This is a genomic window from Amycolatopsis eburnea (genome assembly GCF_003937945.1).
Taxonomy (GTDB): domain Bacteria; phylum Actinomycetota; class Actinomycetes; order Mycobacteriales; family Pseudonocardiaceae; genus Amycolatopsis; species Amycolatopsis eburnea.
In genome coordinates this window covers 502250-732935 of the sequence record NZ_RSEC01000059.1, presented here as the reverse complement: position 1 = coordinate 732935, position 230686 = coordinate 502250, and the positions used below count along the sequence as shown (strand labels likewise).

At 72.7% G+C, this 230686-nt stretch carries 190 protein-coding genes (2 of these 190 cut by a window edge); 92 read left to right on the top strand and 98 right to left on the bottom strand.

Going from position 1 to position 230686, the window contains the following annotated elements:
• The 5 genes from EIY87_RS35425 to EIY87_RS35405 form a co-directional block, all read right to left on the bottom strand.
• Window positions 1-2860 carry the beginning of a non-ribosomal peptide synthetase gene (locus EIY87_RS35425; protein ID WP_125314247.1) on the bottom strand. 11876 nt of this gene lie to the left of the window's left edge, so 2860 of the gene's 14736 nt are visible here — the first part of the coding sequence; its start codon is at window positions 2858-2860; the stop codon falls past the left edge of the window.
• 10 nt (window positions 2861-2870) lie between these two features.
• Window positions 2871-3068, bottom strand: coding sequence for a hypothetical protein (locus EIY87_RS35420; protein ID WP_125314246.1), 198 nt, complete (start codon window positions 3066-3068; stop codon window positions 2871-2873).
• A 1-nt stretch (window position 3069) separates the two neighbouring features.
• Window positions 3070-20658 carry a non-ribosomal peptide synthase/polyketide synthase gene (locus EIY87_RS35415; protein ID WP_449657970.1) on the bottom strand — a complete coding sequence of 5863 codons (17589 nt, stop codon included), beginning with the start codon at window positions 20656-20658 and terminating at the stop codon, window positions 3070-3072.
• Between the two features lie 77 nt (window positions 20659-20735).
• Window positions 20736-22013, bottom strand: a complete 1278-nt coding sequence (locus EIY87_RS35410; protein WP_125314244.1) for a serine hydrolase domain-containing protein — start codon at window positions 22011-22013, stop codon at window positions 20736-20738.
• A 540-nt stretch (window positions 22014-22553) separates the two neighbouring features.
• Window positions 22554-22808, bottom strand: coding sequence for a hypothetical protein (locus tag EIY87_RS35405; RefSeq protein WP_125314243.1), 255 nt, complete (start codon window positions 22806-22808; stop codon window positions 22554-22556).
• A 186-nt stretch (window positions 22809-22994) separates the two neighbouring features.
• Between EIY87_RS35405 and EIY87_RS35400 the strand changes: the two genes are divergently transcribed.
• Entirely contained in the window at window positions 22995-23549 is a 555-nt protein-coding gene (locus tag EIY87_RS35400) for a DUF4230 domain-containing protein (RefSeq protein ID WP_125314242.1), read from the top strand.
• Between the two features lie 9 nt (window positions 23550-23558).
• Here the strand turns inward: EIY87_RS35400 and EIY87_RS35395 are convergent, their stop codons facing one another.
• Window positions 23559-23909 carry a UBP-type zinc finger domain-containing protein gene (locus EIY87_RS35395; RefSeq protein ID WP_125314241.1) on the bottom strand — a complete coding sequence of 117 codons (351 nt, stop codon included), beginning with the start codon at window positions 23907-23909 and terminating at the stop codon, window positions 23559-23561.
• Window positions 23910-24398: 489 nt separating this feature from the next.
• Between EIY87_RS35395 and eno the strand changes: the two genes are divergently transcribed.
• Entirely contained in the window at window positions 24399-25682 is a 1284-nt protein-coding gene (eno, locus tag EIY87_RS35390; protein WP_125314240.1) for a phosphopyruvate hydratase, read from the top strand.
• On the opposite strand, the gene EIY87_RS35385 is transcribed toward eno, so the two are convergent.
• On the bottom strand, window positions 25666-25965 hold the full coding sequence (locus tag EIY87_RS35385) for an EthD family reductase (RefSeq protein ID WP_225440232.1): 300 nt from the start codon (window positions 25963-25965) through the stop codon (window positions 25666-25668). The two genes, eno and EIY87_RS35385, sit on opposite strands and share 17 nt — an antisense overlap.
• A gap of 71 nt (window positions 25966-26036) precedes the next feature.
• Complete coding sequence (locus EIY87_RS35380) at window positions 26037-27179, bottom strand: acyl-CoA dehydrogenase family protein (RefSeq protein WP_125314238.1); 1143 nt, start codon at window positions 27177-27179, stop codon at window positions 26037-26039.
• 161 nt (window positions 27180-27340) lie between these two features.
• On the opposite strand from EIY87_RS35380, the gene EIY87_RS35375 reads away from it, so the two are divergent.
• The 19 genes from EIY87_RS35375 to EIY87_RS35280 all read left to right on the top strand — a co-directional run bounded on the left by EIY87_RS35375 (window position 27341) and on the right by EIY87_RS35280 (window position 44545).
• Window positions 27341-28450 (top strand): LLM class flavin-dependent oxidoreductase, encoded by a 1110-nt coding sequence (locus EIY87_RS35375; RefSeq protein ID WP_125314237.1) that lies wholly within the window; start codon window positions 27341-27343, stop codon window positions 28448-28450.
• Complete coding sequence (locus EIY87_RS35370; RefSeq protein WP_125314236.1) at window positions 28447-29115, top strand: alpha/beta hydrolase; 669 nt, start codon at window positions 28447-28449, stop codon at window positions 29113-29115. The genes EIY87_RS35375 and EIY87_RS35370 overlap by 4 nt, the downstream gene beginning before the upstream one ends.
• Window positions 29116-29123: 8 nt before the next feature.
• Window positions 29124-29546, top strand: a complete 423-nt coding sequence (locus tag EIY87_RS35365; RefSeq protein WP_191984382.1) for an RrF2 family transcriptional regulator — start codon at window positions 29124-29126, stop codon at window positions 29544-29546.
• Between the two features lie 11 nt (window positions 29547-29557).
• Complete coding sequence (locus EIY87_RS35360; RefSeq protein ID WP_125314235.1) at window positions 29558-29986, top strand: cupin domain-containing protein; 429 nt, start codon at window positions 29558-29560, stop codon at window positions 29984-29986.
• A 3-nt stretch (window positions 29987-29989) separates the two neighbouring features.
• Complete coding sequence (locus EIY87_RS35355; protein WP_125314234.1) at window positions 29990-30715, top strand: DsbA family protein; 726 nt, start codon at window positions 29990-29992, stop codon at window positions 30713-30715.
• Window positions 30716-30817: 102 nt separating this feature from the next.
• On the top strand, window positions 30818-31786 hold the full coding sequence (locus EIY87_RS35350; protein ID WP_125314233.1) for an ABC transporter substrate-binding protein: 969 nt from the start codon (window positions 30818-30820) through the stop codon (window positions 31784-31786).
• Window positions 31783-32556: an ABC transporter permease subunit gene (locus tag EIY87_RS35345; protein WP_125314232.1), complete on the top strand. Its 774-nt coding sequence runs from the start codon at window positions 31783-31785 to the stop codon at window positions 32554-32556. Before EIY87_RS35350 ends, EIY87_RS35345 begins: the two co-directional genes overlap by 4 nt.
• Window positions 32557-32565: 9 nt before the next feature.
• Window positions 32566-33534, top strand: coding sequence for an aliphatic sulfonate ABC transporter substrate-binding protein (locus tag EIY87_RS35340; protein WP_125314231.1), 969 nt, complete (start codon window positions 32566-32568; stop codon window positions 33532-33534).
• Complete coding sequence (locus EIY87_RS35335; RefSeq protein WP_125314230.1) at window positions 33531-34229, top strand: ABC transporter ATP-binding protein; 699 nt, start codon at window positions 33531-33533, stop codon at window positions 34227-34229. The genes EIY87_RS35340 and EIY87_RS35335 overlap by 4 nt, the downstream gene beginning before the upstream one ends.
• Window positions 34226-35686, top strand: coding sequence for an FAD-dependent oxidoreductase (locus EIY87_RS35330; protein ID WP_125314229.1), 1461 nt, complete (start codon window positions 34226-34228; stop codon window positions 35684-35686). The genes EIY87_RS35335 and EIY87_RS35330 overlap by 4 nt, the downstream gene beginning before the upstream one ends.
• Window positions 35683-36036 carry a 4Fe-4S dicluster domain-containing protein gene (locus EIY87_RS35325; RefSeq protein WP_125314228.1) on the top strand — a complete coding sequence of 118 codons (354 nt, stop codon included), beginning with the start codon at window positions 35683-35685 and terminating at the stop codon, window positions 36034-36036. Before EIY87_RS35330 ends, EIY87_RS35325 begins: the two co-directional genes overlap by 4 nt.
• The gene (locus EIY87_RS35320) at window positions 36033-37088 is read left to right on the top strand and encodes an LLM class flavin-dependent oxidoreductase (RefSeq protein ID WP_125314227.1); all 1056 of its coding nucleotides are present in this window, start codon (window positions 36033-36035) and stop codon (window positions 37086-37088) included. The genes EIY87_RS35325 and EIY87_RS35320 overlap by 4 nt, the downstream gene beginning before the upstream one ends.
• The gene (locus EIY87_RS35315; protein WP_125314226.1) at window positions 37085-39310 is read left to right on the top strand and encodes a molybdopterin-dependent oxidoreductase; all 2226 of its coding nucleotides are present in this window, start codon (window positions 37085-37087) and stop codon (window positions 39308-39310) included. Before EIY87_RS35320 ends, EIY87_RS35315 begins: the two co-directional genes overlap by 4 nt.
• A complete protein-coding gene (locus tag EIY87_RS35310) occupies window positions 39307-39792 on the top strand; it encodes a flavin reductase family protein (RefSeq protein WP_125314225.1) in 486 nt (161 codons plus the stop codon). Before EIY87_RS35315 ends, EIY87_RS35310 begins: the two co-directional genes overlap by 4 nt.
• A 205-nt stretch (window positions 39793-39997) precedes the next feature.
• A complete protein-coding gene (locus tag EIY87_RS35305) occupies window positions 39998-40984 on the top strand; it encodes an LLM class flavin-dependent oxidoreductase (RefSeq protein WP_125314224.1) in 987 nt (328 codons plus the stop codon).
• A 100-nt stretch (window positions 40985-41084) separates the two neighbouring features.
• Window positions 41085-41765, top strand: coding sequence for a response regulator transcription factor (locus EIY87_RS35295; protein WP_125314223.1), 681 nt, complete (start codon window positions 41085-41087; stop codon window positions 41763-41765).
• Complete coding sequence (locus EIY87_RS35290) at window positions 41762-43348, top strand: GAF domain-containing sensor histidine kinase (RefSeq protein ID WP_125314222.1); 1587 nt, start codon at window positions 41762-41764, stop codon at window positions 43346-43348. Before EIY87_RS35295 ends, EIY87_RS35290 begins: the two co-directional genes overlap by 4 nt.
• A 62-nt stretch (window positions 43349-43410) precedes the next feature.
• Window positions 43411-44010 (top strand): flavodoxin family protein, encoded by a 600-nt coding sequence (locus EIY87_RS35285; protein WP_125314221.1) that lies wholly within the window; start codon window positions 43411-43413, stop codon window positions 44008-44010.
• A 115-nt stretch (window positions 44011-44125) separates the two neighbouring features.
• Entirely contained in the window at window positions 44126-44545 is a 420-nt protein-coding gene (locus EIY87_RS35280; RefSeq protein ID WP_125314220.1) for an STAS domain-containing protein, read from the top strand.
• A gap of 1 nt (window position 44546) precedes the next feature.
• Here the strand turns inward: EIY87_RS35280 and EIY87_RS35275 are convergent, their stop codons facing one another.
• On the bottom strand, window positions 44547-45404 hold the full coding sequence (locus EIY87_RS35275; protein WP_225440231.1) for a 3-hydroxyacyl-CoA dehydrogenase family protein: 858 nt from the start codon (window positions 45402-45404) through the stop codon (window positions 44547-44549).
• Window positions 45405-45415: 11 nt separating this feature from the next.
• A complete protein-coding gene (locus EIY87_RS35270) occupies window positions 45416-46636 on the bottom strand; it encodes a thiolase family protein (RefSeq protein WP_125314219.1) in 1221 nt (406 codons plus the stop codon).
• 134 nt (window positions 46637-46770) lie between these two features.
• On the opposite strand from EIY87_RS35270, the gene EIY87_RS35265 reads away from it, so the two are divergent.
• Both EIY87_RS35265 and EIY87_RS35255 read left to right on the top strand, forming a co-directional pair.
• Entirely contained in the window at window positions 46771-47382 is a 612-nt protein-coding gene (locus EIY87_RS35265; RefSeq protein WP_125314218.1) for a TetR/AcrR family transcriptional regulator, read from the top strand.
• Window positions 47383-47561: 179 nt separating this feature from the next.
• The gene (locus EIY87_RS35255; RefSeq protein WP_125314217.1) at window positions 47562-48293 is read left to right on the top strand and encodes a dienelactone hydrolase family protein; all 732 of its coding nucleotides are present in this window, start codon (window positions 47562-47564) and stop codon (window positions 48291-48293) included.
• Window positions 48294-48341: 48 nt separating this feature from the next.
• Here the strand turns inward: EIY87_RS35255 and EIY87_RS35250 are convergent, their stop codons facing one another.
• Entirely contained in the window at window positions 48342-49115 is a 774-nt protein-coding gene (locus tag EIY87_RS35250; RefSeq protein WP_125314216.1) for a maleylpyruvate isomerase family mycothiol-dependent enzyme, read from the bottom strand.
• A gap of 105 nt (window positions 49116-49220) precedes the next feature.
• Between EIY87_RS35250 and EIY87_RS35245 the strand changes: the two genes are divergently transcribed.
• Genes EIY87_RS35245 through EIY87_RS35235 form a run of 3 tightly spaced genes read left to right on the top strand, consistent with a single transcriptional unit; the run spans window position 49221 to window position 53130 of the window.
• Window positions 49221-50054 carry an ABC transporter ATP-binding protein gene (locus tag EIY87_RS35245; protein ID WP_125314215.1) on the top strand — a complete coding sequence of 278 codons (834 nt, stop codon included), beginning with the start codon at window positions 49221-49223 and terminating at the stop codon, window positions 50052-50054.
• Window positions 50055-50074: 20 nt separating this feature from the next.
• The gene (locus tag EIY87_RS35240; RefSeq protein WP_125314214.1) at window positions 50075-51055 is read left to right on the top strand and encodes an ABC transporter substrate-binding protein; all 981 of its coding nucleotides are present in this window, start codon (window positions 50075-50077) and stop codon (window positions 51053-51055) included.
• A complete protein-coding gene (locus tag EIY87_RS35235) occupies window positions 51052-53130 on the top strand; it encodes an iron ABC transporter permease (RefSeq protein ID WP_125314213.1) in 2079 nt (692 codons plus the stop codon). The genes EIY87_RS35240 and EIY87_RS35235 overlap by 4 nt, the downstream gene beginning before the upstream one ends.
• Before the next feature lie 241 nt (window positions 53131-53371).
• Here EIY87_RS35235 and EIY87_RS35230 read toward each other — a convergent pair whose 3' ends face one another.
• The 3 genes from EIY87_RS35230 to EIY87_RS35220 form a co-directional block, all read right to left on the bottom strand.
• Window positions 53372-55312, bottom strand: coding sequence for an NPCBM/NEW2 domain-containing protein (locus EIY87_RS35230; RefSeq protein ID WP_125314212.1), 1941 nt, complete (start codon window positions 55310-55312; stop codon window positions 53372-53374).
• Window positions 55313-55424: 112 nt separating this feature from the next.
• Window positions 55425-55808, bottom strand: coding sequence for a hypothetical protein (locus EIY87_RS35225; RefSeq protein WP_125314211.1), 384 nt, complete (start codon window positions 55806-55808; stop codon window positions 55425-55427).
• A 106-nt stretch (window positions 55809-55914) separates the two neighbouring features.
• The gene (locus tag EIY87_RS35220; RefSeq protein WP_125314210.1) at window positions 55915-59739 is read right to left on the bottom strand and encodes a trypsin-like peptidase domain-containing protein; all 3825 of its coding nucleotides are present in this window, start codon (window positions 59737-59739) and stop codon (window positions 55915-55917) included.
• 151 nt (window positions 59740-59890) lie between these two features.
• On the opposite strand from EIY87_RS35220, the gene EIY87_RS35215 reads away from it, so the two are divergent.
• Together EIY87_RS35215 and EIY87_RS35210 are read left to right on the top strand one after the other, a co-directional pair.
• Window positions 59891-60481, top strand: a complete 591-nt coding sequence (locus EIY87_RS35215; RefSeq protein ID WP_158641421.1) for an ATP/GTP-binding protein — start codon at window positions 59891-59893, stop codon at window positions 60479-60481.
• An 80-nt stretch (window positions 60482-60561) separates the two neighbouring features.
• Window positions 60562-62118, top strand: coding sequence for a long-chain-fatty-acid--CoA ligase (locus EIY87_RS35210; RefSeq protein WP_125314208.1), 1557 nt, complete (start codon window positions 60562-60564; stop codon window positions 62116-62118).
• Here EIY87_RS35210 and EIY87_RS35205 read toward each other — a convergent pair.
• Both EIY87_RS35205 and EIY87_RS35200 read right to left on the bottom strand, forming a co-directional pair.
• Window positions 62103-62381, bottom strand: coding sequence for a hypothetical protein (locus EIY87_RS35205; RefSeq protein ID WP_125314207.1), 279 nt, complete (start codon window positions 62379-62381; stop codon window positions 62103-62105). The two genes, EIY87_RS35210 and EIY87_RS35205, sit on opposite strands and share 16 nt — an antisense overlap.
• Window positions 62382-62401: 20 nt before the next feature.
• Entirely contained in the window at window positions 62402-63148 is a 747-nt protein-coding gene (locus EIY87_RS35200) for a GntR family transcriptional regulator (RefSeq protein WP_125314206.1), read from the bottom strand.
• A 97-nt stretch (window positions 63149-63245) separates the two neighbouring features.
• Between EIY87_RS35200 and EIY87_RS35195 the strand changes: the two genes are divergently transcribed.
• Both EIY87_RS35195 and EIY87_RS35190 read left to right on the top strand, forming a co-directional pair.
• Entirely contained in the window at window positions 63246-64304 is a 1059-nt protein-coding gene (locus EIY87_RS35195; protein WP_225440230.1) for a YeiH family protein, read from the top strand.
• A gap of 22 nt (window positions 64305-64326) precedes the next feature.
• Window positions 64327-65124: an adenylate/guanylate cyclase domain-containing protein gene (locus EIY87_RS35190; protein ID WP_191984381.1), complete on the top strand. Its 798-nt coding sequence runs from the start codon at window positions 64327-64329 to the stop codon at window positions 65122-65124.
• 156 nt (window positions 65125-65280) lie between these two features.
• Here EIY87_RS35190 and EIY87_RS35185 read toward each other — a convergent pair whose 3' ends face one another.
• Together EIY87_RS35185 and EIY87_RS35180 are read right to left on the bottom strand one after the other, a co-directional pair.
• The gene (locus EIY87_RS35185) at window positions 65281-65625 is read right to left on the bottom strand and encodes a hypothetical protein (RefSeq protein ID WP_125314203.1); all 345 of its coding nucleotides are present in this window, start codon (window positions 65623-65625) and stop codon (window positions 65281-65283) included.
• 7 nt (window positions 65626-65632) lie between these two features.
• Window positions 65633-66295, bottom strand: a complete 663-nt coding sequence (locus EIY87_RS35180; RefSeq protein ID WP_125314202.1) for a TetR/AcrR family transcriptional regulator — start codon at window positions 66293-66295, stop codon at window positions 65633-65635.
• Between the two features lie 120 nt (window positions 66296-66415).
• On the opposite strand from EIY87_RS35180, the gene EIY87_RS35175 reads away from it, so the two are divergent.
• The 3 genes from EIY87_RS35175 (at window position 66416) to EIY87_RS35165 (ending at window position 68907) form a co-directional block, all read left to right on the top strand.
• Complete coding sequence (locus EIY87_RS35175; protein WP_318531911.1) at window positions 66416-67276, top strand: 3-hydroxybutyryl-CoA dehydrogenase; 861 nt, start codon at window positions 66416-66418, stop codon at window positions 67274-67276.
• Window positions 67273-67548, top strand: coding sequence for a hypothetical protein (locus tag EIY87_RS35170; protein ID WP_125314200.1), 276 nt, complete (start codon window positions 67273-67275; stop codon window positions 67546-67548). The genes EIY87_RS35175 and EIY87_RS35170 overlap by 4 nt, the downstream gene beginning before the upstream one ends.
• A 186-nt stretch (window positions 67549-67734) precedes the next feature.
• Complete coding sequence (locus tag EIY87_RS35165; protein WP_125314199.1) at window positions 67735-68907, top strand: MFS transporter; 1173 nt, start codon at window positions 67735-67737, stop codon at window positions 68905-68907.
• Window positions 68908-68911: 4 nt separating this feature from the next.
• Here the strand turns inward: EIY87_RS35165 and EIY87_RS35160 are convergent, their stop codons facing one another.
• Window positions 68912-71743, bottom strand: coding sequence for a LuxR family transcriptional regulator (locus EIY87_RS35160; protein ID WP_125314198.1), 2832 nt, complete (start codon window positions 71741-71743; stop codon window positions 68912-68914).
• Window positions 71744-72556: 813 nt separating this feature from the next.
• Here EIY87_RS35160 and EIY87_RS35155 point away from each other — a divergent pair.
• From EIY87_RS35155 to EIY87_RS35145, 3 genes are all read left to right on the top strand, one after another.
• Window positions 72557-73570 (top strand): ABC transporter substrate-binding protein, encoded by a 1014-nt coding sequence (locus EIY87_RS35155; protein WP_191984380.1) that lies wholly within the window; start codon window positions 72557-72559, stop codon window positions 73568-73570.
• Between the two features lie 496 nt (window positions 73571-74066).
• Window positions 74067-74363 carry a hypothetical protein gene (locus tag EIY87_RS35150; RefSeq protein WP_125314197.1) on the top strand — a complete coding sequence of 99 codons (297 nt, stop codon included), beginning with the start codon at window positions 74067-74069 and terminating at the stop codon, window positions 74361-74363.
• Window positions 74350-75387, top strand: coding sequence for a ketoacyl-ACP synthase III family protein (locus tag EIY87_RS35145; protein ID WP_125314196.1), 1038 nt, complete (start codon window positions 74350-74352; stop codon window positions 75385-75387). The genes EIY87_RS35150 and EIY87_RS35145 overlap by 14 nt, the downstream gene beginning before the upstream one ends.
• Window positions 75388-75432: 45 nt before the next feature.
• Here EIY87_RS35145 and EIY87_RS35140 read toward each other — a convergent pair whose 3' ends face one another.
• The 3 genes from EIY87_RS35140 to EIY87_RS35130 all read right to left on the bottom strand — a co-directional run bounded on the left by EIY87_RS35140 (window position 75433) and on the right by EIY87_RS35130 (window position 77842).
• Window positions 75433-75960, bottom strand: coding sequence for a hypothetical protein (locus EIY87_RS35140; RefSeq protein ID WP_125314195.1), 528 nt, complete (start codon window positions 75958-75960; stop codon window positions 75433-75435).
• A 93-nt stretch (window positions 75961-76053) separates the two neighbouring features.
• Entirely contained in the window at window positions 76054-77253 is a 1200-nt protein-coding gene (locus EIY87_RS35135) for an FAD-dependent monooxygenase (protein WP_191984379.1), read from the bottom strand.
• 49 nt (window positions 77254-77302) lie between these two features.
• Complete coding sequence (locus EIY87_RS35130) at window positions 77303-77842, bottom strand: helix-turn-helix domain-containing protein (RefSeq protein ID WP_125314194.1); 540 nt, start codon at window positions 77840-77842, stop codon at window positions 77303-77305.
• Window positions 77843-77899: 57 nt separating this feature from the next.
• Between EIY87_RS35130 and EIY87_RS35125 the strand changes: the two genes are divergently transcribed.
• Complete coding sequence (locus EIY87_RS35125; RefSeq protein ID WP_125314193.1) at window positions 77900-79195, top strand: alpha/beta hydrolase; 1296 nt, start codon at window positions 77900-77902, stop codon at window positions 79193-79195.
• Here the strand turns inward: EIY87_RS35125 and EIY87_RS35120 are convergent.
• Together EIY87_RS35120 and EIY87_RS35115 are read right to left on the bottom strand one after the other, a co-directional pair.
• On the bottom strand, window positions 79192-80196 hold the full coding sequence (locus EIY87_RS35120) for an NAD-dependent epimerase/dehydratase family protein (RefSeq protein WP_125314192.1): 1005 nt from the start codon (window positions 80194-80196) through the stop codon (window positions 79192-79194). The two genes, EIY87_RS35125 and EIY87_RS35120, sit on opposite strands and share 4 nt — an antisense overlap.
• A 15-nt stretch (window positions 80197-80211) precedes the next feature.
• Entirely contained in the window at window positions 80212-80661 is a 450-nt protein-coding gene (locus EIY87_RS35115; protein ID WP_125314191.1) for a MerR family transcriptional regulator, read from the bottom strand.
• 188 nt (window positions 80662-80849) lie between these two features.
• Here EIY87_RS35115 and EIY87_RS35110 point away from each other — a divergent pair, with 188 nt between their 5' ends.
• On the top strand, window positions 80850-82091 hold the full coding sequence (locus tag EIY87_RS35110; protein WP_125314190.1) for a prolyl oligopeptidase family serine peptidase: 1242 nt from the start codon (window positions 80850-80852) through the stop codon (window positions 82089-82091).
• Here the strand turns inward: EIY87_RS35110 and EIY87_RS35105 are convergent.
• On the bottom strand, window positions 82078-82707 hold the full coding sequence (locus tag EIY87_RS35105) for a response regulator (RefSeq protein ID WP_125314189.1): 630 nt from the start codon (window positions 82705-82707) through the stop codon (window positions 82078-82080). The two genes, EIY87_RS35110 and EIY87_RS35105, sit on opposite strands and share 14 nt — an antisense overlap.
• 232 nt (window positions 82708-82939) lie before the next feature.
• Window positions 82940-84112: a sensor histidine kinase gene (locus EIY87_RS35100; RefSeq protein ID WP_225440229.1), complete on the bottom strand. Its 1173-nt coding sequence runs from the start codon at window positions 84110-84112 to the stop codon at window positions 82940-82942.
• A gap of 191 nt (window positions 84113-84303) precedes the next feature.
• Between EIY87_RS35100 and EIY87_RS35095 the strand changes: the two genes are divergently transcribed.
• Window positions 84304-85371 carry an ABC transporter permease gene (locus tag EIY87_RS35095; RefSeq protein ID WP_125314187.1) on the top strand — a complete coding sequence of 356 codons (1068 nt, stop codon included), beginning with the start codon at window positions 84304-84306 and terminating at the stop codon, window positions 85369-85371.
• Window positions 85368-86051 carry an ABC transporter ATP-binding protein gene (locus tag EIY87_RS35090; protein ID WP_125314186.1) on the top strand — a complete coding sequence of 228 codons (684 nt, stop codon included), beginning with the start codon at window positions 85368-85370 and terminating at the stop codon, window positions 86049-86051. Before EIY87_RS35095 ends, EIY87_RS35090 begins: the two co-directional genes overlap by 4 nt.
• Window positions 86052-86110: 59 nt before the next feature.
• Here the strand turns inward: EIY87_RS35090 and EIY87_RS35085 are convergent, their stop codons facing one another.
• The 6 genes from EIY87_RS35085 to EIY87_RS35060 all read right to left on the bottom strand — a co-directional run bounded on the left by EIY87_RS35085 (window position 86111) and on the right by EIY87_RS35060 (window position 92519).
• Complete coding sequence (locus EIY87_RS35085; RefSeq protein WP_125314185.1) at window positions 86111-87568, bottom strand: BTAD domain-containing putative transcriptional regulator; 1458 nt, start codon at window positions 87566-87568, stop codon at window positions 86111-86113.
• Window positions 87565-88713, bottom strand: a complete 1149-nt coding sequence (locus EIY87_RS35080) for a sensor histidine kinase (RefSeq protein WP_125314342.1) — start codon at window positions 88711-88713, stop codon at window positions 87565-87567. Before EIY87_RS35080 ends, EIY87_RS35085 begins: the two co-directional genes overlap by 4 nt.
• Window positions 88714-88745: 32 nt before the next feature.
• Entirely contained in the window at window positions 88746-89393 is a 648-nt protein-coding gene (locus EIY87_RS35075; protein WP_125314184.1) for a cutinase family protein, read from the bottom strand.
• Between the two features lie 91 nt (window positions 89394-89484).
• A complete protein-coding gene (locus EIY87_RS35070; protein WP_125314183.1) occupies window positions 89485-90141 on the bottom strand; it encodes a winged helix-turn-helix domain-containing protein in 657 nt (218 codons plus the stop codon).
• A 9-nt stretch (window positions 90142-90150) separates the two neighbouring features.
• Window positions 90151-91797 carry a right-handed parallel beta-helix repeat-containing protein gene (locus EIY87_RS35065; protein WP_125314182.1) on the bottom strand — a complete coding sequence of 549 codons (1647 nt, stop codon included), beginning with the start codon at window positions 91795-91797 and terminating at the stop codon, window positions 90151-90153.
• Window positions 91797-92519, bottom strand: a complete 723-nt coding sequence (locus EIY87_RS35060; protein ID WP_225440228.1) for a helix-turn-helix transcriptional regulator — start codon at window positions 92517-92519, stop codon at window positions 91797-91799. Before EIY87_RS35060 ends, EIY87_RS35065 begins: the two co-directional genes overlap by 1 nt.
• A 33-nt stretch (window positions 92520-92552) precedes the next feature.
• Between EIY87_RS35060 and EIY87_RS35055 the strand changes: the two genes are divergently transcribed.
• Both EIY87_RS35055 and EIY87_RS35050 read left to right on the top strand, forming a co-directional pair.
• Complete coding sequence (locus EIY87_RS35055; RefSeq protein ID WP_191984378.1) at window positions 92553-93218, top strand: response regulator transcription factor; 666 nt, start codon at window positions 92553-92555, stop codon at window positions 93216-93218.
• Window positions 93215-94465, top strand: coding sequence for a sensor histidine kinase (locus EIY87_RS35050; RefSeq protein WP_125314181.1), 1251 nt, complete (start codon window positions 93215-93217; stop codon window positions 94463-94465). The genes EIY87_RS35055 and EIY87_RS35050 overlap by 4 nt, the downstream gene beginning before the upstream one ends.
• 13 nt (window positions 94466-94478) lie before the next feature.
• Here EIY87_RS35050 and EIY87_RS35045 read toward each other — a convergent pair whose 3' ends face one another.
• The 4 genes from EIY87_RS35045 to EIY87_RS35030 are packed head-to-tail and all read right to left on the bottom strand — an operon-like array spanning window position 94479 to window position 99509.
• Complete coding sequence (locus EIY87_RS35045; protein WP_125314180.1) at window positions 94479-95033, bottom strand: hypothetical protein; 555 nt, start codon at window positions 95031-95033, stop codon at window positions 94479-94481.
• Entirely contained in the window at window positions 95030-98821 is a 3792-nt protein-coding gene (locus EIY87_RS47855) for a WXG100-like domain-containing protein (protein WP_158641420.1), read from the bottom strand. The genes EIY87_RS35045 and EIY87_RS47855 overlap by 4 nt, the downstream gene beginning before the upstream one ends.
• Entirely contained in the window at window positions 98818-99144 is a 327-nt protein-coding gene (locus tag EIY87_RS35035) for a hypothetical protein (protein ID WP_125314179.1), read from the bottom strand. Before EIY87_RS35035 ends, EIY87_RS47855 begins: the two co-directional genes overlap by 4 nt.
• Window positions 99141-99509 (bottom strand): YbaB/EbfC family nucleoid-associated protein, encoded by a 369-nt coding sequence (locus EIY87_RS35030; RefSeq protein WP_125314178.1) that lies wholly within the window; start codon window positions 99507-99509, stop codon window positions 99141-99143. The genes EIY87_RS35035 and EIY87_RS35030 overlap by 4 nt, the downstream gene beginning before the upstream one ends.
• A gap of 119 nt (window positions 99510-99628) precedes the next feature.
• Between EIY87_RS35030 and EIY87_RS35025 the strand changes: the two genes are divergently transcribed.
• From EIY87_RS35025 to mycP, 3 genes are read left to right on the top strand one after another with little or no spacing between them, the layout of a single operon-like run.
• On the top strand, window positions 99629-99973 hold the full coding sequence (locus EIY87_RS35025) for a hypothetical protein (protein ID WP_125314177.1): 345 nt from the start codon (window positions 99629-99631) through the stop codon (window positions 99971-99973).
• Window positions 99958-100881, top strand: coding sequence for a DUF6177 family protein (locus tag EIY87_RS35020; protein ID WP_125314176.1), 924 nt, complete (start codon window positions 99958-99960; stop codon window positions 100879-100881). The genes EIY87_RS35025 and EIY87_RS35020 overlap by 16 nt, the downstream gene beginning before the upstream one ends.
• A gap of 53 nt (window positions 100882-100934) precedes the next feature.
• On the top strand, window positions 100935-102212 hold the full coding sequence (gene mycP / locus EIY87_RS35015; RefSeq protein ID WP_125314175.1) for a type VII secretion-associated serine protease mycosin: 1278 nt from the start codon (window positions 100935-100937) through the stop codon (window positions 102210-102212).
• A gap of 430 nt (window positions 102213-102642) precedes the next feature.
• Here the strand turns inward: mycP and EIY87_RS35010 are convergent, their stop codons facing one another.
• Together EIY87_RS35010 and EIY87_RS35005 are read right to left on the bottom strand one after the other, a co-directional pair.
• Window positions 102643-102942 carry a hypothetical protein gene (locus EIY87_RS35010; RefSeq protein WP_125314174.1) on the bottom strand — a complete coding sequence of 100 codons (300 nt, stop codon included), beginning with the start codon at window positions 102940-102942 and terminating at the stop codon, window positions 102643-102645.
• A gap of 14 nt (window positions 102943-102956) precedes the next feature.
• On the bottom strand, window positions 102957-103304 hold the full coding sequence (locus EIY87_RS35005; RefSeq protein WP_125314173.1) for a hypothetical protein: 348 nt from the start codon (window positions 103302-103304) through the stop codon (window positions 102957-102959).
• A gap of 129 nt (window positions 103305-103433) precedes the next feature.
• Between EIY87_RS35005 and eccCa the strand changes: the two genes are divergently transcribed.
• The 6 genes from eccCa (at window position 103434) to EIY87_RS34975 (ending at window position 111426) form a co-directional block, all read left to right on the top strand.
• Window positions 103434-107393 carry a type VII secretion protein EccCa gene (eccCa, locus tag EIY87_RS35000; protein WP_125314172.1) on the top strand — a complete coding sequence of 1320 codons (3960 nt, stop codon included), beginning with the start codon at window positions 103434-103436 and terminating at the stop codon, window positions 107391-107393.
• A 15-nt stretch (window positions 107394-107408) separates the two neighbouring features.
• Window positions 107409-107768, top strand: a complete 360-nt coding sequence (locus EIY87_RS34995) for a hypothetical protein (RefSeq protein ID WP_125314171.1) — start codon at window positions 107409-107411, stop codon at window positions 107766-107768.
• An 11-nt stretch (window positions 107769-107779) separates the two neighbouring features.
• Window positions 107780-109117, top strand: a complete 1338-nt coding sequence (locus tag EIY87_RS34990; RefSeq protein ID WP_125314170.1) for a hypothetical protein — start codon at window positions 107780-107782, stop codon at window positions 109115-109117.
• Between the two features lie 9 nt (window positions 109118-109126).
• Window positions 109127-109501 carry a hypothetical protein gene (locus tag EIY87_RS34985; protein WP_125314169.1) on the top strand — a complete coding sequence of 125 codons (375 nt, stop codon included), beginning with the start codon at window positions 109127-109129 and terminating at the stop codon, window positions 109499-109501.
• A gap of 11 nt (window positions 109502-109512) precedes the next feature.
• Entirely contained in the window at window positions 109513-110697 is a 1185-nt protein-coding gene (locus EIY87_RS34980; RefSeq protein ID WP_125314168.1) for a hypothetical protein, read from the top strand.
• Between the two features lie 141 nt (window positions 110698-110838).
• A complete protein-coding gene (locus EIY87_RS34975) occupies window positions 110839-111426 on the top strand; it encodes a suppressor of fused domain protein (RefSeq protein WP_125314167.1) in 588 nt (195 codons plus the stop codon).
• Between the two features lie 6 nt (window positions 111427-111432).
• On the opposite strand, the gene eccB is transcribed toward EIY87_RS34975, so the two are convergent.
• Together eccB and eccD are read right to left on the bottom strand one after the other, a co-directional pair.
• A complete protein-coding gene (gene eccB / locus EIY87_RS34970) occupies window positions 111433-112866 on the bottom strand; it encodes a type VII secretion protein EccB (protein ID WP_125314166.1) in 1434 nt (477 codons plus the stop codon).
• Window positions 112867-112870: 4 nt separating this feature from the next.
• Complete coding sequence (gene eccD / locus EIY87_RS34965) at window positions 112871-114247, bottom strand: type VII secretion integral membrane protein EccD (RefSeq protein ID WP_125314165.1); 1377 nt, start codon at window positions 114245-114247, stop codon at window positions 112871-112873.
• A gap of 102 nt (window positions 114248-114349) precedes the next feature.
• On the opposite strand from eccD, the gene EIY87_RS34960 reads away from it, so the two are divergent.
• On the top strand, window positions 114350-115717 hold the full coding sequence (locus tag EIY87_RS34960; RefSeq protein ID WP_225440227.1) for a serine/threonine protein kinase: 1368 nt from the start codon (window positions 114350-114352) through the stop codon (window positions 115715-115717).
• Window positions 115718-115844: 127 nt separating this feature from the next.
• On the opposite strand, the gene EIY87_RS34955 is transcribed toward EIY87_RS34960, so the two are convergent.
• From EIY87_RS34955 to EIY87_RS34940, 4 genes are all read right to left on the bottom strand, one after another.
• Entirely contained in the window at window positions 115845-118076 is a 2232-nt protein-coding gene (locus EIY87_RS34955) for a transglutaminase family protein (protein ID WP_225440226.1), read from the bottom strand.
• Window positions 118077-118446: 370 nt separating this feature from the next.
• The gene (locus tag EIY87_RS34950; protein ID WP_125314163.1) at window positions 118447-119577 is read right to left on the bottom strand and encodes a DUF58 domain-containing protein; all 1131 of its coding nucleotides are present in this window, start codon (window positions 119575-119577) and stop codon (window positions 118447-118449) included.
• A gap of 2 nt (window positions 119578-119579) precedes the next feature.
• On the bottom strand, window positions 119580-120533 hold the full coding sequence (locus EIY87_RS34945; protein WP_125314162.1) for an AAA family ATPase: 954 nt from the start codon (window positions 120531-120533) through the stop codon (window positions 119580-119582).
• Window positions 120530-122665, bottom strand: coding sequence for a fibronectin type III domain-containing protein (locus EIY87_RS34940; protein ID WP_125314161.1), 2136 nt, complete (start codon window positions 122663-122665; stop codon window positions 120530-120532). The genes EIY87_RS34945 and EIY87_RS34940 overlap by 4 nt, the downstream gene beginning before the upstream one ends.
• A 123-nt stretch (window positions 122666-122788) precedes the next feature.
• On the opposite strand from EIY87_RS34940, the gene EIY87_RS34935 reads away from it, so the two are divergent.
• The gene (locus tag EIY87_RS34935) at window positions 122789-124078 is read left to right on the top strand and encodes a type VII secretion protein EccE (RefSeq protein WP_125314160.1); all 1290 of its coding nucleotides are present in this window, start codon (window positions 122789-122791) and stop codon (window positions 124076-124078) included.
• A gap of 28 nt (window positions 124079-124106) precedes the next feature.
• Here EIY87_RS34935 and EIY87_RS34930 read toward each other — a convergent pair whose 3' ends face one another.
• Together EIY87_RS34930 and EIY87_RS47850 are read right to left on the bottom strand one after the other, a co-directional pair.
• Entirely contained in the window at window positions 124107-127010 is a 2904-nt protein-coding gene (locus tag EIY87_RS34930) for a helix-turn-helix transcriptional regulator (RefSeq protein ID WP_125314159.1), read from the bottom strand.
• 13 nt (window positions 127011-127023) lie between these two features.
• Entirely contained in the window at window positions 127024-127188 is a 165-nt protein-coding gene (locus EIY87_RS47850) for a hypothetical protein (protein WP_158641419.1), read from the bottom strand.
• A 227-nt stretch (window positions 127189-127415) separates the two neighbouring features.
• On the opposite strand from EIY87_RS47850, the gene EIY87_RS34925 reads away from it, so the two are divergent.
• Window positions 127416-127682, top strand: coding sequence for a hypothetical protein (locus tag EIY87_RS34925; protein ID WP_125314158.1), 267 nt, complete (start codon window positions 127416-127418; stop codon window positions 127680-127682).
• Window positions 127683-127688: 6 nt separating this feature from the next.
• Here EIY87_RS34925 and EIY87_RS34920 read toward each other — a convergent pair whose 3' ends face one another.
• Window positions 127689-128321, bottom strand: coding sequence for a GntR family transcriptional regulator (locus EIY87_RS34920; protein WP_125314338.1), 633 nt, complete (start codon window positions 128319-128321; stop codon window positions 127689-127691).
• Window positions 128322-128408: 87 nt separating this feature from the next.
• On the opposite strand from EIY87_RS34920, the gene EIY87_RS34915 reads away from it, so the two are divergent.
• Window positions 128409-128942, top strand: coding sequence for a YbhB/YbcL family Raf kinase inhibitor-like protein (locus tag EIY87_RS34915; protein WP_125314157.1), 534 nt, complete (start codon window positions 128409-128411; stop codon window positions 128940-128942).
• A gap of 57 nt (window positions 128943-128999) precedes the next feature.
• On the top strand, window positions 129000-129413 hold the full coding sequence (locus EIY87_RS34910) for a nitroreductase/quinone reductase family protein (RefSeq protein ID WP_125314156.1): 414 nt from the start codon (window positions 129000-129002) through the stop codon (window positions 129411-129413).
• A 65-nt stretch (window positions 129414-129478) separates the two neighbouring features.
• On the opposite strand, the gene EIY87_RS34905 is transcribed toward EIY87_RS34910, so the two are convergent.
• Window positions 129479-130225 carry a D-Ala-D-Ala carboxypeptidase family metallohydrolase gene (locus EIY87_RS34905; protein ID WP_125314155.1) on the bottom strand — a complete coding sequence of 249 codons (747 nt, stop codon included), beginning with the start codon at window positions 130223-130225 and terminating at the stop codon, window positions 129479-129481.
• 123 nt (window positions 130226-130348) lie between these two features.
• Entirely contained in the window at window positions 130349-131239 is an 891-nt protein-coding gene (locus tag EIY87_RS34900; RefSeq protein WP_125314154.1) for a LysR family transcriptional regulator, read from the bottom strand.
• Window positions 131240-131322: 83 nt separating this feature from the next.
• On the opposite strand from EIY87_RS34900, the gene EIY87_RS34895 reads away from it, so the two are divergent.
• Window positions 131323-132186: an EamA family transporter gene (locus EIY87_RS34895; RefSeq protein WP_225440225.1), complete on the top strand. Its 864-nt coding sequence runs from the start codon at window positions 131323-131325 to the stop codon at window positions 132184-132186.
• A 12-nt stretch (window positions 132187-132198) separates the two neighbouring features.
• Here EIY87_RS34895 and EIY87_RS34890 read toward each other — a convergent pair whose 3' ends face one another.
• Complete coding sequence (locus EIY87_RS34890; RefSeq protein WP_125314153.1) at window positions 132199-134019, bottom strand: bifunctional sugar phosphate isomerase/epimerase/4-hydroxyphenylpyruvate dioxygenase family protein; 1821 nt, start codon at window positions 134017-134019, stop codon at window positions 132199-132201.
• Complete coding sequence (locus EIY87_RS34885) at window positions 134006-134932, bottom strand: shikimate dehydrogenase (protein ID WP_225440242.1); 927 nt, start codon at window positions 134930-134932, stop codon at window positions 134006-134008. The genes EIY87_RS34890 and EIY87_RS34885 overlap by 14 nt, the downstream gene beginning before the upstream one ends.
• 92 nt (window positions 134933-135024) lie before the next feature.
• Here EIY87_RS34885 and EIY87_RS34880 point away from each other — a divergent pair, with 92 nt between their 5' ends.
• Window positions 135025-135687: a TetR/AcrR family transcriptional regulator gene (locus EIY87_RS34880; protein ID WP_125314152.1), complete on the top strand. Its 663-nt coding sequence runs from the start codon at window positions 135025-135027 to the stop codon at window positions 135685-135687.
• Here EIY87_RS34880 and EIY87_RS34875 read toward each other — a convergent pair.
• The 4 genes from EIY87_RS34875 to EIY87_RS34860 all read right to left on the bottom strand — a co-directional run bounded on the left by EIY87_RS34875 (window position 135665) and on the right by EIY87_RS34860 (window position 139112).
• Window positions 135665-136426, bottom strand: a complete 762-nt coding sequence (locus EIY87_RS34875; RefSeq protein WP_125314151.1) for an N-acyl homoserine lactonase family protein — start codon at window positions 136424-136426, stop codon at window positions 135665-135667. The genes EIY87_RS34880 and EIY87_RS34875 overlap by 23 nt on opposite strands.
• On the bottom strand, window positions 136423-137772 hold the full coding sequence (locus EIY87_RS34870; protein ID WP_225440224.1) for an MFS transporter: 1350 nt from the start codon (window positions 137770-137772) through the stop codon (window positions 136423-136425). The genes EIY87_RS34875 and EIY87_RS34870 overlap by 4 nt, the downstream gene beginning before the upstream one ends.
• A gap of 117 nt (window positions 137773-137889) precedes the next feature.
• Window positions 137890-138603 (bottom strand): hypothetical protein, encoded by a 714-nt coding sequence (locus EIY87_RS34865; protein ID WP_225440223.1) that lies wholly within the window; start codon window positions 138601-138603, stop codon window positions 137890-137892.
• A 29-nt stretch (window positions 138604-138632) separates the two neighbouring features.
• Complete coding sequence (locus EIY87_RS34860; RefSeq protein ID WP_158641417.1) at window positions 138633-139112, bottom strand: RDD family protein; 480 nt, start codon at window positions 139110-139112, stop codon at window positions 138633-138635.
• Window positions 139113-139257: 145 nt separating this feature from the next.
• On the opposite strand from EIY87_RS34860, the gene EIY87_RS34855 reads away from it, so the two are divergent.
• The gene (locus EIY87_RS34855; protein ID WP_125314148.1) at window positions 139258-139752 is read left to right on the top strand and encodes a hypothetical protein; all 495 of its coding nucleotides are present in this window, start codon (window positions 139258-139260) and stop codon (window positions 139750-139752) included.
• Window positions 139753-139872: 120 nt separating this feature from the next.
• Here EIY87_RS34855 and EIY87_RS34850 read toward each other — a convergent pair whose 3' ends face one another.
• From EIY87_RS34850 to EIY87_RS34830, 5 genes are all read right to left on the bottom strand, one after another.
• Window positions 139873-140622, bottom strand: coding sequence for a hypothetical protein (locus tag EIY87_RS34850; protein ID WP_125314147.1), 750 nt, complete (start codon window positions 140620-140622; stop codon window positions 139873-139875).
• A 34-nt stretch (window positions 140623-140656) separates the two neighbouring features.
• Entirely contained in the window at window positions 140657-141238 is a 582-nt protein-coding gene (locus tag EIY87_RS34845) for an RNA polymerase sigma factor (RefSeq protein ID WP_225440222.1), read from the bottom strand.
• Window positions 141239-141334: 96 nt separating this feature from the next.
• Window positions 141335-141817, bottom strand: coding sequence for a hypothetical protein (locus EIY87_RS34840; protein ID WP_125314145.1), 483 nt, complete (start codon window positions 141815-141817; stop codon window positions 141335-141337).
• Window positions 141814-144156 carry a molybdopterin oxidoreductase family protein gene (locus EIY87_RS34835; protein WP_125314144.1) on the bottom strand — a complete coding sequence of 781 codons (2343 nt, stop codon included), beginning with the start codon at window positions 144154-144156 and terminating at the stop codon, window positions 141814-141816. The genes EIY87_RS34840 and EIY87_RS34835 overlap by 4 nt, the downstream gene beginning before the upstream one ends.
• Window positions 144157-144343: 187 nt before the next feature.
• Complete coding sequence (locus EIY87_RS34830) at window positions 144344-144790, bottom strand: MarR family winged helix-turn-helix transcriptional regulator (protein WP_225440221.1); 447 nt, start codon at window positions 144788-144790, stop codon at window positions 144344-144346.
• Window positions 144791-144892: 102 nt separating this feature from the next.
• On the opposite strand from EIY87_RS34830, the gene EIY87_RS34825 reads away from it, so the two are divergent.
• From EIY87_RS34825 to EIY87_RS34800, 6 genes are read left to right on the top strand one after another with little or no spacing between them, the layout of a single operon-like run.
• Complete coding sequence (locus EIY87_RS34825) at window positions 144893-146686, top strand: thiamine pyrophosphate-requiring protein (RefSeq protein ID WP_125314143.1); 1794 nt, start codon at window positions 144893-144895, stop codon at window positions 146684-146686.
• A complete protein-coding gene (locus EIY87_RS34820; RefSeq protein WP_125314142.1) occupies window positions 146686-147774 on the top strand; it encodes an enolase C-terminal domain-like protein in 1089 nt (362 codons plus the stop codon). Before EIY87_RS34825 ends, EIY87_RS34820 begins: the two co-directional genes overlap by 1 nt.
• A 13-nt stretch (window positions 147775-147787) precedes the next feature.
• Complete coding sequence (locus EIY87_RS34815; RefSeq protein WP_125314141.1) at window positions 147788-150721, top strand: FAD-binding and (Fe-S)-binding domain-containing protein; 2934 nt, start codon at window positions 147788-147790, stop codon at window positions 150719-150721.
• Window positions 150718-151029, top strand: coding sequence for a hypothetical protein (locus tag EIY87_RS34810; RefSeq protein WP_125314140.1), 312 nt, complete (start codon window positions 150718-150720; stop codon window positions 151027-151029). Before EIY87_RS34815 ends, EIY87_RS34810 begins: the two co-directional genes overlap by 4 nt.
• Entirely contained in the window at window positions 151022-152026 is a 1005-nt protein-coding gene (locus tag EIY87_RS34805) for an SDR family oxidoreductase (RefSeq protein WP_125314139.1), read from the top strand. The genes EIY87_RS34810 and EIY87_RS34805 overlap by 8 nt, the downstream gene beginning before the upstream one ends.
• On the top strand, window positions 152023-153732 hold the full coding sequence (locus EIY87_RS34800) for a glycoside hydrolase family 15 protein (protein WP_225440220.1): 1710 nt from the start codon (window positions 152023-152025) through the stop codon (window positions 153730-153732). The genes EIY87_RS34805 and EIY87_RS34800 overlap by 4 nt, the downstream gene beginning before the upstream one ends.
• Window positions 153733-153749: 17 nt before the next feature.
• Here EIY87_RS34800 and EIY87_RS34795 read toward each other — a convergent pair whose 3' ends face one another.
• The 5 genes from EIY87_RS34795 to EIY87_RS34780 form a co-directional block, all read right to left on the bottom strand.
• The gene (locus EIY87_RS34795) at window positions 153750-154442 is read right to left on the bottom strand and encodes an SWIM zinc finger family protein (RefSeq protein WP_125314138.1); all 693 of its coding nucleotides are present in this window, start codon (window positions 154440-154442) and stop codon (window positions 153750-153752) included.
• On the bottom strand, window positions 154435-157449 hold the full coding sequence (locus EIY87_RS34790) for a DEAD/DEAH box helicase (protein ID WP_125314137.1): 3015 nt from the start codon (window positions 157447-157449) through the stop codon (window positions 154435-154437). The genes EIY87_RS34795 and EIY87_RS34790 overlap by 8 nt, the downstream gene beginning before the upstream one ends.
• 58 nt (window positions 157450-157507) lie before the next feature.
• A complete protein-coding gene (locus tag EIY87_RS34785) occupies window positions 157508-158338 on the bottom strand; it encodes an SDR family NAD(P)-dependent oxidoreductase (protein ID WP_125314136.1) in 831 nt (276 codons plus the stop codon).
• Window positions 158339-158429: 91 nt separating this feature from the next.
• Window positions 158430-158552: a hypothetical protein gene (locus EIY87_RS49045; RefSeq protein WP_263855648.1), complete on the bottom strand. Its 123-nt coding sequence runs from the start codon at window positions 158550-158552 to the stop codon at window positions 158430-158432.
• A gap of 366 nt (window positions 158553-158918) precedes the next feature.
• Window positions 158919-159941 carry a ferritin-like domain-containing protein gene (locus EIY87_RS34780; RefSeq protein WP_125314135.1) on the bottom strand — a complete coding sequence of 341 codons (1023 nt, stop codon included), beginning with the start codon at window positions 159939-159941 and terminating at the stop codon, window positions 158919-158921.
• A 153-nt stretch (window positions 159942-160094) separates the two neighbouring features.
• On the opposite strand from EIY87_RS34780, the gene EIY87_RS34775 reads away from it, so the two are divergent.
• The 3 genes from EIY87_RS34775 to EIY87_RS34765 are packed head-to-tail and all read left to right on the top strand — an operon-like array spanning window position 160095 to window position 162202.
• Window positions 160095-160853: an SDR family oxidoreductase gene (locus tag EIY87_RS34775; protein ID WP_125314134.1), complete on the top strand. Its 759-nt coding sequence runs from the start codon at window positions 160095-160097 to the stop codon at window positions 160851-160853.
• Between the two features lie 58 nt (window positions 160854-160911).
• Entirely contained in the window at window positions 160912-161820 is a 909-nt protein-coding gene (locus tag EIY87_RS34770) for a sigma-70 family RNA polymerase sigma factor (protein WP_125314133.1), read from the top strand.
• A gap of 19 nt (window positions 161821-161839) precedes the next feature.
• Window positions 161840-162202, top strand: a complete 363-nt coding sequence (locus EIY87_RS34765; protein WP_125314132.1) for a sigma-70 family RNA polymerase sigma factor family protein — start codon at window positions 161840-161842, stop codon at window positions 162200-162202.
• A 32-nt stretch (window positions 162203-162234) separates the two neighbouring features.
• On the opposite strand, the gene EIY87_RS34760 is transcribed toward EIY87_RS34765, so the two are convergent.
• The 12 genes from EIY87_RS34760 to EIY87_RS34705 all read right to left on the bottom strand — a co-directional run bounded on the left by EIY87_RS34760 (window position 162235) and on the right by EIY87_RS34705 (window position 173826).
• Complete coding sequence (locus tag EIY87_RS34760) at window positions 162235-162969, bottom strand: SDR family oxidoreductase (protein ID WP_125314131.1); 735 nt, start codon at window positions 162967-162969, stop codon at window positions 162235-162237.
• The gene (locus EIY87_RS34755) at window positions 162966-163334 is read right to left on the bottom strand and encodes a cupin domain-containing protein (RefSeq protein ID WP_125314130.1); all 369 of its coding nucleotides are present in this window, start codon (window positions 163332-163334) and stop codon (window positions 162966-162968) included. The genes EIY87_RS34760 and EIY87_RS34755 overlap by 4 nt, the downstream gene beginning before the upstream one ends.
• Window positions 163335-163406: 72 nt before the next feature.
• Complete coding sequence (locus EIY87_RS34750) at window positions 163407-164774, bottom strand: alpha/beta hydrolase family protein (protein WP_125314129.1); 1368 nt, start codon at window positions 164772-164774, stop codon at window positions 163407-163409.
• Between the two features lie 13 nt (window positions 164775-164787).
• Complete coding sequence (locus tag EIY87_RS34745) at window positions 164788-165720, bottom strand: poly(ethylene terephthalate) hydrolase family protein (RefSeq protein ID WP_125314128.1); 933 nt, start codon at window positions 165718-165720, stop codon at window positions 164788-164790.
• Window positions 165721-165731: 11 nt separating this feature from the next.
• A complete protein-coding gene (locus EIY87_RS34740; protein ID WP_225440219.1) occupies window positions 165732-166640 on the bottom strand; it encodes a transporter substrate-binding domain-containing protein in 909 nt (302 codons plus the stop codon).
• Between the two features lie 19 nt (window positions 166641-166659).
• Window positions 166660-167883 carry a 2-hydroxyacyl-CoA dehydratase family protein gene (locus EIY87_RS34735; RefSeq protein WP_125314127.1) on the bottom strand — a complete coding sequence of 408 codons (1224 nt, stop codon included), beginning with the start codon at window positions 167881-167883 and terminating at the stop codon, window positions 166660-166662.
• The gene (locus EIY87_RS34730) at window positions 167880-168887 is read right to left on the bottom strand and encodes a 2-hydroxyacyl-CoA dehydratase family protein (protein ID WP_125314126.1); all 1008 of its coding nucleotides are present in this window, start codon (window positions 168885-168887) and stop codon (window positions 167880-167882) included. Before EIY87_RS34730 ends, EIY87_RS34735 begins: the two co-directional genes overlap by 4 nt.
• Window positions 168884-170122: a CaiB/BaiF CoA transferase family protein gene (locus EIY87_RS34725; protein ID WP_125314125.1), complete on the bottom strand. Its 1239-nt coding sequence runs from the start codon at window positions 170120-170122 to the stop codon at window positions 168884-168886. The genes EIY87_RS34730 and EIY87_RS34725 overlap by 4 nt, the downstream gene beginning before the upstream one ends.
• Window positions 170119-171258, bottom strand: a complete 1140-nt coding sequence (locus EIY87_RS34720; RefSeq protein WP_125314124.1) for a CapA family protein — start codon at window positions 171256-171258, stop codon at window positions 170119-170121. The genes EIY87_RS34725 and EIY87_RS34720 overlap by 4 nt, the downstream gene beginning before the upstream one ends.
• The gene (locus tag EIY87_RS34715; RefSeq protein ID WP_125314123.1) at window positions 171255-172040 is read right to left on the bottom strand and encodes an amino acid ABC transporter ATP-binding protein; all 786 of its coding nucleotides are present in this window, start codon (window positions 172038-172040) and stop codon (window positions 171255-171257) included. Before EIY87_RS34715 ends, EIY87_RS34720 begins: the two co-directional genes overlap by 4 nt.
• Complete coding sequence (locus EIY87_RS34710) at window positions 172037-172912, bottom strand: amino acid ABC transporter permease (protein ID WP_191984377.1); 876 nt, start codon at window positions 172910-172912, stop codon at window positions 172037-172039. The genes EIY87_RS34715 and EIY87_RS34710 overlap by 4 nt, the downstream gene beginning before the upstream one ends.
• Complete coding sequence (locus EIY87_RS34705) at window positions 172909-173826, bottom strand: transporter substrate-binding domain-containing protein (protein ID WP_125314122.1); 918 nt, start codon at window positions 173824-173826, stop codon at window positions 172909-172911. Before EIY87_RS34705 ends, EIY87_RS34710 begins: the two co-directional genes overlap by 4 nt.
• Window positions 173827-173946: 120 nt before the next feature.
• On the opposite strand from EIY87_RS34705, the gene EIY87_RS34700 reads away from it, so the two are divergent.
• On the top strand, window positions 173947-174960 hold the full coding sequence (locus EIY87_RS34700; protein ID WP_125314121.1) for a PaaX family transcriptional regulator: 1014 nt from the start codon (window positions 173947-173949) through the stop codon (window positions 174958-174960).
• A gap of 109 nt (window positions 174961-175069) precedes the next feature.
• Complete coding sequence (locus EIY87_RS34695) at window positions 175070-176452, top strand: endo-1,4-beta-xylanase (protein ID WP_125314120.1); 1383 nt, start codon at window positions 175070-175072, stop codon at window positions 176450-176452.
• A 69-nt stretch (window positions 176453-176521) separates the two neighbouring features.
• On the opposite strand, the gene EIY87_RS34690 is transcribed toward EIY87_RS34695, so the two are convergent.
• The 5 genes from EIY87_RS34690 to EIY87_RS34670 are packed head-to-tail and all read right to left on the bottom strand — an operon-like array spanning window position 176522 to window position 181680.
• Window positions 176522-177658 (bottom strand): alpha/beta hydrolase family protein, encoded by a 1137-nt coding sequence (locus tag EIY87_RS34690; RefSeq protein WP_125314119.1) that lies wholly within the window; start codon window positions 177656-177658, stop codon window positions 176522-176524.
• 19 nt (window positions 177659-177677) lie between these two features.
• Complete coding sequence (locus tag EIY87_RS34685; RefSeq protein ID WP_125314118.1) at window positions 177678-178634, bottom strand: fumarylacetoacetate hydrolase family protein; 957 nt, start codon at window positions 178632-178634, stop codon at window positions 177678-177680.
• A 2-nt stretch (window positions 178635-178636) separates the two neighbouring features.
• The gene (locus EIY87_RS34680) at window positions 178637-179575 is read right to left on the bottom strand and encodes a VOC family protein (RefSeq protein ID WP_125314117.1); all 939 of its coding nucleotides are present in this window, start codon (window positions 179573-179575) and stop codon (window positions 178637-178639) included.
• Between the two features lie 14 nt (window positions 179576-179589).
• Window positions 179590-180705: an FAD-dependent oxidoreductase gene (locus EIY87_RS34675; RefSeq protein ID WP_125314116.1), complete on the bottom strand. Its 1116-nt coding sequence runs from the start codon at window positions 180703-180705 to the stop codon at window positions 179590-179592.
• Window positions 180706-180720: 15 nt separating this feature from the next.
• Window positions 180721-181680: a cyclase family protein gene (locus tag EIY87_RS34670; RefSeq protein ID WP_125314115.1), complete on the bottom strand. Its 960-nt coding sequence runs from the start codon at window positions 181678-181680 to the stop codon at window positions 180721-180723.
• An 84-nt stretch (window positions 181681-181764) separates the two neighbouring features.
• Here EIY87_RS34670 and EIY87_RS34665 point away from each other — a divergent pair, with 84 nt between their 5' ends.
• Window positions 181765-182700: a LysR family transcriptional regulator gene (locus EIY87_RS34665; RefSeq protein ID WP_125314114.1), complete on the top strand. Its 936-nt coding sequence runs from the start codon at window positions 181765-181767 to the stop codon at window positions 182698-182700.
• A gap of 69 nt (window positions 182701-182769) precedes the next feature.
• The gene (locus EIY87_RS34660; protein ID WP_125314113.1) at window positions 182770-183978 is read left to right on the top strand and encodes an MFS transporter; all 1209 of its coding nucleotides are present in this window, start codon (window positions 182770-182772) and stop codon (window positions 183976-183978) included.
• A 153-nt stretch (window positions 183979-184131) separates the two neighbouring features.
• On the opposite strand, the gene EIY87_RS34655 is transcribed toward EIY87_RS34660, so the two are convergent.
• Window positions 184132-184725, bottom strand: coding sequence for an HSP18 transcriptional regulator (locus tag EIY87_RS34655; RefSeq protein WP_125314112.1), 594 nt, complete (start codon window positions 184723-184725; stop codon window positions 184132-184134).
• Window positions 184726-184823: 98 nt separating this feature from the next.
• Here EIY87_RS34655 and EIY87_RS34650 point away from each other — a divergent pair, with 98 nt between their 5' ends.
• From EIY87_RS34650 to EIY87_RS34640, 3 genes are all read left to right on the top strand, one after another.
• A complete protein-coding gene (locus EIY87_RS34650; protein ID WP_125314111.1) occupies window positions 184824-185267 on the top strand; it encodes an Hsp20/alpha crystallin family protein in 444 nt (147 codons plus the stop codon).
• A 64-nt stretch (window positions 185268-185331) separates the two neighbouring features.
• Entirely contained in the window at window positions 185332-185763 is a 432-nt protein-coding gene (locus tag EIY87_RS34645; protein ID WP_125314110.1) for a DUF6292 family protein, read from the top strand.
• Entirely contained in the window at window positions 185760-186224 is a 465-nt protein-coding gene (locus tag EIY87_RS34640) for a DivIVA domain-containing protein (protein ID WP_125314109.1), read from the top strand. Before EIY87_RS34645 ends, EIY87_RS34640 begins: the two co-directional genes overlap by 4 nt.
• A gap of 193 nt (window positions 186225-186417) precedes the next feature.
• Here the strand turns inward: EIY87_RS34640 and EIY87_RS34635 are convergent, their stop codons facing one another.
• The 3 genes from EIY87_RS34635 to EIY87_RS34625 all read right to left on the bottom strand — a co-directional run bounded on the left by EIY87_RS34635 (window position 186418) and on the right by EIY87_RS34625 (window position 188707).
• The gene (locus EIY87_RS34635; RefSeq protein ID WP_125314108.1) at window positions 186418-187341 is read right to left on the bottom strand and encodes an NADP-dependent oxidoreductase; all 924 of its coding nucleotides are present in this window, start codon (window positions 187339-187341) and stop codon (window positions 186418-186420) included.
• A 106-nt stretch (window positions 187342-187447) separates the two neighbouring features.
• Complete coding sequence (locus tag EIY87_RS34630) at window positions 187448-187825, bottom strand: MerR family transcriptional regulator (protein WP_125314107.1); 378 nt, start codon at window positions 187823-187825, stop codon at window positions 187448-187450.
• Window positions 187826-187834: 9 nt separating this feature from the next.
• Window positions 187835-188707: an NmrA family NAD(P)-binding protein gene (locus EIY87_RS34625; protein ID WP_125314106.1), complete on the bottom strand. Its 873-nt coding sequence runs from the start codon at window positions 188705-188707 to the stop codon at window positions 187835-187837.
• 71 nt (window positions 188708-188778) lie between these two features.
• Here EIY87_RS34625 and EIY87_RS34620 point away from each other — a divergent pair, with 71 nt between their 5' ends.
• Both EIY87_RS34620 and EIY87_RS34615 read left to right on the top strand, forming a co-directional pair.
• Entirely contained in the window at window positions 188779-189390 is a 612-nt protein-coding gene (locus EIY87_RS34620) for a TetR/AcrR family transcriptional regulator (RefSeq protein WP_125314105.1), read from the top strand.
• Between the two features lie 133 nt (window positions 189391-189523).
• Window positions 189524-190981 (top strand): non-reducing end alpha-L-arabinofuranosidase family hydrolase, encoded by a 1458-nt coding sequence (locus EIY87_RS34615; protein ID WP_125314104.1) that lies wholly within the window; start codon window positions 189524-189526, stop codon window positions 190979-190981.
• A 404-nt stretch (window positions 190982-191385) separates the two neighbouring features.
• On the opposite strand, the gene EIY87_RS34610 is transcribed toward EIY87_RS34615, so the two are convergent.
• The 4 genes from EIY87_RS34610 to EIY87_RS34595 form a co-directional block, all read right to left on the bottom strand.
• Window positions 191386-192789: an endo-1,4-beta-xylanase gene (locus EIY87_RS34610; protein WP_125314103.1), complete on the bottom strand. Its 1404-nt coding sequence runs from the start codon at window positions 192787-192789 to the stop codon at window positions 191386-191388.
• A 28-nt stretch (window positions 192790-192817) separates the two neighbouring features.
• Window positions 192818-194275, bottom strand: coding sequence for an arabinofuranosidase catalytic domain-containing protein (locus EIY87_RS34605; RefSeq protein ID WP_125314102.1), 1458 nt, complete (start codon window positions 194273-194275; stop codon window positions 192818-192820).
• A 152-nt stretch (window positions 194276-194427) separates the two neighbouring features.
• Window positions 194428-196800, bottom strand: a complete 2373-nt coding sequence (locus EIY87_RS34600; RefSeq protein WP_125314101.1) for a ricin-type beta-trefoil lectin domain protein — start codon at window positions 196798-196800, stop codon at window positions 194428-194430.
• 25 nt (window positions 196801-196825) lie between these two features.
• A complete protein-coding gene (locus EIY87_RS34595) occupies window positions 196826-198793 on the bottom strand; it encodes an alpha-L-fucosidase (protein WP_125314100.1) in 1968 nt (655 codons plus the stop codon).
• A 255-nt stretch (window positions 198794-199048) separates the two neighbouring features.
• Here EIY87_RS34595 and EIY87_RS34590 point away from each other — a divergent pair, with 255 nt between their 5' ends.
• The 3 genes from EIY87_RS34590 to EIY87_RS34580 all read left to right on the top strand — a co-directional run bounded on the left by EIY87_RS34590 (window position 199049) and on the right by EIY87_RS34580 (window position 203458).
• Window positions 199049-200398 (top strand): glycoside hydrolase family 43 protein, encoded by a 1350-nt coding sequence (locus tag EIY87_RS34590; RefSeq protein WP_125314099.1) that lies wholly within the window; start codon window positions 199049-199051, stop codon window positions 200396-200398.
• A 22-nt stretch (window positions 200399-200420) separates the two neighbouring features.
• Entirely contained in the window at window positions 200421-202046 is a 1626-nt protein-coding gene (locus EIY87_RS34585; RefSeq protein WP_125314098.1) for a glycoside hydrolase family 27 protein, read from the top strand.
• A 170-nt stretch (window positions 202047-202216) separates the two neighbouring features.
• Window positions 202217-203458, top strand: a complete 1242-nt coding sequence (locus EIY87_RS34580; RefSeq protein WP_125314097.1) for an extracellular catalytic domain type 1 short-chain-length polyhydroxyalkanoate depolymerase — start codon at window positions 202217-202219, stop codon at window positions 203456-203458.
• Window positions 203459-203526: 68 nt separating this feature from the next.
• Here EIY87_RS34580 and EIY87_RS34575 read toward each other — a convergent pair whose 3' ends face one another.
• From EIY87_RS34575 to EIY87_RS34545, 7 genes are all read right to left on the bottom strand, one after another.
• Complete coding sequence (locus EIY87_RS34575) at window positions 203527-204984, bottom strand: arabinofuranosidase catalytic domain-containing protein (RefSeq protein ID WP_263855647.1); 1458 nt, start codon at window positions 204982-204984, stop codon at window positions 203527-203529.
• Window positions 204985-205020: 36 nt separating this feature from the next.
• Complete coding sequence (locus EIY87_RS34570) at window positions 205021-206040, bottom strand: LacI family DNA-binding transcriptional regulator (protein WP_125314096.1); 1020 nt, start codon at window positions 206038-206040, stop codon at window positions 205021-205023.
• A 69-nt stretch (window positions 206041-206109) separates the two neighbouring features.
• On the bottom strand, window positions 206110-207462 hold the full coding sequence (locus EIY87_RS34565) for an RICIN domain-containing protein (RefSeq protein WP_125314095.1): 1353 nt from the start codon (window positions 207460-207462) through the stop codon (window positions 206110-206112).
• 21 nt (window positions 207463-207483) lie between these two features.
• Entirely contained in the window at window positions 207484-208773 is a 1290-nt protein-coding gene (locus tag EIY87_RS34560; RefSeq protein ID WP_225440218.1) for an extracellular catalytic domain type 1 short-chain-length polyhydroxyalkanoate depolymerase, read from the bottom strand.
• 152 nt (window positions 208774-208925) lie between these two features.
• Window positions 208926-211787 (bottom strand): PQQ-dependent sugar dehydrogenase, encoded by a 2862-nt coding sequence (locus EIY87_RS34555; RefSeq protein WP_125314094.1) that lies wholly within the window; start codon window positions 211785-211787, stop codon window positions 208926-208928.
• A gap of 29 nt (window positions 211788-211816) precedes the next feature.
• A complete protein-coding gene (locus EIY87_RS49175; RefSeq protein ID WP_125314093.1) occupies window positions 211817-212989 on the bottom strand; it encodes a ThuA domain-containing protein in 1173 nt (390 codons plus the stop codon).
• A 176-nt stretch (window positions 212990-213165) separates the two neighbouring features.
• Window positions 213166-213909 carry a FadR/GntR family transcriptional regulator gene (locus EIY87_RS34545; protein ID WP_225440217.1) on the bottom strand — a complete coding sequence of 248 codons (744 nt, stop codon included), beginning with the start codon at window positions 213907-213909 and terminating at the stop codon, window positions 213166-213168.
• A gap of 248 nt (window positions 213910-214157) precedes the next feature.
• On the opposite strand from EIY87_RS34545, the gene EIY87_RS34540 reads away from it, so the two are divergent.
• From EIY87_RS34540 to EIY87_RS34510, 7 genes are all read left to right on the top strand, one after another.
• Window positions 214158-216527 carry a ricin-type beta-trefoil lectin domain protein gene (locus tag EIY87_RS34540; protein WP_125314092.1) on the top strand — a complete coding sequence of 790 codons (2370 nt, stop codon included), beginning with the start codon at window positions 214158-214160 and terminating at the stop codon, window positions 216525-216527.
• Window positions 216528-216543: 16 nt separating this feature from the next.
• Window positions 216544-217620: a ricin-type beta-trefoil lectin domain protein gene (locus tag EIY87_RS34535; protein WP_125314091.1), complete on the top strand. Its 1077-nt coding sequence runs from the start codon at window positions 216544-216546 to the stop codon at window positions 217618-217620.
• Between the two features lie 149 nt (window positions 217621-217769).
• The gene (locus EIY87_RS34530; protein WP_125314090.1) at window positions 217770-218333 is read left to right on the top strand and encodes a DJ-1/PfpI family protein; all 564 of its coding nucleotides are present in this window, start codon (window positions 217770-217772) and stop codon (window positions 218331-218333) included.
• A complete protein-coding gene (locus EIY87_RS34525) occupies window positions 218330-219664 on the top strand; it encodes an ABC transporter substrate-binding protein (protein WP_125314089.1) in 1335 nt (444 codons plus the stop codon). The genes EIY87_RS34530 and EIY87_RS34525 overlap by 4 nt, the downstream gene beginning before the upstream one ends.
• On the top strand, window positions 219661-220521 hold the full coding sequence (locus EIY87_RS34520; RefSeq protein ID WP_225440216.1) for a carbohydrate ABC transporter permease: 861 nt from the start codon (window positions 219661-219663) through the stop codon (window positions 220519-220521). The genes EIY87_RS34525 and EIY87_RS34520 overlap by 4 nt, the downstream gene beginning before the upstream one ends.
• The gene (locus EIY87_RS34515) at window positions 220511-221386 is read left to right on the top strand and encodes a carbohydrate ABC transporter permease (RefSeq protein WP_125314088.1); all 876 of its coding nucleotides are present in this window, start codon (window positions 220511-220513) and stop codon (window positions 221384-221386) included. Before EIY87_RS34520 ends, EIY87_RS34515 begins: the two co-directional genes overlap by 11 nt.
• A gap of 5 nt (window positions 221387-221391) precedes the next feature.
• Entirely contained in the window at window positions 221392-223275 is a 1884-nt protein-coding gene (locus EIY87_RS34510; protein ID WP_125314087.1) for a hypothetical protein, read from the top strand.
• Window positions 223276-223451: 176 nt separating this feature from the next.
• Here EIY87_RS34510 and EIY87_RS34505 read toward each other — a convergent pair whose 3' ends face one another.
• Window positions 223452-224609 (bottom strand): mandelate racemase/muconate lactonizing enzyme family protein, encoded by a 1158-nt coding sequence (locus EIY87_RS34505; protein ID WP_125314086.1) that lies wholly within the window; start codon window positions 224607-224609, stop codon window positions 223452-223454.
• A gap of 73 nt (window positions 224610-224682) precedes the next feature.
• On the opposite strand from EIY87_RS34505, the gene EIY87_RS34500 reads away from it, so the two are divergent.
• The 5 genes in view from EIY87_RS34500 to EIY87_RS34480 are tightly spaced (at most 48 nt apart) and all read left to right on the top strand, a layout consistent with a single transcriptional unit that may run on beyond the window.
• Window positions 224683-225429, top strand: coding sequence for a FadR/GntR family transcriptional regulator (locus EIY87_RS34500; protein ID WP_225440215.1), 747 nt, complete (start codon window positions 224683-224685; stop codon window positions 225427-225429).
• Window positions 225430-225477: 48 nt separating this feature from the next.
• Entirely contained in the window at window positions 225478-226626 is a 1149-nt protein-coding gene (locus EIY87_RS34495; RefSeq protein ID WP_125314085.1) for a Gfo/Idh/MocA family protein, read from the top strand.
• A gap of 44 nt (window positions 226627-226670) precedes the next feature.
• Window positions 226671-228095, top strand: a complete 1425-nt coding sequence (locus EIY87_RS34490) for an ABC transporter substrate-binding protein (RefSeq protein WP_125314084.1) — start codon at window positions 226671-226673, stop codon at window positions 228093-228095.
• Complete coding sequence (locus EIY87_RS34485) at window positions 228092-230101, top strand: ABC transporter permease (protein WP_125314083.1); 2010 nt, start codon at window positions 228092-228094, stop codon at window positions 230099-230101. The genes EIY87_RS34490 and EIY87_RS34485 overlap by 4 nt, the downstream gene beginning before the upstream one ends.
• Window positions 230098-230686: the 5' end (the start) of a mandelate racemase/muconate lactonizing enzyme family protein gene (locus tag EIY87_RS34480; protein ID WP_125314082.1), read on the top strand. The gene runs 665 nt beyond the window's last position; 589 of the gene's 1254 nt are visible here — the first part of the coding sequence; its start codon is at window positions 230098-230100; the stop codon falls past the right edge of the window. The genes EIY87_RS34485 and EIY87_RS34480 overlap by 4 nt, the downstream gene beginning before the upstream one ends.

The window sequence follows — 230686 nt, the reverse complement described above, 5'->3', positions numbered from 1 at the left end:
CCACGAGCCGTTCGCGGTCGTTCCGCGGAGCCACGTACTCGGTGGCGGTCGCGAGTTCGGGGTCCGGCAAGGCACGGCGGTCCAGCTTGCCGTGCCGGGTCAGCGGGAGCCGGTCGAGCGCGACGAACGCGGACGGCACGAGGTGGGCGGGCAGCGTCCGGCTCAGCGCGGCGCGCAGTCCGTCGGTGCTGCCGACGACGTAGGCCACGAGCCGCCCGCCGCGGGCGTCGACGGCGGCGTCGGATACGCCGGGTTGGGCGCGCAGCGCCGCTTCGACTTCGCCGGGTTCGATGCGGAAGCCGCGGACCTTGACCTGGTCGTCGAGGCGGCCGAGGTGTTCCAGCTGCCCCCCGGCGGTCCAGCGGGCGCGGTCGCCAGTGCGGTAGAGCCGGGTGCCGGGCGGGCCGAACGGATCGGCGGTGAACCGGTCCGCGGTCAGCCCCGGGCGGCCGAGGTAGCCGCGGGCGAGCTGGGCGCCGGCGAGGCAGAGCTCGCCCGGGACGCCGGGCGGCACGAGCCGGAGGCGGTCGTCGAGGACGTACGCGCGGACGTTCCCGAGCGGCCGCCCGATCACCGGCCGCCCGCCGGCCACTTCGGCGCGGGTGGCGTCCACAGTGGACTCGGTGGGACCGTAGTAGTTGTGCGCCTCGGTGTCCGCGTCGGCGAGTGCGCGCCAGAGGTCGTCGGGCAGGGCTTCGCCGCCGACCATCAGGAAGCGCGGCCGGTGCTCGCCGGTGAGCAGGCCGGCGGGAAGCAGCTGGCGCAGGTAGGAGGGGGTGACGTCGAGGAAGTCGACGCGTTCGTCGCGCACGTACCGGGTCAGCGCGGCCGGGTCGAGGCGGGTTTCGTCGTCGATGAGGTGCAGCTCGTGCCCGTCGGCGAGCAGGAGCGGGCCTTCCCAGGAGGTGTCGAACGACAGCGTCGCGGTCAGGGCGACGCGGAGGGGGTCGCGGCCGAAGACGGTGCGGTGGTCGGCGAGGAGGTTCACGAGCGCCGCGTGTTCGACGACTACGCCCTTGGGGGTGCCGCTCGAGCCGGAGGTGTGGATGACGTAGGCGGCGTCGGACGGCCGCGGGTTCGGGGGACGCACGCCTCCGGTGGCGATGGTGTCTTCCAGGACGACGACCACCGGGTCGGTGTCGGCCAGCAGCACCTGGATCCGTTCGGGCGGCAGGCCGGGGTCGATCGAGAGGTGCACCGCGCCGGCCTTGAGCACGGCGAACAGGGCGATGATGGCGTCGGCCGAGCGCGGCAGCACGACGGCGACGACCCGGTCCGGGCCCGCGCCCCGGGTGGCGAGGTCCGCGGCGAGAGCGTCCGTGCGGTCGGCGAGTTCGGCGAAGGTGAGCCGCGTGTCGCCGCAGACGAGCGCGGTCGCGCCGGGCCGGGTGCGGGCTTGGTGGTCGAGGAGATCGACGATGGTGCCGCCGGGGACGTCGTGGGCGGCGCTCCCCCACTCCAGCAGCCGCCGCTCCTCCGCCCCGGTGGTCAGCGGCAGGTCCGCGATGGGCTGCGCCGGGTCCGCCGCGACCGCCGTCAGCAGCCGCACGAGGTGGGTGGTGAGCCGGTCGATCGTGGCGGCGTCGAACAGTTCGGTGCGGTACTCCACCAGCCCGGCAAGCTTGCCGCCGGACTCCTCGAACTCCACCGTGAGGTCGAAGTTGGACGAGTCGCGCCCGACGCCCACCGCCTCCACGGCCAGTCCCGGCAGCCGCATCCCGTCGCCGGTGGCGGTGTGCAGCAGCACCATGACGTCGAACAGCGGGTTGCGGCCGGGATCGCGGCCGGCCTCGACCAGCTCGTCGAACGGCACGTCGTCGTGGGCGAAGGCGTCCAGCACGGTCTGCCGCGCCACAGCTAGGTGCTCGGTGAAGGGCCGTGCGGAGTCCACAGTGGACCGCAGCACGACGGTGTTGACGAAGAACCCGACGATCCGCTGCAGCTCCGGCCGGTCCCGGCCCTGCACGACCGTCCCCAGCGCGATGTCGTCCTGCCCGGAGTACCGGGCGAACAGCGCCTGGCACGCGGCCAGCAGCACCGTGAACAGCGTGGTCTCGGTTGTCCGGGCCAGCTCGGCGAGGCGCGCGGCTACGTCGTCCGGCACCGTGAACTCGGTGACCGCGCCCGCGGTCCCCTTGGTCGGCGGCCGCGGGCGGTCGGTGGGCAGGTCCAGCGGGACGACGCCGTCGAGCTGCCGCTTCCAGTGGGCCAGCCCGGCCGCCCGGGTCGGGCGAGCGTGCTGCCAGGCGGCGTAGTCCGCGTACTGCAGGGGCTGCGCGGGCAGCTTCCCGCCGCTGTAGAGCACGCCCAGGTCGGAGTTGAGCACGCCCATCGAGGCGCCGTCGGTGGCGATGTGGTGGACGCTCACCAGCAGCACGTGCTCGGCCGGCCCGAGGCGGGCCAGCAGCGCGCGCAGCAGCGGCCCACGTCCGAGGTCGAACGGCTTGGCGTACTCGGCACGCAGGACCGCGTCCAGGTCGGCGGCCCCGACGTCGACGACGGGCAGCGCGACCTCGTACGGCGGCTCGATGCGTTGCACGGGCTCGCCATCAGCTTCCGCGAACGTCGTGCGCAGCGGTTCGTGCCGGGCGACGAGCGCGGTGAGCGCGGCCGCCAGCGCGGCGACGTCCAGCTCCCCGGTCAGGCGCAGCGCGAAGGCGCTGTTGTACTCCGGGTCGTCCGGCCGCAACCGGTTGAGAAACCACAGCCGGCGCTGCGCGGACGACAGCGGCAGCGGGCGGGAACGGTCGGCGGCCGGGATCTCCGGCCCCGCCCCGGCCGTTCCCGCCATCCGCGCACGCAGCTTCTCCCGCAGGTGGGCGGGCAGTGCCGCGATGCGGTCCTGTCTGGACGAGGTCATGGGGACGTCCTCACGCTTCCTGGTCGGAGGCGAGGCTTTCCAGCTCGCCCAAGTTGAGTTCGCGGAGCGGCACCACGCCCGACGACCGGCCAATGCGCCCCAATGTGGCGTTGGGTGCGTCCAGCGCACCCAATGTGGCGTTCGGTGCGTCCAACGCACCGAACGCCACATTGGGGGCATCGGCGCCGGGCAGGTCTTCGCAGGTCATGTCACGCTTCCTGGTCGGAGGCGAGGCTTTCCAGCTCGCCCAAGATGAGTTCCTCGACGGTCCCGGCGAGCCCCGCGATCGTCCGCGCGGTGAGCACGTCGGCCGGGGTCACGCGGACCGCGAACAGCGCGCTCGCCTTGGCCGCGATGTGCAGGCTCTTCAGCGAATCACCGCCGAGGGCGAAGAAGCTGTCTTCGGCGCCGACGCGGTCCGTGCCGAGGACCTCGGTCCAGATCGCCGCCAGTGCCCGCTCGGTGTCGGTCTCGGGCTCGACGTGCTCGGTGATCCCCGCGGCGGGTGCGGGCAGGGCTCGCCGGTCGACCTTTCCGTTGGCGCTCACCGGGAACCGGTCCAGCGCGACGAACGCCGACGGCACCAGGTAGTCCGGCAGCACCCCGGCCAGGAACTCGCGCAATGCCACCACGTCGGCCTCGGAAACCACGTACGCCACCAGCCGCTTCACCCCCGGCTGGTCCTCGCGGACGACGACCGCCGCCTGCGCGACCTCGGGGTGGCGGGCCAGCACGGCCTCGACCTCGCCGGGCTCGACGCGGAAGCCGCGCAGCTTGACCTGGTCGTCGGCGCGGCCGAGGAATTCCAGCGTTCCCGCCGCCGTCCAGCGGACGACGTCGCCCGTGCGGTACATGCGTTCGCCGGGCGGGCCGGCCGGGTCGGCGACGAACCGGTCGGCGGTCAGGCCGGGCCGGCCGCGGTAGCCGCGCGCCAGGCCCGCGCCCGCGAGGTACAGCTCCCCCGGCACGCCCGGCGGTACCGGCCGCAGCGAGCGGTCCAGCACCCGGGCTCGCGTCCCGGCCAGCGGGCGGCCGATCGGGATCCGGTCCGGGACCACCTCGGCCATCGGGTGCGAGGTGGCGAACGTCGTCGTCTCGGTCGGGCCGTACCCGTCGACGACCCGCAGGCCCGGGCACGCGGCCAGCACCCGCCGCACGGCCGCCGCGGGCACGACGTCCCCGCCCGTCCAGACCTCGCGCAGGCCCGCGAAGCAGTCCGGGGTTTCCTGCGCCAGCACGCGGAACAGGCCCGCGGTCAGCCACATCGCGGTCAGCCCGTGCTCGCGGACCAGCTCCCGCAGCGTCACCTCGTCGACGCCGTCACCGGGGGCGGCGACGACCGTGCCGCCGTTCAGCAGCGGCACCCACAGCTCGTACGTCGTCGCGTCGAACGCCAGCGGCGAGTGCAGCAGGACCCGCTCGTGCGCGCCGCCGCGGAACCGCTCGTCGGCGGCCAGCGCGGCCACGTCGCGGTGGCGCACCGCGACGCCCTTCGGCGTGCCGGTCGAACCCGAGGTGTACATGACGTAGGCGACCTGCTCCGGATCGACGGCGACCACCGGATCGGTGTCCGGCTCGTCGTCCACAGAGGACAGCAGGATGGTGGTCGCGTGCGGCTGGTCCGCCTCGGCGACGACGAACCGGACGCCGTCCAGCAGCAGCCGTTGCCGCTCGAGGGGCGCACGCGTGTCGAGCGGCAGGTAAGCCCCACCCGCCTTGACGACGGCGAGTTCGGCGACCACCGCACCGGCCCGGCCGAGCGCGAGCCCGACCGGCTCCTCCGGCCGCAGACCGAGCCCGACCAGCCGGTTGGCCAGCCGGTTCGCCCGGCGGTTCAGCTCGGCGTAGCTGACCTCGCGGCCGTCCAGGACCGCCGCCACCGCCTCCGGGCGGGTCCGGACCTGCTCGGCGAACAGATCCGGCAGCGAGCGGGACGGCGGTTCGGCGCCGGTCACCGACCACTCGCCCAGCAGTCGCTCCTCAGCAGGCGAGAGCAGCGGGACCGCGCCCACCGGCCGGTCGCCGTCGGCGGTCAGCTCCCGCAGCAGCGTGAGCAGGTGCCCGGCGAGCCGGGTGGCCGTCGACGCGTCGAACAGCGCCGGGTCGTACCCGAAGTCGACCGCCAGCTCCCGGCCGGGCGACGCGACGACGGTGAGCGGGAAGTTGGTCGTCTCCCGCGCCGAGAGGTCGCGCACGGTCAGGCCGTGCCCGGCTTCGGCGGCGGTGATCGGGTAGTTCTCGAACACCACCAGGCTTTCGCACAGGTTCACCCCGCCCGGCAGCCCGGCCCAGCCCTGGACCTTCGCCAGTGGCAGGTGGCCGTGCCGGCGGGCCTCGGCCTGCGCGGCCTGCAGCCCCGCCAGCCAAGCCGCCACCCCGGCACCGCGGTCGACGGCGACCCGGACCGGCAGCGTGTTGATGAAGATGCCGGTGATCTCGTCGACGCCCGTGATCTCGGCCGGGCGGCCGGACGCGGTCGCGCCGAACACGACGTCGTCGTGCCCGCTGTAGGCCGCCAGCAGCAGCGCCCACGCGCCCTGCAGCACGACGTTGTGGGTGAGGCCGTGCCGCTTGACGAACGCGTCCAGCCGCGCGGTCTCGGCCTCGCTCAGGTGCACCGGCAGCCACTCGGACGAACACGGAACGGACGCGGACGCCCGGTCGCCCGGGATCGGCGTGGGGCCTTCGACGCCCGCGAGCGCGGCGCGCCAGAAGCGTTCGGCGCCGGCCTGGTCGTGCTCGGCCAGCCAGGCCAGGTAGTCCCGGAACGGCGGCCGGGTGGGCAGCGGCTGCCCGGCGTAGGCGGTGCAGACGTCCGAGAGCACCTGGAAGACGCTCCAGCCATCGAGCAGCACGTGGTGGAACGTCCACAGCACCTGGACTTCCGTCGCCGACACCCGGGCGAGCGTGACCCGCATCAGCGGCGCGACGGCGAGGTCGAGCCCCCGCGCGCGGTCCTCGGCGACCAGCTTCCGCAGCTCGTCGGCCGCCTCGAGCCCGGTCCAGTCGACGAGGCGGACCGGCAGCCGCACGTCGTTCCGCACGACCTGCAGCGGTTCCTCGACTCCGGCCCAGACGAAGGCCGTGCGCAGGACCGGGGTCCGGTCGACGACCCGCTGCCACGCCTCGGCGAGCCGCGCCGAATCCGTGACGCCGTCGAGCACGAACGTCGCTTGCTCGACGTACATGCCTTGCCCGGTCTGGGAAAGGCCGTGGAAGACCATCCCGCCCTGCATCGGCGTGAGCGGGTAGACGTCCTCGACCGCCCGCCCGTCGCCGACGAGTGCGTCCACTCCTGCTTGGTCGAGCGCGGCCAGCGGGAAGTCCGACGGCGTGCGGCCGCCGGCGTCCGGGGCGGCGCAGTGGGCGATGATCTCCCGCAGCGCGGCCAGCATCCGGCCGGCCAGCGCTTCGACGGTGGAGCGGTCGTGCAGGCCCGTGGCGTGCGACCAGGTCACCTCCAGCGTCCCGCCGGTGACCCGGCCGACGACGTCGAGCGCGTGGGTCCGGGGCGCGTCCGGGTCGACGTCGGCGTCGAGCGGCCCGGCCCGGAACGCGCCGCCGCCGGCGTCGTCGAAGCGGCCGAGGTAGTTGAAGCTCACCAAGGGGTCGATGTCCGGCGCGGTGCCGGTCAGGTACCGCAGGGCGCCGTAGCCGATGCCCCGTCGCGGGACCGCGCGCAGCTGCTCCTTCACCGTCTTCAGCGCCGCGCCCCAGTCTTCGGGGACGTCGAGGGCGACCGGGAACACGCTGGTGAACCACCCGACCGTCCGCGACAGGTCGACGTCGTCGAAGAGTTCTTCGCGGCCGTGGCCTTCGAGGTCGATCACCGGCGCCTGACCGGTCCAGTCGTGCAGCACCCGGCCCAGTGCGGCCAGGAGGACGTCGTTGACCTGCGTCCGGTAGACGTCGGGCACGTCTCGCAGCAGGGCCCGGGTTTCGTCCTCGGTGAGCCGGACGGTCACCTCGGCGGTCCCGTCGATCGTGGCGGGCCCGTCCCCGTCGGCGGGCAGCGGCGGCACCGGCGGCAGGGCCCGCCAGTGCGCCAGCTCGTCGTCGAAGCCGCCGGCCGCCGCGTGCCCGGCCAGGCGCCGGGCCCATTCGACGTACGACGTCGTCTTCGGCGCGAGTTCCCCGCCGCGGTAGGCGGTTTCGAGGTCCTCCAGGAGGATCCGCCACGACACGCCGTCGACCGCGAGGTGGTGGACGGCCAGCAGGACCCGCCGTCCGTCGAGGACCGCCGCCAGCAGCGGCCCGTGTTCGACGTCGAAGCTGACGTCGCCGGCGAGCAGTTCGGCGGGCCAGACCGGTTCACCGTGCTGGACGCGTCCGCGCGGCGTCTGCTCGAACCGCAGGCGGAGTGCGTCGTGGTGGGCCCAGACCGCGGCCAGGGCCCGGCGCAGCGCGGGTTCGTCGATGTCTTCGGCGAACTCCAGCACCACGCGCTGGTCGAACCGCTCCGGCTGGGTGGCGAAGTACCAGCGCTGGATCGGGGTGAGCGGGGCCGTGCCGGTGACCGGGCCCTGCTCGGCGCGCGGCTCCGCACCGCCACCGGCGTGCGCGGCCAGCGTGGCGAGCGTCGGGTGCCGGAACACGTCGTGCGGCAGCAGGGTCAGCCCGGCGCGGCGGGCCCGCGAGACCACCTGGATGCTGAGGATCGAGTCGCCGCCGAGTGCGAAGAAGTTCGCGTCGGCGCCGACGTCACCGGTGCCGAGCACGTCGGCCCAGATCGCCGCCAGCGTCCGCTCGGCTTCGGTCGTGAGGGCGGTGCGCGCGCCGGCACCGAACTCGGGTGCGGGCAGGGCACGCTTGTCGAGCTTCCCGGTGACGGTCAACGGGAACCGGTCGAGCCGGACGAACGCGGCGGGCACCATGTAGTCGGGTAATGTCCGGGCGAGGAACGCGGCGAGGTCGTCGGCCTCGCCGGTGTGGTACGCGACGAGCCGCTTGATCCCGTGGTCCTCCCGCGCCAGCACGGCGGCCTGACCGACGCCCGGGTGCGCGGCCAGCGCGGCCTCGATCTCGCCGGGTTCGATCCGGAACCCGCGGACCTTGACCTGCTCGTCGGCGCGGCCGGTGTACTCCAGCTCGCCGCGGGTGTTCCAGCGGACGAGGTCGCCGGTCCGGTACATCCGCTCCCCCGCCGGCCCGAACGGGTCGGGCCGGAACCGGTCGGCGGTCAGGGCGGGGTCGCCGAAGTACCCGCGCGCCAGGCCCGCTCCGGCCAGGTGCAGCTCGCCGGGCGCGCCCGGCGGCACCGGCCGCAGGTCCGCGTCGAGGACGTAGGCCCGCATGTTGTCCAGCGGCTTCCCGATCGGAACGGTCTCCGGTACCGCGCCCGGCATCGGGTGCGAGGTCGCGAACGTGGTCGTCTCGGTCGGGCCGTAGCCGTCGACGACGGTGGTCTCCGGGCAGGCTTCGCGCACCCGGCGGACCGCGGCGGCCGGGACGGCGTCGCCGCCGGCCCAGACCTCGCGCATGCCGCGGAAGGTGTCCGGGGCCTCCTGGGCCAGCAGCCGGAACAGGCCCACGGTGAAGAACGCGCCCTGGACGCGGTGCTCGGCGATGATCCGCCGGTAGGTCTCGACGTCGAGGTCGCCGGGCGGGGCGACGACGACCGTGCCGCCGTTCAGCAGCGGCACCCACAGCTCGTACGTCGAGGCGTCGAACGCCGGGGACGCGTGCAGCAGCACCCGCTCGTGCGCGGCGAACCGCCGGTCGGCGGTCAAGGCGACGACGTCGCGCTGGCGCACCGCCACGCCCTTCGGCTTGCCCGTCGAACCCGACGTGTACATGACGTACGCGAGGTTGTCCGGAACCGCTTGCCGCACCGGGGCTTCGGCGCGCGGCCCGCCGGGCAGCACCACGTGTCCACTGTGGACTACGGTCGCGGCACGGGCCTCGTCGGTGACGAGGATCGGCACGCCGGTCAGCAGAGTCTGCAGCCGCGGCGCCGGCGCCCGGGTGTCGAGCGGCAGGTACGCCGACCCGGCCAGGACGGCCGCGAGTTCGGCCACCACCAGGTCCACCGAGCGGTCCAGCAGCACGCCGACGACCGTCTCGGGCCCAGCGCCGAGCGCGGCCAGGTGCCGGGCCAGCCGCCCGGCGCGGTCGGCCAGCTCCGCGTAGGTCAGGCGGACGTCGTCGCCGTCGAGCGCGACGGCGTCCGGGGTCCGGGCCACCTGCGCGGCGAACAGGTCGGCAAGGGTGCCGTCGGGGACCGGGTGGGCCGTGTCGTTCCAGGCGACGAGTACCTGGTGGCGGTCGGCGGCGGTGAGCAGGTCGATGCCGTCGAGCGGGCGGTGCAGGTCTTCGGCGAACGCGTCGAGGACGCCGGTGAGCTGCCGGGCGATCCGCTCGGCGGTCGCGGGCTCGAAGAGGTCCGGGTCGTAGCCGACGTCGATGCTGATCCGCTCCCCCGGCGAGGCGACGACGCTGAGCGGGTAGTTGGTCGCCTCGGCGGCGTCGACGTCCCGCAGCCGCAGCCCCTGCGCCGCGCCGGCGGCGGAGTCGACGGGGTAGTTCTCGAAGACGACGAGGCTGTCGAAGAGGCTGCCGGTGGTCCCGCTCCACGCCTGCAGCTTCGTCAGCGGCAGGTGGCCGTACCGGCGGGCTTCGACCTGGCGGGCCTGCAGCGCGGCGAGCCAGTCCGCGACCGGCGAGCGGTCCGCGGTGACCCGCACCGGCAGGGTGTTGATGAAGATGCCGGTGATCTCGTCGGCGCCGGGCAGGTCGACCGGGCGGCCGGACACGGTGGTACCGAAGCAGACGTCGCGCTCGCCGCTCAGCCGGGACAGCAGCAGCGCCCACGCGCCCTGCAGGACGGTGTTCATCGTCAGGCCGGCGCGGCGGGCGGCGTCCTGCAAGCGGGCCGAACTCTCTACCGGCACGCGCAGCCATTCCGAGGAGCGGGTCGCGTGGGCGTGGGCCGGCGCGCGGTCGAAGGGCAGCCGCGCGGGCGCGGTGAGGTCGCCGAGTTCGCCGCGCCAGTACCGTTCGGCCTCGGCGTCGTCCTGGCGGCCGAGCCAGGCGACGTAGTCCCGGAACGGCGGCCGCTCGGGCAGCGCACCGCCGGCGTAGGCGGCGAAGACGTCCGAGAGCACGCCGAAGACGCTCCAGCCGTCGAGCAGCACGTGGTGGAACGTCCACAGCACGCGGACTTCGGTGTCCGAGAGCCGCGCTAGGGTCAGCCGCAGCAGCGGGCTCGCGGTCAGGTCGAGACCTTCGGCGCGGTCGGCGGCGACGACGTCCCGCCACGCCTGCTCCTGGTCCGCGCCCCGCCAGTCGAGGTGGGTGACCGGGACGGTGACCTGCCGCCGCACGACCTGCACCGGCTCGGGTACGCCTTCCCAGACGATCCGCGTGCGCAGCACCGGGGTCCGGTCGACGACCCGCTGCCAGGCCCGCGCGAGCGCCTCCGGGTCGTCGACGCCGTCGAGGACGAAGGCGACCTGCTGGAAGTAGACGCGCTCCTCGCGCTGGGCGAGGGCGTGGAAGACCATGCCGCTCTGCATCGGGGTGAGCGGGTAGACGTCCTCGACGGACCGGCCGTCCCCGGCCAGTTCGTCTACTGTGGACTGGTCGAGGCGCGCCAGCGGGAAGTCCGACGGCGTGCGGCCGCCCGCGCCGGGCTCGGCGCAGTGCCGGACGATCTCGTGCAGCGCCGAAGCCATTCCGGTGGCAAGGCGTTCCACAGTGGACTCCCGGTGCACGCCCTCGGCGTAGTACCAGGTGAGTTCCAGCTCGCCCGCCTCGACGCGGCCGACGACGTCGAGCAGGTGCGCCCGTGCCGAGCGCGGGCTCTCGTCGGACTCCAGCCGTCCGGAGCCGAACCGGCCGAGGTAGTTGAAGCTCACCTGCGGGTCGATCGCCGGGGCGGTGCCGGTCAGGTACCGCAGGGCGCCGTAGCCGATGCCCCGCCGCGGCACCGCGCGCAGCTGTTCCTTGACGGACTTGAGCGCCGTGCCCCAGTCGTCCGGGACGTCGAGCGCGACCGGGAAGACGCTGGTGAACCAGCCGACCGTCCGCGACAGGTCGACGTCGTCGAAGAGGTCTTCGCGGCCGTGGCCTTCGAGGTCGACGACGGGTGTGCCGCCGGTCCAGTCGCGCAGCACCCGGCCGAGCGCGGTCAGCAGCACGTCGTTGACCTGCGTGCGGTAGGCCGCGGGGACCTCGCGCAGCAGCGCCTCGGTCTCCGTTGCGGAGAGCCGCACGGTGACCGAGCGCATCGATGCGACGGTGTTCGGCCCGGAGCCGTCGACCGGGACCGCGGTTTCCCCCGCCACGGCTTGCCAGTGGCCGAGTTCGTCGTCGAAACCACCGGCGGCCGCGTGTTCGGTGAGCCGGGTCGCCCACTCGCGGAAGGACGTCGTGCGCGGCCCGAGGTCGATCGGCTCACCCTTCAGCGCTTGCGCGTAACCGCGGTCGAAGTCCTCGGCGAGCACGCGCCACGAGACGCCGTCGACGACGAGGTGGTGCACGGCGAGCCGGACGTCGTGGGTGGAAAGGTCGAGGCGTACCAACGGGGTTTCGGCACCGACCGGACCGTTCTCCTGCTGTTCGCCGGTGAACCGCATCCGCAGGGCGTCGTGGTGTTCCAGCACCGCGTCCACGGCTTTCCGGGCCGCCGCGAGGTCGACCCGCTCGGGTCCCAGGTGGACGAACTGGTGGAAGTGCGCCGGCTCGGCCGTCTGGGTCGCGAAGAACCAGCGCTGGATCGGGGTGAGCGGCACCGGGCCGCTGACCGGGCCGCGCTCGACGGCTTCGGCGGCGGTGCGGGCCGCGGCCGCCAGCGCGGCCGGGGTGCGGTGGGTGAACAGGTCGCCGGGCAGCAGCTCCAGCCCGGCGCGCCGGGCCCGGGACACCACCTGGATGCTGAGGATCGAGTCGCCGCCCAGCTCGAAGAAGTCGTCGGTGATCCCGACGCGCTCGGCGCCGAGCACTTCGGCCCAGATCGCGGTCAGCTCCCGCTCGCGGTCGGTGCGCGGCGCGACGTGGTCGTGGCTGCCGAAGTCGGGTGCGGGCAGGGCCTGGCGGTCGAGCTTCCCGTTGACGTTGACCGGGAACCGGTCGAGCTTCACGAACGCGGCCGGGACCATGTAGTCCGGCAGTGTCCGGCCCAGGAACTCGGCCAAGCCTTCGGTCTCCCCGACGACGTAGGCGACCAGGCGCTTCACGCCGCCGTCCGCGCGGGCCAGCACCGCGGCCTGCACGACGTCCGGGTGCTCGCCCAGCGCGGCTTCGATCTCACTCGGCTCGACGCGGAAGCCGCGCACCTTGACCTGCTCGTCGACCCGGCCGACGAACTCGAGCGCGCCCTCGTCGTCCCAGCGCACGAGGTCGCCGGTGCGGTACATCCGCTCCCCCGGCGGCCCGAACGGGTCGGCGACGAACCGCTCGGCGGTCAGGCCGGGCCGGCCGAGGTAGCCGCGGGCCAGCCCGGCGCCGGCGATGTGCAGCTCCCCGGGCGCGCCCGGCGGGACGAGCCGGAACTCGTCGTCGAGGACGTAGACCCGCGTGTTGTCCAGCGGCGCGCCGATCGGCACGACGTCGGGGACCTCGCCGGGCAGCGGGTGCACGGTCGCGAACGTCGTGGTCTCGGTCGGCCCGTAGACGTCGGCGACCAGCGTGTCCGGGCACGCGGCCTGGACGCGGCGCAGGGCGACGGCGGGCACGGCGTCGCCGCCGGTCCAGACCTCGCGGACCCCGGCGAAGACCTCCGGCGCTTCCTGGGCGACCAGCCGGAACAGGCCGGTGGTGAGGAACGCGCCGGTCACGCCGTGAGTCGTGAGCACGCGGCCGAGCGTGTGGACGTCGAGGTCGCCGGGCGGGGCCAGGACGACCGTGCCGCCGTTGAGCAGCGGCACCCACAGCTCGTAGGTGGCGGCGTCGAAGGCCTGCTGGGAGTGCAGCAGGACGCGGTCGTGCGCGGCGAAGCGCCGGTCGGCGGCCAGCGCGGCGACGTCGCGGTGCCGCGCGGCCACGCCCTTGGGCGTCCCGGTCGAGCCGGAGGTGTAGATGACGTAGGCGAGCTGGTCGCGGTGGGTCGTGACCGCGGGCGGGGTCGCCGGTGCGTCGCCCGCGCCGGTGACGATCACTCCACTGTGGACGTCTTCGGCGGTGGCCAGCCAGTTCCGGTCGGCCACCAGGATTTCGGCACCGGCCTCGCGCAGCAGCAGCCGCATCCGCTCAGCCGGGGCGCGCAGGTCGAGCGGGAGGTAGGCCCCGCCGGCCTTCACGATCGCCAGCTCGGCGGCGACGAGCGCGGGCGAGCGGTCCAGCAGCACCGCGACCCGGTCTTCCGGCCGGACGCCGAGGTCGAGCAGCCGGTGGGCCAGGCGGTTCGACCACGCGTCCAGCTCGGCGTAGGTGACGGACTCCTCGTCGGTGACCAGCGCGACCGCTTCGGGGTCACGCCGGACGGCGGCGGCGAACAGCTCCGGCAGGGAACCGCCCGGGAGCGGGCACGCGGTCGCGTTGCGCTCCTCCAGCAGCTGCCGGGTCTCGGCGGCCGACAGCATCGGGATCCGGCTCACCGGCTCGTGCGGGGTAGCGGCGAATCCGCGGACCAGCGCGGCGAGGTGGTGCGCCAGCCGCCCGGCGAGCGCGGGCGCGATCACGTCCGGGTCGTGGTTCAGCACCAGTGACAGCCGGCGGCCCGGGTAGGCGACGACGCCGAGCGGGTAGTTCGTGCGCTCGGCCGCCCGGACGTCCCGCAGCCCCGGCACCTCGGCGGCGGGGTAGTTCTCGAAGACGACGATGCTGTCGAAGAGGCTCTGCCCGGAGCTGCCGCCGAGCGCCTGCAGCCGGGTCAGGCCGAGGTGGCCGAACCGGCGGGCCTCCGCCTGGTTCGCCTGCAGGTCACGCAGCCAGTCCGCGACCCCGCGGTCGCGGTCGAGCCGCACCCGCACCGGCAGCGTGTTGATGAACAGGCCGGCGATGTCGTCCGCGCCGGGCAGCTCGGCCGGACGGCCGGACACCGTGGCGCCGAAGCACACCTCGGTCTCACCGCTGTAGCGGGCCAGCAGCGCCGCCCAGGCACCCTGCACGACGGTGTTGACCGTGAGGTGGTGCCGCCGCGCGAAGGCCTGGACCGCGGCCGACGTCTCGTCGTCGAGTTCGACCGGGACGCGGCCGGTCGAGCTGGCCGTGTGCGCGCGGGTGGCGGTCCGGCCGCCGGGCAGCGGCGTCGGCGTCACGCCGGCGAGTTCGGCCCGCCAGTGGGCTTCGGCGCGCTCGTCGTCCTGCGCGGCGAGCCATTCGGCGTAGTCGCGGAACGGCCGCCGGGCGGGCGGCTCCTCGCCGCGCAGCACGGCGAGGACGTCGGACAGGACACCGAAGACGCTCCAGCCGTCGAGCAGCACGTGGTGGAACGTCCACACGACCCGCACCGAGGTGGCGGAATCCTTCGCGATGACCAGCCGCATGAGCGGCGCCCGCGCCAGGTCGAGCCCTTCGGCGAGGTCGGTTTCCAGCAGCCGGGCCAGCTCCGCGTCGGCGTCCACTGTGGACCAGTCCGGGTAGGACACCAGGACCTCGGCGGCCCGCTGGACGACCTGCACCGGCTCCGGCACGCCCTCCCAGGCGATCCGGCTGCGCAGCACCGGCGTCCGGTCCACGACGCGCTGCCAGGCCTCGCCGAGCCGTCGCGGGTCCGGTACGTCGTCGAGGGCGAACGAGATCTGCTCGAAGTAGTTGCGGTCGCCGCGGCGGGCCAGGCCGTGGAAGACCATCCCGGCCTGCATCGGGGTCAGCGGGTAGGCGTCTTCGACGTCCGCGCCGAGCGCGTCCACCGCGGCCTGGCCGAGGCGGGCGAGCGGGAAGTCCGACGGCGTGCGGCCGCCCGCGCCGGGCTCGGCACAGTGCCGGATGATCCCGCGCAGCGCGTCGAGGAAGCTCTCGGCGAGCCGGGCGACGGTGGCCTCGTCGTGCACGGTTTCGGCGTAGTGCCAGGTGAACCGCAGGGTGTCGCCGTCGGCCTGGCCGACGACGTCGAGCAGGTGCGGGCGGCGGCCGGCGAGGTCGGCGTCGAGGGACACGTCGCCGGGCGGGCCCGCGTAGAGGTCGCCGGCGAGGTCGAACCGGCCGAGGTAGTTGAAGCTCACCGGCGGGTCGATCGCCGGGGCGGTGCCGGTCAGGTACCGCAGGGCGCCGTAGCCGATCCCCCGGCGGGGCACCGCGCGCAGCTGCTCCTTGACCGACTTGAGCGCCTCGCCCCAGTTTTCGGGGACGTCCAGCGCGACCGGGTAGAGGCTGGTGAACCAGCCGACCGTCCGGGACAGGTCGACGCCGTCGAACAGTTCCTCGCGGCCGTGGCCCTCCAGGTCGATCACCGGGACCCCGCCGGTCCAGTCGCGCAGGACCCGGCCGAGCGCGGTCAGCAGGACGTCGTTGACCTGGGTGCGATAGACGTCCGGGACCTGCCGCAGCAGCGCCCGGGTCTCCTCGGCGGACAGGCGGACGGTGACCGTGCGCTCCTCGGCGACCGTGTTGAGCCCGGTGCCGTCGACCGGGAGCGGGGTGACGGCCGGAAGCGCGCGCCAGTGGCCGAGTTCGTCGTCGAAGCCGCCCGCCTCCGCGTGCGCGGACAGCCTCGTGGCCCACTCTTGGAACGACGTCGTCCGCGGGCCGAGTTCTCCCCCGCGGTAAGCGGTTTCGAGGTCCTCGAGGAGGATCCGCCAGGAGACGCCGTCGACGACGAGGTGGTGGGCGGACAGGTGCAGCACGCGGCCCGACAGCGACCAGCGCAGCAGCGAATGCCCGTCGTCCGTGGCGGCGTTTTCCAGCCGCCAGGTGCCGTCGCCGGCGCGGCTGAACCGCGTCCGCAGGGCGTCGTGGTGCTCGGTCAGCCGGGCGAACGCGCCGGTGAGGGCGGTTTCGTCGACGTCCTCGCCGAGTTCGACCGAGATCGCCTGGTCGAACCGGTCCGGCACCCGGACGGTCTCGAAGAACCAGCGCTGGATCGGCGTCGGCACCACGGCGCCGGACACCGGCCCGCGGACCGGCGCCGCTCCGGCTTCGGTCACCACCGCGGCCAGTGCCGCGATCGTCTGGTGCCGGAACAGGTCGGCGGTGGTCACTTCGAGCCCGGCCCGCCGGGCGCGGGCGCTGACCTGGATGCTGAGGATCGAGTCGCCGCCGAGTGCGAAGAAGTTGTCGTCGGCGCCGACGCGTTCCACGCCGAGCACCTCCGCCCAGATCCCGGCGAGCACGGCCTCCCGCGCGGTGCGGGGCGCGCGGCCCCCGGTCTCGACCACCGGTTCCGGCAGCGCCCGCCGGTCGACCTTCCCGTTGGCACTCAACGGCAACGCGCCCAGCACGACGATCGCCGACGGCACCAGGTAGTCCGGCAGCGTGCGTCCCAGCGCGCCGCGCAGCGCCTCGGTGTCCACAGTGGCCCCGTCGGCCGGGACGACGTACCCGACGAGCCGCTTGCGGCCGCCGGTCGCCCGCACGACGACCACGGCCTGCGCCACCGCCGCCTCGGCGGCCAGCGCGCGTTCCACCTCGGCCGGTTCGACCCGGAAGCCGCGGATCTTGACCTGGTCGTCGGCGCGGCCGGCGAACTCGAGGGTCCCGTCGGTGCGCCACCGCGCGCGGTCGCCGGTGCGGTACATCCGCTCGCCGGGGACGCCGAACGGGCAGGCGACGAACCGGCCGGCGGTCGCGCCGGGCCGCCCGGCGTACCCGCGCGCGAGGCCGGGTCCGGCGAGGCACAGCTCGCCGAGCGCGCCGCGCGGCACCGGGCGCAGGTGCTCGTCCAGCAGGTACCCGCGCATGCCGGCCAGCGGGGTGCCGATCGGGACGACCTCGGGGACCGCGCCGGTCATCCGGAAGGCCGTCGCGAACGTCGTGGTCTCGGTCGGGCCGTACCCGTCGACGACGGCCAGGCCGGGGCAGGCGGCCAGGACGTCGCGCACGGCGTCCGGCGGGACGACGTCCCCGCCGGTCCAGACCTCCCGCAGCCCGGTGAAGCACCCCGGGTCCTCCTCGGCGAACAGGCGGAACAGCCCCGCCGTCAGCCACATCGCGGTGACCCCGTGTTCCGCGACCAGTGCCCGGACCGCGTCGGCGTCCAGGTCCCCCGGCGGGGCGACGACGACGGTCCCGCCGGTCAGCAGGGGCACCCACAGCTCGTAGGTGGACGCGTCGAACGCCAGCGGCGAGTGCACCAGCACCCGCTCGTGGGCGCCACCGGCGAACCGCGGGTCGGCGGCCAGCGCGACCACGTCGGCGTGGCGGACCGCGACACCCTTGGGCAGGCCGGTCGACCCGGAGGTGTACTCGACGTAGGCCAGGTTGTCCGGGTGGAGCGCGACTTCGGGTGCACCCGCAGCCTCGTCCACATCGGACACCAGCAGCGTCTGTCCGGCGTGGACAGTCGTGGCGGTGTCGTGCCACCGGTCGTCGGTGAGCAGGAGGTCCGTGCCGTCGAGCAGCAGCCGCAGCCGGTCGGCGGGCGCGCGCAGGTCCAGCGGGAGGTAGGCACCGCCCGCCTTCAGGATCGCCAGCAGGGCCACGACGAGGTCGGCCGAGCGGTCCATCAGCACGCCGACGCGGTCCTCCGGCCGGACGCCCAGCCGGACGAGCCGCCGGGCGAGCCGGTCCGCGCGGGCCCGCAGCCCGCCGTAGCCCCAGCGGACGTCGCCGAAGACCACGGCGGGCGCGTCCGGGTGCTCGGCCGCGACGCGGTCGAACCGCGCGGTGACGGTCTCCCGCGGGGTGGCGTCGACCGCGGCCGGGAGCAGGAACCGGCGGTCGTCCGGGGTGAGCAGCGGCAGCGCGTCCACCGGGCGGGCCGGGTCGGCGGCGATGCCTTCGAGGAGTACTTCGAGGCTCTCGGTCAGCCGGGCGATGGTGGCGGCGTCGAAGAGCGCGGTCGCGTACTCCACCGTGACGCGCAGACCGTCGTCACGCGGCCAGAACTCGATCACCAGGTCGAACCGGGCGGACGGCCGCGGCAGGTCGTGCTCGCGCACCCGCAGCCCCGCGACTTCGCGCGGCCGCACCAGCGGCGTCTGCAGCACGACGACGGCCTGCACCAGCGGCGTCCGAGAGGGATCACGGTCCGGCTGGACCTCTTCGACGACGCGGTCGAAGGGGACGTCGCCGTGCGCGAACGCCTCCAGCACGGTTTCCCGGAACGCGCCGAGGAAGTCCTCGAAGGACTGCCCACCGTCCACTTCGGACCGCAGGACGAGGGTGTTGACGAAGAACCCGGTCAGCGGTTCGAGTTCGGCCCGGTCGCGCCCGGCGACGGCGGTGCCGACTGCGATGTCGCGCTGCCCGCCGTAGGCCGTCAGGAGCAGTTGCACGGCCGCGGTCAGCGTCATGAACGGCGTCGCCCCGAACGGCCGCCCGGCTTCGGTGACCCGCCGCACGAGACCGGCGGGCAGGTCGTGGTGGTGGACCGCGCCCGCGGTGTCGCGCTGCGCGGGACGCGGCCGGTCGGTCGGCACGGCGAGCGGTTCGACGCCGTCGAGCCGCTCCCGCCAGTAGGCGGCCTGCTTGTCCACATCGGACTTCTGCTGCCAGCGCGTGTAGTCGCGGTAGCCCAGCGGGAGCGGCGGCAGGCTGGCGCCCGCGTACAGATCCAGCAGTTCGCCGGTCAGGATGCCGATCGAGCGGCCGTCGGTGACGATGTGGTGCTGGCACAGCACGAGCAGGTGCTCGCCGGGCCCCTGCGGGTAGAGCACCGCCCGCGTCAGCGGCCCGGTGCGCAGGTCGAACGGGGTGGCCAGCTCGGCCGCGAGGACGTCGTCGTCCGCGGGGGTTTCGGCGATCCGCAACGGGATCTCCGCCGTAGGCGCGATCCGTTGCACCCCCTCGCCGTCGACCGAATCGAACGTCGTTCGCAGCGATTCGTGGCGGGCGCAGAGGTTCGCCAGCGCACCGCGCAGGGCCTCGACGTCGAGCGGGCCGGACAGCGCCAAGCCGACGCCGGTGTTGTACTCGGCGCTGCCGCCGGCCAGTTCGTCCAGGAACCACAGCCGCCGCTGGGCCGGGGACAGCGGGAGCACCTCGGCTGGCGGGGTCACCGGGATCGCGGCCTCGTCGGCGCGCGGCGCGGCCTCGACCAGCCGGGCCAGGGCGGTGACGCTCGGCGCGTCGAAGATCGCCCGGGCCGCCAGGCGGACGCCGAACGTCCGGCGCACCCGGGACAACGCCTGCACCGCGAGGATCGAGTCGCCACCGGCGGCGAAGAAGTCGTCGCCGGCGCCGAGGCGGGCCACGCCCAGCACGTCGGCCAGCACGCGGGCCAGCTCGCGTTCGGTGTCCGTCCGCGGCTCGGTGCCGCGCTCCCCCGGGTCCGCGGGCGGCGCGGGCAGCGCGCGGCGGTCGACTTTCCCGTTGCCGCTCAACGGAAGTGCGTCGAGGACGACGAACGCGGACGGCACCATGTAGTCCGGCAGGGCCGCGGCGGCGACGGCCCGCAGGTCGCCGGGGTCGGCGTCCGGCGCCGCGACGACGTAGGCGACCAGCCGCTTGGCGCCGGGCCGGTCCTCCCGGGCCACGACCACGACCTCGGCGACCCCGGGCGCGGCGGCGAGCACCGTCTCGATCTCGCCCAGCTCGACGCGGAAGCCGCGGACCTTGACCTGGTCGTCGGCTCGGCCGAGGAACTCGAACTCGCCGTCGGCGTTCTGGCGCACCAGGTCACCGGTGCGGTACATCCGGTCGCCGGGCGCCCCGGCCGGGTCGGCCACGAACCGGTCCGCGGTCGCGCCGGGCCGGGCCCAGTACCCGCGGGCCAGCCCGGCCCCGGCCAGGTGCAGCTCGCCGGGTTCGCCGGGCGCGACCGGGTTCAGCGCGCCGTCCAGCACGCGCACGCCGACGTCGTCGAGCGGCCGTCCGATCGGGACGGCGTCGGGCACCCGGTCCGCCGACGGCATCCGGTGGCTGGTCGCGAAGGTGGTGGTCTCGGTCGGCCCGTAGCCGTCGACCACGGTGAGGCCGGGGCAGGCACGCAGCACGCGCCGGACGGCGCCGGACGGGACGACGTCACCGCCGGTCCAGACCTCCCGCACGCCGCGGAAGCAGTCCGGCGCTTCCTGCGCCACGATGCGGAACAAGCCGGCCGTCAGCCAGAGCGCTGTGACGGCGTGCCGTTCGAGGAGCCCGCGCAGGGTTTCGACGTCGAGGTCGCCGGGTGGGGCGACCACGACCGTGCCGCCGGAGAGCAACGGTACCCACAGTTCGTACGTCGTCGCGTCGAACGCGGCGGGCGAGTGCAGCAGCACCCGGCGGTGCGCGTCCCCGGCGAACCGGGTGTCCGCGGCCAGCGCCGCCACGTCCCGGTGCCGGACCGCGACCCCCTTCGGCGCGCCGGTCGAGCCCGAGGTGTGCATGAGGTAGGCGAGCCGGTCACCGTCCACATCGGGCAGTTCGCGGTCCCGTTCCGGCAGCGGCTGCCTGGCTTCGACGACGGGTCCACTGTGGACCCTTCCGGCGCGCCCGGGGTCGTCGGTCACCAGCACCGAAACCCCGGCGGTGGCGAGCACCAGCCGGAGCCGGTCGTCCGGCGCCCGCAGGTCGAGCGGTACGTAGGCGCCGCCGGCCAGCACGACCGCCAGCTCGGCGACCACCAGCTCGGCCGAGCGCCGCAGCAGGAGCCCGACCCGGTCCTCCGGGGACAGTCCCAGCCGGAGCAGGTGCGCGGCGAGCCGCTCGGCGCGGTCGGCCAGCTCGGCGTAGGTGAGCCGGTCTTCGCCGTCGACCGCGACGGCGTCCGGGGTTTCGCGGACCCGGGCGGCGAACAGCTCGGTCAGTGCCCCGGTTCTCGCCGGGGAGTCTTGCACGGTCATCGTCGGTCGCACCTTCCGGGCGCAGGCTGAGGAGCCCGCCGGCACGGCGGGCACGGGGAGGGGTTCGAAGGTCAGCGGCGCCGCGCGAGGCGGCCACCGATTTCGACCGCGGCAGTGCGGAAGCGGCCGCACGGGGTGGCCCGGCCGGTCGCGGGGTCGCGGACGGTGAAGCTGCCGTCGTCGTGCAGGACCAGTCCGGGGTAGACCTCGCCGTCGACGACGAGCGCGGCACCCGCGCCGTCGCGGCGGACGGTGTAGTCGATGGCCCCGTTGCGGTAGGTGCCGAAGTGGCCGTCCGGGACCGGCACGGGCCGGGCACCGGGCTGGCCGAAGCGCTGTTCGGGCAGGTCGAGGCCCAGTTCGCGCAGTTCGGCGGCGACGTCGTGCCACATGTCGGTGCCGGCGGCGCCGTTCGCGGTGAACGCGACCACGCAGGCGCCGGCCTGGTCGACGCGCAGGTGGCAGGACGTGCCGTCGGCGGTGCCGTCGTGGCCGAGCCAGGTGTCCTCGCCGGAGCCGAAGTGCGCGATGCCGAGGCCCCAGCCGTCGGCGAGCCCGAACGGCTCGGCTTCCGGCACGGCCCGGTGCATGTCGGCGGCCGTCACGACGTCGAGCAGCCCCGGCTTGCCCAGGTGGATCCGGCCGAGCTCGACCAGGTCCCGCGCGCTGAACGCGAGCGCCCCGGCGGGTTCGAGCATGGGCGGCAGCACCTGTTCGACCGGCCGCGCCCCGGCCGGACCGGTGGCCCGCCCGTGCCCGGAGACGCCGTGCCCGGCGTAGACCGGCTCGATCTTCGACGGCCGCAGGACGATCGCCTCGACCGCCTCCCGCCAGGTCATCCCGGTCACCGCCTCGATCACGGCGCCGACCAGCGCGTACCCGAGGTTCGAGTAGGAGAACGCGGTGCCCGCCGGGCAGACGGGGACGGCCTCGCGCACCTCGCGCAGGCAGCCCGCGGCCGGGTCGGCGGGGTCGGACGGGAGCCCGCTGGTGTGACTGAGCAGCCGGCGCGGGGTGAGGCCGCGGTCCAGGCCGGCCACGCCCAGGACGTCGCCGACGGGTTGGTCGAGCTCCAGGTCGTCGTCGGCGACGAGGGCCATCACGACGGTCGCCGTGGCCACCTTGGTCACCGACCCCGACGGCACCGCGGACTCCCCGGTCATCGGCGTGCCGCGGTCCTGGTCCTCGACACCGGTCTGGACCACCATCCGCTCGCCGTCGCGCAGGACCGCGAGCTGCGCTCCCGGCACCCGGTGCCGGCGAGCCGCGCGGCCCAGCACCGCGTCCAGCCGTTCCACCGTGACCCGTTGCCGGTCCGAGGCGAGGTGACCGTCTCGTACGGATTGCATGACCCGACCCTCCGATATCGCACGAAAAACCCAGCACTGCGAATGCCCCACGACCGCAACCGCCCCGAACAATCCCCACCAGCACAGCTCACCGGGGCCGCTGGAATCAATACGCTGCCTGTTCGCCGCTGATCGTCAGTACCGCCAATCGTGGGATTCCAACACTGAACGAAGGCGGTTCGGGGCTACCCAACGTAGCAACGGCACCGGCACCATTCCACGAGCTGAACAGCGATTTACCCGACGGTTTCCAGCACCGGCGCACACGTCGAACAACGGCGGGTAGCGGCAAATCGCCGGACCACCTCGCCGACCGGTTCACACGGCCACTGCTCGACCGCTGGACCCTGTTACCCCGTGGCGCAACGGCTCAAACCGGCGATCTTCCACCACTTCCCGCCTTCCAGCCCGCACCCCCGCAATGGACCCGCGAACTGCGGAAACGCAATTCTTGATCTTTCCCCGGCGGATTACCGGCGAGTCAACCAGCACATCCGGACGCACGTGCACCGTCTCGTGCACCCAGGCACCGGTTTTATTTCAGATAATTCGCCGGTCATCCCAGCGTCCGGGAAACAGGACAAGAACCGCACCACCCGATTGGACCGTAACGAAATAGGCGGCGCAATTCGGAGGGTGATCGGCCGCTTCGCCCGCCGGAATCCTCCCCGAATGCGCCGCCGTCACCGGAGCGGGTGCGCCGAGCTTCGTGCCCTTGCGGTACCCGCCGAAGATCAACCCCAGAACCAGGATGACGAGCGCGATCACCAGGACCCACAACCACCACTTGCGCACGGCGTCTCCCCTCTCCGGCGGGCTCGACTCCGCGAACGTACCCACCGGGCCGGTTCGCCAAGCGCCGGCCGGGGTATTCCTCCCGGCATGGGTGCATGGGGCAAGCGGCTCATCGGAATCGGTGCGGCAGTGGTGGTCTTGGCGGTCGCGGCGCTCGTCGGATCGGCCGTTCACCTGTTACCCCAGTTGCGCAACCCGTTCGCCCAGCAGACCGAAGAGCATTCCGGGCCGGTGCTGCTGCAGTCGATCGTCGAGCTGTCGCGCTACGAGGCCGCCAGTGGTTCGTTCCAGGTGGTCGTGGACATCACGACCAGCTCGGTGCTGCCGAGCTTCCTCGTGGGCAGCGACACGATGTTCATCGGCGTCGGCACGGACAACGCGTACGTGGACTTCTCCGGGCTGAAGGGCGACGCCGTCCAGGTTTCCGACGACCGGCAGTCGGCCACGATCACCCTGGCGCACGCCCAGCTGGAGCCGGCGACGCTGGACGTGCACGAATCCCACGTCTACGCGCAGCAGCAGGGTCTGTTCACCCGCATCAACGACTTCCTCAACGGCAACCCGAACTCGCAGCAGGCCCTTTACGAGCTCGCCCAGAAGGAGATCCAGGCCGCGGCCGCGAAGAGCACGCTGGTGGCCGACGCCGAGCGGAACACGAAGGTGATGCTGACCGGCCTGCTGCAGTCGCTCGGCTTCAAGAACATCGCGGTGAACTACGCGGACAACCCGGCCGGCGGGTGAACCGGCCGGTCAGCGGTGCAGGCGCTGGGGCCAGTCCTCGGGCAGCCGCTCCGCCGGGCCGGGCGCCGCCTGGGTGAGCGGGCGGTGCTCCGGGGCGGCCAGCGCGGGACCGGACTCGTACATCGTCTCCGCTTCGTAGTCCCAGAACCACTCCTCGCCCGGCTCGAAGCTGCGGACGATCCGGTGGCCTGTCGCCGCGGCGTGGGCGCTGGCGTGCTGGCCGGGCGAGGAGTCGCAGCAGCCGATGTGGCCGCAGCCGGCGCAGCGCCGGAGGTGGAACCACCAGCCCGGCGGGTCCGCGGCGTCGCAGTCCGCGCAGCCAGGGCCGCTCGGCGGCACCGAGGGGTCGACTCCTTGCATGCGAACTCCTCCGCTCGGGACCACGGCCACCGCCGACTCTAATCCGAACCGCGGGCAGCGCCGAATCGGGGCTTTCTCGCTAGCGGCTGTGTGTGGGCGTGCCGGGTGGCCCGGCCGGCTGCGGCCGCCACAGCCGGCGCCGGTGGGCTCGGACCGAGGGCGGTCGCCCCCTAGCGAGCGTTCGTCACGCCCTGCCCGGAGTGGCCAACACGCCGTCCGGAACGGCCAACATGGCGCCTGGAGTGGCCAACATGGCACACGATGCGCGTCGGCCAATGCCCCTGTCGGCGTGCCCACCTGCGCGGCGACTTTGCCGAGGCCCTGACCCGAGACGTAGCCCGCCACGACGCCGCCCATGTGGATGACGGTCAATCGGGCGGTGCCGGCCGGGAAAAGTTCGGGATCGATTCAGAGATTTCTGCTAGCCTCGCCACTGTCTCGCGGCTCACCGTGGCGCCGCCCCGCTAGGCGAACTCACCGAGGAGCGCAATGACTGCCATCGTCCGGGTCAAGGGCCGCGAAGTTCTCGACAGCCGCGGCAACCCGACCGTCGAGGTCGACGTCGAGCTGGCGGACGGCTCACTCGGCCGGGCCGCGGTGCCCTCGGGCGCCTCCACCGGTACCCGGGAAGCGGTCGAGCTGCGGGACGGGGACAAGGCGCGGTTCCACGGCAAGGGCGTGCGCAAGGCCGTCGACGCCGTGAACACCGAGATCGCCGAGGCCGTCGTGGGCCTGGACGCCGAGGCGCAGGCGGAGGTCGACCGCGCGCTGATCGCGCTGGACGGCACCGCGAACAAGGCCCGGCTCGGCGCGAACGCGACGCTGGGCGTGTCGCTCGCCGTGGTCAAGGCGGCCGCGGCCGCCAGCTCGCTGCCGCTCTACCGGTACGCCGGCGGGGTGTTCGCCCACCTGCTGCCGATGCCGATGATGAACATCATCAACGGCGGCGCGCACGCGGACAACCCGATCGACTTCCAGGAGTTCATGATCGGCCCGGTCGGCGCGCCGACGTTCGCCGAGGCCGTGCGGATGGGCTCCGAGGTCTTCCACACGCTGCGCAAGTCGCTGCACGACGCCGGGCACAGCACCAACGTCGGCGACGAAGGCGGGTTCGCGCCCAACCTCAGCTCCGCCGACGAGGCCCTCGAGTTCGTGCTGCGCGCGATCGAGCAGTCCGGCTACACCCCCGGCGAAGACATCGCCCTGCTGCTCGACCCGGCCGCGTCGGAGTTCTACACCGGCGAGGTCTACGACTACACCGGCGAGGGCCGCAAGCGCAGCGTCGAGGAGCACGTCGCCTACCTCGCCGACCTGACCGCACGCTACCCCATCGTGTCCATCGAGGACGGTCTCGCGCAGGACGACTACGCCGGCTGGAAGCAGCTCACCGACACCATCGGCGACCGCGTCCAGCTCGTCGGCGACGACGTCTTCTGCACCAACGTGAACCTGCTGAAGGACGGCATCGAGCGCGGCATCGGGAACTCGATCCTGGTCAAGGTCAACCAGATCGGCACCCTCACCGAGACCCTGACCACGGTGGAGACCGCGCACAAGGCGGGCTACTCCGTGGTCATGTCCCACCGCTCCGGCGAGACCGAGGACACCACGATCGCCGATCTCGCCGTGGCCACCAACTGCGGCCAGATCAAGACCGGCTCGCTGTCCCGCGCCGACCGCACGGCCAAGTACAACCAGCTCATCCGCATCGAGGAGGAGCTGGGCGCCGAGGCGCGCTACGCCGGCGCGAGCACGATCAGCGGCCGCCGCTGAGCGGGTAGTGGATCAGCTCCACCCCGCCGGTGGCGTAGTTCGCGACGTCCGCGGACACGGCTTTGCCCACTTCGGACTCGCGCGCGGCGGCCATGGCCTCGGCCGACTCGAAGTCGGCGTGGAACACGGCGAAGTACTTCTGCTCCCCGGCGAGCGTGGTGACGTCGAAGGAGTACTGCCACCGGACGAGGCCGGGCATCTGCGCCACCAGCGGCAGGTGGGTGCTGGTGTAGTACTCGCGGAAGTGCGCTTCGTCGACGGGCGGCGGGTAAAGCACGGTCATGCGGTGCATCGGGTCCCTTTCGGCGGTGGTCCCCTCCACCCTGGCACATCGCGGCGCGACGCGCGTCCGGGTTACGCCAGGACCGAACGGCCCAGCCCGGTCAGCACGGCGTCGTCCTGCGGGGTGTGGACGCGGCTGCACAGCACGTCCCGGTAGTGGCGCTGCAGCGGGTTCCCGTGCGTCAGGCCCGGGTTGCCCGCCAGCGCGACGGCCTGCTCGACCGCCTCGATGAGCAGCCGGGTGGCGAGGACCTTGGCGACGCCGGCGTGCGCGGCGGCGCCGGGGTCGCCCTCGTCCACCCGGCGGGCCAGTCCGAAGAGGATCTCCTGCGCGCCGGTGATCCGCGCGGCGATCTCCCCCGCGCCGGCCTGGAACCGCGGCAACGTCGCCAGCGGCTTGCCCAGCCCGCTCGGCACGCGCTCGCGGAGGAACCCGGTGAGCCAGTCGAGCGCGTTGCGGGCGACACCGAGGTACAACGCGGGCAGTGCCAAGGGGAACGTCAGCACGGGCGGCCGTTGGCTGTCCGGTGTGGACAGTCCGGCGGTGGCCCCCTCCGCCACCGGGACGTCGGCGAACACGACGTCGTGGCTCGCGCTCGCCCGCAGGCCGAGGTGGTCCCAGGTCGGCTCGATCGTGATGCCCGGCGCGTCGGCGCGGACCAGGAACCCGCCGACGCGCGGCTCGGGCTCGTCGGTCCGGGCCCACACCACCAGCCAGCGCAGGCCGACCGAGCCGGTCGAGTAGATCTTGCGGCCGGACAGGCGCCAGCCGTCCGCGGTCCGGCGCGCGACGGTCGCGGGCAGGCCGCCGCGGGTCGGTGAGCCGAGCTCCGGTTCGACGCGCAGCGCGTTGATCAGCACCGGCCGCCCGGCCGATTCCGCGAGCACTTCCCGGTAGAGCTCCTCCGGCCACGACGGGTCGGCGCCCTGCCCGGCGTGGACGAACAGCGTCATCGCGGTGACCAGCGCGACCGACGGGTCGCCGCGGCCCAGCTCGGCCAGCAGCCGCGCGGTGTCGAGGACCCCGGCACCCGGACCGCCGTAGCGCGGGTGCACGGTCGTCGTCAGCAGGCCGGCCGCGTGCACCAGTTCGACGCCTTCGTGCGGGAACGTCGCGTCGCGGTCGTGCTCGCCGGCCCGCGCGGCCAGCCCGGCGACGATCGAGGGCAGCGCGGCCAGGTCGGGCTTCGGCACGGTGGTGACGCTCGTGGTCACGAGTTCCTCCGGGGGTCGGGAGCGACGCCGACGATAAGCCGCCCGGATCGCGCGGAGCCAGCGGCGTCCACCAAATGGACACCTGGAGCTGCCCAATTGACAGGGTGGCCGCGGATGCCGTTCCCTACCGATGCGTTTCTCTTGCGGCGAAAGGAAAGCAGATGCCCGTCGAGTTCGTCGGCATGATCGGCACCCAGGACGCGAGCGAGACCCGGCCCGCCAGAGGCCCGGTCGTCGACCCGGCCTACGTCCGCCGGTTCGCCCGGGCGCACGAGGACGGCGGGTTCGACCGCGTGCTCATCGGCTACGGCGCGGGCTGGCCGGAAGGCCAGCAGGTCGCCGCCTACGCGGCCGCGCACACCGAGCGCCTCGGCGTGCTCGTGGCGCACCGCCCCGGCTTCGTCGCCCCGACGCTGGCGGCGCGCGCGTTCGCCACCCTCGACCACTTCAGCGGCGGGCGCGTCGCGGTGCACACCATCACCGGCGGCAGCGACGTCGAGCAGGCCCGCGACGGCGACTACCTGCCCAAGGACGAGCGGTACGAGCGCACCGGCGAATACCTCGAGATCCTCAAGCGCGCCTGGACGTCCGGGTCCGCCTTTTCCCACCACGGCAAGCACTACCGGCTCGACGACTACACCCCGCAGGTGCGGCCGCTGCAGAACCCGCGCATCCCGCTGTACTTCGGCGGTTCCTCCGAGGCGGCCTACCGCGTCGGCGGCGAGCACGCCGACGTCTTCGCGCTGTGGGGCGAACCGCTGAAGGAAACGGCGGAGCAGATCGCGTCCGTCCGGGCGGCGGCGAAGGCGGTCGGCCGGCTCACTCCGCCGGGGATCAGCGTGTCGTTCCGGCCGATCCTCGCGCCCACCGAGGAACTGGCGTGGGAGCGGGCCGAGCGGATCCTCGACAAGATCACGGCGTCCGGCGCGGCGAAAGCGGCCCGCGAATGGCGCGACGGCGGTCCGCCGACCAACGTCGGCAGCGTGCGCCTGCTGGCCGCGGCCGCGAAAGCCGATCGCCACGACCGTGCACTGTGGACTCCGCTGGCCACCGCGACCGGCGCCGCCGGCAACTCCACCGCGCTGGTCGGCACGCCCGAAACCGTCGCGCGGGCGTTGCTGGACTACGTCGACATCGGCGTCACCACCCTGCTGATCCGCGGCTACGACCCGCTCGACGACGCGATCGACTACGGCAGGCACCTGCTGCCGCTGGTCCGCTCCGAACTGGCCCGCCGCGAGCGCCGCCCCGCGACGGCGGCCGCCGTATGACGCGCGCGCCCGCACGCTGGCTCCCGGCCGAAGGCGTGACCGTGCGCGGCTCGGTCGTGGTGCTGCCGGGCCGCGGCGAGCACCCCGGGCTCTACGCCCGGCTCGGCACCCGGCTCGCCGCCGACGGCTACCGGGTCGCCGCCGTGTCCTCGCCCGGCGACGTCGCGGCCGAACTGCGCGGCGGGCCGGTGCCGGTCGTCCTGCTCGGGAGCGACGCCGGCGCCGTCCAGGCCGTGACCCTCGCCGCGGAGCTGCCGGTGCACGCGGTCGTCGCGGCCGGTCTCCCGCTGTCGGCCGACGCCCCCGCGGACCACTCGTGGGCGGGTGAGCTCGACGCGCGGACGGCGTGCCCGGTGCACCGGGCCCTGCTCGAAGCCGACGAGCACCTCGAGCGCGGCGCCCTCGCCGCGGAGCCCGCCGATCTCCCGGCGGTGCTCCCCCGCGTCCCGGTGCTCGTGCTCCACGGCGAAGCGGACGTGATCGCGTCCCCGAAGGCCGCCCGCGCCTTCGCCGAGATGCTCCCGGCCGGCCGGTTCGTCCTGGTCGGCGGCGGTCGCCACGACGTGCTCAACGACGTGCACCACCGCAGCGTCGCCGCCGAGATCGTCCAGTTCGTGGAGTGGCTGCGGGCCGGGACGCGCGGACCGGTCCTGGTCCGGGGATGATGGCGGGCATGCGCATCTCGGCCAGAGCGGACTACGCGATCAGGGTGCTGCTGGAGCTCGCCGCGGACACGACGCGGCCGATCACCTGCGAAGCCGTCGCGTCCACCCAGGACATCCCGGCCCGGTTCATCAAGGCGGTCATGCGGGACCTGCGCCAGGCCGGGCTGGTCCGCAGCCAGCGCGGCTGCGAGGGCGGCTACTGGCTGGCCCGGCCGGCCGGCGAGGTGACCGTGCGGGACGCCGTGGTCGCGGTCGACGGCGAGTTCCTCTCCGTCCGCGGCGAACCGCGGCCCGCGCTGGCCTACCACGGCACCGCCGCCGGCCTGACCCCGTTCTGGTCGGGGGTCGAAGCCGGCCTCGACGCGATCCTGAGCGCGACGACCCTCGCCGACCTGCTGACCGGCGCGGCCCCGGCCCGCGTCGTCTCCTGAAAGGACGTCCCATGAGCGACCTCTGGCACCAGCCGCTGCGCCACATCCGCGGCGCGGACCTGACCGGCGACACCAACCAGACGACCGGGATGAAGCGCCTGGAGGCGATCTCCGGCAAGACCGTCGGGTCGTCGAAGGTGTGGATGGGCGAGACGCACGTCGCGCCGGTGACCAACTCCGGCGACCACCACCACGGCGAGGCGGAGACGGCGATCTACGTCAAGTCCGGCCACCCGGTGTTCGTCTTCGCCGACGGCGACGAGGAAGTCCGCATCGAAACCGGGCCCGGCGACTACATCTTCGTGCCGCCGTACGTGCCGCACCGCGAAGAGAACCCGACCGACGAAGAGGCCGTGGTCATCATCGCCCGCAGCAGCCAGGAGGGCATCGTGGTCAACCTGCCGAGCCTGTGGTCCCCGGTCGACGTGCCCGAGGACTGACCCGTGGGGCTCGACGTCGTCGAATACACCGATCCCGCCTGCCCCTGGGCATGGGGATCGGAGCCGAAGTTCCGCCGGCTGCGGGCGGAACTCACCGGCGCCCGGTGGCGGCGGGTGTTCGGCATCCTCTTCGACGACGACGAGGACCCCGCGCCGGACCCGGCCGCCGAAGCCGCGTGGTACGCGAAGTTCATCGACGGCGTCACCGAGCACACCGGTGCCCCGAAGGCACCGCACCTGTCCTGGGTCGCGCGGACGAGCTGGCCGGCGTCGCTGGCGGCGAAAGCCGCCGAAGCGCAAGGGGAAACCGTCGCCGACCTCGTCCTGACGCGGCTGCGCGAGACGACGTTCGTGCTCGGCACCCCGGCCGACGACACCGAGCGGGTGCTCGCCGCCGTCGAGGACGTGCCCGGCCTCGACCTCGCGGCGTTGCACGCCGCCATGACGAGCGACGAGATCCGCCAGGCCGTGCGCGACGACTGGCGCGAAACGCGCAACCCGTGCCCGGAAGTCCTCGACATCACCGCGCCCGGACCGCACAGCGGCCGCGCGAAGCACCTCGAGCACCACGTCCGCTACGCCTTGCCGACGTTGACCTTCACGGGTCCGGGCGGCCGGTTCGTCGTGCCCGGCTGGCGGCCGCTGGGCGAGTACTTCGACGCCGCGCGCGCCGCGACGGTCCACAGTGGATCTCTTCCCGGTTCGTGGGAACACCGCCGCGCGCATTGACTCTCCCCTGCGGCCGGGGAAAATAGACACACGCCGGTGACCGATTAGCCCGGCGCCACAACCAGAATCTCCGCGGCCGACACCGCATTGGGGAGTTCCCGCATGCCCTCGAAACCCCGGCTCGCCCTGCTCGTGGCCGCCCTGCTCGGCCTCACCGCGCTCACGGCGTGCGGATCGTCCACTTCGGACGCGTCCGGCGAGGTCGTGCTGCGCGTCGGCGACCAGACCGGCGCCACGCAGTCCCGGCTGAAGGCCGCCGGGCTGCTCGACAACCTGCCCTACAAGATCGAGTGGTCGCAGTTCGCGGCCGCGGTCAACCTGCACGAAGCCCTGCGCGCGGACGCCATCGACATCGGCGGCGCCAACGACTCCCCGACCGTCACGGCGATCGCCGGCGGCTCGAAGATCAAGGTCGCCGCGGCCTGGAGCAACGGCGGCAAGGGCACCTACCTCCTGGTGCCGAAGGACAGCCCGGCCCGCACCGTCGCCGACCTCAAGGGCAAGCGGGTCTCCCCCACCACCCGCGGCAGTGTCGCGCACTTCCTGGTGATCGGCGCGCTGAAGCAGGCCGGGCTGTCGGACAAGGACGTCACGCTGAACTTCCTCGCTCCTTCGGAGGCGAACGGCGCGTTCTCGACCGGCAACATCGACGCCTGGGCCACCTGGAGCGTCTACGCCGCCCGCGCCCGCGGCGAACTCGGCGCGCGGGTGCTCTCGGACGGCGCCGGCATCAACTCCGGCCTCAACGTGCTCTCGGCCACCGACAAGGCGCTCGAAGACCCGCGCAAGCGCACCGCGATCCAGGACTTCGCGAGCCGCGTCGACAAGAGCTACGCCTGGTCGAAGGCCAACCCCGACGCGTTCGACAAGTGGTACGCCGGGTTCGCGCACCAGCCCCTCGAAATCGCCGCCCAGGTCCGTCCGGACGAGACGACCTACCGGCGCATCCCGGTGGACGCCGCGCTCGCCGCCCAGCTGCAGAAGACCTACGACACCTGGGTGCAGCAAGGGTTGTTCCCGGGCGGCAAGAAGCTGGCCGAGTACCTCGACTCCGGGCTCGACCCGCGATGATCCGCTTCCCGTACCGGGCCGTGTCCTGGCTGACCCCGGTCGCCCTGCTCGTCCTGTGGGAGCTCCTGGCGCAGACCGGGATCCTGCCGAAGCAGGTGCTGCCCGCCCCCAGCAGCGTGCTCGTCAAGGCGGGCGACCTGCTGGCCGACGGCGAACTGGTGACGAACCTGCTGGCCAGCCTTCAGCGCTCGGCCACCGGGTTCGCCATCGGGGCGAGCCTCGGCCTGGGGACCGGGCTGCTGGTCGGACTGTCCAAAGTGGCCGACGCGCTGCTGGACCGCAGCATCCAGATGGTCCGCGCGGTCCCGTTCCTGGCCATCCTGCCGCTGGTCATCGTCTGGTTCGGGATCGGCGAGGCGGGCAAGATCTTCCTGATCGCGCTCGGCACCGCCGTCCCGCTCTACCTGACCACCGTGCTCGGCATCCGGCAGATCGACCCGAAGCTGCTGGAAATGACCGACGTCGTCGGGCTCGGCCGGGCCGCGCGGATCCGCTGGGTCGTGCTGCCCGGCGCGCTCCCGTCGATCCTCGGCGGCCTGCGGCTCTCGCTCACCGCCGCCTGGCTCGCCCTGGTCATCGCCGAAACGCTCGGCGCCGACGCGGGACTCGGGTTCATGGCCACGAACGCCCGGGAATTCCTGCAGACCGATGTGATCGTGCTCGTCGTGCTCATCTACGCCGCGATCGGGATCCTCTGCGACCTCGTCACGCGCGTGCTCGAACGCCGGCTGCTGCGCTGGCACCCCACCTACGCCCGCCTGACCGCCTGAGGAACCGCCATGACACTCTCCCGCCGCACGTTCCTGACCGCGGCCGGCCTCACCGCGCTGGCCGCCCCGCTCGCCGCCTGCGCCACCGGTTCGGCCGGCGGCGCCACCCCGGGCAAGGTGCGCCTGACCTACAGCACCATCTCCGTCCCGAAGTCCCGTGGCGTGCTGGAGAAGACGCTGAAGGACCAGGGCATCGCCGTCGAGTGGGTGGGCCCGTTCCCCAACCACGCGCCTACGCTGCAGGCGGTCGTCGGCGGCACCGCCGACTTCAGCTTCGGCGGCAGCACCACCCCGGCCGACCAGGCGATCCTGTCCGGCGCCGACCTCGTCTACGTCGCCTGGGCGGCCTCGACCCCGCGGACGACGGCGATCGTCGCCGGCGCGCACACCGGCATCGAAAAGGTCACCGATCTCGCGGGGAAGACCGTCGCGGTCAACAAGGCCGGACTCGGCGAGTTCCTGCTCGTCGCCGCCTTGGAGAAGTACAACGTGCCGCGCGAATCGGTGAAGATCACCTACCTCAACCCGCCCGAGGCGTCCGCGGCCTTCGGCGCCGGGAAGATCGACGCGTGGGCCATCTGGCAGGGCTTCCGCGAGATCGCCGAGGTGCAGTACGGCGCCAAGCCCATCTTCGTCGACGGTGACGAACTGGACTTCCAGATCGACTTCACCAGCTTCCTCGTCCGCCGTGAGTACGCCGAGCAGAACGCCGACACCATCCGCAAGGTGATCGCCGCGTTCCAGGCCGACTACGAGTGGCAGAACCAGCACTACAAGGAAGCCCTCGACATCGGCAACGCCGTCTCCCACTACCCCCAGGCCGTGCTGGACAAGATGGCCGCCAAGAACGTCCAGACGAAGCTGGCGCTGATCAACGACGACGGGATCGCGCAGCTGCAGCGTGGCGCGGACTGGCTGACCCAGCGCAAGATCCTCAGCGGCCCGATCACCATCGCCGACCACGCGGTAAAGCTGTGAGCACGGCCGTGCGCGTGCGCGCGCTGACCAAGAGCTTCGGGCCGCGGACCGTCCTGAGTGGACTGGACCTCGACATCGCGCCCGGCGAGTTCGTCGCCCTCATCGGCGAAAGCGGCTGCGGCAAGACGACGTTGCTGCGGCTGCTGGCCGGACTCGACACCCCCGACGGCGGCGACCTCGAAGCCCCGCCCGAGCGGATGGTGGTGTTCCAGGAACACCGGCTGCTGCCGTGGCGGCGGGTGTGGCAGAACGTCGCCGTCGGCCTCCCCCGCGAGGCCGCCGCCCGGGCGCTGACCGAAGTCGGGCTGGCCGGCCACCTCGACGCCTGGCCGGTCACGCTCTCCGGCGGCGAGGCCCAGCGCGTCGCGCTCGCCAGGGCGCTGGTCCGCGAGCCGCGGCTGCTCCTGCTCGACGAGCCGTTCGCCGCGCTCGACGCGCTCACCCGGATCAAGATGCACGCACTGGTCCGGCAGCTCGTCGCCGCGCACCGCCCGGCCGTGCTGCTGGTCACCCACGACGTCGACGAGGCCATCCTCCTCGCCGACCGCGTGGTCGCGCTGCGGTCCGGCCGGCTCGCGGCCGAGCACCGCGTCGACTTCGGCGGCGAACGCAGCCGCCGCAACCCCGCGTTCGACGAGCTGCGCCACCGGCTGCTGGCCGAGCTGGGGGTCGCCGAACTGGCCGAGACCCGGTGAACGCCGACGTGCTCGTCATCGGCGGCGGCCTGGCCGCGACCTGGACCGCGCTGGCCGCAGCGCAGGCCGGCGGGGACGTCGTGCTGGTCGACAAGGGCTACTGCGGCACGAGCGGCGTCACGGCCACGGCCGGGGTCACGCACTGGTTCGTCGAACCGTCCCGGCACGAACAGGCGGTCGCCGAGCGGCACGCGCACGCGGGCGGGCTCGCCGATCCCGAGCAGGCGCTGCGGGTCCTGCGCACGACGTGGGAGCGGCTGCCCACGCTGGACCGGTACTACCCCTTCCCGGTCCGCGACGGGCGGCCGGACCGGACGAACAACGTGCGCGGGCCGGAGTACCTGCGCGCGATGCGCGGGCTCGTCCACCGCGCCGGCGTCCGCATCCTCGACCACCACCCGGCGCTGGAACTGCTGGTGCGCCCGGACGGTTCGGTGGGCGGCGCGGCCGGGGTCCGGCGGCAGGCGGGCGGGAACTGGCAGGTCCGCGCGGGCGCGGTCGTCCTGGCCACCGGCGGCACGGCGTTCCGCTCGCACCTGCTCGGCTCCCGCGGCAACACCGGCGACGGCCACCTGATGGCCGTCGAAGCCGGCGCGACGCTCGCCGGCATGGAGTTCTCGAACTACTACACCCTCGCGCCGGCGTTCTCCACGATGGCGCGGTCGATGACGTACCTGTTCGGCACCTACACCGACGCCGACGGGCGAGTCATCGAGCTGCCGTCCGGCCCGGACCGCAACCGCGTCCTCGGCGCGGCGATGCTGCGCGGCCCGGTGTTCACGACGCTCGACCGGGCGCCGGAGTGGGTGCGCCGCAAGATGCCGGTGGTGCAGCCGAACTTCCTGCTGCCGTTCACCCGCCGCGGCATCGACCCCTACACCCAGCCGTTCGAGGTCACGCTGCTCGGCGAAGGCACCATTCGCGGCGTCGGCGGGCTCGTCACCGGGCCGGACTGCGACACCGGCGTACCCGGCCTGTTCGCGGCGGGCGACGTCGCGAGCCGGGTGCCGGTCGTCGGCGCGATCTCGGGTGGCGGCTCGCCCAACTCCGCGTGGGCGGTCTCGTCCGGGACGTGGGCCGGGCGGGCCGCGGTCCGGTACGCCCGCACCACCACGGCGTCGCCGCTGCGGCCGATCGGGAAAGCCGGGATCCGGCCGGGCGGCCGGCCGTCCGCTGTGGACACCGCCGTCGTGGTCGACCTCGTCCGGGAGGAGCTGAACGCCTACGACAAGAACATGTTCCGCGACGAAGCCGGGCTCCGCCGCTCCTTGTCCACATTGGATTCCCTGTGGACGGACGTCGAGGCGGGCCTGACCGGCACCGGCCGCGACGCCGTGACCGCGCGCGAGACCGCGTCGCTGGTCGCCGTGGGCCGCTGGGTCAAGACCGCGGCACTGGGCCGGCGCGAAACCCTCGGCATGCACTGGCGCACGGACGGGCAGGAGGCCGCCGCGTGATCGAACTCGTGCTCGCCGACCGGTGCATCGCCTGCGACAAGTGCGTCCGGGTGTGCCCCAGCGACGTCTTCGACGCCGTCCCGGCCGCGCCGCCGGTCATCGCGCGGCAGAGCGACTGCCAGACCTGCTTCCTGTGCGAGCTGTACTGCCCGGTCGACGCGCTGTTCGTCGACCCCGACTGCCGCACCCCCGTCGACGTCGACGAAACCGCCGTCCGGGCTTCGGACTGGCCCGCGCAGTACCGGCGCGACTCCGGCTGGGGCCGGGCGCGCCGCACCCACGCCAACGAAAGCTGGCGGATGAGCGACATCTTCGCCGCCGCCCGCGCCCTGGGACAGGAGACCCCGTGACGCTCGAATTCATCGGTTACGCCGCCGGCCGCCAGGCCAGCGAGACCATCGCGCCCGAAGGCCCGGTCATCCAGCCCGGCTACCTGCGCGAAGTCGCCCGCACGCACGAGGAAGCCGGCTTCGACCGGGTGCTGATCGCCCAGTCCGCGAGCAGCCCGGACGGGTTCGTGCTCGCGGACCAGGTGCTGGCCGCCACCGAGCGGCTCGGCGTCCTGCTGGCCCACCGCCCGGGCTTCGTCGCACCGACCCAGCTGGCCCGCAAGTTCGCCACCCTCGACGCGTTCCACCCCGGCCGGATCGCGCTGCACGTGATCACCGGCGGCGACGACGCCGACCAGGCCCGCGACGGCGACTTCACCGACAAGCCGACCCGCTACCGGCGCACCGACGACTTCCTCTCGGTGGTGCGGCGGACCTGGGAGTCGGCCGAGCCGTTCGACCACGAAGGCGAGTTCTACCGGGTCCGCGGCGCGCTCTCGGACGTCCGCCCGGCCGCCGGGATCCCGGTCTACTTCGGTGGCGCGTCGGCCGACGCCATCCGGGTGGGCGCCAAGCACGCCGACGTCTACGCGTTCTGGGGCGAACCGTTGGCCGGGATCGCCGAGCGCATCGAGCAGGTGCGGGCCGCCGCCGGCCGGGACATCGCGTTCAGCGTCAGCCTGCGGCCGATCCCCGCCGCGACCGAAGCCGAGGCCTGGGACCGGGCCCGCGAGATCCTGCGGCTCACCCAGGACCGCGTCGGCGAGTTCAAGGGCCGCCGCGACTCCAGCGAAGCCGTCGGGTCGCGGCGGCTGCTGGCGGCGGCCGCGACCGGGGACGTCGTCGACGAGCGGCTGTGGACGGCGGTGGCGAAGACGACCGGCGCCGCCGGGAACTCGACCGCGCTGGTCGGCAGCTACGAGCAGGTCGCGGACTCGCTGCTCGACTACGTCCGGCTCGGCGTCGGCACCCTGCTGATCCGCGGGTTCTCGCCGCTCGCCGACGCCCGCGACTACGGCGCGCTCGTGCGCCTGGTCCGGGAAAAGGCCGACGCGGTTACCGTCGGGGCATGAAGCCGAGCACATCGCACTGGGGCGCCTTCTCCGCCGAAGTCGACGCCGAAGGCCGGCTGCGCGTCGAGCCGCACCCGGCCGACCCCTCACCCTCTCCCCTGCTGGGCAACCTCGCCGCCGCGCTCGACCACCCCACCCGGGTGGCCCGGCCCGCGGTCCGCCGCGGCTGGCTCGAGGACGGCCCGGGCCCGGACGTCCGGCGCGGCCGCGACGAGTTCGTCGAGCTGCCGTGGGACGAGGTGCTCGACCTGCTGGCCGCCGAGCTGGACCGCGTCCGGACCGAGCACGGCAACCAGGCGATCTTCGGCGGCTCGTACGGGTGGGCCAGCGCGGGGCGGTTCCACCACGCGCAGAGCCAGCTGCACCGGTTCCTCAACACCATCGGCGGCTTCACGGCGTCGCGCAACACCTACAGCAACGGGACGTCGTCGGTGCTGCTGCCGCACGTCGTCGGCGACGCGCACGCGGTGCTGCGCCAGGCGTCGACGTGGCCGACGATCGCCGCGCACACGGAGCTGCTGGTCGCGTTCGGCGGCGTGCCGGAGAAGAACGTCTTCGTCACGCCCGGCGGCGTCACCGTCCACGGCACCCCCGGCCACCTCGCGCGGTTCGGCGGCCGCGTCGCGCTCGTCAGCCCGTTGCGCGACGACCTCCCGTCCACAGTGGACGCCCGGTGGTACCCGATCCGGCCCGCGACCGACACCGCGCTGATGCTGGCGCTGGCCCACACCCTCGTCGCCGAAGACCGGCACGACAAGGACTTCCTCGAGCGCTACACCGTCGGCTTTCCGGAGTTCGAGCGCTCCCTGCGCGACAAGGACCCGGCCTGGGCCGCCGGGATCACCGGCATCCCGGCCGCGGACATCGTCGCACTGGCCAGGGAGATGGCGGCACACCGGACGTTGATCACCGTGACCTGGTCGCTGCAGCGCGCCGAACACGGCGAGCAGCCGGTGTGGGCGGGCATCGCGCTGGCCGCGCTGCTCGGCCAGATCGGCCTGCCCGGCGGCGGCTTCGGCCACGGCTACGGCTCGATGGGCGACGTCGGCGACACCGGTCCCGAGCTGCGGATCCCGGCCCTGCCCCAGGGCGTCAACCCGGTCGGCGAGTACATCCCGGTCGCGCGGATCGCGGACCTGCTGCTGCGCCCCGGCGAGACCTACGACTACAACGGCGAGACCCGGCGGTACCCGGACATCCGGCTCGTGCACTGGGCCGGCGGCAACCCGTTCCACCACCACCAGGACCTCAACCGCCTGCGCCGCGCCTTCGCGCGCCCGGACACCGTCGTCGTGCACGAGCCCCATTGGACGGCCACCGCGCGGCACGCCGACATCGTGCTGCCCGCGACGACCGCGCTGGAGCGCGAGGACATCGGTTCCGGCCGCCGCGACACGCACGTGATCGCCATGCACCGGATCGCCGAACCCGCCGGGGAAGCGCGTGACGACTACGCGATCTTCGCCGGGCTGGCGCATCGGCTCGGGGTGGCGGCGGAGTTCACCGAAGACCGCACCGCCCGGCAGTGGCTGGAGCACCTCTACGGCGGCTGGCGCGATTCCCCGTCGTTCGAGGAGTTCTGGGCCGCGGGCGAGCTGCGGCTCCCGCCCGGCCCCGAGCACCACACGCTGTTCGCGGACTTCCGCGCGGACCCGGCCGCCCACCCCCTGCGCACGCCGAGCGGCCGCATCGAGATCACGTCGGCGACCGTCGCGGGGTTCGGCTACCCGGACTGCCCCGGCCACCCCGTCTGGCTGCCGCCGAGCGAAACCGGGCCGCTGTGGCTGATCGCGAACCAGCCGCACACCCGGCTGCACAGCCAGCTCGACGCCGGCGCGACGAGCCTGGCCGGCAAGGTGGCGGGCCGCGAAGCGATCCGGCTCAACCCGGCCGACGCGGCGGCCCGCGGCATCGCGGCGGGCGACGTCGTCCGGGTGTTCAACGACCGCGGCGCCTGCCTGGCGGGCGCGGTCCTGGACGACGCGCTGCGGCCCGGCGTCGTCCAGCTCCCGACCGGCGCCTGGTTCGACCCGGTCGAGGACCACCCCTCCGGACCGCTGTGCGCGCACGGAAATCCGAACGTCCTCACCGCGGACATCCCGTCGTCGCGGCTGTCGCAGGGGTGCGCGGGCCAGCACGCCGCCGTCGACGTGGAGCGCTTCGACGGCCCGGTACCGGAAGTACGCGCGCTGCGTCCACCGATCGTGAAAGGACACCGATGACCGCCTTGCAGCCCGTGACTTCGGAAAGCCGGTTGCGCGAAGCGTTCGGCTCCTTCCCGTCCGGCGTCACCGCCGTGTGCGCGCTGATCGACGGCGTCCCGCACGGCATGGCCGCCAGCTCGTTCACGTCGGTTTCGCTGGCCCCGCCGCTGGTCTCGCTGTGCATCCAGCGCACGTCGTCGACGTGGCCCCGGCTGCGCGACCGGCGCCTCGGCCTGAGCGTCCTGGCCGAGGGCCACGACGACGCCTGCCGCCGCCTGTCCGCCCGGCAGGGCGACCGGTTCGACGGCGTCTCCTGGCAGGCGGGCGCGGCAGGGAGCGTGTTCATCACCGGGTCGAGCGCGTGGCTGGAGTGTTCGCTGGCGGAGGAGGTCCCCGCGGGCGACCACCTGATCGCGTTGCTGCGCGTCCACGGCCTGCACACGGCGGAGACCCCACCCCTGGTGTTCCACGGCAGCCGCTTCCGCCGCCTCGCTGCGTGACGCGCTTGCCTGTAGCACGGTGCTCACGTCCTACTGAGCCGGCGCAGCACGGCGCTCACGAGGGCGCCGCTCATCGCGGTCGCCGGGCCGCCGCCGCCAGCCGGCCGCGGCCGCTGTTGTCCGGGATTTGAGAATCACGTGTGATCGGGTTGAGCCGGCCGGCGCACGATCCGCTTGACGACGACGTCTCGAGGAGGCCGGACGCATGAAGCTCGCTCTCTACCTGCCCAACTTCCGCGACGAGGTGACGCTCGAGGAGCTCGAGGACCTCACCGCGCTGGCCGAGGACCTCGACTTCGACTCCGTCTGGACGCTCGACCGGATCGTCGTCCCGGAGAGCTCCGACCGCGCCGAGATGCAGTACCCGTTCGGCATGATGACCGACCTGCCCAACGCCCTGCCGGTCGTCTCTCGCGGCAAGTGGTTCCAGGGCATGACGCTCATCCCGTGGCTGGCGGCGAAGACCACGAAGGTGCGCATCGGGATGAGCATCATCGACACGCCGTACCGCTCCCCCGGCGTGCTCGCCGCCGAGCTCGCCACCCAGGACCACCTGTCGGGCGGCCGGCTCAACGTCGGCGTCGGCTCCGGCTGGATGCCCGAGGAGTTCGCCGCCGCCAGCGTCCCGCACCTGTTCGCGCGCCGGCACGGTCACGTGCGCGAGACGATCGAGATCATGCAGGGCATCTGGTCCCACGAGCTGTTCGAGTACCACGGCGAGTTCGCGGACTTCGAGCTGTCGGGCTTCGGCCACAAGCCGATCCAGCAGCCGCCGCCGATCTTCTTCTCCGGGCTGAAGGACCCGAAGCGCTCGGCCAAGCGCATCGCGAAGTACGGCCTGCAGGGCTGGATCGGCATCCAGGACACGCCCGAGGACATCAAGCGCTGGAAGGGCGAGATGGAGCGCGAGCTGGGCGAGCTCGGCCGCGGCTTCCCGGACGGCTTCGAGATGTGCAGCATGATCTGGTTCGTCATCACCGACGAGCCGATGGACCAGACCCCGGCGGGCAAGGGCACGAACCTCCTGGCCGGCAGCGCCCAGCAGATCGAGGACATCCTCAAGCGGTACCAGGACGCCGGCCTGACGATGCCGCTGCTGTGGCCGCCGTTCCGCGACGTCCCGACGGCGAAGACCCTCGACGACCTGAGGCGGCTGACCGAGGAGATCATGCCGAAGGTCGAGGCCGCCTGACGCCGTCCCCCGCGGCGCTGCTCTGGCCGCCGCGCCGCAGGTGAGGCACCATGGGTGCGGGCCGCGGCGTGGCGGCCGGACGGCGGCGAAGGAGTCCGCGATGGATGCGACGCTGCCCGGCAGCCGGCAGGTTCTCGTCGTCGACGACGACCCCCGGGTGCGGACCGTCGTCACCTGGCAGCTGGAAGCCGAGGGGTTCCGGGTCACCGAAGCGGCCGACGGCAGGCGGGCGCTCGAGGCCATCGAGCGCGACCGGCTGGACCTCGTCATCCTCGACCTCGCGCTGCCCGGCGTCGGCGGCCTCGACGTCCTGCGGCGGCTGCGCGGCGGCGAGCACGCCGGGCTGCCCGTGATCGTGCTGTCGGGCCGCAGCGGCGAGACCGACCGGATCGTCGGGCTCGACCTGGGCGCCGACGACTACCTCGTGAAGCCCTTCTCCCCCGGCGAGCTGGCCGCGCGCGTGCGTTCGGTGCTGCGGCGGGCCGCGCCCGTCCCGCCGGTGCCCGCGGCCGGGCTGCGGATCGACCAGGGCGCGCGCGAGGTGTTCCTCGACGGCCGCGAGCTGACCATGACCGCGAAGGAGTTCGACCTGCTCACCTTCCTGTCCGCGCATCCCCGGCAGGTGTTCACCCGCGCCCAGCTGCTCGAACGCGTCTGGGCGAGCGCCGCCGAGTGGCAGGGCGAAGCGACGGTCACCGAGCACGTCCACCGCCTGCGCCAGAAGATCGGGCCGGAGCGGGTGCGGACCGTCCGCGGGGTCGGCTACCGGTTCGAGCCGTGACCCGCACCCGCGAAGCCGCCACCGACACCGAAGCGCTGCTCCAGGCGCAGTCCGGGGTGCTCGAACGCATCGCGGGCGGCGTCCCGCTGCCCGACGTGCTGACCGAGGTCGCGACCACCCTCGAACGGCTCATGCCGGGCTGCCACTGCTCGATCCTCCTGCTCGACCGCGAATCGTCGACGCTCCGCCACGGCGCCGCGCCCTCGCTGCCCGCCACCTACTCCTCCCGCATCGACGGGCTCGCCATCGGCCGCGACGAAGGGTCCTGCGGTGCGGCCGCCTACTTGGGGACGCCGGTCGTCGCCGAAGACGTCACCACCGACCCGCGCTGGATCCGCTACCGCGACCTCGCGGGCGCGCACGGCCTGCGGGCCTGCTGGTCGACGCCGATCCGCGGCCGGGCCGGGGTGGTCGGCACCTTCGCCGTCTACCACGAGCGGACGCACCAGCCGACGTCCCGCGAACGGGACCTGGTCGACCGGCTCACCCACCTGGCGTCGGTGGCCATCGACCACCACGCGCTCTTCGGCGCGCTCGCCGACAGCGAGGAGCGGTTCCGGCGGGCGTTCGACGACAACGCGATCGGCATGGCGATCACCGCCGCCGACGGGGCCGTGACCAGGACGAACGAGGCCCTGCGCGACCTGCTCGGGCGGTCCGAGCACGAGCTGACCGGGATCCGGCTGGCCGAGCTGTTCACCCCGGTGACGGCGCCGGATGCGCCCTACGAGGCCACGCTGCGCCACCCCGACGGCCGGACGCTCGACGTCGTCGTCTCGGTGTCGCCGGTGGCCGGGCCGGACGGCGTGCCGGTCCGGCTGATCGCCAACGTCCTGGACGTCACCCAGCGGCGCGCGGCCGAGCGCGAACGCCAGGCCCGGCACGAGGCCGACGTCGCCCGCCGGGCCGCCGAGCGGGCCAGCCGCGCCAAGACCGACTTCGTCGCCGCCCTCGGCCACGAGCTCCGCACGCCGCTGCAGGCCGTCACCGGGTTCACCGAGCTGCTCGGGTCGCTCGACCTGCCGCCGGAACGCCGCCAGGCGGCGCTCGAACACATCACCGGCGCGGCCGGGCACATCCTCGCCATGGTGGACGACGTCCTCGACGTGGCCCGGATCGAGGCCAGGGCGCTGCCGCTGCACCCGGTGGACATCGACGTGCCCGCCGTGGTCGCGGAGGTGCTCAGCCTGCTGGAGCCGCTCGCCGACGCGGAAGGCGTGCACCTGCGCGACGAGAGCGGCCCGGCCGCGCTGCACGGCGACGAGCGGCGGCTCAAGCAGATCCTGCTCAACCTCGCGGGCAACGCCGTCCGCTACAACCGGACGGGCGGAACCGTCGTGCTCACCACCCGCACCGAGCCGGCCGCAGTGGTCATCACCGTCGCGGACAGCGGCCGCGGCATCGCCCCGGAGCACCTCGACCGGCTGTTCACCCCGTTCGACCGCCTCGGCGCCGACTCCGGTGAGGGCGTCGGCCTCGGCCTCCCGCTGGCCAAGGGCCTCGCCGAGGCGATGGGCGGTGGGCTCGCGGTGGAAAGCACGCCCGGCCGGGGCACGACCGTCGCGGTCACCCTGCCGCGCTGATTCTCCCGGTTCGGCCGCGCCGGAGCGGGGAACCCGGACGTACGCCGACCACGGAGGTACTCATGCGCGTCCTGGCACTCGTCTGCACCCTCAAGCCCTCACCGGCGAAGTCGAGCAGCGACTTGATCACTTCGCAGCTGCTCGAGCTGTTCGCGAAGGAGGGCGTCGACGGCGAAACCGTGCGCGTCGTGGACCACGACGTCCGGCCCGGCGTCGAAGCCGACATGGGCGACGGCGACGCGTGGCCCTCGATCCGCGCCAAGCTCCAGGCGGCCGACATCCTCCTCGTGGCCACGCCGACGTGGGTCGGGCACATGTCGAGCGTCGCCCAGCGCGTCCTGGAACGCCTCGACGCCGAACTGTCCGAAACGGACGACGAAGGCCGCCCGGCGATGTTCGGCAAGGTCGCGGTCGCCGCGGCGGTCGGCAACGAGGACGGCGCCCACAAGATCATCGCCGATCTCTTCCAGGCCCTCAACGACACGGGCTTCACGATCCCGGCCCAGGGCGGCACCTACTGGAACGGCGAAGCCATGCAGGGCGGCGACTACAACGACCTCGACGAAACGCCCGAAGCCGTCGCGTCCACGAACGCCACGCTGGTGCGCAACGCCGTCCACCTGGCCCGGCTGCTCGAGAAGTCCCAGTACCCGGCCGCTTGAACCGCGCGGGTTCTGGGTAAGAGCACCATTACCCGCGGTTCAGCCAGCAGCCGTGACGCTCTTCGCGTCGGCTCGGCTCCGCGGAGCCGCCGTCCACACCGGAGGTGGCAGGACCATGCGCAGTGCAGACCCGGTAGCCCGGTTCCACCGGCGCACCACGACCGTCACGGTCACCGCGACCGGCGAGTCCACCGTGCTGGCCGCCGTCGGCGACCTCGACCAGGACGTCGCCGAGCGCCTGTTCGCGCGCCTGAACGCCGAGCTGCTCAAGCGCCCGAGAGCCCTGCTCATCGACCTGACGCGGGTCGGCTTCTGCTCCGCCGCCGCCCTGCGGATCCTGCTGCTGATCACGGCCGAAGCCCACGCCGCGGGCATCCCGTGCGTCATCGCCAGCGACCAGCACTCCGTGCGGCGGCCGATCACGGCCCTGCACCTCGAACACCAGCTGCCGGTGTACCCGACCCTGGCCGACGCCCGCGAACGGCTGGCCCTGTGCGCGGCGTCGGCGAGCCGGCGGGCGGCGGCCGCGCCGTGAGCTACGGCCAGCTGTGGAACCCCCGACCCGTCTTGCGGCCCAGCTCCCCCGCCGCCACCTTGTCCCGCAGCAGCTTCGGCGGAGCGAACCGGTCGCCCAGCGTCTTGTGCAGGTACTCCGCGATCGCCAGCCGGACGTCCAGGCCGACCAGGTCGGTGGAGCGCAGCGGGCCCATCGGGTGGCGGTAGCCCAGCTCCATCGCGTTGTCGATCGCTTCCGCGTCGGCGACGCCCTCCTCCAGCATCCGGATCGCTTCCAGGCCGAGCAGCACGCCGAGGCGGCTGGTGGCGAAGCCCGGTGAGTCGCGCACGACCACGTCGGTCTTGCCCAGGTCGCGGACCCACTCGCGAACGCGGTGCACGACCCCGTCCGCGGTGGCGGGCGCGTGGACCACTTCGACCAGCTTCGACGCCGGGACCGGGTTGAAGAAGTGCATGCCGACGAACCGGGCGGGGACGCGCAACGCCGCGCCCAGCTCGGCGATCGAGAGCGAACTCGTGTTGCTCGCCAGCACCGTGTGGTCGCCGACCACGGCTTCGGCCTTGGTCAGGACGTCGATCTTCAGGTCCGCGCGCTCCGGCACGGCTTCGACGACCAGGTCGGCGTCCGCGGGCAGGCCGCCGACGCCGTCGACGACGGTCAGCCGCGCGAGCACCTCGGCCGGGCCGTCCGTGAGCTTCCCGCGGTCGCCGGCCTTCGCCAGCCCGTCTGCCAGCCGCGCGCGAGCGGCTTCGGCGGCCTCCGCGCCGCTTTCGACCACCGAGACGCGGGCGCCCCGGGTGGCGAAGACCTGGGCGATCCCGGCGCCCATCCGGCCGCCGCCGAGCACGCCGACCGCGCCGGGGGTGTGCTGGTTCACGGCGTCCTCCTTCACACGCGCTCGATCAGCAGCGCGACGCCCTGGCCGACGCCGACGCAGAGGGTCGCCAGGCCGCGCCGGGCGTTTTCGCGTTCGAGGCGGCCCAGCAGCGTCACGACCAGCCGCGCGCCGGAGCAGCCGAGGGGGTGGCCGAGGGCGATCGCGCCGCCGTCGGCGTTGACCGTCGCCTCGTCCAGCTTCAGCCGGCGGATCACGGCGAGGCTCTGGGCGGCGAACGCCTCGTTCAGCTCGACCGCGCCGAGGTCGCCCACCGTCAGCCCGGTGCGGGCGAGCAGCTTCTCCGTCGCCGGGACCGGCCCGAGGCCCATCACGTTCGGCGCGACGCCCGCGCTCGTCCCGGCGACGACCCGCGCCCGCGGGGTCAGGCCGTGGCGGCGGACCGCGTCCTCGCTCGCGAGCACCAGCGCGGCGGCGCCGTCGGACAGCGGCGACGACGAGCCGGCCGTGACGATGCCGTCCTCGCGGAACACCGTCCGCAGCTTGCCGAGCTTCTCCAGGGTCGTGCCGCGCCGCGGTCCCTCGTCGACCGCGAACTCGCCGTCCTTCACCGGCACGGGCACGATTTCGGCCGCGAACCGGCCGGCGTCGATCGCGGCCAGTGCGCGCTGGTGGCTGCGCAGCGCGAACTCGTCGCTCTCCTGCCGGGTCAGGCCGTCCAGCCGGGCGACCTCTTCGGCGGTCTCGCCCATCGGGAGCGTCACCTTGCGCACCTCGGGGCCGGCGCCCGGTTCGACCGCGGCGTCGTGCCGGGCGAACTCGGGGTTGGTGAACCGCCAGCCGAGCGACGTGTCGGACACCTCGCCCGGACGCGCCCACGGCGTCCCCGGCTTGGCCATCACCCACGGCGCCCGGGTCATCGACTCGACTCCGCCGGCGACGACGACGTCCGCCTCCCCCGCCCGGATCGCCTGCGCCGCGGACGCGACCGCGGTCAACCCGCTGGCGCACAACCGGTTCACGGTGTAGCCGGGCACCTCGTCGGGCAGCCCGGCCAGCAGCGCGGCCATCCGCGCGACGTTGCGGTTGTCCTCGCCCGCCTGGTTCGCCGCGCCGAGGACCACCTCGTCGACGGCGTCGCCGGGGACACCGGCGCGGGCGAGGGCGGTGCGCACCACCAGACCGGCGAGGTCGTCGGGGCGGACCCCCGCGAGCGCGCCGCCGTAGCGCCCCTGCGCGGTGCGGACTCCGTCGACCACGAACACTTCGGGCATCTGCGCTCCTCTTGACGTCCAGCCGGGTGCCCACATTATTTACCGGCCATTCGGTCAGTTAGCAAGGGTCGCCGTCCCGGCCGGGAAGCCACGCCGGGTGATCGGCCGGCGGCCGGCCTTGCGAGAATGGCGGCATGGCCGACACCGCGACGAACCGGACCGCCAGGCGCGGCAGGCCCGGGTACGACCTGGAATCCCTGCTGCGGGTGGCGGTTTCGGCGTTCACCGAGCGCGGCTTCGACGGCACCAGCATGGAGGACCTCTCCCGCAAGCTCGGCATCTCGAAGTCGGCGATCTACCACCACGTGCCGAGCAAGGACGAGCTGCTGCGGCTCGCGGTGAACCGCGCGCTGGACGGCCTGTTCGCCGAAGCGGCCGCGCTGGCGGAGTTCGACGGCCGCGCGGTCGACAAGCTCGAGCACCTCGTGCGCGCGAGCGTCGGCGTCCTGATCGAGCAGCTGCCGTTCGTGACGCTGCTGCTGCGCATCCGCGGCAACACCAAGGTGGAGCGCGCGGCGCTGGCCCGCCGCAAGGAGTTCGACCGGATCGTCGCGGACCTGGTGCGCGCGGCCGCCGCCGACGGCGACCTGCGCCCCGACATCGACCCGGACGTCTCCGCGCGGCTGCTGTTCGGCATGGTCAACTCGGTCGCCGAGTGGTACCGCCCCCGCGGCGGCGCCGCGGCCCCGGCCATCGCGGACGCGGTCGTCGCGGTGGCGTTCGACGGCCTGCGCCGTCACAGCTGATCGCGAGGAAACCCCGTTGGCGGACGACGTCCGCTGCTGCTACCGTCCCGGGGGCCGTGCGAGAGACCGAGGAGGTGGTACCCGTGAACCAGACGACATGGGTGCTCCTCTCCGGGGTCACGGTCGGGCGATAGGTCGCCCGGGAGCGCCGTTCGGCAGCACTCCCGGAAGGCACGGCCATGCACTTCACTTCGGAACAACGCCTCGGCGACGGCGTCCTCGAGCACGGCTTCACCCTCGGCGACGTCCCCGGCATCCTGTGGACGCCCGAGTCCGCGCCCGGACCGGTCCCGCTGATCCTGCTCGGCCACCCCGGCGGGCTGGACCGGATGCACCCGCGGCTGGCGGCCCGCGCCCGGCACTCGGTCGCCGACGGCTACGCGGCCGCGACCATCGAGCTGCCCGGCAGCGGCGGCCGGCCCCGGCTGGCCGGCGTCGACGAGGCCCGCGCCGACCTGCGCCGAGCGCTCGCGGCCGGCGAACCGGTCGGCGACGACGTCGTTGACCGGCTCATCCTCCCGCTGGTCGAGCAGGCGGTCCCGGAATGGCGGGCCGCGCTGGACGCCCTCCTCGCGCTCCCCGGGATCGACGGCCCGGTCGGGTTCGCGGGCGGCGTGATCGCCATCGCCGTGCGGCTGGCGCTGGTCGAGCCGCGCGTCGCGGCCGCGGTTCTGTTCGCCGGCAGCTACGTGCCGCGCCGCACGTTCGACGAGGCCCGGCAGGTCACCACTCCCCTGCTGGTCCAGCTGCAGTGGGACGACGAAGGCAACGACCGGCAGGCGGCGCTGGACCTGTTCGACGCCTTCGGCACCAAGGAAAAGACGTTGCACGCCAACACCGGCGGGCACACCGGCGTCCCGGGGTTCGAGGGCGATGACGGGAGCCGGTTCTTCGCCCGGCACCTGAAGTGAGCCGGGGACGCCAGGCCGGTCACCGCCGGCCTGGCGTCCCGGACCTCGTCAGAACCCGGGGAAGACCCGGCGCAGCTCGTCGAGCGTGACGCTCCCCTCGACCCGGACACCCTTGTCGTACGGCGCCTTCAGCCGGCCGCTGAGCAACCGGATGAACGCCTCCGCGGGGCCGTCGAACGTCGCGGACGGCGCTTCGAGGTGGGACACCACCGTCACCGCGTCGTCGATCACCAGGCCACCGCCGGGGACGGCGACCGAAACGGGGTTCGCCAGTTCGGCGGGCTTGGCCAGGAAGCTCAGCATGAAGCCCACCGGCCCGGCGAGCAGCTCGAGCAGCACGGCGGCCGAGCCGTCGGCCACCCCGGCGTCCGGGTCCAGGGCGACGCGCACGTCCCACGAGTGGTTGGCCACTTCGCTGAGCCGCATGCCCAGCGCGGTCACCAGCGGCACCGGCTCGGGCAGGAAGCCGAGGTCGACGGTCAGCGACGACCGCTGCTCCGGCGTGAGCGCCTCGACGGTCTCGAGCCAGCGGCTGTTGTGCTCCAGGAAACCCTCGGCCTGCGCGCGCGGAGAGGAGGAGTCCCAGCGGGCCCAGATCGTCTGGTTGTCTTCGACGGCCACGGTTTCCCCGGCCGCGCGCAGGATCGGCGCGCGGCCGATCTCGGCACCGCTGCCGAGGTGCGACAGCGCCTGCGCGACGGTCCAGTCCGCGGCACCGCTGGTCCGGGCCAGCTGCTCGTCGGTGAGGGTGCGGGTGAGCCCGGCGAGCACGTCGTGCTCGGCGCGGAGGGCGGCGATCGTGCGATCCACGAGTTGGTCCATGTCGTGGTCAACTCCCGGACCCCCGTGAGTGTTCCGGTGATCACCGCGCGCGATGTGCCGACCACCACCTTTGCAGTTAGGTAAGCCTGACCTTATTGTTCTCGCGTGTCCCCAGTCCCCCACCACGCCGGTGTCGACGCCCGCGAGGTCGACGTCGCCTACGGCAGCGACGTCGTCGTGCGCGCCGCGTCCCTTTCCCTGCAGGCCGGCCGCGTGACCGCGCTGATCGGGCCGAACGGGAGCGGGAAGTCGACCCTGCTGCGCGCGCTGGCCCGGCTGCACCCGCCGGTCGCCGGCGCGGTGACCTTCGCCGACGGCGCGGACCTGCGCGCACTGTCCGGAAAGGACATCGCCAAGCGGATCACCTTGCTGTCGCAGCAGCGGACCGCGCCGGGCGGCGTGTGCGTCCGCGAGCTCGTCGAGTTCGGCAGGCACCCGCACCGGTCCCGCTGGGGCGGCCGCGACCCCGAAGGGCCGGCCGCCGTCGAGCGCGCGCTGGAGCTGACCGGGCTGGCCGCCCTCGCCGACCGGCCGGTGCAGGCCCTGTCCGGCGGGCAGGCGCAGCGGGTGTGGCTCGCGAGCTGCCTGGCCCAGGACACCGCGCTGCTGCTGCTCGACGAACCCACGACCTTCCTCGACCTGCGGTACCAGGTGGAGATCCTCGACGTCGTCCGCGACCTCGCCGACCACCACGGCGTCGGGGTCGGCGTGGTGCTGCACGACCTCGACCAGGCCGCGGCGGTCGCCGACCGGGTGCTCCTGCTGGAGGGCGGCCGCGTCACCGCCGAAGGCACCCCCGCCGACGTGCTGACCTCGGCGAACCTCAGCCGGGCCTACGGCATCCGCGTCGACGTCACGCGGGACCCGGCCGACGGGCGGATCCACGCCCGCGCGGTCGGCCGCTTCAACGACGCGGCAGCGCGAACCGCGTCGGTCTGACCCATCGAAACAGGAGAACCATGCGCATCACCCGGATGATCCTCGGCCTGACCGCGGCCGCGACGGTCTTCGTGGCCGGTTGCGGCACCACCGAGGAGCCCGCCGGCGGCACCGCCGCCACCCCGAGCACCGCCGGCCCGGTCACGGTCGTCGACTCGCGCGGCAAGGAGGTGAAGCTGCCCCACCCGGCCAAGCGCGTCGCGGCGACCGAGTGGAACGCCGTCGAGCACCTCGTCTCGCTCGGCGTCATGCCGGTCGGCGTGTCCGACATCAAGGGCTACGGCCAGTGGGTCAGCGCCGAGAAGCTCGACGGCACGCCGAAGGACATCGGCACCCGCGGCGAACCGAGCCTCGACACGCTGGGCTCGCTGGGGCTGGACCTGGTGATCGTCACCGACAGCGTGACCGAGGGCGCGCTCGAACAGATCGAGGCGAAGGTCCCGGTCATCGTCATCAACGGCGGCAACGCGAAGGACCCGATCGCCGGGATGTTCGCGGGCCTGGACGTGATCGCGAAGGCGACCGGCACCGAGGCCAAGGCCGCGCAGCTGAAGGCCGAGTTCGAGCAGAAGCTCACGTCGGCCAAGGCCGAGGTGGAGAAGCTGGGCGCCGCCGGCCAGCAGGTCGCGTTCTCCGACGCCTACGTCACCTCCGGCTCGGTCAGCATCCGCCCCTACACCAAGGGCGCGCTCGTGTCCGCGGTGTTCGCCAGGCTCGGCCTCCAGACCGCGTGGCCGATGGACGGCGACCCGGTCTACGGGCTCGGGCAGGCCGACGTCGAAGGCCTGACCAAGCTGCCCGACGTCCGGTTCTGGTACATGGCCAACAACGCCGACGGCGACCCCTACCGGCAGGAGCTGGCGAACAACGCGATCTGGCAGAACCTCCCGTTCGTCAAGAGCGGCAAGGTGCACCGCTTCCCGGACTCCCTCTGGATGTTCGGCGGCCCCAAGTCCATGGCGCAGTTCGCCGACGCGGCCGTCGCCGCGCTCAAGGGGTGACCACCCTGACCGAGCCCCGCCCGCCCGCGATCCGGCGACGCGGGCGGGCGGCGCTGCTCGCCATCGGCCTCGCCGTCCTGGTCGCGGCGGGTTCGGCGGTGCACCTCACGCAGGGCACGGCGAACGTGCACGCGCTGGACGTGCTGCGGCTGGTGTTCGGCGCCGCGACCGGCGACACGACCGCGGTGGTCGTCGAGTCGCGGCTGCCGCGGCTGCTCGCGGCGCTGGTCGTCGGGGGCGCCCTCGGCGTGTCCGGCGCGGTGCTGCAGTCGGTGTCCCGCAACGTCTTGGCGTCCCCCGACACGCTGGCCGTCAACGCCGGCGCGCACCTCGCCGTCGTCGCCGTCGCGGCGTTCGGCGTCTCGCTGCCGCTGCTCGGCGCGACCGGCGTCGCGTTCGGGGGCGGACTGGCCGCGGCCGTGTTCGTGCTCGCGCTGTCCGGCACCGGCGGCAGCGGGATCGTGCGGCTGGTGCTGGCCGGCACCGCGATCTCGCTGGCCCTGATCTCGGTCACCCAGGTGCTGTTGCTGCTCTACGCCCAGGAAACCCGCGGCCTGTTCGCGTGGGGCGAGGGATCGCTGGAGCAGAACGGGCTCGCCGGGGTCCGCACCCTCGGCCCGGTGATCGGCGTGGCGGTCCTCGCGCTGCTCGCCATGACGCGGCGGCTCGACCTCGTCCACGTCGGCGACGACCACGCCCGGACGCTGGGCGTCCACGTCGGCCGGGTCCGCTTCGCCGCGATCGGGCTGGCGGTGCTGCTGGCCGCCTCGGCCGTCACCCTGGCCGGCCCCATCGGGTTCGTCGGACTCGCCGCGCCGGCACTGGCCCGGCTGCTCGCGCCGGTGGTGCCGGGCCTGCACCGGCACGCCGCCCTGCTCCCGTTCGCCGCGGCCCTGGGCGCGGCCCTCCTGCTGGGCGCCGACGTGCTGCTCCGCGCGATCGCCGGCCCGCAGCGCGCGCTGGAGGTCCCGACGGGCGTCGTGACGACGATCCTCGGCGCGCTCTTCCTCGTGGTGCTGGCGCGCACCGCCCGGATCACGTCGACCGCCGAACCACCCGCGGCCGGCTCGCGAAGCGGCGTCAGCACGGTCCGGTACGGCGTCATCCTGGGCGTGCTGGCGCTGGTGACGGTCGGCGTCGCGGTCGGGGCGGTCCTGCTCGGGGACGCGAAGCTGCTGCTGGGCGACGTAGTCAACTGGGTGGCGGGCCAGGCGGGCCCGATCGTCACCGGCGTGCTGGACACCCGCGTCCCCCGCGTGGTGGCCGCGCTGCTGGCGGGCGCGGCACTGGCGCTCGGCGGCGCGCTCACCCAGGCGGTCGCCCGCAACCCGCTGGCCGAACCGGGCATGATCGGCGTCGTCGGCGGCGCGGGCCTCGGCGCGGTCGCCGTGATCACGCTGGTCTCCGGCGTCGGGTTCTGGACCCTGACCGGGTTCGCGGGCCTGGGCGCGGCACTGGCGATGGGCGTGGTCTTCGCCGTGGCGGCGAAGGGCGGCTTCAGCAGCGAACGCCTGGTGCTCATCGGTTTCGGCGTGTACGCGGCGTCGCAGGCATTGGTGACGTTGCTGATCACCCTGTCCGACCCGTGGAACGAGACCAAGGCGCTGACCTGGCTGGGCGGTTCGACGTACGGCCGGACCTTCACCCACCTGGTGCCGATGGCGCTGGCGCTGCTGCTGGTGGCGCCGGTGCTCTTCCGCATGCGCCGCGAGCTCGACCTGCTGGCGCTGGACGAAGAGACGCCCCGGGTGCTGGGCGTGCCGATCGCGCCCTCCCGGCTGCTGCTGCTTTCGTGCGCCGTGCTGCTGACCGGCGCGGCGGTCGCGGGGATCGGCGTGCTCACGTTCGTCGGCCTGGTCGCCCCGCACGCGGCCCGCGCGATCGTGGGCAGCAGGCACGCCCGCCTGCTGCCCGCGGCGGCGCTGCTGGGCGCGACCCTGGTCTGCGCGGCGGACACGATCGGCCGCACGGTCATCGCCCCCGCCCAGCTCCCGGCCGGCCTGATGACGGCGATCATCGGCGCGCCCTACTTCGTGTGGCTGCTGTACCGGCACCGCCGAGGCGCGAGCGGCTAAACCGCAGGGACGCCAAGAGCGTGTGCGGCTCCGACACCCCGGGACCGGCGCCCCGTGACCACCGGCACGGCCGCCGCCTCGCCGGTGTGCTCCGGCACCGCGCCCGCACGGTCCGCTGGTGATGCCCTGCGCCTGAACGCCCTGCGGCCGGCTTCGCCGACGTCTTGAATGACTCATTCAGGTCTTCGGAGGTCCTGAATGGGTCATTCAAGACACCGCAGGGCCGCCCGGCCCCTCGGGCTCAGCAGCTGATGTACGGCGAGAGCCAGTCTCCCCAGTCGCAGGCGGAACCGTCGCTGGCGTCGTCCACCGCCAGCGCCAGCACCTGCACACCCGTCACCGGCACCACGAGGTGCTGCGCCGCATCGCCGTGGCGCATGTTCCCCGTCGCCTCCAGCTCCACCCCGTCGCCGAGCACGCGGAAGCCGAGGGTGCCGTCCGGGCCGCGGTCGTCGACACCCACCGTCGCCGTGAACTGCCTGCACTTGCCGCCCAGGTAGTAGCGGACCACCGACGGGGCGTGCGCGCCCAGGCCGCCGTGGGTGTCGGTCTTGCCGTTGATCGTGAGCGGGTGGCCGTTGTCCGTGCTGTCGCGCTCGACCGGGCCGAGGCCGTTCTCCGTCGAGATCCACGGCTGCGTGTTCAGCAACCCGTTGGTGGACGGCTGATCCGGCGCGAGCAGCAACGGCGCCTCCGCCGACGCCGTCGTGGTGCGCGTTCCTTGCGCCGTCGCATAAGCCACGGACACCGGCATCTTGAACGGCTGGGTGGCGGTCGAAACCGGGTGCAGGGTCACCGGGAACGCCCACGTCGCACCGGGTTCGACGGCCGGGGTCGTCGCTTCCGCCGCGCCGTCGAACTGCCACTCCGCCGGTGCGGTCAGCTGGAGGTGGGCGCCGGTGACCGGGGTCGAGCCGGTGTTGGTGAACCTCACCGTCGCGGTCACCGGCTGGGACGGCGGCACCGAGTCGGGCAGCTCCACCGTCAGCGACGTCCTCGGCGCGGCGGCCGCGGAAACCGGCCACACGCGCAGCACGGTGGCGGCGTGCCGGCCGACGGTGCCGCCGAGCGCGCCGGTCGTCTCCGTCTCGTCGCCGGTCCACAGGTCGCGCACGCGGTAGCCGGGCGCGGCCGGGAGACCGGCGTCGGCCACCGACGTGCTGATCGGAGCGGCCAGCTCGCCGCGGTTGAACAGCACCAGCACGGCCGAGCCGTCGGACATCGGCTTGGTCCACACCTCGGTCCAGCCGGTGTCGCGGACCTTGTGCCCGCCGACCCCGGCCCAGTCCCGGTCGACGGCGATGATGTCGGGGTTGTTCAGCTCGGCGACCGGGAGCGTGACGTCGGCCGCCAGCGCCATGTCCGTCACCAGCGGCGCGTTGAGCACCGCCCACAGCCCGAGCTTGGCCTGGCGCTCGGCGGTGTCGAGGTAGCTGAAGGTGAACGAGCCCGGCATGTTCCACCCGCCGGGGCCGGTGTAGCCGGCCAGCCCGTACTGCCGGTCCAGGCTGCCCGCGGAGTAGCCGAAGTTGAACGTCGAGTTCGTGTACGTGCGCCAGACCTGCGCGCCCGCCGCCCGCGCCCACAGCCACGGGCTCTGGTTGCGGTCGTAGTCGTCGACCTCGAGGGTGATCGGCCGTCCGGTGCCCTTGAGTGCGTCCGCCATCTTCTTCACGCGGGCGGGCGCGTCGCCGTTGACGCTGTAGCAGGTGTCGTAGCGCAGGTAATCCGCGCCCCACGCGGCGAAGGTCTGCGCGTCGAGGTCTTCGTGGTCGAGCGAACCCGCCGCCTGGCCGCTGCAGGTCTTCGCGCCGGTGCCGCTGTAGAAGCCGATCTTGAGCCCGCGCGAATGCACGTAGTCCACCAGCGCCGGGACACCGGACGGGAACGACGCGCGGGCGGTCAGCCTGCCCTCGGCGTCGCGCTGGGCCGCCTGCCAGCAGTCGCCGAGCATGACGTACTCGTACCCGGCGTCCCGCAGCCCGGAGGCGACCAGCTGGTCGACCGCGGCTTTCACGACGTCCTCGCTGTACTGGTAGACGCAGTAGGGACTCCCGGTCGCCCAGGTGATCCCCAGCGGGGGTCTTTCCCCCGGCACGGGATCGGGCGACGGATCGGCCGCCGCGGGAACGGCGGTGGCGACCAGGAAAAGGGCGCAGAGCAGCACGGAAAGACGTCGCATGGTTCCCCCTCCAGGACCGGGCAAGACTCCCAGGATCGCGTCAGTGCGCGACGGAGGTCAAGGGCGGCAAAAATGCCCTGCCCGAACAGCCCAGGTCGCCGCGAACCCGCGCTCACAAGTCCTCGGGGCCACCTTCGACCGTGTGGCGCGCAATCGCGACGGTTTGCCCCTGCCCCCCAGAACCCCGAACCGTTATGTAGATGATGAGTTCGTCGCGCTCGAAGAGTTCGCCCTGCGGCCCCGGCGAAATGGCGAATGAGTACTTGCCAGAGCCCTCATACCCCGAACCATGCTCGACGAAGTTGTCGAGCGACGCCAAAAAACTGCTTCTCTCGTCCACCTGAACTCGCACCCGGAAGGCAGACGCCGACAGTCCGCTTACGCCAAAACCACTTTGATCGGTAACGGAGACGGCAACGAGAATCATTTGACGGAATTCAGTGGAGCCGTAGACACTGCTCCACTGGATAACCGCGGCCACGATCAACCTGCCCATATCTCCATCCGTCCACGCGTAAGCTTCGGGCAATCCCGCGCGTAGCAATGGTACTACCGATGTCCAACCGGGGCAGGCTCAAGATCACTGACCAGCCGCGCAGCCCTCACAGCTCGCCGAGATCGAGAACAGCGACTCCGATGGACAGCCCAAGGCACAGCGCTTGACTGTCGACGTCGAGCGCGAGAACCCGGTGATGCATCGGAATTGCCAGCAAACATGAACCTGTTGTCAGATCCCACAGCCGAACCATCTGATCATCACCTGCGCTTGCGAGCAGGTCGCGTCCTCGATGCACGAAGGAGTCAACAGCATTGACCGCAGCTTCGTGACCGCCGAGGACCATCCGCTGCTCGCCCGTCACGAGATCCCAGAGCCGAACCGTCTCATCAGCGCCGGCGCTCGCAAGGAAACGGCCACCAGCCCCCTCATACACACAAACACCATTCACCCCCGACTCATGCCCCCCGAGAACCATCCGCTGCTCCCCCACCGCAAGGTCCCACAGCCGAACCGTCCCATCAGCACCAGCACTCGCAAGAAAACGGCCACCAGCCCCCTCATACACACAAACACCATTCACCCCCGACTCATGCCCGCCAAGAACCATCCGCTGCTCCCCCGTCACGGCATTCCACACGGAAATCGTGCCGCTCCCGCTCGCCGAGACGACAGAATCCTCGCCCCCACGGCCCGGGACCCGGCAGACACCTCGCACCCACCCCTGGAAGCCTTCGAACTTCATCCGCTGCGAACCGTCCACCGGGTTCCACAAGCGAACCGTCTGATCATCGCTGCCACTCGCCAGCAGTGTCTCGCCGGAAGGCAACGCGACGGAGCACACCCCTCTCGCCCATCCTTGGTGCCCGGACAGCACATGAAGTTGCCGCCCGCTCGCGCAGTCCCACACCCGCACCGTTTGGTCGTCGCCGGCACTCGCGATCAGCTCTCGTCCGGCGACAGTGAGGGAGCAGACGGCCCTGACCCACCCACGATGTCCTTCCAGGACCGCGAGCTGCTCACCACCGCGCAAGTCCCAAAGGCGTACGGTTCCGTCGGAACTCGCGCTGGCAACAATGGGAAGACCGTTCCTTGACGCGAAACAAACCGCACGAACCCAGCCTTGGTGACCTTCCAAGACCATCCGCTGCTCGCCGCTCACCGCATCCCAGATGCGCACCGTCTGATCGTCGCCACCGGTTGCGAAGACCGGGGCCTGCTGATCCGCGGAAGCACAGACACCACGCACCCAACCAGCGTGACCGGCCAGAACGGCACGCTGACGCGCACCCGCCGGGTCCCAGATCCGGACCGTCTGATCGGAACTGGCACTGGCAAGCAGCACTTCTCCGTCGCTCAGCACGAGCGAGCACAAGCTGCTCACTCGCCCTTCATGGCCCTCGAGGACAGCGACCGGCTGTCCAGTCGTGGGGTTCCAGATGCGAACTGTCCGGTCATCTCCGCCGCTGGCCACCAGGTGCTCGCCATCGACGGGTACCGAGCACACCCCCCGGACCCACCCTTCATGGCCATGCAGGGCCGCCACTTGCCGCTCAGCCACCGGATCCCACACGTAGACAACCTGGTCGGCGCCAGCACTCGCGATGAGCTCCTTGCCTTCCCCCACCGGCACGGAGCAAACACCGTTCACCGCGCCTTGGTGCCCGGAGCCGCCGCCAGCGCCTCCTCCGGAACCTTCGCGAGCCTGCACCCAGCGTGCGACATACGGCGCCCCGGGCTCACGTGCCGAGAATTCCGTGCGCAGATGCTCAACCGCGTTCGTGACGCTGAAGAGAGCGGCACGTTCGTGGCTCGCCGCCGAGGCGGCCTCCTGAGTCAGCCCGAGCAGTTGAGCCCGGCGCCTCATCCTGCCCGCTCGTGCGCCGCCACTCGCCTGGATCAACCGCCAGATATCCACGTGGAGCAGGTAGTTATCGTCCGCGAGAAGGTCGTCGATCACACCTCCGGCGGCCGCGTGCTGCGGAAGCGACCGCAGCAGGTACCGCGGCGCGTTCGCCCATCCCAGCTGCCGCCCACGGGCAGCCAGTTTTTCCGCGATCGCGCGTTCGTCGACGTTTTTCGGCGTCGTCCGCTTACGCATCATCAACAGCGTCTCGTTGAGAGCCTGGTGGAACAGCCGGAACGACGGGTCGTCCTCGCCGACGCTGGATTCCACCAAGAAGTTCGCCGCGGAAGACCGTGCGAATTTCCTGAGCGAACGCTCGCTCACCGTTGTCGCGAACAGCGCCTCGACGACCGCGCTCCAGCTCATGATCGTCAATCCGGGAGCCTCCGCGAAGGCCAGGGCGGAAAGTAGATCCGAGGCGCTGACCCCGTCGACGTCGGCCACCCGCCCCAGGTAGCCACCGAGTGCCGACTCGACGGTCTGGTTGACTGATATGTCATTCGGCGCCACGGCACGCCTGTCGTACAAGCCATGGCTGCGCGCGATCAGTCCCGCGATGAGGAAGTTCGTTCCAGCGAGCTCGGCGATCCGTTCGGCAACCGGAGTGGCAACACTTTCGTCGGCATAGGGTCCATCGATTCGCTCATCACCCTCGAGCCGGAGGCAGGCCAGCGCGTACGAGACCAAGTCGCGTTGCTCGAAGTAGGCGTCACTGTCGAGGTCGATCACGGCAGCCGCATTGCCGAGAGCGTCGATCAAGGAGCCGTCTTCATCGCTTCCCCGAGTCCCGATCACCACTTGGACTCCACTGGCCGCACATGTTTGCGACAGCGGGAGAATCACATCTCTGAGCACAGCCCGCGCCTGCTCCGGGCTCGCCGCCTCGTCAAGGGCGTCGATGATCACGTTGAACCGTGGTCTGCCCCTGGAATCGAGGACATCGCTCAACGCGGGCGCGAGGTCCGTCGCAGCTCCCGGGAGTGCCGCCGCGGCAGCCCGGGCGATTTCCGTCGCAACCTCCAGCGCTGATTTTCCTTTTGCGTGAACAGCACACGCAACCGACCCCGGCGGCACCCGGAGCGCGTCGTCGGAAACCGGCAGGCTTTCGCTGGTCTGCCGATCCGAAGTCGTGATGACCCTCCCGAGAACCGCGGATTTTCCCACTCCTGGCGAACCGGTTACGACGAGTACCCGCCGGTCCGGGGCAGGCCGGCCGAGCCATCGGGAAATCGTCGACAGCGCAGCTGTCCGACCGCGGAATCGGTAGCCCTTCTCGCTGTCGATGCTGACACCGCGCGCTCGCGGTCGCCAATGTCGCACACCTTCCGGATCGGACGCCAGGCTCCACCCCCACGCCGCCATGGCCATGTCGCCGGCGACGCCCGCGGACCAAGCGGAAAGTTCCGAGATCCCCCTGCCCGGAAAGATCTTGTCCACCTGCAGGAGGGTGAGCGCACGGCCATCGCCGTTCGCGTGCGCTTGGCCGACCAGCCCGACGACCGCGTCGTAGTCCGGCGACCACAGCCCGCCGCCGCTGAAGCCCGGACGCACCAGGTACCGGGAAGCCGTATCAATCCGGATCCACCCGTACCCCAGCGCCGAGCCGACTTTCCCGAACGCGCTGTCCCCGTACGGATCGCCTTCCGGAAACCCGAAGGCCCACCAGTTCGTATCGACCAGATCCGACGATCGAGCACAGCGCAATCGGGCCGCCTCGACGCCGGCGGGAACCGCTTTTTCGAGCTCGAGCAAGGCAACGTCCTGCATGCTGTCCCGACCGGTCTCGACTTTCAAGACCCGTCGACGCGAAGCACTCTCAGAAGTATCCAGGCGCGGGAAGGCGACCCAAATTTCCGACGACTCGGGGAAACGACTGCCGAGAACGACGTGCGCGCAAGTGAGAACCCGACGTTCGTCGATGACCACACCCGAGCCGATCGGATTGAAATCCGTTTCCGACGTGTGAATTGCCGCAACCCAGGTGTCGGTTACCGGCCCCGGACGCGACGAATTACCAGCGTTCACGCCAATTCCCGTTCATCCGCATCCTCCTGCCGTCTGCGAGGATTGTACTACCAAGTATTCCGCAACGCCAGACAATTCCTTGATGCCACTCATGCTAAGCTGTCGCAAGCGCGACCGACCTGGTCGGTGCACACAGAGGGGAGGGTTCGCAGTGGCCGCCGACGACGAACCGAAGATTGTCGCATTCATCGGCGCGGGATGCGTGGGCAAAACGACCCTGTTCGAGGCGTACCGCAGAAGATTTGCCGGTGACAGCCGCGTCAGTTTTGCCAGCGAATCAGCGAAATTGTATTTTTCCACGCACAAGATTCCCGACGAAGATCGTTTCGAAGCTCCTGCGCAGGGTGAGATCCAGGCGATGGCACTGCAGGCCGAACAGGAGGCCTGCGACCGAGGCCGGCTCGTGTTCGCCGACCGATGCGCGATCGACTACCCGATCTACGTCAGCGCAATGGGCGACACCAGCGGATCATTGGACCTCCTGAGTCGCGCCCAACCATGGCTGCGCCGATACTTGCGAATCTTCTTGCTCGATCCGACGGGAATTCCCTTCGTCCAGACAGCCGAACGCAGGGAGAACGCGCAGATGCGCACCCTGCTCCACCGGGAGTACTTGTCCTTTCTGCAACGACACAACATTTCCTACCGATTGCTGATCGGATCGGTAGAGCAACGGATGAGCGACGTGGACGCCGAGCTGGAGAAGGTGTTCACCGCCGATCTCCGTCCCGACTTTCGATGACGCGGCTTCCCCCCTGAGCCGCATCGTGCTAGAACTAGAACGTGTTTCAGTTCTGCCGACCGGTGCTGGGAGGTGCGTGGATGAGCGTCCCGACGGTGACCGAGCTGCTGCTGGCCCGCGCCGGGGACGACCGGCCGGGCCTGCGGTTCGAGGACGAGACCTGGTCGTGGGCCGAGCACGTCCGAGCGTCGGCGTGCCGCGCCGGTGGCCTCCGGGCGGCGCTGGACCGGGGCAAGCCGCCGCACGTCGGCGTGCTGGCCGACAACGTTCCGGCGTTCTCGATCCTCCTGGGCGCCTGCGCGTTCGCCGGGGCGGTGCTGGTCGGCCTCAACCCGACCCGGCGCGGCGAAGCCCTCGCCCGGGACGTCCGGCTCGCCGACTGCCAGTTCGTCCTCGCCGAGCGGAAATACCACTCGCTCCTCGACGGGCTCGATCTCGGCGGGATCCCGGTGCGGGACCTGGACTCCTGGCCGTCCGCGGACTCCCCCGCCGAGCCCGTTCCCGCGTCCCCGGACGACCTGCTCATGCTGATCTTCACCTCCGGCACCAGCGGCGACCCGAAGGCCGTGCGCTGCACGCACGGCAAGATCGCGTTCCCCGGCGCGATGCTCGCCGAGCGGTTCCGGCTGTCCCCATCGGACACGGTGTACGTCACCATGCCGATGTTCCACTCCAACGCGATCATGGCGGGCTGGGCGGTCGGGCTCGCGGCGGGCGCGACCATCGCGCTGCGCCGCCGGTTCTCCGCGTCCGGCTTCCTGCCCGACGTCCGGAAGTTCGGCGCGACCTACGCGAACTACGTCGGCAAGCCACTGTCCTATGTGGTCGCGACACCGCCGCGCCCGGACGACGCGGACAATCCGCTGCGCCTGGTCTACGGGAACGAGGGCGCGAGCGCCGACCTCGCCGCGTTCGAGAAGCGCTTCGGCTGCACGGTCGTCGACGCGTTCGGCTCCACCGAAGGCGGGGTGGGGTTCGCCCGCACCGACGGCACCCCGCCCGGCTCACTCGGCAAACCGGCCGGCGACGTGGCCATCCTGCACCCGCACACCGGCCTGCCGTGCCCGCCCGCCGCGTTCGACGACGCCGGGAACCTGGTCAACGCCGGGGAAGCCGTCGGCGAACTGGTCAACACCGCCGGCGCCGGCTGGTTCGCCGGGTACTACCGCGACCCCGCCGCCGACGCGGAACGGCTGCGCGGCGGCGTGTTCCACACCGGCGACCTCGCCTACGCGGACAGCGACGGGTTCTACTACTTCGCCGGCCGGCTCGGCGACTGGCTGCGCGTCGACGGGGAGAACCTCGGCACCGCGCCGATCGAGCGGATCCTCCTGCGCCACCCCGCGATCACCGACACCGCGGTCTACGCGGTCCCCGATCCGGTGACCGGCGACCAGGTGATGGCCGCCATCGTCACCGGCGGCGGCCCGCTGGACCCCGCCGAGTTCGGCCGCTTCCTCGCCGATCAGCCCGACCTCGGGCCCAAGCAGGTGCCGAAGTACGTGCGCACGGTCCGGGAGCTGCCGCGGACGTCGACGTTCAAGGTCGTCAAGCGGCAGCTCTCCGCCGAGGGCCTGGACTGCGCCGACGTGCTCTGGGTCCGCGCGGGCCAGGACATCGCCTACGCCCGGGTCTGAAGGAGCCGCCGCGCGAACCCGGCCAGGCACACCACCGGCGACACGATCGCCGCGACGCGCAGGCAGCGCACCGGCCACCCCGGCCGGGGAACGACGGCCACCCCGGCCGGCGGATCGGGCGCCTGGAACCGGAGCGTCTTGGTCAGGTGGCGCCACCGGAAGACCTCCAGCCACACGATGCGCCAGCTGACCACCCAGACGACCAGTGCGACGCCGCCGACCCACCCGGCCCGACCGGCCCCGCCCCGGCGGGAATTCCGCATCCCGCCAGCGTAATGACCCGTCACACGAGCCGGTAGCCCGCCGCCGAGAACTCCGCCGTCAACGCGTACCGGTCCCCGCGGACCAGCGTGTGGCGCCACTCCACCGGACGCCCGCGGGCGTGGCTGAGCCGGTTGATCGCGAACGCCGCCACGTCGTGCGCGCACGCGAGCTGGGTGCGCTCGGCCGCGGTCGGGATGACCGCGCGGACCTCCTCGCGGCCGTGGTCGAGCCGCACCCCGGTGCGCCGCGCGAGTTCGGCGTACAGGCCGGTGTGCGTGAAATCGGCCGGCAGCAACGGTTTCGCCACGTCGGCCGGCAGCCAGACGCGGTCGAGGGCCAGCGGCTCGTCGCCGGCCAGGCGCAGCCGCTCCAGGTAGACCAGCGGTGTCGATGCCTCCAGCTCGAGCCGCTCGGCGACGAGCGCGTCCGCGCGGACGTCGAAGGTGCGCACGACGCTGTGCTGCGAAAGCCCGGCCGCCTCCACCGAGGCGAACAGGCTGTAGAGCGCCCCGAGCGGCTGGGCGATCTCCGCGGGCGGCGCGACCCGGGGCTGGCGGCCGCGCTCGGCGACGATCACCCCGTCCGCGCGCAGCTGGCGCAGCGCCTGCCGCACCGTGCTGCGGCTCACTTCGTACTCCTCGACCAGTGCCAGCTCACCGGGGAACTGATCGGTGAACTCGCCGGCGTCGAGCCTGGTCAGCAGCTCGCGCTGGAGCTGGCGCCAGAGCGGCTCGGAGCCGGAGCGGCTGAGCGTCCGCGGTGGCATGGCTTCCCTCCCGGCTGGTCGCGCCGACCCTACCCGTGGCCAAATGTTCGTACATCATCTAAGTTGAATGTACGTACATTTCGAGACGGAGGCACGGGTGACCACGATCCGGAACGCACCGGCCGCGCCGCAGGCGCCGGTCCGCCCTCGGCACGGCGTGGCGCCCGGCCTGCTGGTGGCGGTCGCGGTCGCCGCCGTCGCGACCGGGCTGGGCACGCTGGTCCCGATCGTCGGCGGCCCGGTCTTCGGCATCCTGCTCGGCGGGCTCGCCGCCGCCGTCGTGCCGGGACTGCGCGGGCAGCGGTGGACCCCGGGCTACGCCGTCGCGGCGAAACCGGTGCTGCAGGCGTCGATCGTGGTGCTGGGCACCGGCTTGTCGCTGCGCCAGGTCCTCGACGTCGGGGGCGGCTCGCTGCCGGTCATGCTCGGCACCCTGGCGGTCGCCCTCGGCGGCGCGTGGCTGCTCGGCCGGTGGCTCGGCGTCCGGGGCGACACGCAGACCCTCATCGGCGTCGGCACCGGGATCTGCGGCGCGTCCGCGATCGCCGCTACCACCGCCGTCCTCAAGCCGAAGCAGGCCGACGTCGCCTACGCCCTCGGCACGATCTTCGCCTTCAACATCGCCGCCGTCCTGCTGTTCCCGCCGCTCGGGCACCTGCTCGGCCTGGACCCGCACGCCTTCGGCCTCTGGGCGGGCACCGCGATCAACGACACCTCCTCGGTGGTCGCCGCCTCCTTCGCCTACGGCGGCGACGCCGGGTCGTACGGCCTCGTCGTCAAGCTCACGCGGACGCTCACGCTGATCCCGATCGTCATCGTGCTGGCCGTCCTCAAGGCCCGCCGTGAAGCCCGGCAGGCCGACCCCGGCGCCACGGTCGCCGCGATGCCCTGGCGCAAGATCGTGCCCCTGTTCCTGCTCGGTTTCGTCGCCGCGGCCGGACTGAACAGCCTCGGCGTCGTCCCCGGCTCGTGGCACCCCGCCCTCACCGTGCTGGGCACGTTCCTGATCACGACGGCGCTGGCCGGGATCGGGCTCTCCCTGCGCCAGGGCGACCTGCGCCGCGCGGGCACCCGGCCGCTGCTGCTCGGCGGACTGCTCTGGATCGCCGTCGCCACGACGAGCCTCGGCCTGCAGTCGATCACCGGCACGCTCTGACCCGGCCGGTAGCATTCGGCGGGTGACCGACAGCCACGGTGATCGGCCCCGGACGGTGTCCCGCTTCGTCGACCTGCTGCGGGCCGCGGACCAGCGCCCCGGCCTGATCCGGTCGGCACGCGCCGTGCGCCGCCTGGTCCCCGGCGACCGCGACCTCGGTGACGCGCTGTCGACCGCGGCGGGCCACCCGTCGGACCGGGTCGCCCGCCTGCTCGCCGAAGCGAAGGCCGAGCAGCCGAGCGCGGTGCGGGAACTCGGGCTCGCGGCCGTCCAGGTCTGGCAGGCCGTCGCGCAGGGACGGCACGGCGAAGCCGGCGAGGCGACGATCGTGTTCACCGACCTGGTCGGCTTCTCCAGCTGGGCGCTCGACGTCGGCGACGCGCGGGCGCTCGAGCTGCTGCGCGCGGTTTCGACCGCGAGCGAGGCGACGATCTCCCGCCACCGCGGCCGGGTCGTCAAGGGCCTCGGCGACGGCTTGATGGCCGTCTTCGCCGACCCGGCGGCCGCGGTCGAGGCGGCGTACGAGACGTGCGGCGCGGTCAGCGCCATCGACCTCGGCGGCTACCGCCCGCAGCTGCGCGCCGGCCTGCACACCGGACGCCCGCGCAAGGTCGGCCGCGACTACTTCGGCGTCGACGTCAACATCGCGGCCCGGATCGCCGACGCGGCGGCCGGCGGCGAAGTCCTCATCACCGGCGACGTCCTGGCGAACCTCGACGCCGAGCGGTTCACCGTCCGCCGGCGGCGCCGGTTCCGCGCGAAGGGCGCACCCAGCGACCTCGAGGTGTTCGCCATCGTCCCGCGGTACGACGAAACCTAGCGTCGCGCGTCCGAGGTTCGTTGGCAGCGGCGCGGCAATGCGCCCCAATGTGGCGTTCGGTGCGTCCAACGCACCCAATGTGGCGTTCGGTGCGTCAGACGCAACCAACGCCACATTGGGGCGCTCCCCGGCTGTCGTCCCGCGGTACGACGAAACCTAGCGAACGAGCCAGTAGACGACGCCGGGCACCACGACCAGCAGTGCCACCGCGAGCCAGTACGGGCCCGCTTTGAGCTGCGGTGCGCGGAAGGCGAACAGGGCGTTCACGCCCGCCACGACGAGTCCGGTGAAGACCACGGCGGCCAGGCCGAGCCCGATCGCGAAGCCCGCGCCGTCGTCGACCACGGTGGGGTCGGGCGTGCCCAGCCCGAGCTCCCACGCGAGGACCTGCGTCCCCAGCATCGCGAACGCGACCGGGTAGGCGCACGGGATCGCCAGCAGCAGGTTGAGCGGGACGCCGATCAACCAGACGTGCCGCGGGCGGAGCTGACGAGGAGCCATCCGGACATCATGCCGGGCTCAGGCCCTCGCCGAGCACCCGGTTCAGCTCGGGCAGCACGGTGGCCAGGTCCTTCGTCGTCCGGAAGACCACGATGGACGCTTCACCGTCGTCCTCGGGCCGGGTGAACAGGGCCACCGTCTCCGCCATCGCCGCGTCGAACTCCCGCTCCGGGTCGCTCGACCGGCCGCGCAGCCAGCGGCGCAGCACGTGGTTGTGCGCGGTCACGACCGCGCCGGCCATCAGTTCCGCCCGCAACGCCGTGTCGTCGCCGCCGCCCATCCAGCGGTGCAGGAAACCGCGGAACAGCCGCTGGTACTGCTGCAACCCCGAGATCTCCCGGTCCCGCAGCGCGGGCACGCTGCGCGTCAGGCGGTACCGGGTCCGGGCCAGCTCCCCTTCGGCGAGGTAGTGCCGCAGGACCAGGCGGGTGCCTTCGGTGACCGCGAGCAGCGCGGTCCGCTCGGTCGAGCCGGCCAGGCGGGCATCGATGGCCTGGAGCAGCACTTCGTGGTCGGGGAAGATCACGTCTTCCTTCGCCCGGAACGTCCGGAAGAAGGTCGTGCGGCCGACCCCGGCGCGCTCGGTGATGTCGTCGATCGTCGTCTGGTCGTAGCCGCGCTCGGCGAACAGCGCGAACGCCGCCTCGACCAGGCGTTCCTTGGCCGTCATCCGCTTCCTCCGCCCTGCCGTGGCCCAGCGTAGGGCGTGGCGGTCGTCATATCCGGGAACCACGCCTTCAGCTACCGGCCGGTACTGAGTACCGTCGAAAGGGTATCGAGTCCCAGAGAGGTGGCGGCGATGGAACGCGTGGGCGTGGTCGGGTGCGGGCAGATGGGGGCCGGGATCGCCGAGGTGTGCGCCCGGGCGGGCCTCGACGTGGTGGTCGTCGAATCGAGCCCGGAAGCCGTGGCGGCCGGACGGCGCCGGCTCGAAGCCTCGCTGGCCCGCGCGGAGAAGAAGGGCAAGGTGCCCAGCGCCGCCGCGGTCCTCGACCGGATCCGGGTCACCGAGTCGCTCGACGACCTCGCCGACCGCACCTTCGTCGTGGAAGCGATCGTCGAAGACGAAGCCGTCAAGACGGAGCTGTTCGGCCGGCTCGACAAGGTCGTCACCGCGCCGGACGCGATCCTCGCGTCCAACACGTCGTCCATCCCCATCATGAAGCTGGGCACCGCGACCGAACGCCCCGCGCAGGTCGTCGGGGTGCACTTCTTCAACCCCGTGCCGGTGCTGCCGCTGGTCGAACTGGTGCCCAGCCTGCTGACCACCGAAGCCACCGTCGACCGGGCACGGGCGTTCGCCCAGGACGTGCTGGGCAAGCAGGCGATCCTCTGCCAGGACCGCGCCGGGTTCGTGGTCAACGCGCTGCTGATCCCGTTCATCCTCGCCGCGATCCGCATGTTCGAGTCCGGCTTCGCCACCCGCGAAGCCATCGACGAAGGCCTCGTGCGCGGCGCCGCCCACCCGCAGGGACCGCTCGCCCTCGCCGACCTGATCGGCCTCGACACCACCAAGGCCGTCGCCGAATCGCTCTACGAAGAGTTCAAGGAACCGCTCTACGCACCGCCGCCGCTGCTGGCCCGCATGGTCGACGCCGGACTGCTCGGCCGCAAGACCGGCCGCGGCTTCTACACCTACGAGCGGCCATGACCGAGTGCCGCTGCTTGTGCGTCCCGGCCGGTCACGAGCACCACATCTGCACCGGCACCGCGGAACGCGGGAACTCGGTCCCGCTCCCCGGCAGCCCGACCGGGGCGTTCGTCCCGGCCTGCCCGCCGTGCCACCGCGCGACGCTCCCCCACGGGCCCCGACGGCGGGTGGTCGAGCCGCCGCGGCGCCTCGACGCCCGCGACTGGGACGCCGCCGCGCTCGCCCGGCCCGGCCGGCGCTCCGCCCGGTGGCCGAAGGCGGCGGCGGGCTGACGCCGTCTGCAAGAGCCGACGGGCGCGCCGTCCGGCCGTGCCGATGCACGGCCATTCGCACGCCGAAACCGTTGGGGGAAAGGAAAACTCGTACATCCGTCAGCTGACGGATGTCTGATCCACGCGTACCGCGAAGCATTGCTCCACGGGGCCCGGCGCTCCGACCTCGAGACCCGAGGAGGAGCGATGTCGCGTGCCACCACCACCGTCTCCACCGTTGTGATCTTCCTCTTGGCCATCAACCTGCGCCCGGCCGTGACCAGCCTGGGCGCGGCGCTGCCGGACATCTCGGTCGCCGGCAACCTCGTCGCCGCGGTGCTCGTGGCGCTGCCCCTGTGGGCGATCGGCCTCGGCGGCTGGGCGACGCCGTGGCTGGCCCACCGGGTCGGGACGTACCGGACCGTCGCCGCGGCGCTCGGCGCGCTGGTGCTTTCCCTCGGCGGCCGGGTCCTCGGCGGCTCGGCCCAGCTGCTGATCGGGACGGCGCTGACGTGCCTGGCGATCGCCGTCCTCGGCACCATCCTGCCCCTGCTGGCCCGCGGTTCCGCGGCCTTCACCTTCGGGCTCGGCCTCGGCAGCACGGCCGGCGCGCTGGTCACGCCCGCGGTGGTGCTCTCGTCGTCGTGGCAGGTCGCCCTCGGCCTGTGGGCGGCGGTGGCCCTGCTGGCCCTCTACGTCTGGCAGCTGACTCCCGGCGAGTTCGCGGCGCCGCGACCGGCGTCCGGGACGACCCCCGCGTTCGCCCTCACCATCCACTTCGGACTGATCTCGACGGTGACGTTCCTGGTCATGGGCTGGCTCCCCGGCATCCTGCGCGACGCGGGCGTCCCGGCGACGACCGCGGGCGGGTGCCTCGCGCTGTCGATGGCCATGGGGCTGCCCATGATGTTGCTGGTGCCGGGCTGGACCCGCCGGTGGCGCAACCAGACCCTGCTCGTCGTCGCACTGGCCACGCCCAACGCCATCGGGGTGACCGGGCTGCTCGTCGCACCCGCGGCCGCGCCCTGGGTGTGGGCCGCGGCGACCGGCACGGGCATGGGGTCCCTCGCGTTCGTGCTGACCACCATTTCGCTGCGCAGCAAGGACAGCTCGCTCTCGCTGTCCGCGGTGGTCCAGGGCGTCGGCTACGTCATCGCCGGCTTCGGCGTGCTGGCCTGCGGCTGGCTGCACACGTACACCGGCGCCTGGCGGACCCCGCTGCTGCTGGTGCTGGCCGTCCTGGCCGGCCAGGTGGCGAGCGGGCACCTCGCCGTCACGAGCCGGACCCTGGCGTCGCTGGTCCCGCGTCCGCTGTTCGTGCGCCGCCCGCGTCCGCTGTTGGTGCGGCGGCAGGACGACGTGCCGGAGGTCGGGGTCTGACGCCTCAGCCCGACGCGGACTGGTGCCGGGCGGCTTCCCGGGCGATGTCGATGCGGGAGTGCACGCCCAGCTTGTTCAGGATGTGCGACACGTGCGTGCCGACCGTGCGCGGGGACAGGTACAGCCGGGCCGCGATCTGGGGGTTCGAGAGGCCCTCGACCACGAGGGCGGCGATCCTCCCTTCGGTCGGGGTGAGGCTGTCCCAGCCGTGCGTGGCCTGGCGGTGCTTCACCGTCGGGCCGCGCCGGATGCCGAACGCCCGGAACAGGGCGCGCAGCCGGGCCACGTCCCACTGCGCGCCCAGCTCCGCGTAGAGGTCGACGGCGTGGGTGAACGCGGCGCGCGCCGAACCGCGGTCTTCCTCCTTGGCCTTGGCGAAGGCGATCGCGGCCGCTTCCAGCGCCTTGGCCCGCGACAGCGGCCGTCCCGCGTCGCGGTAGCCGTCGGCGGCTCGCAGCAGCGTCGTGCCGTCCCGGTCGAGCAGGCCACGGCAGTACAGGGCCAGCGCGCCGAGGTGCGGGACGGCGGAACCGTCGGCGAGCGCGTGGACCCGGGCTTCGACGTCCGTCGCGGTCCGCAGGTCGCCGATCGTCGTGGCCAGCCGGACGGCGTCGCCCAGCAGGTCCTCCCCTGCGTCTTCGCCGGCCAGCACCGCGGTGAGCACGGCGAGCGCCCGCTCCGGCGCACCGGCGTACTCGAAGGCGAGACTCCGGGCCCGCACCAGGGATTCCACGACCCGGTCGCCGATGCGTTCCCAGTACTTCGCCGCGACGTCGAGGTGCTCCCGGGCCGCGGCCGTTTCGCCGCGGTGGAAGTGGATGATCGCGGCGACGCCGTGGTCGCAGCACACCACGCCCGGGTCCTTGCGGTCGTCGGCGACGACGTCGACCTCGGCCAGCGCGTCGTCCCACCGGCCGGCGCCCAGCAGCAGCTGCCCGAGCGCGCTCTGGGCCTCGCTCAGCCGCACGACACTGCCGGTGCGGTCGGCCAGTTCGCGCGCCTGGGCGGCGGCGGCGTGCGCCTCGGGGTAGCGGTCGAGCGCGCCGAACGTGACCGACTGGTTGATGCGCAGCTGCAGGGTGAGGTCGATCAGCGCGGGATCGCCGCGCACGACGGCCATCGCGCGTTCGAACAGCGGCAGCGCGCCGGCCCAGTCGCCCCGCACCATCGCGACCAGGCTCAGCACGTGCAGCGCCCACCCGGTCGCCCAACGGTCCTCGACCGGGCCGAGTTCTTCCAGCGCCTCGGTGGCGACCCGGTCGGCGGTGTCGACCTCGCCGATGTAGCGGTGGGTGCGCGCGATGAGCACCAGGAGCCGGGCCCGGTGCCGGGGCTGCAGGCCGGGCTGGGTCAGCGCGTGGTTCAGCTCGTTGAGGAACTCCGCGGACCGGCCGGTCATCGCGCGGCACTGGACGACCGTGGTGTACAGGTCGACGCGCACGTCCGGGTCGCGCACGCGATCCAGTGCGCGGTCGGCGATCCGCTCGGCCTGGGCGACGTTGCCGACACCGAAGTACGCGTCGGCCAGCCGGCAGGCCAGCGCGCCGGTCACGGCGTCGTCGAGCGGCGCGTCCCGCACCGCCCGCCGCAGCAGGGCGACGGCGACCCCGGGCGCCTGACCGATCAGCGGCGTGGCGACGTCGAGCAGCCACCGCACGGCCCAGGCGGGCACCGGCACCCGACTGTCCGTTGTGGACACCATGGGCAGCAGCTGCCGCGCGACCCGTTCGACCGGGGCGTTCGCCTCGGCCAGCGCCCACGCGGCGCCCTGGTGCCAGGCGATCCGGACCGCCGTCGGCATGTCGTCGTACAACGCCGTGCGGATCAACGGGTGCCGGAACTCCAGGTCGTCGCCCGCGGCCACGAGCACCCCGGCGGCGCGGGCCTCGTCGAGGGCGGGCAGCAGGTCCGCGACCGGGGTGTTCGTCACGGTCACCAGGTCCGCCACCGAGAAGCCGACCCCGAGCAGCGCCGCCGCGCGCAGCACGCCCCGCGCGGGCTCGGGGAGGAAGCCCAGCCGGTCCGCGATGGCCTCGGGCAGCGAGTCCGGCGTCGCCGCGCCGGTCAGCTCCGCGATGCCCGCGGGATCGACCTGCAGGCACGAGCTCCGGGTCAGCGCGTCGAGGAGTTCGGTGAGGTACAACGGGTTCCCGGCCGCGCCGGCGGCCAGCCGCGCCAGCTCGGCGCCCGGCTTGCCCCCGGCCAGCTCCGCCACCAGTTCGAGCACCGCCGGTTCGGCGAGCCGGCCCAGCCGCAACCGTTCGCCCGGCCCGACGATCCGGAAGAGCGACCGCAGGTCGTCGCGGCGCGGGATCGGGCGCAGGACGCCGATCAGGAGCAGCGGGAGCTGCCGGACGGCACGGGCCAGCCGGCTCCACACCGCCACCGTCGTGCGATCGGCCCACTGCAGCTCGTCGACGACCAGCACCGCCGGGCCGTCCTGGCTCAGCTCGTCCACCAGTGCGATCAGCTGCTCGGCGGCCCGGGCGGCGAGGTCGGCCCCTTTGCCGGCGACGGCGCCGCCCCGCAGCAGCTTGGAAATGGCGACGCGGCGGGGATCCCGCGCGGCCGGCGTGATCCGCAGCGCGTCCAGCAGCGGCAGCAGCGGCAGTGCCTGCCCGAGCTCGTCGCCTGCTCCCCAGTACACCTGGCAGCCCGCGTCGGTCGCGGCCGCGCAGGCCGTCCGCACGAGCGCGGACTTGCCGATGCCCGGCTCGCCGTCCACCAGCACGGCGACCCCGCGGCCGGCGCCCACTTCACGGATCCAGGCGACCAGCCAGGACAGCTCACTGTCCCGACCGACCAGCAGCTCGGCACCGTCGGTGAGCGGTCGCACACGGAGATAATAGGAGTAAAACTTGTTGCCCAACAAGAGGTATGGTGGAACAAACCCGGGATCGGCAGCCGTTAACCAAGGCTTCCCTTCCGGGCAAACATCCATTTCGATATTAATCCCGTTTTGTGATCCGAGCGTGATTCCGCTGCGCGGAAGAATACGACACCCGGCACCGGCGGACGGCCGGTTCACCGATCCGGACGGAAAGCGGGGAAACGGTGTTATCACCAACGAAACAAGCCACGGCCGTGGCGCTCCCGCGCCGGTTCAGCGACTTTCCGGCCCCCGTTCCACTCCGGTCACCCGCGGCGTTCGACTGTTTCGACGGTCACGCGGCGTCCCGAAGATCGGCGCCGCGACGGCCGGCGGACGTTCGGTTTTCGACGCGGGAACGGACCGGATTCGCTCGTCGCGGCACGCGGTCGATCCGTTGTTTTCCGCCTCGACCTACCCCCTCGGGCCACGTTTTCCGCACCCGCACACCGTCACCGTCAGTGACCACCTCGGGCGCGGCCGCTCCAGGAACCGGACCGGGTGAATCGGCGATCCCGGCGCCCGCCCCTCCGGAATCGGCGGGCTCGCCGTGTTTCGACCGGACCTATTCGTAGCCCGCGACGGCGTCGGGCGAGTTAAAACAAGATCGCTGATCCGGCATTCGTGCGGCCATTGTGGTGAATTCCGGTTTTTGATGTACGCACGCGTTGTCAAGCGGTGACGGGATGCCTACAGTGGCCTGCCTGACTCCGGGGAATGATTCACACACACGCCTTGGACTCGGTCCCTCAACCGTGATCTCCCGTCGAGGAGCAGGTCTTGTTCGGAATAGCGAGGAGCAGCAACAACCGGCTTCGCACGCGCCGGGTCGCACTGGCACTGGCAGCCGCCGTCGCCGCGTCCGGCTGCGGCGCGCTCGGCGCGGAGGTCTCGAACTCGTCGTCGAGCGGCCGCGACCTGGAAAAGCACACGCTGAAGGTCTCCATCCTGCCCACCACGGACCTCGGGCCGTTCTGGCTCGCCCAGGAAGGCGGGTACTTCCAGGCCGAAGGCCTCACCGTCGAGTCGGTGATCGCCAACAGCGGCCAGGCGTCGCTGACGAAAGCGATTTCCGGCGAGGCCGACATCGCGTTCTCCACCTACCCGCCGTTCTTCATCGCGCGCAGCTCCGGCTCCGCCGACATGCAGCTGGTCGCGGACGCGACCTCGGTCAACCCGAAGTCCAACGCGATCGTCACGGTGCCGAACTCGCCGGTGAAGACGATCTTCGACCTGGCGGGCAAGAAGATCGCCATCACGGCCAAGAACACCGCGTCCGATCTGCTCACCCGCTCGGTGATGCAGGACCACAACGTGGACTTCGGCAAGGTCAAGTGGGTGCTGGTCGCGCTGCCGAACATCGCGGCCGCGCTGCAGCAGGGGCAGGCCGACGCGGCGTACCTGCCGGAGCCCTACATCACGCAGGCGGCCCAGACGGTCGGCGCGACCCCCGTGATCGACATCAACACCGGCGCGACCCAGGACTTCCCGCTGACCGGCTACGGCGCGACGAGGAAGTGGGTGCGGGAGAACCCCAAGTCGCTGGCCGCTTTCCAGCGCGCGCTGCAGAAGGCCACGCACGAGACGTTGATCGACCGGGCCAAGGTCGAGCCGCTGCTGGTGCGGTTCGCCAAGATCGACGAGGACACGGCCAAGCTGCTCACGTTGCCGGGCTACGGCTCGATCCTCGACGCGCGGCGGCTGCAGCGGGTGCCGGACCTGCTGCTGCAGCTCGGCGCCATCCCGTCCCCGATCGACGTGAACTCGATGATCGGTCCCCAGGCGGGCAGATGACCCCGGGCAAGCCCTGACGCGGCACGCGCACCTGCGCGGGTTGAAGGACCGCAGCGGCCTGCGGTGTCGGCGAAGCCGCCGCCGAGCGAGCTGCCGCAACTTCGCCGGGCGGCCGCATCCGGATGCGCCAGGGCGCCAGGCGCCGGGCGCCGGGCGCGCCACCGGAGTCGAGTCAGCCGGCAGTCGATGATGCCGGCCGCGCGCTGCCCGAGGAAGTTACCGCCGCGATGCTCGTCCTCCACGTCCGCTACCAAGAGTGACCGACACCCGAAGAATCCTCATGATCAGCGGCACGAAAACCAAGCAACTTTCGGAAAATCCGCTCCCGTAGCAGTCCCCGTGATCACTCTGTGTATCGGGGTGCACCAGACCGCCCAAGATCATCGCGCTAGATTTCCCGACGTTCACCGGGGCCCGACGACGCGTCCCCACCCATCCTCCGCCGGCGCGTGCCCACCGTGGTGCGCGCTGGTTCGCCGTGCCGAAAGGAAGTTGCTTGACCGCCACGACGTTGACACAGGTGCTTCGCGAGACCCACACCGTCGCCGGGCCCACCCGGCTGATCGTGCGGTGGGACCGTGAAACCGGCTGGGCGCACCTGGCCATCGCCGTTCCGGGCACCGGTCCGGCCTGCTTCGCGGGGTTCCACCGGTTCGCCGGGGGAAGCGCCGGAGCCGTCGCCGCCGAGCTCGCCGCCGCCGGGTGCGTGTCCGCTCCGCCGCTCCACCTCGACGACACCCTGTCGGAGATCGAAGCCGTGCTGCCGGAGGTGGGCGCCGATGCGCGTGGATGACCTGCACCTCAACGGGATCGGCACCGACGTCGGGGCGCTGAGCCCGGTCGCCGCCTCGCTGGCGGCCGGTGAGTTCACCGCCGCCGACGCCGGCCGGACCGGCCAGCTGTCCACCGCCGTCGCCGGGCTGCCCGGCCCCGAACTCGCGGTGCGCGCGGGGCGGGAAGCCCTGCGGCAGGCGGAAACCACGGGCGGCGAGCCGGTGTGGCCGACGTTGTGCCTGCACGCCGGGATCTACCACTCCGGCATCGACTTCTGGCACGCCGCGTCCTACGTGCGCGACCAGCTCGGCGTCGGCGCCGGCCCCGGCCTCACGCTCGAGCTCGGCGCGATGAGCAACAGCCTGGTGGCCGGCCTGGACGTCGCGGCGAGCGTGCTGCGCGGCCGTCCGGACCACGACGCCGCGCTCATCACCGCGGGCGACCGGTTCGGCGCGCCCGGCTTCCCGCACTGGACCACCGACACCGGCATCGTCTACGGCGACGCCGGCAGCGCGGTCGTGCTGTCCCGGCGGCCGGGCCTGGCCCGGATCCGCGCGATCGCGTCGTACACCGACCCGTCGCTGGAAGGCCTGCAGCGCGGCAACGAACCGTTCCGCACGGCCAGCATCACCGCGCACCAGTCGCTCGACATCCGCGCCCGCAAGCGCCAGTGGCTCGGCCGCCACGGCGGTCCGGCGCACGTCGACAGCCGCAACGCCGACGGGGTCACGACGGTGGTGAAGACCGCCCTGGCCGACGCGGGCCTCGACCTGCCCGACATCGCGAAGGTCTGCGCTCCGCACTACGGGCGCCGCCTGGTGCACACGCAGATCCTGCGCCCGCTGGGCATTCCCGAGGACCGCACGATGACCGAGCTGGGCCTGCGGGTCGGTCACCTGGGCGCCAGCGACCAGATCGTGGCGCTCGACCACCTGCTCCGCACGGGCGAAGCCGGTCCCGGCGACCACGTGCTGCTGCTGGGCATCGGCGTCGGCATGACGTGGACGGCCGTGGTCCTGCGGCTCGGCCCGGCCGCGCTCTGACCGCCCTGCCCGGCGAGGCCGTCTCGCCGGGCAGGCGGGGCCGGCTCAGCTGACGAGCTGCCAGAGGAAGCTCGCGTTCTTCACCGGCGCGGAAACCTTCTTCGTCCAGAGGTACTTCGTCGTGCAGGGCGGCACGATGTGGTACTTCCGCACGGTGAACGTGCGGGCCTCCTTGTACTGCTGCAACCGCAGGACCTTCCCGGCGGGCACGGTCGCCGCGTACGACCACGAGTCGGACTTCGAATAGCTCGCGCCCACGCTCACCGCGAGCGAAACGCTGGCCTTGGCGAAGATCACGCCGGCTTCCGCGCTGGTCGTCCCCGTGATCGACGCGTTCACCGTCGACGTCGCCGTCTTGTTGTAGGTGATCGTGCCCGGCCCGCGGAGGTAGTCGCTGCGGAGGTTCGTCGCGAGCCACGAGCGCGACGGGCCGGAAAACGTGTAGTCCGGCGGATCCCGCACCTCGGGGCACGGGTACAGCGCGAGGGCCTGCGCACCCCCGCCCGTCACGGCGGGCACGACGGCGGACGCGCAGGACAGCAGGACCACGGCGGCGACGGAACGCAAACGCATTGCTGGGCTCCCCTGGTTGATCTTGGGAACAACCCTAAGCGCAGCGAATCGGCGAAGCGCGGGAAGTAACCTCTTCGGGCGACCCGAGCCGGCCTACGGCGTGGCCGGCGACGGAACCGACGGGCCAGCGTCCGGTACGCCGGCGTAATCGGGCAGCTCGATGCCGTTGAGCGCACGCTGGACCAGGTCGGTGAGCCATTCACCGTCGAGGTCGACGTCCGGGCCGGAGCCGCTGCGCATCTTCGCGTTGAGCCGGCCGATCTCCTGGTTGGCCTCGACGAACGGACGCATCCGCGCCTCGTAGCGGGCGAACCCGGTGGCGGGGTCCCAGCCGGCCGCGGCCAGCTCGCCGGCCAGCAGGTAGGCCCCGATCAGCGCCAGCCCGGTGCCCTGACCCGACAGCGGTGACGAGCTGAACGCGGCGTCGCCGATCAGCCCCACCCGCCCGTCGGCCCAGCGGTCCAGCACCACCTGGGCGACCTGGTCGAGGTAGAAGTCCGGGGTGTCGCCGAGGTGCGCGAGGATGCGCGGGGTCAGCCAGCCGAAGTCACCCATCCGCGCGCGCAGCAGGTCCTTCTGGGCTTCGACGTCGCGGTGGTCGACGGCGAACTCGGCCGCGGTGAAGGAGAACATCGCCATCGCCCGGGTGGCGTCCCCGATCGGCCGCAGCATGGCGGAGCGCCCGGGCTCCTGGTAGTCGAACACCCAGCGGTCCAGCCCGAACTCGTTGGGCACGCTGTAGAACGCCAGCACGTGCCCGAGGTGCCGGACGAACCGCTCGCGCGGCCCGAACACCATCGCCCGCACCGACGAGTGCAGCCCGTCGGCCCCGACCACGAGGTCGAACCGCCGCCGGTCGCCGGCCGCGAAGGTCACGTCCACGCCGTCCGCGTCCTGGACGAGTCCGGCGATCCGGTCGCCGAAGCGGTACTCGACGCCGTCGCGCGTGTCGTCGTAGAGCACCTGGGACAGGTCGCCGCGCAGGATCTCGATCTCCGAGATGTAGCCGTCGCCGCCGTCGTCTTCCGCGCTGAAGGTCTCCAGCACGTTCCCGTCCGCGTCCACGGTGTACGCGCCGGCGGTTTCGGTGCGGGCCGCGCGCACCGCGTCGTCCAGCCCCATCAGCCGGATGACGTCCTTGGTCACCCCGCGCGCGTCGACCGCCTGCCCGCCGGGCCGCAACCCGGGCGCCCGCTCCACCACGGTGACCTCGGCGCCCCGCCGGCGCAGCCAGTGGGCCAGCGCGGGCCCCGCGATGCTCGCACCCGCGATCAAGACTTTCGTACCGCCCACGGTTTCCCCCTACCGGTTCCGATCGGTGCGGGGATCGTACAGCGGCACCTCAGTCGGCAGCGGGTTGTTCGCTGGGAAAGAGGATCGGGCTGAGCAGGTACCGGGTACGGCCGGGGGCCGGCGGATTCGCCAGCCGCGGCAGGATCGCGGCGCGCAGCTCGTCGTTCATGGCGATCAGCTCGTCCCGGGTCAGCCAGACCGCGTGCTGCCGGTAGCCGACGGGATCGGTGGCCGGATCGGCGTTTTCCCGGTCCAGGTAGGCGTTGAACTCGGCGACGAGCGCCGCGACGGCCACCGCGAACCCGCGCCGGTGGTCCTCGGGGGACAGTTCCGCGGCCGTGGCGGGATCGATCGAGGCCCGTTCCGGCCGCAGCTCGTAGTGGCGTTCGACGGCGCCGCGCACGCGCCGTTCTTCGGCCACGCGCAGGATCCCGCCCGAGGCGAGCAGGTCGACGTGCCGGTAGACCATCGCTTTCGAGACGTCCGGCAGCAGCGCGCAGAGCTGGGCGGTGGTGTGCGTCCGCCCGCCGCGCATGGCGTGCACGATCCGCAGCCGTACCGGGTGCGCCAGCAGTTCCAAGGTGTCCACTACCCAACGATCTCACACGGTGATACCGTTCGCAAAAAGCGAGAAAGGTGGGGGACGATGCCGGAACGGGGGCCCGCGGCAGTCGCCGCGGCGGTGGTCGGATGGGCGGCGGAGCGGCGCTTCGCCGACGTGGCGGAGCTGTTCGCGCCGAGACTGCGGGCGGTGGCGTCCGCCGAGACGCTGCGCGTCGGCTGGGAAGGCGAGATCGCCCGCATCGGGCCGGTCTCGGCGGTCGGCGGGCCGGTGAGCGAGCCGGCCGGCGCGGGACTGGTCCGGGTGCGCGTTCCGGTGACGTGCGAACGCGGCGGGCTGACCGTGGTCATGTCGGTCGACGACGCCGGCCTGCTGCACGGCCTGCGGCTCGCCCCACCGGAGAGCACCTCGTGGGAGCCGCCCGGCTACGCCACCCCGGACCGCTTCACCGAGCGGGAAGTCACGATCGGCGACGGCCCGCTCGCGGTGCCCGGCACGCTGACCCTCCCGGCCGGGCGCGGCCCGTGGCCCGGGCTGGTGCTGCTCGCCTCCGGGCCGCACGACCGCGACCTGACGGCCGGCCCGAACAAGCCGTTCAAGGACCTGGCGTGGGGACTGGCGAGCCGCGGGGTCGCGGTGGCCCGGTTCGACAAGGTGACCCACACCCACCCCCGCGTCGGCGCCGAGCCCGGGTTCACGATGGCCGAGGAGTACCTGCCGCACGCGCTCGCCACCGTGCGCCTGCTCCAGCGGGAGCGGACCGTCGACGCCGAGCGGGTGTTCGTCGCCGGTCACAGCGGTGGCGGCAAGGTGGCACCTCGGGTCGCGGCCGCCGACGCGTCGATCGCCGGTGTGGTGAGCCTCGCCGGCGACACCGTGCCGTTGAGCCGGTCGGCCGTCCGGGTGGCGCGGTACCTGGCGGAACGGGATCCCGGTCCCGCGACGACGTCGCTCGTCGAGGCGACCACCCGGCAGGCCGCACTGGTCGAGAGCCCCGGGCTGTCCCCGGAGGTCCCGGCGTCGGACCTGCTCTTCGGCTGGCCGGCGTCGTACTGGCTGGACCTGCGCGGCTACGACCCGGTCGCCACCGCGGCCGCGCTGGACCGGCCGATCCTCGTCCTGCAGGGCGCCCGCGACTACCAGGTGACCGCGGACGGCGACCTCGCGGGCTGGCAGGCGGGCCTGGCGGATCGGCCCGACGTGACGATCCGGGTGTACGACGCCGACGACCACATGTTCTTCCGCGGCGAGGGTCCCTCCACGCCCGCGGCGTACGAGTCGGCGCAGCACGTCGACCCCGCCGTGGTCGCGGACATCGCCGACTGGCTGGGTTCGCCGCGGCGGAAGGTCCCTCGGCGCGGGTTCCGGCGCGAGCGTTAGCCGAGCCGGGCCGCCGGCAGGCTGCGGGCGGTGTCGGCGATCGTCTCCGCCACCGGGCGGGTCCGCCAGCCGAGCACGCTCCGCGCCTTGTCCGTGCGGATGACCGGGACGCGGCCGAGCCGGCCGAGCGCTTCCCGCATCGCCGGGTCGGTTTCGGCGGCGGCCCGCACCTGCTCGGCCGTCAGCTCACGGGTGGGCAGGCCGTCGCCGCCGACGGTTTCCGCGAGGATCCGGGCCATGCCGAGGAAGCTGATCGACTTCCCCGCCGCGGCCAGGAACCGCTCCCCCGCGGCCCGCGGGTGGGTCATCGCCCGGACGTGCAGGTCGGCGACGTCCCGGACGTCGACGACGCCGAAGTACAGCGGCGGCACCACCGGCATCGCGCCGTCGAGCATCGCCCGCACCAGCGCGACCGACGACGACAGGCGGCCGCCGAGGACCGGGCCGAAGATGCCGGCCGGGTTGATCACCGCCAGTTCCGGGCCGCCCGCCGAGCGCACCTGCGCCCACGCCGCGCGCTCGGCGACGACCTTCGAGCGGATGTAGGCGCTGTTGGGGTCGGCGGGGTCGGTCCAGTCGGCCTCGGTGTACTCCTCCCGCGGCGTGGCGCCGTAGCCGACCGCGGCGAAGGACGACGTCAGCACGACCCGCCGGACCCCGGCTTCCCGGGCGGCCGCCAGCACCCGGACCGCACCGTCGCGAGCCGGGCGGATCACCTCGTCGTCGGTCTCGGGCGAGCCGGGCGGGAACGGCGAGGCGACGTGGAGCACGTAGCCGACCCCCGCGGCCGCCTCGGCCCAGCCGGCGTCCGCGCCCAGGTCCGCGGCCACCACCTCCAGGTCACCGGGCCCCACGGCGGCCCGCACCTCGCCCGCGCGCCCGAGGTCGCGCACGGTGGTGCGGACGCGGTACCCGTCGGCCAGCAGGCGCGCGACGGCGTGCCCGCCCAGGTAGCCGGTGCCCCCGGTGACCAGGACCACCGATCGCTTGTCGTCGTTCATGTTTCCGTCCTCCGGTCAGAACCGCTCGATCAGCGCCAGGAGCTCCGGGACGAGCCGCTTCGCCGCTTCGGCGTCACCCCGGTCGCGGGCGTCCCACAGCCGTGCCTTCAGCCGCAGGTAGGCCAGCCGCGACCGCAACCGCTCGATCTCGGCTTCGAGCCGGTCGGCGTGGTGGTCGAACAGCTCGCGCTGCTCGGCGGCGGCCGCGTCCCCGCGGGCCAGCAGCTCGAGGTAGCGCCGCAGGTCCTCGACCCGCAACCCGGCCGAACGCAGGCAACCGAGCGCATCGAGGACGTCCATGGTCGCGGCGTCGTACCGCCGGTGCCCGCTGCTCGGCTCCCGCGGCACCGGGCCGATCAGCCCGATCTGCTCGTAGTACCGCAGCGTCGGCTCGCTCAGCCCGCTGCGCCGCGACGCCTCGAGGATCGTCAGCCACACCTGCTCGCCCGCAACTCCTGCCGTCATGGGACCAGCATGCAGAACTTCAAGCGCTTGAAGTCAACCGGCCGGGTGGCGGCGCTCGGCGAGCACGTCCTCGATCAGGATTCCTCCACTGTGGACGGTGGCCCGTGCCGCGGGCGGCACCCGGGTACTGGCGGCCGCCGGGGATCTGCGTGACCATGGGAGCGCTCTCATCGGACAGAGGAGTTCGCATGGTCAAAGCGTTCAGCCGTCGCACCGCCCTGATCACCGGCGCCGGGATCGCCGCCGGGGTCGCGTTGCCCGGCGCCGCCCAAGCCGCACCGGCCGGGCGCGTCGGGTTCACCCTCGGCGCCGAAACACTCGACGGCGGCGAACAGGTCACCTCCCTCACCTTGAACACCGCCCGGCTCGGCCCGATCGAGCCGGCGAGCCTCACCACCGCCACGTTCAGCGTGCACGTCAAGGCCACCAGCCCGATCGACACCGGCGGCCAGGACGTCGGCTACGAGCTCGACCGCCCGGTGACGGCGGCGCGGCTCGACCGCGGGAACATCGTGCTGGAACTGAGTTACGGCGAAGGCCAGACGGGCGGCGGCACCCTCGGCTACATCACCAGCAAGGCCCGCAACGTCCGGCTCGACCTGGTCTACACCATCACCCAGAACGCGCCGGTCCGGCGGCACGGCCGCCCGCTCACCCTGGCCGGCTTCACCCAGGGCGCCCTGGTCAACCCCGAAGTCGACGTCTTCACCCACCACGTCTCGCGGTCCGGGATGAAGTACCGGCTGTATTCCCCGCCGCCGCGGCGTGGCCGGCGGCCGTTGATCGTCTGGCTGCACGGCGGCGGAGAAGGCGCTTCCCTGCCCGACGGCTACTACGACAACGAGACCACGCTGCGCGCCAACCGCGGTGCCCTCGGGTTCGCCACGCGGGAAGCGCAGGCGATCTTCGAAAGCGCTTACGTCGTTGCCCCGCAGTGCACGGCCGCCTGGATGGACGACGGCCCCCGCTTCGCCCCGCTCATCCACGAGATCGTCCGGGACGTCGTTCGCCGGCACCCGGTCGACCCCGCCCGCGTGCACGTCACCGGCTGCAGCAACGGCGGTTACATGACCCTGAAGATGACCACCACGCACCCCACCGCGTTCGCTTCGTCGGTGCCGATCTGCGGCGTCGTCGCCGGCCGGAAAGCCGGGGACCCGCCGCTGGTCCCCGACCCCGAACTGGCCGCGATCCGCACCCCCACCTGGCTGATCGCCTCCCGCGACGACGACACGGTCGACCCGCAGGCCAACTCCGTCCACGCGCACGAACTCATCCCGCGCGCCGAACTGACGCTCTACGACCACGTCGTCCGGGACGGCCACCAGTTCCCCGGCCACTGGTCGTGGATCTACGCCGCCCGCAACGACCCGAGCGCCCACGGGACGCACCTGTGGCAGTGGATGGCGCGGCAGGTCAGCGGCGGATGAGCCCGAGGTCCGTCGCGGCCGCGACCGCCGCGGTGCGCGAGTCGACGCCGAGCTTGGTGTAGCAGCGCGCGAGGTGGGACTTCACCGTGCCTTCGGTGAGGTGCAGGCGCTCCGCGATGGCCCGGTTCGACAGCCCGTCGGCCACCAGGGCGAGCACCTCGATCTCCCGCCGGGTCACCGCGACATCGGGCCGGCGCATCCGGTCCAGGAGCCGGTCGGCGACGGCGGGTGCCAGGGTGGTGCGCCCGGCCGCGGCGGTGCGCACCGCCGCGGCCAGGTCCTCGGGCAGGGCGTCCTTGAGCAGGTACCCGGTGGCGCCGGCCTGGATGGCGGGCAGGATGTCGGCGTCGGTGTCGTAGGTGGTGACGACCAGCACGCGGGGCGCCCCGGGCCGCGCGGTGATCGCCGCGGTGGCTTCGGCCCCGGTCATCCCGGTGCCGAACCGCAGGTCCATCAGGACGACGTCGACGTCGCCACCGGCGGCCCGCGCCACGGCGGCTTCGGCGGTCGCGGCCTCGGCGACCACGACGAGCCCGGGTTCGGTCTCCAGCACGGCGCGCAGTCCCGCCCGGACCACGGGGTGGTCGTCGGCCAGCAGGAGGCGGATCTCGTTCACGGGCGTTCCTCGGGCCGGGGGTGGTGGTCGGCCGACCGCAGGCGGACCTCAGTCACGAGCGCACCTCCGGCCGGGGAAGGCAAGTCGCCAGGGCAGTACCGCGCCCCGGCGCGGTCATCGGCCGACAACGAGCGGAACTCCATCACGACCGCACCTCTGACCGGGGAAGGCAAGCCGCCAAGGCGGTACCGCGACCCGGCGCGGCCATCGGCCGACAACGAGCAGAACTCCATCACGAGCGCACCTCCGGCCACGGCAGCCGAACCGCCAGCGCCGTGCCGCGCCCCGGCGCCGACTCGACGGTGAAACCGCCGCCCAACGCCCGGGCGCGAGCGCGCATGGCGGCGAGCCCGAACCCACCTTCGCCGGGGTCGGGTGCCGCGAGACCTGCGGGGTCGAAACCGGCGCCGTCGTCCACCAGCTCGAGGGTGATCTCGTCGTCGCGGTAGCTCAACGTGAGGTCGGCGGTGGTCGCGCCCGCGTGCCGGACGGTGTTGGCGAGGGCCGCCTGGGCGATGCGCAGCAGCGCTACCTCGTGGGCGGTCGGCAGCGGTGCCGGGTCGCCCGCGACGTGGAAGCGCGCGGTGATCCGGTGGCGGGTGCTGGTGGTGGCGCACAGGTGCTCCAGCGCGCCGGCGAGCGTGGTGCCGTCGAGGGACGGCGGGGTGAGGGCCGCGACGAAACGGCGTGCTTCGGCGAGGTTGTCCGCGGCCGCCTGGCGGGCCTGCTCCACGTACCGGGCCGCGTTCCCGTCGGGCAGGGACCGCCCGGCGGCGCGCAGCAGCAGCTGGATGCTGGACAGCCCCTGGGCGAGCGTGTCGTGGATCTCGTGGGCCAGGCGTTCCCGTTCGGCCAGCACCCCGGCCGTGTGCTGGGCCTCGGCCAGGTCGGCGCGGGCCGCGGTGAGCTCCTCGATCAGGTGCCGCCGTCGTTCGCTTTCCCGGTACAGCGCCTGGTAGCCCCACACGACGGCGACCGCGACGGCCGCGCCGAGTGCCGGGCCGATCGCGGCGGCCGGGGTGAACGCGCCTTGGTGCGCGGCGAACGCGGTGATCGCGGCCAGCGCCGTGGCGAGGACCGCGAGCAGGCCGGCCCGGCGGGACAGCAGGTGGAGCTGGAGGAAGTACAGCGGGAACGCGACCCACACCCCGTCCGCGGTCAGCACGACCAGCGCCAGCCACGCGGCGCCGACGACGCCCAGCCAGCCGGCGGCGGCCCGCCGCGACGCGCGGACGTGCGGGAGGAGCGGCCCGGCCGCGTACACCACCGCGCAGGCCGCCGCGACCGCGACGACCGCACCGGCCCGCGGCTGTCCCCCGGCCACCGCCCGCACCGCCGCCAGGCCGAGCAGGGCGACGAGCAGCAGGTGCAGGCACCAGGTCAGCACCCGGCTGGTCGGGGTCAAGGCAGGAGCGGCGGCGTTCACAGTGCGTCCAGGCTACGGAGCCGCGGCCCGGACCACCTCTATCGAAAGAGGGAACCGGCGCGCCGTCGTCCGGCCCGGGAAGTGCCGTCCGCCGCCGGATGCCCCGCCGGGGCGCCGGGGGCGAGGGTGGAGCCGTACCCGCTCCCCTCCGGAAAGGACAGTCCGAGGCCGTGTTCGTCGCCTGGAGAGACCTGAAGTTCGCCAAGGGGCGGTTCGCCCTGATGGGGACCGTCATCGTGCTGATCACCCTGCTCGTCGGCCTGCTGTCCGGCCTGACCGCCGGGCTCGGTGAGCAGAACGTCTCCGCTGTCACCGGCCTGGCCGCCGACGAGATCGTCTTCGCCGGCGGCCAGGACCCGTCGTACGCCGACTCGGCGGTCACCGACGCGCAGTGGCGGCAGTGGTCGGCCGCGCTGGGCGTCACCAGCGCCGAACCGCTGGGCATCACCACGACCAAGGCCACCGCCGGCGGCCGGAGCTCCGGCGTGTCGGTCTTCGGCGTCCGGCCCGGGTCCGCCCTCGCGCCGGACAGCGCGAAGCTCACCGGAGCCGGCGCGGTCCTGTCCGGACCGGCCGCCGCCGACCTGGGCGTCCGGCCCGGCGACCGCGTCACCCTCGCCGGACGGCCGCTGACCGTGGCGGCGGTGTCCGGCGACGCCTCCTTCAGCCACACCCCTGTCGTCTGGACCACGCTCGACGTCTGGCGGGCCGTGGCGCCGCCGACCGGTGGCGACGCGACGGTGCTCGCCCTGACCACGACGTCGGGCGCGGACCTCGCGGCCACCGACCGCGCCGCCGGCACGAAGACGGTGTCGCGCGAGGACTCCCTGTCCGCGATCGGCTCCTACCGGTCCGAAAACGGTTCGCTGCAGCTGATGCGCGGTTTCCTGTTCGTCATCTCCGCGCTGGTGATCGGCGCGTTCTTCACCGTCTGGACGATCCAGCGCAGCGCCGACATCGCCGTCCTCAAGGCGCTCGGCGCCACCACGGCGGGGCTGCTCAAGGACGCGCTGGGCCAAGCCGTGGTCCTGCTCGCCGGCGGCACGCTCGCCGGTACCGGCCTCGCCGTCGCCGCCGGTGCCGCGCTGGCCGGCTCCGCGATCCCCTTCGTCCTGACCCCCGCCACCGTGCTGGTCCCGGCCGCGGTGCTGGTCCTGCTCGGCGGGGCCGGCGCGGCACTCGCCATCCGCCGGCTCACCTCCGTCGACCCGCTGACCGCGCTGGGAAGTGCCCGATGAGCCTCACCCTGACCGACGTCACCCTCACCTACCCCGACGGCGACACCCGCCTGACCGCGCTCGACCGGGTCAGCCTGGACGTCCCGCGCGGCAGCCTGACCGCGGTGGTCGGCCCGTCCGGCTCCGGCAAGTCCAGCCTGCTGGCCGTCGCCGCCACGCTGATCACGCCCGACTCCGGCACCGTTACCGTCGACGGCACCACGACCACCGGCCTGACCCGCGGCGAGCGCACCGACCTGCGCCGGCACAAGGTCGGCATCGTCTTCCAGCAGCCCAACCTGCTGCCCGCGCTGACCGCCGCCGAACAGCTCCAGGTCATGGCGCGGATCGACGGCCGCTCGGCGGCCAAGGCCCGCACCCGCGCGCTGGAGCTGCTCGACGCCGTCGGCCTCGCGTCCGAGGCCGGGCGCCGCCCGCACCAGCTTTCGGGTGGTCAGCGGCAGCGGGTGAACATCGCGCGTGCCTTGATGAACGAGCCCACGGTGCTGCTGGTGGACGAACCCACCAGCGCCCTCGACCACGACCGGGGCGCGGCCGTGCTCGACCTGATCACGCGCCTGACCCACCAGCGGGCCACGGCGACCGTGCTGGTCACCCACGACCGCGCCCACCTCGCGGCGGCCGACCGGATCACCGAGGTCCGCGACGGCCGCCTGCACCTCCCGGCACCCACCCGCTGACGCCCGCGGCGATGTCATGAAAGAGTCGTTCATGTCGTCTGGCGAGGTGAACGACCCTTTCATAACATCCGGCCGAAGCCCAGAAAGCGGTCGTCCCCCGCCAGCACCGCCGTCCGGATCCGGGTCAGCTCCGAGCCCGGCTCGACCGCGAAATCGCTCCGCAGCCGCTCGTGGACCCGTTCGTACACCGCCAACGCGTCGGTTCGCAGGCCACGCGCGTACAACGCGCGCATGAGCAGCCCCGCGACCGGCTCGCGGTGCGGGTGGGCCGCGAGCACAGTGGACAGTTCGTCGGCGGCCGAGGCGTACCGGCCCAGGCGCAGCTGCGAGTCCGCTTTCCGCTGGGCCAGCGAAAGCCGGTACTCCCGCAACCTCAACCGCTCGCCTTCCGCGAAGGGCCCCGGCAGGCCCGCCAGTGGTTCGCCCTGGAACAACCCGATGGCGTCGGCGCACAGGTCGGCCGCCGTGTCCAGGTCTCCGTTGTCCGCCGCCGCTTTCGCTTCCTGGTCGAGTTCCCGCAGCCGCGTCAAGTCGGTCCGGACGCCGTCGCTCGCGAACAGGTAGCCCGCGCGGCCGCGGCGGATCACCGACTCCTTGCTGGTTTCGTGGGCCGCGCGCAGGCAGGACCGCAGGCGCAGCACGTACGTCGGCAGGACGCCGGTGCCGGTTCCCGGGGGCTCGAGGCCCCAGACGTCGTCGAGGAGCCCGTGGTCGGTGACCACGACGTCCGGGCGCAGCAGCAGCGCGGCGAGCAGTGCCTGCTGGCGCACCGGGCCGAGGTCGAGCGCCTTCGTGCCGCGCCACGCGCGAAGGGGGCCGAGCACCGAAAACCGCAGGTGCGCCGGCGGCGGGGTGTCCACAGTGGTCCGGGCGGCCGTCACGATGCCGTGGTCGAAGGCGTACACGACGGCCGCGGCCCGGTCGCGCAGGCCGAGTTGCTTCGTGAGGCGGGCGAACCGCGTCTTCACGACCGGTTCGGGAAGGCCGAGCGAGCGGGCGATTTCGGCGTCGGTGCTCCCCCGGCCGACCGCGCGCAGCAGCTCGAGCTCTTCCGGGGTCAGCGATCCCGGCGCCGGCTCCGGGTGCGGGGCCGCGTGGCGGTAGGTGGTGAGCACGCGGGCGGTGACGGCGACGTCGAGCCACGCGTCGCCCGCGGCCACCGCGCGGACGGCCCGGATCAGGTCCTCGGCGGGCGAGTCCTTCAGGACGTACCCGACCGCGCCCGCGCGCAGCACGCCGGCGAGCAGCTCGTCGTCGTCGAACGTGGTCAGGGCCAGCACCGGCGGGTGGGGGCCGGTCCGGCGCAGCCGCCGGGTCGCCTCGATCCCGTCGACGCGCTTCATCCGCAGGTCCATGACGACGACGTCGGCTTCGGCCGCGGCGAGTGCCGCGGGTACTTCGGCGCCGTCGCCGCATTCGCCGACGATGGTGAACCCGTCGCGCTGGCGCAGGATGCGGCGCAGGCCGGACCGCACCAGCTCCTGGTCGTCGACCAGCAGCACCCGGGTCGCGGTCACCGGCTCGCTCCGGACGGCGGCACGGCGAGGTCGACGAGCCAGTCGCCGCCGTCGGGCCCGGTCCGCAGGCGGGCGCCGATCTGCTCGGCCCTGGCCGCCATCCCGGTCAGTCCCGAGCCGTCGGCGGCGAACTCGGCGGGCCGGTCGGGCAGGGTGTTGCGGACGATCAGGCGGACCTCGTTCCGGCCGACGTGCAGCCGGATCCGGGCGGTGCTGCGCGGGGCGTGCTTGGCGATGTTCGCGAGGGACTCCTGGGTGATCCGGTAGAGCGTGAGCCCGGCCAGGTCGGGCACGTCGGCGGCGTCGCCCTCCTGCTCGAAGTGGATGTCGAGGCCGGCACCGCGGGTGTGGGCGACCAGGCCGGCGATGTCACCGGCGCCCGGCAGCGCGTGCCGTTCGGCCGGGGCGTGCGAGAGCAACCGGACCGTGCGGCGGATGTCGGTCATCGCCGCCCGGCCCACCCGCTCGGCTTCGGTGAGCCCTTCGATCGCTTCGTCGACGTCGCGGTCCTGCTGCAGCGCGCGCCGGGCGCCGGTGAGGTGCAGGAGCGTGATGCTGAGCGAGTGGGCCACGACGTCGTGCACTTCGCGTGCCATGCGCTGGCGTTCGGTGAGGATCGTGTGCTCCCGCTCGGCCACCCGGCCGGCGCGCTCGGCGGCCAGCGCGCGGACGTACCAGCGGAGCATGAACCCGCCCGAGTGCCCGAGCAGCACCGCGGCCAGGTACACCGCCGCGCCGGTCAGCCCGGGCCCGGCCGCCGCCCAGCCGAGCACCGCGAGGTCGAGGCCGAGGAACAGGAACGCGACCGCGGGCCGGGCGATCGAGGCCACCTCGGCGGCCAGCACCACGAGCACGATCGGCGCGAAGTCCGGCAGCCGCGGTTCGGTCAGCAGGATCGCCACCGCGCCGGCCACCGTGACGCACTTGGTCCACACCGGGAGGATGCGGCCGGTGCCCAGCCAGACCAGGCTGGTCGCCCCGATGAGCAGGACGACCAGGACGAGCACGGGCGGGGGCAGCACCCCCGCCCGCTGGGTGACGGCGGTGGCGGCCAGCAACGCGGTGAACGCGTTGGTGCAGACCGCCACCCACCACGGCAACGCGATCCGGGACTGGGCGAGACTCGCTTCCAGCTTCTCCCGCATCTTCACCGTTTCACCCTAGGACTCGTCGTGGATCAGGGGTAGTAGACGCCGTTGTACCACTGGCCGGCGGCGTCGTCGGAATAGACGTCCACGTTGAAGTTGTAGTTGCCGTGCTTGCCTTGCCACAGGTAGCCGGGCAGGCCCGAAGCCGCGTTGATGTCGCAGATGATGTCGTCGGTGCACAACGTCAGCGTCGGGATGTTCCCGAAGAAGTTGTCCACCCCGGCGAGCGGCGCACCGGCGATCGGGGCGATCAGCGGGTGGCCCGCCGCCCCGGCGTTGCCCGGGCCGGGCGCGCGCTTCGGGTCGGCGATGAGCACGGCGTTGACGTTGTCGATGGTCTGCCAGTTCTCGGTCACCCACGTGTGCACCACCGCGGCGCCGAGCGAGAACCCGACCGCCTTGACGTGCTGGCCCCCGCACGCGGTGCGCTGGTCGCGGATCAGCCGGTTCAGCTCGTTGACGCCCTGGCGGGCGTTGTAGCCGATCGGCTGGGCCGGGTACCCGACGCGCTGGCTGATGGTGCCCTGCCAGTAAGGGGCGTTGGAATCGTTGTCCCCCGTTCCACCGACCACGATCGTGTAAGTGCCGTCGCACGACGCGGCCTGCGCGGGCGGGGAAAGCAGGCCCAGCCCGGCGGACGCGAGAATGCCCGTCAGCAGAATCGAAATCTTCTTCACTTCAACCCCCTTGCGGTGCCGGGGTCCGGATGACCCCGACGCGGGGGATGCTGCCAAGCGATCATGAAATTCCGATGAAACGGCGGACCGTTCACCCGGTCATGCGATAGCCGACACCTCGCACGGTGTGGATCAGCACCGGCTCGCGCAGCTTGCGCCGCAAGCGGCCGATCACCACCTCCAGCACGTTCGACCCCGGGTCCGCCGCCTCGTCCCACGCGTACCCCAGCAGCGCGGCGCGCGACACCGGCCGCCCGCCCGCGGTCATCAAGCGTTCCAGCACGAGGTATTCCTTGCGTGTCAACGTGAGCAGCACGCCGGCGCGCGTCACCTGGTGCTTGCCGTTGTCCAGCTCGACGTCGGCGCAGCGCAGCACGTCCGGCCGGCTGGTGAGGTCGCGGCGGCACAGCCGGCGGACCCGCGCCACCAGTTCGGGCATGGCGAACGGCTTGACGAGGTAGTCGTCGCCGAAGCGCAGGCCGTCGATGCGGTCGGCGACGCTGTCGCGCGCGGTCAGGAACAGCACCGGCATCGGCCAGTCCGCGCGGCGCCGCTCGCTCACGTACCGCAGCGCGTCCCCCGACGGCAGCATGCGGTCGAACACCGCGCAGTCGTACGGGTTCACGAACAGCGCTTCGTCGGCGGCCGGCAGGTCGGCCACCGCGTCGACCGCGAACCCGGCGGCGCGGAGGGCGGCGTCGAGCGCCACCCGCAGATTTTCGTCGTCCTCGGTCACCAGCACCCGCACCCCCGCACGTTAGCGTGCGGCGGCGACCACCACGTCGTCGGCGAGCAGCTCGCGCAGTTCGCGCACGTCCGGGATCCGGCCCAGCCGCCGCAGCCGCTGGGACTGCGCCTTGCGCATGCCCTCGAACAGCCGCCGCGCGTCCCGCGCGTTGCCGAAGTTCGGTTCGGCGGCCGCGCCCGCGAAGAAGTCGGTCAGCACCGGGTGCGCGGCCGGGTCCAGCTCGTAGTCCCCCGCCGAGACCATCCGGCCGACGATGCCGAGCAGCTCGCCGGGCGTGTAGTCGGCGAACTCGATCGTCTTGCCGAAGCGGGACGCGAGACCGGGGTTGGCCGACATGAACTCGGCCATCTCGGCGGTGTAGCCGGCCACGATCACCGCCACGTCGTCGCGGCGGTCCTCCATCAGCTTGACGAGCATGTCGATGGCTTCCTGGCCGAAGTCGCCACCCGCCGACGCCGAGCGCGACAGCATGTAGGCCTCGTCGATGAACAGCACGCCGCCCAGCGACTCCTCGACCACGACCGCGGTCTTCTCCGCCGTGTGCCCGATGTACTGGCCGACGAGGTCGCGCCGCGACACCTCGCGGAACTGCCCGCGCGGCAGCACACCCAGCGCCTTCAGCAGCTTCCCGTAGATCCGCGCGACCGTCGTCTTCCCGGTGCCGGGCGCGCCGGCGAACACGAGGTGGTGCCCGGTCGGGCCGACCGGCAGCCCGGCCCGGCGGCGCCACTCGTTGACCTGCAGCTCGTCGACCAGCGCCCGCACTTCGGCCTTCACGCCGGGCAGGCCGACCATCGCGTCCAGCTCGGCCAGCAGGTCGTCCAGCTCCTGGCTGCCGAGGCCGCCGGGGCCGGCCGGGTCGGCCGCCGCGGCCACGGTCGTCGTCGCACCGGGCGCCACCACGATGCCGGGCTCCGCGGTGTTTTCCACGCGGCACCCGGACACCCGGCCGCCGCAGCCCGCGGCGAACGCGATCCCGGCGCCCCGCGCGTCGCGGACCGTGCAGCCGGACAGCTCGGGCGCGCCGTGGTGCGCCACCGCGATGCCCTCCCGGCCGGTCCGGGCGATCTCGCAGCGTTCGACCACCGGGCGGGCGTACTGGTAGACGTACACCCCGCGCAGCCCGCACCCGGTCACCGCGCAGTTGCGGATGACCGGGTCGGCGCCCATCGCGACGATGACGCCGTCGCCGGTGACGTCCTCGACCGTGGTGTCGGCGAGCGTGCCGGAACCGCCTTCGACGACGATGCCCTGTTCCCCGCCCGCGACGGCGCACCCGGTCACCTCGAACCCCGCGGTCCCCCGGATCCGCAGCGCCGGGCCGCGTCCGCCGGCGAAGACGCACTGCCGCACGGTGAGCTCGACGTCGTCGGCGGAGATCGCGCCCGCGTCCCCCGCGCGCACCTCGATCCCGCGCAGCGCGAAGGATCCGCCGCGGAGGGCGAAGACCGGCCGGTCGGCACCGCCGCCGTCGACGACCACGGCCGCGCCGTCCGCGGCCACCAGCGTCACGCGGCGGCCGGCCAGTTCGAACACTTCGCGGTAGGTACCGGCGGCAACGGTGATCAGGGCGTCGTCGCCGGCGTCGGCCAGCGCTTCGCCGATCGTCGCGTACGCGCCGGGGCGCGCCGCGACCTCCAGGGTGCGGCCGGTCATCAGCCCGCCTCGGCCAGCAGCCAGCCACGGTCGACAGCCTTGGCCCCGGCCTGGAACCGGCTGCGCGCGCCGAGCCGGTTCATGATGTCGGCGACCATCCGCCCGACCGTGCGGACCGAGATGCCCAGCTGGACCGCCGCCGACTCGTCGGTGCTGCCGGAGCAGAGCAGCACCAGCAGGTCCCGTTCGCGCGCGGTCAGCATCTCGTCCTCGCCGGACTCGGGCAGGTCCGACGGCCCGAGCGGCACCGCCGTCCGCCAGGCCCGCTCGAACAGCCCGGCCGTCGCGGTGACCATCCCGGGCAGCCGGAACGACACCAAGCTGGCACCAGGCCGCTCAGCGGGCAGCACGACCGACCGGCGGTCGAGCACCAGCGCCTCCATCGGCACCTCGGTGTCGGTGCGCACCCGCGCCCCGGCGAGTGCCAGGGCCCGCGCGGCGCCCGAAAGCCGGGCCGAATCGGGGAACAGCGCCCGGCAGGGCACCCCCGCCCGCAGGTTCGCGTGCGCGATCCGGCGGAACTCGCCGACGGCGGCCGCACTAATGTCGGCACTCATGATCAGGACCTCGCCGACCGCCGTGTCCGGTCCGGTCCCCTCGACGAGACTGAGCCCGCTTGCCTGGTCCATCGCGCCATCCCCTCGTTTCGCCGCGGCCGGTTCATGCCAGATCCCGCGGAACCGCTGGTCTTCGCCCGCCGACGCGTTAACGTGCTCGGGCATGTGGCCACTCTCCCCCGGGCACCTGAGGTTTCGATGACAAGCGTGCTGGTCGTCGAGGACGACGAAAACCTGCGGGTCGCGGTGGCCGCGCGGCTCGGCGCCGCGGGCCTCGACATCGAGGTCGCGGGCGATCTCGCGACCGCCGACCAGGCCCTGCGCGCGCGACGGCACGACTGCGTCGTGTTCGACCGGATGCTGCCCGACGGCGACGCGATCGGGTACGTCCACGCGCGGCGCCTCGAAGGCTGGCGGACGCCGGTGCTGTTCCTGACCGCGCGCGACGCGCTGGCCGACCGGGTCGCCGGTTTCGAGCACGGCGGCGACGACTACCTCGTCAAGCCGTTCGCCGTGGCCGAGCTGACCGAGCGCGTGCTCAACCTCTGCCGCAGCGCCGGGCTCGACCGGCCGTCCGTGCTGCGGCACGACGACCTGGTGATGGACTGCGCGCGCCGCGAGGTGCGCCGGGCCGGCGTCCTGCTCACGTTGTCGAACAAGGAGTACGCGGTGCTGGAGTACCTCCTGGTCCGCGGCGGCGACCCGGTGCAGCGGGCCGACCTGCTGGAGCACTGCTGGGACAGCACGACCGACCCGATGTCCAACGTGGTCGACGTGACGATCCGGCGGTTGCGCCGCAAGCTGCGGGAACCGGAGCTGATCCACGCCGTGCGCGGCCTGGGTTACCGGCTCGGTGCCGGGTGAACGGCTCGTCGGCCGAACGGCTCCGGCGGCTGCGCTGGGCGCTGACGGCGCTGTTCACCGCGGTCAACGCCCTCGGCCTGATCGCGTTCGCCTGGTTCATGATCAGCGAAGACGCCGACCAGGGCACCGAGCGGATCAACGCCGACCTGCTGCGCGTCACGTCGTCGGTGAGCAGGCTGGTCGGCTACGACGCCGCGATCGACCTCTCCCTGGTCAACACCGACGTGCTGAACGAGCAGTGCCCGCAGTTCGCGATCCTGCCCGGCGGCGCGGCCGGGTTCCAGCCGCACCTGTCGCGGCGGACGTGCGTGCCGGTCGACGCCCAGGTGCTCGACGGGCTGGCCACCGACGCGGTGCGCGGCGGCACGGTGGTGACGGGCTACCAGCGCGGCTCGGGCGGTGAGCTGGTCCAGGTCCGCGCGGAGCCGCTGCTCAGCCGGACGGGCAAGCCCTTCGCCGCGGTGATCGCGGTCGAGGACACGGCGGCGGTGTCGGCCGAGCACACGCGTTACATGCTGCTGGTGATCGGCAGCTGCGCGCTGCTGGTCACGGCGCTCGGGTTCGCGGCGCACGTGCTGTCCGGCCGCTCGATCCGCCCGGCGGCGTCGGCGTTGCAGCAGCAGGAAGTCCTCCTCGCCGAGACCGCGCACGACCTGCGCACCCCGGTGGCGGCACTGCGCGCGCTGGCCGAGACGGCGATGCTCGACCCGGCCCAGCGCACGGACCTGCTGCCCCGCACGGTCCGCCTCGCGGCGCGCATGGGCGGCATCATCGACGACCTCCTGGTCCGCGCCCGCCTCGCGGCCGGTGTCGAGCAGCTGAGCATCCAGCCGGTGTGGCTCGACCAGCTCGTGGCGGGCGTGGTCGAGGACACCGAACCGGACGGCGCCCAGGTCACGGTGACAACGGCCCCGACGAAGGTGAACGCCGACCCGGCGCTGGTCCAGCGAGCCGTCGGAAACCTGCTGAACAACGCCCTGCGGTACGGCCGCCAGCCGGGCGCCCCGGCGATCGTGCACGTGATGGTGGCGGGCGGCACGGTGACGGTCGCCGACCACGGCCCGGGCATCGACACGACGCTGACCGAGGACGCGTTCGACCGCTTCGCGAGCACGGGCGGATCATCGGGGCTGGGCCTGTCGATCGTGCGCTGGGTGGCGGAGGCCCACGGCGGAACGCTGTCGGTCTACAACGCCGACGAGGGCGGCGCGATCTTCGAACTGCGGTTCCCGCTGAGCACCTCCTGACCGCGACGGCCGCTCAACGGGGTTCGATGTACTGCGCCCAATCCGGGATCCGGCGGCGGCCGAGTTCCCGCATCACTTCCAGCCGTTCCCGGTAGCGGGCGATGTCCGGCGTGATGGTGCGGAACCAGAAAGAAACGCTGTCCCACTGTTTTGCCGCTTCTTCGCCTTCGGTGATGAGCCAGACAGGCGGGTCCGGCAGCTCGATTTCCGCACCGTCGACGACGTGGAAGGTGTAGGACTGGTGCTCGACCAGCACGAGCGCGCCTTCGGGATCTGCCAACGGGTCATCGAGGGCCGGCAGGGTGGCCAGCAGGTGGTTCTTCGCGTCACGCCCCACCGCGTGGACCCCGAGCGAACTCCCGGCCAGCCACAGGCCGTGGTCGTTGCCGAGCAGCCGGAAGACTTCGCGAACAGCCTCCGGAACGGTGCGCGAGCCCTGCCCGGTGGCCCAAGCGTCGATTTCGCCGTCGGACGCACCACGCACCGAATCCGCGCGGAGCCCGTCCGACACCGCCGTGGCGAAGATTTCGCGGATCCGTTCCGCGGCACCGGCGTTCGGCACGGTCACCAGATCAGCTCCTCACCCTTGATGTTGACGACTTCGACGCGCACGTTCGGGAAAAGTTTCTCGAACTGCATGATGACATCCTGACACGAATCGCAAATCTGGTAGTCCACCGGGATGTTGTCGCGTTTGGCCGAAGGCAGGTCCACGACCATGCGCAGATCGCCGTCCATGCCCTCGCGCGTGATCGGTTCGTAGGTTTCGCCGCGCTCACTCGCCCGCTCGGCTCCACGTCGGTTGATTTCGTCGAGCGCGCCGTCCATCCGGTCCCGCGCGCGAGCGGTCTCCCCCTTGAGGCCGTTGTCGTAGGCCCGGGACCCGGTCGCTTCTTCCCGCCGCAGCTTCTCGATCTGCTTCCTGACGATCTCGTCGACCTCACCCCGGGGCAGCCCGGACCGCTCGGCGAAGTCACGGCGGACCAGCTCTTCCATGAGCTTGGGTTCGGAGTCGTGCGTCCGGCCGAACTTGACCTCGGGATCCGGTCGGCCGAGCTCCGGCCGGTAGGCACCAGCTTCCTTCGTTTCGAAGAGGCGCTCGTGCTTCGGGTAGCTCGGGCCTTCGCTCGCCGGCGCCCAGTCGTGGGTCTTCCCGCTGAAGCTGTGGATGCTCTCCGCCTCGCCCTCGAGGCTGCGGTACCTGGAGGTGGTCAGCGCGCGGTCGTGCGGCCGGCGCAGGTCGTCCGTGGTCGGGTTGACGTTCCGGCCGTCGTGGTGCCGGACCGAGTCGAGACCTTCCTCGCGCAGATCCCGGTTCTCCCGACGCAGATCCCGCATGTCCTGCTCCCGCTCGGCCGGGTCGTACGGCCGCTGCCCGCGGTGACGCGCGCTGTCCACGTCGACGTCGTGCGGGTCGCCGTGGTGGGTGTCCGGCGCGAAGCCGTCGTCGCCGGCGCGGTGGGTGGAGCCGTCCGGGTGGTGGGTGTGCCACTCGCCGTCGGGCGGGATCCGGGGCCGCAGGCGGCCGTCCGGGCCGACCTCGAAGTCGGAGGAGAAGACCCGGCCGCGGGAGTCGGTCCAGGCGGCTTTCGTCGGGGCCAGCACTTCGGTGTCGAGTTCGCGGGCCAGGCCGTGGGCGAACGCGTTGGAGCTCGCGTCGCAGCCGATCAGGCGGATCGGGCCGCCGTCGTAGTCGGCGTTGCGGCGTAGGAGGCCGGCGAACTCCTTGGGGGTGTAGTGGTGGTCGCCGACGCGGGCGCGGCCGTCCGGGGTGACGTGGACGTCGACGGTGTGGCGGCCGTGCGGGTCGGGCGGGACGCGGTGGGGCAGGTCGCCCAGGCCGGGGTCGGCGGCGTGGTAGGAGCTGCCGGAGGGGGTGGTTTCGGCGTGGCGGGCGTTGACGGTGTCGGGGGGTGGTGGGTCGTCGGGGTGGGGGCCGTGCTCGTGCTCGCCGTGGCCGGGGTCCGGGGGCGGGTCGTCGGAGTGAGGGCCACGCTCGTGGGCGGGGTCCGGAGGCGGGTCGTCGCCGTGACGGCCACGCTCGTGAGCGGGGTTCGGGGGCGGATCGCCGGCGTGACGGCCGCGCTCGCGGACAGAGTCCGGCGGCGGATCGTCGGGGTGAGGGCCGCGCGCGTGATTCGGCGGGTCATCGGGGTGACCACCGTGCTCGCGAATGGCGGTCGGGCGCGGCGGGTCGTCAAGGTGCGGGCCGGGCTCGTGGGTGGCGGCCGGGTTGATTGCCTTGTCGATGTCGCCGCTCGGGCGCGGGGGCGCGCCGGCCGGAATCGGCTCCGGGTGGGTTGGCGGGTCGATGCGGTCGACCTTCATCGCTTCGAGATCGACCTGGGCGACGGCGTTCTCGCCGAATTTCGGCGGCAGACCCGGGTCGCCCGGTTTCAGCGGGTCCGGAGTGGACTCCGGGGCCGGCTCGGCTGGGGCCTCCTCGTGCTTCTTCGGCTTGTGGTCCTTGGGCGGGGGCACGTCGGCCGGTCCGCCGGTGGGGGTGAAGCGGTGGCCTGCCGCCATGTCGAGGCCGGTGTGGGTCAGCCCGATGCCCTGGAGGAACGCGAAGGCCACCTTCTGCGGCAACGTTTTCGGCTCGGGTGAAGCGGCCGCCGCCGCCCAGCGCTCCTGTTCCAGGAAGTGGTCGCGGTCCACGCCGGTCGTGGCGTGCGTTTCCCGTTCCGGGGCGAGCGCACCCGTCAGGTGGGCCTGGTGGGTGCTCGGGTCCAGCACGGCCTTGGCGTCGCGCCATGGCACGGTGTCGGGCGCCGGGGTTCCGGCGTGCTCGGCCTCCTGATGCCGTGAGTGCTCGCCCGTCCCGGAAGCCGGTGCCTCGCCACGGCCCGGCTCCACCCCGGTGTGCGGCCGTTCCCCGCCCAGTGCCTCGCCGACGGAACCCGGTCGCGGCGCGGGCTCCGGCGCTCGCTCCGAAGACACGTGCTCAGCAGGCCGCGTCGACCCGTGCTCCGCCGGCCGGTCCGGCGCGCGCTCCGAAGGCGCGCGCTCGGTAGGCCGGGTCGGCTCGTGCTCCGGCGCTCGTTCCGAAGGCGCGCGCTCGGCAGGCCGCGACGGCGCATGCTCCGGCGTGCCCTCGGCAGGCCGCGACGGCCCATGCTCCACCGGCCGCTCCGGACGCCGCTCGCCAGGCGACCCCTGCTCCGACGGCCGGCTCGGCACCTTCTCCGGCGGCGGGCCTCCCGGCGGATCCTCCGGCGGCCGCTCCCCCGCCCCCGCCTCCCGCCGCGGCGCCGGCTCCTCGACATGAGGCCCACCCCGCCCCAGCCCGACCCGCGAGAGCGCCCCCTCCACCCCCGGGATCTTCCGGACGACCTTCCCCGCCACTTCCGTCGCCGTGGGGATCTTCGTGATGGCCGACCCCGTCGCCTCCACCGCCCGGCCCGCCGCCGCGACCGCGCCCACCCGGCTGCCCGCCGCGGCAGCTCCGGCGCCGCGCATCGCCGCGCCCGCGCCCTTCGTGCCCAGGACCGAACTCACGATGTTGAACGTCGCCTTGCCGCCCGCGCGGGCCGGGTCGTCGCTCCACTCGTCCCACGCGACCAGGGACTTGCCCGCGTCGACGAGCGTGCGGCCCATCTCGCCGCGTTCGAAGCCCGGCAGGCCAAAGGTCTGGTCGAGCGACGACATCCCCGGCACGCTGTACGTCGCCGCCGCGAGGGCGAACTTGCCGAGGCCGCCCCACGCCTGCCCGGCGGTCGACCACGACCAGTGGCCGTCGGCGTAGCCCGCCAGCGCGCCGAAGCCGACCACCATCTCCTTGGCGCCCTCGCCGATGCCCGCGAAGAACTCGCCGACGTTCCCCCAGAAGCCGTGCGGCTTCTTCGGTTTCTCCGGTTCCGGGGGCTTGCCGAACTTGTCGGCCAGGTCCGTCTGGATCTTCGCGACCTGCCCGGCCACGTTGATCACGAACACCAGCTGCGCCGCCAGACTGGTGCAGCGCGCGAAGAGGGACTCGTTCTGCGCGATGTACGCCCGGATCAGGAACTTCGCGCTGCTGACCTTGTTCGCATAGTCCTGGCTCAGCGCCGCGAGGCCGTCCATCGCGGTGGCGAGGTCGGCGAGGCCCGATTCGCCGGTGCCGCCGTGGTTGAGCGAGTGGACGGCGTAGTACATCTCGAACCCGGCCGCGTCCGTCCACGTCGTCCGCAGGTCGGCCGCGGCCTGGTCGGCGTGCTGGACGGCGTCGCGCAGCGCCTTCGCCGCGTCGGTCCACGCCTGGGCGAGGTTGTGGGCGTCGGTCTCGCTGTCCGGCGGCCACAGCGAGTCCTTCGGCCGGCCGCCGTTCAAGACGACCCAGCGCCACAGATCGCCGTCCGGTTCGAGGAGGTCCGTCACCGCGGGAATTCGGCGGCGGCCGCGCCATCCGCGGCTTGGTAGCCGCGCACCGCCTGGTCGCCGTTGCCCGCCAACGTCTGGTAGGCGCCGGTCAGCTGGGCCATCGCGTCGCCGATCGCCTGCTTCGGTCCACTGTAGACCTTCGTGAACGCCTGCCCCAGCGGGCCGCCACCCAGCCGCCCGGGGACCTCGATCCGGTCGCGGCACCCCGGCCACGCCGCGTCGAGCGCCGTGCCGGCATCGCGCAGGCGGGCCAGCCGGGCGGCGGTCTCGTCCGGGTCCATGTCGATGCGGCCGTCGCCGTCGTGGTCGATCCCGGTCACCGGGCGCTCCGGCGGTCGAGTTCGTGCAGCAGCGGGTCGAAGCGCAGATCGGTCGACGCGGGCGTGGCGTCCGGCGGCAGCAGACTCGCGACGATGGCGAGCCCCTCCTCCTCGGCGAGTTCGACGGCCCGGTGCACGGTGGCGGTGATGTCCCGCGCGAGCGCGGCCGCATCGGTCCTGCGATAGATGCGCGGGTCCAGCCGCAGCTCGAGGAGCTCGCCCGCACCGCCGACGGTGACCCCGATCAGCCCGTCGTCGGACTCGGCGGCGGCGCGGATCTCGGCCATGCGCTGCTGCGTCGACCGGATGTCGCCGGCCAGGCGCGCGTGGTCGGCGCGCAAGTCGAACGGGAACGGGGAATCCACGGCCACCTCCGGGGGTCGTCTCCGGCCCAGTGTCGCGGCGCACGGCGTCCCGCGCGGCCGGGTGGCTTGTTCTTGCCACGCGGGTGTTCCGCGGCCCGCCGGACGCGACGATGGCGGGCATGACCTTCGACGTCGTCGCGCTGTGCCGGCGCGAACCCGGCCCCGAAGCCGTCGTCGCGGCGCTGCTGACGGCGGGCGAACGATCCTTTGTGGACTTCGACGCGGACCGGCGGCTGATCGGTGTCCGGCACGCCGACGGGCGGGCACTGCTGACGGTCGAAGGTGCCCGGCTCGTGGACGTTCCCGGCGAGGTGGGCCGGCTGCTCGGGCTCGACGTCCCGCCGCCGGTGTGGTGGGTCGAAGGCCGAGCTCCGGACGAAGACGCCGAAGCCGAAGCGGTCGCCAGGACGTTCGCCGGGGCGCTGGCCGTCGCGACCGGGGGCCGGGCGTGGTCGAGCCGGTGATCCCCGCCGCCGACCGCATCACGGCGGAGGCCGTCGTCGTCGAGCAGCACCGCGCCGTCGTGCCCGCCACGACGTGGCTGGTCGACGCGGCCAAAGCGGCCGCGCGCGGCGGGCGGGCGCTGCAGGTGCGCACCCCAGCGGACAGCCGCCTCACCTTCCCGCTGGAGCTGCTGCTGCGCGACGGCCTCGGCGACTGGGTCGCGGGCGACCGCGACGGCTTCCGGGGCTTTCCCCTGGCGTGGAACGGGCTCCGGTTCGTCCGCGACGGCGACGCTCCGGACAGCCCGGCGCCGGTCCCCGGATCCGGTGATCTGGAAGTGCGCATCGTCACCGCGGACCCGCCCCGGGCCGGGGCGAGCGTCGAGACGGCGATGCGGGCGCTCACCGGTAGCCCACCCCTCGGCTGGGGTGTCGCCGAGCCGGTCACGCAGCCCTGGTCCACCGACGACCTCGCGGACCACTTCCGGCAGCGCGCTCCCCGTCCGGTGAACGTGGTCGTGGCCGGAGACGGCGTCATCGGACGGCTCCGGGTGTCGCAAGTGGACGGTGCGGTGGTCGAAGACGTCGAGCTGAGCGGACCCGCGGCCGGCACCGTGGCGCGGGCCGGTATCGAAGCGCTGGCCGCCGAAGCCGCCCGCACGGCCCGGCTGGTCGTCGTCGGCGCGCACCCGGGGCGGCGGGCGGGGCTGCGCTCCCCCGGCGTGGCGGCCGCGTTGCCCTACGGTGTCCTCTTCGGACCCGAGCTGGTGGCGAAGAACGGCGTCGCGCACGCCCACCGCGCGCCGGCCGCGTGGGTGCAGCTCCTCGGCTCCGGACCGCACACCGCCGTTTGGTGCCGCTTCGACGGCGACCCCGCCCCGCCGTACGAGCAGTTCGCCGCGCTCCTGCACCACTTCGGGGAGGACTGAGCGGATGTCCTGTTGTCGCCACGACGGCCTGGCGCGGCGGCTCCCGGCGGACGATGGCGGACGTGACTCGACCCAGACGACTCGCCGCCGTGCTGGCCGCGGCCGCGCTGCCCCTCCTCGTCGCGCCGCCGGCCCACGCGGCGCCACCCGCCGGCGCCTGCCACGACCCGGAACCCGCGCACCCCACCGTGGCGGCCCAGCCGTGGGCCCAGCAAACGCTTTCCCCGGAACGGGCGTGGCCGCACAGCCGCGGCGCGGGCGTGCTGGTCGCCGTCGTCGATTCCGGTGTGGACGCTGACCACCCGCAGCTGAACCGGCCGGGAAAAGTGCTGCCGGGGCGGGACTTCTACCTCGCGGGCGCGCTGCCCGGGGCGTTCGACTGCGTGTCGCACGGCACCGGGGTGGCCGGCATCGTCGGCGCGGATCCGGTGCCGGGCATCGGGTTCCACGGCGTGGCGCCCGACGCGGCGCTCCTGCCGGTGCGGATCAGCGACCGGGACGTCGGCGACCAGGGCGAGTCGCTGCGGATCGACCCGCAGGTCGTCGCGAACGGCATCCGCTACGCCGCGGACCAGGGCGCGAAGGTGATCAACCTGTCACTGGCCGGCCACGACGACTTCCCGGTGATCCGCGACGCGGTGACGTACGCGGTGGCGCGCGACGCGCTCGTCGTGGCGGCGGCGGGCAACGCGCAGAAGGACACGAGCGGCGAACTGCCGTCGTACCCGGCCGCCTACCCCGGGGTGCTCGGCGTCGGCGCCGTCGACATCGACGGGGCCCGGCTGGCCGGCTCGCAGATCGGCCCGTACGTCGACATCGTGGCCCCGGGCGCGAAGGTGCTGACCACGACGCGGGCGGGCGGGCACGCCTATGTGGACGGTACGAGCTTCGCCGCGCCCTTCGTCTCCGGAACCGCGGCGCTGGTGCGCTCGGCGTGGCCGGAGCTGAGCGCGGCCCAGGTGACCCAGCGGCTCCTGGCGACCGCGACCCCGGCCCGCGGCGGCCGCGGCAGCCACGCGTTCGGGGCCGGCATCGTCGATCCGTACCGCGCGGTGACCGACGGGCTGGACCCGGCGAAACCCGCGCTGCTGCCTGCTTTCGTGCCCCAGCCGCCCGATCGGGCCCGGCTGGCGCAGGCGGAGCGGGAGCGGGACACGGCGGCCACGGCGAAGTGGCTGGCCGTCGGCGTGGGCGGTGCGGTCGTGGTGGCCGGGCTGGTCGCGGTGGTCGTGCCCCGGGGCAGGCGGCGGCGCTGGCGGCCGGGCTGGGCGGCGCCGGTACCCGTCGAGCCTGCGGCCGCCGAGCCACCGGAACAGGTGTTTCTGGTCTGACGCACGCGAAGCCGCCGCCCTCGCAACGACATGAACGAGTCGTTCACCTCGCCGGACGACATGAAAGGGTCGTTCATGGCGTCTGGCGACAGGGTCCCGGCACAGTCGCGGCGGTTTGCCCGGCGGCGGCTTCGCCGACGTCTTGAATGACTCATTCAGGTCTTCGGGGGTCCTGAATGACTCATTCAAGACACCACCGGGCCCCCGGCGCCACTCGCCACGGCCGGAGCCCTGTCGCCGGACGACATGAAAGGGTCGTTCATGTCGTCGGACGAGGTGAACGACTCTTTCATGACATCGCGGACGGGCGGATCGGCCAGACGTCATGAAAGGGTCGTTCACGACGTCCGGCCCGGGCAAATCGTCGGGAAACAGCACGCGAAAGCGGCCCCGGAAGCCGAACCTTCCGGGGCCGCTCGCGTCCCGAACCTCAGATGCCGCGGATCGCCTGCTCGGCGGCACGCACCGCGCTCATCAGGTGGTCGTCGGCCCGGACGAGGCCCTGGCTCTGCGCGTTCTGCTGCTCCCAGGCTTCGTTCGCCTTCGCCTGGACGTTGCCCACCACCTCGTAGTAGCTCGAACCGAACGCGTCGGTCAGTTCGTTCTCGTAGAGGAAGCCCGCGCCGTGGTGGTGGTCGTCGGTGTGTTCGCGGCTCTGCTGCGCGCCCTGGGCCACGGTCTGCGCCGTGCCGTGGATCGCGTCGCTGTTTCCGGTGATGCGGGAGGTCATGGCGGTTCCCTTCGTCAGATCTGCGCCGAGATGCCGAAGCCGCCGGCCTGGTAGCTCACGCGATTGGCTTCCTGGTTGGCCGCGTCGTCGGCGTCCTGGTAGCCGCCGGCGCCGCGGTGCATCGCGTCGGAGGCCGCCACGTACTTCGGGGCCAGGTGGTGGTCGACGACCGTCTGGCGGCCCTGGTCGGCGTCGGCGAACCCGTCGGCCCAGCGGCCGCTGCTCGCGGACCGCAGGTCGACGCCGGCGCTCGTCACGTGCTGGGAGCTGTTCTGCAGATTGGTGGCGGTCTCCGACGACGTCTTCGCCTGCCGCAGCATCGCGTCGACGTCGCCGTCGATTCCCCCTGTCGAACCGAACATCGCGGTTTCCCTCCGGTTGGATTGCGCCTGTCCCGGCCAGGCTAGGTCGGGAAGGGGGCTTCGACGCCGCCCGCGTCTTGTTCCGGTCATCGCGCCCACCGGACGCCGCCGGGCGGGGACGCTCGTGGGGTGGCGACAATCGTGGTCAAGCGACCGGCCCGACGGCCCTCGCCGGAGCTGCCCTCCGGTGAGCTGATCCTCCAGGCACCGCCGGAGCTCCCGGCGCCGCCCGCGCGGCAGTGGGCGCAGCTGCTGATGGTGCTGCCGATGGTGGGCACGACCGGCGCGATGATGCTGATGTTCTCCGGTTCGGCCGGCGGGGCCGTGCGCTACGCCGTCTTCGGGCTGATGGGCGTCGGCATGCTCGGCATGGTCGTGATGGGGCTCCTGCAGGGCGGCGGCCCGAGCCGGCGGGAGATGGGGTACGCGCGCCGCAAGTACCTGCGGCACCTCGCCCAGCACCGGTTGCGGCTGCGCCGTTCGGTGCGCCGCCAGCGCGAGGCGATGGAGTACCTGCACCCGGACCCGGCGTCGCTGTGGTCGCTGGCCGCGAGCTACCGGCTGTGGGAACGGCGCAAGGACGACGCGGACTTCGGTGTCGCCCGCATCGGCCACGGGCCGCAGGGCCCGGCGACGACGCTGGTCGCGCCGGACACCAAGCCGCTCGAAGAGCTGGAACCGCTGTCCGCGCTGGCGTTGCGCCGGTTCATCACCACCTACGGCACCGTCGACCGGCTGCCGCTCGCCATCGCCGTCACCGGGTTCAGCCGGATCCACCTGCGCGGCGACCGCGAGGCCGCGCTCGGCCTGCTGCGCGCGCTGCTGGCCCAGCTCGCCACCCTGCAGTCGCCGGACGACCTGCGGATCGCCGTCTGCCTCGCCGACGACCGCCGCGGCGACTGGGAGTGGGTCAAGTGGCTGCCGCACGCGCTGCACCCCGAGCGCGCCGACGCACTCGGCCCGCTTCGCCTGGTGGCGCCCACGATCCCCGCGCTGGAGTCGGTGCTCGAAGAGGAACTGGCCAAACGGCCCCGCTTCGACCCCGAGTCCGACGGTCGGGTGCCCGGCCCGCACCTGGTCGTCGTCCTCGACGGCGGTTCGGTCGCCGGCTCCGACCACCTGATGACCGGTGGCGGCGTCGAAGGCGTCACCGTCGTGGACCTGACGACCAGGCCACCGCGGGCGCTGGACCGGACCACCGTGGTGCTGGCGGTGGACGCCGGCGGCGACCTGGTCAGCGAGACGATCGACGGCGAGGCCCCGCTCGGCCGCGCGGACGCGCTGGGCCCGCGCGCGGCCGAGGGGCTCGCCCGGCAGCTCGCGCCGCTGCGCCTGACCGTGGGCCGGGGCGGCGACGCGCCGATGACGGCCGAGCTGGGCTTGGCCGAGCTGCTGGGGCTCGGCGACCCGTACGCGTTCGACCCGGCCGACACCTGGGTGCCCCGGCCGAACCGCGACCGGCTGCGCGTCCAGTTCGGCATCCAGGCCGACGGGACGCCGATCGAGCTCGACCTCAAGGAGTCCGCCCAGGACGGCATGGGCCCGCACGGCCTGCTGATCGGCGCCACCGGGTCCGGCAAGTCGGAGCTGCTGCGCACCCTCGTGCTGGCGCTGGCGGTCACGCACCCGCCGAATTCGCTGAACTTCGCGCTGGTCGACTTCAAGGGCGGCGCGACCTTCGCCCGGCTGGACGCGCTGCCGCACACCAGCGCCGTGATCACGAACCTGGCCGACGAGCTGCACCTGGTCGACCGGATGACCGACGCGATCAACGGCGAGCTCATCCGCCGTCAGGAGCTGCTGCGCGCGGCGGGGAACTTCGCTTCCCTGCGGGACTACGAAAAAGCCCGCGTCGCCGGTGCCCCGCTGCCCGAAGTGCCGACGCTGCTGGTGATCTGCGACGAGTTTTCCGAGCTGCTCTCGGCCAAGCCCGACTTCATCGACATGTTCGTCCAAATAGGACGCGTCGGGCGCTCGCTCGGCGTGCACCTGCTGCTCGCCTCGCAGCGGCTCGACGAGGGCAGGCTGCGCGGGCTGGAAAGCCACCTGTCCTACCGGGTCGGGCTGCGCACGTTCTCCGAGATGGAAAGCCGCGCGGTGCTCGGCCACCCGGAGGCGTTCCGGCTGCCGCGCGCGCCGGGGCACGGGTTCCTGAAGGTCGGCACCGACCAGCTCGACCGGTTCCGCTCCGCCTACGTTTCCGGCGTCCACCAGCGGGCCGCGACCGGCGGCGCGCGGCCCGTGACGGCCGCGGACCAGCTGACGCTGCGGGAGTATACGACCGCCTACGTCGCCGGCGAGCTCGACACCGGCGAGGCCGAGCCCGAACCCGCCGACGAGCCGGCCACCGGCGAAACCCTGCTGGACATCCTGGTCGACCGGCTGACCGGCCAGGGCACGCCCGCGCACCAGGTGTGGCTGCCCCCGCTGGCCGAGTCCCCCACCCTGGACCGGCTGCTCCCCGCACTGGCCGTCGACCGGCAGCGCGGGCTGACCGCCGGCGCGCCCGGGGCGTTGCGGCCGGTGCTGGGGATCGTGGACCGGCCGTTCGAGCAGCGGCGGGACCCGCTCGTCCTCGACCTCTCCGGCGCCGCCGGGCACGTGCTGGTGCTCGGGGCGCCGCAGGCGGGCAAGAGCACGGCGCTGCGCACGCTGATCACGAGCCTCGCGCTCACCCACACCCCGCGCGAAGCGCAGTTCTACTGCCTGGACTTCGGCGGCGGCACGCTCGCGTCGCTCGCCGGGCTGCCGCACGTCTCGGGCGTGTCGGGCCGCCTGGACGCCGGAGCCGTGCGGCGGACGGTCGCCGAGGTCGCGGACGTGCTGGCCCGGCGGGAACGCCTCTTCGCCGAGCACCGGATCGACGGCATCGCCACCTACCGCAGGCTGCGCGCGGAGGGCCGGTTCGCCGAGCTGCCGCACGGCGACGTCTTCCTCGTGATCGACGGCTGGCAGACCCTGCGCACCGACTTCGCCGAGCTCGAGGAGGCGGTCGGCGACCTCACCGCCCGCGGCCTGTCCTACGGCGTCCACGTCGTGGCGAGCTGCGCCCGCGCGTTCGACCTGCGGATGAACATCCGGGACCTGTTCGCCAGCAGGCTGGAGCTGAAGATCGGCGACCCGATCGACTCGATCATCGACCGGCGGGCCGCGATGAGCGTGCCCGCCGACGCGCCCGGCAGCGGGGTTTCGCCGACCGGGCACCAGATGCTGGTGGCCCTCCCCCGCGTCGACGGGGTGTCGTCGGCCAGCGACCTGGCCGAAGGGACGGACGCGCTCGTCGAGGCGGTCAGGACGGCGTGGCCCGGCAGGCCGGCACCTCCGGTCCGGCTGCTGCCGACGCAGCTGCCCTACGCCGACCTGCCCGCCGAAGACGAGCTGACCGGCGAGGACGCCGGGCTCGCCGTCGGCATCCACGAGCACGACCTTTCCCCGCTGCGCCTGGACTTCGCCGCCGACCCGCACTTCTTCCTGCTGGCCGACGCCCAGAGCGGCAAGACGGCGTTCCTGCGCGCGCTGGCCAAGCGGATCCAGGGCGCGTACCGGCCCGGCGAAGCCCGGATCATCGTGGTCGACCACCGCCGCGGCCTGCTCGGCGAAGTCGCCGACGAGTACCTGCTCGGCTTCGGCGTCAACGACGAGCACAGCGGCGGCCTGCTCGCCGAAACGGCCGAGGCGCTGACCAAGCGGCTGCCCGGCCCGGACGTCACGCCCGAGCAGCTGCGGGCCCGGAACTGGTGGCAGGGCCCGGAGATCTTCGTGCTGGTCGACGACTACGACATGGTGGCCACGCACCGGGACCACCCGCTGATGGCGTTGCTGCCGCTGGTCGCGCAGGCCTCGGACATCGGCCTGCACGTGGTGCTGGCCCGCCGGACCGGCGGCGCCGGGCGCGGGCTGTTCGAGCCGTTCCTCGGCCGGCTCCGCGAAGTCGGCACGCCGGGCCTGATGATGTCCGGCGACCGCGACGAGGGCCCGCTGCTGGGCGGCATGCGCGCCCAGGTGCTCCCGCCCGGCCGCGGCTGGCTGGTCGACCGCCGCGGCGGCAAGGGCCTCGTCCAGCTCGCCTGGCACCCCCCGACGACGTGAGATCAGGAGTGAACCGTGAGTGGTGACATCGACGGCGACACCGACGCCATGCGGGAGTTCTCCCGGAACCTGCTGGGCAGCCTGGAAGTCGACCCGGTCAGCCCGGCGGCCCGGCGCAAGGACGCGGTCCCGTGCGCGGGCGGCCTTGGCGCGCCCTGGTGCGAAGACCTGACGCACGAGGACAACGCGAGCACGGCCGCCCTGCACCAGTTCATCGCGCAGGTGGAGCAGGGGTTCGCGCTCTACAGCTCGTTCGTGCACCGGACCGCCGCGGACTACGTGCGGGCCGATGAGCAGGCCCGCAACGAGTTCCTTGCCGCGCTCGACTCCGACCACGGCGGCCCGCCGGCGACCGACTCCCGGCTCGAACGGTAAGGAGAACTGACGTGGGTGACCCGATCGGGGTCTGCGTCGACGACGCGTTCATCGAAGAGACGTACCGGAAGCTCACCGCCGAGCGCGACCAGCACATCCCCAAGCTGCTGGCCGCGCGGCAGATGTGGAGCGACGCGCGAGGCTGGATCCAGCGGCAGGCGAGTCTTCTGCTCACCCAGGCGACGCACCTGACCGAGACCGACCGCTGGCCGGACGCGGCGGGACAGGCGTTCCTGCGGCGGGCGTTGCGCGACGTCGCCGTGATGCACTCCTGGGTCGACCGGTCCGGGATCACCAGTTCGATGCTGTCGCAGGGGATTCCGGCGATGTCCACGGGCGGGGTGCCGTCCTCGCAGGTGTTCGACGGCCTCGACGCGCTGGTGGCCGGGATCCGGAGCGCGCAGTCCGTGGTGGAGGGGCTGCACCGGCAGTACCAGGCGATGTCCGAAAAGGACCGGGCGAAGCACCTGGACGAGATCTACGGGAAGGTCGTCGACCAGCTGGACGGCCTGCGCCCGAAGTACCAGGCCGCGAGCGTCGCGCTGAAGAACGCGCCCGGCTCGGCTTGGGTCGGGCCGCGGGGTGCCGCGCCGGGCGCGAGCGGGCCCTCCCCGAGTGCCGGACCGGCACCGTCCTCGCCGGACACCGCCGCACCGACGTCCCCGAGCGCGGCGCCCGAAACACCGTCCACTCCGGACGCACCGACGGCGGCGGATCCGGTCCAGGAGGCGCTGGCCGAGGCGCCGAACGCGCTGGACGCGGCAAGCCAGGCACTGCAAGGACTTCAGCAGCTCGTGGGCGGCTCACCGAGTCCGACGGATATCGGTTCCCCGACACCCGCCGAAGTCGCGGACCGGCTCGGCGCGCTCGGTGACGGACATCCGGGCGATGCCGGGCTGCCGAGCCTCGCCGGGGGCGGCGGCGCGGCTCCGAGCGGCGTTGGCGGGGCCGGGTTTCCCACAGCGGCACCGATGCCCTCACCCGCGCCGGATCCCGTCGCGACGGCCGGGGCGGCGCTCACCACGGCGGGCACGACGGGCGCTTCGGCCGCGTCGGGAACCAGTCCGGGGATGATGCCGCCGATGCAACCGCGGGGCGGCGGCAAACCGGCGGGCGGGGTCAAGCCGGGGGACGCCGAGCACGCCGCCACCGGGCGGTCGCGCAAGCCCGCCGCCACGCCCGGTGTCGCCCTGCTCGGGCGAGCCGGGCGGCGGGGCTCGAAAGCGGCACCACCGCCCGCGCCGCGGCGGGAGTGGGACACCGGGAACGACACCGTCCAGCTGCTCGACGAAGAACTGTGGCAAGTGGACAAGACCGACGGCGCGCCGCGATACCGCGCCGGTCACTGAGGAGGGGCAATGCCGGCACAGCAGATCAACGGCGACACCGAGGCGATGAGCGCGTACGCCGGGCAGCTCACCGCGCCCGCGATGCCGCCTTCCCTGGCCCGGCTCGGCACGCCGCCGAACCTGACCGGGCTGTTCGAGGGCATCGCGATGTCGGTGCTCGACAAGGCGGCCACCGCCGCGATGGCCGCGCTGCTGACCAAGGTCACCGAAGACATGGTCACCGACAGCACGAAGGTCAAGGCCGCCGCCGCGGGCTACACCGCGGCCGACGTCGCCAGCGCGCTGACGCTCGCGACGTCGGCGACCAAGGTCATCAAGCAGGGCGTCGACCTGTTCAAGAAGACCGCGGGTTCGGTCCCGCAGCCGTCCGAGAAAACCGCCTGAGGAGAGCACCCATGGTCGTGCCCTACAACCTGCTGCCCATCGAACTGCACCGGGACATGGTCCAGGCCGAGCAGGCCAAGGTCTCGGTGCTGCTGGACGCGGCGAAGATGTGGACCGAGTGCCGCGAATGGATCGACGCGGCCAGCACGGAACTCAACACCCGCGTCGGACGGCTCACCCCGGAATGGCAGGACGACGCCGGTCGCGCGCACGAGGAGAAGACCCAGCGATCCCTGGCCGAGCTGAAGATGTGGGGTGAGCGGATCGACGCGGCCCAGCCCGCCGAGACGCTGACCACGCTCGCCTCGTCGATTTCCGAGGCGTACACCGAGGTCATGGCGTGCTACGCGGCCTATTGCGCCGCGGACCTGAACCCGTTGACGGCGCTGCCGGCCAAGATCGCGGCGCAGCAGGCGTCGGCGTTCCGGATGAACGCGCTCGGCGCGCAGTTCGACGTGTCGATGCTGAAGGTCGTCGCGGCGTCCGGCATGCAGTCCCCCGGCGACCTGATGCCGACGCCGAAAGCGGCGGCGGAAGGCAACTCCCCGGCGGACTTCGTCAAGGCCGCCGAGGCAGGGATGAGCGCGTTGACCGAGCTGGAGGGGCTGGCCGAGTCGGCGGGCGTCGGCAGCGATTCGTCGTTGCCCACGGTGCCCGGGCTGACTGGCCAGGACGGTTCGGCGGGTCCGTCGCTGGCCGGGCTGTCGCCGGTGGCGTCCCTCCCGGTGCCTGGTGCGGCGACGCTCGGCGGCCTGGGTGGCGGTGTGGGCGCGCCGCCGGTGGCGTCGGGCCTGCCGGGCATGTTCGGCGCGGGCGGCCTCGGCGCGATCCCGACGCTGGCCAAGCCGGTCGCCGGGAAGCGCGCGCCCAGCCTGGCGTCGGAAGTCCGCCCCGGCACCGCGACCCCGGCCGCGGCGAAGCCGGCGGCGTCCGCGATGCCGCCGATGATGCCACCGCACAGCGGCCAAGGCGCGACGGCCGGCACGTTGCGCCCGGGCTCGCCCGAGCAGCCCACCGGCCGAGCCGGCGGCGGCCGCCGCTCCGCCGACGCGACCGACGGCGTACCCGCCAAGCTGCGCGGCCGGTCGGCCAACGGCGACGCGGGCTTCACCCTCCCCCGCGGCCGCCGTGCCGGGGAGACCGACGGCGATTCGGTTCAGCTCCTCGACGAGGAACTCTGGCAGCCCGGCCGCTGACCCGCGGTGCCCTGCCGCAGCGAGAACCCAATGCCGTTAAGGCCACCTTACGGGCGTCTGACGCCCGTAAGGTGGCCTTAACGGCAGGCGGTCGAACCCGACCAAACACTCACGACCAGCCATGGTGCCTAAGATCAGCCGATGACCTACCCCCACGCCGACCCGAGCCGGTTCGACGGCCTGCTGCCGCACGTCGAACGCCACCTCGGGCCGGTTACGCACGGGCAAGGCCCGGAGCTGCCCGAAGGCGGCAACCGCGGGTTCGCCATCGGCTTCCACGCGCACCCGCGGCTGCGGATGATCTCCGCGGCGACCACCGGTGTGCGGTTCCAGCGGGTCGACGCGCCGCTGCCGCAGGAGTACGTCGTCTCCGCCGGGCCCGAGCACGAAGAGGAAGCCGGGTACCTGGCGCACGTCATCGCGAGCGGCGTGATCGAACGGGCGCGCGGCTACCCCTACGGCGGTGGCTACCTCAACGCCGAGCCGCTCATCCCCGGCACCGGCATCGCGTTCCTGCTCGCCGCCGGGCACCCGTTCGCCGACGCGGAGTTCGACCTCTACCGCGACGAGCAGGGCGAGCCCGCGCTCCAGCTGGTCACCCTGCTTCCCTGCACCAGTGCGGAATTCGAGTTCGTGCACGCCCACGACGACGACCCCGAAGCGCTCTTCGAGCGCTGGCGGGACCGCGACACCGACATCCTCGACCTCTACCGGGCTTCGGCGGTCTGACGGCGGTCAGCCGCCCACCGCCTGGTTGCGGGCCGCGGCCGGGTCCAGGCCCGGGCCTTCCGGCAGCCGGGCGACCAGGCCGGCCGGCAGCCGCAGCACGCGGTCCGTCGGGTAGCCCAGCATCTTCAGCACTTCGGGCGCCGACAGCGCGTAACGGCGGCCCATGTCGGTCACCAACGTCAGCGTGCCCGACGGTGCCTGCGCCGACGGCATCGCCTCGACCACCGCCGCGCTGCCCGGCGGGACGTACACCCGGTCCGCCAGCGGGGTTCCGGCCGGCGAACGGCGGGCCGTGGCCGCCAGCGCGTCCGCCGGGGGCAGCGCCGGGTCGACCGTCAGGTCCGGGGACGACGCGCCCGGCTCGAAGGTCGCGCACACCGTCGCCTCCCGGTCGCCCGGGCGCGCGATCGGCGGGCGGACGGCCGGCGCCGCGCCCTCGGCGTCGTCGGGCGGGTCGAGGCGGCGGGACGTCGTGGCCAGCGACGGCGGCAGCGTGACCGCCACCGGGTCGCCGCCGGGGTAGGCGGCCGGTGTCTGGGCGGCCGCGCGCTGGATGTCGTACTGCAGCACGGAAATCGGGCGCAGGACGTCCCGCTCGGCCAGGTAGTACTGCTCGCCGCCGCCGGAGGGCCGGACCACCAGCAGCATGCCGGCGCGCAGGTCGGTCCGGCCGGGCACCGCCGTCGACGGCTCGCCCGGGTGCGCCACCGGGATCGGGCCGATCGGGGCGCCTTCCGGCAGGACGTCCAGCCACGGCCGGCCCACCCGGGCCCACGGCTCGGCGGTCAGCGCGAGGCCGGTGCCGACCGCGGCGTAGTCCTCGATGCGGTGCCGGTGGCCGCGCCAGACCAGGTAGCGGTCGCCGGTCGTCACCAGTTCGACCAGCAGCGCGCGGTCGCCCAGCGCCGCGCCGCCCGCCGGAGCGGCGCCGGCCAGCAGCACCGACTCCTCGATCCGGGTGCCCGCCAGGTCGCTGGCCGGCGCCGAGCACAGCGACCACGAGCCGGTCAGCAGCCGGGCGGGCGCGGGCAGCGCGTCGGGGGCGTCGGGGATGCCGAGCCGCGGCCCGCGCGGGACGCCGGCAAGGGATTCCCGCGACACCTGCTCGGTGGCGCGGTGGTCGCCGAGCAGCAGCAGCGCGGACGCGTAGTTGGCCACCGGGTGCAGCCGCCCGTCGAGGTAGACGTACCGGGTGCCGGTCTCCTTCTCCACGATGACCGCGGAATCCTGGCGCCACGCGGTGTTCCCGCCCGGCACGATCAGCCCGTACACCCCGGCGCCGGCCAGCGAGACGATGCCGAGCGCGATCCCGGCGAACGTCGCGCTCCCGGTGCGCCGGAACGGCGGCTGCTCCGGGTCTGTCTCGCGCGTGACGAGCGCGGACGTCGCCCGCTGGACGAGGAACTGGTACGCCTGCAGCTGGTCGCGTTTGGACGCCACGGGTTCAGCCCCCCAGCCCGCGCACGAGCGCGTACAGGCCGAGCACCCAGCACACCACCGGCACGATCGCGACCACCAGCAGGATCTCGGCGTACTCGGCGAACCGGCCGAGGTACGGGTTCGCGCGCCGGGTGCTCAGCAGGACACCAGCGGCGACCGAGCCGGCCGCCACGGCGAGCGCCAGCGGCGCGGCGGGCAGCAGCGCGCCGCCCGCCATCAGCGGTCCGGCCGCGAGGCACCCGAGGCCGGACATCCCCGCCAGCAGCAGGGGGACCCGTTGCCGCAGGATCGGGTACAGCCTCGCGCGCATCAGGAAACCCAGTGCCAGCAGCGAAACCAGCACGACCGGGGCGGTGCCGCCGGCGCGCACCAGCACGATCTGGCAGTACAGCACCACCGCCGACGTCCCGGCCAGCAGGCCGGTGAGGAGCCCGTCGGCCCGGGCCACGGCGCTGTGCACGAGCGGGAGCGGTGGCTGCGGCTCGTCGCGGACCAGGTCCGCGGTACTGCGCGGCAGCACCGGCATCGGGACGCGGGCGAGGCGCAGGACCAGCGGGGCGAACGTGCCGGACAGCGCCAGCAGGCCGCCGCCGACCACCGCCGCGGCGCGGTACCCGGCGAGGTCGTCGAGCGTGGCGAGCCAGCCGCCGAGCACGGCGAGCAGCCCGGCCGTGGCCGCCGCGGTGAACAACGCCGGCGCCGCGGCCACGCCGAGCCGTCCGGCCAGCGCGGCCGCCAGCACCGCGGCACCGGCGAGCACGAGGTGTCCCGCGGACAGCCCGGTGACCGGCGCGTCGCCCGCGAGCACCAGCCCGCCACCGGCGAAGGCGTAGGGCAGCGCGGACGCGGCCAGCACCGCGCCGGCGGCAGCGTCCCGCACCGCGCGTGCGAGCACCACCCCGCCGGTCAGCAGCAGGACGGCCGCGGTGAGCGCCCACAGCGCGGGCCCGGGCCACGGCGGCCCGGCGCGCAGCACCGCGACCAGCCCGAGCAGCAGGGCCGCGGCGCCGGCGGCCAGCCCGGCCACCCGGGTGTGCCGCGGGCCCCAGGCGCGGCCGGTCCGGCCGGAGCCGGTGGCGATCGCGTCGACCAGGTCGTCGTACTCCAGCTCGGGCCAGTCGGTGCGCCGCGGGGTCAGGTGCAGGACCTCGCCGTCGCGCACCCGGTGCGCGCCGAGGGTCCGGTCGAGGTCGAACGCCGTCCCGTCGGCCCGGCGCAACGACCAGCCGCCGCCGGGGACGCCGTCGTCGGCGAGCCCTTCGCCGGCGCGGGCGAGCAGCCCCGGCAGGATCTCCGCGACGGCGGCGTGTTCCGGCAGCGCGATGTCGATGCGCCGGTGCGGGGTGGCGACGGTGAGCCTGACGAGGCCGGCGGTCTGCATGGTGACCAGGCTCGGCCACCGCGCGCGCGAATGGGCGGCGACGGCCGGAACCTGCCGTCCGAAACGGCCCCCCGCACGGCTTTCGTGCGGGAGAATGGCGGCATGAGCATCGAGCACGCCGCCGTCGACCTGCTCGCCACCGGCCCGATCGCCACGGTCTACGCGAACCGGGCCACCGGCGAGGCGGTCAAGGTGTTCCCGGGCCCGTTCGACCGCGACACCCTGGCCGGGCTCGAGCGCGAACGCAAGGCGCTGGCCGCCACCGGGCCGGCGCCGTCGATCCTGCCGGCGCTGGGCGTGACCGACGTCCCGGGCGGCCGCGCGGGCGTCCGGATGGAGCTGTGCCGCGGTTCGCTGGCCGGGCTGCTCGCGTCCGGCGTCCGCCTGCCCGCCGACGCCGTGCTCGCGCTGGGGACGGCGATCGCTTCGGCGCTGGCCGCGGCCCACGCGGCGGGCGTCCTGCACGGCGGGGTGACGCCGGACAACGTGCTTTACCGCGCTTCGGGCGAGTTCGTCCTCGCCGACTTCGGGCAGACGCTGCGTCGCCGGTTCCCGCGCGATCCGGTGCACGCGGTGGAGTACACCGCCCCGGAAACCCTGCGCGACGACACGCTTTCGCCCGCGTCCGACCGCTACGGACTGGGCGCGGTGCTGTACCACGCGCTGACCGGGGCGCCGCCGTTCCCGCGCCGGACCGGGCAGCAGCCCGGCGAGCGGATCCTGCAGGTGCTGCGGGAACCGGCCGCCCCGATCCGCGGCGCGGACGTCCCACCCGGACTGTCCGATGTGGTCGGCCGGCTGCTGGCCAAGGACCCGGACGACCGGCCGGCGGACGTCGTGACGCTGCTGGAAAACCTCCGTGACGGCGTCGCACCACCGGTTCCCGCCGCGGAACCCGTGCTGCCCGAATCCGAGCCGGAGCCGGCCGCCGACGTCGATTTCGACGACTTCGCCGAGGAACCCCGGCCCGCCGCGTCCGCGCCGGCCCCGCTTCCCCCGAGCGGGCGCACGCTGATCCGCACGTTCGGCGGCCCGCCGCAGCGCCCGGCGTCGCCCACCCGGCGCCGCACGGCGGTGTCCGCGGGCGCGGCGGTCGTCGTCGCGGGCCTGGCCGTGCTGCCGTTCTTCACCGGGCCGGAGGAGGTGACCGGGCACGCGCTCCCGATCGCGCCGGTCGCGCAGCCGGCCACCACGCCGACGGCCCCGGACGTCCACCTGTCCCTGGCCCAGCCCGCCGACCTCGGCGACCGCGTCCGGCTGACCTGGCAGGCCGACGGCGACCTCGACTTCGCCGTGGTGGTGGCGGGCGAGCGGATCGACACGATGGTGCTGGTGGCGCACCGCCAGCGCGCGATGGAGGTGCCGATCGACCCGGCCCGCCGCTACTGCTTCCAGATCCGGGCGACGGACGGGCGCAACGTGTACACGAGCACCCCGATCCCGATCCGCGGCGGCCACTGCACCCAGTAACCACCGCGCAGGACAAGCGCCCCAATGTGGCCTTGGTTGCGTCTCACGCACCCAAGGTGGCCTTCGGTGCGTCTGACGCACCGAAGGCCGCCTTGGGGCGCTGGCGAGGTGACAACAGCGGGCGGTGTCAGGGGCGGCGGCGGGTGGGTGGCAGGAGCGTGCGCGGGTCCAGTGCCGCGCGCAGGCGGGTCGTCCAGGGGCGCGTCGCCAGGCTCCGGCGCAGCTCCCCCACCTCCTGCCAGGCCCGGCTGACCGCCCCCTCCGTCACCGGGACGCCGGACCACAGCGCCATGTCGACCACCTTGCCCAGCCGCGTGATCGGCTCGCGCGTACCCTCGCCCGCCAGCTCGGCGAGGTCGCGCGGGGTCATCCCGACGCGGTAGGGCACGCCGTCCGCGCGGAGCCGGTCGCGGGCCTCCGCCCACGCGCCGATGACGCCGTCCGCGCCTGTCGAGCGGCGACGGCGGCGGGCGCGGATCCCCTTCGCCAGCGGTACTCCCCAGAGCCAGCAGGCGAGCAGCGCGCCCACGACGATCGCGGCCACCACGCCCCAGCGGATCGTCCCGCCGGTGGCGTCCGAAGCGTCGTCGGCTTCCTGGTGGTTCGGCGGCAGCTGCGGCGGCCGCAGCTGTTGCTCCGGCGGCAGCTGCTGCCGGGCCAGCGCGGTCGCCTTCGCGAGGCCGGTCTGCTGACCGGTCTTGGCCGCGGCCGCCGTCGGGTCGAGCGGCACCCAGCCGACGCCGTCGACGGCCACCTCGGGCCACGCCAGGACGTCGCGGTTGCGCACCACCCGGAAGTCACCGTCCACTTCGGACGATCCGCTGAAGCCGACCACCAGCCGCGCCGGGATGCCGGTCAGCCGGGCGAGGGCGACGTAGGACGCGGCGAACTGCTCGCTCGTGCCGCGCCGCGTGTCGAGCAGGAAGCGCCGCAGCTGCGGCCAGCCGTGCCCGGTCGGCAGGTCGGTGCCGACGGCGACCTGGTAGTTGGTGCTGAGGAACCGTTCGAGCTGCAGCGCCGACTGGAACGTCGGGCGCAGGCCGTGCACGGCGTCCCTGGCCAGCTGCTCGACGTCCGGGGGCACTTGGCCGAGGTCGCCGAGCCCGCCCTCGGCCTTCGCGTCGACCTCCGCGCCCTCGAGCCGGGCGGCGTCGACGTCCGGCGACGACCAGGTGAGCCGGTACCGCGGGTCCGCGGCGGGCGGGTCGAGCAGCAGCGCGCCCGCCGTCTGGTCGACGAGCGGGTCGACGCCGGTCACCCCGGTCGGCACCGGCTGGCTCGGCAGCCACGGCCCGGGCAGCCCGGTCACCCGCACGTCGGCGGTGCGCGTGGTGCCACCGGACGCGCTGCCGAGGTGCTGGCCGAGCCGGCGCAGCCGCAGGTCGGTGGACCAGTTGGCGCCGTCGAAGCCGTCGAGGACGGCGAGCCGCCAGCGGTCGACCGGCGCGTCGCCGCGGTAGCGGAAGACTTCCGCGCCGGGCCGGGCGATCCGCTCGCCGATCTGGTCCAGCGGGTTGCCGAGCCCGTGCTGCGCCAGCGGCGCGACCTGCCGGTCGGTGAGCCGGGCCGGGTCGCGCCCGGCCGGGTCGAGCACACCGAGCGCCACGGCCCCGGCGAGCAGCCCGGCGACCGTCGAAACCACGAGCCAGCCCCGAGGCCGCGACGACAGCGCCAGCGCCGCGACGCCCGCGTAGAGCACGGCCGCCCCGATCGCGGCCGGACCGGACAAAGGTTGGTACGCCTGGGAAAGCGCGGCGACGAGCACACCCGGCAGCAACGCCGGTAGCGGCTTTCGCAACCGCAGCAGCACTTCCAGGCCGATCACCGACGCGAGCAGCACGGCGAGCGGGACGAACAGCAGCTGCTCGGGAACCGGCCGGGCCGGCCAGGTGGACTGCAGGGTCAGCAGCCAGCCCTCGGTCGCCCCGCGCACCAGGACGGCGAGCGAGCCGCCGGTCGGCAGGCCCGCGAGGGTGGTCGGGAAGGCGACGGCCTCGACGAGCCCGAGAAGTCCGGCCACCAGCACCAGAAGTGGCCGGTACGGCGCGGTTTTCGGCCACCGCGCGGAGAGTTCGGCGCAGGCGTACGCGAGCACCACGACGACGAGGACCGGCACGAACACCGCGGTGAACCCGAACACCGGCGTGAACAGCAGCCCCGCCACGGCGCCCGAGCCGAGCACCCCGGCGACGGCCACCCGGTCGACTCCGGCCGCGACCCTCGTCCCGCGGGGGTGGCGGCGGCCCCTGCGCGCCGCCACCCCGCCACCGGGCCGTTCCACCCGGCCCCGCCGCCCCACCGCCACGCCGCCCCCACGACGGCGCCCGGTGTCCACGACGCGATCCACCCCCGTGGTCACCCCGCCTCCACAACCTGATCGAGTCCCGCTGTCATGCCGCACCCCTCACCGGATCGCCGGACCCGGTGCGCTTGGCGCGCGGGAACCGATGCCGCGCCCACCGCGGCACGCCGCCCCGGGCGTCCACAGCTCGATCGAGCCCCGCCGCACCCCTCGCACGCCGCTGCACCCCGCCGCCACCCTGGCGTCCGGGTGCCACCGATCCGCAGCCACACCCCTTCGCAACCCGCTGCACCCCGCGACCCTCGGCAGCCGACTGCCGCCGACTCGTCGCCACGCCTCTTGCAGGCTGCGCCACCCACGGCACCCCGCCGCCCCTCGCAAGCCGCCGCCCGGCCGGATCCCGCCGCGCCGCTCGAAAAACCAGCCCTCACGCCGCCCCCGTCATCAGCGCGTTCCACCGCGCGGCGGCGTCAGCCGCGTCCACCGCCGTGATCTGGCCCGCCCCGGCCGCGGCCGATGGCGGTGAACCGAGGCGGATCACCGTGTCCGGGTGCCAGCGGCGGGCCGGGCCCAGATCCGCGTCCGGGCCCGTCACCACCACGACCACCCCGCCCGGACGACGGCCCGCCGCCAGCGGGGACGGCAGCAGCGGGGCGTCGTCCGCCGCGTCCTGCGTGACCAGGCACAGCTCGTCCAGCACCACCCGCGCCACCCGCAAGCCGCTGTCCACCGGGGTGTCCGTGCCCGTCGTCGTGATCAGGCGGCAGTGCTGGCCCGCCGTCGCCGACGCGAACAGCAGGGACGCCACCACCTCGACCGCTTCCTCGAACGCCGCCGCGGTCAGCGATCGGGGCCGCGTGTCGAGCACGACCGTGCACCGCAGCTGCGCCGGGTCCGCGTACTCGCGCACCATGAGCCGCCCGGTGCGGGCGGAGGCTTTCCAGTGCAGGTGGCGGACTTCGTCGCCGAGGACGTACTGCCGGACCGCGCGCAGGTCCGCCGAGCCGCGCAGCGGGGGATCCGTGATCGGGCCGTCGTGGTGGTGCCGCGGGTGGCCGGCCCGCGCCGGGCGCACCGCGTGCCGCCGCGGGTGCACCCACAGGCTCGCCGTGCCGCCGACGGTCCGCTCGCCGCGCGCGAGGCCGAACAGGTCGGGCCGGTCGAGCGCGAGCGGACCCACCTCGAGCCGGCCGCGCCGGGTGGTGGGCAGCTCGTAGTGGTACGTCGCCGCCGTGCCCGGCGCGAGCGGGCGGACGCGCACCCCGTGCGTCTCGGTGCCCAGGCGGTCGGCCGCCGCGAACCCGCCGTGGCGGCGCGGGCCGGTGTTGCGGACGGTCAGCGACGCCAGCGCGGGTTCGCCGCGTTCGATGCGGTCCGGGAGCACGGTCCGGTCGACCTCGACGTCGGGCCGGAACCGGACGACGGCCACCGCCACGAGCACCGCGCCCAGCGCGATCCCGCCCAGCGCGCGGAAAAGCGCGTACCCCAGGACTTCGCCCGCGGCGTAGAGCACGACGGCGGACGCCAGCACGAAGGCACCGCGGCGGGTGAGCCGCACCGCTACCGCCCCGCCGCGGCCGCCGGCGCGGGCGTCTCGGCCAGCAGCTCGTCCACGACGTCGGCGGTCCGGCGCTGGTTCAGCTCCGCGTCCGGCGTCAGCACCAGCCGGTGCCCGAGCACCGGGTGCGTGACGTCCTTGACGTCGTCGGGGGTCACGAAGTCGCGGCCGTGGGTGGCCGCGAGCGCCTGCGCCGCCCGGATCAGCGCGATGCTGCCGCGCGGGCTCGCGCCGTACCGGACGGCCGGGTGCGTCCGGCTCGCCGTGGCCAGCCGGACCGCGTACGACACGATTTCCGGCGCCAGGTGCGACTTGCGGACCTCGGCGATCACGGCCTGCACGGTGCTGAGGTCGAGCACCGGGCGCAGCTCGTCCGGCGTCACGCCGGCGCAGTCGCCCATCACGACCCGCATTTCGGCGTCGTGGTCCGGGTAGCCGACCGAAAGCCGCATCAGGAACCGGTCGAGCTGCGCCTCGGGCAGCCGGTAGGTGCCCTCCAGCTCGATCGGGTTCTGCGTGGCCACCACGAAGAACGGCCGCGGCACGTCCTGGCTGACCGCGTCGACCGTCACCCGCCGCTCGGCCATCACCTCCAGCAGCGCGGACTGCGTCTTCGGCGTGCCGCGGTTGATTTCGTCGGCCAGCACGACGTTCGCGAAGATCCCGCCGGGGTGGAACTGGAACCGCTCGGCGTTCTGGTGGTACACCATGACGCCGGTGATGTCGCCGGGCAGCAGGTCCGGCGTGAACTGGATGCGGTTCCAGCTCGCGCCGACGCTGCGCGCCAGGCAGCGGGCGAGCGTCGTCTTGCCGAGGCCCGGCACGTCTTCGATGAGCAGGTGCCCCTCGGCGAACAGCGCGGCGACGGCGAGGCGGACGAGCTCGGGCTTGCCCCGCACGACCGCCTGGACGTTGTCCGCGATCAGCTCGTAGGCGGCTTTGGGAGTCGGTGTCACGTTTCCTTCTTCGCCTCGGGTTTTCCGGTTTTCTTGAGCAGGCGGCGCGTTCCGAGCAGCGCGAGCGGCCCGAGCACGACGACGAACGCGGGCGTGCCGTTGAAGTGGTCCGAGCCGGTGCCCGCCGACGTCGTGATGGTGACGTCGATCGGGACCGCGCCGGCCCAGTAGATGTTCGAGATGGTGAGGTTCGTGGTGCCGCTGCACGGCACGGTCGGGGACGAGAGCGTGCCCATCGCGGTCGCCTTGCACTTCGCGGCCGCGCCGTTGCCGTTCGCCGTCACGGTGACGATGATCTGCTGGTCCGGCGCGCCCTTGCCCTGGACGTGGGTGATCTTCACCGTCGGCGGTCCCGCGGGCACGCTCACCGTCTTCCGGCCCGGGCTCCCGGTCAGCGCGGCACCCGAGCCGTACCGGGTGACCGCGCGGACGGTGACCGTGACGGACCCGGAAAGCCCGGTGAACGCCGTCGAGGTGCCGGAAACCTGACGCTCCCCCGCACCGGTCGCGCTCACCAGGTAGTGCACCAGGTCCGCGCCGTGCAGGTCCGGTGCGGACCAGCTCGCCGAGACCTTCCCGCCCGACCCGGTGGTCAGGGTGACCGACGGCGCGCCGGCCGCCTGTCCCGGCGCCGCCGCCTTCGCGCTCGCGCCCGGGCCGCGGCCCGCGGAGTTCTCCGCGGCCACGGTGACCACAGAGGACTTCCCGTTGTCCAGCCCGCTCACGGTGGCGCGCCGCGCCGTCCCGGCGACCGTCGTCGCCCCGCCCGGCCAGGACACGTGGTACGCGGTGATCCGCGCACCGTTGTCCGCCGCGCCCGACCAGCTCACCTTGATCGAGCCGTCCGACGCCGACGCGCTGACGTTGCGCGGCGCGCCCGGCGGCGTCGCCTTCGCGACCGGCGGCGGCGCGGGCCGGGACGGCGGCTGTTGCGGCGGCGGCGCCGAACCGGTGTCGGACTGCTGCGGTGGCGCCGGCGGCGGGGTCGCGGCCTGTTTCTGGGCTTGTTCATCGACGGCCACGTCGGCCACCGAACCGTCTTCGCCGTCGACGACCAGCACGTGCGAGCCGTCGGAGCTGTCGACGTAGACGCGGTCGTCCTGGCCGTGCGCCAGCCGCGGCCGCCCGCCGGGCACCTTCTTGCTGCTCTTGAGGGTGCCGTGGCTGTCGTAGGTCCGGACCTCGTTGCGGGTTTCGTCGACCAGCGCGACGACGTGCGTGGTCGCGACCGGGCCGCTGAACCGGCCGTCCTTGGGCAGGTCGACCGAAACCGGGCGGCCGGCCCGGCCGTCCTTTCCGAGCCCGGTGGTGTCGATCAGGTGCAGCTGGTTGCGGTCCGGGTCGGCGACGGCCAGCCGCCCGTCGACCGACGTGTTGGCCACCAGCGCCGTCGCGGGCAGCTTGACGCCGATCGCGACCGGCTCGCCGAGCCCGTCCTTGCTCACCGGGCTCAGCGTGTCCGCGGTGACGTCCAGGACCACCGGCCGGTCGTCGGCCAGCGCGAGCAGCCCGCTGTGGCCGGCGGGCAGCTGCGCCGGGCAGGTCGGGGTGGCGGCGCCGCGCGGCAGTTCGCACACCGAGCCGGTGTCGATCCGGTACACCCACAGGGTTCCGTCGGTCGTCGCGACGGGCGTGGCGAGCGGGCCGCCGGCCGCGACGGTGGCCACCGGGTCGCCGAGCCGGACGATCCGGCCGGCGTTGCGGTAGACGAGGTACGGTCCGCCCGCGACCTCCAGCACCGACGGCGTTTCCGCGGCGGGCGGCACGATCGAGCTCTCCACGCCCAATGTCGACTTGTCGAACAGGGTGATCCGGGAGCGGTCGACGACGTAGCCGGACCGGCCACCTTGGGCGACCTGGCTGCCCGGCCCGGCGGGCACGCCCGCCCGCGCGTCGACCTGGCCGGCGCCGCCGTCGACGTGCAGCGCGGACTGGAGCGCGTCGCTGTACACCCAGTGGCCGGCCTGGACGTACTCCAGGTCCGACGGCATCGGCGCCCGGCCGGCGACGGCCACCCCGATCAGCGCGAGGCATCCGGCGACGAGGAACGCGAGCACCAGCCGGGTGCGCGCGGCGGCGCCGAGCCCGCGGCTCTTCTTCTCCGTGCCCTCCCCGGCCACGTCGGCATACATGGCGCCGACGCTAGGGCCCGATCATGAAATTTCGATGAAACGCCCTGACCCGCGCCGATGTCATCGAATCCTCAGGTCGGCCCGGAAAACTGGGCCCCCGGACTGGCGGGAAGAGGGGGCGCGATGACGGATCTCGGCGCGGCACAGGCGAACACGCACCGCGGAGCGCCCGCACCCCCGCCCGCGTACCCCGCGGCGGCCCGGCCGGCCGCGTTCGGCACGGTGGCCGGCACGGACGCGGCCTCGCGCGCGGCGGCCCGCGAAGCCGCGCTCGCCGCGTTGTCCGCAGCCCGGCAGCCGTCGCCCGCGGCTCCGGCCCCGGCGCCCACGCCCCCGCCGAGCCCGCCGCGGACTCCCCCGCCAGCGCCCCACCGCGCGGCCGGGCGGCCGCGCACGATCGGCGTCACGCGGATCGTGTGCTGGCAGCTGGTCCTGGTCGCGCTGGTCGCCGCCGCCACCCGGCCGTGGCCGGTGCTCGTCGCGGTGGCGCTCCCGGCCGCGGTGGTCGTGGCGCTGACCGCCGTCCGCGTGCGCGGGCGGTGGCTTTCCACCTGGCTCGTCGTGGGCTCGGACTACGCGCTGCGGGACCGGGCCCGCGACCTGCGCGGCCCGGCCGAAGCGGGCCGGGAGCTGCTGCGCCTGCTCTCGCCCGAAGCGACCGGGACCGCCGGCGACAACGGCTTCCTGCTCAGCCGCGCGGCCGGGATCACCGTGGTGCTGCAACCGAAGTCGGCCGAGCGGGACCTGACGAAGGCGATGCCGTCCCCGGAGTCCCTGCTGCCCCCGCCGCACGAACCGGCGGAGGCCGTCGCGGCGCAGGTCGTCCACCACGCGGGGATCGCACGGGACCGGCCGCCCCGCGTGTGGCTCGCGCTCCAGGCCTTGCGCACCCCCGACGTCCAGCACGACACCGACGTCCAGCGAGCACTCGGCAACACGGTGCGGCGGGTGCTGCGCCGGCTCCGCCGCGACGGCCTGCCCGCGCACGGGCTGACCGAACCGGAGCTGCTGGGCACGCTGGCCTCGCTCGCGCACGTCAACGCCGGACGCGGGCAGGTGCGCGAGGACTGGCGCCACTGGCACAGCGGCCCGATCGCGCAGGCGGCGTTCCGCCTCGACGGCTGGGCGGACCTGCCGCCGGCGGTCGCCCCGCAGCTGCTTCGCTGGCTGCCGGCGAAGATCCCCCGCGCGGCAGTCACGGTGGCGGTCACCGCCCACCGCCCGGCGGGCACGGCACGCGTCCGCACCGAGGCGACGGTCCGCCTCGCGGCCGCCGGTCCGGAGGCCCTCGAAGCCGCGGCCGGTGAGCTGACCCGCGTCGCCGGTGAGTGGGCGTTGTCGGTGGACCGCCTCGACGGGCGGCACGCGCAGGGGGTGGCGGCGACGCTGCCGATCGGCCTCACCGTCCCGTGAAACCCGTTCGCGGCAGCGAGTCCGGGGGTCAGCGAGCACCCAGCGCCCGGAAGCCGTCGGCGTAGGCGCAGAGTTCCGAGCGGTCCAGGTTGGTCTTCGTCTTGAGGCTGGAGACGTGCTTCTCCACCGTCTTCGGCGAAATGTGCAGCCGCCGGGCGATTTCCTGGTTGCCGAGGCGTTCCGACAGCAGGCGCAGGACGTCGAACTCGCGGGTCGTCACGCGGGCTCGCTGCAGCTGCGGTGGCAGGTGCTCGAAGCCGGTCCGGCGTTGCACGACCGGTGCCCCGGCCGACCGCAGCAACGCGCGGCAGGCGCGGGCCGCCGCGGGGACACCGGCGTCGTGGAAGTACTCCTCCGCCGCGCGCAGCCAGCCGACCGGGTCGCCCCAGCCGTCGGCGATGGCCGCTTCGGCGGCGAGGCGGCAGCCGAGGTGGCGGGCCACCGGGAAGGGTTCGGACGCCCGGAGCGCTTCGGCGAAGGCCGCGGTAGCCGCTTCGGCGTCGCCTTGCCGTCCGAGCAGGATCGCCTCGGCGAAGCACGTGAACTGGCGGTTCCAGCGCGGGCGGCTGTCGGGGTGGGACGCCTGCTCGCGCACCTCGCGCAAGGTCACTTCGCCGTCGAGGGCACGCAGGAGCAGCGCCACACCCCGGGGACCGGCCAGCGGGAACGAGCCGGGGAACCGGTCGAGGTAGCCGGCCGCGGCCGTCAGGTCCCGGGCCGCCCGGTCGCGGTCCTCTTCGAGCAGCGCGCAGAACGCCCGTGCCAGGCCGAGGACCAGCGCCATTTCGGCCTGGCCGTCGCCGCCGGCGGCCAGGAAGTCGTCGATCGCGTGCTCCATGGCCCGCCGGTCGCCCTGGTGGGCGGCCGAGACCGCGTGGATCGCGTGCAGGTAGCGCACCAGGTCCACGAGCTGGAACCGCGCCGCGGTGCGGATGTCGTCGCCGAGCAGTTCCGGGGTGCCGTCAAAGGTTCCGCAAAGGACCCGGCCGTAGAACAGGAGGATCGCGTCGGCCATCAGGCCCACGGTGACCGCGCCGGTCTGCCCGGCCTCCTGCCGCGCGAGTTCGAGGACGTGGACGTCGCCGCCGAAGACGATCCGGTGGCCGCCCAGCCGCAGCAGCACGTGCGCGCGCCAAACCGGCAGGCGGTGCCGCTCGGTCAGGGCCCGCGCGCGTTCGTAAAACGCTTCGGCTTCGTCCAGCGACTCTTCGCGGGCCACGCAGGCGAGCGCGAGCAGCGCCTGGCACGCGATGACCGGCTCGTCGTGGCTTTCGGCGTACGCGAGCGCGCGATCGGCCAGCCGGTGCGCCGTCGCGATGCGGTCGGTCCCGTCCAGCTCGACCAGCACGTTCGCGTGCACGGCGTCGATGGCGGCGTGGGACGCGCCCGACGGCGAGCCGCCCGCCAGTTCGCGCGCGGCGGCCACCTCGGCCGCCGCCGTCTCGAACTGGCCGCCGAGGTAGGCGGCCCAGGCCAGGCCGACGTGCAGGGCGATGGCGCGTTCGGACGTGCCCAGCTCGACGAACCGCGGGGCGAACGACGCCGCGACGTCGAACCGCCCGGCTTCGCCCAGGGCGAGGACGAGCGCTTCCAGCACTTCGCCGCGCAGGTCGAGGTCGGGATCGCCGAGCAGCAGGGCATCGGCCTTGGTGAGCAGGTCCACGGCGGTGTCCGCGCCGCCGCGGGCGAAAGCCGCGTTGCCCGCCCGCGCGAAGAGCCGTCCGGCCGCCGGCTCGTCCCCGGCGGCCAGGCGCAGCGAGGCGGCGAGCGGGCACCAGTCGCCGGGCAGCCCGGGGTGCACCGCTTCCACGGCGTCGGCGGCGCGCCCGGCGAGCCGGGCGAGGGTCACCGGGTCGTGCAGCGACCGCAGCGCGTCGACGGTGAGCGCGTGCCGGAAGGAGTACCAGCCGGCGGGCTCGGCTTCGGGCTCGATCAGCTGACCGGCGATGGCCGAGCGGACGAACGCGAGGGTGGTCCGCTCGTCGGCGTCCGCCGCGCGGCAGGCGACCTCGAGCGAGAACCGGAGACCGAGCACGGCGGCGTGGGACAGCACGCTCCGGGCGCCCGGGTCCAGCTGCTCCGCGCGCCGGGCGATGGCCGTGCTCAACGCGGCCGGCACGACCGGGAGCACCTCGGCGATGCGCCAGCGCCCGCCGACTTCGGTGAGCACGTCGTCCCGGACCATCTGGTAGAGCAGTTCTTCGACGGCGAGCGGGTTTCCGGCGCTGAGCCGGAACAGGCAGTCGGCCACCTCGTCCGGTACCGCGGTGCCGAGGCAGCCGTCGGCCATCGCGTGGACGTCCGCCCGGCCGAGCCACGGGAGTTCGAGGACGGTGCAGCGGCCGCGCTGGGCGGCGGCCGAGGCCAGCCCGAGCGTCGACGGCGAGCCGTGCCGCGCCGTCGCCACCACGAGGAGCCGGGTCCCGGTCAGCGAGCCGGCCAGGTAGTCGAGGACGAACAGCGACTCGGCGTCGGCGTCGTGGAGGTCGTCGAGCAGCAGCACGCACCCGTCGTCGCGGCTGACGACGGTGAGCAGCCGCAGGGCCGCTTCGGCGACGGTCAGGGGTGAAAGCTGGTACCCGCGGTGGGTTTCCCGCCACCAGTCCGGCACGAGCGCCCCGAGCGCGGGCAGGTAGGGATCGAGTTCGGCGGTCCGGACGTCCCCGGCCGAGCGCGCGAGCGACAGCAGGGCCTCGGTCAGGAGGCGGTACGGCACCGGCGGCCCGACCGAGCCGCGCCGGCCGCGAAGCACCCGGGCACCCTCGGCCGCCGCGGTTTCGGCGAGTTCGTCGGCCAGCCGGGACTTGCCGATCCCGGCGTCGCCGAGCAGGAGCGCGAACTCGCCGGAGCCGGTCTTGGTCCGCTCCCACGCGTCACGCAGGCGCCGGAGTTCGCGGTGCCTGCCGACCAGCTCCGGTGCCCTCAGCAGCACCGGCGTCGCCTTGCTAGCACTCGCCCCGCGCCGACGGGTTGCCGTCGCAGTAGAGGCTGAGCGTGTCGACGTCCACGCGCGGCTTGCGCCCGGTCAAGGCGGCGTTCCGCTCGCCGGTCGTGCTCACGGCGGGCAACCGCACGTCGCCGATGACCTCGTCCACGCTTTCGAGTTCCACGTCGAGCCCCTCCCCTGGGTACGCGAAGACCTGGTCGCATCTTGCCGGAATCCGTCCTGCTTGGCCAGCACCTGACGGGCCGGGACTACGCCGTTCGGGTCATCGATCGTCCTTGCCGCGGCGGGAATGCGGGGGTGTTTCCCCTACTGCGCCGGGCCCGCGCCCGGCGAAGCTGATCGGCGGAACCGGCACTGGGGGGCCGGTTCCGCACCGTCGATGGGGGGAACGTGCTCGGTCGGCTCCTGCTTTCCCCGGCGACGGCACTGGCCGGGGTTTCCCTGGTGGCCGCGGGAATGCTCACCAGCCCCGCGACCGCGGCGGCCGCCGGGGTGGAGCTGTACACGGCCGAGGTGACGGTGACGAAGGTGGTCGTGTCGCCGGGCCCCACGGGCTCGGCTGTGGTGCGGCTGGTGGTCGTCGTGACTCCGGTGTCCGTCGTGCGCCCGGCGGTCCGGCCCGATCACCGGGACGCGCGCACTGCCGCCACGGGCTGAGGAACCTCAGCCGTCGAGCGCCGCCGCGGTCAGCGTGAGGTGGCGGGCCAGCAGCTCGGCTGCCTTTTCGGCGTCGCGGTTCAATGCCGCCTCCTCCAGCCCGCGGTGCTCACCGACGGCGTCCCGGTCCGGGGCGCGCAGGGCCGACCAACGGCGGGCGAGCTCGCTCGCCGCCCACATCCGGTCGAACGTGTCGAGCAGGGCCGCGTTGCCGCAGCCCTCCAGCAGGGTGCGGTGGAAGACGCGGTGGGCTTCGGCCCACGCGGCGGTGTAGTGCTCGCCTTCGCCCGGCGCGTACGGCTCGGTGCGGGCCAGGCGGTGGTGCGCGGCGCGCACACGGGCCTCCCAGTCGACGTCGCCGCGCTCCACGGACAGGCGCAGCACGACCGGCTCGACCGTCCGGCGTGCCTCCGTGATCTCCTGCCAGCGCCGGTCGGAGAACTCCGGGACGGCGAAGCCGCGGTTGGGCAGCCGGTCGGCCAGGCCCTCGCCGACCACCCGCACGAGCGCCTCGCGCACGACGGCCAGGCTCACGCCCTGGTCGCGGGCGAGGTCCTGCGGCTTGAGCGGCTCGCCGGGGGCGTAGTCACCGCGCATGATCGCGTCCCGCAGGTGTGCGTAGACCTGCTCCGACAGCATCTGTCCCATGACCGCAGCATAGATGTTGCGGTCAATAATCGATTATCTGTACGATCATCGATGACACGAACACCTGGAAGGACTCCGATGACCGTCAACGACCCGTTCGCCCGCCTCCCCGAAGCCGCCGCTTTCTCCGTCACCAGCAGCACGGTCGCCGACGGCGCCGCCTGGCCCCGCGCGCAGTTCTCTTCGGGGGTCCCGGGCGGCGAAGACCGCTCCCCGCAGCTGAGCTGGAGCGGCGCGCCGGAAGGCACCAAGAGCTACGCCGTCACCGTCTACGACCCCGACGCCCCCACCGGCTCCGGGTTCTGGCACTGGGCGGTCGCCGACATCCCGGCGAGCGTCGCGGAACTGCCGGAGGGTGCCGGCGACGACACCGGCTCCGGCCTGCCGGCGGGCGCCTTCCAGCTGCCCAACGACGCCCGCGCGCCCCGCTACCTGGGCGCCGCCCCGCCCGCCGGGCACGGCCCGCACCGCTACTTCGTCGTGGTGCACGCCCTCGACGTCGACACCATCGGCGTCCCGGCCGACACCACGCCGGCCGTCCTCGGCTTCACGATGGCGGGCCACATCCTCGGTCGTGCTGTCTTGACCGCCACCGCCGAAACGGCGGCCTGAAAATCCGGCGGCCCCCGATAGGCTGGCGGTGACACCGCGGTATTGAGAAAGGGAGCCATGCCCGATTTCGACGAGATCAACGCCAAAGTCATCGACGAGTACCGCGCCAACGGCGGCGAGCTCAGCGGTGGGTTCGCCGGGGAAACCCTCATCCTGGTGCACCACTTCGGTGCCAAGTCGGGCGTCGAGCGCGTTTCCCCGCTGGCTTGCTACGCCGAGGGCGAGCGCCTGTTCGTCTTCGCCAGCAAGGCCGGCCTGCCGGAGAACCCGGGCTGGTACTACAACCTGATGGCCCACCCCGACGTGACCGTCGAACTCGGCACCGAGACGTTCCCCGTGCGGGCGACCGAAATCACGGGCCCCGAGCGGGACGAGATCTACGCCAAGAACGTCGAGAAGCGTCCCCAGTTCGGCGAATACCAGGCCAACGTCGACCGCCTCATCCCGGTCGTCGAACTGGTCCGCCGCTGACGTGCCGTCAAGGCCACCTTACGGGCGTCTGACGCCCGTAAGGTGGCCTTGACGGCATTCGAGCGTCAGATTCCGCAGGAGGATGCCGACCAGAAGCGGGTCGAGCGGTGCGCCACGTGGGTGTGGTCGCTGTGGTCCGGGTAGCCCGGGCCGAGGATCTCGGCGAAGCCGTGGTTGCGGGCCTCCCGCGCCAGTCCGCAGAAGCCCTGCGTCCCGGCGCCGAGGTCGACCGCGTCGCCGTAGAGGTGGCGGCTGGCGGCCGCGCCGCCGACCGCGTTGTTGCAGGCGACGCTGCGGAAGCCGCCGTTGACCACGATCGGGCGGTCGCCCATGGCGTGCCGCATCGCCTGCAGCTTCCACATCGACACCAGCGCGTTGGCCTTGGCGGTCGCGGCGGGGACGTTGCCGCCCGACCAGTCCGAGTTGCAGCGGTTCAGTTCCGCGTAGGTGAAGTTGACCGGCGTGCAGTCGTCGTCCTGCAGCTGGTAGATCTTCCCGAACGTCGCCGGCCCGGCGATGCCGTCCGCGGCGAGCCCGTAGGCCTGCTGGAAGCGGGTGACCGCGGCCTTGGTGCCCGGCCCGAACTGGCCGTCGAGGGCCAGGACCCCGCCGTAGCCCGGGTAACCCGAGACCCGGATCTGCAGCTGGCGGACGTCTTCGCCGGACGCCCCTTGCGCCAGCGTGCGCCCCCACGAGTAACAGGCGTCGGAAGCGGCCATCACCTGCACCGGATCGGCCGCGACCGGGGCGGCCGCCGCCGTGCCGAACGCGGCCAGCAGCGCGAGCAAGGGCAGCACAAGACGAATGCGCATGACAGGAACACCTTTCGGGCGAGGGAGGTGAGACCCGGAATCCGCGGGCAGTCCGCGATTCACCGTCCCGCACGTTAATGCGGTGGCGAGCACCACGCTGTGGGGTGTTCGCACCACAAGGCCTCAGCGCGCCAGCAAGCCCAGCACCAGCGCCAACGGCGGCCACGCCTCCCGCCCGCGCCGGGTGCACGCGAACGCCCGCTGCCGCACGTCCGGCCCGGCCAGTGGCAGCAACGCGACCCCGGGCTGCACCGCCCGGCCCGCCGGCAGCAGGCCGACCGACGGCGCCGGGCCCGTCGTGATCAGGTCCTCCACCAATTCCAAGCTGTCCGCGCGGTGCGTCACGCGCGGGGTGAACCCGGCCATCGACGCCAGCCTGCGGACGACGTCCTCGTCGGCGGTGTTGCGGGAGTTGACGATCCAGCCGTGGTCGCGGAACGCCTCGAACACCGCCACCGTGCCGCCGGCGCGGGCGAGCCCGGCGTCGGCGGCCGGGACGGCGAGGCCCCAGTGCGCGGTCCACAGTGGACTCACCGTGAGCGCGGGGTCGACGCTCGCCGGGGCGAGGTCGTAGTCGTAGGTGAGGGCGAGGTCGATGTCGTCGGCCAGCAGCGCCGCGAACGCCTCCTGCGGTTCGTACTCGCTGATCCGCAGCTCGACTCGCGGGTGGTGCGCGGCGAGCGCGGTCGCCGCGGGCAGGACGGAGCGCCGGACGGCCGTGGCGAACCCCGCGACGCGGACGGTGCCCGCCGGCTCGGCGCCGGGGTCGAGTGCGGCGCGAGCGGCCTCCACCGCGGCGAGGATCGTCACGGCGTGCTCGGCCAGCCGCCGTCCCGCGGGGGTGAGCCGCACGCGCCGGCCGTCCGGTTCGAGCAGCGGCGCGCCGGTTTCCTTCGCCAGCGTCGCGATCTGCTGCGAGACCGTGGACGTCGTGGTGCCGAGCACATCCGCGACCGCGCGCATCGAGCCGTGCCGCGACAGTTCGAGGAGGAACTGCAGCCTGCGGGTGTCCATCCCGTAATTGTCCACGATCCGCGAACGGTACGTCCACGATCGGCACGTGGACGCGAACGGTGGGGATGGGCTTTGCTCGGCCCGTGCTGTCCTCCACCCGTGCCGGCGCGGCCTTCGCGGTCGCCGCCATGCTCTGCGTCCAGCTCGGTCTCGCCGTGTCCGTCGGCCTGTTCGACCGCCTCGGCCCCGAGGGGGCGGCGTGGCTCCGCCTGGCGTGGGCCGGCGTGCTGCTGCTCGTGCTGGTCCGGCCGCGGCCGTCGTCGTTCCGGCGGAGCACCTTCCTCGCCTGCTGCGGCCTCGGCGTGGTCACCGCGGGCATGACCGTGCTGTTCATGCAGGCGGTCGCCCGGTTGCCGCTCGGCACGGCGAGCGCGCTGGAGTTCCTCGGGCCGCTCACCGTCGCCGTGACGCGCGGGCGCGGTGGCAAGAAGCTGTGGCCGGTCCTCGCCGCGGCCGGCGTGCTCCTGCTGACCGAACCGTGGCGGGGCGGCGCCGATCTGCTGGGCGTCGGCTACGCGCTCGCGTCCGCGGTGTGCTGGGCGGCCTACATCCTGCTGACGCAGCGGGTCGGCGACGAGGTGGCGGGCGTGCGCGGGCTCGCCGTGTCGATGCCGGTGGCGGGGATCGTGGCGACGCTCGCCGTCGAGCCGGACGCCTTCGGGCACCTGACCTGGGAGCTGGTCCTCGCCGGCCTCGGGCTCGCGGTGCTGCTGCCGGTGATCCCGTTCAGCCTGGAAATGCTCGCCCTGCGCCGGCTGAACGCCTCGGCGTTCGGCACGCTGATGAGCCTGGAGCCGGCCATCGCGCTGACGATCGGCTTCGTCGTGCTGCACCAGGTCCCGAACCCCGGCGCGGTGGCCGGGGTCCTGTTCGTCGTGGCAGCCGGCGTCGGCGCCGAACGCAGCGGGGCACGCGAGCCGGTGCTCGCCCACTCCGCGCCGGGCTGACGTCCCCCGCGGCTACGCCGCAGCCGCGCGCTGCCGCCGGTGGGCGGCCATCCGGACCGGGGAGTTCGCCGCGCCGTCGCCGGCGTAGCCGCCGATCCGCTGCACCACCTCGAAGATGACGCGGCCGCCCAGCACCACCGTGAAGAAGTGCAGCAGCTCGCCGTGCTCGTCCCGGTCGTACAGCACCGACTCCTCTCGCAACGCCGCCAGCAGCGAAGGCTCCGGGGCCAGACGGGCGTCGAGGTCGTCGTAGTAGTTGCCGGGGATTTCGAGCAGGGGCGCGCCCAGCTCGCGCATCCGGCGAGCGCTCGCCAGTGCGTCGCCCGTCGTCAGCGCGATGCGCTGGGGCTCGCGCACCCCCGGCGCCCAGTCGCCGCGCCGGAGCAGGGCCGATTCGAGGGCGATCCGGACGCGCCCGGACGGGTCGGCCACCGTCCGGCTGCGCACCAGCCCGAACGGCGCCGCGAACTCCGTCACCGGCTCCGGCGCCAGGCCGAGCACCGCGCGGTAGAACAGCGCCGCCTCGTCGAAGTGGTCGAACGGCTGGGTCAGCGCCAGGTGGTCGATCCCGGTCACCCCGGCGCCCGCGCCCTCCGGCGACGTCTCCGTGAAGTCGCCGAGCCAGCTGTCCGCCGTGTCGGCCCCGGTGCGGCAGAAGAAGACCGAGGTGCCGTCGGGCGCGGCGATCGCCGACAGGTCGGCTTCGTCCGCGCGGTGGCTGCGCGGCAGGATCGGCGCGAGCAGCCGCTGGGCCCGCTTGGCGGAGGCGACCGGGTCGGCGCTCTCGACGGCGACCGCGGCGACCGACGCGCCCGGAGCTTCCGCGCTGTTCAGCAGAATCCGCGCGTCCCCCTGGCGCCACAACCGGACCGGCTTGGACCGGTGGTGGCCTGTCTCGGTGAAACCCAGCCCGCGCAAGGCTTCCGCGAGGCGGACCTCCGCGTCGGCGTCGACCGCCAGCTCGGCGAACGCGTGCCCGGACAGCGCCGGAGCGGGCGGCAGCCCGGCGGCCCCGAGCGTCTCCTGCAGGCCGAGCAGGGATCGCATCGCGTCGACGGCCGCGGGTCCCGGGTCGGCTTGGCGGAAGACGTCGTTGAACACCTCCAGCGACAGCGGCCCGCGGTAGCCGGCCGCCAGCACGTGCCCGGTGAACGCCGTCAGGTCGAACGCGCCCTGGCCGGGGAAGAGCCGGTGGTGCCTGCTCCACTGCAGCACGTCCATCTGCAGCCGCGGCGCGTCGGCCAGCTGCAGGAAGAACAGCTTCTCGCCGGGGATCGTGCGGATCGCGGCCGGGTCGCTCCCCCGCGACAGGATGTGGAAGCTGTCCAGGCACAGCCCGAGCGCCGGGTGCGCGGCGCGGCGCACGATGCGCCACGAATGCTCGTAGGTGTTGACGAACCGGCCCCACGCCAGCGCTTCGTAGGCGATCCGGATCCCCCGCGCCGCGGCGCGTTCGGCGAGTAGGTGCAGCTGCTCGGCGGCGAGGTCGTCGTCGTCGACCGCGTCCGGGGACACCGACGAGCACACCAGCATCGTGTCCGCGCCGAGCCGGCCCATGACGTCGAACTTCAACTCGGCGCGCCGGAGGTTGCGGGCCAGCACGTCCGGCGGCACCGCTTCGAAGTCGCGGAACGGCTGGTACAGGTCGATCGACAAGCCCAGCTCGGAGCAGTGCTCGCCGATCTCCTTCGCCGACCACGACGAGGCGACGAGGTCGTTTTCGAAGATCTCCACCCCGTCGAACCCGGCGCGGGCGGCCGCGGTCAGCTTGTCCTCCAGCGTGCCGGACAGGCAGACCGTGGCGATCGAACGGCGGGAGTCAGTCGAGGACATCGGCGGGCTGCCTTTCCGGGGACGTCGTGAGCCGGGCGAAGTGGTCCAGCATCCGCGCGGCGTCGGGTTCGGTGCCGGTGAACAGGCCGAGCGCCTGCGCGGCCTGGAACACCGCCATCCGGCCGCCGTCGAGGACACGCGCGCCGAGCGCGCGGGCGGTGCGGACCAGCTCGGTTTCGAGCGGGCGGTAGACCACCTCGGCGACCCACAGGTCCGGGCGCAGCAGCCGGGCGGGCAGCGGCAGCCCCGGGTGGGCGGCCATGCCGGTTGGGGTGGCGTGCACGAGCCCGTCGGCGGCAGCGACCGCCGTGTCGAGGTCGGTGCCCGCCGACGCGCGGCCGGCCCCGAACCGCTCGGATAGGGCACCGGCCAGCTCCGCGGCGCGGCCGGCGTCGAGGTCGAAGATCCGCAGGCGGCCCGCTCCGGAGGTGAGCAGGCCGTACGCCACGGCGGCGCCGGCCCCGCCCGCGCCGAGCAGCACCACGGAGCCCAGGTCGGCGCCGGGCAGCCCGGTCCGGAGCCCGCGCGCGAAGCCGGACCAGTCGGTGTTGTGCCCGATCGCGCGGCCGCCGTCGAACACGACGGTGTTGACCGCGGCCAGCGCGGCCGCGTCCGGGGACAGCTCGTCGAGGTGCTCGAGCACGACCTGCTTGCACGGGTGCGTGATGTTCAGCCCGCGGTACCCCGCTTCCCGGGCCGCGGCCAGCATCGGGCCGACGGCGGTGGCCGGGACGTCGTGGTCGTCGAGGTCGAAGCGGGCGTAGCCCAGCTCCAGCCCGAGCCGGCGGGCCTCGGTCTCGTGCAGCGGCGGGCTCAGCGACGGGCCGATGCCCGCCCCGATCAGGCCGGTGAGCACCGTGCCCGGCGTGGCCCGCGCGGCATGGGCCCGGATCGCCTCGGCGGCGGATGACAAGGTCACGAGCCCTCCCCTAATGTACGAACTAGTACGTTATTTGTACCACGGCCTAGAGTGGTCAGCACCAGCTGAAGCGAGGAAGGAACTCCGTGGCCGCACCGACGTCGGGCGAAGTGGCGAACAGCGGACCCGGACGCGTCCGCGACGCCGACCGGACCCGCACCGAGATCCTGGACACCGCCGCCCGCGAGTTCGCCGAGAAGGGCTTCGACGGCGCCCGGGTGGACGAGATCGCCGCGAAGACCCGCACGACCAAGCGGATGATCTACTACTACTTCACCAACAAGGACCAGCTGTTCGTCGAGGTGCTCGAACGCGCCTACACGGTCATCCGCTCGCTCGAGCAGAACCTCGACGTCGACCACCTCGACCCCGCCGAGGCGATCCGGCAGCTCGCCGGGCTCACCTTCGACCACCACGAGTCCCACCCGGACTTCGTGCGGCTGGTCAGCATCGAGAACATCCACCGCGCCGAGCACATCGCCCGGTCGAGCGCACTGTCCAACCTGGCCAACCCGGCCCTCGACGTGCTCACCCGCATCCTCGCCCGCGGCCGCGAAACCGGGCAGTTCCGCGACGACGTCGACGCGCTCGACGTGCACATGGCCATCAGCGCGTTCTGCGTGTTCCGCACGGCGAACCGGCACACGTTCAACGCCATCTTCGGCCGCGACATGCTCGACCCGGCCTTCCGGGACCACCACCGGCGGATGGTCGCCGACATGCTCGTCAGCTACCTGACGTCCCGCTGATCCGCACGATCCGGTCCGCCACCGGCGGATACCGGGCCAGCACTTCCGGGTCGTGCCCCGGCACGACCGGACCGGAGCCGGCGAGCTCGCGAACCCGGTCGAAGGCGCCGTACACGCCGGGCATCGAGTGCAGCAGCGGTGCCGGGCGGTCGGTCTCGATGTTTTCGTGGAAGTGACTGGCGTCTGAGGCCAGCACCACCGGGCCGGAGCCGGTCTCGACCCGCACGACCTGCATGCCCGCCGTGTGCCCGCCGACGAGGTGGACGCTCAGCCCCGGCACGACTTCCACGTCCCCGTCGACCGGATCGGCCCGCAGGTCTTCGAGCACGGCTTCGTCGAGCAGCCATCGTTCCCGCTCGATCCGCTTGGCCCACGGTCCGGTCCAGTAGTCCACTTCGGACCGCTGGACCACGACCCGCGCGGCCGGGAAGCGGGCCACCGTGCCGCAGTGGTCGTAGTGCAGGTGCGTGAGCACGACGTGGTCCACCGCCTCGGGGCCGACCCCGAGTTCGGCGAGCAACCGGACGGGCTCGACGTAGTCCAGGCCGGGGATTTCGCGCGCCCGCTCGGCCCGGATGCCCGCGTCGACGAGCACCGTGTGCGCCGGCGAGACCGCCAGCCAGACGTAGTACGCGGTCGGGTGGGGTTCCGCGGAATTCCCGTCGTAGCCCAGGAAGTGCTCGCCACGGAACCCCGTCCGCCGTCCGTAGCAGAGCGCGTAGACCTCGAACTCGTTCATCGCGGAACGGCGACCTCGCCGCGCACCGGCTCCTTGCGGCCGAGCAACGCCGTCGGCACCCGGAAGGTCTCCTTCCCGGTGGCCACGGCGATGACGTTGACCAGGCACAGCCCGGCGGTGAAGACGGCCACGCCCAGCCACGCGCCCCGGCCCGTCCCGGTCACGCCCACCGCGATGGTGGGCAGGAACCCGCTGATCGCGAACCCGATCTGGGTCCCGATCGCGGTGCCGGACAAGCGAACCCGCGCGGGGAACATCTCGCCGTAGAACGACGGCCACACGGCGCTCGTGGCGGTGTAGACGATCCCGAACATCCCGATGCCGACGACGAAGATCCACAGGTAGCTGCCCGCCGCGATGGCGCCGAGGTAGGGGAAGATCAGGATCGCGCAGCCCAGCGACCCGGCGATGAAGATCCGCTTGCGGCCGACGCGGTCGGAAAGCTTGGCCCACAACGGGATCGAGACGACGGCGGCGACGTTGGCCAGCACGCCGACCCACAGCATCGGCGTCTTGCTCAGCCCCGCCGTGTTGACCGCGTAGCTGAGCGCGTAGACGGTGAAGATCGTGCTGACGGAAGCGATCAGGGCCGCGACGACGACACGCAGGACGTCGGCCCAGTGGTCCCGCAGAAGCACGGCCAGCGGCAACTTCACGACCTCGCCGACGGCGACTTCTTCCCGGAACACCGGCGTCTCGTCCAGCGAGCGGCGGATGTAGTAGCCGACCAGCACGACGACGGCGCTGAGCCAGAACGGGACCCGCCAGCCCCACGACAGCAGCGCTTCCTGCGGCAACGCGGCCACCGGCAGGAACACCGCGGTCGCCAGGATCTGCCCGGCCTGCGTGCCGCTGAGGGTGAAGCTCGTGTAGTACGCGCGCCGGTGCTCGGGGGCGTGTTCGAGGCTCATCGAGTTCGCGCTGGCCTGCTCACCACCGGCGGACAGACCCTGCAGCAACCGCAGGGCGACCAGCAGGATCGGCGCGGCGACGCCCCAGCTGCCGTACGCGGGCAGGCAGCCGACGAGCACGGTGGACAGGCCCATCAGCAGGAGCGTCACCAGCAGCACGCGCTTGCGGCCGAACTTGTCCCCCAGGTGCCCCAGCAGCAGCGCGCCGAGCGGCCGGGAGACGTAGCCGACGCCGAAGGTCGACAGCGCGAGCAGCGTGCCGGTCGCCGGCGACGAGGCCGGGAAGAAGATCTTGTTGAAGACCAGCGCGGCGGCCGTGCCGTAGATGAAGAAGTCGTAGTACTCGAGCGCGCTGCCGATCCACGCGGCCAGCGCCGCCTTGGCGGGCCTGCCCGCGGGTGGGGCGTCCACTGCGCCGTCCGGCCGATCGGTCACGTCAATCTCCTCCGCGGGTGCGCCACTGCAGTCCGAGTAACTAACCGGTTAGGTATGTACCGTACGGTTAATTAGAGAGATTGAACGGCGCCCGCGGGCTTGTCAAGTACGGGTTTCTCAGGACGGCGGGGTGAGGTCCCGGCAGAGCGCCTGGGGGAACGCGGGTTCGACGGCCAGGATTTCGCCGCAGCCGCCGCCCGTGGCCGAGGCGAAACTCGTCCAGCCACCGCCCGCCCAGCGGTAGGCGACCCGGTTCGCGGCCTGGCCGCGGCGCGACAGGTCGTGGATCAGCCAGTTCTGGTCGCACGCCCGCTTGGTGCCCGGGTGCTCGGCCTCCGCGGAGAACTCGAGCTGCGCGATCCACGCCTGGGCGCAGTGGTCGGCGGGCGGCTCGCAGCCGAGGACCTTGTCGCACTTCTTCCAGCCGCCGGTCAGCAGCCGCCAGCTGTCCCCCGCGTTGACGACCACCGGGCGCGTGCCGATCGGCGCTGCCGTCTTCACCGGGAAGTCGGCCGTTGTCCGCGGGCACGCCGGGTCCGCCGGGGGCTGGAACAGGACGTCGGCGTCGATCCGCTCGGCGGTTTCGGTGACCCGGGCGTGCGGCGCAAGGGCGCAGGACGGCAGGTCGACGCGCAACACCGCGGTGCGGTCGTCCGGGCCCGGGCGGACGTCGGTGACCCACGCGGCCATCTCCGCCGGGGCGACCGGCGGGTGCGAAGGCGGCGCCGCCGTGGTTTCCGGTGCGGCGGTGGTCCGGTACGGAATGTTCAGCGCCAGCAGCGCGCCGAACACGAGTCCCCCGGCGGCGAGCGCCCCGAACGTCCACAGCACGGGTCTGACGAATCGCGACACCGCCCGCCTCAGCCGAAGAGGCTGAAGACCACCACGAACCCGAACAGCCACTGCTTGACCAGCGGCCACAACGTCGGCCGGCCCCCGGTGTCGTACCGGATGACGCGCAGCCCCAGCAGCGCCTTGCCGAGCGAGGCGGCGAAGAGCCGTTGCACGATCACCCGGTCCACGAACGACGCCGCCAGGAAGACCCCGATGAGGGTCAACGTCACCGTCGTCGGGTTGGCCGCGGGCGTCCGCTGCACGACGACGGCGGCGATCACGGCCACGACGACGTGCGCGGCGAACTCCAGCAGCGCCCCGAGCAACTCCCGCGACGCGTGCGGCGACGGATAACGCGGATCCCGTCCACTGGCGTGCGTCGGCGGCAACGGAACCCCGGCGGGCGGGCCGGATCGCCGCAGCCGGGCGACGTCCCGGCGCCGGACGACACGCAGGACGAACGTTTCGCGCGGCGGAGCGGACGCGGCGGGCGGCGGAGTGGGCACGGCGAGCATGATGTCGCGGTTCCCGCCGCGGGATGGGCGGTTCCACGAAGATTTACCGTCCGCTAACGACCACCGAAAGCCGTTGGCCCGTCCCGGTTCCGCCGAACCGCGCTCACCCCGGCCGCGGACGTGACACGATCCCCGCATGCCCGAGAGCCCCGCCACCGCGCAGTCACCCGAGTCGCGCGCGGCGCGGCGCGGTCCGAAGTGGATCGTGCTCGTCGCGGGAAGCTTCCTCGTCGTGGCCGGCTGCGCGGCACCGGCCGAATCCCGGTTCCTGCCCGACAGCACGACAGCGCAGTCGCCGGCGGAACTGGAAGCGAACACGGGCATCCGGCTGCCGGCCGGGTCGCTCCTGCTCTCCGCGGGCCGCACCACCCTCTCCGGTGGGCTGGAGTCGCGCACCTTCGCCCAGATCCGGATGCCCGCGACCGCCGTCGGGCGGTTCCTCACCGACAGCGGGTTCACCGCTCCCACGCCGGGCAAGCGCACCGTCTCCGACGGCGACGCCCCGGGCAGCGGCACGTGGCACCCGGACAAGGCCGGCGACGTCGCCGGGACCAGCGATGCCCGGCGCCGGGTCATGGTGGAGAACACCACGCCCGACAGCACCGTCTACCTCGTCGCCGTCCAGAACTGACGCGGTTCGTGGACGGACGGGCGGCGGCCGGTGATAGGGGTCGTGGCCGCCGCCCGTCCGGGAAGCGGCGATCCCTCAGGGGGAGGGGAAGGAATCGCCGCTGGTTCGTGGCCGGCTCGTTCAGTGCGAGGGACGGGTGGCCGGCGGTCCGGACGGGTGCGTCTCGGGCGCGCCGGTCGGGTGGGCGGGCACCGTCGCGTGGTCCTTGCCGTTGTCCGAGTTGCCCGGGTTCGCGGGCTGTCCCGGCGAAGCGGTCGAGTGCCCCGGCTTCGCGGCTTCTTCCTTGAGCACGGTGTCGCAGTAGCCGTCGACACCGTTCTTGCCGCCGGCGGCGGCGATCAGCGCGGCGAACGCGGGGCTCTCCAGCGCCTTGCCGTGCTCGGCCTTGTCACCGGCGCTGTAGGCGTGGCACAGCCCCACCAGGGACGGTGACGGCGACGGCTGGTCCGCCGGCCGGCTCCCGCTGGGCGCGTGGGTCGTGGCCACGTCCGACGGGTCGGCGGGGGCCTGGGCGTGGGTGGACGCCGCGGGGGACGCGGGCGAGCCGCCGCCCGGGAGGGGCAGTGCGCCGGTCGCGGCGGCCGCGGCGACGCCGCCGGCGGCGAGAAGCGCCGCCACGGTGGCGGCGACCTTGGCCGTCAGCATGCTCTTGATCATCGAGGGGCTCCGGGGTCGAGGGGCGTTGGCGTGCTGAGCCGCCTCGAGGAACGCCGTCACGGCCGCCGGCTCCCCACCCAGCTCGCCGTCGCGCGGTGGGGCGGCCGCGGCGGCGAGCAGGCCGGCCAGCGCGTCCGGGGCATCGGCCGGCGCACGCCGCAGCAACTGCTCGGCGGTGTGCCGGTCGAGCCGGCGCCCTTGGTGCTTGCTCATCACATACCCCTCAGCGTCGGGCCGCTCGAAAGTGTCACACCGGCCTGCCGAGGCGGTCGGCGAGCGTGCGAAGTCCCCGGTAGGCGGCGGTGCGCACGGCGCCGGGGCGCTTGCCGAGCACGGCCGCGGCGGCCTTGGCGTCGAGGCCGACCACGACCCGCAGCACCACGGCCTCGGCCTGGTCACGCGGCAGCGTCGCGATCAGCGCCAGTGCCGCGCCGGTGGCCGTCGCCTCGATCGCCGCGTCGGCGGTGTCATCGGGTGCGGGCCGCTCGGGGAACCAGTCGGCGGGCGCCTCGGCCACCGGGCGGCGGCGGTGGTGCCGCAGGTGGTCCAGCGCCCGGTGCCGCCCGATCGTGGCGGTCCAGGCCCGGAAGCCGTCCAGGTCACCCCGGAACGAGGCCAGGTCCCGGGTGATCTGCAGCCACGCCTCCGAGGCGACGTCCTCGGCGTCCTGCCCCACCAGAACCCGCAGGTAGCGGCACAACCCGGGCTGCACCGCCCGGTACAGCGCGCGGAAGGCGTCCTCGTCACCACGCTGCGCCCGTTCGAGGGCGCCGTCCAGCGCCGGCTCCACCGGCGCGCGCCCACCACGGTAAGGGACCGAATCGAGCACCAAACGCATCCTTTGCGGTCTGCCCCACCGCGTACGTCCGCGTCATCATGGTCCATCGCCCGGGCCCGCGACAGCCCACCCCACCGCTGCCGCCGATCAGCTGGCCAGCACCTGCGGGGACAGGATCTTCAGCATCGCGTTCGTCCACTTCAGCTGCCGCAGCGTCCGCGGGTGGCAACGCCCGGCGAGCGCGAGCAGGTCCGGGTCCTTGACCGCCTGCGCCCCCTGGGCCAGCAGCTCCCAGTCCAGCGACACCCCGGCCGCCTTGCGGTGCAGCCGCCGCAGGTCCGCGAGCAGCACCAGACCCGGCTCGGGGCGGCGGCCGCTCAGCTCGGCCACCGTGGTGCGGATCGCTTCCAGCGGCCCGGACGGCGGGGAGACTTCCGAAGACAGCTTGACGTCGTAGCCGCGCGCCGCTTCGGCGAGGTCGCGGACGTGCTCCTGCGACCAGCGCGCCAGGTCGTGGGCGACGTGGTGGATCTCGTGCTCGACGGCGTGCCGGTCGGCGACCTTGACCAGGTCCTTCGCCAGCGCCGTCTCCGAGCGGTGCAGTTCGCGGATCGCCAGGCCGAGTTTCACCGCGCACCTCCGGAAGACGCGGGCCGGATGGCGGCCGCGGCGGTCTTGAACAGCGGCTGCTTGGACACCGGGTCCCAGTCGGTCATCGTCAGCTCGTTCGCGGCGCGGTCGGCCTGGGCACCGGCGGGGTCGCCGGTGTCGAAGTAGCCGTAGTGGAACGGGATGAACAGCACGCCTTCCCGGATGCCGCCGACGCGCACGCGGGCGAACACCCGGCCGCGCGGGGTGGTGATCTCCGCCCACCCGCCGTCGTGGAGGTCGAGCCGCTTCGCGTCCACATCGGACACTTCGACCCAGGACTCCGGGGCGGCGGCCTGCAGCTGCGGCGCGCGAGCCGTCTTGGTGCGGGTGTGGAAGTGGTGGATCGTCCGGCCGGTGATCAGCGCGAACGGGTGCTCCTCCCCCGGCTCTTCGTGCGGTGGCAGGTATTCGGCGGCCTTGAGCATCGCCTTGCCGTCCGGGTTCATCGCCCGGTACTCGTCCGGCTCCATCGGCGCACCGGTGATCAGGTCGCGGCCGTAGCTTTCGCAGTAGTCGGGCTGGGCGAAGAACTTCCCGTCGGCGTAGAGCCGCTCGGCGCCGTCGGGGTTCTCCTCGTTGCACGGCCATTGGACGCCGCTGGTCTCGCGGAGCTTCGCGTAGCTCAGGCCGGTGTAGTCGCACGGCCGGCCCGCCGTCGCGCGCTTCCACGCTTCGAACGCCGACTCGGCGTCGTGCCAGGACGGCAGCGGGGCGCCGTCCTTGTCCCGGAAGTCCATGCGGCGCGCGTAGTCGAGCAGGATGTCCAGGTCCGGCCGCGCCTGCCCGGGTGGCTCGACGGCCTTCTCCGACAGGTGGACGGTCCGGTCGGCGTTGGTGAACGTGCCGGTCTTCTCGCCCCAGATCGCGGCAGGCAGCACGACGTCGGCGAGTTCGGCGGTCTCCGTGCGGAAGGCGTCCTGCACGACCAGGAAAAGCCGGTCCTGGCTCAGGATCGACCGGATCCGCCGCAGCTCCGGCAGCGAAACCGCCGGGTTGGTCGCCGAGACCCACAGGAACCGCAGCGTGCCGTTTTCGGCGTAGCGCAGCAGCTGCATCAGGTGCGTCGGCGGCCCGTAGTGCGGGATGGTCGTCGGCTCGACGTTCCACAGCTCGGCCAGCTCGGCGACGTGCGCGTCGTTGGCCCAGTTGCGGAACCCGGTCAGGTCGCCGTCGGCACCGCACTCGCGGGTGTTCTCGGCGGTCGGCTGGCCGTTCATCTGCAGGACGCCCGCGCCGGGCTTGCCCAGCATCCCCCGCAGCAGCACGAGGTTGTTGACCTGCACGGACGCCGCACTCGCCTGGTGCGACTGGTAGAAACCCTGCAGGACGGTGCACAGCAGCCGCTCGGCCGAGCCCAGCAGTTCGGCGGCGGCGGTGATCTCGCCGGCGTCGAGCCCGCAGATCCCCGCGACCCGGTCCGGCGGGTAGTCCGCGACCATCTTCTTCAAGTCGTCGTAGCCGACGGTGCACCGGCGGACGTACTCGTGGTCGACCCGGTTGTGGGCGATGATCTCGTGCAGGACGCCGTTCATCAGCGCCAGGTTGGTACCGGGCAGCGGCGCGAGGTGCAGCGTCGCCTCGCGGGCGACCGGGGTGTCGCGGGGGTCGACGCACAGGATGGCGGGCGGGTTCGGCCCGGCGAGCCGGTCGAGCACGCGGGACCACAGCACCGACTGCGTTTCCGCGACGTTGTGCCCGAACAGCGCGATGACGTCGGCGTGGTCGACGTCGGTGTACGACGCGGGCTGGCCGTCGCAGCCGAAGGACTCCTTGAGCGCGGCCGCCGCGGTGGCCGTGCAGAGCCTGGTGTTGCCGTCGAGGTGGTTCGTGCCGAGGCCGGCGCGGGCGATCGCGGCGAGGGTGTAGTACTCCTCGGCGAACAGCTGGCCGCTGGTGTAGAAGCCGATCGCGCTCGGTCCCTGCTCGTCGAGCAATTCCTTGCTGCGGCCGGCGACCAGTGCCATCGCCTCGTCCCAGCTCGCCTCGACCAGCTCGCCGCCGCGGCGGACCAGCGGGGTCGTCAGCCGGTCGAGCGAAGCGTTGGCCTGCCAGCCGAAGAGATCCTTGGGGTCCACCCGGCCGCGGTTGACGCGGTCGTCCGCACGGCCCCGCACGCCGACGATCGCGCCGTCCTTGACCGCGAGGTCGAGACCGTCGCCGTTGGAGTGCAGCACGGCGGCGGTGCGGACCCAGCGGTCGACGTCCGCCGGCGCCAGCCCGTCGGCGAGGTGGCTGTCCACCCGCACCGGCCACGATTCCCCGGGGCCGTAGGGCGTCCGGGCACCCCACGGCTGGTCGACGCCGTTCCGCTCGGCCACGATCGCTCCTCCCGTCCACCTTCGGCTGACGCGCGGATACCCGTGCGGTCGAGCGGCAAACGCGACGTTTGCCTGACGCAAGTGTCAGAGGCGGCTCGCAATGACCGACTGCCGTTAAGGCCACCTTACGGGCGTCTGACGCCCGTAAGGTGGCCTTAACGGCGCGCGGCAGCGTGCCCGGCGCAAGTCAGAGGGCGTCCGGGGTGGCGACGCGGGCGAAGTCCGCGAACGCGGTGAGCACCGCCGCCCGGACGTCGTCGTCGAGCCGGTCGAGCACCCCGGCCAGCACGCGCCGCCGGTCCTCGTCGACCTGCCCGACCAGCTGCCGCCCCTTCGCCGTCGGCGCCAGCAGCGTCTCGCGCCGGTTGAGCGGGTTCGGGGCCTTCTGGAGCAGATCCAGGCTGGTCAAGCGTTCACACGCCCGGGTGACGGTCGAGGGGTTCATCGCCAGTTCCCCGGCGACGCGGCTCATCGTCACCGGGGTCCGCTCGCTGACCACCCGCAAGGCGTGGAACTGCGTCAACGTCAGCTGCCCGGTGGCGTGCTCGAGGGTCGAATCCGCGATCGCCACCATCGCCCGCAGGACCGCCAGCGCGGCGGGCACGCCGTGATCCGCGGAACTGTTTTGCGTCACGCAAGCATGCTAGGTGCCGGGAGCGGGTACAGCGAGTTCGGAGTACCGCTTGCGCGGACGGGGTATCCGCCAAGGCACTCGACCCACGGCTAAGGAGTTCCCATGGCCCAGACAGTCGGCGACCACCTGCTCCAGCGCTTGCGCGAATGGGGTGTGGAGCAGGTGTTCGCCTATCCCGGCGACGGGATCAACGGCCTCGTCGCCTCCTTCGGCAAAGCGGACAACCAGCCTCGTTTCGTCCAAGCCCGGCACGAGGAGATGGCCGCCTTCGCCGCGGTCGGCTACGCGAAGTTCAGCGGGAACGTCGGCGTCTGCATGGCCACGTCCGGCCCCGGCGCCATCCACCTGCTCAACGGGCTCTACGACGCCAAGCTCGACCACGTCCCGGTCGTCGCGATCGTCGGGCAGACCGCCCGCAGCGCGATGGGCGGCAGCTACCAGCAGGAGGTCGACCTGCAGGCGCTCTACAAGGACGTGGCGAGCGAATACCTCGTCGAGGTGAACGTCGCCGAGCAGCTGCCCAACGCCCTCGACCGGGCGATCCGCACGGCGCAGTCCTCCCGCTGCCCCACCGCGCTGATCATCCCCGCCGACCTGCAGGAAGAGCCCTACGAAGCGCCGAAGCACGCCTTCAAGCAGGTGCCGTCCAGCCCGCCGAGCACGTCCTGGCCGGCGCCGGTGCCCGCCGAGCGCGACCTCGAGGCGGCCGCCGAAGTCCTCAACGCCGGCGAGAAGGTCGCCATCCTCGTCGGGCAGGGCGCCCGCGGCGCGGCCGAAGAGGTCCGCCAGGTCGCCGAGGTCACCGGGGCGGGCGTGGCGAAAGCCCTGCTGGGCAAGGACGTCCTGTCCGACGAGCTGCCGTACGTGACCGGCTCGATCGGGCTCCTCGGCACCCGGCCGAGCTACGAGCTGATGCGCGACTGCGACACGCTGCTGATCGTCGGCTCGAACTTCCCCTACAGCCAGTTCCTCCCGGACTTCGGCCAGGCCCGCGCGGTGCAGATCGACCTGGACGGCCGGTTCATCGGGATGCGCTACCCGACCGAGGTCAACCTCGTCGGCGACAGCGCGGCCACCCTGCGGGCGCTGCTGCCCAGGCTGACGAGCAAGCCGGACCGGTCCTGGCGCGAGACGGTCGAGAAGAACGTCGCATCCTGGTGGGACACCGTCGACAAGGAAGCCGACGTCGACGCCCAGCCGGTGAACCCGATGGCCGTCGTTTCGGAGCTGTCCAAGCGGATCCCGGAGAACGCGATCGTCACCGCGGACTCCGGCTCCTCCACCAACTGGTACGCCCGCAACCTGCGCATCCGCGGTGAGATCCGCGGCTCGCTGTCGGGCACGCTCGCCACCATGGGCCCGGGCGTGCCGTACGCCATCGGCGCGAAGTTCGCCCACCCGGACCGGCCGGTGATCGCCCTCGTCGGCGACGGCGCCATGCAGATGAACGGCCTCGCCGAGCTGATCACCATCGCCCGCTACCAGAGCCTGTGGACCGACCCGACGTGCGTGATCTGCGTCTTCCACAACAACGACCTCAACCAGGTCACCTGGGAGCTGCGCGCGATGGGCGGCGCGCCGAAGTTCGAGGAGTCCCAGAGCCTGCCGGACGTCGACTACGCCGGGTTCGCGCTCTCCCTCGGGCTGACGGCCGTCACCGTGGACAAGCCGGACCAGCTCGCCACGGCGTGGGACACCGCGCTGTCCGCGGGCAAGCCGGCCGTGCTGGACGTCCGGTGCGACCCGGAGGTGCCGCCGATCCCGCCGCACGCCACCTTCGAGCAGGTCAAGTCCGCCGCGCAGGCGGTGCTCAAGGGCGACCCCGACGCGTTCCACCTCGTCGCGCAGGGGGTCAAGACGAAGCTGCAGGAGTTCCTGCCGGGCAAGAAGAACTGATGCCCGCCGTCGACCGGGTCGGCGCCCGCGCGTACCGGGTGCCGACCCCGGGTCCCGAGGGCGACGGGACCCTGGCGTGGGACTCGACCACGATCGTCGTGGTGCACGTCGACGCGGGCGGTGTCACCGGGCTCGGCTGGACCTACGCCGACGCCGCCTGCGTGCCGCTGATCGAGAACACGCTCGGCCCGGTCGTGCGCGGCCGCCCGGTGCTCGACGTCCCCGCGTGCTGGACGGCGATGCAGCGCGCCATCCGCAACCTCGGCCGCGCCGGGCTGGTCTCCTGCGCGATGTCCGCCGTCGACATCGCGTTGTGGGACGCGGCCGCGCGCTCGCTCGGGCTGCCGGTCAGCAGGCTGCTCGGCCGGGTCCACGACGAGGTCGCCGTGTACGGCAGCGGCGGCTTCACCACCCTCAACGACGGCGAACTGGTCGCGCAGCTGGACCACTGGGTGCGCCGGCAGCGCCTCCCCCGCGTGAAGATCAAGATCGGCGAGTCCTGGGGCACGCGCGTGTCCCGTGACCTGGACCGGATCACGATCACCCGGGACAAAGTCGGCGACGACGTCGAGATCTTCGTGGACGCCAACGGCGCCTACTCGCCGGGCCAGGCCCGCCGGGTCGCCGAACGGCTGCTGGAGTGGGGTGTCACCTGGTTCGAGGAGCCGGTTTCGAGCGACGACCTCCCCGGGCTCGCGGCCGTCCGCTTCCCCGGCGGCCCGGACGTCGCGGCCGGCGAATACGGCTACGACCTGCCCTACTTCGCGCGCATGGTGCCGGTCGTGGACTGCCTGCAGGTCGACGTCACCCGCTGCGGCGGCTACACCGACTGGGCCCGGGCGGCCGCCGTCGCCGCCGCGGCCAACCGCGAAGTCTCCGCGCACTGCGCGCCGAACCTGTCCGCGCACGCCGCCGTGGCGACGCCGAACTTCCGGCACATCGAATGGTTCGCCGACCACGACCGGATCGAACGAGCCCTCTTCGACGGCTGCCTCGACCCGGCGGGCGGCACCGTCACGCCGTCGATGTCCGTCCCCGGCCACGGCTTGACCTTCCGGTCCGAGGCCGCCGCCGAACACGCACTCTGAAGGAGGATCAGCGATGGCAGACCTCGACGTCGGCGCGCTCGCCGGGGCGCTCGAGGAAGCGGTGGCCGGCGAAGTCCGCTTCGACCGCGGCACCCGGGCCGCGTACTCGACCGACGCCTCGAACTTCCGCCAGGTCCCGATCGGCGTCGTGCTCCCCCGCACCCCGGACGACGCCGTCGCCGCGATCGCCGTCGCGCGGGAGTTCGGCGCCCCGGTCCTGTCCCGCGGCGGCGGCACCAGCCTCGCCGGCCAGTGCACCAACACCGCCGTGGTGCTCGACTTCTCCAAGTACTGCACCGAACTCGAGTCCGTCGACGCCGGCGCCCGCACCTGCGTGGTCCAGCCCGGGATCGTCCTCGACGTGCTGAACCGGCGGCTGGCCGGCACGAAACTGCGGTTCGGGCCGGAACCGGCCACGCACATGAACTGCACGCTCGGCGGCATGATCGGCAACAACTCCTGCGGCGCCACCGCCCAGCGGACCGGCAAGGTCGTCGACAACGTCAAGCGGCTGGAAGTCCTCACCTACGACGGCACCCGCTTCTGGTGCGGTGAAACCAGCGACGAGGAGTACGCCGAGGTCGAACGGCACGGCGACAAGCGGGCGGCGATCTACCGGCAGCTGCGCCGGCTGCGCGACGAGTACGCCGGCGAGATCCGCCGCCGGTTCCCGGACATCCCCCGCCGCGTGTCGGGCTACAACCTCGATTCCCTGCTGCCCGAACACGGCTTCGACGTCGCCGGCCTGCTGGTCGGGTCGGAGTCCACTTTGGTCACCGTGCTGCGGGCCGAGCTGGAACTGGTGCCCGTGCTGCCCGAGCGGACGCTCGTCGTGCTCGGCTACCCCGACATCGCCACGGCCGCCGGGGCCGTGCCGTCGATCCTGCCGCACGAGCCGGTCGCACTGGAAGGCGTCGACCACAAGCTGATCCGCGACCAGCAGATCAAGGACATGAACCCGCGAGCCCTGGAAGAACTCCCCGAGGGCCGCGCGTTCCTGATGGTGCAGTTCGCCGGGCAGAGCACCGAAGAGGTCGACGACCGGGCCCACCGGATGCTCGCGGCCCTGCACGACACGGAGCACGAAGCCGACGTCGAGTTCCTGGACGACCCCGAGCGCGAGAACGAGCTGTGGCAGGTCCGCGAAGCCGGGCTCGGCGCGACCGCGCACATCCCGGGCAAGGCCGACACCTTCGAAGGCTGGGAAGACTCCGCCGTCGCACCCGACCGGCTCGGCGAGTACCTGCGGAAGCTGACGGCGCTGTACCAGGAGTTCGGCTACGCGAGCGAGACCGGGCCGAGCCTGTACGGGCACTTCGGCCAGGGCTGCGTGCACACCCGGATCCCGTTCGACCTCTACACCGCCGACGGCGTCGCCACCTACCGCCGGTTCATGGAACGCGCCGCCGACCTCGTCGCGTCATTCGGCGGTTCCTTCTCGGGCGAGCACGGCGACGGCCAGTCGCGGGGCGAGCTGCTGCCGAAGATGTTCGGCGAGGACCTCGTCACCGCGTTCGGCAGGCTCAAGGCCGTCTTCGACCCGGGCAACCGGATGAACCCCGGCAAGGTCGTCGCCCCGGCCCGGCTCGACGAGCACCTGCGCCTCGGCGGCGGCTGGGCCCCCGCGGACCCGCAGGACCTGCGCTTCCGGTTCCCCGACGACGGCGGTTCGTTCGCCCAGGCCGCCAACCGCTGCGTCGGCGTCGGCCGCTGCCGGCAGCACACCACGAACGGCGGCGAAGTGATGTGCCCGTCGTACCAGGTGACCGGCGAAGAGGAACACTCCACCCGGGGGCGGGCGCGGCTGCTGTTCGAGATGCTCGACGGGCACGGCGACAGCCCGGTCGGTGACGGCTGGCGCTCCACCGAGGTCCGCGACGCGCTCGACCTCTGCCTGTCCTGCAAGGGGTGCAAGACCGACTGCCCGGCCAATGTGGACATGGCCACGTACAAGGCGGAGTTCCTGTCCCACCACTACGAAGGCCGCCCGTGGCGGCGGCCGCGTTCCGACTTCACGATGGGCTGGCTGCCCGCCTTCGCCCAGCTCGTCGGCAAGCTCCGCGCCGGGAAGCTGGTCAACGCCCTCACGCACACCCCGGGCCTGGCCCGGCTGGCCACGCTGGCCGCGGGCGTCGAGAACCGCGAAATCCCGCGGTTCGCCGGGGAAACCCTGCAGCAGTGGTTCGCCCGCCGCCCGCCCCGCGGTAACGGCGCCCGCGGCACGGTGCTGCTGTGGCCGGACACGTTCACCGGCTCCTTCCACCCCCACATCGGGCAGGCCGCGGTCCGGGTGCTGGAGGACGCCGGCTGGCGGGTCACGATGCCGTCCGCGTCCGTCTGCTGTGGACTCACATGGATCTCCACCGGACAGCTCGGTGCCGCCAAGCGGATCCTCACCCGCACCGTCCGGCAGCTGGCCCCGCACCTGCGTGACGGCGGCCTCGTGGTGGGTCTGGAACCGAGCTGCACGGCGGTGTTCCGCTCGGACGCGTTCGAGCTGTTCCCCGGCGACCACGACGTCCGCCGCCTGCGCGCGCAGACGGTCACCCTCGCCGAGCTGCTCACCGAGCACTCCCCCGGCTACCGCCCGCCGCGGCTGGACGTCAACGCGATCGCCCAGGTGCACTGCCACCAGCACGCGGTACTCGGCTGGGACGCGGACGAGCAGCTGCTGAAGGCGGCCGGCGTCGACGCCGAGCACCTCGATTCCGGCTGTTGCGGCCTGGCCGGGAACTTCGGGTTCGAGAAGGGGCACCTCGGCGTTTCCGAGGCGTGCGCCGAGCGGGTCCTGCTCCCCCGCGTCCGCGAGGCCGAGCCGGGCACGGCGGTGCTCGCCGACGGGTTCAGCTGCCGCACCCAGCTGCACCAGCTGGACAGCGGCGGCCGCGAAGGCGTGCACCTGGCCGAGCTCCTCGACTTCGCGCTCAGTAAAGGAGGCCCGCGATGACGAGCACCGTTGCCAAGGCTCGGCTCGCGTGGGGCCTCGGCATCCTGGCCGCCTCACCCCGCCTGCCGATACCCCGGACTGTGGCCGTGGTGCTCGCCGCACGCCACCTCCTCCAGGCGGCAGCCACGCTCCGCCGCCCCGACGGGGTCGTCGCCCGCTGGGGCTGGACCGCCGATGTCGCGCACAGCGTGAGCATGCTCGGACTCGCCGCCGCCTCGCCCCGGTGGCGGGCGGCGGCCACGGCGAACGCGGTCGTCGCGGCCGGTTGGGCCCGCGCGGCCAGGATGAACGGAGGCAACCATGTCTGACACCCAGGTCGTCGTCGTGACCGGAGCCAGCGGCGGCGTCGGCCGCGCGGTCGCCCGTGCCTTCGGTGCCCGGCGAGCGCGGGTCGCGCTGCTGGCCCGCGGGGAACGCGGACTGGAGTCGGCGGCCGCGGACGTCGAACGCGGTGGCGGGACCGCCTTGGCGATCCCCACCGACGTCGCCGACTTCGACCAGGTCGACACCGCCGCCGAGCGGGCCGAGAAGGAGCTGGGGCCGATCGACGTCTGGGTCAACGTCGCCTTCACCTCGGTCTTCGCCCCCTTCGGCGAGATCGGGGCGGACGAGTTCCGCCGCGTCACCGAGGTCAGCTACCTCGGCTACGTCCACGGCACGATGGCCGCCCTGAACCGCATGAAGCCGCGTGACCACGGCACGGTGGTCCAGGTCGGGTCCGCGCTGGCGTACCGCGGGATCCCGCTGCAGAGCGCGTACTGCGGCGCCAAGCACGCCATCCAGGGCTTCAACGAATCGCTGCGCTGCGAACTCCTCCACGAAGGCAGCCACGTCCGGACGACCATGGTGCAGCTGCCCGCCGTCAACACCCCGCAGTTCTCGTGGGTGCTTTCGCGGCTGCCGCACCACGCGCAGCCGGTGCCCCCGATCTACCAGCCCGAGGTCGCCGCCCGCGCCGTGCTGCACGCCGCCGATCACCCGCGCCGCCGCGAATACTGGGTCGGGGGCAGCACCGCCGGCACGCTCATCGCGAACGCCGTCGCCCCCGGCCTCCTCGACCGCTACCTCGCCAAGACGGGCTTCACATCGCAGCAGACCGGCGGACCCAAACCCGCCGACCAGCCCGAGAACCTGTGGGCACCGGCCGACCGCGAAACGGACTTCGGCGCCCACGGCGAGTTCGACGCGAAGGCCACCCCGCGCAGCTTCCAGCTGTGGGCAAGCCGGCACCACGGCTTCCTCGCGGCGGGCGGCGGCGCACTCGCCGCGACGGCGCTGGCCTGCTGGCGGCGGGCTCGCTCGTGACCGGCTTCGCCCCGCAGGTCCTGCGTGAATACGCCCTGCTGGCCGACGGCGAGCGCGGCGCGTTGTGCGGCCCGCGCGGCGACATCTGCTGGCTCTGCGCGCCCGGGTGGTCCGACAGCGCCGTGCTGTCCTCGCTCATCGGCGGCGCGGGCAGCTACACCGTCAGCCCGGTGGACACCTATGTCTGGGGCGGGTACTACGAACCCGGCAGCCTGATCTGGCGCAATCGCTGGGTGACGACGTCGACCACGGTGGAATGCCGCGAAGCCTTGGCCCGCCCCGCGGACCCGCACCGGCTCGTCCTGCTGCGCCGCGTCGAGGCCGTCGAGCGGGACGTCCGGGTCCGCGTCCGGCTCGACCTGGCCGGCGGCTTCGGCCGACGGTCGCTGCGGGAGCTGCGCCGCGCCGACGACGGGACCTGGACCGGCCGCACCGGCGACCTGCGGGTGCGGTGGACCGGCGCCGCCGGGGACGGGCTGGAGTTCGACCTGGCCGTGCCGGCCGGCGGCCACCACGACCTGGTCCTGGAGATCTCCTCGCGGCGGCTGCCGGACCCGGTCGACGCCGACCGGCTTTGGCAAGCCACCGAACACGCCTGGCACACCGACGTTCCCCGGTTCGAGAACAGCATCGCGCCCCGGGACACGCGGCACGCCTACGCCGTGTTGCGCGGGCTCACCACCGGCACCGGTGGCATGGTCGCGGCGGCCACGCTGGGCCTGCCGGAACGCGCCGAAGCCGGCCGCAACTACGACTACCGGTACGTCTGGCTGCGCGACCAGTGCTACGCCGGCCTCGCCGCGGCCGTCGGCGAACCCCATCCCCTGCTCGAGGACGCCCTGCGGTTCACCACCGCCCGCGTCCTCGACCACGGTGACCGGCTGCTGCCCGCCTACCGCCCCGACGGCACCCCGCCACCCGGCGAAACGCGGCTGAACCTGCCCGGCTACCCCGGCGGCGCGGACATCGTGGGCAACCACGTCAACGACCAGTTCCAGCTCGACGCCCTCGGCGAGCTGCTGCAGCTGCACGCGGCCGCGGCCCGCCACGGCCGCCTGGACGCCGACGACCGGCTCGCCACCGACGTCGTCATCGGGCTGATCACCGAGCACTGGGACGCGCCGGAAGCGGGGATCTGGGAGCTGCGGGACGAGTGGTGGACGCACTCGCGGCTCGCGTGCGTCGCGGGCCTGCGCGCGCTGGCCCGCGAGGTGCCCGCCCACCGCGGCGCCGAGCTGTCCGGGCTCGCCGACAAGCTGCTGTCGGAAACGACCGCGCGCTGCCTGGACCCGCGCGGCGCGTGGCGGCGCAGCCCGGCGCACCCCGGCACGGACGCGGCGTTGCTGCTCCCGCCGGTGCGCGGCGCCCTGCCACCCGACGACCCGCGCACCCGGGCCACGCTCGCCGCCGTCGAGGAAACGTTGACCGAGGACGGCTACGTCTACCGCTTCGCCCCGGACGACCGCGCCCCCGGCGAGGCCGAAGGCGCGTTCCTGCTGTGCGGCTTCACCATGGCGCTGGCGCACTGGCAGCAGGGCGACCGGGCCACGGCGTTGCGCTGGTTCGAGCGCAACCGCGCGGCGTGCGGCCCGCCGGGGCTGCTGGCCGAGGAATACGACGTCCGGCAACGCCAGCTGCGCGGGAACCTGCCCCAGGCGTTCGTACACGCTCTGCTGCTGGAGACTTCGCAGCGCTTCGCCGGCTGAGCGCGTTCAGCGATGGGTCACGGAAGCCGCTCGGTGAGGGCCCGGTACGCCGGCCGGAGCAGCTCGACGACGTCCTCGCCGAGCGCGAACGGTGGTGCTTGCTCCAGCACCGCGTCGAACGCCGTTCGAGGAGCGCCCAAGCCCGGGACCGGACCGCTGTCGAAGAAGGTGTCCATGACTTCGGTCAGTGCCGGGAACGTGTCGTCCGGGTCGGCGGAAATGAGCCGGTTCTTCAGCTCCTCCAGCACCGCTTCGCGGTCCCGCCCGCGCAGCGCGAGAACCGTGAACGGGTCCTCGCCGACCCGTGCCACCAGCGCGGAGAACACCGCGTTCAGGTGGCCGCACGGCACCTCGGGCGCCGGGCACGTGCAGTCCAGGGATACTTCCCGCGCCGACGACGGGAACAGCGGCAAACGGACCGCTTTGCAGACCTGCTCGACGTCGCGGGGCAGCTCGCCGCCGAGCAGCTGCACCGTGAGCGACGCCTTCGCGGCGAGCGCGTGCGTGATCGCCGCCCACTCCGTCTTCCCGAACGCCGTCAGGCCGATCCGCACCTGGTGGGTCCGGTCGTCGCGCACCTCCGCGTCGACGCGCCCGGCGCCGACCGTCAGGGACACGACGCGCCCCGCCCCGGCGGCGGGCAGCAGGACGCCGACCGCCGTCAGCGCGCGGAGGAACCGGGTCGGCCACCACCGGAGCGGTTCAGTCATCGAGCGCGTCCTCCCCCAGCGTGAGCATGCCGCGCAGCACGTCCGTGGACAGTTCGGTGAGCCAGTTGTCGCCCTCGCCCACGACCATGCCCGCGAGCGCGCGCTTCTTGGTGATCAAGGTGTCGATGCGTTCCTCGATGGTGCCCGGGCACAGGAACTTCCGGACCTGGACCCGGCGGCCCTGCCCGATCCGGAACGCCCGGTCGGTGGCCTGGTTCTCCACCGCCGGGTTCCACCAGCGGTCCAGGTGCAGGACCTGGCTGGCGGCGGTCAGCGTGAGCCCGGAACCGCCCGCTTTGAGCGACAGCACCAGGATCCGCGGGCCGTCGCCGGACTGGAAGCGGTCCACGATCGCGTCTCGCGCGCCTTTCGCCAGGCTCCCGTGCAGGAACGCGACTTCGGTGCCGAGCCGGTCCGCCAGGTGGGGCACGAGCAGGTGGCCGAACTCGGTGTACTGCGTGAAGCACAGCGTCCGGTCGCCCGCGGCCAGGATCTCCGCCAGTACCTCTTCGAGGCGGCTGACCTTGCCCGAGCGGCGCCCGATCGGGGACCCGTCGTGCAGCAGGTGCGCGGGGTGGTTGCAAACCTGCTTGAGCTTCGTGATCGCGGCGAGGACGTTGCCGCGGCGCTTGATGCCCTGGCTGTTCTCGATCTTCTGCATCATCTCTTCGACGATGGCGCGGTACAGCGTGCCCTGTTCGCGGGTGAGCCGGTACTCCTGCCGGATTTCGATCTTCTCCGGCAGCTCGGGCACGATCACGGGGTCCGTCTTCACCCGGCGCAGCAGGTACGGCCCCGTGATCCTGCGCAGCACGGCGGCCGTTTCGGTGTCGCCCCGGCGCTCGATCGGGACGGCGAACCGTTGCCGGAACTCGAACCGGCTGCCCAGCAACCCGGGGTTCAGCAGGTCCAGCACCGACCACAGGTCCGCCAGCCGGTTTTCCACCGGGGTGCCGGTCAGCGCGAGCCGGTGCGCGGCCGTGAACCGCCGCACCGCCTTGGCCGTCGCCGTGTCGGCGTTCTTGATCGCGTGCGCTTCGTCGAGGACCAGGCGCCGCCAGGTGACCGTCTCGAGTTCGCCGGCGTCACGCGCGGCGGTCGCGTAGGTCGTGACGACGAGGTCGGCCGCGGCCACCCGCTCGGCGAACGCGGTCCCGTGCAGGCGGTCACTGCCGTGGTGGGCGTGGACCCGCAGGCCGGGTGCGAAGTTCGCTGCCTCGCGCTGCCACATGCCGACCAGCGACATCGGGCACAGCACCAACGTCGGCGGGTGCTCGCCGCCCGCCCGCTCGAGTGCCTCGAGCGCCAGCGTCTGGACGGTCTTCCCGAGACCCATGTCGTCAGCCAGGCACGCGCCCAGCCCGAGCGAGGACATGAACGCCAGCCAGGCGACGCCCCGCTGCTGGTACGGGCGCAGCGCGGCGCGGAACGACGGCGGCAGCTCGACCGGCCGCAGCGCCTGGTGGACCCGCCCGGCCAGGACGTCGCCCACCCAGCCTTCGGCGCGGACGTCGGTGACCGGAAGCGGCGTCTCCCGCGTGAGCTGGACCAGTTCGAGCAGTTCGGCGGCGGAGGGGCGCCGGTGCGGGTCGCGGCGGAGGTACTCTAGGCCGGCGCGGAGCCGGTCCGGATCGACGCTGATCCAGCGGCCCCGCAGCCGTACCAGCGGGGTCTTCGCCGCCACGAGCCTGGCCAGCTCTTCCTCGCCGATTTCGTCGTCGCCCACCGCGAGCGACCAGCGGAACGCGGCCAGCTCGTCGCGGCCGACCCGGCTGCGGGTGACGACCTGCTCGGACGGCGTGCTGCTGACCGACAGCCGCAGCGCGAGCCGGCGCCTGCCGTCCCACGTGGCCGGGAGCTGCACCTCGAACCCGGCCTCGACGAGCCGGTTCGCGCCGGTGGTGAGGAACTGTTCGGCTTCCTCGACGGTCAGGTCGTGCTCGGCAGGCCGCGTCCGGCGCACGGCGGGCGCCAGCACCGGCTCGACCAGCGCGGCACGGCCCAGCTCGGCGAGCAGCAGCCCCTTCGGGTCGCGGACCAGGCCGTTCGCCTCCCCGGACCAGATCTGCCCCGCCGACAGCAGCAGGCTCGGATCGGCCGTCGACCGCAGGAGGAACTGCAGCTGCCACTTGGTGCCGTCCCCGGTCTGGTCGTCCGGATCGTCCTCGGCGGGCCGGCGCAGGGTGCCGACTTCGGCCAGCCGGAAACACGCCCGGCCGTCGACGACGTCGGTGTCGGCGACGCCGTCCCACTTCGCGACGGCGTCGGCCAGCACGCCGAGTTCGTCCAGCGGCAGCTCGACCCGGGGATCGCCGCCCGCCAGCGCGGACAGCCACACGCCGGCCGCGCCCCGGCCCCCGCGCAGGTCGACGGGCGGCTCCGCCCGGGCCAGCCGGTCCCGGACCGCCGCGTCGACGAGGGCGTGGAGGGCGTCGGTGACGAGCGCGCGCGGCGAGGCCCCGGTGAGCGGCGCGATCTCCTCGGCCCGCCCGACCGGCGGCATGGCCTCGACCAGCGCGTCGAACGCGACGACGTCCACGCCCTGGAGCACCGGGCGCCACCGGGCCTCCGCCGCGTCACCCCGGCGAAGCAGCGTCGGCAGCACGCGCCCGCGCCGCACCAGGTCCACGGCCAGACCGGCCACCGCCCGCAGGTAGGTGACCGAAGTGCCGTAGCCGGCGGAGTCGTCGAGGTCGTCCAGCTCGGCCACGTCCACGACCAGGGCCGGGACCGACCACGGCCGCAGCGTGGGCGCGGCCCCGCGCCGCCTGGCGCCCGAGGTCAGCTCGGCGGCGGCGAACGGCCGGTTCGCCCGCGACGGCAGCAGCAAGGTCACCGACGTGGGCTTGCCGGGGTGCAGCGCGGTCAGGCTCGCGCTGGAGACCGCGAACGGGTGCGAGCGCGCGAGCCGCGCCGGACGGCTCGACGGGCCGGCCGCGACCCGGTCGTGCTCCGCCCAGAGCAGCAGACCCCGGCCCGGCGACCACAGGGCGTGCACCAACGGCAAGGTCCGAGGCTCCTTCGTTCGGGTCCGGGTTCTCCCCAGATCGTCGCACGGCGCCCCGTCACCGCCAGGGCAGCACCGCGCCGTCGCGGACCAGCTCGCCGTACTGGGCGGGGTCGAGGGGCGCCGACACGAGGTCCAGCAGCACCGCCGCCGCCTGGGCGGGGCTCGGCGCGTCGCGCACGTCCCACCACAGCGCCGACGTCGGCGTGTTCATCATCCCCGGGCAGACGGCGGCGAGCAGGATCCCGCGCGCCAGGTCGGTGTCCCGCCGGCCGGCGGCGAGCGCGCGCACGGCGGCGACCTGGCCGATCTTGGACGGGATGTTGACGAACCCCGGCCAGTCACCCCCGCGCGCGCTGCCGTCCTCGACCGCGTCGCGCCAGGCGGCCACCTGCTTGTCCACTTCGTCCAAAGAGGACAGTTCGGCGAACCGGTCGTGCAGCGCCGGCGCCAGGTGCCGCAACGTGCCGAACGAGCTGGCCACGACGAGGAACCGGCCGCCGTCCCGCAGCAGCGGCGCGAACGCCCGCAGCAACCGGGTGGTGCCGAAGTTGTTCACCTCGGCGTACTCCGCGACGATCGCGCGGGGGTCGTCGTCGGGCCCGACCCGCATGACGGCGTTGCCGACCACGACGTCGACCCCGCCGTGCCGGCCCGCCAGCACTCCGGCGAGCCGGGCCGCCGCGTGCGGATCGGCGACGTCGAGGACCTCACCGCGGAAGCGGGCACCCCCGGCGGGCAGGGCCTCGACGGCTTGCGCGACGCGCCCGGCGTCGCGGCCGGTGAGGTAGACGGTGTCCTCGGCGGACCAGCGCCGGGCGAGCCCTTCGACGAGAGCCAGGCCGAGGCCCTGGGTGGCCCCGGTGACGAGGGCGGCTTTCGGTGTCATGACCCCACGCTAGGTGCGGGCTGGTCATGCGAAAAGTGAAATGTCAGCAGATCAGGTATGCGGAAAGGTCATGCCTCGGCAGGCGCGCGGATCAAGCCGGGTGGCGGACCTGCCGGGTCGACGGGTCGTAGCGGACCAGGCCGTACCGACCCGCCGGCTCGACGATGCGCGGGCCCGCTTCGGCGGCCCGGGACAGACCCATGCAGAGGATCACCCGGCGCTCCGTGGCGTCCGGGCTCGTGTTCCACGGCGAGTCGTCGGCGTCGGCGAGATCCTCGAGACGCGGGTAGTGCTTGACCAGCTCCGCGGCGAATTCGAGGGCCCGGCGGCCGGCGACGTCGCGTTGTCGTCGCCGTCGGCCAGCCGCTCGAAGATGTCCCCGGCTTGCTCGGCGGTTACCGGGTTGGGTTCAGCCCACAGGTAAAGGTCGTAGCTCACGAGGGCGAAGCCTAGAGTCGCGGCACATCGCTGACGTCTTGAATGAGTCATTCAGGTCTTCGGAGGTCCTGAATGACTCATTCAAGACACCGCAGCCCCACCCGGTGCGACTTTGCCCAACCCCGAGGGTGCAGCCTGGGCCTCAGTTCCGCCGCTCCGGCGGCACGTACTCGAACGTCGGGCCCGCGGTCGTCGTCCCGTCGCCGGTGGGCAGCTTCATCAGCGCCAGTGCCTGCTTGCGGAGGGCGAACATCGTGCCGACGGCGGCCATCATCCCGTTCGGGCTGCCGGTGAACGCCTCCTCCAGCTGGAAGAGCAGCAGGCTGTACGTCTGGTTGAACTCCTCCTGCGCGACCCGGATCGGGCTGCCCGATGGGTAATCAGCCGTCCGCGGGTTGGGCCGCATCGGCAGCACGCCGTCGAGGTCGACCGCGATCTCCTCGCCGGTCGGGCCCGACTGCGGTGTGTCGCCGGTCCGGTAGCGGCGGCCCAGCTTCAGCTCCTGGAACCGGTAGTAGTGCGCGACCTCTTCGCGCTCGGGGTGGAAGACGTCGCGGTCGCCGTCCCACACGTCGGTGCGCGCGGCGCCTTCGCCCTGCTCGACGATCTCCGCCAGCGCGGCCAAGGCGGACTTCAGGTCGTGGACCGGCAGCACCTCGCCACCGCCGCCGCGGAGGTGGAGCTCGCCGATCTGGCGGGCCGGGTCGCCGGTGAACACCCGCTCCTCACCCAGTTCGTCGCACAGCGTGCGCAGCCCCTGCTCGATCGCGGCGTAGAACTGCCCGATCGTGCGGTACTCGTCGTCCTGCGGTGGCGCGTCGGCCGACGCCGGCTGCTCGATGCGCAGGAACAGCTCCAGCGCCTCGGGGCCGAACGGGGCCAGGTGGACGTGCACCGACCGGTCGCCGTGGGGCAGCGGGTGCGGGTACGGCGGCAGCAGGTCCGGCGTGTCGAGCTTCGGCGAACCGCCGACGGCGTTGAGCAGGTTCGCGGCCAGCGCCAGGTGGATCATCTCCTCGGCGAGGACCGTGCCCACGACCTGGGTGGCTTCGGGGTTGCGGGCCGCGTCCAGCGAGTACAGCGCGCACAGGTAGGGCGGGATCGTCGCGTGCTCGAGTTCGATCGCCCACTGCAGGTGGCGGCGGAGATCGTCGATCGTGTCCATGCGGTGCTCCGGTTCCTCGGGTCGGTGTCGCGAGCCAAGACCGGACGCCGCCGCGGTTTGTGACACGCCCGCTGTCACAAACCCCGCGCCCGTCCGGTCCTTGCTGGCGAACGACGTCCCGGAGCGGCCGGGACGCGGGAGGAGAGGCACCCCATGAAGATCGTCGTGATCGGCGGCAGCGGGCTGATCGGCTCGAAGCTCGTCCGGAAGCTGACCGCACACGGGCACGAAGCGGTCCCCGCGTCCCCCGAATCGGGCGTGAACACGCTGACCGGCGAGGGACTGGCCGAGGTGCTCGCGGGCGCCCAGGTCCTGGTCGACGTCTCGAACTCGCCGTCGTTCGCCGATGACGCCGTGCTGGAGTTCTTCCGCACCTCCACCGGGAACCTGCTCGCCGCCGGGGAGCGGGCCGGGGTGGGGCACCACGTCGCGTTGTCGGTCGTCGGCACCGGGCGGCTCGCCGAAAGCGGCTACTTCCGCGCGAAGATCGCGCAGGAGAAGCTCATCGAGGAGTCCGGGCGGCCGTACTCGATCGTGCACGCCACGCAGTTCTTCGAGTTCGTGGGCAGCATCGCGCAGGCGGCGACCGAGGGGAACACCGTGCGCCTGTCGGACGCGCGCATCCAGCCGATGGCGGCCGAAGACGTGGCCACCGCGGTCGGCCGGGTCGCCACGGGCGCGCCGCTGAACGGCACCGTCGAGGTGGCCGGTCCCGAGCAGTTCGGGCTGGACGAGCTGATCCGCACCGGGCTGGCCTTCCGCGGCGACCCCCGCGAGGTCGTCACCGACCCGGACGCGCGCTACTTCGGCGCCCTGCTGGACAAGGACATGCTCCTGCCCGGCCCCGGCGCGCGGCTGGCCGCCACCCGGTTCGCCGACTGGCTCCCGCTCAACCCGCCGCCGTCGAAGTGACGGGGCCCCGGGTACCGGTCTCGTAGAGTGGGTCCGGGCGACGACGAGGGGACGTGGGGTGGCGGATTCCGGGGTGGGTGCCGAACTCGGCGGCGCGGACGGGCTCGAGGCGGCCACGGCGGTCTTCACGCGGCTGCGGCCGCGCCTGTTCGGGATCGCCTACCGCATGCTCAGCAGCGCCACCGAGGCCGAGGACCTGGTGCAGGAGGTCTGGCTGCGGTGGCAGGCGTACGACCGGTCCACAGTGGCCAGTCCGGAAGCCTTCCTCGCCACCACCACGACCCGGCTGGCCATCAACGTCCTGCAGTCGGCGCGGAAGCGGCGGGAGACCTACATCGGGCCGTGGCTGCCCGAACCGGTCGACACCGCCGCCGATCCGTACCTCGGCGCCGAGCGCGGGGAGGCACTGGAGTTCGCGGCCCTGCTGCTGATGGAGAAGCTCACCCCCGGCGAACGCGCGGCCTACGTGCTCCGGGAGGCCTTCGACTACTCCTACGCGGAAATCGCCGGCATCCTCTCCTCGACCGAGGCCGGGGTGCGCCAGCTGGTCAGCCGGGCCCGCAAGCACCTCAAGGGCGAACGGCACGCGTCGGTGCCCCCGGCCGAGCAGCGGGAACTGCTGGCCACGTTCCTCGCCGCCGCGCGGTCCGGTGACATGGCCGAGCTGGAGCGGCTCTTCACGCCGGACGTCACCAGCCTCTCCGACGGCAACGGCCGGAAGGGCATCGCCCGCACGCCGCTCGTCGGCGCGGCGCGGGTGGCGAAGTTCCTGCACGCGATCTCGACCTGGTTCTGGGCCGACGTCGAAGTGCGGTGGGCGACCACGAACGGGCAGACGTCCGCCGTGCTCCTCCAGAACGGCGTCGAGTACGGCCTGCTCACCGTCAGCGCCACCGCCGAGGGCATCGATCAGCTGCTGTGGCTGGTCAACCCCGAGAAGAACAAGGCGGTGCCGGCCCCGGCCTGACCGCCGGCGGGAGGAATCCGTGCTCGACCCGCAGGACGCGACCGTGCGCCGGTTCGCCGCGGCGTGCCGCCGCCGGGACGGTGCCGCGCTCGAAGCCGTCCTCGGCGACGACGCGGTCGCGACGTGCGACGGCGGCGGCCTGGTGCCCGCGCCGGGATCCGTGCGCGGCGCGGCGGCGGTCGCCCGGCTGGTGATCGGGATCGTGGCCGCGCGAGCGGGTGCCGAGCTGACCGTCGAGTCCGTCAACGGCCGCGCCGGGCTCGCCCTGCGCCACGCCTCCCGCGCGGTCGCGGTCATCGGCGCCGAGACCGCCGGAGCGCGGATCACCACGCTCTGGATCGTGCTCAACCCGGCCAAGCTGACCGCCTGGCACCGCGGTTGACCGGGCCCGCCGCCGGGCGGGCCCGGTCCCGTTCACCGCGCCAGCCACTCCCGGTAGGTGGTCTTCGCGATGACGGCACCGTCCCCGGCGATCAGGGCATCGCCGGACGCGGCCGCGAACAGCCCGGCCTGGTCGTCGGTCACGACGGGACGCCGGTCACCCTGGGCGGCCAGGGTGATCCGGCCCAGCTCGTCGAGGGCGAACACCTCCGGCCCGGCGACGTTCCGGATCCCCCGCAACGGCGCGCCCGTGCTGACGTCGGCGACCGCCTGGGCGACGTCGTCGGCGGCGATGGGCTGGATGCGCGTCGCGGGCAGGCGGACGGTGTTCACGTCGGACGTCCAGGACATCGTCGCGGCCATGAACTCGAAGAACTGCGTGGCCCGCACGATCGAGTACGGCACCGGCCCGGCCTCGAGGATGTTCTCCTGCAGCACCTTGGCGCGGTAGTAGACCAGGTCCGGCACCCGGTCGGCGCCCACGATCGACAGGATGACCGCGTGCCCGACCCCGGCCGCGGCCGCCGCCTCGAGCAGGTTGTCCATGGTCGTCCGGAAGAACGCGGGCGAGGCGTCGTCGAACGTCGGCGAGTTCGTCAGGTTGACGACCACGTCGGCGCCCGCGAGTGCCTCGGCCAGGCCCTTCCCGCTGAGCAGGTCCAGCCCGGTGGACGGCGAGTGCGGGACGGCTTCGTGCCCGTTCGCGGTCAGGATCTTCACGACGCGGGAGCCGATGAGCCCGGTCCCGCCGATGACGGCGATCTTCACTTCCGCGACCATCCCTTCGCGCGCAGCTCGTCCTCGCTCACGAGGTCGACCATAGGCTTGCCCGGTTCGCACAGCATGGTGACGGTAAACCGGACCGGGACGTCGTCGCGGTTGTTGCCGTCCTGGTAGTGGATGACGTCGCCACCCGGCTCCCAGAACGCCTCGCCGGCCCGGACGACCCGCGGCGGCTCGCCTTCGAGCTCGAACACCATCTCGCCCTCCAGCACGTAGCCGAAGGCCGGTCCGGGGTGGCGGTGCGGCGGCGTGCCGGGGTCGCCCGGCGGGTACTCGATGACGATCGTCATCGCGTGCGCCCCCTCCGGGACGAAAGGCGGTTTCGCCTCCTGGAGCACGGTCAAGGACATGGGAAGACCTCCTAGACGGACGGGTACACCCGCTAGGACCGCGCAGCCGCGCGATCTGTGACTCCCCGGCCGTCACCCGGTGGGGTACATCCGGTTGAACCGCGGCGGCTCGTACGGCAGGTAGCGTCCCGGCGTACCGTCGGCGGCCGCCGAGAGCCGGTTCATCGTCGGGGGCGCGGTGTCCGGCCAGTGCCCGGTCCGCAGGCGGGTCAGCACCTGGTCGATCGCCGCCTGCTGTTCGCCGGTCGTGTAGGTGCAGTGCCCGGCGGTCTGCACGTACGTCTGCCGCAGCAGCGACGCGTTCCCCGCCCGGGCGGCCAGCGTGCCGTACGACTGCTGCTGGGCGACGGTCGAGATCTGGTCACCGGTGCCGTTGACCGTGAGGACCGGGATCCGCAGGTCGCCGGTGAACACGATGCCCCGTTCGAGGTAGCGGACGGCGGCGGGATCGGCGGCGACGCGGGGTTCGGCGGCGAGCCGGCCGAGGTCGGCACGCAGGTCGAGCCCGGCCTGCGCGTACAGCCGGCGGACGGCGTTCTGCTGTTCCGGCGCCGCCGCCGAGAGCTGGCGCGCGTAGTCGATCCCGGTGTTCCACGACGGGTTGCCGCCGGCCAGCTGCTCGATCGCGCGGCGGCTGCTCACCGCCTGCCCGAGGTACGGCAGCGGACCGCCCGCGAGCGCCAGGTACATCCCCTGCTCGACGCCGTCGGCGTCGCGGCCGTCCGGGACCGGCGTCGTCGTGCCGTCGGCGGCCAGGCCCCAGCCCGGCACCTGGCCGATCGCCGCCGCGAGCGCGATCCGCGCCCGGCCCGCCGGCGTGGCCTGCGCCGACGTCATCGCCGACAGCCACTGCTGCTGGGTGCCCGGGACGTCGGCGGGGATGCCGGTGACCGGCAGCGCGGTGTCGCGGAACAGCAGGGTCTTGAGCGTGAAGACGGTGTCCAGCTTCTGGTTCCACTGCCCCACCGCGCCGCCGAGGCCGCCGCACATCGGGACGGCCGCGTCGAACCGGTCGGGGTGCACCTGGGCGACCCCGGCGGCGACCATGCCACCCATCGAGCGGCCCTCGGCGATCGCGTACCGCGCCGGGCCGAAGGCGCTTTCGAACCGGCCGAGCGCCTCGGCCTGGTTGTCGATGGCCTGCGAGATGTGCCAGCCGGTGACGGTGCGCGTGGTGCCACCGACCGCGTACCCGTGCTTCAGGAGGCTCGCGGTCAGCGCGCTCGACAGCCCGCCCGCGGCGAAGTCGAGGTCCACCAGCACGGTTCCGTTCCACCCGGACGGCTTGGCGAAGGCGTACGGCGTGCCGTCGGCCAGCTGCCCGTCCGCGCACGTCGCCGTGGCGGGGCAGGACGGGCCGGCGTCGGCCGCGTGGGCGGTGGCGGGCAGGCCGGCGGCCAGGACGGTGGCCACGGCGAGCAACGTCGTTCTGGTACCCATTCGTGCGCTCCTGTCAGAAGTTCTTGGCGGTGACGGTCCAGCCCGGCGTGGCGCAGAGACCGCAGCCCGCGCCGAGGAAGTAGCCGCGCGCGGTCCGGTTGCCGTTGAGGGTGAAGTCGAACCAGTTGACGAGCACGCGCACCGCTTCTTCGCGGACGCTCGGGTCGGGATTGCCGTCGCGCTGGCCGTAGACGAACCCGGTGTGCCCGGCGGCGGGGTTGGTCGCCCGGACCGCGGGGACGGTGACGAGGTCGTAGTTGGCGCCGCTGTTCGGGTAGGCGACGTCGGTGGGGCCGCCGTCGGCGAACAGGACCGGCGTGTGCAGCTTTCGCAGGTTCTCCCGGCCGTAGCCGAGGGTGCCGTCGGCGAAGAACCCGCTGTCGAGCGACAGCACCGACTTCACGCGCGGGTCCGCACCGGCGACGAGGGCCTCGATGCCGCCGCAGGAGTGACCGGCGGCGCCCACCCGGTGGGTGTCGAGCTTGTCCCGCAGTTCGCTCCCCCGGCGCTCGTTCTCCCGTTCCGCCCAGGTGATCGCGTCGGTGATCACCGCCGGCTCCGGGCTGCCGTTCTCGGTCAGCGCGGGCTCGTCGAACCCGCCGACGGCCACGACGACGAACCCGTGCGCGGCCAGCAGCGTCTCCAGCGTGAGCAGTTCGTCGTTGCTGGTGTGGCGGCACGCGCCGTTGCCGAAGACCACGACCGGCAGGCGCCCGCGCACCCGGTCCGGGTCGGCGGGCCGGTAGACGGTGTACTCGGCGGCGTAGTCCCCGGTCCTCGCGGCGGCTTCGCGGACCACCGGGTGGAACACCGTGGCCGCGGGCGGTGCGGGCGGCGCCGCGGTGTCCGCCTCGGGCTCGGAGGGACCGGGCACGAACGCGGCGGTCACCGCGACGAGTACGGTCACGGCGGCGACGAGCGCCGGTTTGAGCACTGCCTTTCGCATCGGAAGTCCTTTCATCGTGGGGTGGCCGCGTTGAAGACCGGCTTCGGCACCGCGACCTGGTTGAGGCCCCAGCGGGACATGATCCCGACGTAGGTGCCGTTCTCGAACAGCTCCTCGAACGCCTTCTGCAGCACCGGGCCCAAACCGGACGACTTGGTGACGTACAAGGCGAGATCGTCCTTGGTCGCGCCCTGCGCTTCGGTCTGCGTGACGTACTTGTTCCCGCCCTGCCGCTGGATGACGTCGATCGCCGCCGCTTCGGTCATCCCCGCGGCGTCCGCGCGGCCCGAGCGGGTGGCCAGCAGCGTGGCGTTCGTGTCGTCGAGGCCGACCGCTTGTGTGGCCTTCCGCTTGGTGTCCGTGCAGAACCGGGACAGCTTGTTCAGCTGCTCCTCGACGACGCTGGCCGTCACCACCGCGATGCGCTTGCCGCAGAGGTCTTCGACCCGCCCGATCCCGGCCGTCGAATCGGTGGGGAACACGTAGGCGGTGCGGGTGGTCATCCAGGTGATCGTGTCGAACTGCTTCTCGCGCTCCGCGGTCGCTTTGACCGGGCCGTTGAACGCGTCGTACCGGTTGGCCTGCATACCCTGCAATGCGGCCGGGAGCCCGGCGACAACAATGGTCCGCGTCCTGACCCCGAGGACCTGGCCGAGCGCGGCCTGGAAGTCGGCGTCGATCCCGGTGACCGTGCCGTCCGGCGCGATCGTGCGGTACGGCGGGTGGGAGTCACCGGCGAACCGGAGCTCACCGGAATCCTTGACCGCCTGCGGCAGCGCGTCGTGCAGGGACTGCACCACCGGGAGGTTCGTCCCGGTGGCCAGGCCCGGGGAGCCACCACCCACCGTGCACCCGGCCAGCCCGAAGGCGGCCGCCGCGAGGATCGCACTCCGGCTTCGGCGGCGAAGTGAAGATCGCACAGGACTCCTTTGTGGAGGGTCAGGTCAGTCCGTCGAGCCACGCGGTCATCCGCGCGGTCAGCCCGTCGCCCGTGCGGGCGTCGACGTTGTCGGCGTGCAGCTCCAGCACCGGGATCCCCGCCGCGCGCAACGCCCGCGTCGTGAAGTAGCTGCCGCGGGCGTCGTCGGACACCAGGTGCACCACCCCGTCGACGCCGTGGTGGCGGGCTTCCTTCACGTACCACTCCGCGGACCACGGCGGCGTGTACAGCTGGTCGCCGAACGCGGCGAAGCGAGCTGCCAAGGCACGCAGCGGGTCGTCGCCGTAGCGCAGGTAGCCGTCGGCGGCGATGGCGAGGTACATCGACCACACGAAGACCGCGCCGTGCGACTCCTGGAACCGGCGGTAGAAGTCGAGGTCGAACCACAGCCCGCGGCCGATCCACATCAGCCGCAGCCGCTCGTCCGGGCACACCGCGACCCCGGCGTCGATCCGGTCGCGGACCTCGTCGTGGAACGCGCGGGCCGCGTCTCGCGCCCATTCCGTGCCGCGGTGCCACTGGGGGACCATGACGCTGGGGATGCCGTCGGTGACGGCGATCGGGCACGGCCGGGCCGCCGCGATCAGGTCGCGGGTGCGTCGGTTCCACTCCTGCTGCTCGTTGACCAGGTCCAGCACCGCGCGGAAGCGCGTCTCGGAGAACACCCGGCCGGTGGTCTGCTCCAGGAACCGGATCAGCCCGGTCAGCTCGCCGGTCAGCAGGTCGAGCCGGTCGCTGCCGATCGCCTCCTCCCAGCGGTGCGGCATCAGCTCCCACCACCGCTCCGGGACCTCGTTCTCCGCCGCGCTTTCCAAGGCGTAGTACGTAACGCCGGGTTGGGCATCCCAGACGTCGAAGATCTTCCGCGACGCGTCCCCGGTCGTCTCGCCGAGCACGATCGACGGCTTCGGCAGCCCGCCCCACGGCGCCTGGCCGGGATCGTCCTCGAACGCCGAAGCCAGCGAAGTCGCGCTGTACTGCTCGATGTAGTCCGGGTAACCGCGTTCGCGCAGCAGGCCGAGGTAGCGCTGGGTCTGGCGCTTGGCGGCGACGATCGAGGCCCACCACTGGTTGACCACGTACGGGATCCCCATCGCCCGGAAGATCTCCTGCGGCGCGTCCGCGTTGACCAGCGCCAGCGGGCCACCCTCGTCCCGCAGCTGGGCGAACCACTCGCGCTGGTAGGCGGTCGCGGTGGTCGCCGACGCCAGCCGGGCCGTCATGCGACTGCCGCCGGAACCAGCGCCGCCAGCGCTTCGGGGGTCAGCTCGCCGTACGGCTGCCGCTCGGCCAGTACCGCCGCCAGCCCGGTCGCGGCCCGCTGCTCCGGGAAGTCCCACGGCGGCGCGTCGTCGTGGACGCGGGCGTAGGACAGCAGGACCTCCGCGCCGCACGCCCGGGCGGCCGCGGCGGTGTGCGCGGCGCGCTGCCGGATGGACGCGCGGGGCGCGGCCGGGCCGTTGTGCTGGTACCGCTCGGCCAGCGCGAGTTCCGTCGGCGCCGCGCAGGTGCGGGCGAAGAGCAGCTCACCCCAGTCGTGGTCCTCCCCCACGACGAGGAAACCGTTGCGCTCCAGCGTTTCGTACACCGCCGGCGTGTCGTGGGAACTCCCGGTGAGGAACAGCCGTGTCCCTTCGGTTTCGCCGGGGTCGGCCAGCGCGCGCTCCACGAGGGCGCCGGCTTCGGCGACCGGCATCGTGGTGGTCGCGGCGACGGTTTCGAGGAACCGCGTGCCGCTCAGCCGGTTCGCCCGCCGGAGGGCGACGAGCCGGCCGAGCGACCGGCGCAGGGTGTCGTGCGCGGTGATGGCCGCGGCGAGGTCGTCGTCGCCGATGGGCCGCCAGCGCCCGAGCCATTCGCGCAGCTGCGCGATCTTCGCGTGGACGTACCGGGTGGTCGTGTGGTGCGGCAGGTGCAGCACGTCCACCAGCCGCACCGGCGGCAGTCCCAGCGCCGGTTCGACGCGGTGCAGCTCCCGCAAGGCGTAGAACAGGCGCAGCGACGCCTCACAGTCGCGCGAGACGACGATGGCTTCGAGCGGGCCGTAGTCCCCGGTCAGGATCCGCGACAGGATCGACCGCGCGACCGGGTCGACGCCGCGGCCGAGGTAGCGGTCGCCGAGCGCGCTGTCACGGCCGGGCTTCCCGGTCAGCCGCAGGGGCCGCAGGCCCGCCGCGGTGATGAGCTCGACCGGCACGTCCGCGCCGACGTAGCCGACGGTGCTCAAATGACCGCCTCCGACACCAGCTCCGCCAGCTGCTCTTCGGTGTAGCCGAGCAGCTCGCGGTAGACGTGCTCGTTGTGCTCCCCCAGCCCCGGCGCGGGCCGGTCGAGGGCGACGCGGGCGCCGGAGAAGCAGATCGGCACCCCGGTGCCCGCCAGGTCGGCGACGTCCCCGTGGCGCGGGTGCCGCAGCGGCACGACTTCCTCGCGCGCCAGGACCAGCGGGTCCCGGATGGCGTCGCGTGGCTCCCGGACCTCGGCCGCGGGCACGCCTTCGGCGGTGAACGCGGCGAGGATCTCGGCCAGCGGCCGCACCCGGCACCACTCGCGGATGATCCCGTGCAGCTCGTCGGCCGCGCGGACCCGCTGGTCCCGCGTGCGGTACCGGTCGTCCTCGGCCAGCTCCGGCCGGCCGATCGCCCGGAGCACGCCGTGGGCGAAGGCGTCGGTCGGCGCGCACAGGGCGAGGTACCCGTCCAGCGCCGGCAGGATCCCGAACGGCGCCAGCCGCGGCACCATCGACCCGGTGCGCTGCGGCAGGCCGACCGCGTCGAAGGCGTCGAACGGCTCGCACGCGACCAGCGACGTCAGCGCGCCGAGCATCGACACGTCCACGTGCTGACCCTCGCCGGTGTGCTCGGCCTGCAGCAGCGCGGACACCGTGCCGACCACGGCGAACAGCGGCGCCAGCAGGTCCCCGATCGGCAGCCCGAAGCGGACCGGGCCCTCGTCAGGTTCGCCGGCCGTCATCATGACCCCGCTCAAGGCCTGGATGATCGAATCCATCGCCTTGCCGGACCCCGGCCCGCCCTGGGCGCCGAACCCGCTGATCGAGGTGTAGACGAGCCGCGGGTTGAGCTCCTTGACCCGGTCGTAGGAGATGCCGAGCCGGTCGGTGACGCCCGGGCTGTAGTTCTCGACGAGCACATCGGCGTCGCGGACCAGATCGGTGAACACCTTGCGGGACCGCGGGTTCTTCAGGTCCAGGGTGACGCTGAGCTTGTTGCGCCCGCGCAGCAGCATCGACACCGACAGGTCGTCCTCGTGCCGCCGGGCGAGGTTCAGCCCGTCGCGGCCGACGTACGGCGCGTTGTTGCGCGACGAATCCCCGCCGGTGGCCGGGTTTTCCACCTTGATCACGGTGGCCCCGAGCCCGGCGAGCAGCAACGTGGCGTACGGCCCGGCGAGCGCGGTGGTCAGGTCGATGACGGTGCGGCCGGCCAATGGCTGGTCGGTCATGCGGGAACCCCCTCGGTGAGATCGACGAGCACTTCGGTGCCGCGGGTGGTGAACCGGCCGTTGAGGTTCGCGCCGCGGGTGATGTCCTCGACGTACTTCGCCACGGCCTCGCCCTCCGGCGTGCCGCCGACCGGGACCGGACGGCCCTGGTCGTCGATCCAGCACGGGACGAACCCGGCTTCGCGCAGCCCGGTCCCGTCGAAGCGGCAGAAGGCGATGGCGGTGTTGCGGCTTTCGGGGTGGAACGGGAAGAACGGCATGTCCGGGTCCGGCGCGAAGCCGTACAGCTTCGTCCGCCGCTCGGCCCACGCGCGCAGCTCGTCCGCGCCCACACCTGCCCCCGGGGTGAGGGCGTGGGTGACGGTGGCGAAGTTGCCGAGGCCGTGGAAGATCGGCCGTCCTCTGTGGACCTCGATGCCACGCATGATGTGCGGGTGGTGCGAGAACACCGCGTCGGCACCGGCGTCGATCGCCGCACGCGCGACCGGGCGCTCGTACATCGCGACCTCGACCGGGGTGTGCCCGACGCCCTTGTGCAGCGCCACCAGCACGACATCGGCCTCCGCACGCAGGCGGCGGACGTCGTCGGCCATCGCCTCCAGGCTGTCCGGGTCGGCGAAGGTGTAGATCTTCGGCGGACCGCCCGGGCTCGCGTGGTCCAGCTCGTAGTGGGTGAGGACGTGGACGTACGCGCACCCGGGCTTGCGTGAGGTGGCCCAGGACTCGCGCGGGCCGACGCAGTTGTACGACAGCACGCCGATGCGCAGCCCACGCCGTTCGACGACCGCCGGCCGCCGGGCCTGCGCGAGGTCCGGCCCGGCACCGGTGGTCAGCAGGCCCGCCGCGCGGGAGTAGGCGATGGTGTCGGCCAGTCCCCCGTCGCCGGCGTCCATGACGTGGTTGCCCGCCAGGGTGACCACCTCGAACCCGGCCCCGGCCACCGCCTTCAGCGCCGCGGGGTCCGCGGGCGGGGCCGGGACGTCGGTGCTGTGCTGCACCGCCGTGGTCGAGTGCGGGACCTCGACGTGGCCGATGGCCAGGTCCATCCCCTTGAGCACCGGCGCGGCCGGGGCGAGGAAGAACTCCGGGTCGGGCTCGTCCAGGATGAGGTCGCCGACGGCGCCGACAGTGATCACGAGACACCTTCCTTTTCGGACAGATGGCGGGACAGGAAGGCGCGCAGCCGGTCGGTCCGCGGCCGGGTGAACAGCTCGGCCGGCGGGCCCTCCTCGACGATCCGGCCCGCTTCCATGAACACGCACCGGTCGGCGACCTCGCGCGCGAACGCCATTTCGTGGGTCACCACGACCATCGTGGTGCCCGCCGCGGCGAGGCTCCGCAGCACGGCCAGCACTTCGTCGACCAGCTCCGGGTCGAGGGCGCTGGTCGGCTCGTCGAACAGCATGATCCGCGGCCGGACCAGCACCGCGCGGGCGATGGCGACGCGCTGCTGCTGCCCGCCCGAGAGCTGGCGCGGGTAGTGGTCCTCGCGCCCGGCGAGGCCGATGCGCTCCAGCAGTTCCCGGGCCTCCTGCTCCACAGTGGACCGATCACGGCCGTGGACGCGGATCGCCGCGTCGGTCACGTTGCGCAGCACGGTGAACTGCGGGAAGAGGTTGAACTGCTGGAAGACCATGCTCATCCGGCGGCGCTGGGCGGCGATCCGCCGCTCGGTCAGCGGGCGCAAGCCGCCCGGCGACCGGCGGTGGCCCAGCAGCTCGCCGTCGAGGTACATCGCGCCGCCGTCGATCGGCTCGAGCTGGTGGGCGCAGCGGACGAGCGTCGACTTGCCGGACCCCGACGGCCCGATCACCACGACCGCCTCGCCTTCGCGCACGTCGAGGCTGACCCCGGCCAGCGCGGTCACCGCGCCGAACTCCTTGCGGACGTCGCTGATCCGCAGCACCGGCGCGCTCATCGGGCACTCCGGTGACCTCGGGAGAACCGCCGTTCCAGCCGCCGCTGCCCGGCGGTGAGGAGGGTGACGACGACCAGGTACCAGAAGCAGGCGACCAGCAGCATCGGCACGATCTCGTAGGTGCGGTTGTAGATCACCTGCACCGAGTGCAGCAGGTCCGACATCGCGATGACCGACACGAGGGCCGTTCCCTTGAGCACGTTGATGAACTGGCTGCCCGCGGGCGGGATGATCACGCGCATCGCCTGCGGCAGCACGATCCGCAGCAGCGTCTGGCCCGGCGGGTAGCCCATCGCGCGGGCCGCGTCGCGCTGGCCGGGGTCGACCGACGACACCCCGGCGCGGAAGATCTCCGCCAGGTAGGCCGACTCGACGAGCGACAGCCCGATCACCGCGGCGGTCAGCGGCGTGATCACGGTGTTGGCGTCCCACGTCCCGAACACCGGGCCGAACGGGATGCCGATCGACAGCTTGGGCAGCAGGTAGGCGAGGTTGAACCAGAAGATCAGCTGCACCAGCGGCGGGATGCCGCGGAACAGGCCCACCCACAGCGTCGCCACCCACCGCGCGGGCGCGAACCCGCTCAGCTGCATCGCCGCGACCACCCCGCCGGCCAGCGACCCGAGCACCATCGCCGCGACCGCGAGCAGCACCGTGGTGCCCAGGCCCGCCATGACGCTCTTCTCGAACAGGTACTTGACGACGACGTCCCACTGGAACCGGGAGTTGCCGGCCAGGAAGACGACCAGCTGGGCGGCCAGCACCGCCAGCACGAGCACGAACAGCCAGCGCAGCGGGCGGAAGCGGCCGCGGGCGACGGCGACGTCGTCGCGGGCGGGCGTCGTCTCCTCCACAGTGGACACCGCGGTCATTTCGCCGACGCCGCGTCGAAGATCGGCGCCGGGACCGTGACGTCCTGCAGGCCCCACTGCTTCATGATCCGGGCGTAGGTGCCGTTGCGGAACAGCTCCTCGAACGCCTTCTGCAGCACCGGCCCGAGCTTGCCCGCCTTCGGCGTGTACAGCGCGAGGTTGTCCTTCGTGGCGCCCTGTTCCTCGGTCTGCGTCACGTATTCGTACTGCCCCTTCTGCTGGGTGGTGACGTCGATCGCCGCGGCCTGGGTCATCCCGGCGGCTTCGGCGCGGCCGGACTTCGCGGCCAGCAGGGTGGCGTTCGTGTCGTCGAGCCCGACCACCTGCACCGCCGGGCGCTGCTGCTTCTGGCAGAACGCGGACAGCTTGCCGAGCTGGTCTTCCACGACGCTTGCGGTGACCACCGCGACGCGCTTGCCGCACAGGTCGTCCGCCTTCTTGATCCCGGCGGCGGAACCTTCCGGGATCACGTAGGAGGTGCGCGTGGTCATCCACGTGACGGTGTCGAACTGCTTCTCGCGCTCGGCCGTGGCCTTGACCGGCCCGTTGAACGCCTCGTAGCGCCCGCTGAGCATGCCCTGCAGCGCGGCGGGCAGGCCGCTGACGATGGTGGTTTCCGTGCGCACGCCCAGCAGCTGGCCGAGCGCCTGCTGGAAGTCGTGGTCGATGCCGGTCACCGTCTTGCCGTCCGGGCCGACGGTGCGGTACGGCGGGTGCGAGTCGCCGGCGAAGCGGAGGACCCCCGAGTCCTTGACGGCCTGCGGGAGCTGGTCGTGCAGCGCCTGGTCGGTGGTCAGGGCCGCGGCGGTGGGGGCGGAGGCCGCGCCGTCGTCGACCGTGCACCCGGCCAGCGCGAGTCCCGCGGCGACCGCGGTGAGCGTGCTTCGACGCCATTGACGAAGTGAGAAACCCATGTCGGTTACTTCCTGCGGAAGGGCAATAGGTTGCTAATCGGGTGCCGATCGTCGCATGATGTGTCGCATGATTCAAGCCCTCGATGCGGCCGGCCGGACCGCACTGACACCATGGACACCATGGACACCCGCAGTCGGCACGCGATGACGGAGACGCCCTCGGGGCCGCTGCCCCGAGCGCAGCAGGGCGCCGAACCGCAGCTGCTGCTGACGTCCTTGCTCGGCGACTTCTGGTACTGGCGCGACGAGCACATCCCGTCGGCCGCGCTGGTCGAGCTGCTCGGCGAGTTCGACATCACCCCGGCGAGCGCGCGGGCGGCGATCCGCCGCCTGGCCGCCCGCGGCCTGCTGACCGTGTCGCGCAACGGGCGGACGACGGCGTACGGCATCCCCGCCCGCACGTCCGAGGTGATCATCGAGCGCACGCACCGGATGCTGACCTTCGGCACGACCCCGCCCGAGTGGGACGGCCGGTGGACCGTGGTCACCTTTTCCGTGCCCGAGCAGGACCGCGGGCTGCGCACCGCCCTGCGGTCACGGCTGCGGGTCCTGCGCTTCGCCGCGCTCTACGACGGCGTGTGGGTCAGCCCGCACGACCTGACCGGCCCGGCCTTGGCGGCACTGGACGAACTCGGCCTCGGCAGCGCGACGGTCTTCCGCGCCACCGAGGTCCCCGGCTCGGCCCCGGCGGTCACGGCGTTCGACCTCGAGCCGCTCGCCCAGGAGTACGGGCAGTTCGTCGAGCGCTACGAGCAGGTGCTCACCGGACTGGAAGCGGGCCTGATCAGCCCGGCGCAGGCGCTGCGCACCCGGACCGAGCTGCGCGTGGACTGGCGCCGGTTCCCGGAGACCGATCCCGACCTGCCCGCCGAACTGCTGCCCGCGGACTGGGCGCGGGACCGGGCCCAGAAGGTGTTCCTGCAGATCTACGACCGGCTCGGCCCGCTCGCCGAGCTCCGGTTCCGCCAGGTGCTGGCGGCCACGGACCCCGCGCTCGCCGAATTCGCGTCCCACCACGACTCGGTCAAGGTGGCCGCGTTGTTCGCCGGGCTGGGCGACCGCCACCCGGCCGGCGACACGCCGTTCGAGCAGGCCGCCGAAGCGCGCCGCCTGGACGACGCGCGACGGGGGTAAAGGCGGCACTTCGAAAGTCGATCGAAACTCTTTGCGGAGCGTCGATCCACCGTGTTCTTCTGCTGACGGTAAGCAACTTCGTCGACGCGTGCCGTTAAGGAGACCACGGATGGCCAGAAGTTCGTCGGATCCACGCAGCAGATGGTGGCGCTCCCCCGCCACCCGAGCACTGGCCGGGGTCGCCACCGTGGCCGCGACGGCCGCCGTACTGGTGACCGCGCCCGGCGCCGATGCCGCGGCCAGCACCTTGGGGGCGGCGGCCGCGCAGTCCGGCCGGTACTTCGGTACCGCGATCGCCGCGGGCAAGCTCGGGCAGTCGGCCTACACCACGATCGCCGCGCGTGAGTTCAACATGGTCACGCCGGAGAACGAGATGAAGCCCGACGCGACCGAGCCCAACCAGAACCAGTTCAACTTCTCCGCCGGCGACCAGGTCTACAACTGGGCGGTGAGCCACGGCTCGAAGGTCCGCGGCCACACCCTCGCCTGGCACGCCCAGCAGCCGGGCTGGATGCAGAGCATGAGCGGCAGCACGCTGCGCAACGCGATGATCAACCACATCCAGAAGGTGATGGCGCACTACCAAGGCAAGCTCGCCTACTGGGACGTCGTCAACGAAGCCTTCAACGAAGACGGCAGCCGCCGTTCGTCGAACCTCCAGGGCACGGGCAACGACTGGATCGAGGTCGCGTTCAAGACCGCCCGCGCGGCCGACCCGTCGACCAAGCTCTGCTACAACGACTACAACATCGACAACTGGAACTACGGCAAGACCCAGGGCGTGTACCGCATGGTGCAGGACTTCAAGTCCCGCGGCGTCCCGATCGACTGCGTCGGCCTGCAGGCCCACTTCACCGGCGGCAGCTCGGTGCCCAGCAACCTCCAGACGACGATCTCCAGCTTCGCGGCGCTCGGCGTCGACGTGGCGCTGACCGAGGTCGACGTGACGAACGCTTCGACGTCGCAGTACGCGGCGCTGACCCAGGCGTGCATGAACGTCGCGCGCTGCGTCGGCATCACCGTGTGGGGCGTGCGGGACAGCGATTCCTGGCGCTCCAGCGAGAGTCCCCTGCTGTTCGACGGCAACGGGAACAAGAAGGCGGCGTACAACTCGGTGCTGAACGTCCTCAACTCCGGCGGCGGGACGACCACGACACCGACCACGCCGACGAACCCCACGACAACACCGACGAACCCCACGACGACGCCGACCACACCGGGCGGCGGGAGCTGCACGGCCTCGCTGTCGGCGGGGCAGTCGTGGAGTGACCGGTACAACCTCAACGTCTCGGTGAGCGGCGCGAGTTCGTGGACGGTCACGATGACCGTGCCGAGCCCGGCCCGGATCAGCGCGACGTGGAACATCAACGCGACGTGGCCCAGCAGCCAGGTCCTCATCGCGACGCCCAACGGGAACGGCAACAACTGGGGCGTCACCATCATGCACAACGGCAACTGGAACTGGCCCAGCGTCAGCTGCAGCGCTTCCTGAGCCCCACCCGAATGCCGTCAAGGCCACCTTACGGGTGTCTGACGCCCGTAAGGTGGCCTTGACGGCATTTCAGCCGAGCACGTCGCTCACCCAGTCGGCGATGTAGGTGCTGACGTGGCCGAGGTGGTCCAGCCCGATGTGCTCGCTGGCCCCTTCCTCGGCGGTGAAGATCCGCAGGTCCCGCCGGGGGCTGCCGACCGCCTGCTCGTACGAACGGTGCGCGTATTCCAGGGGAATCTGCCGGTCGCGTTCGCCGTGGCAGATGAGGAACGGCACGGTGATGCGCTCGACGACGCCGTCCAAGTTGATCCGGTCGGCGAAGGCGATGAACTCGTCGAGGTCTTCGTAGCCCCAGACCCACCGGACGTGCTCCCAGTAGTGCGGCACCGGGCGCTCGCCTTCGCGTTCCAGCCGCCGCCGCTGCACCGCGCCCCAGTCGTGGTTGGCGCCCCACGCGACGACCAGCGCGAGCCGCTTCTCGAAGGCCGCCGCGCGCGGGGCGTAGTAGCCGCCGAGCGACCAGCCGACCAGGCCGATGCGGGCGGGGTCGACGTCGTCGCGGGTTTCGAGGTAGTCGACGCAGGCGCTCGCCCACGCCTCGGTGTCGACGCGGGCGGTGAGCCCCTGCACGCGCAGCGCCTCGCCGGAACCGGGGCAGTCGACCATCAGGCACGAGATCCCGCGCGCGGCCAGCTCTGCCCAGTGCCCGGAGGCGTACATGTGCTCCTTGGTGGAGTCCAGGCCGTTCCACATGATCATGACCGGGGCCCGCTCGCCGGCGGAGCTGAAGTACGCCGGCAGCGTGGTGCCCTCGTACGGGACTTCGACGCGCGTGATGCCCGGGTCCTTGAGGTCGAACGCCTTCTGCTGCAGCTCCAGCACGCGCCGGTAGCTGTCGAGCCGTCCCTCGGCGGAGGCGCTCTGGAGGCGTTCGGCCTGGGCGAGGTAGTTGGTGGCACGCGCGTAGAGCTGCCCGGCGGTCCGGCGGTGGCCGGCCTTCTCGGCTTCCTCGGCCTGGCCGACGAGCTGGTCGGTCAGCGCCGTCCACGCACGCAGGAAGTCCGGGGTTCCCGCGTCCTCGCCCCGGGTGGCCGCCTCTCGGATGGGGCGGCACGCCCGGTCGACCTCGTCGATGAGCCCGCCGCTGTTGAGCGTGGCGACGACGCCCAGGCTCCACGGGTAGTTCTCGGGGAAGTACTCGAACACTTCGGTCCTTTCGTCGTGGTCAACGGGTTCGGTGCCGCAGCCGCGGGCGGGCACGGGCCACCGGCGGCAGGGTGGTGCCGGCGACGACGGTGTTGCGGATCGTCCCCAGCCCCTCGACCGCCATCTCGACGACGTCGCCCGGCGCCAGCGGCGGGATTTCCCGGCCCCGGCCCCACAGCTCGGCCAGGCAGCCGCCGTTGCCGCAGGTTCCCGAGCCGAGCACGTCCCCGGCCCGGACCTGCGTGCCCCGCGAGGCGTAGGCGACCAGCTCGGCGAACGGCCAGCCCATGTTCGACAGCAGGTCGTGGCCGACGCGCACGCCGTTGACCGCGACGGTCATCTCGAGCGCGAGGAAGCCGTCCTCGTCGTGGTGCGCCGCCAGCTCGTCCGCGGTCACCAGCCACGGGCCCAGCGTCGTGGCGGAGTCCTTGCCCTTGGCCGGCCCGAGCTGGACCTTCATCTCGCGGCGCTGCAGGTCGCGGGCGGACCAGTCGTTGAGGATCGTGTACCCGAAGATCGCGTCCCGGGCCCGCGCGGGATCCAGGGACGCGCCGTCGCGGCCGACCACCGCGGCGACCTCCAGCTCGAAGTCGAACAGCGCGCAGCCCGGCGGAATCGGGACGTCGTCGTGGGCCCCGAGCAGCGCGTACGGGTTGGTGAAGTAGAACGTCGGGGCGTCGTACCACTCGGGCGGCACCCCGGCCCCGCCGGACACGCTCGCGACGACGCCTTCGACGTGCTCCTCGAAGGCCACGAAGTCCCGCACGGTGGGCGGTTCCAGCGGTGGCCGCAACCGCACCGCGGCCGGCGGCACGGCCGGTCCCCGCAGCGCCGCCGCCCCGGCTTCCAGCGCGGCGGGCAGCCCGGCGCGCACGAGGTCGAGCACGGTTGTGTGGTCCGGCAACGGGTGCAGCCCGTCCTCGCCGGCGACTCCGGCGTGGACGGTCCCGTCCTGCTCGTAGGTGGCGAACCGCACGGCTACACCGGCGGGGCGACGAAGAGACCCTTGTCCGGGTCGTTGAACGACTTGCGCGCGACGAACTCGTTCATCGCGTTCGCGGTCCCCCACTGGTCGGAGACCTCCGGCCGGCTGAAGTCGTAGAGGTGCGGGTGCCAGGTGTCCTCGTCGACCTCGTCCAGCTCCGTCGTGTACTCCAGGGTGTTGCCGTGCGGGTCGAGGAAGTAGGAGAACGTGTTGTTCCCGGCGAGGTGCCGTCCCGGACCCCAGATCTTTTCGACGCCGGCGCGCAGCAGGCGGCCGGTGCCGCGCATGTACTCGTCGAGCCCGCGCAGCTCGAAGGACGCGTGGTGCAGCGACGGGTGCGGGCCGCGGGCGATCGCGACGCTGTGGTGCCAGGCGTTGATCCGCAGGAACCACATCATCTCGCCCATCCGCGGGTGCATGAGCGTGTCCGAGAGCCGGAACCCGAGGTGGCGTTCGTAGAAGGCACGCGTGCCCTCGGGGTCCGCGGAGTTGATGACCACATGCGACAGTCGCACCGGGACGGACTCGCCGGCTTCGACCTTGCGGTGCGCGCGGATCGCGACGTCGGCGCTGACCTCGATCGTGCGGCCCTCGTTGTCGAAGAACCGGAAACCGTAGCCACCGCCCGGGGTCAGCAGGGTCCGGGGTTCGTGGACGAGGGTGACACCCGCGGTGGCCAGCCGGGCGGCGAGGGTGTCGACGTCGGCCGGGGTGGCCGCGCCGAACGCGATCAGGTCGATGCGCTTGTCCTCGGCCTGGCGCAGCCGGACGACGTACTGCTCGGGCGAGCCCGCCGCGGCGAGGAACGCGATGCCGGTGTCGGTGTGCTCGGTGTCCAGGCCCCAGGCGCCGGTGAAGAAGTCGCGCTGCCGGGCGAAGTCGGGCACGGCGAGGTCGACGTGCCGCAGGTGGGTGATCAGGCGGTCGGGCAAGGGAACCTCCGTGGTCAGGCGGGCTGGGAGACGAGTTCGGCGATCCGGTGCATGAGCCCGGGGACGTCGCCCGGCTCGCGGTCGAGCAGCCACCGGCCCAGCTGGTTCGACGCGTCGACGACGGCTTCGGCGCGGGCGTGGCGGCGGTCGGCGAACGCCGTCCACAGCCGCTCGTCCACGACGTCGTACGTGGTGAGCAGCTCGGCCAGCACCGCCGCGTCTTCTAGGGCCTGGGCGCCGCCCTGGGCGAGGGTGGGCGGGCAGGAGTGCGCGGCGTCGCCGATCAGCACGACCCGGCCGCGGTGCCACGGCGCCGGCAGGACGTGCGTTTCGAACCGGGTGTAGTGGATGCGGCCGGGGTCGTCGAGCGCGGCGCGGATCTCGTCCCACGGCCCGTGGTAGGCCGCCGCGAGCCGCCGCATCGTCGCCAGCCGCTCCCCCGGGGTCAGCCCGCCGCGGTCCTGCGCGTTCTCGACGAGGTAGGCGTAGAGCGAGTCTTCCCCGGTCGGGCAGTACCCGGCGATGTAGCACGGGCCGCCGTAGCAGAGGTCGGTCCGCGTGACCGACGCCGGGCGCGGGCCGAACGCGCGCCAGATCCCCATCCCCGTCGGCTTTGTCTCGAGCTGGATGCCGAGCAGCCGCCGGACGGTCGAGCGGATGCCGTCCGCGCCGACGACCAGGTCGTACCGGCCGGTCGAGCCGTCGGAGAACGTGACGGCGCCGTCTTCGCCGAGGCCGGTGACCGACCGTCCGAAGTGGAGTTTCACCCCCGCGTCGCGTGCCCGGTCGATGAGGATGCGCGCCAGTGCGGGCCGGGGCATGCCCAGTGCCGCGGGCAGGTCGGGGCCGCCGGTGCGGGCGTCGGGGAACTCGGCCAGCACCGTGCCGTCCGGGGCGCGCAGGCCCAGGCTGTCGAAGCAGTAGCCTTCTGCTCGCACGGCCGGCCAGACGCCGAGTTCGCGCAGCACGCGCAAGGCGTTGCCCTGCAACGTGATCCCCGACCCGAGCGCGCTGATCCCGGCGTCGGCCTCGACCAGGTCGACCGCGACTCCGCAGGCGGCGAGCAGGATCGCGGTGCCGGTTCCGGCGAGGCCCGCGCCGGCCACGAGGACCGTGTTCACGGCGGTCATGACAGGCTCCTTCGGTTACTTGACGGCGATGGGGGCGACCGGGGCGCCGACGGCGCCGGTCACGGGCAGCGGCGCGGCGGTCAGCCAGAACTCGTGGACGCCGTCGGCCGCGCAGTCCTCGGCGAGGGCGTCGAGGTCCCACATCTCCCCCAGGAACAGCCCGATGTGCGGGATGGCGACCTGGTGCAGCGGCTGGAACGCGTTGTCGAACTCGTTCGGCCGCACCTCGACGCCCCAGGTGTCGGTGGCGATCCCGGCGATCTCGGTGTCGTGCAGCCACTCCGCGGTGGTGAACGACAGGCCGGGCGAATCGCCGCCCGCGTAGTCACCCCAGCCCTCCCGGCGGGCCCGGGTGAGCCGGCCGGTCCGGACGAGGACGAGGTCGCCGCGGCCGACCCGGGCGGTGGTGCCGTGCGCGGCGATCGTGGCCTCGAGGTGCTCGACGGTGATCGCAAACCCGTCGGGCAGCTCGCCGCCGCCGAGCACGCGCCCGACGTCGAGCAGCACCCCGCGGCCGGCGAGCAGCCCGGCGGTCGTCTCGATCCCGGTCACCCGGTCGCCTTCGCTGGTGACGACGTCGCCCGCGCGGCGGCCGTTGTAGGCGACGCCGTGGTCGAAGATGTGGCCGAGCCCGTCCCACTGGGTCGAGGACTGCAGCGGCAGGAACACGACGTCGTCGGCGCCGCCGATCCCGTGCGGGAAGCCCTGCGTGCCGCGTTCGGCGTCCACGCCGGTGTCGAGCATCGTGTGCACCGGGTTCGTCCGGCGGCGCCAGCCCTTCTGCGGGCCGTCGGCGCCGAAGCGCTGCGCCAGGGAGAAGCTCGCGCCCCGCCGGACGAGCGCGGCGCCTTCCACGCGTTTGGCCTCGTCGAGGTGGTTCAGCGTGCCGAGCACGTCGTCCGGGCCCCACCGGCCCGCGTTCGAGCACCGTTTCGCCGCCGCCGCGATCGCGCCTTCGGGATCGTTTCGTTCCACGCCACCCAGGGTGGAGTGTGCGCGGACATCAGGGAAGACGAATCAGCTGATGCGCCACATCAGCGCGGTGGATATCCTGCCGCGATGAACCTCGGCACGCTGGACCTGAACCTGCTGGTCACGCTGGACGCGTTGCTCCAGCAGCGCAGCGTCACCCGCGCGGCCGAACAGGTGGGACTGAGCCAGCCGGCGGTCTCGGCGCAGCTCGCCCGGCTCCGCCGGCACTTCCACGACGAGCTGCTGACCCGCGTGGGCAACGCCTCCCGCCTGACGCCGCTGGCCGTCCAGCTGAAGGAGCGGGTGGGCGTCGCGTTGGCCGGCGTGGACCGGGTTTTCACCGCCGCGATCGATCCCGCGGCCACCACGCGCGAGTTCTCTTTCGTGGTCAGCGATTACGCCGCGGCGGTGCTCGGCCCGGCTCTCGCGGCGGTGCTCGACGAGCGGGCGCCCGGGGCCCGGCTGCGCCTGCTGGCGAACACCCCGCACGTGGTGGACGCGGCCGAGCAGGTGCTGGCGGGCCTCGACTTGTTGTTGCTGCCGCACGGTTTTCTCCAGGGCCTGCGGTACCAGGACCTCTACACCGACGAGTGGGTGTGCCTCGTCTCGGCCGACAACCCGGAGGTCGGCGACACCCTGACCGCCGGGCAGCTCGAAACGATGCCGTGGGTGGCCACCTACCACGGGCCGACGGCGTCGACCCCGGCCGCGCGGCAGATGCGCATGCTGGGCATCGAACCGCGCGTGCGGATCGTCACCGAGTCCTTTTTGGCCATTCCCGGCCTGGTCGCCGGCTCCGGCCGCGTCGCGTTGCTGCAACGGCGCCTGGCCGACCGGATCCCGGCCGCGCTCGGCGTCCGGGCGCTGCCGTGCCCGGTCGAGGTGAGCCCGTTGCTGGAGGCGATGTGGTGGCACCCGATCCACGACGACGACCCCGAGCACCGCTACCTGCGCGAGCTCGTCGCCGAGGCGGCGGCGGAAGTCGCCATCCACCGCGGTGATGCCGCACTTAACGAATCGTGATTTCCGTTCCAGGCCCGGGAAACCCAGACTTCTCCCCGTCCTGGACCACTGACGAATCTAGGTGCCGACATGCCCGCAAGCCCCGCTCCGCAGCACCCGGCCACCCGGCGATCGGCGGGGATGACGCAGCTTCTGCTCCTGCTGTCGGGCAGCTGCATGTCCGTGCTCGGAGCCGTCCTCATCGCCCCCGTCCTCCCGAGGCTGACCCAGGCCTTCGCGGACACCCCCGTCGTGGACGTCCTCGTCCCGCTGGTGCTCACCGCGCCCGCCTTGCTGATCGCGCTCACCGCGCCGTTCGCCGGCATCGCCGTCGACAAGATCGACCGGAAGCGGCTGCTGATCGCCGCGATGCTGGCCTACGCCGTGTTCGGCACCGCACCCCTGTACCTGGACTCGCTCGGCGCGATCCTCGCCAGCCGCGTCCTGGTCGGGCTGTGCGAAGGCGCGATCATGACCTGCTGCACGACCCTGATCGGCGACTACTGGTCCGGCGCACGCCGGGCGCGCTACCTGGCCCTGCAGACACTGGTCGCCACGCTGTCGGCGACCGCGTTCCTGGCCCTCGGCGGCGCACTGGGCGCGTCGAGCTGGCGCACGCCGTTCTGGCTGTACGCCGTCGCCGCGCCGCTCGCGATCCCGATGCTGGCCAAGCTGTGGCAACCGGGTGCGCCGACCGTGCACCAGCGCCTGCCGAAGCTTCCGTGGCGCGAGCTGGCCACGCCGTGCCTGGTCACCGTGTTCGGCGGCGTCGTCTTCTACGCCCTGATCGTCGAACTGCCTTACGTGCTCACCGAAGTCGGTGTCACCTCGACCGGAGCCATCGGGCTGGTCTCCGTGCTCATGTCACTGGGCACGGCAGGCGGCGCGCTGGCGTTCGGCCCGCTGGCCGGGAAGACCCCGCGGCTCCTGCTGCCGGTCGAATTCGGCCTGTCCGCCACCGGGTTCCTGCTCGTGTTCGCCGCGGCGTCCCCGGCGCTCATCACCGTCGGCGCGGTCCTCACGGGGTTCGGCACCGGGATGCTGTTGCCCACCTTGGTCACCTGGGCCGTCAAGCGGCTGGCGTTCGAACAGCGAGGCAGGGGTACCGGCCTGTGGACGAGCACGCTGTTCCTCGGCGAGTTCGCCTCCCCGCTCGCCATTTCCGCGATGGGCACGGCAACCGGCGGCACCCGGAGCGCGCTCGCCGTCCTCGGTGCCGTGACGGCGGTCGTGGCCGTGCTGACCGCGATCGCGGTGCGGCGCACCGAACAGCCACGGCACGTCTTCGACCCCGCCTGAGGCCACCGCCGTCGACGCCGCTCGGTGTGCTCACCGACCCGACGGGGCCAACCGACCGTGGCCCCGCCCGAGGTCACGGATCCTGACGCCGCTCGACCGCCGCAATCGGTCGCCGACACCTGCCGAGGCAACCGACCGCAACCCCGCCAGTGATCACCGCTCCCGACGCCGCTCCACCGCCGCACGCCGCAACCGCTCGGCGTGCTCGCCGATCTCCCCCACCCGCTGCGCCAACGGACCGTGATCGCGCTCGAGGTGCGTGCGGATCTCGGCCAGGGGTGGCAGCAGCCCGGTGACGTCGTCCTCGCCCAGTGCGGCGCCGAGGCGGGCGGCGCTCGCCTGACCGGCGTCGCCGAGGCCGCGCGCCGCGATGGCTTGCGCGGCCAGCTGCCGCAGCACCGCCGAGTTCCGGCGCGCCCACTCGGCGACCGCGCGGTCACCCGCTCGGCGGCCGCGTTCGGCGGCCACCCGCGCTTCGCCGGTCAGCTCGCCGTCCGGCGCGGGCCGCAACCGGAGGAACCGGCGCTCGGCCGCCTGCCGGCTCGCCACCCCCAGCGCCGGGGCGAGCGCGGCCCAGCTGACCCCGCCGGCCCGCGCCGCCGCGATCAGCTCCGGCTCCCACGAACCCAGCTGATCACGCAACGCCCGCAACCGGGTCAGCGCACCGAGCACGTCGTCCGGAGCGGCGCGGCCGGCCTGGGCCGCCCCGACGACGTCACTGATTCCGCGTAGTTCTTCGTCCTGCATTTGTCATCCTATCGACGACGTCACACTTGTCATCCAATTGATGACATGCTAGAAAAGCAGTGCGTGTTGACGCAAGACGACCCTGGAGGTGGACCCCGATGTTGATGCGCACCGACCCGTTCCGCGAACTGGACCGCTTCGCCCAGCAGGTGTTCGGCACCCCGGCACCGGGCACCTGGTCCCGCCCCGCCGCCATGCCACTGGACGCCTACCGCACCGGCGACGAGTTCGTGGTCAGCTTCGACCTGCCCGGCGTCGACCCCGGCGCCATCGAGCTCGACGTCGAACGGAACGTCCTGACCGTCAAGGCCGAACGGCGCCCGCTGCCGACCGGCGACGACGTCCGGCTGCAGGTTTCGGAACGGCCGCTGGGCGTGTTCTCGCGGCAGCTGTTCCTCGGCGACACCCTCGACACCGACCGGATCGCCGCCGACTACCACCAGGGTGTGCTCACCGTGCGCATCCCGATCGCCGAGCGGGCCAAGCCCCGGCGCATCGAAGTCACCGGCGCGAAGACCGAGCGGCAGCAGATCCAGGCCTGACCCGGTACCGCCGGGTGGCCGGACCGGTTCGGCCACCCGGCGCACGCGCACGAAGGACACGTCCATGACCACCCCGCTCCACCTCGGCCGGGGCAGCCACCCGGCCCTGGCCACGCTCCACGACTACCTGGCCGAAGTCACCACCGCCCTGGGCATCGGCATGGAGTCCTGCACCGTCGACCACGACACCCCGGTCTCCGCCTACGTCGCCCTCGACGAGCGCCTGCCCGGCTACCCCGACCGCGACGTCGCCCTGCTCTGGGACGAGGTCCACGGCTGGTCCGCCGCCGTCGAAACGCACTCCGGCGAAGACCTGATCGTCCTGCGGTACCTCGGCGGCAGCACCGTCACCCCGGCACCGGCGCGGATCACGCGGTTCCTCACCGCGCTGCAGGAGGACGACCACCGCATCGGCCGCCTCGATCCCCCGGTCCTGCGCACGGCCGGCGACCTGGACGAGCTGCGCACGACGCTCCGGGACCGGAGGGCGGCATGACGCTGCCCTTGCCGACCAGCTTCGCGCTCACCCTGCGCGGCTACGACCGCGAGCAGGTCGACGAGCACCTCGCCGAAACCCGGGAGGAACTGCGGCTGCTCACCCTCGACCGCGACGCCGCGCTCGCCGAAGCCGAAGCACTGGCCCGGCGGCTCGAAGCGGCGCGCACCGAAAACGACCGGCTGCGCGCCCGCCTGGACCGCCTCGCGGCCGCCCCGGCCGACCCGGCGGCGGTCGGCGACCGCGTCCGGCGGATGCTCGAACTCGCCCGCGCCGAGGCCGACGCCGTCGTGACGAGCGCCCGCCACCGCGCCGACGCGATCCTGGAGCAGGCCACCGCGGTGGAGCGGCGCGTCGCGGTCCGCCTGCGCGCGATCGACGACTACCTCGCCCGCGCGGAACACCTGCTGGCCGAGGAAGCCGAGCCGCCGGTGCGCACGAAGCACCTCACTGCCGCGTGAGGCCGGAAGTCGCGGCGGGCAACGAAAGCGTCGCACCGGCGGCGACGAGGCTCGGCAACGTCGCGGCGGCCCGCTCGGCAACGGCTTCGCCGACGTCTTGAATGAGTCATTCAGGTCTTCGGCGGTCCTGAATGAGTCATTCAAGACGCGGCAGGCCGCTCGCGAGGCACGGACATCGGCCGTCGCAAGGAGCTCACGTCACCTTGATGACCACCTTGCCCGCGGCGTGCCCCCGCTCGACAGTGGCCAGCGCGGCCGGGGCGTCGGACAGCGGGTGCACCGCGGTGATCACCGGCGCGAGGACGCCGTCCAGCGCCAGCTGCGCGGACCGCTCCAGGTTGGCCCGGTCCAGGCGGCGCTCGACGAACCGGCCACCCAGCTCGGCCACGGACTGGTCGCCCACGGAGATCACCGTCCGGGGCTCGCGCGCGAGCGGGGCGACCGTCCGCAGTGACGCGCCGCCGACCAGGTCGACGATGCCGTCGATGCCCGCCGGAACCAGCGAGCGCACCGTCGTGACGACGTCCTCCGCGGTGTAGTCGACGAACCGCACCCCGGCCGCCTCGGCCTGCTCGCGCTTCGCCGCGCTGCCGGTGCCGAGCACGCGCAGCCCGCGCGCCGCCGCCAGCCGGGCGACCGCCAGGCCGACGCCGCCGCCGACGCCGTTGACCAGGATCGTGGCGCCGGCCGGGAGGCCGAGCTGGTCGAGCGCGTCCACCGCGGTCGTGCCCGCCACCGGCAGCGTCGCCGCCACCGTCGCGGACAGCCCCGCCGGGATGCGCGCCGTGTTCGCCGCGGACAGCACCGTCGTCTCGGCGTACGTGCCGCCGCCGGTGAGCGCGAAGCCGAAGACCGCGTCACCCACCTCGAGCCCCTCGACGTCTTCGCCGAGGGCGAGCACGGTCCCGGCCGCCTCCATGCCCAGCACGCGGGGGAACGGGCGCCCGCCGTCGAGGCCGGGCACCAGTCCCGCGCGCAGGAGGTGGTCGAGGGGGTTCACGCCGGCGACGTCGACCCGGATCAGCACCTCACCGCGGCCGGGCGCGGGATCGGGGCGCTCGAAGAACTCCTGCACCTCGGATCCGCCGAACCCGCTGAAACCCCACGCCTGTCCCATTTTCCGCCGCCTTCCGGACACCCGGCCCGGTGTTTCCGGGCCCTGCGGCCATGCTGACCGCTGACACCGGTGTCAGGGGCAACCGGCTGAGGCGCGGGTCACAGCGTCAGGCCGACCGGGCGACCAGCTCCGCGCGGTGCCGGCTGTTGGCCGCGAGCACCACGTCGAGCGCGTCCCGGGACTCGGTCAACCGCGCGATCTCCCGGTCGATGCGGTCACGTTCGCGCATCATCGTCGCGAACGCCTCTTCGGCGACGTCCGGGTCGTCGGGGCTTTCCACGCACGGCAGCACGGTCGCGATCACCCGGCTGGACAGGCCCGCGTCGAACAGCTGCCGGATGAGCGAGACGCGCTCGACCGCCGAGCCGGCGTAGTGCCGTTGCCCGGCGCCGGAGCGCGAGCTGGTCAGCAAGCCCTGCTCTTCGTAGTACCGCAGGGAACGCGAACTCACGCCCGTACGCCGGGACAGCTCACCGATTCGCATACCCGAAGCCTACGTCAGCGCGGGCTTGAGGGTCTCTTCGGCGAATTCGCGGAACGTGGTCGGTGTGGTGTTCCCGGCGGTGCGCGGCGTGGCGTTGTTGATGCCGCGCTCCCCCGCGAGGTCCATGTCCATCATGGACCGGGCCATCGCCTCGGAGACGCCGCGCCCGGTGAGGAACCGCTGGACGGCGGCGCGTTCGGCGAGCTCGTAGCGGACCGGCTTGCCGAGGACGTCGCCGAGGATCCCGGTGATGTCGGCGTACGAAAGGTCTTCGCCGCCGAGGGACTCGACCGACTGCTGCCCGGTCCAGGTGTGGTCCAGGAGGTACCCGGCGGCGAGCGCGGCGATGTCCTTCGTCGCGATCCACGGCATCTTGAAGTCCGCGGGGAGCGTGCCCGGGAGGACGCCGTTCTCCAGCGTCGCCACCTGGCGGAGGATGTTGTCCATGAACGTCGGCAGCGCCAGCGCGCGCAGGTGGACACCGGTGCTGCGGAACAGGTCCTCCATCGCGTGCGAAGCCGACACGTGCCCGGCGTAGATCCGCGAACCGCGCCCGAGCGCCGAGACGATGACGACCCGCGGAACCGCGTGCCGCACCACGGCGTCGGCCCCCGGGATCGACGCGGTCACGTACGCCTCGTACGGGCTGCTCGCGGTCGCGTCCGCCGGCATGAGCCAGAACAACGCGTCGGCGCCGTCGAGGGCCCGGTCCAGGACGTCGGGATCGCGGTGCGACCCGACGACGACCTCCGCTCGCTCGCGCGCCTCGGCGGGCAGCTTGGCGGGGTCCCGGACGACGAGGCGGACCGGCTCGTCCCGCGTCAGCAGCGTCGCGACGAGCTTGCTGCCGATCCGGCCGGTCGGGGCGGTGATCACGATCATGGATGATGACTCCCGTCAGCACGAAGAACCAAAGTAAACTACACCGTACCGTATACTTTAGGTGGGACGCCATGGCCCGACGCGGGGAAGCGCTGCGCGAACACATCCTCGACACGGCGAAGCTCGCGTTCCTGGAGACCGGCTTCGAACGGACCTCCATGGACGCGATCGCGGCGCGCGCGGAAACGTCGAAGCGCTCCCTGTACGCGCACTTCCCGACCAAGGACGCGCTGTTCCAGGCGGTCGTCGACCGCATCCGCACCCTGTTCGCCGACCGGATGGGCACCCCCGCCGACTACGCCGAGCAGCCGGCGGAGGCGATCGTGCGGTACTGCGGGCGCTTCGTGCAGCTGTTGCGCTGGTCTTCGGTCGGGAGGATGGTCCGCCTCGGCATCGGCGAGGCCGACCGGCTGCCGGAACTGGCGGCGGGCCTCTTCGACGTCCTCTTCGGCGTCACGACCGGCAACCTCGCGGCCCACCTGGTGACCGCGTTCGGGCTCCCGGACGGCGAGGCCGAGGGCGTGGCGGAAGAACTGGTCGGCGTCGCGATCCACCCGACGCTCCCCCGCCTACTGTTCGGCGTCGAGCCGCTCACGGACGAGCTGCCGTCGCGAGCCGACCTGGCGGGCGAGGTCGACCTCGACCGGATCCGGCGGCTCCTCCACCGCGTCCTGCCCGTGTAACTTTCACGAACTCGACCGGTCCAGTGTCCGGACCCGGCGGCGAAGATTGACAACTCTTCCGCCCACAGCTCAGGCTGTCCCGGCTTATGTTAGCGATAACAGTCGTCTCGCAACGGGCTGGGAGAAGTTCACGATGGACAGAAGAAGTGTCAGCCGAAGGCGCCGATCCCGGATCGCCGCACTCGCCGCCGCGGGCACGGTCACGGCGGCGACGACGGTCGCGGTGACGCTGGGCGCCGGGCCGGCGATGGCCGACGTCACCGGCTCCCTGCGCGGGGTCGGTTCCGGCCGCTGCCTCGACGTGCCGAACGCCAGTCAGACCGACGGCACCGCGCTGCAGATCTACGACTGCTGGGGCGGTTCCGGCCAGCAGTGGACGTCGACTTCGAGCGGCCAGCTGACCGTGTTCGGCAGCAAGTGCCTGGACGTCCCGGGCAGCGCGACCACCGCGGGCACCCGGGTGCAGATCTGGACCTGTCACGGCGGCGCCAACCAGCAGTGGCGGGTGAACGCGGACGGCACCGTGGTCGGGACGCAGTCCGGGCTCTGCCTGGACGTCGCCAGCGCCGGCACGGCCAACGGCACCGCGGTGCAGCTGTGGACGTGCAACGGCGGCAGCAACCAGAAGTGGACGGGCCTGTCGGCCACGCCGACCACGACCCCGACCACGACCCCCACCGGCAGCGGCTGCTCCCTGCCCTCGACCTACCGCTGGTCGTCGACCGGCGTGCTGGCGACGCCGAAGAACGGGTGGGTCTCGCTCAAGGACTTCACCAACGTCGTCTACAACGGCAAGCACCTCGTCTACGCGTCGAACGTCTCGGGATCCACGTACGGTTCGATGGCCTTCACGCCGTTCACGAACTGGTCCGACATGGCGTCGGCCGGGCAGACGGGGATGAACCAGGGCACGGTGGCGCCCACGCTGTTCTACTTCGCGCCCAAGAACATCTGGGTGCTGGCCTACCAGTGGGGTGCGTGGCCGTTCATCTACCGGACGTCGAGCGACCCCACCAACCCCAACGGCTGGTCCTCGCCGCAGCCGCTGTTCACCGGCAGCATCTCCGGCTCCGGAACCGGGCCGATCGACCAGACGCTGATCGCGGACGGGTCGAACATGTACCTGTTCTTCGCCGGTGACAACGGCAAGATCTACCGGGCGAGCATGCCGCTCGGGAACTTCCCCGGCAGCTTCGGCTCGAACTACACGACCATCATGAGCGACTCGACGAACAACCTGTTCGAAGCGGTCCAGGTCTACAAGGTCCAGGGCCAGAACCAGTACCTCATGATCGTCGAGTCGATCGGCGCGAACGGGCGCTACTTCCGCTCGTACACGGCGAGCAGCCTCGGCGGCTCGTGGACCCCGCAGGCCACCAGCGAAAGCAACCCCTTCGCGGGCAAGGCCAACAGCGGCGCGAGCTGGACGAACGACATCAGCCACGGCGACCTGGTCCGCACCAACCCGGACCAGACCATGACCATCGACCCCTGCAACCTGCAACTGCTCTACCAGGGCAAGTCCCCGTCCGCGAGCGGTCCCTACGACCAGCTCCCGTGGCGGCCGGGTGTGCTGACGCTGCAGCGCTAGCGCGCCGACCGGGAACGCACCCAATGTGGCGTTCGGTGCGTTCAACGCACCGAACGCCACATTGGGGCGCAAGCGAACCCGCCACACCGGCCTCCCAGCCCCGACCACAACAACCCGGCGGCCAACTCACCGACCGGAACGGCCAACTCACCAACCTGCCGGCGAGTTGGCCGTTCCGGTGCGCGAGTTGGCCGCTGCGAGCGGTGAGCCGGCCGTTCCCGCTGACCACGGAGATCGACACGAGACCGTTCCCGGGGAGACCCCAGCCGCCCGCCGGCTGGGGTCCTTCTTGTTGCCGCGGCCGAACCGACGACACCATCGCCGCGGGCACGCAAAACAGCCGGCAGCACGGCACCCGACCCGGGATCCCGTGCTGCCGGCCAGTTCTCACAAACGCCGCGGACCTAGGCGGGCCCGCTCCACTGCTGGTTGCTCCCGCCGTTGCAGGTCCACACGATCACGGCGGTCCCGTTGGCGGTCGCCGCGCCGGTCACGTCCAGGCAGAGGCCCGACTGGCCGTTCGTGAGGGTGCCGTTGGTGTTCGACGTCCACTTCTGGCCGTTGCCGCCCGTGCAGTTCGCGATCACCGCGGCGGTGCCCGCGGCCGTGCCGCCGCCCGCGGTGTCCAGGCAGCGCTGCGAAGCACCCGAGTAGACGGTCAACGCCCCGCCGCTCGTGCGGGTCCACTGCTGGTTGGTTCCGCTGTGGCAGTCCCAGATCTGCAGTGCGGTCCCCGCCGTGGTCGACGAGTTCGGGACGTCCAGGCAGCGGTTCGCGGCGACCGCACGCAGCGCGGCACCACCTCCGCCGCCACCGCCGTTGAGCACGTCGAGGACCGCCGTGTAGGCCTGCTTCTTGCCGTAGTTGCCGTCGAACAGCAGTGGCGTGTCACCCGAGCGCCACGAGTACTTGTCCGTGACGCCCCAGACCGTGATGCCGGTGCACCGGGCCACCGCCTTGCACGCCTGAGTGACCTGCCGGTACACGTTCGCCTGGCCCGAACCCGAGCCGCCGACGTCCAGCTCGGTGATCTGGACGTCGACCCCGAGGTCGGCGAAGCGCTGCAGGTTCGACTGGTAGCTGCTCAGGTTGGAACTCGAACTCAGGTGGCTCTGGAAGCCCACGCAGTCGATCGGCACGCCGCGGCTCTTGAAGTCCCGGACCATGTTGTAGATCCCGGTGCTCTTCGCGTTGACCCCGTCGGTGTTGTAGTCGTTGTAGCAGAGCTTGGCGTTCGGGTCGGCCGTGCGGGCCGCGCGGAACGCCTCCTCGATGTAGCCGTCGCCGAGCTTCTGCTGGAACACCGACTGCCGTCGCGTGCCGTTCTCCTCGAACGCCTCGTTGACGACGTCCCACGCGTAGAGCTGGCCCTTCCAGTGGCCGGCGACCTGGGCGATGTGGTTCTGCATCGCCGACCGCAGGTTGCTCGCGTCCAGGCCGCTCACCCAGCCGGCGAGCTGCCCGTGCCACACCAGCGTGTGCCCGCGGATCTTCATGCCCTTGCTCCGGCCCTGGCTGACGATCTGCTCTCCCGGCCCGAAGTTGAACTGGTTCCGGTTCGGCTCGACCGTGGCCCACTTCATCTCGTTTTCCGGGGTGACGCCGTTGTGCTCCGCCGTCCACGTGTTCACATAGGCCGCTTCGCCGAGGTGGCTCGTGGAGATCGCGGCGCCGAAGTACCGGCCGCTCTGCGCCGCCGCCGCGCCGAGCGTGCTCGCCGCGTCCGCGGTGCCGGGGACCAGCAAGGCAGCCGCTGTCAGGCCGATGGCGGCGAGCGCGGTCCGCCACCGGGTCAGGCTCGTGGTCATCAGAACCTCGTTCCTTCGTCGAAGGTGCTCAACCCAGCGTCCACTGCTGGTTGCTGCCGCCGTTGCAGGTCCACAGCTCCACCAGCGCGCCGTTGGCCGTCGACGCGCTCGTCACGTCCAGGCACAGCCCGGACTGCGCGCCGGTGATCGTGCCGTTGGAGTTGACCGTCCACTGCTGGTTGGCCCCGCCGTGGCAGGACCAGGTCACCACCTTCGTCCCCGCGCTGGTCCCGTTGCCCGAGGCGTCCAGGCAGAGCGTCTGCCCGCCGACGGAGACCGTCAGCTGGTTCGACGACGTGCGGGTCCAGGTCTGGTTCGCCTGGCCGGAACAGCTGTAGATCTGCAGCTGGGTGCCCTGAGTGGTGGTCGATCCCGGGACGTCGAGGCACTTCCCGGCGCCGACCGCGTGCAGCGGCCCGGTGGTGGTGCCGCTGCCGCCGGTGCCGTAGCCGGCCGCGGTGATGTTGGCCTGCACGGCGTTCTCCGTGGCATCGGAGGGGTAGCCCGAAGTCATCACGCCTTCGTAGAACGTGCCCGCGGAGCCGATGCTGTTGTCGCCACCGGTGCCGAGGATGATCGCGCCTTCCTTGCGCATCGGGTTGTACCCGGACACGTTGGGGCGGGCGCCGTCGTAGAAGGTGGACAGGCCGCCGGACTGCGCGTTGCCGCCGCGGATGGCCCAGTGGTTGGGGCCGCCCTTGATGATCGCGGTCAGGTAGCGGTGGCTGATGCTGGGGTCGTTGGCGTTGTAGCGCTGGTTGATCCCGGAGAACAGGCCGTTCTCGAGGTCGGCCATGATCCACGGGCCGTTCCCGGCGCCGTAGCCCCACACCTTGATGTTGCCGAAGTAGATGGCCTCCATCGTGCCGTTGCCGTTGTCCCGGCTGTTGCGTTCGGCGTTGCCGTAGTCGAAGCAGCAGCCGCCGTTGTAGTGCGTGCCGTCGAAGATCGCGTACATGCCCTCCGGCTGGTCGCCGGTCGCGGTGCCCGTGGCGTTGTTGTTCCGGTACCCGGTGCCGGGAGCCACGAACACGCCGTACGCCTTCTGCCCGCCGACGGTGATCGGGGCGGCCGCCGCGTTGGCGAGGTTGTCGTACCCGCCGGCGGCCGGGCCCTGGAAGCCGCCCGGCGGGGCCTGCGTGAGGTGGTTGCCGCGGCCGGACTGGTCGTAGATGACGGTGATCAGGCACGTCGTCCCGGCGCAGAACGAGTCCTGGGTCGCCGCGTTCGCGACACCGCCCGCGCTCAGGACGCCGACGTCCCGCGTCGCGTTGTCCGATGCCCGCCGGACTTGGTAGAGCGCGCCGTTGTAGGCGCCGTACAGCGCCCGCGTCGTCGAATGGGCCGCCACGCACGGCGTGCCGCCGGTGGCGTAGATATCACACGGCCCCTGGGTGGCGGCCTGCGCCGGTGCGGCCAGCGCACCCGCGGCGAGCGCCACCGCGGCTCCCGTGGTCTGCAGCGACCTTCTCCATCGTGCTTTCATCGAACTCCTTTGTCCGAAGGGAAATGCTCCCGTCGCCGAGGTCCCCCGCGCCCGGGCGAACGGCCCGAGCGCCCCAATGTGGCCTTGGTTGCGTCTTGCGCACCGAAGGGCCCCTTGGGTGCGTCTGACGCACCGAAGGCCACATTGGGGCGCTAGCTCCGGGCCCATTTCTGGGCGTCGCTGCCGGTGCAGGCCTGCAGGGTCACCGGCGCGCTGTTCGCGGTGCCGCTCGGCGCGAGGCACAGTCCGGATGGGACACCGGTGATCGTGCCGTCGGCGTTCGCGTTCCACTGCTGGTTGGTGCCGCCCGTGCAGTCCCAGATGATCGCCCGGGTGCCGGGAGCCGTACTCGCGCCTTCCGCGTCGAGGCACTTCGCGCCGTACACCAGCAGCTGCTTCCCCGAGGTGAGCGTCCACTGCTGGTTGCCGCCCCCGTTGCAGTCCCACAGCGTGACCTGGGTGCCGTTCGTCTGGGACACGTTGGGGACGTCGAGGCAGCGGCCCGAACCGGTGTTGCGCAGGACCGACGTCGACCCGCCGCCCGAGCCGGTCACGGCGAGGTTGTCCAACTGGGCGGTCTCCCCCGTGCTGGTACCGATCCCGACCTGACCGGCCGGGAAGGTCGAGTCGGTGACGGTCCCGAGCACGGTGCCGTCGACAGAAGCGGTGATGCTGCTGCCGGAGAAGCCCAGCGCCAGCTTGTGCCAGCGGTTCGTGCCCAGCGCGGTCGTGGTGCCGCTGCGCAGCGTCGTGACCTGCTGGCTGGTGTTGTTGCGCTGGATCGACCACGCGCCGGTGTCGCTGATCCGCAGGTAGTACGCGTTCACCGCGCCCTGGTTGCCGGTGTCCTGCGAGCCGACGCGGCCGAGCAGCTGGACCGACCCGGACTTCTCCAGCAGCACGTCCGCGTTGACCGTGTAGTTGCTCCAGGCCACGTTGCCCAGCAGCGCGTAGGGATCGACGAACTTCTTCCAGGGGATCGTCTTCTGCGGCGCGGCCTGGCGCACGCAGGTACCCGCGCGCCCGGCACCGCAGGCGGACGTCTCGAACGCGCCCTCCATGTCCATCAGGTACTTGGCTTCCTTGCCGGTCGCGTACCCGTCGAAGTCGTCGTTGTAGGGCAGGTTCAGCGAACCCTGCGACGGGCTGGTCGCGGTGCCCTTGCCCTGCCCCGTGGTGGTCGTGATCGTGTACAGGTAGCCGGGCTGGGCGGTGAGGGAGAACGCTCCCCCGGACGGCGTGATGTCGGCCGTGTGCTTGAAGAAGTCCGCGGAGTTGTTCGAGTTGAGGTTGGTCGCCCACACGTGCACCTGGCCGGTCGACAGCCCGCCGGTGACGTTCAGGTTCAGCGTCTGGGCCGAGGTGGCGTCCATCGTTTCGATGACCGTGCTGTAGTCACCGGAGCTCGGGGACCGCAGCGAGACGTAGCTGCCGTTGGCGCGGTTGCCGCCGAGGTAGCCGCTGGACGAGTCGAGGTACTTCCAGCCGGGCGCGGTGAACTGCGTGGTGTGCGCGAGCGCCCAGGCGTCCTTGCCGACCGAGTAGTAGCCCGACCACGGCTGGTTGGCCAGCACCAGGCCCACGGTCGGCCACGGGATGTTCGGCGTGGTGGCGGCGATGAGGTCCCAGTTGAGGTAGGCGGTCATCTTGCCGTCGAGGTAGACGCGGTTGATGCCGCGGGCCAGCGGCTTGGCACCGTCGTTGTAGTCCTGGGAGCCGTTTTCGCTGGACCACAACGTCTTGCCGGTGCCCGTGACGCTCGAGGGGACGCTGCACGACGTCTGCGCGCTGAGGTAGCCGCAGGTGTAGTGGGCGCTGAGGACGTCGGTCGCGTTGCGGTAGGCCGTGTTCGTCGAGATCGCGCTCGCCGGTCCCCAGTCCCCCGGCCACGAGTCGCCGGAGATGACCTTGACCGCGCTGTACCCGTTGGCGTTGAGCGCGTTGCGCAGCGTCACGGTCCAGTCCGCGCTCCACTGCTTCTCGTTCTGGACGCTGGTCAGGTAGTCGATGGTGAGCCCGTGCTGCTTCGCACAGCCGAGCCACGAGAGGTAGTAGTCGGTCAGGTCGTTGGAGAAGAACGTGCCGTTGCCGATCCAGCCCGGCGCGCCCCACGGCAGGCCCACGAGCTTGATGCCGGGGTTGCGTGCCTTGGCCTGCTCCATGATCCACCACTCGTACCCGCGGTTGCAGTCGAGGTCACCGCGGAAGTGGGCGTGGCTGGGTTCCGCGCCGCTGGTCGAGTTGGTGTCCCCGCCCATCTCCACCTTGAGGATCTGCAGCGCGGCGCCGTAGCCGGGCTTGAAGAGGTAGTCGAGGATCTGGCCGCGCTGGGGCTCGGGGTAGTCGATCAGCAGGCGGCTGTTGCCGCCCCCGCCGCTGACCGCGCCGACGCCGTCGAACGTGCGCCCGGCCGACCCGCCGTTGATCGTGATCGAGGTGGCGGCCCCGGCGGGCGCGGTGGCGGCCACCAGGCCGGCGGCCAGGACGACGGCGGCGACCACCAGCCGCAGCAGGGTTCTGAACATGGCAGCTCTCTTCCGACGAAGGGGATCAGACGGCCGTGACGGTCCACTGGTTGTTGGTGCTGCCGTTCGGGGCCCACAGGACCACGGCCGAGCCGACCGTCGTGGTGCCCGCGCCGTCGAGCGCGGTGCCGGTGGCCCGGTTGACGATCTGGTAGCGCCCGTTGCCGAGCGCCACGAGCCGCCACTGCTGGTTGTCGCTCCCGGTCCACGCAGCCTGCACGGCGTTGACGCCGTTGCCGGTGCGGCCGGCACTGTCGGCGACCATGCCGTTGGTGCGGTTGACGATCCGGTGGTAGCCGGTGCCCAGGTCGACCAGCTGCCAGTGCAGGTTGGTGGAACCGTCGTAGGACCACTGCTTGAGCACCGATCCGGCCGCGACGTTCCCGCCGCTGTCGAGCACGAGACCGGTCGTGACGTTGGCGATCCGCACCCAGCTCGTCGGGACCGGACCCGAGCCCAAGGCCGGGATCTGGCCGGAGAACGTCAGCTTCACCACGTACGCCGGGGCGCTGAACGGCGTCGACGGCAGCCGGATGTGCAGCCCGGAGCCGTCCTGGGTGCGGTCGGGCAGGTCGGTGTACGACCCGGCCGCGGAGCCGAGCAGCTGCACGGACTTCAGCGAGCCGAGGTTGATCCGGCCTGAGGCGAGAGTGGTGATGTCCAGCGTGCCGTTCGGCCAGCCCATGACGGTGGCGTAGAGGACGGTGTTGTCCTTGCTGCGGGTGAACCGGATGTCGCGGTTGGTGCCCTCGCGCGGCGTCGTGAACGAGCCGCCGCCCATCTGCGTCGGGCCCTCGCCGTAGGCCGACCAGGCGCGGGTGGCGTAGATCGACTCGCCGAAGCGGGCGAGGTAGTCGCCGATGCCGAGCAGGATCGTCCGCTGCCCGGACGGGATGGTGCCGTCGGCCATCGGCGCGATGTTGAGCAGCATCGTGCCGTTCTTGCTGACGCGGTCGATGAGCGAATGCAGCATCGCCTTCATCGAGTAGTAGCCGATTCCGGTCGTGTAGCACCAGCTGGAGCTGGAGATGCTGTCGTCGGTCAGCCAGTACGGGTTCTGGATGTCGCCCGGCCCACCGCGTTCGAAGTCGAAAACCTCACCCCGGTTGTTGAAGCCGTCCTTGTAGGTCGCCACGACGTCCTTGTTCCACCCGACGGCCTTGTTGTAGTAGTACGCCAGGAAGTTCAGCCGCCGTGACTCGTCGACTCGGGGCAGGTTGAAGTCCTGCCACAGCAAGTCGGGCTGGTAGCCGTCGATCACCTCGGCCAGCTTGTCGTACCAGAGCTGGTTTTCCGCCGCCGAACCCAGCTGGCCGTACAGCTTGCGCAGGCTGGCGTCCGACTGCGCGGGCACGTGGTCGTAGTAGCCGGTGAAGTGGTAGGCGTGGTGCAGCGACACCATGAACTTCAGGCCACGGGCGCGAATCGCGTCGGCGTGCAACCGCACGAGGTCCAGCCGCGGCCCCTTCGCGACGGAGTTCCACTCGTTGACGGCGCTGTTCCACATGGAGAAGCCGTCGTGGTGCTCGGCGACCGGTCCGGCGAACTTCGCGCCGGCGTCGGCGAACAGCTGCGCCCACTCCGCCGGGTCGAAGTTCCCGCCCGCGGACTTGAGCTTCGGCGCGAACTGCACCCAGTTGCCCGCCTTGTCCCGGGCCCCGTTGACGAAGTTGTGGTACGGCCACGCCGACGGGTCGCCGTACACCGCCTTGTGGTGGTTGTTCTCGCTGGACCCGCTGACGTACATGTTCCGCGGGTACCACTCGTTGCCGAACGCGGGGACGCTGAAGACGCCCCAGTGGAAGTAGATGCCGAACTTGGCGTCCTGGAACCATTCCGCGGCAGGCGGGTGCTGGTCGACCGACGACCAGGCAGGCGTGTAGCTGCTCGGCCCGGCGGTGGCGGCGGCGATGCCCCCGCGCAGGAGACCGGCCGCCGCCGCGCCGCCCACCGTGAACAGGCCCAGTGCTGTGCGACGGCTGAACTCGGGCATGGCGCAAGCCTCCTCGGCACCGAAATAAGTTAGCGCTAACACGTTCTGTGTAGGCTCGCGCGAGGCCGGTGGTCAAGCCTTTCCCGGCGCGGGAAACGGGGAACGCGGCGAACTCCCAGCGTGAACCACACGGGGTGAGGTGTAACTTTCACGCACTGCGGCAAATGCTTGTGAGCGTGAACATCGGCGTGCCAAACTGCTCCTCGCCTGGCCTCGGAGCGCGAGCAACGGTGACCACGAATCGAAGGAGCACCCGTGAAAGTCGGCACCCTCGTCGTCGCGCTGCTGTGCGCGCTCGGGCTGTTCCCGGCCGTCGCCGCGGCGGACAACCCGATCATCCAGACGATCTACACCGCCGATCCCGCACCGCTGGTGTACAACGGCCGCGTCTACCTCTACACCGGCCACGACGAAGACGGTTCGACGAACTTCACCATGAAGGAATGGCGGGTGTGGTCGTCGGCGGACATGGTCAACTGGACCGACCACGGATCGCCGTTGAACCTCGCCAGTTTCAGCTGGGCGAGCGCCAACGCCTGGGCGGGCCAGACCGTGTACCGGAACGGCAAGTTCTACTGGTACGTCCCGATGACGGTCCGGGCGACCGGCGCGATGGGGATCGGCGTGGCCGTATCGACCAGCCCGACCGGGCCGTTCAGCGACGCGCTCGGGCACCCGCTCGTCGCCAACGGCGAGTTCGACCCCACGGTGTTCGTCGACGACGACGGGCAGGCGTACCTGTACTGGGGCAACCCGCACCTGTGGTACGTGAAGCTGAACCCCGACATGATCTCCTACTCCGGCGGGGTGAACCAGATCCCGCTCACCACCGCCGGGTTCGGCACGCGCACGGGGAACACGAGCCGGCCGACGCTGTTCGAGGAAGGCCCCTGGGTCTACAAGCGCAACGGCTTGTACTACAACGTTTTCGCGGCGAAGTGCTGCTCCGAGTTCATCGGCTACTCGACCGCGCCCGGCCCCACCGGGCCGTGGACCTACCGCGGGACGGTCATGCCCACCCAGGGCAGCAGCTTCACCAACCACCCGGGCGTGATCGACTTCAACGGCGGTTCGTACTTCTTCTACCACAACGGCGCCCTGCCCGGCGGCGGTGGCTACACGCGCTCGGTGGCCGTGGAGAAGTTCGCCTACAACGCCGACGGCTCGATCCCGACGATCAATATGACCACCACGGGCGCACCGCAGGTCGGCACGTTGAACCCGTACACGCGGCAAGAGGCCGAGACGATCGCCTGGGAGTCCGGCGTCGAGACCGAGCCGTCCAGCGAAGGCGGGATGAACGTCGGCTACCTCGAGAACGGGGACTGGATCAAGGTCAAGGGCGCCGCGTTCGGTTCCGGCGCGCGGTCCTTCACCGCGCGGGTCGCCTCCGCGGCGGCCGGCGGGCGGATCGAGCTGCGGCTGGACAGCACCGGCGGCACCCTGGCCGGCACCTGCACCGTCGGGGGCACCGGCGGCTGGCAGACGTGGACCAGCGTGTCCTGCCCGGTCTCGGGAGCCACCGGGACCCACGACCTGTACCTCCGGTTCACCGGCGGCAGCGGTTACCTGTTCAACGTGAACTGGTGGCAGTTCGCCGCCTGACGACTCCCGGAAAGGGGCGACGATGCCCGTTCGACTCCGCCACCTGCTCACCGCCGCGGCCGCCGCACTGGCCGTGGTCACCGTCCCGGCGACCGCCGAGGCCGCGCCCGGCAGCCCGGCCCTCACCCCGCCGCTGGGCTGGAACAGCTGGAACAGCTTCGGCTGCGGCGTCACCGAAACCGCCGTCCGCCAGGCGGCCGACGCGATGGTCTCGTCCGGGATGAAGGACGCGGGCTACCAGTACGTCGTCGTCGACGACTGCTGGTTCGACCCGCAACGCGACTCCCAGAGCGCGCTGCGCGCCAACGCGTCGAAGTTCCCGAGCGGCATGAAAGCGCTGGGCGACTACATCCACAGCCGGGGCCTGAAGTTCGGCATCTACCAGGTGCCGACCGACCGCACCTGCGCCCAGCGGACCGGTACCTACCCCGGGTCCACCGGCAGCCAGGGGCACGAGGCCCAGGACGCGCGCACCTTCGCGTCGTGGGGCGTGGACTACCTCAAGTACGACTGGTGCTCCCCCGCCGGCACGCGCGACGAGCAGGTCACCCGGTTCACGGTGATGCGCGACGCGGTGCGCGCCACCGGGCGGCCGATCGTCTACAGCATCAACCCCAACAGCTACCACGCGATCACCGGCGACAAGTACGACTGGGGCCAGGTCGCGGACCTCTGGCGCACCACCGAGGACCTCCTCGACATCTGGCAGAACGGCAACACCAACAGCTACCCGATGGGCGTGGGCAACGTCCTCGACGTCACGGCCCCGCTGGCCGCGCAGGCCGGCCCCGGGCACTGGAACGACCCGGACATGCTCGTCGTCGGCAGGCCCGGGCTGTCCCTGACCGAATCCCGCGCGCACTTCACCCTGTGGGCGCTGATGGCCGCGCCGCTGATGGCGGGCAACGACATCCGCACGATGTCGGCCGACATCAGCGCGGTGCTGCGGAACCCGCGCCTGCTGGCGGTCGACCAGGACCGGCTCGGCGCCGGCGGCCGCCGCGTCCGCGACGACGGCGACGTCGAGGTCTTCGCCAAGCCGCTGTCCGACGGCTCGGTGGCGGTCGGCCTGCTCAACCGCGGCGGCGCCACGGCCACGGTGAGCACGACCGCGGCGCAGGCGGGGCTGTCCGGCACGGCGTTCACGCTGACCGACCTGTGGACCGGCGCGACGTCGACGACTGGCGGGACGATCAGCGCGAGCGTGCCCGCGCACGGTGCCGCGGCGTACCGGGTGTCCGGCGGCACCCCGCTGGCCGCCACGACGTCCCGGCTGCGCGGGGCGGGTTCCGGGCGTTGCCTCGACGTCGACAACGCGTCGACGGCCGCCGGCGCGGGCACGCTGATCTGGGACTGCCAGACCGCGGCGAACCAGCTGTGGACCACCTGGCCGAACGGCGAGGTCCGCGTGTTCGGCGACAAGTGCCTCGACGCCGACCACCAGGGCACCACCAACGGCACGCGGGTGATCAGCTGGCCGTGCACCGGGCAGGACAACCAGAAGTGGACGTTCGGCGCGGACGGGTCGGTGCGGAACGTCCATTCGGGACTGTGCCTGGACGCCGAAGGGGCGGCCACCGCGAACGGGACGCACGCGATCCTGTGGAGCTGCAACGGGCAGGCGAACCAGCGGTGGAGCCGCGCCTGACCCCGCCCCGCCGCGAGCGGGCGCCGGGGCCGACCGTGCGCTTCGCCGACGTCTTGAATGACTCATTCAGGTCTTCGGAGGTCCTGAATGACTCATTCAAGACACCACGGAGCCACCCGGCGCACCATTGCCGGGCCTCTGCCGCCCCAACCGAGGGAAGGAGAACCACGATGGCCGGACTGAAAACCACGCTCGCCGCCGTCCTGCTGCTCGCCGTCACGGGGATCGCCGCCCCGCCGGCGGCGGCCGCTTCCCTGGTGGAGGTGACCGCCTTCGGCGACAACCCGGGCGGGATGCGCATGCACGTCTACGTGCCGGACTCACACCCGGCCCGGCCCGCGGTCGTGGTCGCCATGCACGGCTGCGGCGGCTCGGGCCCCGGCTTCTACTCGGGCAGCGAATTCGCGTCGCTCGCCGACCGGTACGGGTTCCTCGTCATCTACCCCAGCGCCCAGCAGGAGGCCGGTTTCGGGAAGTGCTTCGACACGTGGTCCGACGCGGCCAAGCACCGCGGCGGCGGCAGCGACCCGGTCTCGATCGTTTCGATGGTGACCTACGCCGAACAGCACTACGGCGCCGACCCGGACCGGGTCTTCGCCACCGGCTCGTCCTCCGGCGGCATGATGACCAACGAAATGCTCGCCCTCTACCCCGACGTGTTCCGGGCCGGTGCGGCTTTCATGGGCGTGCCCTTCGACTGCTTCGCCGGCGCCGCGGACTACCCGCCGGGCACCAGCAAGTGCACCGGCGGCAGCATGAACCGGACCCCGCAGCAGTGGGGCGACGCCGTCCGCCAGGCGTACCCGGGCTACAGCGGCCCCCGCCCGCGCGTCCAGCTGTGGCACGGCACCGCCGACACCCTGGTGCCCTACTCGCTGCTGCAGGAGGAGATCGAGCAGTGGACGGACGTGTTCGGCCTGAGCCAGGCACCGACGGCCACCGACACCCCGCAGCCGGGCTGGCAGCGCCGCCGGTACGGCGACACCGTGGAGGCGTACAGCATCCAGGGCGCCGGGCACAGCCTCCCGTCCACCGGCATGGCCGCCCAGGCCATCGCGTTCTTCGGGCTCGCCGGGACGGTCACGGACCCGGCCGGTTCGTGCGCGGTCACGGCCACCGTGTCCGCCTGGAACACCGGCTTGACGGAGAACCTCACCATCACGAACACCGGCAGCGCGCCGATCGACGGCTGGTCCCTCGCCTTCACCCTGCCGGCCGGCCAGCGGGTCACGTCGGGCTGGGGCGCCACCTACTCCCCCGTCTCGGGCCAGGTGACGGCACGCAACGCCGCCTACAACCCGGTCCTCGCCCCGAACGCCTCGACCACGATCGGCTTCCAGGCCACCCACACCGGCGACCCGGCCGCGCCGACGGCCTTCGCGCTCAACGGCACCACCTGTTCCGTCCGCTGACCCGATGACGCCGAACGCCCGGGCCGCCCACCGCGGCCCGGGCGTTCGGTTCTCCCCGGAACAAGGCCTCAGCGGTACCCGGCCGCGACGATGTTCGCCTGCACCGCGTTCTCCGTCGCATCCGACGGGTACCCCGCCACCATCGCCCCTTCGTAGAACGTCCCCGCGCTCAGGTTCGCGCCCCCGCCCGGCTTGCAGCAGTCACCGCCGCTGCCCAGCACGATCGCGCCCTGCTTCTTCATCGGGCTGTAGCCGTTCGGGAGGTTGCCGTCCCACAGGGTCGTCAAGCTGCCGGACTGGGCGTCGCTGCCCTTGATCGCGAAGCGGGACGTGCCGTTGTTCTTCAGCACCGCCGTGACGAACTTGCTGCCGAACGCCCGCTGGTTCGGGTTCCACGTCTGGCTGCCGCCGGGGTACAGGCCCCACTCGAGGTCGGCCTGCACCCACGGGCCGGTGCCGGAGCAGCCGCCGAACCAGCACTGCTTGCCGAAGTTGAGGGCGTCCATCGCGCCGGCGGCGTCGGCCTTGCGGGTCGTTTCGCTGTTGCCGTAGTCGAAGCAGCAGCCGCTGTTGACGTGGGTCCCGCTGGTCACCATGTACATGCCCTCGGGCGCGCTGCCGGTGGGCACGCCGGTCAGGTGGCCGTCGCGCCAGTAGCTGTTGCCCGGGTTGATGTACAGCGAATACGCCTTCCGGCTGCCGATCGTGAGCGACTCCGTGGTCGACTTCGCCGGGCTGCTCTGGCTGGAGCCCGGCACCACGCTCGACCCCTGGTACCACAGGTCGTTGCCCCGCCCGGACTGGTCGTAGACCACCGTCGTGACGCAGGAGGTGTTGGCGCAGAAGGAATCCTGCCCCGCGGCGTCCGCGGCACCACCGGCCGCCACGACGCTGATGTTGCGCGTCGCGTTGTCGGACGCGCGCCGGACCTGGTACAGGTTGCCGCTGTAGGCGCCGTAGAGCGCGCGGACCGTGCTGTGCGCGGCGATGCACGGCGTACCACCCGACGCGTAGATGTCGCACGGACCCGCGCCGGTGGGCACCGAAGTCCCGGTGGTCCACCGCTGGTTGCTCTGGCCGTGACAGGTCCAGATGATGACCGGGGTCCCGTTCGCCGTCCCGGCGCCGTTCACGTCGAGGCACAGCCCCGACTGGACGCCGGTGACCGTGCCGTCGGAGTTCTGCCGCCACTGCTGGTTCGCCCCGCCGGTGCAGGTCCAGATGATCACCGCCGTCCCCGGCGCCGTCCGGTTGCCGTAGGCGTCCACGCACCGCGTGCCGCTCATCGCCCGCAGTTCCCCGGCGGCGGTGAACTCGAAGGACTGGCTCGCCTGGCCGGTGCAGTCGCGGATCTCCAGCGCCGTACCCGCCGTGTCCACGCCGCCCGCCACGTTCAGGCACCGCCCCGACGCCGCGCTCGTGAGGGTCGTCGCCGCCGCGGACGCCGGTGCCGCGCCGGCCAGCGCGGCCGCCAGCACCGCGGCCGACACCAGGACGGCGCGCACCGGCTTGACTCGAATGGTCACGGGTTCTCCTTCGGATGTTAGCGCTAACAGAAATGGTCAAGCGGTCGCGCGCAGGATGAGCTTGGTGTCCAGCACGGCGCAGCGGGGCGCGGCCGAGCCGCCGAGCATCGCGAGCAGCTCGCCGGTCATCCGGGCGCCCATCTCTTCGATCGGCTGGCGGACGGTGGTGAGCGGCGGGTCCGTCCGGCGGCCGATCGGCAGGTCGTCGAACCCGATGACGGCCACGTCGCCGGGCACCCGCCGGCCGGCGCGGTGCAGGGCCCGCAGCGCGCCGACCGCCATCATGTCGGAGGCGGCGAAGATGGCGTCGACGTTCGGCCTGCGGTCCAGCAGCCGGGTGGTGGCGTGCTCGCCGGACGCCTGGCCGAAGTCGCCGAACACCACCAGGCCGCGGTCGGCCTGCCCGGCGCCCACCACCGCCTGCCGGTAGCCGAGCAGCCGGTCCACGCCCGCGGTCATGTCCTGGGGGCCGGCGATGGTCGCCACGGTCCGCCGCCCGGCGTCGATGAGGCGCTGGGTGGCCCGCTGCGCGCCACCCCGGTTGTCCACGTCGACGTACGACGAGCAGCCCCCGCCCCCGACCGGGCGGCCGCCGAACACCACCGGGATGCCGAGCCAGTCCAGGTCGAGCGGACGGCGGCCGTGCATGCCGACGACGAGGGCGCCGTCGACGTGGCCGCCGTCGAGGTACCGCAGCACCGGGGCCTGGTAGTTCTCCGTCGCGGGCACGGTGAGCAGGACGAGCTGCAGGCCCGCCTCGGTCAGCTCCTTCCCCGCGCCGGCCGAGATGCGGGCGAAGAACGGATCGGCGAACAGCCGCAGCACCTCCTCGCACACGACCAGCGCGACCGAGCCGGTGCGGCCCGCGGTCGCCCGCGCGGCTCTCTGCCGGGCGTACCCGAGAGCCGACATCGCCGACTCCACCTGCTTGCGCGTTTTCGGCCGGACCCGCGGAAAACCGTTGAGCACGCGGGACGCGGTGGCGGTCGACACGCCGGCCGCCCGCGCGACGTCGGCCAGGGTCGGACGGAGCTGGGGCAACTCGACGGACGACACGTTCGCTCTCCCAAGACTTCGTTGTCTCTGCAAGGGCTCGATGGAGGATACCGCCGGTCAGCGGGCAGGTCAGGCGCGCTGAAGCCGGAACCGCTGGTTGGCCCCTCCGGTGGCCGTCCACTGGGAGATCCGCGCGCCGTCGGCGGTCGAGGCGCCCCAGACGTCCATCGTCAGACCGCTCAAGCGGTTGACCAGGCCGACGACGCCGCCACCCAGGTCGGCCACGCGCCACTGCTGGGCGGCGGCCCCGGAGTCCGGCTGCTGGCTGATGTCCGCGCCGGTGCCCGACCCGGCCACCTGGAGCACCAGGCCGCTGTGGCGCGCGCGGACGCGGTAGTAGCCGTCGCCGGAGTCGAGGAAGTCGAACTGCTGGTTCTGCCCGCCGGTGGCCGTCCACTGCTGCAGCAGGGCGCCGGCCGCGGTGGAGACGCCGCTGATGTCCAGGAGCTTGCCGCTGTGCTCGGCCGCCAGGGTGTAGTTCACCCCGACCTGAACCGGCGACCCGGACGGCGGCGTCGAGGAGCCGAACTGCGTGAAGAACTTCCAGACCTCGCCCGACGTCCAGGTCTGCCAGCCGCTGCAGGTGCACCCGTCGCGCGGGCCGGGGTCGTGGCCGCCGTCGAACGCGGCCCAGACCACCGGGTAGCCGGCCCGGCAGCCGGAGTACGCCGTGACGATGTGGGTGTGGCTGCCGCTCGAGGGCTCCGGCGGGTTCTGCGCGGCGCACCCGTTGTTCCGGACGAACTGGTCGCGCAGCGCGCGGCCGGACGCGATGGGCAGGACGTTGTCCCCGATGCCGTGCATGCCGATGTACGCGACCGGCTGGGTGCCGCCGCTGCACCCGCTGAGGTTGGCCCCGGAGTAGACGGCGACCGCGCGGAAGACCGACGGCCGCGCGCAGGCGAGCGCGTAGCTCATCGCCCCGCCGTAGCTGAAGCCGCCCGCGAAGACCTGGGACGTGTCGACGCACAACGCCGCCTCGAGCTGCCTCAGCAGGTCGTCGATGAAGGTGACGTCCTGGCCGCCCGGGTTGGCCCAGCCGTTGCCGTTGCCCTGGGGCGCCACGAAGATCGTGGTGTTGCCCGCGCTGTCGGCGAGGCGCCGGAGGCCGTAGTACGACCAGTTGTAGCCGTCGGTCCCGCCGGAGTCGACGTCGTTGGCCGTGCCGCCGCGCCAGTGCAGCCCGACGAACAGCCGGTACGGGTGGGAGCTGTCGTAGTTGGACGGCACCCGCAGGATGTAGCTGCGGTTCTGGCCGCCGCTGGAGATCGTGTGGCTACCGCTGGCCAGGCCGGGAGCGGTCCCGCACCCCGCGGTGCCTGCCGCCGCCGCACGGGGGACGGCGGCCTGGGCGGTGCCGATCGCGGGCGTCATCAGCAGCGCCCCGATCGCGGCCGACGCGAGCAGACGTCTGAACCTCATCGCGTGCGCTCCTTTCCCCGGTCAGTTCCGGGTCCATTGCTGGGTGGTGGCGTGCGTGCAGGTCCCGAGCCGGACGGCGGTGCCGTTCCCGGTCGCGCCCGCGAGTTCCAGGCAGAGCCCCGACTGCGTCCCGGTGATGGTGCCGTCGGAGCCGATCCGCCACTTCTGGTTGGCGCCGCCGTGGCAGGCCCAGATGATCGCGGCCGTGCCGGGCGCGGTCCCGGCGCCCTCGGCGTCGAGGCAGCGCAGCGAGCCACCGGAGTAGACGGTCAGCTCCCCGGCCGCCGTGGCCGTCCACGTCTGGTTCGCGCCGCCGTGGCAGTCCCAGACCTGCAGGCGCGTGCCCTGGGTGGTCGACTGGCCCGGCACGTCCAGGCACCGGCCCGCGGCCACCGACCGCACCGGCGCGCCGGTGGCCGTGCTCCCACCGGCGTCGAGGCCGAGGAAGGAGATGGCGTACGCGAGCATCCCGGCCTGGGGCAGGGTGTGGCCGGTCCCCGCGATCGTGATGCCCTCGACGGGCGCCTGGGTGCCGGTGCCGCCGTAGCGGTTCCGGGTCCACGACGACTGCGGGTGGTCGGTGGCCGACGGCGTCTGGCCCAGCCCGCGCAGCGCGGTCCACTGCTTGATCTCTTCGCCGTAGTTCGGGTACGCCAAGGTGGTGTCCTGGTCGCCGTGCCACAGCTGCATCCGCGGGTAGCCGCCGGAGTAGCCGGGGTACATGGCGTGGGCCTGGTCGGCCCACTGCTGCGCGGTCTTGATGACGTTCCCGCCCGCGCACTGGCTGTTCCAGAGCGAGCCGTCGGTGGTGGCGAAGCAGCCGGCGGGCACGCCGGAGAAGGCCGCGCCGGCGGAGAAGACGTCGGGGTATTCGGCGGCGAGGACGTTGGTCATCATGGCGCCCGAGGAGAAGCCGCTCACGACGATGCGGCCCGGGTCCACGTTGTAGTGCTGGCGGGTCCAGGCGACCATCGCCATGATGCCGGTGCTGTCACTGCCGCCGTCGCGGGTCAGGCCCGCTTTGGTGGACACGTCGAAGCAGTGGCCGTCGCGGGTCGCTTCGGGGACGACGACGAGGTAGCCGTAGCGGTCGGCCGCCGTCGCGTAGTCGTGCCCGTTGCCGTTGAAGATCGCGCTCGCCGAACCGCTGCAGTAGTGCACCAGCACGAGCAGGGCCGGTTTGGGCGCCACGTTGTCCGGCACGTACAGGTACATGCCGAGGTTGGTCGGGTTGGCGCCGAACCCGGTGACGCGGGTCAGCGTGGCGGCCTCGGCCGGCGCGGCGGTCGCGAACACCGCCACGAGGGGCACGAGGAGGAGGAACGCGAGGGCTCCGACGAGGCCACGCAGTCGGCCCCGCCTGCCGCCACCCCGCGCGCCGAACGTCTTGAATGAGTCATTCAGGTCTTCGGAGGTCCTGAATGACTCATTCAGGACACCGGGGGAACGCTCCGGACCGTGTTTCATCGCAGGCTCCACTGCTGGTTGGCCTGGCCGCCGCAGGACCAGAGGATGATCTTCGTGCCGTTGGCCGTGCCCTGGGCGTTCGCGTCGACGCACAACCCCGACTGGACGCCGGTGATGGTGCCGTTGGCGTTGACGTTCCACTGCTGGTTCGCCTGGTTGTGGCAGTCCCAGATGATGACCTGCGTGCCGTTGGCCGTGCCCTGCCCGGACGCGTCCAGGCACTTGTTCCCGTAGACCACCAGCTGCTTCCCGCTGGTGTAGGTCCACAGCTGGTTGGCGGCCTGGCTGCCGCAGTCGCGCAGCTGGACCTGGGTCCCGTTGGCCGTCGAGGAGTTCGGCACCTCGACGCACCGGCCGGACTGCGTCCCCACGATCTGCTTGCCCGCGGCCGGGGTGCCTGGCTGGCCGACGCCGGCGCCGGTGAAGTGCACCCAGTTGACGTTGAACAAGTAGGCGGCGCCGCTCTGGCCGGCGGGGTTGCGGGCCACGAAGTAGAGCTTGCCGGTGCCGGTCGGCGGGCTCGCCAGGGTGACCGCGAAGTCCTGCCAGTTCTGCCAGCCGCCGGTGCCGGTGATCGGCACCGAGGTGACCAGTGCGCCGTCCGGTGCGTTGCGGCGCACCTCGAGCGTGCCGCCGGAGCCGCCCGAGGAGGCCCGGACGTGCAGCCCGGTGATGTTGTCCAGTGCGATCGGGTCGACCGACCACCAGTCGCCGTCCTGGACGAACGCCGCGCTGCTGCCGCCGCCCGTCGGGTCGGTGGCGGCCTCCACGGTGACGCCCGGGGTGTCGGTGCCCTTCCCGTCCGCGGTGCGGCCGGTGGCGGTGAAGAACTCGGCCTGCTTCATCTCGGGTTGCAGGATCGCCTGGGCGCGGGTGGTGATCGGGCCCGCTCCCCCGGCGCCGCCCTTGTCGGTGTAGGACGCTTCGACGACGTAGAAGATGTTGTCGTTTTCGCTGTGCCCCGAGGAAAGCGTGGTCTGCACGTCGGCGGTGCAGCCGTGGTACTGGTCGAGCGGGTGCCCGTGCTCGTCGTGGCCGAGGTAGGCCTGGATGGTGACCTGCGAACAGTCGATCGTCCCGTCCTCGGGATCGGTGACCGTGACGGCGAAGCGCACCTTGTCGCCCCACTCGAACAGCCCGCCGGTCGGTGGGGTCGTGATGGTGACCGACGGCGCCGTGTTGCCCGCGGTGATCGCGACGCTCGCGGTGCCGGTGGCCCCGGCCGAGTTGGTCACGGTGAGCACGGCGGTGTAGTTGCCGGCGGCGTAGGTGTGGCTCGGGTTCGCCGCGGTGGACGTGGTGCCGTCGCCGAAGTTCCAGCTGTAGCGCAACGCCGAGCCGCCCGGGTCGGCCGAGCCGGCGCTGGAGAAGTTCACGGTGAGCGGCGCCGGCCCGCTGGTGCGGTCCGCGGCCGCCTTCGCGACCGGTGCGGCGGAGCCCCCGCCGAGGTAGTCGACCCGGTCGATGGACGCGTCGCTGTTGCCGCCGCCGTACCCGGTGCCCCATTCGATGATGTAGAGGGCGCCGTCCGGGCCGAACTTGAAGTCCATCGGCCGGTTGAACTTCACCGACGGCAGCAGCGGGTCGATCGAGGTGACGTTCGTGCCGGCGCTGTCGAGCTGGAAGGTGTACATCGAGCTGGTGTTCCACTCGGCGAAGACCGCCCGCCCGTCGAAGTCCACCGGCCACTTGCGGGTGGAGGAGAGGTTCGGGTCGTACCGGTAGACGGGACCGGCCATCGGCGCGCCGCCGGACAGCTGCGGGAAGTGCGCGGGGTCGGCGGTGTAGTGGTAGTACACCTGCGCGGGGATGGCCGGCGGCAGCTTGGTCAGGCCGGTGTTGTTCGGCGAGCTGTTGGTGGGGCCGCCGGCGCAGTCGAACTTCGCGCCGGAGGTGCCGGTGGCGAAGTCGTACTGGTTGTAGGGCAGGTTGGGGCCGATGCAGAACGGCCAGCCCGCGTTTCCGGGTTGGCTGACGACGTCCCATTCCACGGTGTTCTGCGGGCCGCGGGTCGAGCTGGCGTTCGGCGCGTCCGGGCCGTAGTTGGCGACCAGGGGGTAGCCGGTCTTCGGGTCGAGGCCCATCCGAAACGGGTTGCGCTCACCCATCGTGTAGATCTCCGGGCGGGTGTTCGCCGTTCCGGGCGGGAACAGGTTGCCCGAGGGGATCGTGTAGGTGCCGTTGGACTCCGGGTGGATCCGCAACACCTTGCCGGACAGGCTGTTGGTGTTGCCCGCGGTGCGTTCGGCGTCCCAGTACGCGCGCCCGGACCGCCGGTCGAGCGGGCTGTAGCCGTCGGAGGCGAACGGGTTGGTGTTGTCCCCCAGCGACAGCCACAGGTTGCCGTTCTTCTTGTCGATGACCATCCCCGCGCCGTGGTGGCAGCATTCGGCGCGCTGCACCGGCACGTCCAGCACGACCTTCTCGGTCGACCGGTCGATCGTGTCGCCGGTGACGGTGAAGCGGCTCAGCCGGTCGACGTTGCCGGCGTTGTTCGGCGAGTAGTAGACGTACACCCATTGGTTCGTCGCGAAACCGGGGTCCAGCGCGATGTTGAGCCCGCCGGACTCGTTGGCCGTGAAGACGTCGAGGTGCGTCGCGAGGACCGCGGTGCCGTTCGGCTTGACGACCTTCACGTCCCCGAGGCGGTCGATGTAGAACACGCGCCCGTCCGGGGCGACGTCCAGCGCCATCGGGTTGGACGTCTCGGTGTGCAGGGTGACCTTCTGGAACTTCGAGTCGGGTGGCAGGGCCGCGGCGGCCTGGCCCGAGGGGGTCGCGAGGACGGGAACCAGCGCGGCGGCCACCACCGCGGCCACCGCCAGCGCGCCGCGGCGCAGCGCGGAAAATCCGGACATGACAGGTCTCCTCGAAGCAGCCGGGTGGTTCAGCGCAGGGTCCACTGCTGGTTGGCCTGCCCGCTGCAGGACCAGAGGATGATCTTGGTGCCGTTGGCCGTGCCGCGGCCCGAGGCGTCCAGGCAGAGGTTCGACTGGACACCGGTAATCGTGTTCGCGCTAACATTCCACTGCTGATTGGATTGCCCGGTGCAGTCCCAGATGATCACCGGCGTGCCGTTGGCCGTACCGCGGCCGGAAGCGTCCAGGCACTTGTTCCCGTACACCGTCAGCTGCTTGGCCGCGGTGTAGGTCCACGTCTGGTTCGCCTGGCCCGCCACGCAGTCCCGCAGCTGCACCTGCGTGCCGTTGACCGTCGAGGCGTTCGGCACCTCCACGCACCGGCCCGACTGCGCGCCCACGATCTGCTTGCCCGACGGCGGCGGTGTCGTGGTGACCGAGCAGTCGGCGGCGACGGCACCGGCCGCGGTCCGGATCCCGCCCAGCAGCAGGTGCCGGAAGTTCGCTTCGCCGAAACTTTCGATCGTGTGGCCCATGGCGGTGTACCAGGCCCGGCCGCCGTCGAAGTCGTGGCACCACGTGGTGGGGTGGTCCGCGCCCATCGTGCCACCCGAGTAGCTCGATTCGTCCACAGTGGTCAGGACGTGGACCGACGGGCGCGGGTTCGCCCGGAAGTCGTACCACTCGTCGAAGTGGGTGTACTGCGCCGGCAACCCCTGCGTGGACGGGTGGTTCGCGTCTTCCACCTTCACGAGCGCGTTCTGCTGCGCCGGGTGCTGCTTGAAGTAGGCCCCGACCAGCTGGCCGTACCACGTCCAGTCGTAGCCGCTGTCGGACGCGGCGTGGACGCCGGCGAACCCGCCGCCGTGCTCGATGTACCGCCGGAAGGCGTCCTTCCCGGCCTGCGTGCCGACCGGGTCGCCGGTCGTGGAGAGGAAGACGACGGCGGCGTACGGGGCCAGGCCGGCGTCGGTGAACGTGGAGTCGTCCTCGGTGGCGTCCACCGCGAAGCCGTTCTGCTGCCCCAGTTCCCGGATCGCGGCGATCCCGGCGGGGATGGAGTCGTGGCGGAACCCGGTGGTCTTGGAGAACACCAGCACCTTGAAGGCCGCCGCGGGCGCGGCGGCGACGGGGGCCGCGAAGCCCAGGACCAGTGCGGCGAGCAGGACAACCGCGCGCAGAGCACGAGACAGCGTCGTCACGGGTACTCCTCTTCAGGAGCGCGAGGAGCGTGCGGGGTGCGCGCTCCGGAATCGTCCGGCTACCGGCCGAACGGGCAAGAGCCAAGATAAGAGTGCTTGGCGGCAAAGGTCAATGCGCGGTGAAACTTACGCAGCCGCATCGTGTCCACAAAGGAATGAGCACGACGGTGCCGTGCTCATCGGGCGAAGAGGCGCCGCTGGATCTCCCGCCGGTAGTCCTCCAGGGTGTTGTCGAGGTGGACGGCGACCGCCTGGGCCGCGCGGTCCGGGTCGCCGTCCCGGACCGCGCGGTGGATGGCCGCGTGCTCTTCGACGGCGGCCGACGCGTGCCCGCCGACCGCGCCGGACATCCCGATGATGTTCGTCTGGCGTTGCAGGCGGCGGGCTTCGCGCACGGCCGCGACGAGGAACTGGTTGTGGGACGCGGTGGCGATCGCGAGGTGGAAGTCGTCGTCGCCGCGGTCGAACAGCGCGCTCTGCCCGGTCAGGTGCCCGCGACGGCAGGTCTCGGCGGCGGCCTCGATCGCGCGCAGCTCGACCGGCGTGGCGTTGGCCGCCGCCAGCCGGCCGGCCGCCGTTTCCTGGACCCGGCGGAACTCGAAGAGCATGTAGACGTGGTCGAGGTCGGCGGGCAGGAAGAAGCCGCCCCACCGGGGCGCACCGAGCATGCCCTCGTCGTCGGACACATACAGCCCACGTCCCTTGTGCGCTCGCACCCGGCCGATCGCCGAGAGGATCTTGACGGCCTCCCGCACCACGGTCCGGCTGGTTCCCATCCGCGCCGCCAGCTCGACCTCGGTCGGCATCCGGTCGCCGGGTTTCAGGTCCAGCTCGGCGATCAGGTGCAGGAGCTGCTCGGCCACCACTTCGTAGCCGGGCCGGTACGGGGCAGGCGGTGCGGTCTCCTCGTCACGAGTCACCCGATGAGTATGACTCACCGGCTCCGGCGTGTGACTGTACCGCGCCACACCGGCGTGCGGTCAACACCGCCGAGAGCCGGAATGAAAGTTACATGCGTTGGCACAGGTGAAAATGTCGAACGCGGATGCCGCGCCGCCGGACCCCTTGACGCCGGTCACCCGATGACCTCGTATGAGTCGTACACATCCCGCCCCCTCGGCCCGTCCGATCCACTGTGGACCGTCCCGTCCCCGGAGAGGTTGCCGCCATGCCGCCGCGCCCCGGTTCCGCGGCCGCCGCGCTCGTCACCGCCCTCCTGGTGACCGCGGTGGCCGCGCCGCCCGCCCACGCCGCGACCGTCACCATCGCCGTGGCCCCCACCGGCGACGACGCCAACCCCGGCACGCCCGACCGCCCGGTCGCCACCCCGGCCAAGGCCCAGCAGCTGGCCCGCGCGCAGTCGGGGGCTTCCGACGTGGTCGTGCAGCTCGCCGGCGGCACGTACCGGCTTTCGGCTCCGCTCGAGTTCACCAGCGCCGACTCGGGGCAGAACGGCCACACCGTCACCTGGCAGGCCGCGGCCGGCCAGACGCCCATCCTTTCCGGCGGTACGCAGGTAACCGGCTGGGCGGTGCAGGACGCGGGCCAGAACATCTGGGCGGCCGCCGTGCCGCCGGGCACCGACTCGCGGCAGCTGTTCGTGGACGGCGTGCTGGCGCCGCGCGCGGCGATCCCGATCTCACGCACCGACGTGCAGATCACCGCTACGGGCATGACCATCGTCAACCCCGCGCTGAACTACCTCGCCACGCTGCCGCGGCAGGACCGGATCGAAGTGGAGAGCCAGAACTCCTTCACCGACCGGTACTCCCCCGTCGACCACATCAGCGGCACGTCGATCGTCATGCGGCAACCCGCGTGGAACAACAACAACTGGGGCTACGACACCCTCGCCAAGCCCTTCGGCGGCGGCCAGCTGTTCCTGGAGAACTCCGCTTCGTTCCTGAAGAACGCGGGCCAGTGGTACCTGGACCCGGACGCCGGCAAGCTCTACTACAAGGCACCGGCCGGCTGGGTGCCCGGCGCCCACGACGTCGAACTCCCCCGGCTCACGTCGCTGCTGCAGATCAGCGGCACCTACGACGACCCGGTGCGCGGAATCGCCTTCCAGGGCCTGCACTTCGAGCACACGACGTGGCTCACGCCGGGCACTTCGGTCGGTTACGCCAACCAGCAGAGCGGCACGTTCCTCCCCGCCGCGGCGCCGATGCCGGGCGACTTCCTCAGCTCGTGCCAGTCGGGCTGCCCGCTGTTCGAGGGCGCCCGCAACGGCTGGGCGCAGGCCCCGGCCGCCGTGCAGGTGTCGGCCGCGACCGGGATCACCTTCAGCGGCAACACGTTCACCCACCTCGGGCAGGTGGCGCTGGGCATCGGCAACGACGCGAACGCCCACGCGTCCGGGATCGGCCTCGGGGCGTCGTCGATCGTCGTGGACCACAACACGTTCACCGAGGACTCGGGCTCGGGCGTCGTCGTCGGCGGCGTGCGGCCGGACGCCCACCACCCCGCGAACCCGGCGATGACCAACCGCGACATCACCTTGTCGGGCAACACGATCAGCCGCGTCGCGCTGGACTACCGGGAAATGGCCGGCATCCTGTCGACCTACGTCACGCACGCGGTGATCACGCACAACGACGTCGCGAACCTGACCTACGACGGCATCGACGTCGGCTGGGGCTGGGGCGCGAACGACCCGGGTGGCAGCCAGGACTACCGCAACCGCGGCCTGTACAACTACCAGCCGGTCTACACCACCCCGACCACGTTGCGGGACACGGTTGTCAGCTACAACCGGGTGCACGGCACCAAGAAGCTCATGCACGACGGCGGGAGCATCTACAACCTCTCCGCCAACCCCGGCAGCTCCATCGACCACAACCACGTGTACGACAACAACCGCACGGTCGGCCTGTACCTGGACGAGGGCTCGCGCTACGTTTCCCTGTCGGCCAACGTGATCCAGGACTCCGGCGTGTGGGCGTTCACGAACGCCAGTGGCAGCAACAACACCAGCGACAGCACCTTCAGCGGCAACTGGTACAACGGCGGTGCGACGAACGTGGCCACCGGGCCGCCGCACAACAACGTCCTGAGCGGCAACGTCCAGGTGAGCGGCACCAGCTGGCCTTCCGGCGCGCAGCAGGTCATCGCCGCCGCGGGCCCGGGCGGCACCGGGCCGGCCGCGACCCCGGTGCGCGCGGCCGGGGCGGGCCGGTGCCTGGACGTCAGCGGCGCGAGCACCACCCCCGGCGCGCAGGTGCAGATCTGGGACTGCCACGGCGGCGCCAACCAGTCCTGGACCCGGACCACCGCGGGCGAGCTGACCGTGTACAGCGGCGACAGCACCCGGTGCCTGGACGCCTCCGGCCAGGGCACCACCCCGGGCACCAAGGTCGTCAGCTGGACCTGCAACGGCGGCGCCAACCAGCGCTGGCAGGTCACCTCGGCCGGCGCCGTCGTCGGTGTCCAGTCCGGACTGTGCCTGGACGTCACCGGCGGCGGGACCGCCAACGGCACCGCCGTCCGGCTCTGGACGTGCACCGGGCAGGCCAACCAGCAGTGGACCTTCGGCTGACGGATCGAGGAGAACCATGAGAATCCGGCTCATCGCGGCCGCGCTGTTCCTGGGCGCCCTGCTCCCGGCCACCCCCGCGGCCGCCGACTCCAACGGCGGCGTCCGGGTCATGCCGCTCGGCGACTCCATCACCGAAGGCACCCAGGTTCCCGGCGGGTACCGGATCGGGCTGTGGCAGCGCCTGAGCGCGGGCGGCTACCAGGTCGACTTCACCGGCTCGCAGTACAACGGCCCGGCCGCCCTCGGCGACCACGACCACGAGGGCCACCCGGGCTGGCGCATCGACCAGATCGACGCGAACGTCGTCACCTGGCTGCGGAACACCGGCTCGCACACGGTCCTGCTGCACATCGGCACCAACGACATCCTGCAGAACTACGACGTCGGCCGCGCACCGGCCCGGCTGTCCGGCCTGATCGACCACATCACCGCGACCGCACCGGACGCCGAGGTCTTCGTCGCCACGATCATCCCGCTCGCCAACTCCGGGCAGGAGTCCGCGGCCCGCACGTTCAACTCCGCGATCCCCGGCATCGTGACGGCCAACCAGAACGCCGGCAAGCACGTGCACCTGGTCGACCTGCACTCGGCGGTGACCACCGGCGACCTGATCGACGGCATCCACCCGACGGCAACCGGGTACGACAAGATGGCCGCCACCTGGTTCGGCGCGCTGAAGTCGGTACCCGGGAGCATCGGCACCCCCGGGACGTCGTCGGCACGGCAGATCGTCGGCGCGCAGTCGGGCCGGTGCGTGGACGCGGCGAGCGCCGCCAACGGAACCCAGGTCCGGCTCCAGGACTGCGGCGGCCAGGCCGGCCAGGCGTGGACCCCCGCCGGCCAGACGCTGACCGTCGGCGGGACGAAGTGCCTCGACGCGTCCGGCCACGGCACCACGAACGGCACCCCGGTGATCGTCTGGGACTGCCACGGGCAGACCAACCAGCAGTGGACGATCACCGCGAACGGCTCGATCACCGGCGTCCAGTCGGGCCTTTGCCTCGACGCGTACGGACAGGGCACCGCCAACGGCACCCAGCTGGTCCTCTGGACCTGCAGCGGACAGGCGAACCAGCGCTGGACGCTGCGCTAGACCGCACCCCGGCGAGCGCCCCAATGTGGCCTTCGGTGCGTCAGACGCACCCAAGGCGGCCTTCGGTGCGTCAGACGCAACCAAGGCCACATTGGGGCGCTCGGCCCGGGCGTCAACGAACTTTCGACGCGTGACCCAGGAGGAACGACATGGCCCGAGTGCTGGTGCTCACCGGCGACGCCGCCGAGGAGCTCGACTCGATGTACCCGATCTTCCGCCTGCGCGAAGGCGGACACGAGGCGGTCGTGGCCGCGCCCACGACGCGGCCGGTGCGCCTGGTGGTCCACGACTTCGAACCCGGCTGGGACGCCTACACCGAGAAACCGGGGCACCTGCTCCCGGTCGACCTGGCGTTCGCCGACGTCGACCCGGCCGAGTTCGACGCGCTCGTGATCCCCGGCGGCCGCGCGCCGGAGTACCTGCGGGCCGACCCGGAGGTGGCCCGGATCGTCCCGCCCTTCTTCGCGCGCGAGCTCCCGGTCGGCACCATCTGCCACGGCGCCCAGGTCCCGGCGGCGCTCGGCCTCCTGCGCGGCCGAACCACAGCCGCCTTCCCGCCCCTGAAGCCGGACGTCGAGCAGGCGGGCGCCACGTTCGCCGACGCACCCGACGTCGTCGACGGCGCGATGGTGTCCTGCCGCGGCTGGCCCGACCTGCCCGAGTGGTCCCGCGCTTTCCTCCGCGTCCTCGAGAAGGCGAGCCAAGGTTCATGACGACCTCAGCCCGACGCGCCGGCAAGCCGGTCCGGCGCGTGCTCGGCGCCGCCGCCGTCCTCGTCGCGGTGACGGCGTGCGGGACCGGTGGCGGCGGCGCCCAGAACGAGTTCCAGCCGGTGCCGCAGACCGGCGGGCCGCTCACCGTGTGGGTCGACTCGACGCGGCTGCCCGCCGTCCAGCTGTACCAGAAGCAGCACCCGGCGGCGCAGCTGAACGTCGTCACCTACGACGGCGACGCCAACGGCTCGAACTACCTGCAGACCAAGGTGAGCCTGTTCAACCGCACCCGCAGCGGCTGGCCGGACGTCGTGTTCAGCACCCAGAACAACGAGACCTCCTGGGCGGTGCAAGCCGGCTTCACCGCGCCGCTGAACAAGGGGCAGATCCCGGCTGCCACGCTCAGCGAGTGGGCGCCCGGTGCCAACGACCCGTGCACGGTGGACGGCACGCTTTACTGCCTGCGCAACGACCTCGCCCAGACCGTGCTCTGGTACAACGCCGCCCTGATGCGGCAGTGGAACTACCAGGTGCCCCGGACCTGGGAGGAGTACCAGGCGCTGGGTGAGCGCGTCGCCGCCGAGCACCCCGGTTACCTGGTCGGCACGGCCGGGGACAGCTTCACCCCGGAGATCTATCTGTGGGCGGGCAAGTGCGGCGCCAACCAGATCACCGGCCCGAAGACGGTCAAGGTCGACACCACCAGCCCGGCCTGCACCCGGATGGCGGCGCTCCTCGACACGCTGGTCCGGAACCGGACGATGGCCACCAGCAGCGTGTTCAGCTCGGACTTCGACAAGAACTCCGGCGACAAGATCCTCATGCTGCCCGGGCCGTCCTGGTTCGGCGGCTCGATCTTCCAGGAGTCGTTGAAGACGCCCAAGGGCCAGATCGCCGTCGCGCCGATGCCGCAGTGGGCAGGCGAAACGGCGCCGTCGGTCGGCAACGTCGGCGGCGGCACCTGGCTGCTGTCCGCGCACAGCGCCAACCTCAAGGCCGCCACCGACTTCCTCACCTGGGTGACCACCGCGCCCGACTACCAGGGCCAGGTCGCGCCGGGCTACCCCGCCCACACGGGCGCGGCGAAGTCCTGGCTCGCGAAGCAAGCAGCCAGCGGGTACTACGTCGGCGACATCACCGGGCCGTTGCGGACGGCCGCCGCGCAGGTGTGGCCCGGCTGGGGGTACGGCCAGTTCAGCCAGGAGGCGATCTGGGCCGCGACCGTCACGCCCGGCCAGACCGCGGGCAAGACGCTCGTCTCCCTGCTCCCCGACTGGCAGCAGGCGATCACCGACCACGCGCGGGCCACCGGCTACGAGGTCGGCCGGTGAGCACGGGCCGGACCGGGCACCTGTTCGTCGCCGCGTACGTCGTCCTGCTGCTCGCGTTCGGCATCGTGCCCACGGGGTACGCGGTGTACTTCGCGTTCACCGACGCGGGCAACCGCTTCGCCGGCCTGGCGAACTTCGCCGAGGCCGCCGAAGACTTCCGGTACCTGCCCGCGGTCGGGCACGTGGCGCTCTACCTGCTGTGCTGGCTGGTGTCGCTGGTGGTGCTCGTCGTCGGCCTGGCCCTGCTGCTGCACCGCCTGCGCTCCCGGACGGCGGGCACCGCCCTGCGCTTCCTCTACTACCTCCCCGGGGCGCTGGCCGGCGCGGCGAGCGTCCTGGTCTGGCTCTTCATGCTGGACCCGGCCGTGAGCCCGGTGGGCTTCCTGCTGCGGGCGGCCGGGTTCGACACCTTCGGCCAGGTCGTCGCGCCCGGGCACCTGCCGGTGCTGTTCACCGCGATCGCGTTCTGGACCGGCGCGGGTGGCTGGATCGTCGTGATGTACGGCGCGCTGAACACCATCTCCCCCGACCTGCTGGAAGCGGCGCGGATCGACGGCGCGGGCGCGTGGCAGACCGCGTGGCGCGTGCAACTACCGCTGCTGCGCAAGTGGATCGTCTACCTGGTGATCCTCGCGTTCGCCGGTGGCACCCAGCTGTTCGTCGAACCGCAGCTGCTTTCCCAGGCGAGCGTCGGCGTCGCCGGCCGCGACTACTCGCTCAACCAGCTCTCCTACGACTTCGCGTTCCAGTACGACAACGTGAACACCGCCGCGGCCGTCTCGGTCGAGCTGCTGGTGCTCAGTGTGGTCGTCGCGGGCGTGTTCGTCGCCCGGTCGGGGTTCTTCGATGCCGGCTAGCCCCCGCCGCAAGCCGCCGAACCCGGCGGCGGTCCTGGTGCTCGCGCTGTTCGTGGTCTTCTTCGCGCTGCCGGTGCTGTGGCTGGTGCTGGCCGCCACCAAGACCGACGACCAGCTCGTGCACGGCAACCCGCTGTCGTTCGGCTCGTGGGACGCGCTCGGGGACAACTGGACCGCGTTGACCTCCTTCGGGGACAACGCAATCCTCCGGTGGCTGGGCAACTCCGCGACGTACTCGTTCGTCGCGCTCGCGATCACGCTGTGCGTGGCGATCCCGGCCGGCTACGCCCTCGCGATGACCGAGTTCCGCGGCCGGCGCACGCTGCTCGTCGCGACCCTGGTGGTCATGCTGATGCCGAACGCGACCCTGGTGGTGCCGCTGTTCCTCGAAGCCAACGCGGTGCACCTGATCGGCTCGATGTGGTCGATCATCCTGCCGTACGCGTTCTACCCGTTCGGCGTGTACCTGACCTACATCTACTACAGCACTTCGATGCCCCGCGACCTGATCGACGCGGCGACGCTCGACGGCTGCTCGCCGTTCGGCGTGTTCCGCCACATCGCCCTGCCCCTGGCCGCCCCGGTGGCGGCGCTCGTCGGGTTCTTCAGCTTCGTCGCCAACTGGACCAACTACTTCCTGCCGTACGTCCTGCTCCCGGAAAGCGACCAGTTCCCCGTCCAGGTCGGCCTGGGCACCCTGCTCGCCGCCGTGCCCCAGTTCAACCCGACCGCCGGCACCGCGGCGGTCCACCGGCCGGAGCTCGCGCTGGCCACGCTGCTCGCGATCACCCCGGTGCTCGTCGTCTTCCTTTTCTCCCAGCGTTTCCTGGTAGCCGGCATGCTCGCCGGCGCGACCAAGGAGTGACCGCGATGCTCCCCGTCATCACCGCCTCGGTCCCCCTGCTCGAACCGCCCGGCTGGGCGATCGCCGAGCGCGGCCTCTTCGACCTGCTCGACCAGGCCTGGCGCCGGTTCGCCGCCGCCTTCACCGGGCCGGACGGACGGCTGCGCTACACCGGCGAGCTCAGCACCCGCGACGGCGTGGACGACTTCTACGAGACGTTCTTCAACTGGCCCCAGCTCTACCTGCTCGGCGGCGCCGCCGACCTCCTCCCCGAGTCCGAGCGCCACTGGGAGGGCGTCACCCGGCAGCTGACCGAGCTAGGCATGCTGCACGACGAGTACGAACGCGGCTACGACTGGTTCCACCAAGGGGAAAGCCTGCTGCTGCTGTACTTCCTGTGCATGGCCGCGCCGGAGCGGTGGCGGGACCGGGCACTGCGGTTCGCGGAGCTCTACGTCGACCCGGCGCACGGCGTCTACGACCCCGCGCACCGCATCATCCGGCGTCCCCACAACGGCAGCGACCCGGCGCGCGAAGGGCTCTTCGACGGTGACTCCTACCCCTGGCTGCCCCACGAGGCCCGGACGTACGGCTTCCCGCTGGAGTGGCTGCCGCCGGAGGACTCCGCGCTGGGCGAGCAGATGCGCCGCCGGATGGGGACGGGCGACACCGCGGTCAACCTGGCGGCGTCCGGGCTCGTCCTCAACGCGCTGCTGCTGACCGGCGACCCACGCTACCGCGACTGGCTCGCCGAGTACGTGGGTGCCTGGCGGGAACGCGCGACGGCCAACGGCGGCGTGCTGCCGGACAACGTCGCTCCCGACGGCACCGTGGGCGGCCTGCTGGAGGGCCGCTGGTACGGCGGGCACTACGGCTGGTCGTGGCCGCACGGCTGGTACAGCGTCGGGCACGCCGCCGTCGTCGGCGCGCTGTCGGCCGCGCTCGCGACGGGCGACGACACGTTCGCCGACCTGGTGCGCCCGGCGCTGGACGAGATCATCGCCCACGGCAAGGTCATGACGTTCACCGAAGCGGACTCCAGCCTCGCGTCGAAGTGGTCGGTCCAGCTGCGCGAGGACGTCCACACGCCCACGCTGCACGTGCCGTTCCGCCACGACGACCGCGGGTGGTTCGACTACAACCCGATGCTGATGGGCGTCCCGGTCGCGCTGTGGCACCACTCGGCCTCGGCGGCCGACCGCGACCGCCTCGACCGGCTGCGCGCCGCGAGCGGCTACGACTGGCGCACCGTGCGGCCCTTCCGCAGCAAGGAAGAGGCCGGCCACGAAGAGCCCTGGCTGGCCTACCTGGCCGGTGACGACCCCGGCTACCCGGAACGGATCCTGGCCGCCGCCCAGGCCCAGGTGCGCCACCGGCTGGCCCGCGTCGAGCGCTACCGCGGCCGGGACGTCCCGGAAGCCGACATCCACCTGTGGCAGCAGTCCAACCCGGTGGTCACCGAGGCACTGGTCCAGCTCACCTGGGGCGCGCCGCAGGTCGTCTACAACGGCGGCCTGCAGCAAGCCCGCGTGCGCTACTACGACGCGCGGTCGAGGCGGCCGGGCCTGCCGCCGTCGGTGGCGGCGCTGGTTTCCGGCATCGCCCCGGAGGCGACCGTCCTCGACCTGGTCAACCTCGCCCCGCAGGCGGCGCGGTCGCTGGTGGTGCAGGCCGGCGCCTTCGCCGAGCACCACATCCGGACCGCGGAGTACAGCGTGTGCGACGACCCTTCGTGGCTCGGCAACCTCTACGACTACGGCCACGGCGAGCCGGCCGTGACGTCGGCGTCGATCGGGGTCGGGGGGCCTTGGCTGCGCGTCGAGCTGCCGCCGTCCACGCGCATCCGCCTGAGGCTGGCGCTGGCGATGCGTGCGCGGCCGCCGTCGTACGCCGGCCCGTTCGACGAGTAGCCCGGGTCCGGATGTCATGAAAGGGTCGTTCAGGACGTGGGTGCGCGGGTCATGGCGGCCGCGCGGCTTTGCCCGGGGTCGCGGGGATGTCATGAAAGGGTCGTTCATGTCGTCGGACGAGATGAACGACCCTTTCATGACATCGCGGATGGCCGGGTGCGCCGCTCAGGGCTCCGCTACTCGAACACTCCGTACCCCTCGACGGCGTGTGCCCGCACGCCGTCCATGTCCAGCTCCACCCCGATCCCCGGCGTGTCGGGAAGCGTGATGTACCCGTCCTTCACGATCGAGCCGCTCCCGTCGGGGGCGTGGACGTAGCTGTCCCACACCGCGCGTTCCTCGAGGGCGTGCCATTCCTGGACGAGGAAGTTGGGGATCGCCGCGCACTGGTGGGACGTGGCCATCGTGCCCAGCGGTGTCGAGACCAGGTGCGGGGCGAACGGGATGTAGTGCAGCTCCGCGAGGTTGGCGATCTTCTTCGCCTCGGCGAGGCCGCCGCACTTCGGCACGTCCGGTTCGATGACGTCCACCGCGCCGCGTTCGAGCAGTTCGCGGAAACCCCAGCGCAGGTAAAGGTTTTCTCCCGCGCAGATCGGCGTGCGGGTCTGCGCGCGCACCCGCACCAGCGCGTCGACGTTCTCCGCCGGCAGCGGCTCCTCCAGCCACATCAGGTGGAACGGCTCGAGCTCCCACGCGATCCGGCACGCGCTGGGCACGTCGTAGCGGGCGTGCAGGTCGATGGCCAGGTCGACGTCCGGTCCGATCGCCTCCCGGACGGCGGCCACGCGCTGGACCATCGAGCGCAGCTCGGCGGCGTTGACCGTGTGGTTGAAATCGTCGAACTTGGCCGGGTGGCGCAGGTTGTCGATGTCGAACTTGAGCGCGGTGAAGCCTTCGGCGACCATCCGCTGGGCCCGGTCGACGCACCCGGCGACCGAGCCCGCCGGGTCGTCGCCGTCGCCGCAGTCGGCGTAGAGGCGGATGCGGTCGCGGAACTTCCCGCCGAGCAGCCGGTGCACCGGCTGGCCCGCGGCCTTGCCCGCCAGGTCCCACAGCGCGAGCTCGATCCCGGACAGCGCGATCACGAACACCCCGCTCTGCGCGCCGGCGAAAACCTTGCTGCGGCGCAGTTTCTCCCAGCACCGCTCGACGTTGCGCGGGTCCTCGCCGAGCAGCAAGGGGGTCAGGGCGCCGATCATGCCGACGACGGCACCCGCGCCGGCGTCGGGGTTGGCCTCGCCGAACCCGCTGAGGCCCTCGTCGGTGTCGATCCGCACCAGCGTGGCCTGACCGTGGTAGGCGACCACCGCCGTCGTGACGTTCACGATCCGCATTGCTCTCCCGCCGCTGGGTAGTGCCGGAAAAACGGACTGTCGCGAGGTCCAACTTGTCCTATAAGCTGATGACATGCCAAGGAGACAAGAGTCTCCGGACGCTGTCAAGGTCCGGACCCTTCCGGTGCAGGTGGCGGCCCACCTGACCCGGCGGATCGTCCGCGGCGAAATCGGGGACGGCCGGGCGCCGTCGGAACTCGAGATCTCCCAGGAATTCGGGGTGTCCCGCGTGGTGGCGCGCGAGACGCTCAAGATCCTCGCCTCGCTCGACATCGTCGACGTCGCCCAGGGCCGCCGGGTCGTCGTGCGCCCCCGCGCGGAGTGGGATTACCTGAGCCCGTTGCTGATCGAGTGGCTGCCCGCGGCGATCGTCGAGGAGCTGCTGCAGGAACTGCACCAGATGCGCGCGCTGCTCGAGCCCGAGCTCGCGGCGATGGCGGCGGCCAGCATCTCCGACGAGACGCTGGCCCGGCTCGGGGACGAAATCGGGCGCATGGCGGCGCTCGAGGCGGACCCCGAGGCCTACCTCGAGGTCGACCACGAATTCCACATGGAGATCTGCCGGGCGGCGGACAACCGCATCCTCGACCGGATCATGTACTCCGCCCGCTGGCTCGGCACGGCCAGCCGGCGCGTCACCAACGAGGCGCCGGCCGGGCTGCACCGCGCCACCGCCCAGCACACGAAGATCTACGAGGCGCTCGTGGCGCGCGACCCGGCAGCGGCCCGCGCGGCGATGCGCGAGCACCTGAGCAACAACTTTTCCACGCTCCTCGCGGAGAAGGGGCAGCGAAGCAAGCGGGCCGCCAAGCGGCGTTGAAACTCGGCACGACCTGGTTCCGGAACCGATGACGAGGACGGACGAGGCATGGCAGCACCGGCGATCCCGCCGATCCGGCTGGGGCTGATCGGCACCGGTCTCGCGGTCGAGAAGCTGCACTGGCCGGCGTTGCGCGGGCTCGCCGACCGGTTCGCGGTCACCGCGTTCACCGACTCCTCGGCGGAGCAGCGCCGGCGGTTCGCCGCCTACAGCGGGACCGATCCGGCCCGCGCCGTCGACAGCCGGGCGGCATTGCTGGCCCGCAACGACGTGGACGCCGTGCTGATCGCGGTGCCGATCCCCCACCTGTACGAAGTGGCGTGCGAAGCGCTCGCGGCCGGCAAAGACGTGCTCTGCGAAAAGCCGGCCGGCGTCGACGCGGAGCAGGCCACGGCCTTCCTCGCACTGGCGGCCCGGTACCCGGAGCGCACGTTCCTGGTGGGCGAGAACTACTTCTACCGCGACGACCTGCGCTACGCCCGCACGTTGCTCGACGACGGCGCGATCGGCCGCCCGCACCTGATGGCGTGGCGGCACACCGACTGGGTGGTGCCCCGCGAAGGCGGGTTCACCGGTACGCCGTGGCGACACCGGCCGGAGTACCGCGGCGGCGTGCACCTCGACTTCGGCGTGCACCACATCGCCCAGATCCGGTTGCTCTGCGGCGACATCGCGCGGGTGCACGGTGCCGTGCAGGCGGCCAACAGCACGATCGACGCGCCGTCGGACCTCGCGCTCAACCTCGTCTTCACCGGCGGCGCCATCGGCAACTACACCGCGTCCTTCCCCGAGATCCCGGTGCCGCCCGAACCGAACGAAATGCGGCTGTACGGCACGGAAGGCGTCCTCGTGCTCGCCGGCTCCGAGGCGGAGCGCCGCGTGACGCGCAGCGGCCGGGACGCCAGCACCCGCACGACGGTCTTCCGCGGGATCGACAACGGCTACCGCGCGGAGCTCGTCGACTTCGCCGACGCCGTGCAGTTCGGCGTGCCGCCGGTCGGCAGCGTCGCGCAGAGCGTGGCCAACGCGATGGTCGTCCAGCGGGCGCTCGACTCCGCGGAACGGGCGGCGGTCCTGACCCTCGACCCCGTGCCCGGCGCGGGCCCGGTCCCGCTGTGGCGGCCCCGCGGCTCGGCCGGGCTGTTCGACGGGCTGCCGGGGCAACGCATCAGCAGTTCGGCGTCCTTCGCCGCGTGAACGACCCAGCACGCGTCCGCCGGCCGGACGCGAAAGGAGTGGTCATGGCAGAGAAAACGGAGTGGTCGCGACGCACCTTCCTGGGGGCGAGCGCGCTGGGTGCGCTCGGGCTCGCCGGGTGCGGGAGCGGCTCGGCCCCCGCCCCGCAGGTCGACGTCCAGGTGCCCAAGGCGCTGCTCGACCAGGCGGCCCCGCTCCGCGGCGGGTCGGTGGGGATGCTCTCGCAGAAGCTGTACTCGGAAGCCGCGAACAAGGCGCTGGACAAGTCGCTGCAGGTCTTCGCGCAGGCGACCGGCACCACCGTCCACAACGACCTCGTCTCCGGCGACGCCGGTGACATGGTCGCGAAGATGAACGCCGAGGTGAAGGCGGGCACCAACCGCGACCTGGCCTTCATGAGCGACCGCCGGTTCGTCGGCCAGCTCCACAACCTCGGTGCCCTCACCGACGTCACCGACGTGGTCAACGAGATGAAAGCGCTTTACGGGGAGCCCGCGACGGCGTCGACCAAGTTCTGCGTGTTCGACGGGCGCTGGTTCGCGATCCCCTACCACTTCATCGCGTCCGGGATGTACCTGCGCAAGGACTGGTACCAGGAGAAGGGGCTTCCGCTCAAGCCGTACTACACGTGGGAAGAGCTGCGCGACAACGCCTTGGCGGTCTCCGACCCGGGGAAGCGGCGCTTCGGCTGGGGTCTCACGGTGAACCGCTCCGGCGACGCCAACGGTTTCATCCAGAACGTCATCAACACCTACGGCGGGGCGATCGCGGACAACACCGGCACGAAGGTCGTGTTCAACTCGCCGGAAACCGTCGAAGCCGTCACGTTCATCGGCGACATCTACACGAACCCGAAGTACCGGCCGATGCTCCCGCCCGGGATCGGCAGCTGGACCGACTCGAGCAACAACGAAAACTGGCTGGCCGGGATCCTGGGGCTCACGCTCAACCAGTTCAGCGTCTACGCCGACTCGAAGACCAAGAAGAACCCGGTCTACGGCAACACGCACCCGTTCAACGGCGCCACCGGCCCGGCGCTCGACCGGCCGCTCGCGTACGGCGAGTCCAACTCGTTCGTCGTGTTCAAGGGGGCGAAGAACCCCGAGCTCGCCAAGCTGGTGGCGAAGTTCATGGTCGGCGGGAGCGCGCTGCTCGGCGTCGCGAAGGAAGCGCCGTGCCTGGTCAACCCGTCGTGGGACAAGGTGTGGGACTCCGACCCGTACTACACCGGCGGTGACCCGGCTTTCCCCGCGCTGCGGGAGCAGACCCGCGCGCCACTCCCGATGACGACCAAGACCGGCTACGCGTTCCCCCAAGCGCCGAGCCCGGGCGAGCAGGCCGCCCTCGCCGCCTACCTGCTGACCGACATGATGCAGTCGGTCATCCAGGGCACCCGGCCGGCCGACGCCGTCGCCGCGACGCACGGCCGGATCGTCCAGATCTTCGAGCAGCAGGGCTACAAGCAGTGACGGTCCTGCGGCCGCGTCCGGCGCCGGCCCGTCCGGCGCCGACCGGGTCGTCCTCGCTCACCCCGGCACAGCGGAGGCTCGGGCGCGACTGGCGCCTCGCGGCGGTGTTCATCGGGCCGACGCTGCTGCTGGTCGCAGGCCTGATCCTGGTCCCGATCATCGGCTCGATCTACACCAGCGCCACGGAACGGCACGGCGCGGAGACGGTCTTCGTCGGGCTGGACAACTACACCGCGCTCATCGGGGACGGCCTGTTCCACAAGGGCGTGCTCAACTCGTTCGTCTTCACCGCGTACGCCGAGATCTTCAAGGTGACGTTCGGGCTCATCGCGGCGTTGATCCTGCACCACATGCGCCGCGGCCGCGCGCTCTTCGCCGGGGTGATCCTGCTGCCGTGGGTGGTCCCGACGGTCGTCACGGGCTTCACCTGGCGGTCGCTGCTCGACCCGATCTTCGGCAGCGTCAACGTCCTGCTCACCGACACCGGGATCGGGCCCGGCCTCGCCGCGATCGGGCTGGTCGACAAGTGGCCCGCGGAATGGCTGTCCGATCCCGCGCTCGCGATGCCGGCGGTCATCCTGGTCAACGTCTGGAAGGGCATCCCGTTCTTCACGGTGACGTTCCTCGCCGGGCTCAAGGCCATCGACAGCAATCTCCACGAGGCGGCGATGGTGGACGGCGCCTCGCCGTGGCAGCGCTTCGTGCACATCACGCTGCCGGGGCTGCGTCCCGTCATGATCGTGACGGTGCTGCTGTCGTCGATCTGGACGTTCAACAACTTCGACCTGATCTGGCTGCTGACCCAAGGTGGACCGGGCGACGCCACCGCCCCGTACGTGATGGTCGCCTACTCGAAGGCCATCCAGCAGCTGCAGCTGGGCGCGGGCGCCGCGGTCACGCTGGTGATGCTGCCGGTCATCGCGATCCTCGTGGTGATCCTCGTGCGGCTGATGCGCCGCAGCGACCAGCCGGGCGCGGCCGACCTCGGGCGCCGACGGCTGACGCCCGCTCAGCGCCGGGCGCTGCCGTGGGTGATCGTCGCGGTCGCGGTGCTCGTGCTGGCCTGGGCGTCGCCGCACATCGCCTGGAAGGCCGCGGTCGTGCTGGGCGTGTTCGTGGTGCTCGCGGCCGCCGTCGGAAGGGTGGTCTCCACGTTCGCCGCGCGGGGCAACCGGGTCGCGGCACGCCTGGTCACCGGCGCCGGCGGTGGGATCGCGCTGGTGGGTCTGCTGGGCTTCGTGCTCGCCCCGCTCTACTGGGTGACGGTGACAGCCTTCAAGTCCGACGACCAGATCGTGGCGCGCACCGACGACCTCTGGCCGACGCCGTGGACCACCGAGCAGTTCACCAACCTGTTCACCGGCCGGGCGTTCGGGACCTGGTACGTCAACACGATCCTGGTGTCGGTGGCGTCCACGGTGATCGCCCTGGTCTGCGCGGCGCTGGCCGGCTACGCGCTGGCGCGGCTGAAGTTCCGGGGTTCGGAGAGCTTCACGGTGACGATCCTGCTCACCTACGTCATGCCGGGCGCGCTGCTGTTCATCCCGCTGTACCAGCTGATGAGCGGGATCGGGCTCAACGACTCGCTGTGGTCGCTCGTGCTCGCCTACCCGACGTTCACCCTGCCGTTCGCGACGTGGCTGCTCGTCGGCTACTTCAAGTCGATCCCGGCCGACCTCGAGGAGGCCGCGCTGGTCGACGGCTGCACGCGGTTCGGGGCGTTCCGGCGGATCGTGCTGCCGCTGGCCAAGCCGGGCCTGCTCGCGGTCGCGCTCTTCACGCTCACCAACGCGTGGAACGAGTTCCTGTTCGCCTTCGTGTTCATCACCAAGGACGACTACAAGACGCTGCCGGTCGGCATGCAGTCGATGATCTTCGGCGACGTCGTGCCGCAGGGGCAGCTGGCCGCGGCCTCGCTGCTGATCAGCGTCCCGGTGGTGCTGATGTACGGGTTCGGGCAGCGGTTCCTGACCGAGGGCCTGACCGCGGGCGCGGTGAAGGGGTGATCACCGAGGAGCACGTCGCGACCGCGTCCCGGCCGAGCGACCTGCGCATCACCGACCTGCGGATCGCGAACCTGACCGGCGTGCCGTTCCGCTCGTCGGTCATCCGGATCGACACCAACCAGGGGCTGTCCGGCTACGGCGAGGTGCGCGACCAGGCCAGCGCCACCTACGCGCTCGTGCTCAAGAGCAGGCTCGTCGGGGAAAACCCGTGCAACGTCGACAAGATCTTCCGCAAGATCAAGCAGTTCGGGCACCACGGCCGCCAGGGCGGCGGGGTCTCCGGCGTCGAGATGGCGCTGATGGACCTGGCGGGCAAGGCGTACGGCGTGCCCGCGTACGCGCTGATCGGCGGCCGGTTCCGGGACGAGATCCGGTGCTACGCGGACACACCGTCGCTGCCGGACCCGCACGAGATGGGCGCCCGGCTGCTGGAGCGCAAGCGGCGCGGGTTCACGATGCTGAAGATGGACGTGGGCGTCGACCTGCTGTGGGACGTGCCGGGCGCGCTGATCGCGCCCCCGGGTGCCCGCGCGGACGACACGACGATGCACCCGTTCACCGGCATCCAGGTCACCGCGCGCGGCG

Coding starts and splice junctions, on each gene's coding strand:
- EIY87_RS35420 (WP_125314246.1), bottom strand. CDS start 3,068: ATGACCTGCGAAGACCTGCCCGGCGCCGATGCCCCCAATGTGGCGTTC.
- EIY87_RS35410 (WP_125314244.1), bottom strand. CDS start 22,013: ATGCAATCCGTACGAGACGGTCACCTCGCCTCGGACCGGCAACGGGTC.
- EIY87_RS35395 (WP_125314241.1), bottom strand. CDS start 23,909: ATGCAAGGAGTCGACCCCTCGGTGCCGCCGAGCGGCCCTGGCTGCGCG.
- eno (WP_125314240.1), top strand. CDS start 24,399: ATGACTGCCATCGTCCGGGTCAAGGGCCGCGAAGTTCTCGACAGCCGC.
- EIY87_RS35385 (WP_225440232.1), bottom strand. CDS start 25,965: ATGACCGTGCTTTACCCGCCGCCCGTCGACGAAGCGCACTTCCGCGAG.
- EIY87_RS35375 (WP_125314237.1), top strand. CDS start 27,341: ATGCCCGTCGAGTTCGTCGGCATGATCGGCACCCAGGACGCGAGCGAG.
- EIY87_RS35370 (WP_125314236.1), top strand. CDS start 28,447: ATGACGCGCGCGCCCGCACGCTGGCTCCCGGCCGAAGGCGTGACCGTG.
- EIY87_RS35365 (WP_191984382.1), top strand. CDS start 29,124: ATGCGCATCTCGGCCAGAGCGGACTACGCGATCAGGGTGCTGCTGGAG.
- EIY87_RS35360 (WP_125314235.1), top strand. CDS start 29,558: ATGAGCGACCTCTGGCACCAGCCGCTGCGCCACATCCGCGGCGCGGAC.
- EIY87_RS35350 (WP_125314233.1), top strand. CDS start 30,818: ATGCCCTCGAAACCCCGGCTCGCCCTGCTCGTGGCCGCCCTGCTCGGC.
- EIY87_RS35345 (WP_125314232.1), top strand. CDS start 31,783: ATGATCCGCTTCCCGTACCGGGCCGTGTCCTGGCTGACCCCGGTCGCC.
- EIY87_RS35340 (WP_125314231.1), top strand. CDS start 32,566: ATGACACTCTCCCGCCGCACGTTCCTGACCGCGGCCGGCCTCACCGCG.
- EIY87_RS35315 (WP_125314226.1), top strand. CDS start 37,085: ATGAAGCCGAGCACATCGCACTGGGGCGCCTTCTCCGCCGAAGTCGAC.
- EIY87_RS35310 (WP_125314225.1), top strand. CDS start 39,307: ATGACCGCCTTGCAGCCCGTGACTTCGGAAAGCCGGTTGCGCGAAGCG.
- EIY87_RS35305 (WP_125314224.1), top strand. CDS start 39,998: ATGAAGCTCGCTCTCTACCTGCCCAACTTCCGCGACGAGGTGACGCTC.
- EIY87_RS35295 (WP_125314223.1), top strand. CDS start 41,085: ATGGATGCGACGCTGCCCGGCAGCCGGCAGGTTCTCGTCGTCGACGAC.
- EIY87_RS35285 (WP_125314221.1), top strand. CDS start 43,411: ATGCGCGTCCTGGCACTCGTCTGCACCCTCAAGCCCTCACCGGCGAAG.
- EIY87_RS35280 (WP_125314220.1), top strand. CDS start 44,126: ATGCGCAGTGCAGACCCGGTAGCCCGGTTCCACCGGCGCACCACGACC.
- EIY87_RS35270 (WP_125314219.1), bottom strand. CDS start 46,636: ATGCCCGAAGTGTTCGTGGTCGACGGAGTCCGCACCGCGCAGGGGCGC.
- EIY87_RS35265 (WP_125314218.1), top strand. CDS start 46,771: ATGGCCGACACCGCGACGAACCGGACCGCCAGGCGCGGCAGGCCCGGG.
- EIY87_RS35255 (WP_125314217.1), top strand. CDS start 47,562: ATGCACTTCACTTCGGAACAACGCCTCGGCGACGGCGTCCTCGAGCAC.
- EIY87_RS35250 (WP_125314216.1), bottom strand. CDS start 49,115: ATGGACCAACTCGTGGATCGCACGATCGCCGCCCTCCGCGCCGAGCAC.
- EIY87_RS35240 (WP_125314214.1), top strand. CDS start 50,075: ATGCGCATCACCCGGATGATCCTCGGCCTGACCGCGGCCGCGACGGTC.
- EIY87_RS35230 (WP_125314212.1), bottom strand. CDS start 55,312: ATGCGACGTCTTTCCGTGCTGCTCTGCGCCCTTTTCCTGGTCGCCACC.
- EIY87_RS35225 (WP_125314211.1), bottom strand. CDS start 55,808: ATGGGCAGGTTGATCGTGGCCGCGGTTATCCAGTGGAGCAGTGTCTAC.
- EIY87_RS35210 (WP_125314208.1), top strand. CDS start 60,562: ATGAGCGTCCCGACGGTGACCGAGCTGCTGCTGGCCCGCGCCGGGGAC.
- EIY87_RS35205 (WP_125314207.1), bottom strand. CDS start 62,381: ATGCGGAATTCCCGCCGGGGCGGGGCCGGTCGGGCCGGGTGGGTCGGC.
- EIY87_RS35200 (WP_125314206.1), bottom strand. CDS start 63,148: ATGCCACCGCGGACGCTCAGCCGCTCCGGCTCCGAGCCGCTCTGGCGC.
- EIY87_RS35185 (WP_125314203.1), bottom strand. CDS start 65,625: ATGGCTCCTCGTCAGCTCCGCCCGCGGCACGTCTGGTTGATCGGCGTC.
- EIY87_RS35180 (WP_125314202.1), bottom strand. CDS start 66,295: ATGACGGCCAAGGAACGCCTGGTCGAGGCGGCGTTCGCGCTGTTCGCC.
- EIY87_RS35170 (WP_125314200.1), top strand. CDS start 67,273: ATGACCGAGTGCCGCTGCTTGTGCGTCCCGGCCGGTCACGAGCACCAC.
- EIY87_RS35165 (WP_125314199.1), top strand. CDS start 67,735: ATGTCGCGTGCCACCACCACCGTCTCCACCGTTGTGATCTTCCTCTTG.
- EIY87_RS35145 (WP_125314196.1), top strand. CDS start 74,350: ATGCGCGTGGATGACCTGCACCTCAACGGGATCGGCACCGACGTCGGG.
- EIY87_RS35140 (WP_125314195.1), bottom strand. CDS start 75,960: ATGCGTTTGCGTTCCGTCGCCGCCGTGGTCCTGCTGTCCTGCGCGTCC.
- EIY87_RS35125 (WP_125314193.1), top strand. CDS start 77,900: ATGCCGGAACGGGGGCCCGCGGCAGTCGCCGCGGCGGTGGTCGGATGG.
- EIY87_RS35120 (WP_125314192.1), bottom strand. CDS start 80,196: ATGAACGACGACAAGCGATCGGTGGTCCTGGTCACCGGGGGCACCGGC.
- EIY87_RS35115 (WP_125314191.1), bottom strand. CDS start 80,661: ATGACGGCAGGAGTTGCGGGCGAGCAGGTGTGGCTGACGATCCTCGAG.
- EIY87_RS35110 (WP_125314190.1), top strand. CDS start 80,850: ATGGTCAAAGCGTTCAGCCGTCGCACCGCCCTGATCACCGGCGCCGGG.
- EIY87_RS35090 (WP_125314186.1), top strand. CDS start 85,368: ATGAGCCTCACCCTGACCGACGTCACCCTCACCTACCCCGACGGCGAC.
- EIY87_RS35080 (WP_125314342.1), bottom strand. CDS start 88,713: ATGCGGGAGAAGCTGGAAGCGAGTCTCGCCCAGTCCCGGATCGCGTTG.
- EIY87_RS35065 (WP_125314182.1), bottom strand. CDS start 91,797: ATGACCGGCCGCACCCTGGAGGTCGCGGCGCGCCCCGGCGCGTACGCG.
- EIY87_RS35060 (WP_225440228.1), bottom strand. CDS start 92,519: ATGCCCGAGCACGTTAACGCGTCGGCGGGCGAAGACCAGCGGTTCCGC.
- EIY87_RS35055 (WP_191984378.1), top strand. CDS start 92,553: ATGACAAGCGTGCTGGTCGTCGAGGACGACGAAAACCTGCGGGTCGCG.
- EIY87_RS35025 (WP_125314177.1), top strand. CDS start 99,629: ATGACCTTCGACGTCGTCGCGCTGTGCCGGCGCGAACCCGGCCCCGAA.
- mycP (WP_125314175.1), top strand. CDS start 100,935: ATGGCGGACGTGACTCGACCCAGACGACTCGCCGCCGTGCTGGCCGCG.
- EIY87_RS35010 (WP_125314174.1), bottom strand. CDS start 102,942: ATGACCTCCCGCATCACCGGAAACAGCGACGCGATCCACGGCACGGCG.
- EIY87_RS35005 (WP_125314173.1), bottom strand. CDS start 103,304: ATGTTCGGTTCGACAGGGGGAATCGACGGCGACGTCGACGCGATGCTG.
- EIY87_RS34985 (WP_125314169.1), top strand. CDS start 109,127: ATGCCGGCACAGCAGATCAACGGCGACACCGAGGCGATGAGCGCGTAC.
- EIY87_RS34980 (WP_125314168.1), top strand. CDS start 109,513: ATGGTCGTGCCCTACAACCTGCTGCCCATCGAACTGCACCGGGACATG.
- EIY87_RS34975 (WP_125314167.1), top strand. CDS start 110,839: ATGACCTACCCCCACGCCGACCCGAGCCGGTTCGACGGCCTGCTGCCG.
- eccD (WP_125314165.1), bottom strand. CDS start 114,247: ATGCAGACCGCCGGCCTCGTCAGGCTCACCGTCGCCACCCCGCACCGG.
- EIY87_RS34960 (WP_225440227.1), top strand. CDS start 114,350: ATGAGCATCGAGCACGCCGCCGTCGACCTGCTCGCCACCGGCCCGATC.
- EIY87_RS34940 (WP_125314161.1), bottom strand. CDS start 122,665: ATGTATGCCGACGTGGCCGGGGAGGGCACGGAGAAGAAGAGCCGCGGG.
- EIY87_RS34935 (WP_125314160.1), top strand. CDS start 122,789: ATGACGGATCTCGGCGCGGCACAGGCGAACACGCACCGCGGAGCGCCC.
- EIY87_RS34920 (WP_125314338.1), bottom strand. CDS start 128,321: ATGCTGTCGGAGCAGGTCTACGCACACCTGCGGGACGCGATCATGCGC.
- EIY87_RS34915 (WP_125314157.1), top strand. CDS start 128,409: ATGACCGTCAACGACCCGTTCGCCCGCCTCCCCGAAGCCGCCGCTTTC.
- EIY87_RS34910 (WP_125314156.1), top strand. CDS start 129,000: ATGCCCGATTTCGACGAGATCAACGCCAAAGTCATCGACGAGTACCGC.
- EIY87_RS34905 (WP_125314155.1), bottom strand. CDS start 130,225: ATGCGCATTCGTCTTGTGCTGCCCTTGCTCGCGCTGCTGGCCGCGTTC.
- EIY87_RS34900 (WP_125314154.1), bottom strand. CDS start 131,239: ATGGACACCCGCAGGCTGCAGTTCCTCCTCGAACTGTCGCGGCACGGC.
- EIY87_RS34890 (WP_125314153.1), bottom strand. CDS start 134,019: ATGTCCTCGACTGACTCCCGCCGTTCGATCGCCACGGTCTGCCTGTCC.
- EIY87_RS34875 (WP_125314151.1), bottom strand. CDS start 136,426: ATGAACGAGTTCGAGGTCTACGCGCTCTGCTACGGACGGCGGACGGGG.
- EIY87_RS34855 (WP_125314148.1), top strand. CDS start 139,258: ATGCCCGAGAGCCCCGCCACCGCGCAGTCACCCGAGTCGCGCGCGGCG.
- EIY87_RS34850 (WP_125314147.1), bottom strand. CDS start 140,622: ATGAGCAAGCACCAAGGGCGCCGGCTCGACCGGCACACCGCCGAGCAG.
- EIY87_RS34825 (WP_125314143.1), top strand. CDS start 144,893: ATGGCCCAGACAGTCGGCGACCACCTGCTCCAGCGCTTGCGCGAATGG.
- EIY87_RS34820 (WP_125314142.1), top strand. CDS start 146,686: ATGCCCGCCGTCGACCGGGTCGGCGCCCGCGCGTACCGGGTGCCGACC.
- EIY87_RS34815 (WP_125314141.1), top strand. CDS start 147,788: ATGGCAGACCTCGACGTCGGCGCGCTCGCCGGGGCGCTCGAGGAAGCG.
- EIY87_RS34810 (WP_125314140.1), top strand. CDS start 150,718: ATGACGAGCACCGTTGCCAAGGCTCGGCTCGCGTGGGGCCTCGGCATC.
- EIY87_RS34805 (WP_125314139.1), top strand. CDS start 151,022: ATGTCTGACACCCAGGTCGTCGTCGTGACCGGAGCCAGCGGCGGCGTC.
- EIY87_RS34795 (WP_125314138.1), bottom strand. CDS start 154,442: ATGACTGAACCGCTCCGGTGGTGGCCGACCCGGTTCCTCCGCGCGCTG.
- EIY87_RS34785 (WP_125314136.1), bottom strand. CDS start 158,338: ATGACACCGAAAGCCGCCCTCGTCACCGGGGCCACCCAGGGCCTCGGC.
- EIY87_RS34780 (WP_125314135.1), bottom strand. CDS start 159,941: ATGGACACGATCGACGATCTCCGCCGCCACCTGCAGTGGGCGATCGAA.
- EIY87_RS34775 (WP_125314134.1), top strand. CDS start 160,095: ATGAAGATCGTCGTGATCGGCGGCAGCGGGCTGATCGGCTCGAAGCTC.
- EIY87_RS34755 (WP_125314130.1), bottom strand. CDS start 163,334: ATGTCCTTGACCGTGCTCCAGGAGGCGAAACCGCCTTTCGTCCCGGAG.
- EIY87_RS34750 (WP_125314129.1), bottom strand. CDS start 164,774: ATGGGTACCAGAACGACGTTGCTCGCCGTGGCCACCGTCCTGGCCGCC.
- EIY87_RS34745 (WP_125314128.1), bottom strand. CDS start 165,720: ATGCGAAAGGCAGTGCTCAAACCGGCGCTCGTCGCCGCCGTGACCGTA.
- EIY87_RS34735 (WP_125314127.1), bottom strand. CDS start 167,883: ATGACGGCCCGGCTGGCGTCGGCGACCACCGCGACCGCCTACCAGCGC.
- EIY87_RS34725 (WP_125314125.1), bottom strand. CDS start 170,122: ATGACCGACCAGCCATTGGCCGGCCGCACCGTCATCGACCTGACCACC.
- EIY87_RS34715 (WP_125314123.1), bottom strand. CDS start 172,040: ATGAGCGCGCCGGTGCTGCGGATCAGCGACGTCCGCAAGGAGTTCGGC.
- EIY87_RS34710 (WP_191984377.1), bottom strand. CDS start 172,912: ATGACCGCGGTGTCCACTGTGGAGGAGACGACGCCCGCCCGCGACGAC.
- EIY87_RS34705 (WP_125314122.1), bottom strand. CDS start 173,826: ATGGGTTTCTCACTTCGTCAATGGCGTCGAAGCACGCTCACCGCGGTC.
- EIY87_RS34700 (WP_125314121.1), top strand. CDS start 173,947: ATGGACACCCGCAGTCGGCACGCGATGACGGAGACGCCCTCGGGGCCG.
- EIY87_RS34695 (WP_125314120.1), top strand. CDS start 175,070: ATGGCCAGAAGTTCGTCGGATCCACGCAGCAGATGGTGGCGCTCCCCC.
- EIY87_RS34675 (WP_125314116.1), bottom strand. CDS start 180,705: ATGACCGCCGTGAACACGGTCCTCGTGGCCGGCGCGGGCCTCGCCGGA.
- EIY87_RS34665 (WP_125314114.1), top strand. CDS start 181,765: ATGAACCTCGGCACGCTGGACCTGAACCTGCTGGTCACGCTGGACGCG.
- EIY87_RS34660 (WP_125314113.1), top strand. CDS start 182,770: ATGCCCGCAAGCCCCGCTCCGCAGCACCCGGCCACCCGGCGATCGGCG.
- EIY87_RS34655 (WP_125314112.1), bottom strand. CDS start 184,725: ATGCAGGACGAAGAACTACGCGGAATCAGTGACGTCGTCGGGGCGGCC.
- EIY87_RS34650 (WP_125314111.1), top strand. CDS start 184,824: ATGTTGATGCGCACCGACCCGTTCCGCGAACTGGACCGCTTCGCCCAG.
- EIY87_RS34645 (WP_125314110.1), top strand. CDS start 185,332: ATGACCACCCCGCTCCACCTCGGCCGGGGCAGCCACCCGGCCCTGGCC.
- EIY87_RS34640 (WP_125314109.1), top strand. CDS start 185,760: ATGACGCTGCCCTTGCCGACCAGCTTCGCGCTCACCCTGCGCGGCTAC.
- EIY87_RS34635 (WP_125314108.1), bottom strand. CDS start 187,341: ATGGGACAGGCGTGGGGTTTCAGCGGGTTCGGCGGATCCGAGGTGCAG.
- EIY87_RS34630 (WP_125314107.1), bottom strand. CDS start 187,825: ATGCGAATCGGTGAGCTGTCCCGGCGTACGGGCGTGAGTTCGCGTTCC.
- EIY87_RS34625 (WP_125314106.1), bottom strand. CDS start 188,707: ATGATCGTGATCACCGCCCCGACCGGCCGGATCGGCAGCAAGCTCGTC.
- EIY87_RS34620 (WP_125314105.1), top strand. CDS start 188,779: ATGGCCCGACGCGGGGAAGCGCTGCGCGAACACATCCTCGACACGGCG.
- EIY87_RS34615 (WP_125314104.1), top strand. CDS start 189,524: ATGGACAGAAGAAGTGTCAGCCGAAGGCGCCGATCCCGGATCGCCGCA.
- EIY87_RS34610 (WP_125314103.1), bottom strand. CDS start 192,789: ATGACCACGAGCCTGACCCGGTGGCGGACCGCGCTCGCCGCCATCGGC.
- EIY87_RS34605 (WP_125314102.1), bottom strand. CDS start 194,275: ATGAAAGCACGATGGAGAAGGTCGCTGCAGACCACGGGAGCCGCGGTG.
- EIY87_RS34600 (WP_125314101.1), bottom strand. CDS start 196,800: ATGTTCAGAACCCTGCTGCGGCTGGTGGTCGCCGCCGTCGTCCTGGCC.
- EIY87_RS34595 (WP_125314100.1), bottom strand. CDS start 198,793: ATGCCCGAGTTCAGCCGTCGCACAGCACTGGGCCTGTTCACGGTGGGC.
- EIY87_RS34585 (WP_125314098.1), top strand. CDS start 200,421: ATGCCCGTTCGACTCCGCCACCTGCTCACCGCCGCGGCCGCCGCACTG.
- EIY87_RS34580 (WP_125314097.1), top strand. CDS start 202,217: ATGGCCGGACTGAAAACCACGCTCGCCGCCGTCCTGCTGCTCGCCGTC.
- EIY87_RS34565 (WP_125314095.1), bottom strand. CDS start 207,462: ATGAGGTTCAGACGTCTGCTCGCGTCGGCCGCGATCGGGGCGCTGCTG.
- EIY87_RS34555 (WP_125314094.1), bottom strand. CDS start 211,787: ATGTCCGGATTTTCCGCGCTGCGCCGCGGCGCGCTGGCGGTGGCCGCG.
- EIY87_RS34540 (WP_125314092.1), top strand. CDS start 214,158: ATGCCGCCGCGCCCCGGTTCCGCGGCCGCCGCGCTCGTCACCGCCCTC.
- EIY87_RS34535 (WP_125314091.1), top strand. CDS start 216,544: ATGAGAATCCGGCTCATCGCGGCCGCGCTGTTCCTGGGCGCCCTGCTC.
- EIY87_RS34530 (WP_125314090.1), top strand. CDS start 217,770: ATGGCCCGAGTGCTGGTGCTCACCGGCGACGCCGCCGAGGAGCTCGAC.
- EIY87_RS34525 (WP_125314089.1), top strand. CDS start 218,330: ATGACGACCTCAGCCCGACGCGCCGGCAAGCCGGTCCGGCGCGTGCTC.
- EIY87_RS34515 (WP_125314088.1), top strand. CDS start 220,511: ATGCCGGCTAGCCCCCGCCGCAAGCCGCCGAACCCGGCGGCGGTCCTG.
- EIY87_RS34510 (WP_125314087.1), top strand. CDS start 221,392: ATGCTCCCCGTCATCACCGCCTCGGTCCCCCTGCTCGAACCGCCCGGC.
- EIY87_RS34505 (WP_125314086.1), bottom strand. CDS start 224,609: ATGCGGATCGTGAACGTCACGACGGCGGTGGTCGCCTACCACGGTCAG.
- EIY87_RS34500 (WP_225440215.1), top strand. CDS start 224,683: ATGCCAAGGAGACAAGAGTCTCCGGACGCTGTCAAGGTCCGGACCCTT.
- EIY87_RS34495 (WP_125314085.1), top strand. CDS start 225,478: ATGGCAGCACCGGCGATCCCGCCGATCCGGCTGGGGCTGATCGGCACC.
- EIY87_RS34490 (WP_125314084.1), top strand. CDS start 226,671: ATGGCAGAGAAAACGGAGTGGTCGCGACGCACCTTCCTGGGGGCGAGC.